Origin of the sequence: Treponema sp. OMZ 790 (assembly GCF_024181285.1) — a bacterium.
Classification (GTDB): Bacteria; Spirochaetota; Spirochaetia; order Treponematales; family Treponemataceae; genus Treponema_B.
The window spans coordinates 2,765,230-2,995,915 of sequence record NZ_CP051201.1; the positions used below are offsets into that span (position 1 = coordinate 2,765,230).

218 protein-coding genes, 2 pseudogenes and 1 riboswitch (2 of these 221 running past the window's edge) are annotated in these 230,686 nt (G+C 37.4%); of the genes and pseudogenes, 99 read left to right on the plus strand and 121 right to left on the minus strand.

What is annotated here, in order from left to right; translation table 11 throughout:
- From E4O01_RS13120 to E4O01_RS13130, 3 genes are all read right to left on the minus strand, one after another.
- Positions 1-408: the 5' end (the start) of a head GIN domain-containing protein gene (locus E4O01_RS13120; RefSeq protein WP_253692623.1), read on the minus strand. The gene continues 447 nt to the left of window position 1, outside the view; the window shows 408 of its 855 coding nt (coding positions 1-408); the start codon lies at positions 406-408; its stop codon lies off the left edge, out of view.
- Positions 409-503: 95 nt separating this feature from the next.
- Positions 504-647: a hypothetical protein gene (locus tag E4O01_RS13125; protein WP_253692625.1), complete on the minus strand. Its 144-nt coding sequence runs from the start codon at positions 645-647 to the stop codon at positions 504-506.
- Between the two features lie 7 nt (positions 648-654).
- On the minus strand, positions 655-1,428 hold the full coding sequence (locus E4O01_RS13130) for an Rpn family recombination-promoting nuclease/putative transposase (RefSeq protein ID WP_256484049.1): 774 nt from the start codon (positions 1,426-1,428) through the stop codon (positions 655-657).
- 83 nt (positions 1,429-1,511) lie between these two features.
- Here E4O01_RS13130 and E4O01_RS13135 point away from each other — a divergent pair, with 83 nt between their 5' ends.
- Positions 1,512-1,637: a DUF4469 domain-containing protein gene (locus E4O01_RS13135; RefSeq protein ID WP_253692627.1), complete on the plus strand. Its 126-nt coding sequence runs from the start codon at positions 1,512-1,514 to the stop codon at positions 1,635-1,637.
- A 228-nt stretch (positions 1,638-1,865) separates the two neighbouring features.
- Here E4O01_RS13135 and E4O01_RS13140 read toward each other — a convergent pair.
- From E4O01_RS13140 to E4O01_RS13160, 6 genes and pseudogenes are all read right to left on the minus strand, one after another.
- Positions 1,866-2,621, minus strand: a pseudogene (locus tag E4O01_RS13140) (Rpn family recombination-promoting nuclease/putative transposase); the annotation flags it as partial.
- A gap of 235 nt (positions 2,622-2,856) precedes the next feature.
- The gene (locus tag E4O01_RS13145; protein ID WP_253692631.1) at positions 2,857-3,234 is read right to left on the minus strand and encodes a MerR family transcriptional regulator; all 378 of its coding nucleotides are present in this window, start codon (positions 3,232-3,234) and stop codon (positions 2,857-2,859) included.
- The gene (locus E4O01_RS13150; RefSeq protein ID WP_253692633.1) at positions 3,224-4,054 is read right to left on the minus strand and encodes a Vgb family protein; all 831 of its coding nucleotides are present in this window, start codon (positions 4,052-4,054) and stop codon (positions 3,224-3,226) included. Before E4O01_RS13150 ends, E4O01_RS13145 begins: the two co-directional genes overlap by 11 nt.
- A gap of 328 nt (positions 4,055-4,382) precedes the next feature.
- Entirely contained in the window at positions 4,383-4,898 is a 516-nt protein-coding gene (locus E4O01_RS14935; RefSeq protein WP_253719284.1) for an HXXEE domain-containing protein, read from the minus strand.
- A 50-nt stretch (positions 4,899-4,948) separates the two neighbouring features.
- Positions 4,949-5,863 carry a DUF5655 domain-containing protein gene (locus E4O01_RS13155; protein ID WP_253692635.1) on the minus strand — a complete coding sequence of 305 codons (915 nt, stop codon included), beginning with the start codon at positions 5,861-5,863 and terminating at the stop codon, positions 4,949-4,951.
- Positions 5,864-6,034: 171 nt separating this feature from the next.
- Positions 6,035-6,517, minus strand: coding sequence for a hypothetical protein (locus E4O01_RS13160; RefSeq protein WP_253692636.1), 483 nt, complete (start codon positions 6,515-6,517; stop codon positions 6,035-6,037).
- Positions 6,518-6,698: 181 nt separating this feature from the next.
- Between E4O01_RS13160 and E4O01_RS13165 the strand changes: the two genes are divergently transcribed.
- The 6 genes from E4O01_RS13165 (at position 6,699) to E4O01_RS13190 (ending at position 13,669) form a co-directional block, all read left to right on the plus strand.
- Complete coding sequence (locus tag E4O01_RS13165; RefSeq protein ID WP_253692638.1) at positions 6,699-7,271, plus strand: TetR/AcrR family transcriptional regulator; 573 nt, start codon at positions 6,699-6,701, stop codon at positions 7,269-7,271.
- A 154-nt stretch (positions 7,272-7,425) separates the two neighbouring features.
- The gene (locus tag E4O01_RS13170; RefSeq protein WP_253692640.1) at positions 7,426-9,189 is read left to right on the plus strand and encodes an ABC transporter ATP-binding protein; all 1,764 of its coding nucleotides are present in this window, start codon (positions 7,426-7,428) and stop codon (positions 9,187-9,189) included.
- A complete protein-coding gene (locus E4O01_RS13175) occupies positions 9,162-10,877 on the plus strand; it encodes an ABC transporter ATP-binding protein (RefSeq protein WP_253692642.1) in 1,716 nt (571 codons plus the stop codon). The genes E4O01_RS13170 and E4O01_RS13175 overlap by 28 nt, the downstream gene beginning before the upstream one ends.
- Positions 10,874-12,355: an ABC transporter ATP-binding protein gene (locus E4O01_RS13180; RefSeq protein WP_253692643.1), complete on the plus strand. Its 1,482-nt coding sequence runs from the start codon at positions 10,874-10,876 to the stop codon at positions 12,353-12,355. The genes E4O01_RS13175 and E4O01_RS13180 overlap by 4 nt, the downstream gene beginning before the upstream one ends.
- 1 nt (position 12,356) lies before the next feature.
- Complete coding sequence (locus E4O01_RS13185) at positions 12,357-13,073, plus strand: energy-coupling factor transporter transmembrane component T family protein (protein ID WP_253692645.1); 717 nt, start codon at positions 12,357-12,359, stop codon at positions 13,071-13,073.
- A gap of 14 nt (positions 13,074-13,087) precedes the next feature.
- Positions 13,088-13,669 (plus strand): MptD family putative ECF transporter S component, encoded by a 582-nt coding sequence (locus E4O01_RS13190; RefSeq protein WP_253692646.1) that lies wholly within the window; start codon positions 13,088-13,090, stop codon positions 13,667-13,669.
- Here E4O01_RS13190 and E4O01_RS13195 read toward each other — a convergent pair.
- Both E4O01_RS13195 and E4O01_RS13200 read right to left on the minus strand, forming a co-directional pair.
- Complete coding sequence (locus E4O01_RS13195; protein WP_253692652.1) at positions 13,666-16,758, minus strand: AAA family ATPase; 3,093 nt, start codon at positions 16,756-16,758, stop codon at positions 13,666-13,668. The genes E4O01_RS13190 and E4O01_RS13195 overlap by 4 nt on opposite strands.
- A 29-nt stretch (positions 16,759-16,787) precedes the next feature.
- Positions 16,788-17,942: a metallophosphoesterase family protein gene (locus tag E4O01_RS13200; RefSeq protein WP_253692653.1), complete on the minus strand. Its 1,155-nt coding sequence runs from the start codon at positions 17,940-17,942 to the stop codon at positions 16,788-16,790.
- A 45-nt stretch (positions 17,943-17,987) separates the two neighbouring features.
- Between E4O01_RS13200 and E4O01_RS13205 the strand changes: the two genes are divergently transcribed.
- The 4 genes from E4O01_RS13205 (at position 17,988) to E4O01_RS13220 (ending at position 21,489) form a co-directional block, all read left to right on the plus strand.
- The gene (locus E4O01_RS13205; RefSeq protein WP_253692654.1) at positions 17,988-19,511 is read left to right on the plus strand and encodes a methyl-accepting chemotaxis protein; all 1,524 of its coding nucleotides are present in this window, start codon (positions 17,988-17,990) and stop codon (positions 19,509-19,511) included.
- Between the two features lie 75 nt (positions 19,512-19,586).
- Positions 19,587-19,943: a GntR family transcriptional regulator gene (locus tag E4O01_RS13210; protein ID WP_253692657.1), complete on the plus strand. Its 357-nt coding sequence runs from the start codon at positions 19,587-19,589 to the stop codon at positions 19,941-19,943.
- Positions 19,944-19,963: 20 nt separating this feature from the next.
- Entirely contained in the window at positions 19,964-20,665 is a 702-nt protein-coding gene (locus E4O01_RS13215) for an ABC transporter ATP-binding protein (protein ID WP_253692664.1), read from the plus strand.
- Between the two features lie 2 nt (positions 20,666-20,667).
- A complete protein-coding gene (locus E4O01_RS13220) occupies positions 20,668-21,489 on the plus strand; it encodes a hypothetical protein (protein ID WP_253692666.1) in 822 nt (273 codons plus the stop codon).
- Between the two features lie 280 nt (positions 21,490-21,769).
- Here E4O01_RS13220 and E4O01_RS13225 read toward each other — a convergent pair whose 3' ends face one another.
- The 14 genes from E4O01_RS13225 to E4O01_RS13280 form a co-directional block, all read right to left on the minus strand.
- Positions 21,770-23,509: an ABC transporter ATP-binding protein gene (locus tag E4O01_RS13225; RefSeq protein ID WP_253692668.1), complete on the minus strand. Its 1,740-nt coding sequence runs from the start codon at positions 23,507-23,509 to the stop codon at positions 21,770-21,772.
- Positions 23,510-23,704: 195 nt separating this feature from the next.
- Positions 23,705-24,727: a class I SAM-dependent methyltransferase gene (locus E4O01_RS13230; protein WP_253692675.1), complete on the minus strand. Its 1,023-nt coding sequence runs from the start codon at positions 24,725-24,727 to the stop codon at positions 23,705-23,707.
- A gap of 25 nt (positions 24,728-24,752) precedes the next feature.
- The gene (locus tag E4O01_RS14940; RefSeq protein WP_371922610.1) at positions 24,753-25,889 is read right to left on the minus strand and encodes an ABC transporter ATP-binding protein; all 1,137 of its coding nucleotides are present in this window, start codon (positions 25,887-25,889) and stop codon (positions 24,753-24,755) included.
- On the minus strand, positions 25,837-26,715 hold the full coding sequence (locus E4O01_RS14945; RefSeq protein WP_371922611.1) for an ABC transporter transmembrane domain-containing protein: 879 nt from the start codon (positions 26,713-26,715) through the stop codon (positions 25,837-25,839). Before E4O01_RS14945 ends, E4O01_RS14940 begins: the two co-directional genes overlap by 53 nt.
- A gap of 501 nt (positions 26,716-27,216) precedes the next feature.
- A complete protein-coding gene (locus E4O01_RS13240; RefSeq protein ID WP_253692678.1) occupies positions 27,217-28,221 on the minus strand; it encodes a leucine-rich repeat domain-containing protein in 1,005 nt (334 codons plus the stop codon).
- A gap of 154 nt (positions 28,222-28,375) precedes the next feature.
- Complete coding sequence (locus E4O01_RS13245) at positions 28,376-28,957, minus strand: MptD family putative ECF transporter S component (RefSeq protein WP_253692680.1); 582 nt, start codon at positions 28,955-28,957, stop codon at positions 28,376-28,378.
- 247 nt (positions 28,958-29,204) lie between these two features.
- Entirely contained in the window at positions 29,205-30,059 is an 855-nt protein-coding gene (locus E4O01_RS13250; protein WP_253692681.1) for an Rpn family recombination-promoting nuclease/putative transposase, read from the minus strand.
- Between the two features lie 262 nt (positions 30,060-30,321).
- Positions 30,322-31,350, minus strand: a complete 1,029-nt coding sequence (locus E4O01_RS13255) for a methyltransferase (RefSeq protein ID WP_253692683.1) — start codon at positions 31,348-31,350, stop codon at positions 30,322-30,324.
- A gap of 39 nt (positions 31,351-31,389) precedes the next feature.
- A complete protein-coding gene (locus tag E4O01_RS13260) occupies positions 31,390-32,649 on the minus strand; it encodes a leucine-rich repeat domain-containing protein (protein ID WP_253692685.1) in 1,260 nt (419 codons plus the stop codon).
- A gap of 45 nt (positions 32,650-32,694) precedes the next feature.
- Positions 32,695-34,200, minus strand: a complete 1,506-nt coding sequence (locus E4O01_RS13265; RefSeq protein WP_253692687.1) for a leucine-rich repeat domain-containing protein — start codon at positions 34,198-34,200, stop codon at positions 32,695-32,697.
- Between the two features lie 449 nt (positions 34,201-34,649).
- Positions 34,650-36,389 (minus strand): ABC transporter ATP-binding protein, encoded by a 1,740-nt coding sequence (locus E4O01_RS13270; RefSeq protein WP_253692689.1) that lies wholly within the window; start codon positions 36,387-36,389, stop codon positions 34,650-34,652.
- Between the two features lie 383 nt (positions 36,390-36,772).
- Complete coding sequence (locus E4O01_RS14950; protein WP_371922624.1) at positions 36,773-37,582, minus strand: ABC transporter ATP-binding protein; 810 nt, start codon at positions 37,580-37,582, stop codon at positions 36,773-36,775.
- Positions 37,464-38,735 carry an ABC transporter transmembrane domain-containing protein gene (locus E4O01_RS14955; RefSeq protein ID WP_371922612.1) on the minus strand — a complete coding sequence of 424 codons (1,272 nt, stop codon included), beginning with the start codon at positions 38,733-38,735 and terminating at the stop codon, positions 37,464-37,466. The genes E4O01_RS14950 and E4O01_RS14955 overlap by 119 nt, the downstream gene beginning before the upstream one ends.
- Positions 38,736-38,860: 125 nt before the next feature.
- On the minus strand, positions 38,861-39,511 hold the full coding sequence (locus E4O01_RS13280; RefSeq protein WP_253692690.1) for a helix-turn-helix domain-containing protein: 651 nt from the start codon (positions 39,509-39,511) through the stop codon (positions 38,861-38,863).
- 154 nt (positions 39,512-39,665) lie between these two features.
- On the opposite strand from E4O01_RS13280, the gene E4O01_RS13285 reads away from it, so the two are divergent.
- The 4 genes from E4O01_RS13285 to E4O01_RS13300 all read left to right on the plus strand — a co-directional run bounded on the left by E4O01_RS13285 (position 39,666) and on the right by E4O01_RS13300 (position 43,956).
- Entirely contained in the window at positions 39,666-41,039 is a 1,374-nt protein-coding gene (locus tag E4O01_RS13285; protein WP_253692692.1) for an L-cystine transporter, read from the plus strand.
- Between the two features lie 10 nt (positions 41,040-41,049).
- Positions 41,050-41,337, plus strand: a complete 288-nt coding sequence (locus E4O01_RS13290; RefSeq protein ID WP_371819583.1) for a CC/Se motif family (seleno)protein — start codon at positions 41,050-41,052, stop codon at positions 41,335-41,337.
- Between the two features lie 148 nt (positions 41,338-41,485).
- Positions 41,486-42,208: a FadR/GntR family transcriptional regulator gene (locus E4O01_RS13295; protein ID WP_253692696.1), complete on the plus strand. Its 723-nt coding sequence runs from the start codon at positions 41,486-41,488 to the stop codon at positions 42,206-42,208.
- A 17-nt stretch (positions 42,209-42,225) separates the two neighbouring features.
- On the plus strand, positions 42,226-43,956 hold the full coding sequence (locus tag E4O01_RS13300; RefSeq protein WP_253692700.1) for an NAD(P)/FAD-dependent oxidoreductase: 1,731 nt from the start codon (positions 42,226-42,228) through the stop codon (positions 43,954-43,956).
- Positions 43,957-44,117: 161 nt separating this feature from the next.
- On the opposite strand, the gene E4O01_RS13305 is transcribed toward E4O01_RS13300, so the two are convergent.
- On the minus strand, positions 44,118-45,857 hold the full coding sequence (locus E4O01_RS13305) for an ATP-binding cassette domain-containing protein (RefSeq protein WP_253692701.1): 1,740 nt from the start codon (positions 45,855-45,857) through the stop codon (positions 44,118-44,120).
- Positions 45,854-47,596 (minus strand): ATP-binding cassette domain-containing protein, encoded by a 1,743-nt coding sequence (locus E4O01_RS13310; RefSeq protein ID WP_253692702.1) that lies wholly within the window; start codon positions 47,594-47,596, stop codon positions 45,854-45,856. Before E4O01_RS13310 ends, E4O01_RS13305 begins: the two co-directional genes overlap by 4 nt.
- A 246-nt stretch (positions 47,597-47,842) precedes the next feature.
- On the opposite strand from E4O01_RS13310, the gene E4O01_RS13315 reads away from it, so the two are divergent.
- From E4O01_RS13315 to E4O01_RS13330, 4 genes are read left to right on the plus strand one after another with little or no spacing between them, the layout of a single operon-like run.
- Positions 47,843-49,228 carry an NAD(P)/FAD-dependent oxidoreductase gene (locus E4O01_RS13315; RefSeq protein ID WP_253692703.1) on the plus strand — a complete coding sequence of 462 codons (1,386 nt, stop codon included), beginning with the start codon at positions 47,843-47,845 and terminating at the stop codon, positions 49,226-49,228.
- Positions 49,218-49,574 (plus strand): DUF1667 domain-containing protein, encoded by a 357-nt coding sequence (locus E4O01_RS13320; RefSeq protein WP_253692705.1) that lies wholly within the window; start codon positions 49,218-49,220, stop codon positions 49,572-49,574. The genes E4O01_RS13315 and E4O01_RS13320 overlap by 11 nt, the downstream gene beginning before the upstream one ends.
- Entirely contained in the window at positions 49,571-51,130 is a 1,560-nt protein-coding gene (locus E4O01_RS13325; protein WP_253692707.1) for an FGGY-family carbohydrate kinase, read from the plus strand. Before E4O01_RS13320 ends, E4O01_RS13325 begins: the two co-directional genes overlap by 4 nt.
- Before the next feature lie 13 nt (positions 51,131-51,143).
- The gene (locus E4O01_RS13330; protein WP_253692709.1) at positions 51,144-52,901 is read left to right on the plus strand and encodes an FAD-binding oxidoreductase; all 1,758 of its coding nucleotides are present in this window, start codon (positions 51,144-51,146) and stop codon (positions 52,899-52,901) included.
- Positions 52,902-52,993: 92 nt separating this feature from the next.
- Here E4O01_RS13330 and E4O01_RS13335 read toward each other — a convergent pair whose 3' ends face one another.
- Complete coding sequence (locus E4O01_RS13335) at positions 52,994-54,967, minus strand: hypothetical protein (protein ID WP_253692710.1); 1,974 nt, start codon at positions 54,965-54,967, stop codon at positions 52,994-52,996.
- A gap of 254 nt (positions 54,968-55,221) precedes the next feature.
- Between E4O01_RS13335 and E4O01_RS13340 the strand changes: the two genes are divergently transcribed.
- From E4O01_RS13340 to E4O01_RS13365, 6 genes are all read left to right on the plus strand, one after another.
- Positions 55,222-55,461 (plus strand): type II toxin-antitoxin system Phd/YefM family antitoxin, encoded by a 240-nt coding sequence (locus E4O01_RS13340; protein ID WP_253677608.1) that lies wholly within the window; start codon positions 55,222-55,224, stop codon positions 55,459-55,461.
- Positions 55,458-55,853 (plus strand): type II toxin-antitoxin system VapC family toxin, encoded by a 396-nt coding sequence (locus E4O01_RS13345; protein WP_253686340.1) that lies wholly within the window; start codon positions 55,458-55,460, stop codon positions 55,851-55,853. The genes E4O01_RS13340 and E4O01_RS13345 overlap by 4 nt, the downstream gene beginning before the upstream one ends.
- Before the next feature lie 1,045 nt (positions 55,854-56,898).
- Positions 56,899-57,393, plus strand: coding sequence for a hypothetical protein (locus tag E4O01_RS13350; protein ID WP_253692712.1), 495 nt, complete (start codon positions 56,899-56,901; stop codon positions 57,391-57,393).
- Positions 57,394-57,418: 25 nt separating this feature from the next.
- Positions 57,419-57,577 carry a hypothetical protein gene (locus tag E4O01_RS13355; RefSeq protein ID WP_253692713.1) on the plus strand — a complete coding sequence of 53 codons (159 nt, stop codon included), beginning with the start codon at positions 57,419-57,421 and terminating at the stop codon, positions 57,575-57,577.
- Positions 57,578-57,631: 54 nt separating this feature from the next.
- The gene (locus E4O01_RS13360) at positions 57,632-59,149 is read left to right on the plus strand and encodes a sensor histidine kinase (protein WP_253692715.1); all 1,518 of its coding nucleotides are present in this window, start codon (positions 57,632-57,634) and stop codon (positions 59,147-59,149) included.
- Between the two features lie 15 nt (positions 59,150-59,164).
- Entirely contained in the window at positions 59,165-59,830 is a 666-nt protein-coding gene (locus E4O01_RS13365; RefSeq protein WP_253692717.1) for a response regulator transcription factor, read from the plus strand.
- A 33-nt stretch (positions 59,831-59,863) separates the two neighbouring features.
- Here the strand turns inward: E4O01_RS13365 and E4O01_RS13370 are convergent, their stop codons facing one another.
- The 3 genes from E4O01_RS13370 to E4O01_RS13380 are packed head-to-tail and all read right to left on the minus strand — an operon-like array spanning position 59,864 to position 62,083.
- Positions 59,864-60,886, minus strand: coding sequence for a leucine-rich repeat domain-containing protein (locus tag E4O01_RS13370; protein WP_253692719.1), 1,023 nt, complete (start codon positions 60,884-60,886; stop codon positions 59,864-59,866).
- A 16-nt stretch (positions 60,887-60,902) separates the two neighbouring features.
- Entirely contained in the window at positions 60,903-61,445 is a 543-nt protein-coding gene (locus E4O01_RS13375) for a hypothetical protein (protein ID WP_253692721.1), read from the minus strand.
- 44 nt (positions 61,446-61,489) lie between these two features.
- On the minus strand, positions 61,490-62,083 hold the full coding sequence (locus tag E4O01_RS13380; RefSeq protein ID WP_253692723.1) for a hypothetical protein: 594 nt from the start codon (positions 62,081-62,083) through the stop codon (positions 61,490-61,492).
- A 333-nt stretch (positions 62,084-62,416) separates the two neighbouring features.
- Between E4O01_RS13380 and E4O01_RS13385 the strand changes: the two genes are divergently transcribed.
- The 4 genes from E4O01_RS13385 (at position 62,417) to E4O01_RS13400 (ending at position 66,911) form a co-directional block, all read left to right on the plus strand.
- On the plus strand, positions 62,417-63,103 hold the full coding sequence (locus E4O01_RS13385; protein ID WP_253692724.1) for a hypothetical protein: 687 nt from the start codon (positions 62,417-62,419) through the stop codon (positions 63,101-63,103).
- Positions 63,104-63,441: 338 nt separating this feature from the next.
- A riboswitch (TPP riboswitch) is annotated at positions 63,442-63,559 on the plus strand.
- Positions 63,547-64,557, plus strand: a complete 1,011-nt coding sequence (locus E4O01_RS13390) for a thiamine ABC transporter substrate-binding protein (protein ID WP_253692726.1) — start codon at positions 63,547-63,549, stop codon at positions 64,555-64,557. Its footprint overlaps the riboswitch before it by 13 nt.
- Positions 64,541-66,253 carry an ABC transporter permease gene (locus E4O01_RS13395; protein WP_253692727.1) on the plus strand — a complete coding sequence of 571 codons (1,713 nt, stop codon included), beginning with the start codon at positions 64,541-64,543 and terminating at the stop codon, positions 66,251-66,253. The genes E4O01_RS13390 and E4O01_RS13395 overlap by 17 nt, the downstream gene beginning before the upstream one ends.
- Positions 66,254-66,278: 25 nt before the next feature.
- Positions 66,279-66,911 (plus strand): ABC transporter ATP-binding protein, encoded by a 633-nt coding sequence (locus E4O01_RS13400; RefSeq protein WP_253692729.1) that lies wholly within the window; start codon positions 66,279-66,281, stop codon positions 66,909-66,911.
- Between the two features lies 1 nt (position 66,912).
- Here the strand turns inward: E4O01_RS13400 and E4O01_RS13405 are convergent, their stop codons facing one another.
- Positions 66,913-68,121, minus strand: coding sequence for an ATP-binding protein (locus E4O01_RS13405; protein WP_253692730.1), 1,209 nt, complete (start codon positions 68,119-68,121; stop codon positions 66,913-66,915).
- 104 nt (positions 68,122-68,225) lie between these two features.
- A complete protein-coding gene (locus E4O01_RS13410; RefSeq protein ID WP_253692732.1) occupies positions 68,226-69,428 on the minus strand; it encodes a M20 metallopeptidase family protein in 1,203 nt (400 codons plus the stop codon).
- Between the two features lie 155 nt (positions 69,429-69,583).
- Here E4O01_RS13410 and E4O01_RS13415 point away from each other — a divergent pair, with 155 nt between their 5' ends.
- Genes E4O01_RS13415 through E4O01_RS13425 form a run of 3 tightly spaced genes read left to right on the plus strand, consistent with a single transcriptional unit; the run spans position 69,584 to position 72,590 of the window.
- Positions 69,584-70,684: a sensor histidine kinase gene (locus E4O01_RS13415; protein ID WP_253692733.1), complete on the plus strand. Its 1,101-nt coding sequence runs from the start codon at positions 69,584-69,586 to the stop codon at positions 70,682-70,684.
- Positions 70,665-71,270 carry a response regulator gene (locus E4O01_RS13420; RefSeq protein ID WP_253692734.1) on the plus strand — a complete coding sequence of 202 codons (606 nt, stop codon included), beginning with the start codon at positions 70,665-70,667 and terminating at the stop codon, positions 71,268-71,270. The genes E4O01_RS13415 and E4O01_RS13420 overlap by 20 nt, the downstream gene beginning before the upstream one ends.
- Before the next feature lie 12 nt (positions 71,271-71,282).
- Positions 71,283-72,590 carry a YhjD/YihY/BrkB family envelope integrity protein gene (locus E4O01_RS13425; protein WP_253692743.1) on the plus strand — a complete coding sequence of 436 codons (1,308 nt, stop codon included), beginning with the start codon at positions 71,283-71,285 and terminating at the stop codon, positions 72,588-72,590.
- 46 nt (positions 72,591-72,636) lie between these two features.
- Here E4O01_RS13425 and E4O01_RS13430 read toward each other — a convergent pair whose 3' ends face one another.
- The 6 genes from E4O01_RS13430 to E4O01_RS13455 all read right to left on the minus strand — a co-directional run bounded on the left by E4O01_RS13430 (position 72,637) and on the right by E4O01_RS13455 (position 81,719).
- Entirely contained in the window at positions 72,637-73,893 is a 1,257-nt protein-coding gene (locus tag E4O01_RS13430) for a YeeE/YedE family protein (protein WP_253692748.1), read from the minus strand.
- Between the two features lie 16 nt (positions 73,894-73,909).
- Entirely contained in the window at positions 73,910-75,262 is a 1,353-nt protein-coding gene (locus E4O01_RS13435; protein ID WP_253692750.1) for an APC family permease, read from the minus strand.
- Positions 75,263-75,271: 9 nt separating this feature from the next.
- A complete protein-coding gene (locus E4O01_RS13440; protein ID WP_253692752.1) occupies positions 75,272-76,969 on the minus strand; it encodes an FAD-dependent oxidoreductase in 1,698 nt (565 codons plus the stop codon).
- 22 nt (positions 76,970-76,991) lie between these two features.
- The gene (locus E4O01_RS13445) at positions 76,992-79,070 is read right to left on the minus strand and encodes an adenylate/guanylate cyclase domain-containing protein (RefSeq protein ID WP_253692753.1); all 2,079 of its coding nucleotides are present in this window, start codon (positions 79,068-79,070) and stop codon (positions 76,992-76,994) included.
- Entirely contained in the window at positions 79,067-80,938 is a 1,872-nt protein-coding gene (locus E4O01_RS13450) for an adenylate/guanylate cyclase domain-containing protein (protein WP_253692755.1), read from the minus strand. Before E4O01_RS13450 ends, E4O01_RS13445 begins: the two co-directional genes overlap by 4 nt.
- A 172-nt stretch (positions 80,939-81,110) precedes the next feature.
- The gene (locus E4O01_RS13455) at positions 81,111-81,719 is read right to left on the minus strand and encodes a hypothetical protein (protein WP_253692757.1); all 609 of its coding nucleotides are present in this window, start codon (positions 81,717-81,719) and stop codon (positions 81,111-81,113) included.
- Positions 81,720-81,919: 200 nt separating this feature from the next.
- On the opposite strand from E4O01_RS13455, the gene E4O01_RS14730 reads away from it, so the two are divergent.
- Positions 81,920-83,656 (plus strand): KHG/KDPG aldolase/sugar kinase fusion protein, encoded by a 1,737-nt coding sequence (locus E4O01_RS14730; RefSeq protein ID WP_305879941.1) that lies wholly within the window; start codon positions 81,920-81,922, stop codon positions 83,654-83,656.
- A 90-nt stretch (positions 83,657-83,746) separates the two neighbouring features.
- Here E4O01_RS14730 and E4O01_RS13470 read toward each other — a convergent pair whose 3' ends face one another.
- The gene (locus E4O01_RS13470) at positions 83,747-84,157 is read right to left on the minus strand and encodes a PIN domain-containing protein (protein WP_253692758.1); all 411 of its coding nucleotides are present in this window, start codon (positions 84,155-84,157) and stop codon (positions 83,747-83,749) included.
- Entirely contained in the window at positions 84,154-84,423 is a 270-nt protein-coding gene (locus E4O01_RS13475; RefSeq protein ID WP_253692760.1) for a type II toxin-antitoxin system RelB/DinJ family antitoxin, read from the minus strand. The genes E4O01_RS13470 and E4O01_RS13475 overlap by 4 nt, the downstream gene beginning before the upstream one ends.
- Positions 84,424-84,606: 183 nt before the next feature.
- Here E4O01_RS13475 and E4O01_RS13480 point away from each other — a divergent pair, with 183 nt between their 5' ends.
- On the plus strand, positions 84,607-85,485 hold the full coding sequence (locus tag E4O01_RS13480) for an Rpn family recombination-promoting nuclease/putative transposase (protein WP_253692762.1): 879 nt from the start codon (positions 84,607-84,609) through the stop codon (positions 85,483-85,485).
- A 94-nt stretch (positions 85,486-85,579) separates the two neighbouring features.
- Positions 85,580-90,544, plus strand: coding sequence for a FlgD immunoglobulin-like domain containing protein (locus tag E4O01_RS13485; protein ID WP_253692763.1), 4,965 nt, complete (start codon positions 85,580-85,582; stop codon positions 90,542-90,544).
- Between the two features lie 94 nt (positions 90,545-90,638).
- On the opposite strand, the gene E4O01_RS13490 is transcribed toward E4O01_RS13485, so the two are convergent.
- Positions 90,639-91,076, minus strand: coding sequence for a flavodoxin (locus tag E4O01_RS13490; protein ID WP_253692765.1), 438 nt, complete (start codon positions 91,074-91,076; stop codon positions 90,639-90,641).
- A gap of 36 nt (positions 91,077-91,112) precedes the next feature.
- Positions 91,113-91,697 carry a DUF3793 family protein gene (locus E4O01_RS13495; protein ID WP_253692767.1) on the minus strand — a complete coding sequence of 195 codons (585 nt, stop codon included), beginning with the start codon at positions 91,695-91,697 and terminating at the stop codon, positions 91,113-91,115.
- Between the two features lie 293 nt (positions 91,698-91,990).
- Here E4O01_RS13495 and E4O01_RS13500 point away from each other — a divergent pair, with 293 nt between their 5' ends.
- Positions 91,991-93,601 carry a bifunctional aspartate carbamoyltransferase catalytic subunit/aspartate carbamoyltransferase regulatory subunit gene (locus tag E4O01_RS13500; protein WP_253692769.1) on the plus strand — a complete coding sequence of 537 codons (1,611 nt, stop codon included), beginning with the start codon at positions 91,991-91,993 and terminating at the stop codon, positions 93,599-93,601.
- On the opposite strand, the gene E4O01_RS13505 is transcribed toward E4O01_RS13500, so the two are convergent.
- Together E4O01_RS13505 and E4O01_RS13510 are read right to left on the minus strand one after the other, a co-directional pair.
- On the minus strand, positions 93,598-96,003 hold the full coding sequence (locus tag E4O01_RS13505; protein WP_253692771.1) for an EAL domain-containing protein: 2,406 nt from the start codon (positions 96,001-96,003) through the stop codon (positions 93,598-93,600). The two genes, E4O01_RS13500 and E4O01_RS13505, sit on opposite strands and share 4 nt — an antisense overlap.
- 186 nt (positions 96,004-96,189) lie before the next feature.
- A complete protein-coding gene (locus E4O01_RS13510; RefSeq protein WP_253692773.1) occupies positions 96,190-96,516 on the minus strand; it encodes a helix-turn-helix domain-containing protein in 327 nt (108 codons plus the stop codon).
- Between the two features lie 243 nt (positions 96,517-96,759).
- Here E4O01_RS13510 and E4O01_RS13515 point away from each other — a divergent pair, with 243 nt between their 5' ends.
- From E4O01_RS13515 to E4O01_RS13535, 5 genes are read left to right on the plus strand one after another with little or no spacing between them, the layout of a single operon-like run.
- Positions 96,760-98,301, plus strand: a complete 1,542-nt coding sequence (locus tag E4O01_RS13515) for a hypothetical protein (RefSeq protein WP_253692774.1) — start codon at positions 96,760-96,762, stop codon at positions 98,299-98,301.
- Positions 98,261-99,397 (plus strand): diguanylate cyclase DgcA, encoded by a 1,137-nt coding sequence (dgcA, locus tag E4O01_RS13520; protein WP_371819585.1) that lies wholly within the window; start codon positions 98,261-98,263, stop codon positions 99,395-99,397. Before E4O01_RS13515 ends, dgcA begins: the two co-directional genes overlap by 41 nt.
- 20 nt (positions 99,398-99,417) lie before the next feature.
- Positions 99,418-100,047 carry a rhomboid family intramembrane serine protease gene (locus E4O01_RS13525; RefSeq protein ID WP_253692778.1) on the plus strand — a complete coding sequence of 210 codons (630 nt, stop codon included), beginning with the start codon at positions 99,418-99,420 and terminating at the stop codon, positions 100,045-100,047.
- A 20-nt stretch (positions 100,048-100,067) separates the two neighbouring features.
- A complete protein-coding gene (locus tag E4O01_RS13530; RefSeq protein WP_253692779.1) occupies positions 100,068-100,748 on the plus strand; it encodes a hypothetical protein in 681 nt (226 codons plus the stop codon).
- Between the two features lie 3 nt (positions 100,749-100,751).
- Positions 100,752-101,735: a tRNA-dihydrouridine synthase family protein gene (locus tag E4O01_RS13535; protein ID WP_253692780.1), complete on the plus strand. Its 984-nt coding sequence runs from the start codon at positions 100,752-100,754 to the stop codon at positions 101,733-101,735.
- Here the strand turns inward: E4O01_RS13535 and E4O01_RS13540 are convergent.
- Positions 101,732-103,294, minus strand: a complete 1,563-nt coding sequence (locus E4O01_RS13540) for an LTA synthase family protein (protein WP_253692781.1) — start codon at positions 103,292-103,294, stop codon at positions 101,732-101,734. The two genes, E4O01_RS13535 and E4O01_RS13540, sit on opposite strands and share 4 nt — an antisense overlap.
- A 22-nt stretch (positions 103,295-103,316) precedes the next feature.
- Positions 103,317-104,513, minus strand: coding sequence for a coenzyme F420-0:L-glutamate ligase (locus E4O01_RS13545; RefSeq protein ID WP_253692782.1), 1,197 nt, complete (start codon positions 104,511-104,513; stop codon positions 103,317-103,319).
- 148 nt (positions 104,514-104,661) lie between these two features.
- On the opposite strand from E4O01_RS13545, the gene fliS reads away from it, so the two are divergent.
- Positions 104,662-105,102, plus strand: a complete 441-nt coding sequence (fliS, locus tag E4O01_RS13550) for a flagellar export chaperone FliS (protein WP_253692783.1) — start codon at positions 104,662-104,664, stop codon at positions 105,100-105,102.
- An 11-nt stretch (positions 105,103-105,113) separates the two neighbouring features.
- A complete protein-coding gene (locus tag E4O01_RS13555) occupies positions 105,114-105,587 on the plus strand; it encodes a flagellar biosynthesis protein FlgN (protein WP_253692784.1) in 474 nt (157 codons plus the stop codon).
- On the opposite strand, the gene E4O01_RS13560 is transcribed toward E4O01_RS13555, so the two are convergent.
- The 3 genes from E4O01_RS13560 to E4O01_RS13570 are packed head-to-tail and all read right to left on the minus strand — an operon-like array spanning position 105,584 to position 108,044.
- Entirely contained in the window at positions 105,584-106,498 is a 915-nt protein-coding gene (locus E4O01_RS13560) for a hypothetical protein (protein WP_253692785.1), read from the minus strand. The genes E4O01_RS13555 and E4O01_RS13560 overlap by 4 nt on opposite strands.
- 21 nt (positions 106,499-106,519) lie before the next feature.
- Positions 106,520-107,386, minus strand: coding sequence for a HoxN/HupN/NixA family nickel/cobalt transporter (locus E4O01_RS13565; RefSeq protein ID WP_253692786.1), 867 nt, complete (start codon positions 107,384-107,386; stop codon positions 106,520-106,522).
- Positions 107,387-107,393: 7 nt separating this feature from the next.
- Positions 107,394-108,044, minus strand: coding sequence for a DUF1007 family protein (locus tag E4O01_RS13570; protein WP_253692787.1), 651 nt, complete (start codon positions 108,042-108,044; stop codon positions 107,394-107,396).
- 102 nt (positions 108,045-108,146) lie between these two features.
- Here E4O01_RS13570 and E4O01_RS13575 point away from each other — a divergent pair, with 102 nt between their 5' ends.
- A complete protein-coding gene (locus tag E4O01_RS13575) occupies positions 108,147-108,566 on the plus strand; it encodes a metal-dependent transcriptional regulator (RefSeq protein ID WP_253692789.1) in 420 nt (139 codons plus the stop codon).
- Between the two features lies 1 nt (position 108,567).
- Here the strand turns inward: E4O01_RS13575 and E4O01_RS13580 are convergent, their stop codons facing one another.
- Genes E4O01_RS13580 through E4O01_RS13595 form a run of 4 tightly spaced genes read right to left on the minus strand, consistent with a single transcriptional unit; the run spans position 108,568 to position 111,520 of the window.
- On the minus strand, positions 108,568-109,485 hold the full coding sequence (locus E4O01_RS13580; protein WP_253692790.1) for a PSP1 domain-containing protein: 918 nt from the start codon (positions 109,483-109,485) through the stop codon (positions 108,568-108,570).
- 11 nt (positions 109,486-109,496) lie between these two features.
- Positions 109,497-110,057: a YaaR family protein gene (locus E4O01_RS13585; RefSeq protein WP_253692792.1), complete on the minus strand. Its 561-nt coding sequence runs from the start codon at positions 110,055-110,057 to the stop codon at positions 109,497-109,499.
- 9 nt (positions 110,058-110,066) lie between these two features.
- A complete protein-coding gene (locus E4O01_RS13590; RefSeq protein ID WP_253692793.1) occupies positions 110,067-110,486 on the minus strand; it encodes a bactofilin family protein in 420 nt (139 codons plus the stop codon).
- 2 nt (positions 110,487-110,488) lie between these two features.
- Positions 110,489-111,520 carry a M23 family metallopeptidase gene (locus E4O01_RS13595; protein WP_253692795.1) on the minus strand — a complete coding sequence of 344 codons (1,032 nt, stop codon included), beginning with the start codon at positions 111,518-111,520 and terminating at the stop codon, positions 110,489-110,491.
- A gap of 256 nt (positions 111,521-111,776) precedes the next feature.
- Between E4O01_RS13595 and E4O01_RS13600 the strand changes: the two genes are divergently transcribed.
- The 8 genes from E4O01_RS13600 (at position 111,777) to E4O01_RS13635 (ending at position 121,613) form a co-directional block, all read left to right on the plus strand.
- A complete protein-coding gene (locus E4O01_RS13600) occupies positions 111,777-113,324 on the plus strand; it encodes a phenylalanine--tRNA ligase subunit alpha (RefSeq protein ID WP_253692797.1) in 1,548 nt (515 codons plus the stop codon).
- Between the two features lie 33 nt (positions 113,325-113,357).
- Complete coding sequence (locus E4O01_RS13605; RefSeq protein WP_253692804.1) at positions 113,358-114,983, plus strand: alpha-glucosidase; 1,626 nt, start codon at positions 113,358-113,360, stop codon at positions 114,981-114,983.
- Between the two features lie 77 nt (positions 114,984-115,060).
- Complete coding sequence (locus E4O01_RS13610) at positions 115,061-116,041, plus strand: lipoprotein TP_1001-related protein (RefSeq protein WP_253692806.1); 981 nt, start codon at positions 115,061-115,063, stop codon at positions 116,039-116,041.
- A 72-nt stretch (positions 116,042-116,113) separates the two neighbouring features.
- Positions 116,114-117,355: a DUF3798 domain-containing protein gene (locus tag E4O01_RS13615; RefSeq protein ID WP_253692808.1), complete on the plus strand. Its 1,242-nt coding sequence runs from the start codon at positions 116,114-116,116 to the stop codon at positions 117,353-117,355.
- Positions 117,356-117,446: 91 nt separating this feature from the next.
- Entirely contained in the window at positions 117,447-119,027 is a 1,581-nt protein-coding gene (locus tag E4O01_RS13620) for a sugar ABC transporter ATP-binding protein (protein WP_253692809.1), read from the plus strand.
- 1 nt (position 119,028) lies between these two features.
- Positions 119,029-120,069 carry an ABC transporter permease subunit gene (locus E4O01_RS13625; RefSeq protein WP_253692811.1) on the plus strand — a complete coding sequence of 347 codons (1,041 nt, stop codon included), beginning with the start codon at positions 119,029-119,031 and terminating at the stop codon, positions 120,067-120,069.
- 6 nt (positions 120,070-120,075) lie between these two features.
- Positions 120,076-121,212, plus strand: coding sequence for an ABC transporter permease subunit (locus E4O01_RS13630; RefSeq protein WP_253692813.1), 1,137 nt, complete (start codon positions 120,076-120,078; stop codon positions 121,210-121,212).
- The gene (locus E4O01_RS13635; RefSeq protein WP_253692815.1) at positions 121,209-121,613 is read left to right on the plus strand and encodes a DUF6672 family protein; all 405 of its coding nucleotides are present in this window, start codon (positions 121,209-121,211) and stop codon (positions 121,611-121,613) included. The genes E4O01_RS13630 and E4O01_RS13635 overlap by 4 nt, the downstream gene beginning before the upstream one ends.
- 82 nt (positions 121,614-121,695) lie before the next feature.
- Here the strand turns inward: E4O01_RS13635 and gltA are convergent, their stop codons facing one another.
- Together gltA and E4O01_RS13645 are read right to left on the minus strand one after the other, a co-directional pair.
- Entirely contained in the window at positions 121,696-123,207 is a 1,512-nt protein-coding gene (gltA, locus tag E4O01_RS13640; RefSeq protein ID WP_253692816.1) for an NADPH-dependent glutamate synthase, read from the minus strand.
- A gap of 15 nt (positions 123,208-123,222) precedes the next feature.
- Entirely contained in the window at positions 123,223-124,059 is an 837-nt protein-coding gene (locus E4O01_RS13645) for a sulfide/dihydroorotate dehydrogenase-like FAD/NAD-binding protein (protein WP_253692818.1), read from the minus strand.
- A gap of 186 nt (positions 124,060-124,245) precedes the next feature.
- Between E4O01_RS13645 and E4O01_RS13650 the strand changes: the two genes are divergently transcribed.
- From E4O01_RS13650 to rbr, 20 genes and pseudogenes are all read left to right on the plus strand, one after another.
- On the plus strand, positions 124,246-124,722 hold the full coding sequence (locus E4O01_RS13650; RefSeq protein WP_253692819.1) for a hypothetical protein: 477 nt from the start codon (positions 124,246-124,248) through the stop codon (positions 124,720-124,722).
- Positions 124,722-125,588 carry a M48 family metalloprotease gene (locus tag E4O01_RS13655; RefSeq protein ID WP_253692821.1) on the plus strand — a complete coding sequence of 289 codons (867 nt, stop codon included), beginning with the start codon at positions 124,722-124,724 and terminating at the stop codon, positions 125,586-125,588. Before E4O01_RS13650 ends, E4O01_RS13655 begins: the two co-directional genes overlap by 1 nt.
- Before the next feature lie 18 nt (positions 125,589-125,606).
- Positions 125,607-127,607 carry a CHASE2 domain-containing protein gene (locus tag E4O01_RS13660; RefSeq protein ID WP_253692822.1) on the plus strand — a complete coding sequence of 667 codons (2,001 nt, stop codon included), beginning with the start codon at positions 125,607-125,609 and terminating at the stop codon, positions 127,605-127,607.
- 38 nt (positions 127,608-127,645) lie between these two features.
- The gene (locus E4O01_RS13665; RefSeq protein WP_253692824.1) at positions 127,646-128,956 is read left to right on the plus strand and encodes a clustered-type lipoprotein; all 1,311 of its coding nucleotides are present in this window, start codon (positions 127,646-127,648) and stop codon (positions 128,954-128,956) included.
- Between the two features lie 55 nt (positions 128,957-129,011).
- A complete protein-coding gene (locus tag E4O01_RS13670) occupies positions 129,012-130,172 on the plus strand; it encodes a hypothetical protein (protein WP_253692826.1) in 1,161 nt (386 codons plus the stop codon).
- Complete coding sequence (locus tag E4O01_RS13675; protein ID WP_253692827.1) at positions 130,169-131,455, plus strand: clustered-type lipoprotein; 1,287 nt, start codon at positions 130,169-130,171, stop codon at positions 131,453-131,455. Before E4O01_RS13670 ends, E4O01_RS13675 begins: the two co-directional genes overlap by 4 nt.
- Positions 131,456-131,464: 9 nt before the next feature.
- Entirely contained in the window at positions 131,465-132,784 is a 1,320-nt protein-coding gene (locus tag E4O01_RS13680) for a clustered-type lipoprotein (RefSeq protein ID WP_253692829.1), read from the plus strand.
- Positions 132,750-133,262, plus strand: a complete 513-nt coding sequence (locus E4O01_RS13685; RefSeq protein ID WP_253692831.1) for a bacteriocin-type signal sequence — start codon at positions 132,750-132,752, stop codon at positions 133,260-133,262. The genes E4O01_RS13680 and E4O01_RS13685 overlap by 35 nt, the downstream gene beginning before the upstream one ends.
- A complete protein-coding gene (locus tag E4O01_RS13690) occupies positions 133,213-133,947 on the plus strand; it encodes an MAP7 domain-containing protein (protein WP_253692832.1) in 735 nt (244 codons plus the stop codon). Before E4O01_RS13685 ends, E4O01_RS13690 begins: the two co-directional genes overlap by 50 nt.
- Before the next feature lie 22 nt (positions 133,948-133,969).
- Positions 133,970-135,289, plus strand: a complete 1,320-nt coding sequence (locus E4O01_RS13695) for a clustered-type lipoprotein (RefSeq protein WP_256484050.1) — start codon at positions 133,970-133,972, stop codon at positions 135,287-135,289.
- 11 nt (positions 135,290-135,300) lie between these two features.
- Entirely contained in the window at positions 135,301-136,641 is a 1,341-nt protein-coding gene (locus E4O01_RS13700) for a peptidoglycan DD-metalloendopeptidase family protein (protein ID WP_253692836.1), read from the plus strand.
- Between the two features lie 70 nt (positions 136,642-136,711).
- Positions 136,712-137,893 (plus strand): annotated as a pseudogene (locus tag E4O01_RS13705) (hypothetical protein).
- 34 nt (positions 137,894-137,927) lie between these two features.
- Entirely contained in the window at positions 137,928-139,127 is a 1,200-nt protein-coding gene (locus E4O01_RS13710) for a hypothetical protein (RefSeq protein WP_253692839.1), read from the plus strand.
- Between the two features lie 31 nt (positions 139,128-139,158).
- Positions 139,159-140,682: a peptidoglycan DD-metalloendopeptidase family protein gene (locus E4O01_RS13715; protein ID WP_253692841.1), complete on the plus strand. Its 1,524-nt coding sequence runs from the start codon at positions 139,159-139,161 to the stop codon at positions 140,680-140,682.
- A 23-nt stretch (positions 140,683-140,705) separates the two neighbouring features.
- A complete protein-coding gene (locus E4O01_RS13720; protein WP_253692843.1) occupies positions 140,706-141,977 on the plus strand; it encodes a clustered-type lipoprotein in 1,272 nt (423 codons plus the stop codon).
- A gap of 10 nt (positions 141,978-141,987) precedes the next feature.
- Positions 141,988-143,553: a hypothetical protein gene (locus E4O01_RS13725; protein WP_253692844.1), complete on the plus strand. Its 1,566-nt coding sequence runs from the start codon at positions 141,988-141,990 to the stop codon at positions 143,551-143,553.
- Positions 143,546-145,711, plus strand: a complete 2,166-nt coding sequence (locus E4O01_RS13730; RefSeq protein WP_253692846.1) for a peptidase domain-containing ABC transporter — start codon at positions 143,546-143,548, stop codon at positions 145,709-145,711. Before E4O01_RS13725 ends, E4O01_RS13730 begins: the two co-directional genes overlap by 8 nt.
- Before the next feature lie 162 nt (positions 145,712-145,873).
- Positions 145,874-146,878 carry a beta-barrel domain-containing protein gene (locus tag E4O01_RS13735; RefSeq protein WP_253692848.1) on the plus strand — a complete coding sequence of 335 codons (1,005 nt, stop codon included), beginning with the start codon at positions 145,874-145,876 and terminating at the stop codon, positions 146,876-146,878.
- A gap of 29 nt (positions 146,879-146,907) precedes the next feature.
- Positions 146,908-148,245, plus strand: a complete 1,338-nt coding sequence (locus E4O01_RS13740) for a TolC family protein (RefSeq protein WP_253692850.1) — start codon at positions 146,908-146,910, stop codon at positions 148,243-148,245.
- Positions 148,246-148,545: 300 nt separating this feature from the next.
- A complete protein-coding gene (gene rbr / locus E4O01_RS13745; RefSeq protein ID WP_253677824.1) occupies positions 148,546-149,121 on the plus strand; it encodes a rubrerythrin in 576 nt (191 codons plus the stop codon).
- Between the two features lie 12 nt (positions 149,122-149,133).
- Here rbr and E4O01_RS13750 read toward each other — a convergent pair whose 3' ends face one another.
- From E4O01_RS13750 to E4O01_RS13780, 7 genes are all read right to left on the minus strand, one after another.
- Entirely contained in the window at positions 149,134-150,843 is a 1,710-nt protein-coding gene (locus E4O01_RS13750) for a RecQ family ATP-dependent DNA helicase (RefSeq protein WP_253692852.1), read from the minus strand.
- Positions 150,844-150,905: 62 nt separating this feature from the next.
- A complete protein-coding gene (locus E4O01_RS13755; RefSeq protein WP_371819660.1) occupies positions 150,906-151,376 on the minus strand; it encodes an ATP-binding protein in 471 nt (156 codons plus the stop codon).
- Between the two features lie 3 nt (positions 151,377-151,379).
- A complete protein-coding gene (locus E4O01_RS13760; protein WP_253692855.1) occupies positions 151,380-151,592 on the minus strand; it encodes a hypothetical protein in 213 nt (70 codons plus the stop codon).
- Positions 151,593-151,826: 234 nt separating this feature from the next.
- Positions 151,827-152,636: a DNA repair protein RecO gene (locus E4O01_RS13765; protein ID WP_253692857.1), complete on the minus strand. Its 810-nt coding sequence runs from the start codon at positions 152,634-152,636 to the stop codon at positions 151,827-151,829.
- 2 nt (positions 152,637-152,638) lie between these two features.
- The gene (locus E4O01_RS13770; protein WP_253692858.1) at positions 152,639-154,129 is read right to left on the minus strand and encodes a HEAT repeat domain-containing protein; all 1,491 of its coding nucleotides are present in this window, start codon (positions 154,127-154,129) and stop codon (positions 152,639-152,641) included.
- A gap of 46 nt (positions 154,130-154,175) precedes the next feature.
- Positions 154,176-155,309: a tRNA guanosine(34) transglycosylase Tgt gene (tgt, locus tag E4O01_RS13775; protein WP_253692860.1), complete on the minus strand. Its 1,134-nt coding sequence runs from the start codon at positions 155,307-155,309 to the stop codon at positions 154,176-154,178.
- 675 nt (positions 155,310-155,984) lie between these two features.
- Positions 155,985-156,464 carry a hypothetical protein gene (locus E4O01_RS13780; RefSeq protein WP_253692862.1) on the minus strand — a complete coding sequence of 160 codons (480 nt, stop codon included), beginning with the start codon at positions 156,462-156,464 and terminating at the stop codon, positions 155,985-155,987.
- A 177-nt stretch (positions 156,465-156,641) separates the two neighbouring features.
- On the opposite strand from E4O01_RS13780, the gene E4O01_RS13785 reads away from it, so the two are divergent.
- On the plus strand, positions 156,642-156,923 hold the full coding sequence (locus E4O01_RS13785) for a helix-turn-helix domain-containing protein (RefSeq protein ID WP_253692863.1): 282 nt from the start codon (positions 156,642-156,644) through the stop codon (positions 156,921-156,923).
- A gap of 32 nt (positions 156,924-156,955) precedes the next feature.
- On the opposite strand, the gene E4O01_RS13790 is transcribed toward E4O01_RS13785, so the two are convergent.
- The 11 genes from E4O01_RS13790 to E4O01_RS13840 all read right to left on the minus strand — a co-directional run bounded on the left by E4O01_RS13790 (position 156,956) and on the right by E4O01_RS13840 (position 163,889).
- On the minus strand, positions 156,956-157,228 hold the full coding sequence (locus E4O01_RS13790) for a type II toxin-antitoxin system RelE family toxin (RefSeq protein WP_253685833.1): 273 nt from the start codon (positions 157,226-157,228) through the stop codon (positions 156,956-156,958).
- A complete protein-coding gene (locus E4O01_RS13795; RefSeq protein WP_253685831.1) occupies positions 157,221-157,454 on the minus strand; it encodes a CopG family transcriptional regulator in 234 nt (77 codons plus the stop codon). The genes E4O01_RS13790 and E4O01_RS13795 overlap by 8 nt, the downstream gene beginning before the upstream one ends.
- 95 nt (positions 157,455-157,549) lie before the next feature.
- Positions 157,550-157,873 carry an SHOCT-like domain-containing protein gene (locus E4O01_RS13800; RefSeq protein WP_253692865.1) on the minus strand — a complete coding sequence of 108 codons (324 nt, stop codon included), beginning with the start codon at positions 157,871-157,873 and terminating at the stop codon, positions 157,550-157,552.
- Between the two features lie 44 nt (positions 157,874-157,917).
- Entirely contained in the window at positions 157,918-158,298 is a 381-nt protein-coding gene (locus E4O01_RS13805) for a DUF2089 domain-containing protein (RefSeq protein WP_253692867.1), read from the minus strand.
- A gap of 304 nt (positions 158,299-158,602) precedes the next feature.
- Complete coding sequence (locus E4O01_RS13810) at positions 158,603-160,387, minus strand: ABC transporter ATP-binding protein (RefSeq protein WP_253692869.1); 1,785 nt, start codon at positions 160,385-160,387, stop codon at positions 158,603-158,605.
- 14 nt (positions 160,388-160,401) lie between these two features.
- A complete protein-coding gene (locus E4O01_RS13815; RefSeq protein ID WP_371819661.1) occupies positions 160,402-161,580 on the minus strand; it encodes a radical SAM protein in 1,179 nt (392 codons plus the stop codon).
- The gene (locus tag E4O01_RS13820; RefSeq protein ID WP_253692877.1) at positions 161,549-161,746 is read right to left on the minus strand and encodes a hypothetical protein; all 198 of its coding nucleotides are present in this window, start codon (positions 161,744-161,746) and stop codon (positions 161,549-161,551) included. Before E4O01_RS13820 ends, E4O01_RS13815 begins: the two co-directional genes overlap by 32 nt.
- A 60-nt stretch (positions 161,747-161,806) precedes the next feature.
- The gene (locus E4O01_RS13825; RefSeq protein WP_253692878.1) at positions 161,807-161,956 is read right to left on the minus strand and encodes a hypothetical protein; all 150 of its coding nucleotides are present in this window, start codon (positions 161,954-161,956) and stop codon (positions 161,807-161,809) included.
- 159 nt (positions 161,957-162,115) lie between these two features.
- Positions 162,116-162,847 carry a permease prefix domain 1-containing protein gene (locus tag E4O01_RS13830; protein ID WP_253692879.1) on the minus strand — a complete coding sequence of 244 codons (732 nt, stop codon included), beginning with the start codon at positions 162,845-162,847 and terminating at the stop codon, positions 162,116-162,118.
- Positions 162,844-163,551, minus strand: coding sequence for a hypothetical protein (locus tag E4O01_RS13835; RefSeq protein ID WP_253692880.1), 708 nt, complete (start codon positions 163,549-163,551; stop codon positions 162,844-162,846). Before E4O01_RS13835 ends, E4O01_RS13830 begins: the two co-directional genes overlap by 4 nt.
- Positions 163,552-163,565: 14 nt before the next feature.
- Positions 163,566-163,889 carry a PadR family transcriptional regulator gene (locus tag E4O01_RS13840; RefSeq protein ID WP_253692881.1) on the minus strand — a complete coding sequence of 108 codons (324 nt, stop codon included), beginning with the start codon at positions 163,887-163,889 and terminating at the stop codon, positions 163,566-163,568.
- Between the two features lie 213 nt (positions 163,890-164,102).
- Between E4O01_RS13840 and E4O01_RS13845 the strand changes: the two genes are divergently transcribed.
- The 6 genes from E4O01_RS13845 (at position 164,103) to deoC (ending at position 172,374) form a co-directional block, all read left to right on the plus strand.
- Positions 164,103-165,056 carry a hypothetical protein gene (locus E4O01_RS13845; RefSeq protein WP_253692882.1) on the plus strand — a complete coding sequence of 318 codons (954 nt, stop codon included), beginning with the start codon at positions 164,103-164,105 and terminating at the stop codon, positions 165,054-165,056.
- Positions 165,057-165,155: 99 nt separating this feature from the next.
- Positions 165,156-165,881: a gamma-glutamyl-gamma-aminobutyrate hydrolase family protein gene (locus E4O01_RS13850; RefSeq protein ID WP_253692883.1), complete on the plus strand. Its 726-nt coding sequence runs from the start codon at positions 165,156-165,158 to the stop codon at positions 165,879-165,881.
- Between the two features lie 54 nt (positions 165,882-165,935).
- Positions 165,936-167,216 (plus strand): APC family permease, encoded by a 1,281-nt coding sequence (locus E4O01_RS13855; RefSeq protein ID WP_253692884.1) that lies wholly within the window; start codon positions 165,936-165,938, stop codon positions 167,214-167,216.
- Between the two features lie 162 nt (positions 167,217-167,378).
- Positions 167,379-168,926 (plus strand): fibronectin type III domain-containing protein, encoded by a 1,548-nt coding sequence (locus E4O01_RS13860; RefSeq protein WP_253695224.1) that lies wholly within the window; start codon positions 167,379-167,381, stop codon positions 168,924-168,926.
- The gene (locus tag E4O01_RS13865; protein WP_253692885.1) at positions 168,916-171,654 is read left to right on the plus strand and encodes a tetratricopeptide repeat protein; all 2,739 of its coding nucleotides are present in this window, start codon (positions 168,916-168,918) and stop codon (positions 171,652-171,654) included. The genes E4O01_RS13860 and E4O01_RS13865 overlap by 11 nt, the downstream gene beginning before the upstream one ends.
- A gap of 69 nt (positions 171,655-171,723) precedes the next feature.
- Complete coding sequence (deoC, locus tag E4O01_RS13870; RefSeq protein WP_253692886.1) at positions 171,724-172,374, plus strand: deoxyribose-phosphate aldolase; 651 nt, start codon at positions 171,724-171,726, stop codon at positions 172,372-172,374.
- Between the two features lie 88 nt (positions 172,375-172,462).
- Here deoC and E4O01_RS13875 read toward each other — a convergent pair whose 3' ends face one another.
- Positions 172,463-172,945 carry a ferritin gene (locus E4O01_RS13875; RefSeq protein WP_253692887.1) on the minus strand — a complete coding sequence of 161 codons (483 nt, stop codon included), beginning with the start codon at positions 172,943-172,945 and terminating at the stop codon, positions 172,463-172,465.
- A gap of 65 nt (positions 172,946-173,010) precedes the next feature.
- Positions 173,011-174,444, minus strand: a complete 1,434-nt coding sequence (locus E4O01_RS13880; RefSeq protein ID WP_253692888.1) for a M20 family peptidase — start codon at positions 174,442-174,444, stop codon at positions 173,011-173,013.
- A gap of 190 nt (positions 174,445-174,634) precedes the next feature.
- Here E4O01_RS13880 and E4O01_RS13885 point away from each other — a divergent pair, with 190 nt between their 5' ends.
- The 13 genes from E4O01_RS13885 to miaA all read left to right on the plus strand — a co-directional run bounded on the left by E4O01_RS13885 (position 174,635) and on the right by miaA (position 189,809).
- A complete protein-coding gene (locus E4O01_RS13885; protein ID WP_253692890.1) occupies positions 174,635-175,786 on the plus strand; it encodes an iron-containing alcohol dehydrogenase in 1,152 nt (383 codons plus the stop codon).
- Between the two features lies 1 nt (position 175,787).
- On the plus strand, positions 175,788-176,585 hold the full coding sequence (locus E4O01_RS13890; protein WP_253692892.1) for a TrmH family RNA methyltransferase: 798 nt from the start codon (positions 175,788-175,790) through the stop codon (positions 176,583-176,585).
- A gap of 246 nt (positions 176,586-176,831) precedes the next feature.
- Entirely contained in the window at positions 176,832-177,467 is a 636-nt protein-coding gene (locus E4O01_RS13895; protein ID WP_253692893.1) for a hypothetical protein, read from the plus strand.
- 30 nt (positions 177,468-177,497) lie between these two features.
- Complete coding sequence (gene hutI, locus E4O01_RS13900) at positions 177,498-178,745, plus strand: imidazolonepropionase (protein ID WP_253692894.1); 1,248 nt, start codon at positions 177,498-177,500, stop codon at positions 178,743-178,745.
- A 50-nt stretch (positions 178,746-178,795) separates the two neighbouring features.
- Complete coding sequence (locus E4O01_RS13905) at positions 178,796-179,437, plus strand: cyclodeaminase/cyclohydrolase family protein (RefSeq protein WP_253692895.1); 642 nt, start codon at positions 178,796-178,798, stop codon at positions 179,435-179,437.
- Positions 179,438-179,562: 125 nt separating this feature from the next.
- Entirely contained in the window at positions 179,563-179,832 is a 270-nt protein-coding gene (fliQ, locus tag E4O01_RS13910; protein ID WP_253692896.1) for a flagellar biosynthesis protein FliQ, read from the plus strand.
- 24 nt (positions 179,833-179,856) lie between these two features.
- Positions 179,857-180,651 carry a flagellar biosynthetic protein FliR gene (gene fliR / locus E4O01_RS13915; protein ID WP_253692897.1) on the plus strand — a complete coding sequence of 265 codons (795 nt, stop codon included), beginning with the start codon at positions 179,857-179,859 and terminating at the stop codon, positions 180,649-180,651.
- On the plus strand, positions 180,648-181,820 hold the full coding sequence (flhB, locus tag E4O01_RS13920; RefSeq protein ID WP_253692898.1) for a flagellar biosynthesis protein FlhB: 1,173 nt from the start codon (positions 180,648-180,650) through the stop codon (positions 181,818-181,820). Before fliR ends, flhB begins: the two co-directional genes overlap by 4 nt.
- Before the next feature lie 8 nt (positions 181,821-181,828).
- Positions 181,829-183,925, plus strand: a complete 2,097-nt coding sequence (gene flhA, locus E4O01_RS13925) for a flagellar biosynthesis protein FlhA (protein ID WP_253692899.1) — start codon at positions 181,829-181,831, stop codon at positions 183,923-183,925.
- Between the two features lie 847 nt (positions 183,926-184,772).
- Complete coding sequence (locus E4O01_RS13930; protein ID WP_253692900.1) at positions 184,773-186,545, plus strand: ABC transporter ATP-binding protein; 1,773 nt, start codon at positions 184,773-184,775, stop codon at positions 186,543-186,545.
- A 10-nt stretch (positions 186,546-186,555) separates the two neighbouring features.
- Positions 186,556-188,430: an ABC transporter ATP-binding protein gene (locus tag E4O01_RS13935; protein WP_253692901.1), complete on the plus strand. Its 1,875-nt coding sequence runs from the start codon at positions 186,556-186,558 to the stop codon at positions 188,428-188,430.
- Positions 188,431-188,579: 149 nt separating this feature from the next.
- Positions 188,580-188,786, plus strand: a complete 207-nt coding sequence (locus tag E4O01_RS13940) for a DNA-directed RNA polymerase subunit omega (RefSeq protein WP_253692902.1) — start codon at positions 188,580-188,582, stop codon at positions 188,784-188,786.
- A 24-nt stretch (positions 188,787-188,810) separates the two neighbouring features.
- Positions 188,811-189,809, plus strand: coding sequence for a tRNA (adenosine(37)-N6)-dimethylallyltransferase MiaA (gene miaA / locus E4O01_RS13945; RefSeq protein ID WP_371819662.1), 999 nt, complete (start codon positions 188,811-188,813; stop codon positions 189,807-189,809).
- Between the two features lie 27 nt (positions 189,810-189,836).
- On the opposite strand, the gene E4O01_RS13950 is transcribed toward miaA, so the two are convergent.
- The 8 genes from E4O01_RS13950 to E4O01_RS13985 form a co-directional block, all read right to left on the minus strand.
- Positions 189,837-190,061, minus strand: coding sequence for a hypothetical protein (locus E4O01_RS13950; protein WP_253692904.1), 225 nt, complete (start codon positions 190,059-190,061; stop codon positions 189,837-189,839).
- Between the two features lie 599 nt (positions 190,062-190,660).
- Positions 190,661-191,833 (minus strand): IS256 family transposase, encoded by a 1,173-nt coding sequence (locus E4O01_RS13955; protein WP_253692905.1) that lies wholly within the window; start codon positions 191,831-191,833, stop codon positions 190,661-190,663.
- Between the two features lie 3 nt (positions 191,834-191,836).
- The gene (locus E4O01_RS13960) at positions 191,837-192,436 is read right to left on the minus strand and encodes a DUF6088 family protein (protein WP_253692906.1); all 600 of its coding nucleotides are present in this window, start codon (positions 192,434-192,436) and stop codon (positions 191,837-191,839) included.
- A 224-nt stretch (positions 192,437-192,660) separates the two neighbouring features.
- On the minus strand, positions 192,661-192,990 hold the full coding sequence (locus E4O01_RS13965; RefSeq protein WP_253692907.1) for a nuclear transport factor 2-like protein: 330 nt from the start codon (positions 192,988-192,990) through the stop codon (positions 192,661-192,663).
- A 64-nt stretch (positions 192,991-193,054) separates the two neighbouring features.
- Complete coding sequence (locus E4O01_RS13970) at positions 193,055-193,507, minus strand: GNAT family N-acetyltransferase (protein ID WP_253692908.1); 453 nt, start codon at positions 193,505-193,507, stop codon at positions 193,055-193,057.
- A gap of 117 nt (positions 193,508-193,624) precedes the next feature.
- Positions 193,625-194,299, minus strand: coding sequence for a hypothetical protein (locus E4O01_RS13975; protein ID WP_253692909.1), 675 nt, complete (start codon positions 194,297-194,299; stop codon positions 193,625-193,627).
- 75 nt (positions 194,300-194,374) lie between these two features.
- The gene (locus E4O01_RS13980) at positions 194,375-194,881 is read right to left on the minus strand and encodes a YfbM family protein (RefSeq protein WP_253692910.1); all 507 of its coding nucleotides are present in this window, start codon (positions 194,879-194,881) and stop codon (positions 194,375-194,377) included.
- 20 nt (positions 194,882-194,901) lie between these two features.
- The gene (locus tag E4O01_RS13985; RefSeq protein ID WP_253692911.1) at positions 194,902-195,669 is read right to left on the minus strand and encodes a hypothetical protein; all 768 of its coding nucleotides are present in this window, start codon (positions 195,667-195,669) and stop codon (positions 194,902-194,904) included.
- 150 nt (positions 195,670-195,819) lie between these two features.
- Between E4O01_RS13985 and E4O01_RS13990 the strand changes: the two genes are divergently transcribed.
- Both E4O01_RS13990 and E4O01_RS13995 read left to right on the plus strand, forming a co-directional pair.
- On the plus strand, positions 195,820-196,311 hold the full coding sequence (locus E4O01_RS13990; protein ID WP_253692912.1) for a PTS sugar transporter subunit IIA: 492 nt from the start codon (positions 195,820-195,822) through the stop codon (positions 196,309-196,311).
- A gap of 175 nt (positions 196,312-196,486) precedes the next feature.
- Entirely contained in the window at positions 196,487-197,974 is a 1,488-nt protein-coding gene (locus E4O01_RS13995) for a DUF5312 family protein (protein ID WP_371819588.1), read from the plus strand.
- 34 nt (positions 197,975-198,008) lie between these two features.
- On the opposite strand, the gene E4O01_RS14000 is transcribed toward E4O01_RS13995, so the two are convergent.
- The 6 genes from E4O01_RS14000 to E4O01_RS14025 form a co-directional block, all read right to left on the minus strand.
- Complete coding sequence (locus E4O01_RS14000) at positions 198,009-199,325, minus strand: ATP-dependent 6-phosphofructokinase (protein WP_253692914.1); 1,317 nt, start codon at positions 199,323-199,325, stop codon at positions 198,009-198,011.
- Between the two features lie 20 nt (positions 199,326-199,345).
- Positions 199,346-199,861 carry a DUF192 domain-containing protein gene (locus E4O01_RS14005; protein ID WP_253692915.1) on the minus strand — a complete coding sequence of 172 codons (516 nt, stop codon included), beginning with the start codon at positions 199,859-199,861 and terminating at the stop codon, positions 199,346-199,348.
- Positions 199,851-200,441 (minus strand): hypothetical protein, encoded by a 591-nt coding sequence (locus E4O01_RS14010; RefSeq protein ID WP_253692916.1) that lies wholly within the window; start codon positions 200,439-200,441, stop codon positions 199,851-199,853. Before E4O01_RS14010 ends, E4O01_RS14005 begins: the two co-directional genes overlap by 11 nt.
- A gap of 14 nt (positions 200,442-200,455) precedes the next feature.
- The gene (locus E4O01_RS14015; RefSeq protein ID WP_253692917.1) at positions 200,456-201,703 is read right to left on the minus strand and encodes a Crp/Fnr family transcriptional regulator; all 1,248 of its coding nucleotides are present in this window, start codon (positions 201,701-201,703) and stop codon (positions 200,456-200,458) included.
- A gap of 114 nt (positions 201,704-201,817) precedes the next feature.
- A complete protein-coding gene (locus E4O01_RS14020; protein ID WP_253692918.1) occupies positions 201,818-203,218 on the minus strand; it encodes an IdeS/Mac family cysteine endopeptidase in 1,401 nt (466 codons plus the stop codon).
- An 85-nt stretch (positions 203,219-203,303) separates the two neighbouring features.
- Positions 203,304-203,651, minus strand: a complete 348-nt coding sequence (locus E4O01_RS14025; protein ID WP_253692919.1) for an Ig-like domain-containing protein — start codon at positions 203,649-203,651, stop codon at positions 203,304-203,306.
- Between the two features lie 74 nt (positions 203,652-203,725).
- Between E4O01_RS14025 and E4O01_RS14030 the strand changes: the two genes are divergently transcribed.
- From E4O01_RS14030 to E4O01_RS14050, 5 genes are all read left to right on the plus strand, one after another.
- Positions 203,726-204,961: a M20 family metallo-hydrolase gene (locus tag E4O01_RS14030; RefSeq protein ID WP_253692920.1), complete on the plus strand. Its 1,236-nt coding sequence runs from the start codon at positions 203,726-203,728 to the stop codon at positions 204,959-204,961.
- Positions 204,962-204,980: 19 nt separating this feature from the next.
- Positions 204,981-205,997 (plus strand): KamA family radical SAM protein, encoded by a 1,017-nt coding sequence (locus tag E4O01_RS14035; protein WP_253692921.1) that lies wholly within the window; start codon positions 204,981-204,983, stop codon positions 205,995-205,997.
- 145 nt (positions 205,998-206,142) lie between these two features.
- Positions 206,143-206,970 (plus strand): sigma-70 family RNA polymerase sigma factor, encoded by an 828-nt coding sequence (locus E4O01_RS14040; protein WP_253692922.1) that lies wholly within the window; start codon positions 206,143-206,145, stop codon positions 206,968-206,970.
- 63 nt (positions 206,971-207,033) lie between these two features.
- A complete protein-coding gene (locus E4O01_RS14045) occupies positions 207,034-209,256 on the plus strand; it encodes a peptidase U32 family protein (protein ID WP_253692923.1) in 2,223 nt (740 codons plus the stop codon).
- A 64-nt stretch (positions 209,257-209,320) separates the two neighbouring features.
- Positions 209,321-211,459, plus strand: a complete 2,139-nt coding sequence (locus E4O01_RS14050; RefSeq protein WP_253692924.1) for a methyl-accepting chemotaxis protein — start codon at positions 209,321-209,323, stop codon at positions 211,457-211,459.
- Between the two features lie 23 nt (positions 211,460-211,482).
- Here the strand turns inward: E4O01_RS14050 and E4O01_RS14055 are convergent, their stop codons facing one another.
- From E4O01_RS14055 to E4O01_RS14200, 31 genes are all read right to left on the minus strand, one after another.
- Positions 211,483-212,865 carry a small ribosomal subunit Rsm22 family protein gene (locus E4O01_RS14055; RefSeq protein ID WP_253692925.1) on the minus strand — a complete coding sequence of 461 codons (1,383 nt, stop codon included), beginning with the start codon at positions 212,863-212,865 and terminating at the stop codon, positions 211,483-211,485.
- Entirely contained in the window at positions 212,849-213,175 is a 327-nt protein-coding gene (locus E4O01_RS14060) for a MerR family transcriptional regulator (RefSeq protein ID WP_253692926.1), read from the minus strand. The genes E4O01_RS14055 and E4O01_RS14060 overlap by 17 nt, the downstream gene beginning before the upstream one ends.
- A 36-nt stretch (positions 213,176-213,211) precedes the next feature.
- Positions 213,212-214,651 carry a ribosome biogenesis GTPase Der gene (der, locus tag E4O01_RS14065; RefSeq protein ID WP_253692927.1) on the minus strand — a complete coding sequence of 480 codons (1,440 nt, stop codon included), beginning with the start codon at positions 214,649-214,651 and terminating at the stop codon, positions 213,212-213,214.
- A complete protein-coding gene (ptsP, locus tag E4O01_RS14070; protein ID WP_253692928.1) occupies positions 214,638-216,422 on the minus strand; it encodes a phosphoenolpyruvate--protein phosphotransferase in 1,785 nt (594 codons plus the stop codon). The genes der and ptsP overlap by 14 nt, the downstream gene beginning before the upstream one ends.
- Positions 216,423-216,626: 204 nt before the next feature.
- The gene (locus tag E4O01_RS14075) at positions 216,627-217,424 is read right to left on the minus strand and encodes a hypothetical protein (RefSeq protein ID WP_253692929.1); all 798 of its coding nucleotides are present in this window, start codon (positions 217,422-217,424) and stop codon (positions 216,627-216,629) included.
- A gap of 13 nt (positions 217,425-217,437) precedes the next feature.
- Complete coding sequence (locus E4O01_RS14080) at positions 217,438-218,034, minus strand: hypothetical protein (protein WP_253692930.1); 597 nt, start codon at positions 218,032-218,034, stop codon at positions 217,438-217,440.
- Between the two features lie 60 nt (positions 218,035-218,094).
- Entirely contained in the window at positions 218,095-218,559 is a 465-nt protein-coding gene (locus E4O01_RS14085; protein ID WP_253692931.1) for a hypothetical protein, read from the minus strand.
- Positions 218,559-218,918, minus strand: a complete 360-nt coding sequence (locus tag E4O01_RS14090) for a hypothetical protein (protein ID WP_253692932.1) — start codon at positions 218,916-218,918, stop codon at positions 218,559-218,561. Before E4O01_RS14090 ends, E4O01_RS14085 begins: the two co-directional genes overlap by 1 nt.
- 84 nt (positions 218,919-219,002) lie before the next feature.
- Entirely contained in the window at positions 219,003-219,632 is a 630-nt protein-coding gene (locus E4O01_RS14095; protein ID WP_371819663.1) for an IS3 family transposase, read from the minus strand.
- A 3-nt stretch (positions 219,633-219,635) separates the two neighbouring features.
- The gene (locus E4O01_RS14685; protein ID WP_256484053.1) at positions 219,636-219,761 is read right to left on the minus strand and encodes a hypothetical protein; all 126 of its coding nucleotides are present in this window, start codon (positions 219,759-219,761) and stop codon (positions 219,636-219,638) included.
- An 89-nt stretch (positions 219,762-219,850) separates the two neighbouring features.
- Positions 219,851-220,159, minus strand: a complete 309-nt coding sequence (locus E4O01_RS14100) for a transposase (protein WP_253692934.1) — start codon at positions 220,157-220,159, stop codon at positions 219,851-219,853.
- A gap of 252 nt (positions 220,160-220,411) precedes the next feature.
- The gene (locus tag E4O01_RS14105; RefSeq protein WP_253692935.1) at positions 220,412-220,561 is read right to left on the minus strand and encodes a hypothetical protein; all 150 of its coding nucleotides are present in this window, start codon (positions 220,559-220,561) and stop codon (positions 220,412-220,414) included.
- Positions 220,562-220,733: 172 nt separating this feature from the next.
- A complete protein-coding gene (locus E4O01_RS14110; RefSeq protein WP_253692936.1) occupies positions 220,734-220,988 on the minus strand; it encodes a hypothetical protein in 255 nt (84 codons plus the stop codon).
- A 158-nt stretch (positions 220,989-221,146) separates the two neighbouring features.
- Positions 221,147-221,629 carry a hypothetical protein gene (locus E4O01_RS14115; RefSeq protein ID WP_253692937.1) on the minus strand — a complete coding sequence of 161 codons (483 nt, stop codon included), beginning with the start codon at positions 221,627-221,629 and terminating at the stop codon, positions 221,147-221,149.
- A 129-nt stretch (positions 221,630-221,758) separates the two neighbouring features.
- The gene (locus E4O01_RS14120) at positions 221,759-222,358 is read right to left on the minus strand and encodes a hypothetical protein (RefSeq protein WP_253719297.1); all 600 of its coding nucleotides are present in this window, start codon (positions 222,356-222,358) and stop codon (positions 221,759-221,761) included.
- Between the two features lies 1 nt (position 222,359).
- A complete protein-coding gene (locus tag E4O01_RS14125) occupies positions 222,360-222,662 on the minus strand; it encodes a tetratricopeptide repeat protein (protein ID WP_253685711.1) in 303 nt (100 codons plus the stop codon).
- Between the two features lie 40 nt (positions 222,663-222,702).
- Positions 222,703-223,437: a hypothetical protein gene (locus tag E4O01_RS14130; RefSeq protein ID WP_253692939.1), complete on the minus strand. Its 735-nt coding sequence runs from the start codon at positions 223,435-223,437 to the stop codon at positions 222,703-222,705.
- 8 nt (positions 223,438-223,445) lie between these two features.
- The gene (locus tag E4O01_RS14135) at positions 223,446-223,883 is read right to left on the minus strand and encodes an Imm12 family immunity protein (protein WP_253692940.1); all 438 of its coding nucleotides are present in this window, start codon (positions 223,881-223,883) and stop codon (positions 223,446-223,448) included.
- Between the two features lie 13 nt (positions 223,884-223,896).
- Positions 223,897-224,226 carry a hypothetical protein gene (locus tag E4O01_RS14140; protein WP_253692941.1) on the minus strand — a complete coding sequence of 110 codons (330 nt, stop codon included), beginning with the start codon at positions 224,224-224,226 and terminating at the stop codon, positions 223,897-223,899.
- Between the two features lie 32 nt (positions 224,227-224,258).
- Positions 224,259-224,696, minus strand: a complete 438-nt coding sequence (locus E4O01_RS14145; RefSeq protein WP_253692942.1) for an SMI1/KNR4 family protein — start codon at positions 224,694-224,696, stop codon at positions 224,259-224,261.
- Between the two features lie 3 nt (positions 224,697-224,699).
- Positions 224,700-225,212, minus strand: a complete 513-nt coding sequence (locus E4O01_RS14150) for a hypothetical protein (RefSeq protein WP_253692943.1) — start codon at positions 225,210-225,212, stop codon at positions 224,700-224,702.
- A 1-nt stretch (position 225,213) separates the two neighbouring features.
- Positions 225,214-225,807 carry a hypothetical protein gene (locus E4O01_RS14155; RefSeq protein WP_253692944.1) on the minus strand — a complete coding sequence of 198 codons (594 nt, stop codon included), beginning with the start codon at positions 225,805-225,807 and terminating at the stop codon, positions 225,214-225,216.
- On the minus strand, positions 225,804-226,211 hold the full coding sequence (locus E4O01_RS14160) for a hypothetical protein (protein ID WP_253692945.1): 408 nt from the start codon (positions 226,209-226,211) through the stop codon (positions 225,804-225,806). The genes E4O01_RS14155 and E4O01_RS14160 overlap by 4 nt, the downstream gene beginning before the upstream one ends.
- On the minus strand, positions 226,199-226,531 hold the full coding sequence (locus tag E4O01_RS14165; protein ID WP_253692946.1) for a hypothetical protein: 333 nt from the start codon (positions 226,529-226,531) through the stop codon (positions 226,199-226,201). Before E4O01_RS14165 ends, E4O01_RS14160 begins: the two co-directional genes overlap by 13 nt.
- A 106-nt stretch (positions 226,532-226,637) precedes the next feature.
- Positions 226,638-226,937 carry a hypothetical protein gene (locus tag E4O01_RS14170; protein WP_253692947.1) on the minus strand — a complete coding sequence of 100 codons (300 nt, stop codon included), beginning with the start codon at positions 226,935-226,937 and terminating at the stop codon, positions 226,638-226,640.
- Positions 226,938-227,060: 123 nt separating this feature from the next.
- Complete coding sequence (locus E4O01_RS14175; protein WP_253692948.1) at positions 227,061-227,639, minus strand: hypothetical protein; 579 nt, start codon at positions 227,637-227,639, stop codon at positions 227,061-227,063.
- A 24-nt stretch (positions 227,640-227,663) separates the two neighbouring features.
- A complete protein-coding gene (locus E4O01_RS14180; protein WP_253692949.1) occupies positions 227,664-228,458 on the minus strand; it encodes a hypothetical protein in 795 nt (264 codons plus the stop codon).
- Positions 228,459-228,783: 325 nt separating this feature from the next.
- Complete coding sequence (locus E4O01_RS14185) at positions 228,784-229,512, minus strand: hypothetical protein (RefSeq protein WP_253692950.1); 729 nt, start codon at positions 229,510-229,512, stop codon at positions 228,784-228,786.
- 127 nt (positions 229,513-229,639) lie between these two features.
- Positions 229,640-229,849, minus strand: coding sequence for a bacteriocin immunity protein (locus E4O01_RS14190; protein ID WP_253692951.1), 210 nt, complete (start codon positions 229,847-229,849; stop codon positions 229,640-229,642).
- Positions 229,850-229,894: 45 nt separating this feature from the next.
- Entirely contained in the window at positions 229,895-230,431 is a 537-nt protein-coding gene (locus E4O01_RS14195) for a DMP19 family protein (RefSeq protein WP_253692952.1), read from the minus strand.
- Between the two features lie 3 nt (positions 230,432-230,434).
- On the minus strand, positions 230,435-230,686 hold the end of the coding sequence (locus E4O01_RS14200) for a DUF2262 domain-containing protein (RefSeq protein ID WP_253692953.1). 552 nt of this gene lie beyond the right edge of the window; the window shows 252 of its 804 coding nt (coding positions 553-804); its start codon lies beyond the right edge, outside the window; it ends in the stop codon at positions 230,435-230,437.

Here is a 230,686-nt window from a genome sequence, read left to right on the forward strand (position 1 = left end):
ATGTAAGGATAGGGGCAGGCTTTTATTGTGAAATCCCGACACGGCGGTCTTTGTAATACCGCTTATCGATAAGCTTTTAAGGGCAGGCGCGGTAACGGATATTTTAAAAAAAGTCGGCTCTATATTGGTATCGGGTATTTGCTTGAGGGTAAGTTCTTTTTTATGTTTTTGAACGGATACATCGATAAATTTGAATAGATTTGAATCAAGCGATAGTTCGACCTTATATTCATCTCCCTGAATAATCTCGGCTTCCGAAGGGGGAAGGTTAAAAGTTATAGAATCAAAATCTTTTAGATTAAAAGTGCGGGTTTCAATTATTGCATTTCCCGAAACGGTTTTAACCGAAGCGCAGCTTACTAAAGCGAGTATGCAAAGAATGTTTATAATTGCAATTGATTTTTTCATTTTTATCCTCCGCCAATTGTGCCGGCGTTATCCGCATACCTAATCTATCATTATATAAACAGGCTGTCTATCCCCAATGGACAGCCGGCCTGTCTTTATGCCGAAAGGCGGAATTTAATCTCTAACCGGCATTCAGTTTCCAGCTTTGTTTGGTAAGAGCCGTCCGCAAAGGCTATTTCACGCTCTTCTGCCCGTTGTACGGCTATGTCGGTTTCATAATCATATCCGGCCGGTAACATATTGACCTTATAAAGCCTCAATTTCTTCTTTAGGAAGTTTTGTTATTTGCATAATAAAATCAGTTTCACAATGAGCCTCTTTCATCAACTTTGCCGTTTCAAGAGCTTTTTGGTAAGAGCCTTCGGAAAAGCCCTTATCCCGTGCATCCATTTCAAATGTAGACATCAATCTGTATTCTTGGCGTACTTGTTCATTGGTTTTTATTGTTTCTATCATAGTATGTATCCTCCTGGTAAATTCGCTGTGTGCCGTACCGTTTTTAAGATATTCTAAAAAGTCTTTTAAGTCTTTATTTTCCGTTTGATTAAAAGCTTCCGCATTTATTATAATCTTTTTTGTGCCGTCTTGTAAGGCGATGTTTTTATCTTCACGGCAAAAATGCTCGAATGTATACACGGGTCTTTTTTTGCCTATAACATCAAACAGGCAGATAAAAATGATAAAGCTGTCGTTCAGTTTGTTGTAGGAATTGCCCTTATCCAAAAAAGAAGTATCAATGGCGGCTTGATAAAAACGCATCCGTTTGGGGATATTGCGTTCATTGCTGACCTGCATTTCAATATCATAAAACTTACCGTCTTCGGTTTGAACAAGGATATCGAATCGTACCGACTTTGCCTGTTCGTAGGTTTGTATGTGTTGTTGGGTCGAAATATATGCAATGGTACCGATGGTGTCCGATAATATCATTTCGATAAGTTCTTTGCATATATCTTCATTTTGCATAACTTTGCAGAAGATAAAATCATCGGCAAGTGTTAAATCTTCAAATCGCTTCAAGACTGTTCCACCCCCCCTTCATTCACAGTATAACACGAAATCGGGGAATTGTATAGTTTGCTGGACATCCGCTTATCGCCAGAGTGCCCGCTGCGGTTCCGGCGGGAAAGGTTACGGTTGCGGTAAAAACAAAGTATTCGGCAGGAGCTTCACCTCTTAAAGAAGTGCGCGAAATTGTGTACAAACTGCCCTGTACGGCAAAAGCTTAAAAACAACTTATCAAAGCCCCTTTGTACGCTGTATCAAAACATCTTTGTACGTTCTATCAAAGGGGCTTTGTACGCCGTATCAAAACATCTTTGTCCGCTCTATCAAAGGGGCTTTGCCCGCCGTATCAAAGACCCTTTGTATGGTCTATCAAAAAGGCTTTGTCTGCAAAGTACGCTGTATCGCGATATCGGTGTCGTAATCGTATTCTGCTATTAACATGTTTATTCTTATAAGGCTTTCACTTCTTCAATACTTAAACCGGTAGCTTGCGCAATATTTTCGATAGGTAAATTCATTGCAAGCAAGTTTTTTGCCGTTTCAAATGCCTTTTGGTAAGAGCCTTGTTCAATACCTTGTTGTATGCCGATCATCAGGCTTTCTTGCCGTTGTACCGCGATGTCGGTATCATAATCGTATTCAGCTATTAACATGTTTATTACCTCCCGTGATTTTCTCTGTAAGTAGTCTTTTAAGATGTCTTTGTCTATGCATATTTTTACCGCATTGGTAAAGCCGTTTTCGCTGTCGAGCTGCATTTGCTTTCGTACCTCTTCTACAAAGAGGCTGTATTCTTCAAGCGCTTTGCACGACGTTAAAACTTTATGTGCTTTAGCTGTATTGATGTTTAAAACCTGCACCGTCAGCTCCAAGGGTGCGGGTTCGGGTTTTGTAATAAAAGCATCGGAGAGTTTTAGAATTGCGGTTTCAGGATAGTCATCTGTGCCGTTATAGAAAACATAGAATTCTGGTGCGGGTATTTTTGACAGCTTTCTCAGATACCGGTCTGTCGGTGCTTGCAGTTTTTCGTAGAGCCGAGCGATATACTGCAAAAAGCGTAAAGGCATATTTTCGTTTATGGTGGATTGGTGTTCAGCCAACACGATGATTTTACCGTCCACAAGGCAGGAAACATCGTTTATAATGTTCATATACATTACGTTATCAAGTCTTATGTTTTCTACGGGACAGGACAGCGGCAGGTTTATATTATTCATAGATAAACTCAACTATCCGCCACGGATGGCGGTGTTTTAAACATGTCGATGTTTTAGGCAAAGCCTAAAACTCGAAAATGAAAAATGTACACGGAAGTACATTTTTCATTACCTTTTCGTCTTCTGCGAACAAATCAACAAAAACCGAATCCTTGTAGCTGCGTTTGTGTTTAGACATTTTCTGCACCTCCCCTTACATAAAGTATAACACAAAAAAATCCATTTAGCAAACCGGCACGCCCTCATTCCTCATTGCTAATTTTTTATAGTATTCGATTTTTTCGCGGATTTTTGCTAAGCTGTGTGTTTTGGTTTCAAGTTCCGCTAAAAGGCGCTTTTCGTGTTCTTGGAGCATTTTAAGCCGCTCGGGTGCGGTGCTCTCTCCCTTTTCACGAAGTTCGGCAAACTCGGCTATCTGCGCTATGGGCATACCGGTTGCTTTTAAGCGGAATACAAATTCCATCCAAGCGATGTCCGTCTCCGTAAATTCCCGATACCCGTTTTTTCTTCTGCGAATGGGTTTTAACACGCCTATTCTTTCATAATAGCGGAGCGCCGAATCGCTTACGCCGAGTTTAGAGGCAAATTCTTTAATCGTCATGGCTGTTCCCTTCAAAGGTAATTTTATAGAGCGAATTATCTCCCCACGCTGCGATGTACAGTTCTTTTGAATCGGCTGCGGCGATGAGCCCGACGGGAGAAATAGGTTTATCGGTAAGCGGTTCGGTTTTTCCGTCTGTAAGCGAAATACGGTAGAGCCCCTTGCCGCCGTAATCGACGGTCAAAACGGAATCAGGCTGAAACGGATCGGGAATGAGTCCCGCTGCGGGCGCATTCAGCGTTTTACTCAAAACGGTGAGCTCGGCATTTTTTGCTTGGTAAAGGTAGATTGTTCCGGTGATGTCGTTAATGACATAGCAGTCTTTGCCCGCCTGAATAGCCGCAACCGGAGTGGTTAAGCCCTTATCGGCAAGTACCGAGATTTTTCCTTCCGGCGATACGGAAAGAACTCTGCTTTTTCCCCGCTCCGCAACAAGCAGGTTGCCGTTATCATCAAAGGTTATACCGGCAACAACACTGAGCCCTGAAATAAAAGTGCTTTTTTTACCGTTTTGCACTTTGTAGATTACGCCCCCGCTGTAGGTTGCTATGTATAAAGCGTCCTTGGTGTCGATTGCAAGACCGGAAGGAGAAGGAATATCTTTTATAACCGTTTCAATTTTTCCCGAGCGGTAGCGGTCAATTCGTCCTGCACTCCAGTTTGCAATGTACAAATAGCCCTTGCTGTCAAAAGCCATTCCGACAGGGGCGGAAAGAGATGAAGCTAATTTTTTTATCCCGATGTGCTCTTTTGCAAAAAGATTACAGTGTGCCAAAACAGCCGTACCGATTAAAAAAATACCCATGTGAATTTTATTCATATAAGTTCTCCTATAAAAACTTTTTGCAAGGATTATTAAATCCTGAAAAAAGTTTTTTCAAGCGGTTTATTTATAAACCGCATACAATAACGATAAACAGTAAGGCGGAATTTCTGCCGAGCTGTTTATCATGCCTCCCATAAAAACTTTTTAATAATATAAACCTTGCAGTTAGGTTCAAGGCAAGAGGTTTTTGGAAAATATTTTGTAGAAGAGGGGGAAATTTTTGAAAGGCTTCTATACTTTATAAAAGAGCGGTTCTAATTCTGAATACATATATTTCGGATTAGATTAAATAAATTCTTACGGATTTTCACCGATTATGTTATCAACTAAAATTATCCTCTAATTTTCCCATTAACCAATGTATGAAAACGAGATTTCCTATCATTATAATGCAGCTCAATATTGAATAAAAAATTATTCTTGAAAAGATAAATTGATTCCATATACTTACCAATATAGCTATGGATATTGGGGTACATATTAAGCTTGTAGCCAATGAAGGAATATATCTTTTTATAAATAATGCCTGAAAAATATGAACAATCATATGTAAAACAAAGGCGATAAAACATCCGAGCCATAGATAATACCAATTAGTCAAAAAAGAAACAATGCAGATAATCAGAATAAGTATATATTCTTCCGCGGCACCGAATGCAAATGCCGCCGTTGAGATTTTTTTCATGTGATTAATAACAGGTATAAATCTTGACGGTACTATTGCTTGCAGATAGTTTTCGTTTTTTTGAATCCAATATTTAATGAAAATAATTTCTTCAAAATCGTGAAGTATAAAGAGTAAGGGAAAAGACCATATAATGATGTGCATGTCATTCATAGCGGTTTTATGTCAAAGTAAAAAGTTATTTTGAAAACGAAAAAGATAACTTATTCGCATAAATTGTATGATTGACGAATTAAACTCACTATGTATTCAATATCGGAATCCGAATCAATATTTAATTCATAATCTCCATTTCCATGATGACCAATATTTGAAACATCTCTTAATATCCCTTTTGAATCCGATATATTTCCTTTTGAAACATTTAGCCAGATTTTAATTTGATTTTTTTGAATGTTTATATCGCAAAAATTTGTCTTTCTTAAAAATGCAATATAAAGTTTTTTCGGTTTTATTGAAATATCATCACCGATATTCAGTATCATTGTTTTTAGCTTTTCATATAATTCTTGGATAGACTGTGAGCCGAATTCAATTTTTTCCCATTCAGTATAAACTTTTATTTCTTTATTTACGGCTTCAAGTTCTTCATTTGATTTTGAAATTGTTTTTATTGATTCGGCAGCATTTTTTGTAATAATTTGTGTAAACGAAATAGTCTTATTCGCATATTTTTTTATTTCGTATAATTCGATGGGTAAATCCTTAAAAGCAATAGCTTCTCTTTGATAGGTAGTAAAGGAAGGCGCAATAAAAACAACCTTGGATTGTGTCCAGTCTATATCATTTCTTTTTAAATTTTTTCCGGTTGTTTCATTATATTCCAAAATAAAATCCGATTTATGATTAAGCATTAAAGATAAATACGCATAACCCTGATCGATCACACTAAAGTTTTTATCTCTTTTATATTCTATTATTACAAATGAAGATGTAGTTTTATCAAAGCCCAGAGAATCAATGCAAAAATTTTCAATTACGAATTCCGTCTTTATAAATTCGCAATGTAATAACTCTTGCATATTTTTTTCACAGAGATTTTGAATCTCTTTTTCCAACTTAAAAGGTTCTTCTTTTATATAATTTAATTTTTCATTTTCCAAATTAAACAACGCCATTTATTTCTCCTTTCTTGGTTATCTATCTAACGAATATTAGGCTACCGCTATTATATATCAGTTAATAACCTTTTCCAACCGATTAATCTCTCTTTTTAGGTGTTTTTTATTAGTTTAGAATAGTTCACCGGCAAAACCGTTATAATCTTCAAATACGGGAGGCCTCACATATTAAAACCGGCGGTTTAAAATTCCGGAATAACCCCCTTCGTAGTTATGAGCCTTCTCAATTAACGGCCCCTTTGCACCCATCGTAAATGCAATGTTGCTGCTGCGGATAGCAAGCAGGTACATGCCGAGTTTGATGTCAAGAAAGTCCATCATCTTTTTTGTCAAGCGAATGATTCCGGTTTCCGATATATCAATCCAACAATAGAAACGCCCTTTGTATTTGATAAACTCACCGCAGCCGGAAGCATAGTTTTGCAGATTTGGGTTATCGGTTAAAATGTGTCCGAGTGTTGAAGGCTCAAGCAAGCCTTTTCGGGTGATACAAAAGCCTCCGGTTTTTTTGCTTCCCGTAAAAAGGTATATTTTTGTATCGGCGGTGATGTCGTATTCTTCCACCGCCTGAGTAGGAATCTGAACCGTTCCGTCTTGTTTTATCAGCGATTTTCCGAAAATAAACTTTCCGCCCTTGGTTATTTGCGGCATACCGCCTCCTTTTGTGTTGTTTGTGGAATAAATTATTACATATCAAATCAATAAAATCAAGATGCAAATACTATTGAATTTTTAACCGGATAACTATAATAAATTTTGTTTACCTCTATTGACAAATATTGAATAAAGATTTATTATTAAATCATAACTCAGTTTTAAGATAGGGTAAAAAATGGCTCAAGTATTAAAAGAAGAAATTAAAAATAAAATTCTCGCTTCGGCGGTAAAGGTCTTTTATGAAAAAGATTATAGGTCTGCAAAACTCACAGACATTGCGGAAAAAGCCGATGTTCCCGTCGCCCTTATTTACACATATTTTAAAGATAAAGCTTCTTTGTTTGACGAAACGGTCGGCGGTATTCTTAATCGAATTATTAAAATGATGGAAGATGAAGAAAAAATGGAAGCCGGCAGCCCTTACGAAAGATTTACCCAAGGCGGAGGCATTCAGCTTCCGGAGCTTTTACGGGAAAGAATCAAGCTCATTATTTTAATTGATAAAAGTTCGGGAACCAAGCATGAAAATGCAAAAGATATGTGGGTTAAGCGGTTGGAGCAGCATATAAAAGACGGCTTAAAACGGTATTCAAAAACAAAACACGATCCCATGCTTGCCCATATCTTAGCAAATAATTATGTGGAAAATCTGATGGAAATTGCACGGCATTACAAAAATGAAAAATGGGCCGAAGATATGCTCTTTGTTCTTAATAAATGCTATTTTAACGGCGTTGAATCACTGTAATTTAAATGTCCGCATTTTGTGAGGATGAAAAACGATAAAAACTGACTTTGAAGTTAGTTAGAGAAAACTTTTAGCTTAATATTGAATTAAAATTCAATATTATTCAATTTTACAAATGGATTTAGGACTGCAAAAATTTTTTATAGAGGTAGATATGAATGAAAAAGAATTGAAAAAACAGGTAACAGGTAAAAACTTTTTACCCAATCTGCTGCTTGCGCTTAAAATAGTATTTGACCTGATACCGCAGGTTTTATTGGTGCTGATGATAAGCAAATTATTTTCAAAAGAAATTACACAACCGCATTTTAAAATGTTCATTACGGGTATGCTGATTTCTTTTGTTTTAAAAGCTGTGTTTAACTATCTTGCAACAAAGACAGCTCATGATAGAGCTTTCGGCAAATTGACGGAGTTACGGCTTGCAATAATCGATCACTTAAAAAAACTCACTTTAGGCTTTTTTAAAAAGCATAACACGGGCGAGCTTACCAGTATTATCGAACACGATGTAGAGCAAGTCGAAATATATCTTGCTCACGGGCTTCCTGAAATTATGTCGGCAACCCTTCTTCCCGCCTTGGTTTTTATTGCAATGCTGTTTATAGATTACAGACTTGCTTTGATAATGATTGCAGGGGTTCCGCTCATGTTTCTTGTAAAACAATTATCCGCAAAGACAATGCAAAAAAGATTTCAAATGTATTTTTCGAGAGAAATGAAGATGAGGGAAGACATGATGGAATATGTAAAAAACATTTCCGTCATAAAGGCTTTTGCAAAAGAAGAAAACTTTAGCGGACAAACTTTGGCTTCTGCACGATCTTATGTTCAGGATGTAAAAAAGAGTATGGGAGCCGTTACGGGTCCGATGGTTCTCATAGATATTTTTATGGAAGCCGGAACTGTTGCGGTTATGATTTTAGGAAGCATTTTGCTCTTACATCAAAATATTTCTACGGCGCAATTTATACTGTCCGTTATTTTATCTTCGGTCTTTGTGTCGGCGATAAGTAAAACGGCAACCCTTCATCATTTTTCCATCGTGTTTACCGAAAAAATCAAAAGCATAGCCAAGATTTTATGTGCTCCTCTTTCAAAAGAAAAAATCAGCGAACAATTAAAACCCGGCGACATAGAATTTACAAATGTAAATTTTAGGTACGAAAAAGACGGCTTTGCCTTACAAGATATCAATTTAAAATTTACAGAAACCGGTTTAAATGCTCTTGTCGGTCCGAGCGGCTGCGGTAAAAGTACCCTTGCAAATCTCATTATGGGTTTTTGGGATGTCGATTCAGGTTTGCTCACCATTTCGGGCAAAGATATTTCGCGCTATGACACGGACAGTATTTCCACCCTTATAGGAAGTGTCCAGCAGGAAGTTATCCTTTTTAATATGAGTATCTTTGAAAATATCGCAATCGGTAAGGCGGGAGCTTCTGAAGCGGAAGTTATAGAAGCCGCTAAAAAAGCACGTTGCCACGATTTTATTTCCGCCCTGCCTAAGGGCTACAACACAAAAACCGGCGAGATGGGCGTAAAACTTTCAGGCGGAGAAAAACAGCGCATTTCCATCGCACGAATGATTCTTAAAAATGCTCCGATTTTAATTTTGGATGAAGCGATGGCCGCCGTCGACAGCGAAAACGAAAAACTCATAAACGAAGCCGTCGAAGAATTAAGAAAAAATAAAACGGTCATCACGATAGCCCATCATCTGAACACAATCCGCAACGCCGATCAAATTGTAGTTATGGACAAGGGCCGCATTTTGGATTCGGGAACACATACCGAATTGATAAACCGCTGTCCCTTTTATAAAGAAATGGTAGACGCTCAAAATAAAGTAGACGGGTGGAAAGTTGCAGGGGAATTATGGGAGTATTTATGTATAAAGAATTATTTGCATGTTTGAGTAAGAAGGGAAAAATCGATGTATGTATTTCATCATTGTTTTTTACATTGTACGGATTAAGCTCCGTGGGAATGCTTCTTACGGTGTTTTCGATTTTGTTTAAGATTAATGAGGGAACTCAAGTTGAGGGGCTCTATGTTGATTTTGCGGTTTTGATAGGCTTGGTCATTTTTAAGGGTCTTTGCAATATGATTGCAGACTTAAAAAAACACGGGGCGGGTTTTGATGTGGTGCAGCAAATAAGGGAGCGTATGATTGTAAAATTAAAACTCTTTAGTTTGGGCTTTTATACGAATGAGCGGTTGGGAGAATTAAACACGATTCTTCATAAGGATGTGGACAATATGTCGATGGTGGTAGGGCACATGTGGCCCAGGATGTTCGGCGATTTTCTTATCGCCCTTGCGGTTTTTACAGGTCTTGCCCTCATCAATCTGAAGTTTGCTCTTATTATGGCAGCTTCGCTTCCACTTGCACTTTTCTATCTTTTTTACACAATTAAAAAGGCGCAAAAAATTGAAAGCCGAAACAACTCGGCTCTCGCCGATATGGTAAGTTTATTTGTCGAGTATGTGCGCGGTATTCCCGTATTAAAAAGTTTTTCGCATAATAAGAGCCTTGACAATGAACTTTTTGAAAAGACAAAAACCTTCGGCGAAACAAGCAAAACTTCTTCCCGATTTAAGGCAAGACAGCTTTCAGTTTTTTCGTTTTTAATCGATGCAGGATATTTTGTGCTTTTGGTTTATTCAGGCCGTGCCGCACTTAAAGGGAGTATTAATGTACTTGACTTTATGATTATCGCTGTAGTTTCAAAAGAATTTTATAAACCCTTTGCGGCTATGGAAACTCACTACATGTATTATGTGTCGGCGGTAGACAGCTATCACCGATTAGGTAAAATTCTTCATGCCGAGGTAATAGCCGATAAAACGGACGGCATCATTCCTTTACAAAACGATATTGTTTTTGAAGATGTGGAATTTTCTTATGAAGAAGATGAGTTTAAAATGGAAAAGGTAAGTTTTACCGTTCCGGAGAAAACAATGACGGCTCTCGCAGGAGAATCGGGAAGCGGTAAGACGACAATAACGAATTTGCTTTTGCGGTTTTACGATGTACAAGCAGGGAGCATTAAGATCGGCGGTGCCGATATCCGCGATATTCCCTATGACGAGCTTTTGGACAGAATCGGTATTGTTATGCAAAACGTACAGCTTTTCGATAACACTATCGAAGAAAATATCCGCGTGGGGAAAAAAGGTGCTTCCAAAGAAGAAATTATTGAAGCCTGCAAAAAAGCGAGGATACACGATTTTATTATGAGCCTTCCCGATAATTACGCAACCGATATAGGCGAAAACGGCGGTCTCTTATCCGGCGGACAGCGTCAGCGTATTTCGATTGCACGAGCTTTTTTAAAAGACGCTCCGATTTTAATTCTCGATGAGATGACAAGCAATGTCGACCCCGTAAACGAATCCCTTATTCAAGAAGCAATCACAGAGCTTTCAAAAAACAGAACGGTACTGGTCATCGCTCATCATTTAAAGACTATCCAAAAAGCGGATCAAATCCTCGTATTCCGAAAGGGAAGCCTTGTCGAAAAAGGAAAACACGATGAGCTTTTAAAAAACGGAACTTACTACAAGCGGCTTTGGAAAGCGCAGTGCGGGAGCGGCAGGTGATTTTACTAAAAAATATTTCATATAAAACAGCTTCGGGCATTCTCATTCTCGACAACATAAACCTCGAAATAAAGAGGGGTGAATTTGTTGTTATCACCGGAAAAAGCGGGAGCGGTAAAAGCACTCTCGGCTCCGTTATCAACGGACTCATCGCTCATTATTATGACGGAACTTTAACGGGCGAGGCTTATCTAAACGGAAAAGATATAAACAGCTTGGAGCTTCCGCAAATAGGCCGCATGGCAGGCTCTGTATTCCAAGACCCGCGAAGTCAGTTTTTTATGACCGATCCATTTAGCGAAGCGGCATTCGGATGCAGCAATATGTTTTTGAGCAGGGAAGAAATATTAAAAAGGGTAGACAAAACTTTGGAGCTGTTTGGAATATCTCACCTGAAAGAAAGAAATATCTTTAAACTTTCAAGCGGTGAAAAACAAAAACTGGCTATAGCTTCATGCTATGCGATGTCGCCCGAGATTTATTTATTCGATGAGCCTACAGCTAATTTGGATATTCATTCCATTTTTGATTTGGAAAAAATTTTACGCAGTTTAAAAGAAGAAGGAAAAACGATCATTATTTTGGAACATAGATTATTTTATCTTTCAAGTCTATGCGAGCGTATGCTTGTTATGGATAAGGGAAAAATTACGGGCGAATATTCAAAAGCGGAATTTTTTCAGCTGCAAAAAAATAAAAATATACGAAACATATATTTGGAAAATATCGAACCGGCTAATTGTAAAAATCTTATCAAAAAAAATTCTCCGCTGTTTGAAATAAAAAATATTTCATATTCACATTCAAAACAAGAAAAATTTGATGTGCTCAAAGACATAAATATAAAGGCTTATAAAAAAGAAATTATAGGTATTATAGGTGAGAACGGAGCCGGTAAAACAAGCCTTGCTAAATTGTGTACAGGTTTGCTAAAAGAAAAAGATGGAAGTATTTTGATTGAAGAAAAGAAGCAGAGCTATAAAAAAAGATTAGGGAGTATTTATTTTGTAATGCAGGATTCCGATTTTCAACTTTTCGGTAATACCGTAAAAGATGAATTGGATATAGGAAAAAAGGAAGGTCTTAGCGATGCGAAAAAAGAATCCGTTTTATCCGATTTTGAAATTTTAGATTTAAAAGAACGGCATCCTCTTGCCCTATCAAGAGGACAAAAGCAAAGGCTCACCATTGCTGCAGCTTTTTGTACTGACTGTAAGATAATTTTTTTGGATGAACCGACAAGCGGATTGGATAAGCATTCTATGGACTTGGTTTCTAAAACCGTTTTAACTGCTGCAAAATCAGGCAAACTTATATTTGTAATATCGCACGATTATGAATTTTTAATGTCCGTTTGCAGCAGAATTATTTATTTAAAAAGCGGAAGACTGCAATCCGATTTTAATTTAGATGATGCCGGTAAGACAAAACTTTGGGAACTTTTAAACAAAGGGCGTCTTATAAAAAAGGAAATGTAAAATGAACACAAAAAGAAATTTAGATCCGAGGACGGTACTCGGCATTGTATGTATTTTTATTTTTCTCGGCCTTGCCGTAAATAAGCCCTTTCCTTCGCATGTTTTACTTATTGTCTGTAATTTTTATTTATGGGATGTGAGAGCTTATCGTGAATCTATTTTGTACAGCGGAATGTATATCGTCATTGCCGTTTCGATGTTTTATATTCATTATATTCCGAATTCGACAGCTGTCTTAATGATTGTATCTTTAAGTTATTTTATTCAAAAATTCGTTATTGCAATTATGATGATTGTATTTTTAAAAAAGAAAACTTCAATGCCCTATATTATATCGGCTATGCAAACGATGAAGTTCCCAAACATAATAGCGATTCCTTTAATCGTTGTGTTTAGATATCTTACGTCTTTAAAAGAAGATTACGGATGCTTAAAGGATAGTTTAAAAATAAGGGGAATTTCTACTTCAGGTTTTCGTTTTTTGATTCATCCTATTCGGTCGATGGAACTTATAATTGTTCCGATTTTGTTTAGAAGTCTCCGCATAGCCGAGGAACTTTCAACATCGGTTTTGCTTAGAGGAATTGAAAACTATAAAAACAGAACAAATATCTATCCGCTTAAATTTACAAAAACGGATTTTGTATACGGATTATGTACGGCTATTGCTGCAAGTGCAGTATTGTACTTGCAGTTTAGTAATATAAAAATTTTTTAAGGAGATACGATAATATGGAAACAAAGACAAACAAATTGAATGCGCGGGATTTTATTTTTATCGGAATCTTTGCGGCGGTTGCACTATTGATTTTCTTTATTACGGGAGCGATAGCTGCATTAACTCTTTTCGGAACGATAGCCAATATTCCGATTACTCTCTTTTTTGTATCGGTAGCATTTATGTTGGCAGTATCGAAGGTAAGAAAAACGGGCGTCTTTTTTATTATGGGAATTATTATCGTTTTACCGGGATTTATGGCGGCAAACGGAATCGGTGTCGGCCTTTCAATTATCGGCTGGTTCATTGCGGAAGTCCTTGCGTCAACGATGAAGTACAAAGATAAAAAAGCAATCATACTGCCCTATGTACTGGGTGCCACATTGCAGACAGCTTTGTTTACTCTGCCTATGTATATTTCGCACGGGGAATATTTGATTCAGCGGCAGGAAATCCTTCACTTAACCGATGAAGCCTTGTCACAGTATTTACAATTTTTTTCATGGCCGGTTTATGGTTCGATGGTTGCACTAACGGTTGTAACAAGTTTTGCCGGTGCTAAAGTCTCTATGCGGATGTTGAAACCCTTATCTTAACCCCGTATTTTTATTGCAGAACCGTTGGCGGTTTTTTCTATTTCGATTTTTTGAGGGATGCGGGTTTTTAGTTCGCTGACGTGGGAAATTATTCCGACCATTCGGTTACCCCTTACTTCGTCGAGGATGCTGATGGCATTTTCAAGGCTGGCTTCATCGAGGCTGCCGAAGCCTTCATCTATAAACATTGAATCCAGCCTTATGCCGCCGCTTCTTGTTTGAATGGAATCGGCAAGGCCGAGGGCAAGGCTGATTGAAACCATAAAGGTTTCTCCTCCCGAAAGGCTTGCTGTGGGACGGATGCCGCCTGTGTAGGCATCATAAATTTCCATGTCCAATCCTGAAAGGTTGTTGCCCGAAAGCTCCTTACTCAGTTTTAAGACATAGCGGCCGCCGCTCATGCGTTCAAGGCGGGTGTTGGCATAGACGATTATTTCGCGTAAAAAGGCCGAGAGCATCCAGATATCGAATTTCAGTTTATACTTATTGCTGCCGTTTAAACTTAAGGAAAGCTCGGTTATAAGCCGGGCTTCTTCGGCTCTTTGTTTTAATTCCGTTAAAAGATTTTGCCGTCTTTCAAAAAGGTCTTTGAGTTTGTCGAGAGAGCTTTTTACTTCCGTAAGGCGGTCTTGTTCTTCGTCAAGATTTTTTTGCAAGACTATAATTTCGTCTTCAATATTTTCGGGCGGAACAAAGGTTTTGCCTTCAAGATCTTTTTCGAGGCCGGAGGCGGAGTGTTCCAAGGTTATCTTTTCTTCTTTGAATTTCGTTACCGTTTCTTCAAAGCCGCCGATTTTTTCTTCAGGTAAAATAGAATCTAAAAGCTCATTTATTGAAGAAAACCCCTTTTGCTCAAGAGAGGTTTTTAAATTTTCTTCTTCTTCCAATAAGGTTTTTTCCCATTTGGCCAACTGCTCCTGCCTTTGGATGAGCCCGGCCTTTATGCTTGTATGGCGGTCATTGCTTTCTTTGAGTCTTTCCTCATAGCCGCTTATTTTGCGGTCTGAGGCAAAAATCATTTCATTACAGCCTTCGATTGTGTCATCGATGTTTTCTTTTTGGATATCGGGGGGGATGGACTTAAAGGCATCATCGTATTGTTTTTTCTTTTCGTGGAGGATTGTGTTTAACTCGCTTTCTTTTATCTTGATATTTGTAAGGGCCTCGCTTAAGGCTTCCTTTTCATTTTGGATAGAAGAAAGTTTTTGCTCTAAATTTATTTTTGCGGTGTTTGCGGTTTGGGCTTCTTTTAAAAGGAGGTTATCTTTTTCGGCTTCCTTTGAGGCTTGCGGAAGGAGTTCTCCTATTGTTTTTTCTAAAGGCATTTCTTTAAAAATAAAAGCACCGGTTTTAAATTCTTCATTTAGGTTAAGAAAAGAACGGTCAAGCTCGTCCATTTGCTCTTTTTGCCAATCTGCATCTGTATTGCGGGCCGTGAGGCTGTTGTTGAGGTTTTCCCTGTCGTGATTAAACTTTTCGATGCTGCGTTCGCATTTTTGTATTTTTTCGTCGAGGGAAAAAATACTTTCCGTATTTTCAACGGCCGGGGAAGGGTGATGGATTGAGCCGCAGACAGGGCAGGGTTCCCCGTCTTTTAAGTGAACGGCAAAGGCGGATGCCTCTTGGTTTATTTCAAAATCTTTTTTTTCTTTTTTAAGTTTTTCAAAAAGCTCTTTTTCGATTTCGATGTCTTTTAACATTAACTGTAAATCGTTGTAGTTTTTTTCGGCTGCGGCCTTATGAGTTGTGTAGAGCTTTGCCGCCTTTTCTTTTTTTGAAGCAATCTCAAAAAGCCTTTTTAGGTAAGAAAGTTTTTGGGACGAGGTTTCGGCCCTTTCTTTTCTGTTATCGAGCTCGCTGATTATTTCAAGATAGCCGGAAACCTTGTCCTTGATCTCCTGAATATTCTTTTCGGTTTGAGCCAACTTTTCGGTCTTTTCTTTTTTTTGCAGAGAAAGTCCTTTTTTTTCGTATGATTTTTCTTCTATTTCTTTGTAAACCTCGGCGGCCCTTTTGAGACGGTCAAGATTTTGTTTTAGGGCGGCATTGTTTTCTTTTTCGGATTCGATATCTTTTTCTTGTGCTTTGAGAGCTTCCAAAATTTCGGTTACGGAATTTAAGTCTTTTATCTTTTTTTCGATGTCGGTTTTATATTCGACTATGTTAGAGTTAAGTTTTTTTACGGAATCGGCAAGGCCTGTAAGCGAGGAGGCTCTGCGTGCCTTTTCGACAGCCTCTTCCATCATTTTTATATCGTTTTTATGAGCATTAAGATTTTCGAGCCTTGTTTTTATCGCTGTAAGCTCTTCCTTTTTTTCTTTGAGAACCTTTGCCTGCTCTTTTTCTGAGATTTTTGCCTCGATTTTTTTGGAAATTTGGTTGTAATTTTTTTTGATAAGCTCAATCTCTTTTTCAAATTCGCTCTTTTTTGAAGGATAGGAATCGGCATCGAATTCTTTGCCGAGGGCTTCAAGGGCATCTTCAATATTTTTTATCTTATAGGTCTCTGCTTTTTCCAGCTCCTTTAGGTTTTCCATTATTTGGGTATAGCGGGAAATCGGAAAAAGCTCCTCAAGAGTTTCCTTTTTTTGACTTGAATTTTCGCGCAAAAAGGCGGCGAATTCTCCTTGAGGCAGAAGGACAATGCGGGCAAATTCTTTTTCGTTTAAGTTTATTATGTTCAATATTTTTTTGTCCGTGTCCCGCTTATTTGTTGCGCTTAAGTCTTTCCAAGTTCGGCCGTCCCATTCGGCTAGGGCCGATTCTTCAGGGTTTTCGCTTTTTTTTCCGGGGCGTAAGAATGGCAGCCGCCTAAAAATTTTGTATTTGGAGGGACCCATGGTAAAGATAAGCTCGACTTCGGCCGTTTCCTCTTCCGGCGCAAATTGGCTTCGGAGGCTGCGGGCAATTTGAGAGCGGCTTCCCAAGGGCTTTGAATAAAAGGCATAGGAGATTGCATCGAAGATGGTCGTTTTTCCGGCTCCTGTTTTGCCACATACCAAAAAGATAGAATCCATGAGGCTGAAATCTATTGTGTGAGTTCCGCGAAAGGGGCCTATATTGGTTAGTTTTAAAAGTTCGGGTTTCAAATTTATTCCTCCGTCAAAATCTTAAAAGTTTACTCCGTAAACCGGTCCCTGCAAAGGCTTTTAAAAAGTTCTTGTTTTTTTGCTGAGGGTTCCTCATCTATTGCCTTTTCAAAAAGCATGAAGTTTTCAAAGATGACATCCTCGTCTTCGATGTTCTTTTTTAAGATATGAATTTGCTCATCTTCTTTTAATTCGGCTGCGACTGCCTCTTGGTGCAGATTTAAAAGATAGGGAAATTTTTGCTGCAAGAGGCTCATCGGGCTTTGAATAACGTCGGAGCCTGTAAGCTTTATTTCTAAAAAATCGTCCTTGTAGGCATCGAATTTATCGGTATTAAAAAAATCGAAAAAACTGCCCTCTAAGTGGGTCATTTTGCGTAAGGGTGTAATCGGAATTTTTTCTACCCGGACAGGGAAGCCTTGAGTTTTGCAGTCTATGTCGACGGATAAAACAACTTTTTCGATTGAACATTCATCGAAGGCATAGGTTAGAGGGGCTCCGGAATAGTAAATTCTGTCGGTAACCTTTTGCATTTTGTGTAAATGTCCCAAGGCTGTGTAGGTAAAAAAATCGAAGAGGGCCGGCGAAACATATTCCGCAGTACCTAAAAAAGCCCTTTCAGATGAGGAGCTTTCTCCGTTTAAGGTAAAAAGATGGGCAATCAAAACCGAAGGAATTGCCGGATCTACAGCCTCTTTTAAACGCCGGGAGGCTTCTTGAGCCATTTCTGCCTGAGAAGTCAATTTTAACTCCTCATTTTGCGCGGAAAATGAGCCTAAATGCAAAAAAGGCATCAAAAAAAATTGAACTTTTTCTCCATTTTGTGCTATAATGATAGGTGAGCATAAGTTGCCGGTTCCTGCAGCGATGTGAATATTACTCGAATTTAAAATTTGAGCACCGAAGGCGAGCCTTTCGGCGGAGTCATGGTTTCCGGGTATTATAAACACGGCTGTATCAGGGCAATCCCGATGGACGGCAGATAAAAATGAATCGAAGAGAGCTACATATTCTGAAGGAGGAATTGAGCGGTCGTATACGTCGCCTGCAATGATTAAGGCTGCATAATCGTCTTCTAAAAGAATTTTATGGATATCATCGAGCATCTTTTTCTGTCTTTCGGCTTGAGGAGCCTCGTATAGGCTTTTCCCCAAATGCAGATCGGCGGTATGCAAAATTTTCATACTTCTAATGTATGTGTATTTAAGGATTATGTAAAGGACCTTAGAATGAAAAACTACATAAAAATTGTTTTTGCTTTGTGCGGTATTGCTTTGGCGATAGGGATAGGAGGGGCAGCTTTTTTTATTGCTGCAAAACCTTCGTCGGATTTTCAACTCAGGACAGATTATTTGCTTGAGTACAGATTTTATCTTTCAAGTTTAAAGTCGGATATGTACAGGACTGCATGTAAGGACGGGGAATTTTCCGTTCAGAATTTTAAGGCGAAGATAAAAGAAACCGTTAATTCGTTTGAAAATTTAAAAAAACTTTCCGCAGCGGATAAAACCGATTCCAACTTAAAGTTTGCATACAATGACTATGAAAATTCAAATAATAAGCTGTTTAAAAGCATAGAGGCTTGGAGGCAGGAGTTTGAACTTACAGGAGATTCATCGGCAAGAACTTTTTTTCCTGTTTTAAAAGAATTTGATGCTGTGCAGACTAGCTTTGAAAGGCTTAAGAAAGAGTATAAGACCGGCTTTACACGACAGGAAAAAAAAGCAAAAACTCTTGCTGCTTTTTTAATAGTTTTAGCTTGGGGAATAGGCGTATTTTTAACATGGCTTGTTTCTTCCATTATATATAAAATTTACATTGAAAGAGAAAGAGCTAAGAAGGCAAAACTTAGGCTCCATCTAGGTCCCAAAACAGATAATAAGCAGACTTCATTTAATGAAGAACGGAATTCGATTTCTGATGAAATTTTCAATAAAACCGTTCAGCAAAGTGCCGAAGAAGAAGGCGATAAAAACATATCGCAAAATTCCATTCAATCGGCTCCTTTCCAAAAATATTCTTATACACAAACCTCTTCTGCTGTTTCTGTAGAAGAATCGCCGGCTTATATCAAACTCCAAAACGACTATGCAGAGCTAAAAGCCATGTCCGACGAACTAAATGAGGCTTATAATGAACTGCAAGAAAAACATAGTGAGCTTGGTTCCTCCTATAGAGAACTGCAAGAATCCTTTAAGCAAGGCGATGAAAAAAAGGCCGAAAAATGCGAAACGGTAAAATCCTTTTTGTCGGATATACAGATGGATGCTGCAGAAGCTCAAGAAGATGCTCAGGCAGCGCAAGAACTTGTTGAGACCTTCCAGGGCGGGCATAAACTTTTTAAATCTACTTATGAAAAAATTGTTCATATAAATCAAAGTATTTCGGATATACAGGAAATGGCGGAGGTTATTGCAGGTATTGCCGAGCAAACAAAGATGCTCAGTATGAACGCCGCCATCGAAGCAGCCCATGCCGGAGATGCAGGAAAGGGTTTTGCGGTTGTAGCCGAAGAATTGGGCCGCTTGGCAACTGCTTCGGTAGAAAGCTCTGCCGGTATCGGAAAAACAGTAATTGAGGTGGTAAAAAATATTTCGTTTATGGCAAAAAGCAGTGAAGATTTGGATAAAGCCTTCAACGATATAAACATAAAAACAAATCAGGTTTATACAACAGTTATGAATTTTTCGGATAGAATGATTCAAACATTCCAAAAAACAGACAATGTTTTAAAAGGACTTGACACAATTTAACAATAATAGTATTATAGACAGATAGTAGAGTAATTTTTAGTTACTCAAATTCATTGTGTTTTGGAGGCTTTTTTTGTGAAAGTTGTATATGACCAAAATCGTCCGATATACTTACAAATAGTAGAAAAGATCAAATGTAAGATTGTGTATGGGGAGCTGAAACTGGGAGATAAAATTCCTTCAATGAGCGATATGGCCGTGGAAATGGATGTAAACCCTAATACTATGTTCAGGGTTTACAAACAACTTGAAAATGAAGGTATAACCGAATCTAAACGAGGTTTGGGCAGCTTTGTTGTAAATGAGGATGATCTAGTGATGCGGTTAACGGGAGAAATGGCTGATCAGATTATATTGCCTGCAATTGAAGGTTTACGGAATTTGAAATTTTCCGATGAACGAATAATCGAATCGATAAAAGCAAAGTTATAATAAACCTTTAGGAGGAACAAATGAGTACAGTACTTGAAACGGAGCATTTAAAAAAAACATATTTGGGAAAAAAGACGGCTCTTTATGATGTAAGTTTAAAGGTTGAAAACGGAAGAATATACGGTCTTTTAGGACCGAACGGCTCAGGCAAAACAACCTTTTTGAAGATAATTGCAGGTCTCATAAAACCTACAGCAGGCAATTTTAAGGTATGCGGGAAAGAATTCGGCATAGATACAAAAAAGATTGTAGCCTTTTTGCCGGATAAAAATGTCGTATATCCTTGGATGACCTCTGAAGATGCCGTCAATTTTTATGCCGACTTTTTTGAAGACTTTGATAAAAACAAGGCCTTGGATATGCTGAAATTTATGAAGTTGGAGCCCAAGCAGACAGTAAAAACAATGTCCAAAGGTATGATCGAAAAACTTAATCTAAGCCTTACCTTTTCGAGAGCTTCAAAACTGTATATTTTGGATGAACCGCTGGGAGGCACTGATCCTGTAGCCAGAGAGCAGATTATTAAAACCATAATCAAAACATGGACTGAAGAAAGCGCTATCTTAATTACAACCCATCTGGTTTCGGATATAGAGCATGTATTTAACGATGTTTCCTTTTTAAAAGAAGGTGAAATCGTTTTGGAAGGTGATGCAGAAGATTTACGCAGCACCCGCGGAAAGTCTATCTATCAAATTTATCTTGATGTTTTTGGAGCATAAAAATGGGAAGAATTTTTAAATATGAAATAAGGCGAAGGCTGAATACTATTTTGATTTTAAGTGTAACCATGATTATTTTGTCAATCGGTTCAATAGTTCTTTTAGGAATTTTTAAAACTCCTTTCGGATCTATGAGCACAACAGGAGGCCTTTGGCTTGGGCTAACCTTTTTTGCCCTTATCTTTATACCCCTCGTAATGTTTTTTACATGCAGTAACGGGCACATAGATGAACTTTTGTACAAAGATACAAACTATCTTATGCTGACCATTCCTATAAGAAGTGAATCTATACTGGGAGGCCGAATTCTTGCAGGTTTTGTAGAATATTTAATATATACCCTCATTGCTGCCGTATTTTTTATAGTAATAGGAGCCCAGCAAACAGTGGTTTACGGATCGGCCGGCAGAAGTATCCTATCGGTTTTGGGAGATATATTCTATCAGATATTTGCACAGAATTTTCTTCCATTTCTTTACGGTGTTTTATTATTGGTTTCATCATTTTTACTTGTAGGAACGGTTTTTATGTTTGTTAAGGCTTTGACCCGTTCATTTATAAGAAAAAAGATGATGGCCCAAATTATTGCAGTTATTCTTTTTGTGTTAATTTTTGAAAGAGTTATGGCTTTCGGCACTTATTTAAGCAAAGAGTGGGATCTTGTGCAGTACATAGATCTAAGACTTGTATCATCTCAATATCAGCCTTTTGGACATATTCAGCCCATACCCGTCCATTTGGTTACAATAATTATGACCATACTTATTTCCGCCGGCTTTTTTGCGGCTACAAGTTGGTTGTTCAATAAAAAAGTAGAACTGTAAAATTAACAGCTAAGTAGGCGGGATGAGTACTATGAATTACCCGCCTACTGTTGTATCGGTATAAATAGCGGGAGCAGATACAAGGCGCGTGCAAAAAACACCCGCAGGCGTATTATAATACGTCGAGGACTGTTTTTTGCTAAGCAACGCAGTAGATGCCTGATGAAAAATGTACTTCCTTGTACATTTTTCATCTTAGAGTTTTGCTCCCGCAAAACTCTCGGGGGCTTAAAACCACCGCCGTCCATGGCGGTACATTACTGCCCGCATATTTAAAAGCCTATGCCGACCAGGCTTCACTTTCTTTCTGTAGTCTATACATCCTCGGATACGATGAGTTTCCTTTCATCAATTCCTCGTGTGTACCAATTTCTTCTATTTTGCCTTCTTTTAAAACGACTATCTTATCGGCATTTTCTATGGTGCGCAAACGGTGAGCGATTACGATAACGGTTTTGTTTTCGACAAGCTTTGTCAAAGCCTCTTGAATGAGGGTTTCGTTTTCGGGGTCGAGGGCTGCGGTTGCTTCATCAAGGAGAATGATGGGCGCATCCTTTAAAAGCGCGCGCGCAATCGAAAGCCTCTGCCTCTCTCCGCCTGAAAGAGTGTAACCGTTTTCGCCGATAACCGTGTCATAGCCTTGCGGCAGCTTTTCGATAAAATCATGACAGCGCGCAGCCTTTGCAGCGGCAAGTACCTGCTCTCTTGTTGCATCCTTATTTCCGACAAGGATATTGTTGTACACAGTATCGTTAAAGAGGACGACATCTTGAAACACAATCGAAAAAGCGGATAAAAGCGTTTCAGGGTCTATGGTAGAAACATCTACACCGCCGACACGAACTGTTCCTGAAGCAAGATCCCAAAAGCGCGCCGCAAGGCGGGCAATCGTGGACTTGCCGCAGCCTGAATGTCCGACGAGGGCGGTGATTTCTCCCTGCTTGGCGGTAAAGCTGATATTGCTTACCGTGTCGCGCTCGGCATCATCATTATACGAAAACGAAACATTATCATATTGAATATCGTAGCCGTTAGGATTGAATGTTTCGCTTCCCGCCTGCTTAGGATAGTTGACAATTTCCAACTGACGCTCTACCGCCGTACGCGAAAAAAAGAATTCGCCGAGCATCATAAAGACTGCCGTAAGCGGCTCAAAGATTCTTCCTGCAATCAGCAAGAAAACAAGGTAGGTAAAAAGCGGAAGACTTCCTTGTGCATATAAAACTGCACCGACCGCAATGACAAGCGGGAAACCGAAGCGCACCACGATGATAGAACCTATCATCACCACTCCGGTAAACAATTCTGCTTTTACCGCTTCTTTGGTGCTGAATGCGATACGGTCTTTTACCGCCTGCACATAATCATCTTTTTTGTCGGAAGACTTGAGTACCTTAATATTGTCGAGCATTTGCTGAATGGAATTGTAAATACCGAAAAGGATACTGTTCATCTGAACGCCGAAGCGGCGCGATTGTTTACGCGACATATAGACAAGAAAAAACCCGATTGCAGAACAGGTAAAGAGCGTAAGGGTCATGCGCCAATCGAAAAAGGCGAGCATCACGGCCGATATAATAATTGAAGCAATAGCTCCGAATAAGTCGGCACCCGTATGCCCGATAGCGTGTTCTATCGTCGTGACGTCGTTTAAAAGCGTTGCCGTTAAATCGGATAAGTCCTTTTTACCGAAATATGAAAGCGGCAGTTTTCGAATGTTTTCAGCAAGAGAGATACGCACATTTGCCGACTCTTCATAACAGGTATTAAATGTTTTGCGGTACTTGAGTTTTTCAATTAAGAACAGCACAAGAATAATGAGTAAAGACAAGCCTGCAAACAGCCACGGATTAAGGGGCGCAGTAGTTTCTCCTTGAAGCGGTTTTAAAAGTTCCTGCAAAGCATAAAATGAAAGACCGAGCGGTACAATCAAAAACAAATTTCCAAAGGTCGCAAGAGCGGATGCCTTATTTAAATCCCGTGCTCCCTTGTCCGACAAAGCAAAATAATCCTTTAACATAACTTCTCCTTTGTTTGACAACCGAAAAAATATCAATTTTTGAGGGCGTCAAACACCGCCGTTTCGCAATGCTAATGAGAAACGGCATACTATAATTTGAGTTTTGCGCCTGCCGTAAAACTCGAAGTTGAAGCGGAAGACGCTATTTGTGTCTGTAGCTTCAACACATCTCCTTAAAATTTAATTCTTAATTCCTCATTCTTTCCTCAAAACGTCCATATCAAGATCAAGATGTCCGCCTGAGCTTATGAGTGATTTTTTGCAGACGGCGGTAAAGCCCGCTTTGATGCCTGCTTCCCGTACAGCATCTTTTATCATTTCCATATCGGCACCCCTTAACCGCTGCGGCATCCACGAAACTACCATAGTCCACGGTGCACTGTAGTCTTTTTCGATACCGTCCGATATGCAAATAAACATGCCGCCGGGATTTAATGCCGTGTATATTTTTTTCATAAACTCGTCAATGCAGGTTTTAGCCGCATACACGGAGTTTGAAGAAAAAATCAAATCGTAGTCCGTGCCGATTTCTTCTTTTGTAAAATCGCCGCACATAATCGAAGTCTGCTTTTGCATGCCGGTAAGCTCTATTGATTTTTCTATAACCGGACGCATAGTAGGCATATCGTACAGAACGAGACTCATATCGGGATTTTCCTTTGCAAGATTCAGCATATAGAGCCCCGCACCGCAGCCTAAGTCGATTACCTTTTTTGCTTTTTGTACACCTTCAATTTCGCTTAAGGCGGCTTTGACATGCGTTGCATTGTAGCCGGATTGCACGGCGCGCATAAGGTTCCCCATTGCAGCAAAATCAAATCCGCCGTCCTGCTTGGCGGAAGTATCTTGTGCCTGCGGTTCCTTTTGTAAAAGCGGTGTTATATCTTCCGGAAAGGAGCCGCCCATATCCGTACCAAAATACTCAAGTACGGGGCCTGCATAATAATCGCTTTCTTTTAAAAGGTATTTATCCGTATATGCACAATTGCGGTACCGATTCCCGTCTTTTGTTAGGTAGCCTAAAGAAAGAAGTGTTTGCAAAAAAATTTCTGTATTTTCCCGACTCCAGCCTTTTTTCTCCGCTAGCTGCCCGCTGTCCTGCAGCGTCTTTAACTCATCAAAAACGCCGAGCCGCAACGCATTCATAATAATCTTCGGCACCGGCGAATAGTACGGCATTTCCAGTACTTCTCTTAAAAAATCGTCTTCGGTTTTCATAGCTATCTCATTCCCGATTCACAAGTTAAGCATTCGCCGCCAGTTTCCAGCTGATACCCGATTGGAAGTTATTCCACATTTTGGTGTACGTGCCGCCCTTTGCCGAAAGCTCCGCGTGGGTTCCGCTTTCTTCGATTTTACCGTTATTGATAACGCAGATTTTGTCCGCATTCACAATAGAAGAAAGGCGGTGGGCAATCATAATGACGGTTTTGTTTTTAAGCAGCTGACTGAACGTCTTTTTGATTTTATGCTCGTTTTCCGCATCGGCAAAACTGGTAGCTTCGTCCAGCACGACAATGGGAGCGTCCTGTAAAAGGGCGCGGGCAACGGCAAGCCGCTGGGCTTCTCCGCCTGAAACATACGTCCCCTTGGTGCCGTATACAGTGTCTATGCCGTCCGGAAGTTTTTCGATAATGTCCATACACTCGGCTTTTTCAAGCACGGCAAGCACTTCTTCGCGTGTTGCGTCTTTTTTGCCGTAGCGGATATTTTCAAAAATGCTTTCGTTAAAAAGCTTGTTTTCCTGAAACACAAAGCTGATAAGGTGCATAAGGTCATCAGTTTTGATATTCTTAATGCTCACGCCGCCGATGGTAATTTCCCCCGAATCGAGCTCCCAAAAGCGTCCGAGCAAATTGACTAACGTTGTCTTTCCTCCGCCCGAAGGCCCTACAAGGGCGGTAAGCGTATGTTCGGGAAGGTTAAGCGATATACCGTCAATCGCTTTTTTGAATGAGATGCAGGCTTTTTCCGATTGACCGTCTGCCCGCTCCTGTTCCGCCTTTCCGCCGCTTCCCTTTGAGTCCGCCGCCGTATTTGCGGTTTTTTCTTCCGTATTCTCACCCTTTGTGCCTTGCGCCGTGCTTTCGGCACTTTCTTTATAAGAGAACACAACATCTTTAAAAGCAATATCGAACCTTTGCGGCATAACGGACTTTTCAGGCTCCGGAGCGGCTTTTTCGTTTAAAATAGCCTCGATACGGTTTAAGGCATCGCCGCCTTGCATATTCAAACTGGAGCCGTACATGATTTTTATCATCATATTAAACATCACCGGCGAAAGTGAAAGATAGAAAATAAAGCCGTATAAAAACTTTGCATAGCCTTCACCTTGGATTGCCGTTCCTGCAAAATAACGGCAGCCGGTACCAAAAGACAAAGCCCGCTTTTAAGAGTGCAAGAAAAATCGAATAGCCGTTTTCCCAGCTCATCGAATATTTTAAAACATAATCGCGGTAATTCACAATTGAAGTATAAAAGTCCTTAAAACGGTGTACCGATTGATTAAAGGTTTTTACCACCGAAATGCCGCGGATATACTCGGTTCCCGCACTGTTCATTTTTTCGAGGGCATTTTCGTAGTTTTCCATAAAGCCCATTTTTCGTCCCTTTGCCATCATTGCCCCTTGCAATATGAAGGCAATAACGAGCGGCAAAAACGAAATGAGCCCGAAGCGCCAATCAAAAAAGAACATCAAAAATAAAACGGCAATGGGCGTTACCGCATTTTGTACGACATCGGGAAGCATGTGCGCGATAAGCCCTTCAAGCGAATGGACGTTTTTTTCAAAGACCTTGCGTACCGAACCGCTTGCATGTGTTGTGTGCCAGCCGACCGGAAGGCGCGCAAAGGTATCCGTCAAGCGCATATTTAAATTCCCCATCAGATTGAAGGCGGTAATATGCGAACACATCAGTGCGCCGAAATACAAAAGAAAGCCCGCCGCAGCCGCACCAAGAGCGATAAGCCCGTAGATAACCATTTGCTCCGCATCAACCTCAGTCCCCGCCGTATATGCCGAAATAATGCCGCGCAGTACGTAAAACACCACCGCATACGGAATAAGCAGTGCAAGAGTGCTTAAAGCCGACAAAAAAAGCGACAAATAAATAAAGGGCTTGTGCTTTCCCGCATAGGCTAAAATGCGGCTTACAACCCCAGCCTGCTTCACCTTCTTAGGCGAACTTTTTTCATTTTTGCTCATATATACTCCTTTCAAACTCAAAGTTGAAGCGGAAGACACCATTTGTGTCCGCAGATTCAACACATCATCTTAAAAAATACTTTATCCAACTTAGGATTAGTCATTTAATCCCTAATTCATTATTAACCCTGCATTGTTTTGCATGAGTGATTTCATTTGACTGATAGCAACTTTGTTCAGCTGTATCAGCCGCTCTCTTCGGTAAGCGAAATATAATCGGCGTTATTATGTTCATAAAGCACAATTTCAAAGCCCTGTACATTCATCGTTTTATTCGTGCGGAGGGTTTAATACCCGCCGTTCATCGGCTACGCTCTGCGTCGTAGCAAAGGGTATTAAAGCCGACTGCAACCACCTTATGAGAACATACAATGCGAAACATTGAGCATTGTACCCCGACGCTTTGCGTCGTATGCTCTGCGTCGGGGTTGTTGATTCTTCGCCATAACCGCCCCTTAACTAATCAATTCCAAATTCCCAATCCCCAATTAAAAACACCCGTTAAATCTTTTTATCGTTTCCGTTTGTATCCCGCTTATAAAATATCCAGTTTTTTGCTTTTGCGGCTTCAAAGGCGGTTATCAGTTTTGCGGAAGAAGTAAGGTCCGTGATGTTTTTTTCCTGCGGATTATTCTTTTCACGATATATAAAAGCTCTGCCCGCTTCATTGCCGCCGCGATCGGGTAGATTGTTGAATATCCTGATAAAAGCTTCTTCGTTTAGTTGATTTTCGGCACAATTCAAAAACACTAAATCGCTCAAACCCTGTACATTGAGTGAGGTCAGTTGATTTTCGGTACAGTACAGTTTCTCTAAAGCCGTCAAGCCTTGTACATTAAGCGCGGTAAGCCCGTTATCGGAACAATACAGCACCTTCAAAGCGGTCAAGCCTTGCATATTGAGTGAGTTCAACTTATTACCGGAACAGTTTAATTCCTCTAAAGCCGTCAAGTCTTGTACATTAAGAGAGGTCAGCAGAGTATTGAAACAGTCCAGCTTCCGTAAAGCCGTCAAGCCTCGTAGATTGAGAGCGGTAAGCAAAGTTCTGGAACAGTTCAGCTTCCGTAAAACGGTCAAACCTTGCACATTGAGTGAGGCAAGCTGATTTTCGGAACAGTCAAGCACAGCCAAAGCCGTTAAGCCCCGTACATCGAGTGAGGTAAGATCATTGCCGGCACACTCCAGCACCGTCAAATCCTGCAATCCCCGCACATCAAGTGAGGTAAGCCGATTGCCGGAGCAATAAAGCTCGGTAATTGCCCCTTTTAAGACAATCCAATTTCCCGTTGCCGTAAGCCGTACCGATTCACCGCTCGGTAATTCCTCAACCGTGCAGCCTTCAACCTGTATCTCGGAACCGTCGGCAGTTAGCGCCTTCACGACTATCTCGTTTGTATCGGGGCTTATACCGAGTATTGCCGCGCCTGTCTTGTAAGCCTCCTCCGCATTCACCGTGCCTATCAGCAATCCTGCGGTAAGCAGCACCGTCATCAATAATTTTTTCATTTTATTCACTCCTTAAAAATAGTTCTTAATCAGGAATTGACTAATCCCCGATTACCTAAACAAATCCCGTCAAGTACAGCGGCTTTTTAAGCAGTAACGATGTTTTACGGAACGCAAAACTCGTTGTAAAAGAATTATACGGACGTCAATTCTTTTACAACAATCCCGTTCTTTCAAAATGTTTTTTTAATATTTTTTTGCCTAAAAGTCCGCCGAGTAATCCGCCTAAAAATGCGGTAGCATACAGTATGGGCATAATCCATATCGGAAGGCTTGTAATTTCTCTTACATAATCGGCACCCAGCATTTTTTCGGTAACCGTAAAATATTGCTCTTTAAAAAGGAAGATTTGCCAAAATCCGCCACAGAGCCACAGCGACATAACCGAATAGCTTGCAATGCTCCCCTTTACCGTGTTATAGCCGAATACTTTGCGCACAATTTCCGCAGACGCTGCAATGATAAGGTTATGGATTGCAACTATGGATGCATGTCCCATAAGAGTCATAAGGCAACCGGGAATTACTGCAAAGATAAAAACTCCGAACGGTTTTTGCACCTTTGCGAGTAAAAACATCACCGCAATTCCTAAAAACAGGCTGACCAAAAAGGGATATGCCAAATAGGTAATGACTAAAAAAACCAGAGGCGTTCCTATTATAAAAAGCCCTGAAAAATAAATAACGGCAAAAATACCGATATTTATCAAATCTTTTAAAACCAATCTGTTGTTCATACAAGCTCCTTAAATTAATTCATAATTCCCAATTAAAAACAGTCTCTACACCCTTTGCAAAGTCTGCGGTTTTTGGACATAGGGAAAACGGTAATCGGATAGGCTGAACTCAAAGGTTTCTCTGTTTACTATGCCGAGCGGTTTATCTCTTTCGTACAGCTGCATAAAAAAGTCTAGCGCCTAAGCGCACGAGTGGTAGGTTCCGAATGCTTTGTCATAATCATAGCCGCCATTACCATATTGATTCTTATAAAGCCTCGATTTCTTCTTTAGGAAGTCCCGTAACCTTTGAAATTAGTTCAATGCCGAGATTTTCATACCTCATCAGCTTTGCCGTTTCAATTTTGGTTTGGTAAGAGCCGTCCGCAAAGGCTATTTCACGTTCTTCAGCACGCTGTACCGCTATGTCGGTTTCATAATCATATTCGGCCAGTAACATATTGATTACCTCCTTAGTTTTGCGTTTTAGATAATCTTTCAAAATATTATTTGCTATACATTCTTCAACGGCTTTTTGAAAGCCGTTTTGAGAATCCTGTTTTTTCCATCTTCGTACCGTTTCTACGAATAACGTGTACTCATACATCGTTTTGCAGTTTTCCAGTACCGGATGGCGGTTTTGTTTATTTATGTTTATTACTGTAACGGTCAATTCAAGATTGGGTTTTGATATTTTTTCTATAAAGGCATCAGAGAGTTTTAGAGTTTTATCGGAAGGATAGCGTTCCTCTCCATTATAAAAGACATAAAACTCCGGTGTCGGAATTTTTAGGAGTTTACGGCTGTATTTTTCTTTTGATTCAAAGATAGCTTCGTACAGGCGGCTTACATATTCAAGGCAGCGCAAAGGCATATTGGGGTTTATTGTTGATTGATGTTCGGCAAGTACTATAATTTTATTGTCTACGAGATACGACACATCATTATAGAATGTCATATAGAGAACTTGATCCAAACGGATATTTTTCAGCTCTTCCGTATCCGTAAGTGAAGTTCCGTGCAAGGCGTTATAAAGCGATAAAAAGTTTTCTTTTGCTTTTTCATCTTCTGCGAACAAATCAACAAAAACAGAGTCTTTGTAGCTGCGTTTGTGTTTACTCATCTTTCCATCACCTCCCCGTAAAGCAATTATACCATGAAAAGACGGAATTTTCAATTAAGCGTTTAGTTCAATCCCCGGTTAAACATGCTCTGCGTGAAGGATTGCAGCGGCACGGCAAACAATGTCCGTCCGTGTACATTGTTTGCCTGCGGGTTTATAAGATAAACTCGCATATATCACAACCGCCGCCGTCCGCGGCGGGCATTGCTGCCTTAAATTTTTGAGCAGCGGCAAAAAGCTGCATGCCCTCATTCCTCATTACTTACCCCTTTTCTTTTCTCAATACGTCCATATCAAGATCAAGGTGTCCGCCCGAGGTTATAAGCGGTTTTTTACAAACGGCGGTAAAGCCCGCTTTGATACCCGCTTCGCGTACTGCGTCTTTTATCATCTCCATATCAATACCCTTCATGCGCTGCGGCATCCACGAAAGTACCATAGTCCACGGTGCGCTGTAGTCTTTTTCGATACCGTCCGATATGCAAATAAAAATTCCTCCGGGATTTAATGCCGCGTATATTTTTTTCATAAACTCATCGATACACGCCTTAGCCGCATATATGGAGTTTGACGAGAAAATGACATCGTAACCCGTCCCGATTTCTTCTTTTATAAAATCCCCGCACATAATCGAAGATTGCTTTTGCATACCGGTAAGCTCTATTGACTTTTCTATAATCGGACGCATATCAGGCATATCGTAAAGCACAAGGTTCATATCGGGATTTTCCTTTGCAAGATTCAGCATATAGAGCCCCGCACCGCAGCCTAAATCAAGCACTTTTTTTGCGTTCCGCACATCTTCAATTTCGCCTAAGACAGCTTTTACATATTTTGCACTATAGCCGGACTGAACGGCGCGCATAAGGTTTCCCATTGCGGCAAAATCGAATCCGCTGTCCTGCGCACCTGCTTCATCTTGTGCCTGCGGCCCCTTTTGCAAAAGCGGTGTTATATCTTCCGGAAAGGAGCCGCCCATATCCGTACCGAAATACTCAAGTACGGCTCCCGCATAATCACCGCTTTCTTTTACAAGATACTTATCCGTATATTCAAAATTGCGGTACCGGTTCCCGTCTTTTGTCAGGTACCCCAAAGAAAAGAGCGTCTGTAAAAAAACTTCGGTATTTTCCCGGCTCCAGCCTTTTTTCTCCGCCAGCCGCCCGCTATCCTGCGGCGTTTTCAACTCATCAAAAATGCCGAGCCGCAGCGCATTCATAATAATCTTAGGCACCGGCGAATAATACGGCATTTCCAGTACTTCTTTTAAAAAATCATTTTCGGTTTTCATACTCACCTCTCATTCCCAATCCCCTGTTAAAAACACCCTCTAAATCTTTTCATCATTTCCGTTTGTATCCCGCTTATAAAATTCCCAATTTTTTGCCTTTGCGGCTTCAAAAGCGGTTTTCAATTCGGCGGAAGAAGTAAAGTCCGTTACATTTTTTTCCGGAACATCGTTTCTTTCACGATATATACGGGCTTTGCCCGCTTCTTTTTGTTTTCTGTCGGGTAAGGCGTTCAATATCCGTATAAAGGCTTTTTCGCTTAGTTGATTTTCGGCACAATTCAAAAACAGTAAAGCGGTAAAGCTATGGACATCAAGCGAAGTAAGCCGATTGCCGGAACAGTCCAGCGCTTGTAAAGTGCTTATGCCGCTCATATCGAGGGCGGCAAGTTGATTGCCGGAACACCATAGTTCGCGTAAAGCGGTCAAGCCTTTTAGGTTAAGTGTTTTAAGTTGATTATAATCGCAAGACAAATACTGCAAAGCGGTCAAACCTTGCACATTGAGTGAGGTAAGCTGATTTTCGGAACAATCCAGCCTCTCCAAAGCCGTTAAGCCATGTACATTAAGAGAGGTCAGCTGATTGAAAGGGCAGGACAAATACTGCAAAGCAGTCAAACCGTGCATGTCAAGCGAAGTAAGCTGATTGTCATGACAGTCCAATTCATCTAAAGCACTCAAACTCTGCACGTTAAGCGAAGTAAGCCGATTTTGGGAACAATCCAGCTTCTGTAAAGCGGTCAAACCTTGCACATTGAGTGAGGTAAGCCGATTCCTATCGCAAAAAAGTGCCCACAACATGGTTAAATTCCGCACATCGAGTGAAGTCAGCCGATTTTCGGAACACTCAAGTTTTTCCAAAGCGGTCAAACCCTGTATATCAAGTGAGGTAAGCCCATTATCGGAACAGTCAAGTTTCTTTAAAGCGGTTAACCCCCGCACATCCAGTGAGGTAAGTTGATTGGCGGCACACTCCAGCCGGTTTAAGTCAGGCAAGTTCCGTACATCAAGCGAGGTAAGCTGATTTTCGGAACAATACAGTTCGGTAATTGCTCCTTTTAAGACAACTCTTGTTTCCGTTGGCGTGAGTGTTGTCTTTTCACCGCTCGGTAATTCCGTAACCGTGCAGCCTTCAACCTGTATTGCGGAACCGTCGGCCGTTACCGCTTTCACGGCTATCTCGTTTGTATCGTAATCGTAGCTTATACCGAGTATTGCCGAGCCTGTCTTGTCAGTCTCCGCCGCATTCACCGTGCCTACCAGCAATCCTGCGGTAAGCAGTACCGTAAAAAGTTTTTTCATATTCACCCCCTTGGTTTAATTCTTAATTTGTAATTCATAATTAAATTAAATCTTTTTATCATTTCCGTTTGTATCCCGCTTATAAAATATCCAATTTTTTGCTTGTGCGGCTTCAAAAGCGGTTTTCAATTCGGCGGAAGAAGTAAAGTCCGTGATGTTTTTTTCCTGCGGATTATTCTTTTCACGATATATAAAAGCTCTGCCCGCTTCATTGCCGTCGCGCTCGGGTAGATTGTTGAATATCCCGATAAAAGCTTCTTCTTTTAAACTGTTGTTATAACAGTACAGCTCCTGTAAAACGTTTACTGCCGGTAATTCGATGGCTGTAAGTTTATTGTTTGAGCAGCCCAGTATTTGTAAAGTGCTTATGCCGCGCATATCGAGGGCGGCAAGTTGATTGTCGGAACACCATAGTTCGCGTAAAGCGGTCAAGCCTTTTAGGTTAAGTGCTTTAAGTTGATTATGACGGCAAGACAAATACCGCAAAGCGGTCAACCCCTGTACATTTAATGAAGTCAGCTTATTACCGGAACAAGCCAGTTTTTCCAAAGCCGGCAAGCCTTGTACATTAAGCGCGGTAAGCCCGTTATCGGAACAATACAGCACCTTCAAAGCGGTCAAGCCTTGCACATTGAGTGAGTTCAACTTATTACCGGAACAGTTTAATTCCTCTAAAGCCGTCAAGTCTTGTACATTAAGAGAGGTCAGCAGATTATCGGAACAAGCCAGTTTTTTCAAAGCCGACAAGCCTTGCACATTAAGCGAGGTAAGCCCGTTATCGGAACAATACAGCACCTTCAAAGCGGTCAAGCCTTGCATATTGAGTGAGTTCAACTTATTACCGGAACAGTTTAATTCCTCTAAAGCCGTCAAGTCTTGTACATTAAGAGAGGTCAGCAGATTATCGGAACAGTCAAAGCCCTTCAAAGCGTTAAAATCTTGTGTATTAAGCGAAGTTAGCAGATTTTTAGAACAGTTCAGCTTCTGTAAAGCGGTCAAACCTTGCACATTGAGTGAGGCAAGCTGATTTTCGGAACAGTCAAGCACAGCCAAAGCCGTTAAGCCTTGTACATCCAGTGAGGTAAGAGCATTGCCGGCACACGCCAGCACCGTCAAATCCTGCAATCCCCGCACATCAAGTGAGGTAAGCCGATTGCCGGAACAATAAAGTTCTTGTAAAACAGTTAAGCCTTTCAGATCGAGTGAGATAAGCCGATTGCCGGAACAATAAAGTTCTTGTAAAACAGTTAAGCCTTTCAGATCGAGTGAGATAAGCCGATTGCCGGAACAATACAGTTCGGTAATTGCCCCTTTTAAGACAATCCTATTTCCCGTTGCCGTAAGCCGAACCGATTCACCGCTCGGTAATTCCTCAACTGTGCAGCCTTCAATCTGTATCTCGGAACCGTCGGCCGTTACCGCTTTCACGGCTATCTCTTTTGTATCGGGGCTTATACCGAGTATTGCCCGGCCTGTCTTGTCAGTCTCCGCCGCATTCACCGTGCCTATCAGCAATCCTGCGGTAAGCAGCACCGTAAAAAATTTTTTCATATTCACTCCTTAAAAATAATTCTTAATCAGGAATTGACTAATCCCCGATTAACCAAGCCCTGCGTGAGGGATTGCAGCGGCAACGTAATCGCCCGCCTCACTGCTTTCTCGGCATAAATAGCGGGAGCAGACACAAGGCGCTAGGAAAAATGAAGCGGAGGCGTATATAGTATACGTCGAGCATTCATTTTTCCGCGGCAACGAAGTAGATACCCGATGAAAGATGTACCTCCTTGTACATTTTTCATCTTAGAGTTTTGCTCCCGCAAAACTCTCGAAACTTAAAACTACCGGCATCCATGCCGGAACACATTACTAACCGCCGGCTTTGAAATAGGCGAGGTAAGTACAAGGAGGTAGCCAATAAAAATTAACCGCAGGCGTACTTTATGTACGGTGAGGATTAATTTTTATGCAGCGACAACGTAATCGCCCGCCTATTTAAAAGCCTATGCCGACCAGCTTTCACTCTCCTTTTGCAGCCTATACATCACAGGATACGAGGAGTTTCCTTTCATCAATTGTTCGTGCGTGCCGATTTCTTCTATTTTGCCTTCTTTGAGGACAACGATTTTATCGGCGTGTTCTACGGTGCGCAAACGGTGGGCAATGACGATGACGGTTTTATTTTTGACGAGTTTCGTCAAGGCTTCTTGAATGAGCGTTTCGTTTTCGGGGTCGAGGGCTGCCGTTGCCTCATCGAGGAGAATGACGGGTGCGTCTTTTAAAAGAGCGCGGGCAATGGAAAGCCGCTGCCGCTCACCGCCTGAAAGGGTGTAGCCGTTTTCGCCGATAACCGTGTCGTAGCCTTCAGGCAGTTTTTCGATAAAATCATGGCAGCGTGCAGCTTTTGCGGCGGCAAGCACCTGTTCCTCGGTTGCGTCCTTATTGCCGATAAGGATATTGTTGTACACCGTGTCGTTAAAAAGCACGACATCTTGAAACACAATTGAAAAAGCCGTTAAAAGCGTTTCAGGCTCTACAGTCGAAACGTCAACCCCGCCGATACGCACCGTACCGGAAGAGGTATCCCAAAAGCGCGCGGCAAGGCGGGCAATCGTGGATTTTCCGCAGCCTGAATGTCCGACAAGGGCGGTGATTTCTCCCTGCTTTGCGGTAAAGCCGATATTGCTTACCGTATCGCGCTCCGCATCATCATTGTATGAAAAGGAAACATTGTCGTATTGAATGTCGTAGCCGTTGGGATTAAACGTTTCGCTTCCTGTCTGCTTGGGATAATTGACGATTTCCAGCTGGCGTTCTACCGCCGTACGTGCATGAAAAAATTCGCCGAGCAGCATAAACACGGCGGTAAGGGGCTCAAAAATTCTTCCGGCAATCAGCAAAAAAACAAGATAGGTAAAAAGCGGCAATGTCTTTTGTGCATACAAAACCGCACCGGCGGCAATAACCAGCGGAAAACCGAAACGGATAACAATGATGGAACCTATCATAACGGAGCCGACAAATAATTCAGCCTTTACCGCTTCCTTTGTACTGTATGCAATATCGTCTTTTACTTTTTGAACATAGCTTTCTTTTTTGTCGGAGGATTTAAGCACCTTGACATTGTCGAGCATTTGCTGAATTGAATTATAAATACCAAAAAGAATTCCGTTCATACGGACTGCATAGCGGCGTGCCTGTTTACGCGACAAGTACACGAATAAAAAACCGAAGGCTGCACAGGTAAAAAGGGCAAGGGTCATACGCCAATCGAAAAAGGCGAGCATTGCCGCCGATATAATGATTGAAGCTATAGCCCCGAATAATTCTGCCCCCGTGTGTCCAAGTGCGTGTTCTATTGTCGTAACATCGTTTAAAAGCGTCGCCGTCAAATCGGATAAATCTTTTTTTCCGAAATACGAAAGGGGGAGCTTGCGGATACTTTCGGCAAGGGAAATGCGCACGTTCGCCGACTCTTCGTAGCAGGTATTGAACGTTTTGCGGTATTTCAGTTTTTCAATCAAAAAAAGAACAAAAACGATTAGGACACACAAGCCGGTAATCACCCACGGATTGAGCGGCGCAAGAGAGCCCCCTTCAAGCGGCTTTAAAAGCTCCTGCAAGGCATAAAATGAAAGTCCCATAGGCACAATCAAAAACAAATTCCCCAAGGTTGCAATCACGACCGCCTTATTTAAGTCCCGAGCCCCCTTGTCCGACAAAGCAAAATATTTTTTTAACATACCTTCTCCTTTGTTTGACAGCCGAAAAAATATCAATTTTTGAGACTGTCAAACACCGCACTTTCGCAATGAAATGAGAAAGTGCATACTATAATTATGATGTTTTGCGCTTGCCGCAAAACTCAAAGTTGAAGCGGAAGACACCATTTGTGTCCGGAGCTTCAACACATCTCCTTAAAAATTAGATGTTTTTGAATAAACCTTTTTTCACCGTCCGCGATGTTTTACGCGTAAGCGTAAAACTCGGTGTTCAATTCCGCTATAGGCGGAATTGATACAAACTCAAAGTTGAAGCGAGCGGCACTATTTCAGCCGCGAACTTCAACGAAACTCCTTAAAAATTAATTCATAATCAAGCATTCCCGATTCCCAATTCATAATCTCTAACCGGCATTCAGTTTCCAGCTGATACCCGATTGGAAGTTATTCCACATCTTGGTGTATGTGCCGCCCTTTGCCGAAAGCTCCGCGTGGGTTCCGCTTTCTTCGATTTTACCGTTATTGATAACGCAGATTTTATCCGCATTCACAATAGAAGAAAGGCGGTGAGCAATCATAATGACGGTTTTGTTTTTAAGCAGCTGACTGAACGTCTTTTTGATTTTATGCTCGTTTTCCGCGTCGGCAAAACTGGTAGCTTCGTCCAGCACGACAATGGGAGCGTCCTGTAAAAGGGCGCGGGCAACGGCAAGCCGCTGGGCTTCTCCGCCTGAAACATACGTCCCCTTGGTGCCGTATACAGTGTCTATGCCGTCCGGAAGTTTTTCGATAATGTCCATACACTCGGCTTTTTCAAGCACGGCAAGCACTTCTTCGCGTGTTGCGTCTTTTTTGCCGTAGCGGATATTTTCAAAAATGCTTTCGTTAAAAAGCTTGTTTTCCTGAAACACAAAGCTGATAAGGTGCATAAGGTCATCAGTTTTGATATTCTTAATGCTCACGCCGCCGATGGTAATTTCCCCCGAATCGAGCTCCCAAAAGCGTCCGAGCAAATTGACTAACGTTGTCTTTCCTCCGCCCGAAGGCCCTACAAGGGCGGTAAGCGTATGTTCGGGAAGGTTAAGCGATATACCGTCAATCGCTTTTTGAATGAGATGCAGGCTTTTCCGATTGACCGTCTGCCCGCTCCTGTTCCGCCTTTCCGCCGCTTCCCTTTGAGTCCGCCGCCGTATTTGCGGTTTTTTCTTCCGTATTCTCACCCTTTGTGCCTTGCGCCGTGCTTTCGGCACTTTCTTTATAAGAGAACACAACATCTTTAAAAGCAATATCGAACCTTTGCGGCATAACGGACTTTTCAGGCTCCGGAGCGGCTTTTTCGTTTAAAATAGCCTCGATACGGTTTAAGGCATCGCCGCCTTGCATATTCAAACTGGAGCCGTACATGATTTTTATCATCATATTAAACATCACCGGCGAAAGTGAAAGATAGAAAATAAAGCCGTATAAAAACTTTGCATAGCCTTCACCTTGGATTGCCGTTCCTGCAAAAATAACGGCAGCCGGTACCAAAAAGACAAAGCCCGCTTTTAAGAGTGCAAGAAAAATCGAATAGCCGTTTTCCCAGCTCATCGAATATTTTAAAACATAATCGCGGTAATTCACAATTGAAGTATAAAAGTCCTTAAAACGGTGTACCGATTGATTAAAGGTTTTTACCACCGAAATGCCGCGGATATACTCGGTTCCCGCACTGTTCATTTTTTCGAGGGCATTTTCGTAGTTTTCCATAAAGCCCATTTTTCGTCCCTTTGCCATCATTGCCCCTTGCAATATGAAGGCAATAACGAGCGGCAAAAACGAAATGAGCCCGAAGCGCCAATCAAAAAAGAACATCAAAAATAAAACGGCAATGGGCGTTACCGCATTTTGTACGACATCGGGAAGCATGTGCGCGATAAGCCCTTCAAGCGAATGGACGTTTTTTTCAAAGACCTTGCGTACCGAACCGCTTGCATGTGTTGTGTGCCAGCCGACCGGAAGGCGCGCAAAGGTATCCGTCAAGCGCATATTTAAATTCCCCATCAGATTGAAGGCGGTAATATGCGAACACATCAGTGCTGCAAAATAAAGGAGGAAGCCCACGGCAGCGGCGGCTAAACCCCATCCGCCGTAAATCATCATCTGTCTTACATCGACCGCAACGCCTGCCGTATATGCTGAAATAATGTCACGCATAACATAAAAAACCAGCGCATACGGAATAAGCATAGCAATTGTGCTTAGTGCCGAACAAAAAAGCGACAAATAAATCAAAAGTTTGTGTTTACCTGCATAGGCCAAAATGCGGGTAACAACTCCTGCTTGTTTCACTTTTTTAGGCGTTTTTTTTTCTTCTTTTTCATTCATAAATTTATTCTCCTTGTGAAATTAAGATATTAATACAAGCTAACATAACTTTGTTATGTTAGTAGTTTATTACAATTTTGTCAATAGTAAATTAAATAAAAAGAAGATGAATTCGTGGTGTGCGGTTATTCAAGAGCGTAACTTTCAGCCGGGTCATAGCAAATTTTTTGCCATCCGGCCTCATAAAAATCGTCCAGAATCAAAACATACCGCTGAGCCTTTTCGTATGGAGTATCCATCTTTATTGTGCGGAAAAGGCATTCCCAAAAGGATCTATCGATAGTGTTGAAAAGTTCAATATCAACATGGGTCCGGCCTTGCAGCATACCGTATTCTTCATATGCTTTGCGATCAGCCTCATACACGGCATTCATCATTTTATCGAACAAGTCTTCATATTTTGTTCCTTTCCCTGAACATAAAAGCAGTTTCATTGCTTCAAAGTTCCGGTACGCATATTCAAGCATTTCTTTCCGGCCTTCCAAGCGTACGGCTCTCCGTTTTTCTTTTTCTGTAATGGGAATAGCAAAATGTTTTTCGTACATAAGTTTTTGTCTTTCCAGAAGATCAAAGTATGTATTCTTTACTAAGGCATCAAACAAAGCTTCTTTATTTTTAAAATGAAAATAAACTGCCCCTGTAGTAAGACCTGCTTTTTTTGCAATTTCGCGGATATTACTTTTTTCCCAGCCTTTTTTTAAAAATTCTTTAGCGGCGTATTTTAAAATATTTTCTTTGGATGATATCGGAGTTTTTATGCTTTTATCTTTTTCCATAACAGGGTTATGTTATTCATTTTTAACTTTTTTGTCAAGAATATTGTTCCGATATATAAAAAATTATTTAATAAAGGTAGTCTAGTAAAAAGTTTTTAATTATGGTATAAAATGTGCCATAGATTTGAAAATACAAAATCACTAGGAGTTTTTTATGAACACAATCTGGATAGTGGGAATTGTCGCCGCTGCATTTTTACTCATGTATGGAATTAGATACATGAAAAAACTTAATATGAGTTTTAATGTACGCGTGGTTACAGCCCTTGCCGTTGGTATCATCTTTGGCGCAATATTGCAGCTGACTATTAAGGATACGGCTTTGATCAAAAAAGCCATGAGCTGGATTACCTTAGTAGGAAGCGGTTATGTAAGATTGCTCAGAATGATTGTTTATCCCTTAATCATTGTAAGCATCACAAAATCGATTGCGACACAAAAACAAAACATCGGAAAGGCGGCTGGAAGAATTTTAGCCGTTCTCGTAATTACAGTTGCAATAGCAGCTCTTGTCGGCGCTCTTACAACTTCTGCATTCGGCTTATCGGCAGAAAACCTCACAGCAGGTGAAAGCGAAATTGCCAGAGGAAAAGCCATGGAAGGCAGACTTCACGATTTTGAAGCAAAACCCATCCAACAGCAAATTCTTGAAATTATTCCGATAAATCCTTTCTACGCATTTTCAGGACAGGGTTCAAATGCAACCCTTGCTACGGTTTTCTTTTCTGCAATGCTTGGTTTTGCAGCCCTATTCTTAAAAAGAAGCAATCCCGAGAGTGCAGAAGTATTTATTAAATGGCTTAATTCTTGTTCCGATGTTGTAATGCGGCTTGTACGTATGGTTCTCCGAATTACCCCTTACGGAGTTTTAGCCCTTATGATCAATATTACTTCTACTTCAAATTTTTCGGAAATATTGAGGCTTATCGGGTTTATAGGAGCAAGTTATATTGCAATTATTTTAATGTTCATAGTTCACGGATTATACTTGCTGACTGCCGGATTAAATCCCATTACCTTCTTTAAGAAAAGTTTTTCAAACCTTATGTTTGCATTTACATCAAGGTCTTCGGCTGGCGCTCTTCCTCTGACTATTTCAAATCAGGTAAACAACTTGGGTGTTCCCGAAGGAATAGCTAACCTTGCCGGAAGTTTAGGTACAAGTATCGGACAAAACGGTTGTGCCGGAATTTATCCTGCAATGTTGGCAGTTATGATTGCTCCTACTTTGGGTATAAATCCTTTGGCTCCGGTATTCCTTGCAAAACTCATTGTAATTACGGCATTGGGAAGTTTTGGAATTGTCGGCGTAGGAGGCGGAGCAACATTTGCCGCAATTATAGTTCTATCTTCAATGGGGCTTCCGATAACGCTTGCAGGTCTTCTTGTTGCTATTGAACCCCTCATTGATATGGGCCGAACAGCCTTAAACGTAAGCGACTCCCTTCTTTCAGGTGTAATTGCCGCAAAAAGAACGGGTGAACTGGATGAATCCATCTATAACAGAAAAGAAATAATTATCGAATAAGGAGATAAATATGAATATAAACATTGATTCCAAAGTATTGGATTATTTGAAGAAAATTGATTCTAAAGCAATAACTATCGATCTGATAGGCTGTGCTTCCTGAGGCGTGGGAGAACCCCAGCCGGTCGTGTCACCGGCAGCGCCCAAAAAAGATAAGGAAGAGTTCAATTTAATAAAATCGGGAGATGTAGATGTTTATGTAAAAAATAAAATAAAAGCATCAAACGATACTCTTTCCGTAAAATACAAAAAAGTATTATTTTCGGAAAAATTAATTGTAGAAGGTATCGTCTTTTAAATAATCTTGTTAAATTAGAACTAAAAGCGGCAGACTGCTCCTATTGAGCTTCTGCCGCTTTTTTATAATATTCTATAAAATAAAACTTGACAAATTTCAGTCTCTATGTTAGCATATTGGTGGTAAGACCACGGCTAAGGGGTATGTCATGGAATCGGAGGAGCAGGGCTTAAAAAAAGAAAAAATAGCCTCAATTATTCAAGATGAAATTTTGACTGGTATCTTTTTACCGGGGCAACAGCTGCCGCCCGAACGGGATTTTGCAGAAAGATTTGACGTATCTAGGCCTGTAGTGCATGAAGCTCTTCTCGGGCTTCAAGCCAAGGGGCTTATAACAATCCGTCCTCGCCACGGGTGCATTGTAAACGATTTTACCTCATTTATATCGATGGGGCTTTTAACCGAGCTTTATCGAAACAAACAAATATCCGAACCCGAAAAAATTGAAACAGGTCTTGTCGAATTCAGGCAGCTTATTTTGATATACATTATAAAAAAACTTATAAAACGAGTTTTAAAATTATCGTTAAAAGAACGGCATCATTTTTTTCTCCCTTTAAACAATAAGATTCTTTTTTCTCTGCCTGAAGATATTGAAACCTCAGCAATTGAAGACTTTGAATTTTACCGAACCCTGATAGAATTATCGGACAGCCCTATTTTTCTACTAACCTTTGAAACAGCAAAAGAAATTTATAAACACCAATTTAAACAGTTTTTATGTGAAGACCTTTCCTATGCAGATAAAATTCCGGAATACAAACAGCTTTTTTTTAATGCTCTGGTCGAAGCAGATGAAGAAAGGGCTTTACGGATAATGGCACAATTAACCCGGCCCGAAACCTATAGGGATGGAGCTTATCATAAATAATTATTGAAGGCAATGTTATGAAAAATGAGGATTTTAATAAAAAACTTTTACGCTTACAAAAAAAATTAAAGCGGCTTAAGCTCGATGAAAGAGTTAAAATTTCACTTGACGTAAAATCCGTTGTTTTAGAAGGCGATGTTTCTTCGATGGAAGAAAGAATGACGGCCGGCTATGCTGCTGCCCGCTGCGGGTTTAAGGGAGTCGTAAACGATCTAACTATAAACGGCAAAGGTGAAGAACCCATGCGCCTTCCCAAAATAAAGGATTCTATTTTAGCGGGCAGGGACTTTGATGCCGTAATCATAGGCGGGGGTGTTATAGGCTGTGCCATAGCCCGCGAACTTTCACGCTGCGATTTAAAAATCGCCCTCTTTGAAAAAGAAAGCGATGTTGCAATGCAGGCATCGGGGCACAATGACGGAATGATTCATCCGGGCTTTGCAGATAATCCTAAAAAGATAAAGGGCAAGCTGAACACACGCGGCAACAGAATGTACACAAAGATTTCAGAAGAACTGGGGTTTGAAATAAACCGCTGCGGCAGTTTTTTTCTTTTTTATCATCCGGTTTTTAAATTGCTCATTCCGCTTATGAAAAGAAGATGCCGCCTAAACGGAGTGGATGGAGATTACGGCTACCGCTCCCAAAAAGAAGTAAAAAAAATGGATCCCTTTATGACCGATAAAAACTACGGAGGCCTATGGCTTCCCTCGGCGGGGGTTGCTTCGCCCATGAAGGTTACCGTTTGTTATGCCGAAAACGCTTGTCAAAACGGAGCGGAATTCTTTTTTAACACAGCCCTAATCGGTGTCAAAAAAGAAGGCACAGCCGTAACAGAACTTATAACCAGCCGCGGAACCTGCCGGACAAAACTTTTAATAAACGCTGCCGGAGTTTGGGCAGACAAGGTTGCAGGTCTTGCAGGCGACAGATTTTTTTCGATCCATGCACGCAAGGGAACGGATGCCATCCTCGATAAGAGGCTAAAGGGCTTACAAAAAACGTGCTCCGCCATGCCGAGCCTTTTAAGACTGCGGAAAGGGCACTCAAAGGGCGGAGGTATAATGCCCTGTGTTGAAGGCAACCTCCTCATAGGCCCCAACGCCCTAGAGGTTATGGACAGGGAGGACTTTTCTACAAGACCCGAAGCCTTTGAAGAAATAAAAAAACACTTAAAGCTAAACTCAAAGGTTTCACCTTCCGACATAATAACCTACTACAGCGGAACAAGGGCCTGCACATGGGAAGAAGATTTTATCGTTGAAGCTTCCGAACGAGTCGATAACTTGGTACACGCTGCAGGAATTCAGTCCCCCGGCTTTGCTTCCGCTCCGGCCATTGCAGAGGACATCGTAAAGATTTCCGTTTCAATCTTAAAGAAAAAAATGGACGTAAACTTAAAAGAGAATTTTTTGCCGATCAGGAAAGCTATGAAGCCGGTTTCCGAAATGGAAACTGAGGAAAGAAAACTTTTAATCGAAAAAAATCCCCAATACGGAAAAATCATCTGCCGCTGCGAACAGGTAAGCGAGGGCGAAATAAGGGATGCGGTGAACAATCCTTTAAACGTATTCACCCTTGATGCAATTAAAAGAAGGGTAAGGGCCGGAGCCGGCAGATGTCACGGAGGCTTTTGTACTCCCCATATCTTAAAAATTATTGCGGAAGAAAAAGGCATCCCCGTTGAAAAGATCACAAAGAAGGGAGAGGGTTCCGAGCTTGTTCAGCCGATAGAAAACTTTGAATAAATAATAATTGGGAACCTCTAAAAACTTCAGTTTTTTAGAGGTTTTCTTTAGATTTAATTTGCGATGTTTTTAATAAGTCATTATTACATAAAGACTTATTAAAAACTCGTCGGGCATCTCTAAAAATCCAACAAGGTTTTTAGAGATGCCCAATTATATATTTAAACATACCATTTTGATTGACCTTGAAAAAGATTATAAAACTCGCCCTTTTTTTTCATAAGAGAGTCAAAATCGCCGAACTCCGTCATTTCACCTTTTTTTAAAAATAGGATAAGGTCTGCCTTTTTTGCCAAAGCCAACCGATGCGTAATTACAATAGCCGTTTTATTTTCTACTATTTTTTGCATAGTTGAAATTATAAAAGCTTCGGCTTCGGGATCTAAAGCTGAGGTCGGTTCATCAAGACAAATAAAATAAGAATCGGGATATAAAGAGCGGGCAAGAGCCAAGCATTGTTCTTGTCCTTTCGAGAGAGCCGTTCCGTTAAACTCAGGCCCAAGCATAGTATTTTTATCTATAGCTTTCTTTTTTCCGTTCATTGTCAGACAGTCTAAAAGATTATCTATTTTTTTATCGTCTTTTTTTCGAAGATCCGATATTTCAATATTTTCTTTTAAACTTGCGTTATACGTAATAAAATTTTGACTTAATGAAGAAATGCCTTGTAAAAAACAATTATCGGCGGTATTTTTACCGTTAATCATAATACGGCCCTTTGAAGGTTCATACAAGCCTAAGAGTAATTTTGAAAGAGTTGTTTTACCTGATCCGTTTTCTCCTACAATAGCAAGAGTTGTCCCTTTAGGAATTACAAAATTTAAATTATGCAAAACTTCCATTTCGGAATCGGGATAAGAGAAGCAAATATTTTTTACTTCAATTTCAGGCGGTTCAGTAATTTTTACTTCATGTTTTTGCTTTTCGGTTTCATTTATCAAAACTTCAAGAGCTTTAAGTTCTGCACCTGCATCGCGTATTACGGAAAAATCATTATCGAATATATTCTCAATAATAAAAATAAGAGTTCCTGATGTTGCAAAAACGGTTCCAAAACTTGCGATTGAAATTTTTTGGCTAAATACCAAATATATTGAATATCCAAAAAGCAAAAAATAAAAGATAAAATTCAAACTCTTTACTTTTAAATCTATTTTTAAGTTTTGTTTTTTAATATCAATGTGAAGATCTTCTACATCTTCAGAAATTTTTTTATATTTTTTTAATAAAAATGAAACTATATTCAAGGTTCTGGTTTCTTTAAAAAATTCTTTTGAAATAATCATTTTTTCGGTATAAGACTTTCTATGACGGGCTTGAGCCAAGGCATCCGTTTCATTTTCATAATTTAAAAGCTGATACTTAAATATAATAAAATTGGGAATAATTATTGCAAGAAAACTAAAGCCTAATATAATATCAAACGTAAATAAATAATATGACATTGACACTATTGCAGGTATTGTAGAAGTAAAGGTCATAACAATTATCATTGCAACATAACCTGAAATAAAAGCTCCTTCTCTAGCTAAATTTGATCTTTCAATATTATGAGCCGAATCAAAGAAAATAAGAGGCTTACGGACTAATTTTTTATGCAGTAAAAAATTAACATAGCCTGAAACTTTTTTTGCATTTATTTCAATAAGGTAATTTATAAATCCGTTAATGAAAAAATTAAAAGCAATTGAAAAAACAAAAATACTTAAATGTAAAAGAAACATTTTATCAAACATTTGAGAATTTGAACTTTCAAGATACGAAAAAAAGTTGAATGTTGCCTTTGTTACAAAACCAAAACTCAATCCGTCAATGATTGATACAAATATGGTAAAAACAAAATATGCTTTCCCTGCACGCAGAGAATTTAAAACAGACATTTTTATTAAACTTAACTTCATGAATATAACTCCTTTTGTGTATTGTACATTTGAGCATAAATTCCGTTTTTTTGAATTAAATCATTATGTGAACCAGATTCAGCAATAGTTCCATCCTTTAATACTATTATTTTATCTACAAGCGGAGTAATGCCCAGTCGATGACTTATAAAAACAGCCGTTTTGTTTTTTATTATATCTTTTAAAAAACTATAAATTTTAGATTCTTGCGATGGACTTAAAGCGGCAGTCGGCTCATCAAAGATAACTATCTTTGCATTGCTTATAAAATTTCTAGCCATCGCAATATTTTGCCATTGTCCTCCCGAAAGATTTACCGATTTATCATCCCCTTTTCTCAAAACAAATTCCGTATCAATTCCGTTTAATGAAAATAAATTGACAGCATTTTGAATTTCCGATATGGACGCTTTTGGATTACCTATTTGTATATTTTCAATTAAGTTTAAATAGTATTTACCGTAATCTTGGAATACGGCAGCAAAATGTTCGGATATGGATTTAGAACTTAATGTTTTTAATTCATTACCATTTAATAAAATCTCACCCGAATAATTTTTATAAAGGCCTAAAAGAAGTTTTATAAATGTTGTTTTACCGCAGCCGTTTTCCCCTACAATTGCATAAGATTTATTTAATTGAAAATCATAGTTAATATCATGCAAAATTATTTTCTGTGAATAAGGATAAGCAAAGCTTAATTTTTTTATATTTAAACTTTTAATCTTATCAATAAAAACAGCTTCATTATTTTCTACTTCGTTAAATGATTCAAATTCGTTAAAATCTTTTAAGTAATTCGATAATTCCGATTTTATTTCGAGAACAGAATATAGATCCCAACGGATTATATTTAAAAAAGATGATAATTGTTTTATACTTGCGATTAAAAAACCGATAGAAATAAGATTTGATTTTACTTTTAATGAAAGCTCAATTAAAAAATAAATAAAAATAAGCATTGTTAAAAAACTTGATGACTCCAAGCGCAAAATATTTTTTAACTTTGTCTTTTTTTCATGTTGAATTAAAGTTTTATTCAGTTTACGGTATTTATTATTTAGAGCATCGCCGTAATTATAAATTAATTTTTCTTGTCCGAATTCACCTTGACAAAGAATATCGGAATAATAATCGCACATGCGGTCTAAAAAAGCATCTTCTTTTTTTTGAGTGTAATTCTTTTTCCCGTTATAATCTGAAATTAAGATAACGGCAGCAATGCCCGCCAAAATAATAAGTCCCTTTATCCCCATAACCGAGAATACAATTATTATAATTGATATTAGTTGAAATAAAATTTTAAATATAGAAAGCAGTTGATTATGTTTTTGAATAAAGCCTTTTAAAATTTCTTTTTTTATTAAATTAATTTTATCGTACAGTTCACCGTTTTCAATATAATAATATTCCAATCTGCTTATTTTGCTTATAAATCCGGTTTCTAACGCTAGATTTATCTTTTTTACCTGCTTATAGCTAATACGTCTTATAAAAAGATCAAAAAAATAATTAAAAAAGATAAGCGAGAAAAATAATATGACTGCTAAACCTATTTGCCATTCGATTTCTCCGCCTTTTTTAAGTTCTATCACACTATCCGTCAAAAAAGTAAAAGCTAAAACTTCTAAAAGCGGATAAAAGCCGTTAAAAATTAATTGAAAAAACTTAATAAAAAAATAAGACGGGCTTATTTTAAAAGGAATTGTTAAAAATGTTATGATTCTATTTTTTTTCATACAATATTACCCTCCATGAATAAAAACTACAAAGCAACACAAGTTCAAATTAATTCTTTTTAAGAAAGAGAATGTGTTTTTGCGGTTTATGATATTTGTTTAATATCACTAAGGCTTTTAAATGCCCTATCGGGTAATATTGTTCATAATAAAATTATTATAACACAATAAAAAAAATCTGTCAATGTCTTGATTCAAATACTATGTCCTTGACAGATATTACTTCCCGTATTATCATAGCTTCAAATGAAACAACTCGCACTTACCGATTATGACATCATCGTTATAGGCGGTGGCCCTGCCGGAATGGCGGCAGCCTTGGCCGCCTCAGAAAAAAATCCTAAGCTAAAAATTGCCCTCATCGAAAGAGAAGGGCAGATAGGCGGCATCTTAAAGCAGTGCATTCATGACGGCTTCGGTCTAATCCGTTTTAAGGAAAGGCTTACCGGACCTGAATATGCATGGCGTTATAAGGAGATGGTCGAGGCAAAAGAGAATATAGATATTTTTCTTTTTACCTTTTTAACCAAGCTAAAAAAAGAAGACGATTTTTTTTGTATGGAATTTACAAGTCCCGAATATGGAATTTTTGGGCTTAAAGCAAGGAGTCTTGTTACAGCTATGGGCTGCCGTGAAAGGACGGACAGGCAGGTAAACATTCATGGGGATAGACCCGCAGGTATTTTTACGGCAGGACAGGCACAGGCCCTTATAAACCTTCATGGGTTTATGCCCGGGAAAAAATGCGTAATCCTAGGCTCCGGAGACATAGGTCTTATAATGGCCCGCCGACTCACCCTTGAAGGTGCAAAGGTAGAGGGGGTCTACGAAATCAAACCCGGCCCCTCAGGTCTCAGCCGAAACATCGTGCAGTGTCTTGACGACTACGGCATACCCCTTCATCTATCAACAACAGTTATTGAGATCGAAGGCAGGGAGCGGGTCGAGGGCGTAAAGATTGCCCAAGTGGATAAAAATATGCATCCGATTGCAGGCACCGAAAAAAGAATTCCCTGCGACACCCTGATTTTAAGCGTAGGTCTCATCCCCGAAAACGATATACTGTCAAGCCTCAATGTTCCTATAGACGGAAGAACAAAGGGTCCAATCGTAGATCAATTTATGCACACGGAAATTGCGGGTCTCTTTTCTTGCGGAAACGCCCTGCATGTAAATGACCTTGTCGATTATGTTTCCGAATCGGGAAAAATTGCGGGAGAAGCCGCTGCCAATTTTGCTTTAAACATGGGGGCCGGGGAAGAAAAAACTTGCCCTTTAAATATTAGCACCGGGGCGGAAAAACTTTTACCCTTAAATATCAGAGGAAAAATCCTCTATGTTGTTCCGCAAAAGATCGACACAGAGGCAGAGGGCTCTATCATCTTTTATTTTAGAGCCGCAGAAGAAATGCAAAATGTTACAGTGAGCCTTCAATCCTGCCTTGAAGACAGTCCTAAGGCGGAATCTAAGACCGGCAGCAAAACCGTCTTTGAGCGCAAATATGAAGAGCTTAAACCTCCCGAAATGGAGCGCTTTATTTTGCCTTGCGAAAAATTAAGAGGGGCAAAAAAGCTTGAAATAGTTTTAAGCGAATCTTCATCGGAAAATAAGGGGGTCAATAATGGAAACTAAAAACCTTATCTGCACAGCCTGCCCGCGAGGCTGCCGACTGAGCGTAAAAATCGAAGGCGAAAAGATCAGCGTTACAGGCAATAAATGCCCCAAGGGTCTTTCCTACGGAAAAGCCGAGGCTGTATGTCCTATGAGAATTCTTACAAGCACGATAGCTTCTTCGGTAGAAGGCTTCCCGAGACTTCCCGTAAAAACAAGCAAAGAAGTTCCCTTAAAAAATTTTGCAGAATACATGCACCTTATCAGGAAACTTAAAACGGACTCTTCAAAAAAGCCCGGAGACATAATCGTAAAAAACTTTGCCGAAAGCGGAGCCGATTTAATCGCAGCAGGAAGTTCCTTATGAAAACCCTCTTAACAATTGATTGCGGCACTCAAAGTTTACGCACAATGCTCTTTGACTTAAAGGGGAATATCTTGGCGGCAAGCCGTATTTCCTATAAACCCCACACAAGCCCACAACCTGCATGGGCCGAGCAGGATACAGAAGTTTATTGGAATGCTCTAAAAGAAAGTCTTGCCGGTCTTAAAAACAAGGCACCGGATGCTTTTGCAAACATTGCAGGAATGGGAGTTTCTTCAATGAGGGCTACTACAGTTCTGGTCGATAAGGACGGAAAGGTTTTGCGTCCCGCAATTGTATGGCTCGACAACAGGACAGCCCGAGGCCCCTATCATCCCAACTTTCTTGTACGAACAGCGTTTCATGCAGCCGGAGTTTACGATCCTATAGTTACAGTTCAGTCAAATTGTAAGATGAATTGGCTTCGAGAAAACGAACCTAAAATCTGGGACAAAACATGGAAGATGTTTTTTCTTTCAGGCTGGTTTATTTATAAGCTGACCGGAAAGGCCTGCGATGCCGTCTCCTCGATGGTCGGTTATGTTCCATTCGTGAATCGAAAAAGAGCGTGGGCAAAAAAACATTCGATCGAAGAAAAACTTATGCCCCTGGAAAACGAAAAACGGCATGACCTTACCGAAAGCGGAAAAATAATCGGCACCCTAACGGATGGAGTTTCAAAAGAATTGGGACTCCCTCAAGATATTCCCCTTGTTGCTTGCGGAAGCGACAAGGCTTGTGAAACTATTGGAGCGGGCGTAGTAGATTCATCTCTGGCCTCTTTAAGTTTCGGCACAACCGCCACAATCGAAGTCTGCTCAAAAAAATACTTTGAATATAAAAAACTCTTTCCTGCCTACTGCGGCATTCTTCCCGATACATGGCTTTCGGAATTGGAAATCTTCCGCGGCTATTGGATGATAAGCTGGTTTAAGGAAGAGCTCGGCAAAGAAGAATGTAAGCTCGCCGAATCTAAGGGTATAATACCTGAAGTTATTTTGGATAAGCTTTTACATGCTTCTCCGCCGGGCGGAAGAGGGCTTATGCTCCAGCCCTACTGGGGAGCAAGCGTCTTTGACCGTTATGCAAAGGGGAGCATCATAGGATTCGGAGATGTTCACGGGAGAGATGACCTATACAGGGCTATAATCGAAGGTCTTGCCTACTCTTTGCGTGAAGGCTTGGAATTAATCGAAGCCAAGGGAAGGTTGAGATGTGAAAAAGTTGCCGCTTCGGGGGGAGCATCCCAAAGTGATGCTATCTGTCAGATTACCGCAGACATCCTAAACCGCCCCCTTGTACGGGGAAAAACGGCGGAAGCTTCCTCCCTCGGAGCTGCAATCATAACGGCAGCCGGAATAGGCGAGTATGCTTCAATCGAAGATGCCGTAAAAGAAATGGTCTTATACGAAAAAGAATTTATACCGAACCCCGAGCACCGCTCCCTTTATGACGGTCTCTTCGGCGTATACAAAAAAATATATCCTGCATTAAAAGATATTTACAAGGATATTCAAAGAGTAACAAATTATCCCGAAACAAAAAAAATGAACGGGTAAAGGAGAATGACCTATGGGAAAAAGATACGAGTACAAGGATTTTAAGCCTGTTTGGGAACAGGTACCGCCGCCTAAGGGCTCTTTTAGAGAAGCGGCAAAGTGGGGCGACCCCGAAGAATTTAAGGAGCCTAACGAAAGGCTTTATAAATATATGAAAACCGTCTTCGGCATCGGAGATGAGACCTTTAAGCAAAAGCGTTTTGAGGGGCTTGAAGCCCTGCCCGAAAGCCTTCCGGTAAACCTGGAACAAAAACACATTGAGGCCCTAAAAGAAATTTTCGGAGAGGCAGATGTAAGCACAGCCGTTAAGGACAGGGTATCTGTCGCCTACGGAAAAACAATGTACGATGCCTATCGCCTCCGTGAGGGCATCCTCGAAAACATAGCCGATGTTGTTGTATACCCTTCCAATCATGAGCAAATCGTTAAACTCGTAAAATATGCAAATGAACATAAGATTCCCCTCTATGTGTACGGAGGCGGTTCTTCCGTTACAAGGGGTGTTGAGGCTGTAAAGGGAGGCGTCTCCCTCGATATGCGTAAAAACTTTAACAAGGTTTTAGCCTTCAATGAGGTAGACCAGACAATCACGGTTCAAGCCGGAATGTCGGGTCCTCAACTGGAAGCCCACCTAAACAATGCACAAAAAGAATTCAACGCAAGGATGGCCTACACCTGCGGACACTTCCCACAATCCTTTGAGTACTCCTCCGTGGGGGGCTGGGTAGTTACTCGCGGAGCAGGCCAAAATTCCACCTATTACGGAAACATAAAGGACATTGTATTTCAACAAACTTATGTAACTCCTGCCGGTATAGTTAAAAGCTACGGACTTCCCGCCCATGCCGTCGGCCCCGATATCGATGAGCTTATGATGGGAAGCGAAGGCTCTTTTGGAATTCTTACAAATGTTACCTTGCGTTTTTTTAGATACAGACCTGAAACCCGCAAAAAGTTCAGCTTTATATTTAAAACTTGGGAAGACGGAATGAGGGCCTGCCGCGAGATTATGCAAAACGAATCGGGCTTTCCTTCGGTGTTTAGGCTTTCGGATGCGGAAGAAACCGACATGGTTTTAAAGCTCTACGGAGTAGAGGGCACCATAGCAGAAACCGCAATGAACCTCATGGGATATAAGCCAATGAAACGCTGTCTCTTTTTAGGCTGGAGCGAAGGCGATAAGGAATTTTCAAAACAGCTTTACAAAAAGGTAAAGCGTATATGCAAACAAAACGGCGGACTTTTCTTAACCGGCAAACCGGTGGACGGCTGGGAGCACGGCCGTTTTACCGATCCCTATTTAAGGGAATCCTTGCAGGATTACGGCGTAATAATCGACACAATGGAATGCAGCGTAACCTGGGATATGATGCCTCGGGTTCACGAAGAAGTAAGAAAATTTGCCAAATCCCGCCCTCACACGGTCTGCATGACCCATCTTTCCCATGCCTATCCTCAAGGAGCCAACCTCTACTTTATCTTTATAGGCCTTTTTAAAAATAAGGAAGAATATGTAGAATACCAGTACGGCATCTTCGACAATATAATGAAGGCAGGGGCTGCCATGAGCCACCATCACGGTGTCGGCAAGATGACGGCAGCCTGGGTTGAAGAGTCCATAGGCAAGACCAATTTTGAAATCTTTAAGGCCTTAAAAAAACACTTCGACCCGAACAACATAATGAATCCGGGCGGAACCCTCGGCCTCGATATGACGGAAGATCAAAAGCGGAAACCGAAATACGCCGGAAAAACTTGGACGGAAGCTTAATTTTTTAGAACCGGATATGTTTATCAATCCGGTTCTCCTGCAATTCGGCATACGAGTTCAATATCATTCGCAAAATAATCATCGTCCATCATCTATGCGGCATCGCAAAATAGATAGTATTTATCTCTGTCTACACTTAACCTTAAACTTGAAATACATATCTTATCGTCGAATACTTTTGCGAAATCTATTTTTTCAACCAACTGTTTGTGTATTTGAAAAAGCAAATCCAGATTTGTAAAATACTTCCCGTTTTCCGCTTTTATTGTAAACTCCGGTTCTTCCTCATAATTTGAAACACATATTTTAACCTCAGGCTTTTTAATCGCAATTCTTGATAGATATTTATCAGCTTCTTCTTGGCTTATATTTTCTGCATTCTCTTTATAAAATTTTTCTTTTAGATCTTCTTGTGTATAAACATGTTTACCGTCTATTGTTATGTCCATTCCGGAAAGAAGATTTACAGACAATTCTTTATCTTCACTATCATAGATAACATAATTTTCAATTTCTTTCATTTCTAAAAGATTGTTCACGCATTTTATAAAACTTTTTTTTGTTTCGATAGTATCTTCAATAATTCCAAGATAGAAATAATCGCCTGCTTCAAATGAATACAACAGTTTTTTATTTTGTCTGATTAAACCTGCATAAAGTATAGCCCTGTCCACGGGATTCACAGCTTCAAATTCTGAAAAATAAAGATTATCCAATGTACTATCACAATCGGATGCGTGTTTTATCAAATCGGGCATATCGTATCTTGATAAAAGTTCACTCAAAATATCATAAATATCCCTGTCTTCATCGGAACAAACTACCGATAAATAATAATTTTGAAAAAGTGCATAATCCAATACTCGGTTTCCTATAATGTTCATCATCATAGTATCTATATTTTCTACTTCGATAATATGATAAAAGATTTTCGCGCTTTCTCTTACTTTTCTTTCGATTGAAATATCTTCAGCATAGCGGTCTAGTAAATCCTCACTAAGGGCTGTAATTTCATAACTGAAATTCGGATTGCTTTCAAAAATATGCTTTTGTTTTCCAATTAAAAGATGAGTCCTATGCAAAACATCTTCCTTTATCAGAAAATAAAGATAGAAACCTTTGGCTGCAAGAACATCGGAAAGATATCGTATAAATTCCATATGGTCATCATACTCTTTTTGAGGACGGATTTTTATACCGGTTTTTTCTTCCGCCCACTTAATAATACCTGCATAGGAAGAGCTCAAGGGCGAACTCTCATTGTTTCTAATCAAAAGCTCTAATAAAAATTCCTTAAAGGAGCGATCTTCATACACAAAGTTATTTTCATCTTCTTTCGATATACTTAAAGAAAAATATTTATTGACACAGGATATAAATGCATCTTTTGTTGCCGATGTGCAAAAATACTCCGCTATCTTTTCTGCAAACGCCGAGTAGCCGAGCTTTTTCATCTTCAATAAAATATTCATTTTGGTATACATAAATAATATAGAGAACGAAGCTTTTAGTTCTTTCATTTCTATTTCGGTTAAGCTTACACTTTTTGTATTTTTTATGATATGCTCTTTGTTTTCCGAATTTGTAACGGACACTTTGTTTTGTCTTAATTCAAGTCTGTCTTTTGTTTTACAAATAAAATAGTTATCTTCTTTTTTGCTATGATAAAAAATTAACTGATACGGCACTCTATAAAAAAGTTCATCCCTTTTTTTTGTTTCGCCCTTATATATCCAGCCTGCATAATTTTCTCCGAAAACAATACCTGCCGTATCAAAACTCGATATGGAAACACCCGACAAAATTCCGCCTGTTTCAAGAGCTTCAAGCATTTTAGGAATGATAAATCTGACAATCTCTTTTTCTTCATATACACCCATTTCGTGCAGTCTTTTTGTCATAATTATTATTTTTTCAAAAAGATCTTCCGGAAAGTCATCAGGATTCGCAAGTGTTACATCATTATAATTTTCTTCAATGAACTCTCCATCTTGCTCATAATCCAAATAATAAGCTAACGGAATTACCTTTCTATTTGTTTTATTAAAAATATTTAAGAAACTCAAAATAATCACCTCTTCTTTGCCGGAACCTTGCGGACATTTTATGATTGCATTATAACATAGATTAAGAGATTTTCAAAGGGCAGTTGCAGTTTACATAGGACGACACCTGTGGTGTAACAAATAGATAAAATTATTTACGGTTAATTATAGAGTAGCGGTGAGTAAAATTAAGAAAACGCTATGTAACATTGAAATAGCATTTCTTAAAACATGTACAACTTGACTATGTTATACATATATGGTACTATACTTATATGAAAACATTGTCCGTAGCGAAAATAAGAACAAATTTCTCTGCACTTTTGAAAGAAGTGGAATTAGGTAACGAAATCGGAATAGCATTTGGCCGAAAAAAAGAAACAATAGCGGTAATTGTTCCAATTGAAGAGTATAAAAGGATAAAAATGAGGAAACTCGGTACATTGGAAGGGAAAGCAACAGTTGAATTTAGTGAAAATTGGGCTATTACGGATGAAGAGTTTATTAATTTATGAAAATCCTATTAGATACACATTATTTATTATGGTCATTTATTGATACAAGTAAAATATCTCGGTCGGTTTATAATAAATTATTAGCCGATGAAAATGAAGTTTTTTATAGTCAGGCTAGTTTATGGGAAATATCAATAAAATTTAATATGGGAAAATTATCGCTAAATGGAATTAAACCGGAAGAATTCTACGCAGAAGTAGAAAATAGTTTTTTAAAATGCAGGTCTTTTCAAAACGATGAACTAATTACTTTTTATAAATTACCAATAGAACATAAAGATCCATTTGATAGAATTATGATTTGGCAATCAATAAAGTCTGATTACTATTTTTTATCTGTTGATAATCAGATTACAAATTATAAAAAATACGGTTTAAAAATTTTGTCCTAACACTCTTCTTCAACCTGACATTGCGACAAGCCTTGTTGCACTTTAAGAGAATGTGCGAAAAACATTACCAAGGTCTAATTAAAGGCATGATATACAAATTAAATCCAACATTCTTTGCGGCCTTAACGATCTTAGCGGTTAATCCAATCAAAAATTAACCGCAAGGAACGCAAAGACACACAAGCTCTCTCTTGAGATTCGCAAAGGCTAAATAAAATTAACTATCTCCAATTAAGTAAAAATATCCCGCTTTCCATACTTGAAAAAACTTCTTTTTTGGTTTATTATCAAGATACGCATAATATATGTTAGACAGATGCCTAACGGCACAATTAACTGCAACTTTGAAAAAAATAGGGTGTATTTTTTAATACATAAAAGTGTAAAATCCAAATTAAAAGCTTAGATTCTTTGAGTAAAGTTATGTTTTATTATAATATTTACTTGATTAAGGAAAAGAAAACTTTCGTCTGAGGGTTTTAAACTCGCTAAGGAAAACAACAAATAAAAGTCCTTCGGACGGTCTGGTAATTATAATAATTAACTTGTTAAGGAAAAATAAAGTTTTATCTTGGGATTTTATAACTCGTTTAGTAAATCAACAAAATAAAAGTCCTTCGGACGGTCATGGTAATTATTATAATTATTTGCTAAGTAAAATAAAATTTTAGCCTTATAGTAAAATTGTTGATTTTTTAAATTTAATGATGAAAAGCTGTATAGGTTAAAAAAAGTCTAATTGTTAAGAATAAGCTTATAATTTTAAGATAATATTATTTATAAAAGTTTAGTTTTGTAAATAATAAAGCTTTATAATAAAATTTTAAGTTTATTTATTAAATATAGTAATAAAAAGCAAAATAGTGTAAAATTAAAAGCACAATTGTTAATATAAGCGATTAAATAAACTAAAAGTGTCTAACACCCGCTTCAACCTGACATTGCGGAGTAGCCGCAAATGCAGGTTAAGCGAATGTTAGATTGACCTCTTCGAGGCGAAAAAAATTGATAATGCAAATAGATATTAATCAATAGTTAAGGAGGAATGATGAAACACATCATCAGACTAGCCGCGGTGATTTTCACAGTAACTGTTTTGTATGCGCAGAACACGCTCATCACTGAAAAATCATTCATCGTTGTACGGAATGGAAAAGAGGTTACTGCAACTTACGGAGGAAAGACTTTGAGTGGTAATTCTTGGAAAGATAGAAAAGACCCATCGGCTGTACTCGCCGCGTTCTTTGTCAGCTATTTTAAGCAAACTGACGACTGGCATGATTTGATCGTGAATAATACATTTTATGAGATATTAGTCGACGAAATGAATGATGCTTATGCGCAGTTCTACGGAATAGTCGATACAATTTCCATTACAATTAGTCCTGAAAAATTTATGCTTAAGGGGGACGCAACCGCTTTTTACACGATAAAAATCGCATATTCCTATGAGGGCAAAACTGACGAAGGTGAAGACGAAGTTACTATGAAAAAAGACAAAAAAAGCGGTGAATGGCTTGTGGCGGAATTGCCTTTGTAGAAATGATGTCGATTCAGGGGCGAATATGCAAAAAATAGTAAGCACTTTAAAGAAATCTAACACCCGCTTCAACCTGACATTTGTTTTGTCACGAAAGTTGCGTAAAGTGCCTATACAGCACCGCAACTTTCGCGCCAACTTTGCCGCTGCTATGCGCACCGGCAAAGGCACAAATGCAGGTTAAGCGGAAGTTAGATGGACAACTCATTGAGCCGATTTTGGGAGATATAACACACTTATGTTTTCACAGAGAATAGCTTATAAAAAATTTATATTTCTTGCAGTATTCATTTTACTTGCCGCACAGTTAAATATTGCAGGTTCAGTTATTTCAAGCAAAATGGATTTTCCGCTTTATATGGACAGTTTTGCAACTATTGCGGTTGCGGCAGTAGGCGGACTTGTGCCGTCGTTGGCGGTTGCTATTCTTACAAACGGAACTTTATTTTTGTTTGGGCATCTTAAACTGATTTTTATATTGTGTCAGTTGATGACGGCTGCCGGTTCGTTTTTTATATTCAAGTTTGCAAAAAAGCGTGGAGAAGTAAAGTTCAGTTTGGATTCATTTATGCTTTGCGGAATTTTAAGCGCAGTTACAAATGGCATATTCGGCTCTCTTTTTGCAGCGGCTTATCATTATAACCTTACTGCAATAGAACAGGGGCTTTATCTGGTTACTAAAAATGTGATTATTTCAAACCTTGCAGGCGGCTTTATTTTAAATATTGTTGATAAGGCTATTGCTTCGTTTATTGCTTATGGAATGTATCTTCAGGTGAATAAAAAATGTGCAAGTGATTGGAGTATTTCCTTAAGCGTTCCGCGAGGAGAGAGGAATAGAGTACCCATAGCACGGAAATACGGAAAGTCCGCCTTGAAAGAAGTGACAAATGCTCATAAATTAAAAATAAAAGCTGAATATATTTTTTTACTTGCCGCTTTTTTTTCATTTTGTCTGTCTTTCGGATTTAAAAAAGTATCGGATAAAATTTTTGATGTAAGGTATGAGGAGGCGATTAAGAGCGGGCAATATAAAAATATTGAAGAACATAGGGGTAAAGCAAGATTTATAAACAAGGGCTTTGATTCTTTTGCCTATGCCTCTTTTTTTCTTGCCTCTATTTCAATTTTTATAATGCAGCTTAAACTAAAAGATTGGAAAAATCAGATAAAAATTTTAAATGTACAACAAGAAACTCAAAAAGCATTCAGCCGTGATTTGCACGATGGTATAATCCAATCTCTTGCTGCATTAAAAATCTGCCTTTCGCAGGGAGAGCATAAAAAAGCTGTTATTCTTACCGATGAAGCGATTAGGGATACCCGTGAAATTTTAGGGCTTTCAAGAATGGATTTGTCCGATGACTTTAAAATGCTTATTTCACAATATGCAAAGGTTTTTGAGGAAAATTATAAAATCAAAATTGATGTTTACGAAGCCAGCGAAGAGGCAAAAAGTTTTTCATCCAATATTAAGTACGAAATGTTGAAAATTTTGCAAGAGGCTTTGGCAAATGCCTGCAAACACGGAACGGCAGACAGGATAGAAATAAAAATGATTGATCAAACTTCCGCGTTTAATTTATCGGTATGCGATAACGGATGCGGTTTTAATTTTGATGCCGTTAAAGAAAACGTCTGTCATGCGGGATTAAAAATTATGGAAGAGCGGGCTGCATCTCTTGGCGGAAAAATCAAAATAAAATCCGATAAGAATGGAACAAGTGTAACTTTAATTTTTCCGATAAATGGGTAAGGGGAAAATAGCGATATGAAAATACTTATTATTGATGACCACCGCTGTTTTAGAGAAAGTCTTGTGCTTGCACTGAAAAATGAATGTCCTGACTTTGAATTTCTTGAGACCGGCAGCGCAGATGCGGCAAAGAAAATGCTTTTGCAGAATAATGAATGTGATTGCCTGTTTTTGGATTTGCAGGTGGGAAAAGAAAACGGTCTTTGTATTTTAAGCGAATTGCGAAAAATTAGGAGAGAAATTAAAACTCTTATCTGTACTGCTTTTTATGAACCGCTGACTATTGAAAATGCCATAAAAATGAATGTGCAGGGCTTTATTACAAAAACTTCCTGCTTGAAAGAAATTGCTGAAGCATTAAAAACCGTTGCGGACGGGGAAAAATATTTTTGCCCGGAAGCACTTGCCGTTATGGAAGTAAATGTTTTAAGAGTTGCAAATGCTATTGACTCTGCAACTGACGGAAAAATGCAGCTTTTTGCAAGATATAAAACGCTTTCCCTCAAAGAAAAAGAAGTGTTCGACTTACTTTCCCAAAAGCTGGATGTTGCGCAAATTGCTAAACGCTTGAAAAAATCCGTTAAGACGGTTGAAAACCAGCGGTCTGCCGTGTACAGTAAAATGCACATTCACGACAGACTTGAGGCGGTTGAAGCCGGAAAAATGCTGGGGATTATTTAGCACAGCACAGCAAGTATTTTTTCACTCTTCTTCCTAATTTTGCTTTACCTTTGTTTCGTCCTGCAGCACCGCACTTTTAAGTTTTTTCTGCAAGGCAAGATTTCTCTTTACGGCATCGCATTTGAAAATGTCTAAGAGTGTGCAGTCTTTGTCTGAAAGACAGGAGAAGTTTTCGGGAATTGTTATGTCATGAATATTTGTACTTGAAAATGCACTGCTATGTATGTATAAAAGACTTTTGGGAAGAGAAAGTGAATGTAAGGGGGCATACCGTGCAACACCGTAATATCCATCGCCTATCTCAACTCCGCTAAAAGCTTCTCTTTCTATACGTTCAAGACCTTCGTTCAGTGTAATGGTTTCAAGTAAAGGGCAGTCTGCAAATGCGTATGCCCGGATAACTTTTATTGATTTTGGAAGCGTAAGATTCTTTATCCCGCAAACGCTGAATATGCTTTCAGGGATTTCCTCTATGCCTTCCTCAAAAACGATAGTTTCAAGTCTTACGCAATAAGAAAAAACGCCATCTTTAAAAGCCGTACAAGAGATAGGCAGCGTTACTGCCCTTAGGGCATAATTATATGCAAATGCCTTGTCACCAATTTCTTTTAATGACGGCGGAAGGCGAATAGATTCTACATCGAACGCACGGAAGGCTTCTTTGTCGATGTATGTAACACTATCGGGAATAAAGAGCTCTTTAATGTCAGTATCAGGGATACTTAAAGTTCCATTTACTATATTCTTTTTTAAATAAGAGTGATATTCGCCTATGTTGTCTCTTTTCCATTTTCCATATCCGGGCATAAATGCACCCTGTTCAATTTTCGTTACAGTAATTCCTTGTATTGCAGCAGGAATTTCCATGACTGCACCATCATAGTTTTTCACTTCTCCTATGAATTTTGTTATGGTAACCTCAGTAAAATCATCATTTGCTTTAAATTCCAGCTCGCTTTCCGGAATGACAATATGCTTTACATTTTCTTGAGCCATTGCCTGCGTCCACGTTATAACTAATACTGCGGCAACAGCCATCCGTTGTAGTATTTTCATTTTATGCTCCTCATAATTATTTTTCGGCTCGTCCTTTTAACCAAAGATTACAGTCATTTAAAAAATAATCTTCAATAGAAAAAGCCGTGAATTTATTATCTTCAAAATAGTCATTAACCAAATTTTGCCATTCAGACGGCTTACAATTCGGTTTTCCTAACGCTCTTTTATTTTGAGAGTCATAAATAATTTTGAATGCAGGTGGATTTATCAAAAAACAAATTTTACTTTCATAGGAATGGGGGTGATTATCATTTGTCCATTCACTATAGCCGCCTGAAAGAATGCTCTCCCTATTGTTCCAAAGGCGTTCTGCAAAACTTGAAAAATGTTCTTTTTTTAACTTTGATGCTTCTTCCTCAAGTTCCTTATTTTCATCACCTGAATCTTTTACAACAGTCCGCAAAACACCCCATTGCAAACCGATTGTTTTTACGGTTGATTTAAAACTTTCCTTATCGTTATTTGTTATCGCATCAATAAGAAATTGTCTAAAAATTTTCTTCTGATAAAGATTTATAGTCTTGTATAATGTTTTCTCATTTTCTGTAAGTATCATATAATGTCCTTTTATTAAGACTACTCGACAACAAAGTTGGTCAATTATTTAAGTTTATCAAATTTTTTTTGAAAAAATTCTGCTTCTGCATTAGCACCGCCGGAATTCAATTTCATAATACCGAATTCCAGCTTTTCTTTTATAGCATTATAAAGAGCTTTTTGATCCGGCGATTTCAATCGCGGTAATGCAGAAATCTGCGTGAACATATTTTGAAGTTGATTTTGAATTTCTTCTGATGTTGAACCAAACTGAAAATTTACGATTTCTTCCGTTTTTACTCTGTTATTTTTTATTTGGTCCATATTATCCTTTAGCTGCTCTCTGGTAGAAGAAAACATATCTCCAAACATACCGCCAATTCCGCTCATAACTCCGCCCCCTGATTTTTGTGCTGCCGATCCGTTTTCTACAGGTTCATTGTTTGTGCCTGCTCCGCCATTTTTAGATTGTTCGTAAGCAAGTTTACATTCCTTGCTGCAAAAGTTTCTTTTCCCCGCAAGCCTTGCAATACCGCCTATTGCTTTAACTCCAATAGTCAAGCCCATAGCATCCGCAAAAGCATTTCCTGCATCCCTGTCGGCAGAAAACATCGGTTTATAAGTTTTTCCGCACCAATCACAAGTTTTATATCCCATTTTGAAAACTCCTTATTTTATTTTTATATATTTTAACATCATTAATTCCTTGTGTCTTGAAGTTACTAATTCAAATTTCTTGGGATTTTTTCCCAAAATTTACGCAATAAAAGCTCTTTTGTGCTGATTGTCTTGAAAACTTCAGTTGCGTTATAATATGCAACGGTGTATTGTATGTGAAGTTAAGTTTGGAATTGATAAGGTCATAAAAATATAATAAAATTAAAAATGAAATCTAACACCCGCTTCAACCTGACATTGCGGAGTAGCCGCAAATGCAGGTTAAGCGAATGTTATACGCACAACGCAGTGCGTTGGATTTTAGGAATAAAAATGTATTTTTTAGTGATTCTAATTGTACTTTCAATTTTTTTTGTTATTTATTATAAAAAATATAAAGTAAAGCAAGAAATTTTGATAACCAGTGAAATTAAAGAAGAAGATTATCAAGAAATTCAAGAGTATATTTCTAAAACATATAACATAGATATACATGAAATTTTATTTACATTAATAAAAAATTCTAATAACAAAAATCTGATTCGTTTTGAAGTAAAATTAGAAAATAACTCTCAAGAAAAAAATATTAAATTTGATAATAAGAAAAAAAATGAAATTACTTTTTATATAGCCGAAAAAGAATTTGAATTGCAAAATAAATATAAGGCAAGATTTTTCACCTATTTTTCATCATTTGAACGAGAAGAATTAGAGCGAATATATAAAAATCTACCAGAAGATTTGAATTTCCTAAAAAAAGAAATAAATAATAAAAATATCTGGATAATAAAGAAAGTATTTTATACACGTGTTGTTGTATTTTTTTATTCAAATGTACAAATTCCGAATAAACTAGAAAAATATAGAATTGAAATGATGATAAAAAATTATATTTATTCTTCATTGAAAGAATTTGATTTTAATAACAAATTAAATGTAGACAAAATAAATATTGAATTTGACACTAAAGAAAATTTTGATACCAACTATGGAAGTAATTGGTATTATTATATTTTATAAACGTATAACACCCGCTTTAACCTGCAAAATTAACTTATAAAACTTGTTTGATCCCATAAAATTTGTACAAAAAATATCGGGACGGTAAGGTATTTTGTTTATATAATTTCCATAATAATACAGGAGAAAAGATGAACAGTATTCAATTATTTAACAGGACGATAGACTACATCGAAAATACACTCGACAATGAGCTTAGGGTATCGGCACGCCGGCACTCCCGATAGAGATACGGTGACAGCAGCAGGAAAACAATCCCGCTGTTTATGACAATTAAAGAAATAACTGTGTCTACCAAATTCCCCTCCCCTTGATTTTTTGTTCTTCTTATGCTACACTCCCCTTTGCCGGGGTGCTTTTAACAAGCTGAGAACATACCCGCAAAGGGCTGTCCGCACGGATGCCCTATTACCTGATCCGGATAATACCGGCGGAGGGAGCATATGAAAAATCATTTACGCTCTATTTTAATTTTCTCATTTTTAATTATCGGTTGTGCCGCTCTTTTTGCAGGCGGAGCAAAAGAATCTGACGGAACAAAGGTTGTGGTCTACACGACAAAATCCTTTGCTGCCGACTACGGTCCCGGCCCGAAAATTGCCGAGCTCTTTAAGGCAAAAACGGGCAAGGATGTAGAATATGTCGTCTGCAAAGAAGGCGTTTTAAACAGGGCCATATTGGAGGGTAAGGCTTCTACAGCCGATGTGCTCATTGGTATCGATAACCATCTTATCGAAAAAGCACGCAAAGCAGATGTTTTAAAAGCCTATAAACCTGCGGCCGCAAATAAGATAGATTCGGATGTTCTTATCGCAGAAGATTGGCTTTTAACCCCCTTTGATTACGGCTATTTTGCATTTATGTTCGATACAAAGGCCAAAATCAAAAAGCCCGCATCTTTAAAGGAACTGACCGATCCTTCCTATACAAAAAAGATTGTAGTTTTGGATCCTAGCTCAAGTACAACAGGCTTAGGCATGGTTGCGTGGACAAAGGCTGTTTTTGGTGATGAGTACCTCAACTTTTGGAAGGCCCTCAAGCCGAATATCTTTGCAATGGCCCCCAAGTGGAGCACAGGTTACGGCTATTTTACAGCCGGAGAAGCACCTATGGCTATCTCGTATACAAGCAGCTTGGCTTCCCATGTTTTGTATGACAAAACAGACCGCTTCCGGCCATTGGTTTTCGCAGAAGGCCATGTCATTCAAATTGAAGGTATGGGAATATCCGCTAATGCTGCTAATGTTAAGGGAGCAAAGGCCTTTATCGACTTTATGCTGACGGAAGAAGCTCAAAGCCTCCTTCCCGAAACTCAGTTTATGTATCCGGTTATCAAGGGGCTTCCCCTTCCTGCTTCTTACAAGGATGTTCCCAAACCTGCAAAAATCTTGCGCATTCCTTCAGAAGATCAAACCGAATCGGTCAACGCCGTAATTAATGTTTTACAAAAATAAACAAGAAGGCCTTCGGCCGGGCGGCGCCATATCAAAGATATGGCGCCTATTTAAAATAGGTCGCCCATCTAAGATAGGCTGCCTATCTCTGATAGGCAGCCTTGTTTTGCCACTCGGCAGCCTTATCTTTTTTCTTGTCCTTCTTTCTTTTTTTCTTCCGTTAATATTGAGCTTTCTTCCCTTATTTTCTTCACGATTTGATTTTTCGCATATTACGGGAGTAAAAAGCTCCTTTGATTTTTCGCATATTTTTAGGATAACGGTTTTTACGGTTTCTCAGGCTTTTTTTTCTGCCCTGCTTGCCTGCACCGTAGGCTTTGCAGCGGCCTACCTTTGTGCAAGAAAAAACTTTCGGGGCAGAAAATTTTTAATGGCCCTGTCGAGTGTTCCCCTCTGCGTGCCTGCAATAATCGTCGCCCTTTCCTTTATAATCTTTTTTGGAAATAACGGAATCCTCAACTCGTTTTTAAAGAGTCTACTAAACCAAGATGAGCCTCCCATTAATTTTTTATTTTCGATGCCGGGGGTAATCATAATCCACGGATTTTATAACTTTCCCCTTGCAATGAAAACAATCGCTCAAGTTTGGGAACGCTTAAGTGAAGATGAGCCTAATGCAGCCCTCCTTTTAGGAGCAAGTAAATTTAGAATCTTTAAGACCATAACCTTTCCTGCCCTTTTAAATTCGATAGCCGTTTCCTTTTTGCTAATTTTCCTTTTTTGCTTTTTCAGCTTTATAATAATCCTTCTTTTCGGAGGACTTGCGACTACAACCCTCGAGGTCGAACTTTACAAGGCCGCCCGCACAAAATTGGATATGAACCTTGCAGCAAAGATAGCCCTTACCGAAATATCTGCGGCCTTAATTTTAATCCTCATCTATTCCAATTTGCAAAAAAAAATGAGGGTACAAAACGAAAACTTAAAGGGAATAAGGGAACGCAGCGCAATAAAAGGCCTTAGGCAAAAAATCTTTTTCGGCCTTACAATTTTTATAATTATTCTTTTTTTAATAGCGCCCCTGTTTTCTATTTTTTTACATTCCACATATAATGTAAATTACACTTCTATCTTTAACAAATTTTTTTATTTTAAGGCGTGGAAAAACGTTTTTTTATCCCGAACCTTTTGGACAGCTCTTTGGACAAGTATCAAAATCGGCACTCTTACAGCCCTTGTAAGCCTCGCAGCTTCCTTGTGCTTTGCATACATTACAGTCTTTTATAAATGGAGAAAAATATACGCCCTTCTTCCGTATCTGCCCTTGGCCGTGTCATCGATAATGCTCGGCTTCGGCTGGCTCTTGTTAAGACCTAACGGAACGGAAGTGATTTTAATCTTTGCGCAAAGCTCCCTTGCGTGGCCCTTTGCATGGACTCAGATACAAACCTCGCTTTTACGCATTCCTCAAAATATTATCAATGCGGCAGTCTTGCTTTCACCTGACAAAAAAACGGCCTTTTTTAAGGTGATAGTCCCCTTGTGCAAAAGGGGCATTTTTTCAAGCCTAGCCTTTGTCTTTGCCATAAGTGCAGGAGATGCATCCTTGCCAATAGTCTTAAACATCCCGCGTTTTAACAATCTGGCCTTACTGATTTTTGATTACGCTTCTTCATACCGCTTTGTAGAATCTTCTGCAGTTGCAGTCGTCTTAAGCCTTATAACAGGCTTTGTTTTCTTTTTACAGGAGAAATAAATTTAAAATAATAACGGAGAAACCAATGGAACACGAAAAAGCATTTTTACAGCTTAAAAATATAAAAAAGCATTTTACCGAAAAAGATATTTCCATTTCCTTTGAATTAAAAAAGGGAAGGGCTCTTGCCCTTCTAGGCCCATCGGGCTGCGGCAAAACAACGGTTTTAAAAATAATCGCAGGTCTTATTGCCCCGGATTCGGGGGAGATTGTTTTAGACGGAAAGGATATAAGCCGAACCCCTCCGGGCAAACGCGGAATCGGAATGGTCTTTCAAGACTATGCCCTCTTCCCTCATCTCAATGTTGAAGAAAACATCTTCTATGGGTTGGTTTCTAAAGGCATGTCCAAAAAGGAAGCCCGCAAAACAATAGCCCCCCTTGTCGAGCTTTTTCATTTAGAAGCCCTACAAAGGCGCAAAACCGATCTTCTTTCGGGCGGAGAAAAGCAGAGGGTTTCCCTTGCTCGCAGTCTTGCAGTGAGCCCCTCCCTCATCCTCTTTGATGAACCCCTCTCGGCCCTCGATGCAGATCTCCGTCTGCACTTACGCAAGGAGCTGCGGGCAAAGCAGGAGAGTTTGGGATACACCGCCGTCTATGTTACCCACGACAAGGATGAGGCAGCCGCCCTTGCCGATGAGGTTCTTTACATGGGGTAGACTATTCTCCGTATTCGAGCAAAAAGTCGATTAGGTTTTTGTGGATAATTCCGTCCTGACTAAAATCCATAGAATCCAAAGAGAGTACATATTTAGGGAAATTATCTTTGATTGACTTATAAACCCCGAATTCCCTTTCTCTTGTGGATTCATTTCCAATGTTATAAGCTACCTGATAATAAGAAACATCGTTTTCACTTTTTGCTATAAAATCGATTTCTTTGTCTTTTACCTTGCCTATCGTAACCTCATAACCTCGTGAGCGAAGTTCAATATAAACAATATTTTCAAGAACCCTTTCAATATCCTTTGTGTTGGAAAATCCCCGAGCCTGCCTAAAACCGTGATCCGTCAAATAGTATTTTTCGTCGATTTTAAGTACTTTTTTTCCCGCAGTATCATAGCGGGGCACTGTTTTTATGATAAAGGCCTTACTGCAATATTCCAAATAATTGAGTACCGTATCTGCCGAAACATTTCTGTTTTCATTTTTAAAATAATTTTTTATACTGTTTGCCGAAAAAGTGTGCCCTATGTTTTCCATTGCATAATCTAAAATACGGTTAAAAATATCGACATCCCTTATACTGTTGTACTGTAAAACATCCTTAACCAAAACAGTGTTGTAAACGTCATTTAAGTATTTGAAGGACGGTCCTTCCTCCAAATTAAAATACTTTAAAAAAGGCATTCCTCCCGTTTTAACAAAGGCAGAAAATAAATCTTCACGCGAAACAGCCTTACCGTCAAAGCACCTTATAAATTCTCCAAAGCTGAAAGGCTGAATTTCAAATTCTACATATCTTCCTGCCAAAAGGCTTGCAAGGTCTCCTGAAAGTAAGCCGGAATTTGAGCCCGTCAGATAAATATCGCAATCCAAATCAACCCGCAGCCCGTTTATAACCTGTTCCCAATTTTCCACAAATTGTATTTCATCAAAGAAAAAATATATCTTTCCGGTTAAGTCTTTAATCAAAGGTTTGAGGTATTCAATCAAAGCTTCGGCCTTATTTACCGTAAAAAATTCTATGGATTCAAAATTAAGGTAAATTTTATTTTTATCGGGTACATGGTTTAAAACTTCATCCTTTATGAGCAGTAAAATAGTCGATTTTCCTGCCCGTCTCATACCGGATAGAACCTTAATAATAGGCTTATCAATAAACTTCCGAATTTTTTCCATATATCGGGATCTTGTAATATAGCTCATTCCGGTTACCTTCTAAAATTCGATTATACACGAAATTTAAGGTAAAATCAAGGAGGATTTCGATTATAATCGAAATTTTAAGCAAAAAAATAAGCATTAATCCCTTATTTTAAGCCGCCTAAATCCAAATATTTTAGAACAGCGGCCAGCATAGCAGAGGTTCCCTTGTAAAATAAAGACTCATCCATATCAAACTTATCCGAATGGTTAGGATAAATAGTTCCTTCTTTATGCACAACAGGATTGGATAAAAGGAAAAATGTACCGGGAGCTTTTTGTAAAAAGTAGGCCATATCTTCTCCTCCCATAGTGGGAATCGTGATCTCTTCTATGCAGTCATCTCCTAGAATTTCCTTGGTATTTTTTATAAAGAATTCCGTAAATTCTTTATTGTTTACCAAAACAGGATATTTAAAATCATAGTCGGTTTTTGCTTCGGCCCGATAGGATTCGGCTATACCGGAAGCTATCTCAGCCATCCGCTTTGCTGTAAATTTGCGGACAGTTTCATCGGTAACACGCACGGTGCCTTCAATAAAAACTTCATCGGGAATAATATTATAACTTGTGCCGCTGTGTATCTGGCAAACGGAAATAAGAGCATTCGATGTAGGCGGTAGTTCACGGCTTATGATTTTTTGCAAGGCAGAAACTATTTCACAAGCTATCGGGATAGGATCAACAGAAAGGTGGGGGTATGCACCATGAGCTCCTTTACCCTTAACAGTGATGTTAAACTTATCTGCCGATGCAAAAAAAGCTCCGCAACAGGCTCCAAGTTTTCCTTTTTCAAGTCCCGGATAAATATAACCTGCGTGGAGGCCTATTACAGCATCGACTTTTGGATTTTCCATACAGCCTTCTTCAATCATGGGAAGAGCTCCTCCCGGAAATTCCTCTCCCGGTTGGAAGAGAATTTTGACACAGCCTTTAAATTCTGAAGATAATTCTTTTAACACCATGCAGGCGCCAAGAGCCATAGCAGTATGACCGTCATGCCCGCAAGCATGCATACAGCCTTCATGTTTTGATGCAAAACTCAATCCCGTATTTTCTTTTATGGGCAGGGCATCCATATCTGCTCTTATTGCTATACATTTGCCTTTTTCTTTTCCTTCAATAATTGCAACTATAGCATTGCCGTTAACAAGTTTATGATAGGGGATTTTTAATTCATCAAGCTGTTTACAAACATAGTCTACAGTTTTGGGAAGGGATAATTCCAATTCGGGAATTTGATGTAAATCTCTCCTAATTTGAATTATTTTAGCTTCTTTTTGTTTAACCAAGTCAATTATATTATACATATTTAACTCAAGCCTCCTTATATAAATTCCATATTAAATTATCGCATGACCTTTTACAGCTGTCAATACCAAATTTTTCTTTATTGATTTTTTTGATTTTTTAATTTATACTTAATATCTGGACGATATTTTAACCGAGGCTTTGCTGAGATCATATGCTTTTGTTTTTAGAAAATATTTTGATAGTTCTTTTTTCTTCTCTTTTTTTATTTATTACAACCGGCTCATTTATAGCAATTCCTTACTTTATCATATTTTTTTCCATAGGATTATGGGGCGAAATGATGCACAACAACGTAAAACCGTTTATTTTTATTGTCTTTGTCATATTTACTGCAGTATTCGACAAAAATCTTGCATTTTTTACTCCGGTTTTTATGGCTGTAACTTGGGAAAATAAAGAAAGTGACGAAAAACATATCTTTATTATTTTTAAATTCTTCATCCTATTTTGTCTTTTTTTTAATTTTAATTTAATCTTTTTTTTATTTTCCATAATTATATTTTTTTATTCCGTTGTTAAAAATGACTATATTCTTAAAAGTATGGAAGTAACAAGATTAAAGGATAAACTGACTGAAAACAGAATCAATTCTGAAAAGAGAGAGAGAATTTTACAAAATGACGTTTTAAAAAATGCTGAAGTTTTAATCTTAGCTGAAAGAAATAGAATTTCGGGAAGTCTGCATAATTCAATAGGTCACACATTGAGCGCAAGTATTTTGCAGGTAAACGCATTAAAATATATTTCTAATCAAGAAGAAGTAAAGGAAAGTTTAAATGTTTTACAAACTTCTTTAGAAAACGGTATGACCGAGATAAGAGAATGCCTTCATAATATGCATAATGATTCTTTTAATTTACAGACGGGATTGGAAGAAATTGCCGAAAAAACAAAAACACCTAAAATAAAATTGACATATAAAGCAGATGTAATTCCTTATGAACTAAAATACGACATTCTATCGATTGTAAAGGAGAGCCTTTCAAATACAATTAAGCACAGCGGTGCAACCGAATTGAATATCAACATATTGGAACATATCGGTTTTTACTCTCTTATAATAAAAGATAATGGATGCGGATCTCAGGGAAAACAAATCAAAGATCTAAACCATGGAATAGGTTTAAAAGTGATAGCGGACCTTGTAGAAAAACATAAGGGCAAAATTAATTTTTATTCCGACAACGGATTTAAAACCCATATCATATTTCCAAAAATAAAGGATGCACAAAATGAAAATAATAATAGTTGATGATGATTACCTTGTAGTTACTTCCCTCAAAACAATATTAAAAGCCAACGGATTCGATATAATTGCAAGCGGTTCAAGCGGAACTGAAGCCGTTACTCTTTTTAATGAATATAAGCCGGATATTATTTTGATGGATATTAGAATGGAAAATATGAACGGCATAGAAGCAAGCCGGCAAATTTTATCCGAACACGAAGATGCAAAAATATTGCTTTTGACAACATTTAATGATGAGGAATATATTACAAAAGCTATTAATTTCGGATGCAAAGGTTATATATTAAAACAGAATATTGATTCGCTTATACCGGCTTTACATGCAGTCGCTGCAGGAAGCATCGTTTTCGATTCGGAAATAATATCGAAAATTCCTCAAACAAAACCGACACGCTCTCAATTTTCTGAAGATTTAAATGATAGGGAAACGGATGTTTTGGAATTGGTTGCAGACGGCCTTAATAACAAGGAAATATCAAATCGGCTTAGTTTAAGTGAAGGGACAGTCCGCAACTATGTTTCTTCTATACTTGAAAAACTTAATTTGCGGGATCGAACGCAATTAGTAGTTTATTATTATACAAGATAGGAGAACTTTTATTTGAAAAAACGAAAAACTAAAAGTCAAAAATTTTTAGCTTGGTACACGAGGGTCGTTCAAGAGCAAAAAAAAGGGCTCTATGATTTTAATCAAAAAATATATGTTACCATTTTATCTTTTGCAAATAATGATCTTTTAACTACAGCTGCAGCAGGAGCATATAATTTTTTGATGTCTGCTCTTCCTATCTTTATTTTAACTTTAACCGTTTTACTTCGAGTGCTAAAACAAAGCCCGCAGCAGGTAAAAGAAGCTATCAAGGCTCTTTCAATTTTTCAAAATACCATTGACCTTGACCGATTTTTTTCTTTTCTTTTAAGTATAAACAGTTTTTCTTTTTTTGATTTTATAGTATTTATCTTTGTTTTGTGGATGGCCAGACGGTTTTTTGCAACTATCCAACATTCCATCAGAAAAGTGTACCGCAAAAAAGTAAAAATAACACCTTTGAAAACTAGTTTAATTGTCATTTTGGGTGAAATCATTGTAGTAATCTTTCTTGTTTTTTTGTTTATATTTTTGATAACGGGTTCCGCCGTATTTAGAAGCGATTTTGTTCAGCCTGTCTTTTCTGCAAATCTCTTAAGCCTTTTAAGGAATTTGTTTAGATTTGTTCCAGTCATTTTTATGCAGCTATTTGTTTGTTTGATATATTATTTTATGCCGCCCATAAAACCGCCTTTTAAAACCGCTTTCGGTTCATCCGCAGCTTGTACCATATCTTATTATCTTATAAAAATATTTTTTACTTTTTTTAGGTCAACTGCTAAATTTACTTTTGTATACGGCCTTTTTACAAATGTAATATTGGTTTTGATGCAAGTATGGTTTTTCTTTTTCTTCTTTGTATTTTTTGCACAATTTATGTATGTAAATCAATTCTTTAACAGTTTCATAATTTCGCAGCTTTACAGGCTTCCAAAAGAAGATGCTCCGGGATTTTTTAATCAGTTTTTAAGACATCTTTTTATAGAACCGCCTAAAGAATACAGAAAAAAAGCTATTTTCATAAAAGAAGGCACCTTCATTTTTAACTATGATGATAAATCAACTGAAATTTACTACATAATCGAAGGCTCTGTAAGAGTCATAACGTCAAACAAAATTTTAGATTTGGGAAAGGGCGATTTATTCGGAGAATTTGCCTGTCTTCTAAACGGAAGAAGAACAGGCACTGCGGTTGCAAAAACCGATTGTCTTTTGGCTGTAGTTCCTAAAAAACAATTTTTGGAAACTATTTCTATTGACGGAAATGTTTCTCGGCAGGCGTTAAAAATTTTAGCTGAATCTTTGATAGATACCAATTAAAATTTTATAAAAAACGCTTTAGAAATAATCTAAAGCGTTTTTTCCCTTATCTCTTTTTATTAAGCATTGTTAAAGTATAGTTTCCTAAAAAGCCGCCCACGACAAGACAAATTAAGAATATCCATCCTGAAAGTGAGAAGTTCGCAATTGGCGTATACAAAGCACCGACATTACATCCATTCGCTAACCTTGTTCCAAAACCCATTGCAAAACCTCCAATTGCAAAAATAAACACATCTTTTAACTTGATTTTTAATTCAGACTTAAAATTTTCTGTAAAACTTCCTGCAAGAAGAAGACATATCATAGTTCCTATAATAATTCCTATATTTTGTACATAAGACGGATTCTCAAAGAAAGGCATTGTGTAAGGCCCGGGCTTACCTCCGGTAAAGGCAACAATGGAATCAACACTCATTCCAAAAAATTTTAACACTCTTCCGAACCAAAACCCGAAAGGAGCTGAAGCACCCCAGCCTGTCTTTGTAACCCCCATTAAAAGTGTAAACAAAACAGAAAGTAAAACGGCGCCTATAGTTAAAGACCAAGGTTCGACAAAGACTTTTGTGTAAGTTACTTCACTAAAGAATTTATAATTATGAGTATCAAGTTCTTTTACGGCCTCCTGATCTTTTTCGGATCCGACTCCTGAATATTGATTATTCTTTTTTCTTTTGCTTTCATACATATATGAAATTACGACAACAATACCTGCAAACAAAGCTGTTAAAATAATTGCACCTAAATAACCGCCCTTGCCTTCCGAAGCAAACAAGTCAGGCAGAAAAACGCCTCGGCCTGTTCCGCTTTTAAACCAAGAATCTTTAACCCAAGACTGTCTAGCTTGAAAAGGAAAGCCCACAAAAACACCTATTCCGAAAAATAAAAGGGTAATAAAGGCTCTTGGCAAACCTGTAACCAAGTCTGTAAGAGTTCCTGTTGCACAGCAAGATGAATAACTCATACCGAAGCCGAAGAGGATACCGCCTAAGATTAAGCCTAAATTAATAGGGTTAATCCAAAGGTTATAAGTCTTAACATCTCCAAACATAAGAAAGGCTGAAGTGAGAATTGCAGAAATTACAAACATAAACATCAAAGATCTCATAAGTTTGGTAGAGCCTGTTCGATATGCTCTATTGATACTTCCTGCGAACCCGAAGTATGAACGGGTCAAAACATAGCCCAAAGCCATTCCCATTACCCACTTAAAAAACAACATATCCGTCTTTAATAAAACGGATCCCAAAACAATGCTTAAAACAAGCACTGCAAAACCGATAATGTTTTCGATTCTTTTCATATCAACTCCTGATAAATTATTCTTTATATTTTCGGCGAGTACCGAATTTATAAAATAGAAAACCTAATAGCGTCCAAGCTATCAAAAAAAACATCGACCCTTTTGTCAGTTGCGCCGGAGAGCCCGGAATTAAAAGAAGGCCTATAAATATCAAACCTATAAGGCTTGAAAAACTACTCATCATTTTTTCAAATAAGTTTTCACCTTTTCGAATTCCTATTATACCCACATAGGTATAAGCCAGAGCTGCCAATACAGAGGCCATATCCACAATCAAAATAATTACCTCTCTTCCTATCCAGGGTCCTATTAAACTTATACCCGCGACAAACAAAATTGCATTCGGATATAAATTCTTATCGTTTTTTTTGCCTAAAAAGGCCGGAGAAAGTTTTTCATTGGATAAGGCGCCAAGTAATTTACTGCTGCTTATCATAAAGCCGTTTATACCTCCGGTAACAGCCGCAAATATTGCAATGAGTAAAAAGAGAAACCCCGCAGAGCCGGTCTTACCGGTTACGGATGAGGCAACAGCCCACTCAACCTTTGCAGCTTCTTCAGGGCCATAACTCAAAGCTCCTATCATATTTAAAAGGCTATATAACAGAATTCCGAAAATTATGGAAATAATCGTAGGCAAATGTGTCTTAGATGGGGCAAAGTCCAAATCACACGACACTTGCGGTACTACATCAAAACCCACAAACAAAAACGGAATTATAGCTATTACCGAAGCGGTCTTTGCCAACGATATTTTATCATAGCCCAAGTAATTATCGGAAAAAACTTTTAAATCGCTTTTCCCCATAATTATAAAAAATAATACTATAACAATCAACACAAGAGCAGAGCTCATAATATTCTGTATCTTTGCACTTAAAGAAAGCCCTCTTAGATTGATTATAGTAAAAACAATAATCGGAGCCGAGGCTATAAGAATATCGGCAAGATAAACACTTGTCGGCCCGAAATCATAAATATAGCCCCATAACATCAATTCCCCGAAGATTTTACGCAATATAAGCACATAGGCTGTTGCATTTAAAGGAATCATACTCAAATAGCAAAGGCTCAATGACCACCCCACAACAAACCCATGCACCTTTCCCATATTTGCCAAGGTATAAGAAAATTCGCCGCCTTCGCCCACATGATTATGCAGCATAATCTGATAGGCTTTTTGTATAACAATGATAAAAAGCCCGCCTATCATTAGCCCGAGAACGGTATTTACGACCCCTGAATTAGGTAAAAAAAGAGTTCCCGGCAAAATAAAAGAACCCCACCCGATAATAGAACCTATTACAAGATTTAAAACATCGAATTTCGATAAGCCCTTTACCTTTGCCGGTATTGTTTTATTTTCCAAATACCTTTCCTATTTAAAATTATATTTAGTCACTATAGGCTTTCTATTTTGACTAACATCATTAAAATATTCATAAACACTTATACCTAAAAACGAGCCCATAATATTTATTATATTTTTATACCCCTTACCCTTTAAAGCACAAAGAGCATTATAGCTTCTTTGACTGGATCGGCAGTGTACATATACAGGTTTGTCTTTAGGAATCTCATTCATTCTCTCACGCAATTGGCTCAATGGAATATTTACGGCATTTACAATATGCCCTGCTTCAAATTCCTTAGGTTCGCGCACATCAACAATAAAAGCATTTGACTCGACAAGCTCTCTTACCATTGTAACGGGCACCTGTTTATATACACCGTTTAAAATATTTAAGCCTACAAGAGCCGCATGGTTTACAATATCTTTTGCAGTACCGAACATAGGTGAATAACAAAGCTCCAATTCTTTTAAATCTTCCAAGGTACCGCCCAGCATAATAAACGAAGCTATAACATCTATACGTTTATCTACATTTCCTTTACCGATAGCTTGTGCACCTAAAATTTTACCTGAAGGTTTAGCGAAAATCAGCTTAAAAAAGAGCGGATTTGCATCGGGCATAAGACCGACCTTGTCTCCCGGAATAACATAAGAACAATCATAGCTAATTCCCTGTACCTGACACTCTCTTTCATTAAGGCCTGTACATGCTGCATTATAATCAAAACATTGAATAACGGCAGAACCGATAACTCCGGTATTTCTATGCGGAATACCGTACATATCATCTGCAGCAGCCCTAGCCTGCCTTTGAGCAGGCCCGGCAAGCGTAAGCCTTGTCTTTTTATTTGTTATAAAATGGTTTACTTCAATAGCATCTCCTACAGCATAAATATCCTCTATGTTGGTACGGTAATTATGGTCAACCAAAATAGCCCCTGAATCTCCGAGCTTTACACCTGCACTCTGGGCCAAGGCAACTTCGGGACGCACTCCTAACGACATAACAACAACGCCGGCATCAAGCTTTTTACCGCTTTCCAGAACAATGAAGCTATCACCTATTTCTTTTATACCGTCACCCAAAACCAGGTTTACACCCTTATCATGTATTTCCTTATGAAGAATTTGGGCCATATCATAATCAAACGGAGCCATTACTTGAGGAAGCTTTTCTACAAGAGAAACGTTTTTACCTGCAAGCTTAAAATTTTCGGCCACCTCAATACCGATAAATCCTGCACCTATGACTGCTACATCTTTTACATTGTGAGAAGCAACATAATCATCAAGTTTTTTGATATCCGCAACATTCCTTACAGTAAAGACATGAGGTTTATCATATCCCGTTATAGAGCGGGGAACAACAGGTGCTGCTCCCGGTGAAAGAACCAATACATCATAAGATTCCTCAAATTCTTTTCCGGCATTTAAATCCTTTACCTTAACTGTTTTTTTTGACGGATCAATCGACAAAACTTCATGAAAAGTTTTTGCACTAATATTGTATTGCTTTTTAAACTTTTCAGGTGTCATCAAAACCAAATTTTCACTTTCAGGAACAATCCTGCTTAAGAAAAAAGGTAAGGCACAGTTTGAAAAAGATACATTGGGGCCTTTTTCAAACATGATGACCTCAGCATTTTCATCCAAGCGCCTAACTCTTGCTGCAACGGAAGCGCCTCCTGCAACGCCTCCTACAATTACAAATTTTTTTGCCATAAACTACTCCTTAAAATAAATTTTATCGTGTACTTATCTTTTCAAATATTTTTTTATAATACAGAGCAACATAATCATTTGGAAATATACCTAAAACCTTATCAAAATATTTAGCGGCAGATTCAATGCCCTCATTCGATAAAGCCTTTAAAGCATTTTCCATATAGGACTGTGTACTATGTTTTAAATCTCGAATAAAATCATCATCACAGTCATAAACTTCATATAAAAAAGTTTCCTTGTTCGATGAGTTTTTAACCCTTTGTATAGGCCGAATATAATGCCCTGAAGTATCATTAAGAGCCTCATAAATTTTATCCGAAATAATAATGCAAGAGCTATATTTTTTTGTAGATTCCTGCAGCACTTCTGCAACATGGTAGGAGTTCGAAATAATAATACTATCCATACGGCTTGAATTACCTATGGTACCTAAAAGAATATCTCCCATATCAATTCCTATACCTATTCTTAAAGGAGAGGAATTAAGAACTGCAATACTATTATTTCGAAGAGTTTTTTGTATAGCCACTCCGCAAGAAAGAGCCGAATCCGCTCCATCAGGAAATAAGGCAAAAAAGCCATCGCCCAAATATTTAGTTATTACGCCTTTATATTCCCTTACAATCGGAGCAACCAATGCAAAATACTCATTCAATAATTCAAATACTTGATTAGGAGTCAATTTTTCTGAAGTATGAGTAAATGAACGTATATCTATGGAAAGGATGGGCATTGTAAGTTCAACATTGTCTCCAAGTTTAACATCCGTTATGGATTTTTTATGTAAAAGTTCTACAATTTGATCCGGGACAAAACGTATAAGCGATTTGTTTATAAGCTGCATCTCTACACTTAGCTCTTCTATCTTTTTCATAGAATCGGCATAATCATTAAGTACCATTATGGACAGTATGGTTACAGAAACAACCGTTCCTATCTGTACAATGAATTCTCCGGGTATAAGGTCTAAAGCTACGAATAGATCATAAATTCCGCATAAAAATAAAACAGAAGTCGAAATAAATATCCAGATGGCAAATTCTTTATTTTTCCTAAGCCCTATTATTGCAACAATGATAATATAGCCTACACAAAATACTGCAAATATTTGATAATAAATTAATAAAAATGTTGAAATTTCCGGAGGAATTATTATAGTGGAAATTGTATATAAAATCGATACCGACAATATAATTATATAAGGAAGCTTAAACTTCAGTTTTAAAGCCTTGCTGATAAATACCGTAAATAAAATAATCGGCAGAGGGAATGTAATATATCTGATAATAAAATTAATCTGCCATGGAATGCCGGGAAATAAAATCATAAAAATATGAGGATAAAAGAAAACTCCTCTCACTGCCAAAACCATAGATGTTAAAGCAAACCAAATTACAAATGATGAATGTTCGTAAAAAAAAGACAGCATAAAGAAAAATAGAGCAACAGAAAAAGTTATGGCAAAAATTGTACCGTAAAAAATTAAATCACCTCTAAACATTGCTCCTATTTGAGATGCTTCGCCTAAAATAATCGGAGAAGAAATATAGCCTCTTTTATTGAAAAAATTGGAAACATTAATGATTATATTTGTTGTCCCGTCTTTTAACGGTTTAAAAGCTATTTGAGAAGATGTTGTTCCGGGAATTTCCGTTTCTTTATTTGTACCGGGCTGTCCCTGCCTTTCCCTATCTATTCCATTTATTACAATACTACAGCTTCCAAAAATATGAGGAACATGGATTGCATAAACAACGCTCGGGTCCAAACCTGACAACTCCAATCCGTAAGAGCCGTAACCGAAAGCGGAGCCTTTTTTTCTGTTTGTAAAATCGCCGGGAACTTTAGCATAAACTTCTTCGGTAGTATTTTTTAAACAATAAAACTGATTGGGCGTATAATAAAAATCGCCTTTTAAAGAAAAGAGAACCGGAGATGCCTGATTCTGATTTGGAACTTGTGCTCGGCCTTTTATTACTTCCAAGTCCACAATTTTTTGTTTATAGATAGGCGTAACCAAATTAGTTAAGTATAGAATAATAATTAAAAAACAAAAAGGAATTGAGCCTAAAAATAATCTTTTCTTTTCCGTTGTCATGTTTTTTTTACCTCATATATTCTGATAGGCTCGTCCTTTCCCCTAAATTTTACCAAACCATTATATGCAAATTCAATCGTATCGGAAAAGGGTTTGCCGGTATTATTTTTTACCGCTTCACTGATAAATATATTAATTCCTTTTTTTAATGCATAAAAGTGCAGACGAGAAGCGACATTAACAACATCGGATATAACGGTATTATCCATTCTTTGTTCTTCTCCGATAGTGCCTAACATTAACCGTCCATAGTGAATTCCTACGGAAAAAACTATTTTGGGCAAATTATTTACTTCTCTATCCATATTTTCAAATTGAACAATGGATTGAATTTCAAACATACATTTTATAACATCATCTGCAGAACCATAAAAAAGAACCATTAACCCTTCAGTCAGATATTTATCAATAAATCCGTTATGTTCTTGAATGACAGGATTTATCTTTGCCAAGGTTTGATTATATATTTTAAGTAAAGTCAAGCGTTCTTCTTCAGTTGTCAAACCGGTGTAAATACCTAAATGTATAAATGCTATATACATATCTTTTAGAATATTATCGCCTAATTTAATATCGACATGTTTTTTACTCAAAAAATTCATAAACTCATTGGGAACAAATTTTGCAAGAGCTTCATTTGTTGTTTCTATCTGTTTTGTCATTCCTGCAATCTTATTGGAACTATCTTTAAAATTATTTAAAATTACGATGGCCATAGGTATCAATAAAATTAAAATTCCTAAGTGAGCTACAAAAGAACCGTCTATAATCCTATTAGCGATTAAAATATCTCTCACACCTAAAGATAGAAAAATAGTTAAACCTATCAAGAAAAATAAAGCCGATTTATCTTTTTTAAATGCAGACTTAATAACAAGTGTTAAATTATAAAATGCCATAATCAAAAGATAAATTTGTGCTGCCGTCAATAAGCTTGAAGTATATTGCATTGGTGCAAAAATATTTATACCGATATACAAGATTGCCGGAATGTGTATTATAAATAAATATTTTTCTTTTATTTTTCCGAATAAATTATTGACATATAGACCAAAAAAAATAATTCCAAGAGAAAGTGTGATATAGCCTGTTCTAAAAAGAATATTTCCGCTTATCTGAGGTATTATCGTTGTAAGTAAAAATTCATCATAACAACATATCCTTAAACAAAAATTGGCTGCCAACAAACCGAAATAAAGAGATTGTCTTTCTTTAGGATAAAAAATAAATAATGCAAGAAAAAATGCGGCAATCAATAAAAGAATAGCGGATATTATTGTAAACGATGAAAAACTTTTATTTTTTGCATTCAAGATTGTAGAATAAAATCCGAATTCTATAGGTTTTAAAAATCCCGATTTATTATCTTTGAAATTTGAAATATGAAAGACGAGAGTAACCTCTTCTTTGCCGAGAGTCGGAAGAGGGATAAAAGAAGCATCCCAATTAAAAACTTCGTTTTCGCAGGAATGTCCGACAGTTCCGATTCTATAAATTTCTCTACCATCAAGGTATGCAACAAAGGCAGAAGAAACCGTAGACGTTTTTATTGCATATACGCCGGTTGAATCGATATTTTTTATTTTTACGGCATAGGTTCCATAGCCATAAAGCGGAAGTCCGTCCCCATATTTATCCCATGAAGTATTTATATTTTCAAATCGGCCGTACGACAAAAAATCATCGGAAGGATCTACAAATTTGTTCGGAACAAAAATCCAATCCCCTTCAAGTATCTTTATATCACCTGAACCTATATTTTCAGCATCAAAAACACCCTTTACTACAGGATTTAAAACAGGTTCACCGGGCTTTGTACATGATATTAAAAGAAAAGTACATATGAAAATTAAAACATTTTTTTTCACACACTTACTCCACAAGTAAGGAATACAATAAATATATCCAACATAATAGATATTTTATAGATAATACACTTATGTCGGATATTGTCAATAGGGTGTAAATTTACATTTTTAACAGATAATATTACATTACTGTAATATTATCTGTCATATTTAGTGGGTAAACAAAGCGGTTTTATTTTTTATTGGGAATACGATATCTTAAACCTACACCTGCACGGAAAGCATAACTTGCTACGGGTTTCACTTTTGTTTTTGTTGTGTTTGTTGATAAATCATATACAAAGTCCTTATAAAAGTTTACAGCCACACCCACAGGAGCAAAATCAAAAAAGAGGTTAAAGTCGGGAATATTGCCAAAATTCATTTCCCAGCGGAGAGGTAATAAAATTGAAAATCCTCCGGTTACATACTTATCGTTTGTGCCAGAAATCAAACCAAAAGTTGTTGGTAAAGATAAAATAGAAATATTAGCTCCTATTACCGGCCCTAATGAAAGAGGGCATTTTTGGTTTCCAAGTGACGGCAGTACAGGATCAAAAACGGTAAAAAGTGCACCAAGTTGAAAATCAAACCTATGCCATACAAGTGAACCTGTATATCCGACAAGTAAATCGAGTTCTACAAGGTCGTTGAACTCATGAGAATAAGATAGACCAATGGGCCAGCCTACATATCCGCCAATTTTATCGGCTCCGCCATTTCCATTACCGCTTCCCTGTGCTGCAAAACACAGTGTGCTTATAAGTACTGCAAATACACTCACGAAAATTAATTTTTTCATATGAATATTCTCCTTTATGATGTTAAATCATCATGAACCGATTTTACCATATACATTTCATTAAAGTCAAGTATTAGTCCATAGAAATAATCATTCTAATCTCGATTTTAAAAAAATTATATATTTCTTAATACTGACAAATTCAAAGATTTATGCTACAATAAAACATTGTAAAACTTATAGGTTTTAAGAGGGGTTTTATGAATAAAATCTTGAAGCAAATCGAAAAAATAGGGATTGTACCGGTCATCGTTTTAGAGAATGAAAAAGATGCTCTTCCGTTAGGAACGGCCCTCTCTAATGCCGGGCTTCTATGTGCAGAAATCACATTTAGAACGGAAGCAGCCGAAAAAGCCATAGAGATTTTTTCTAAGAAATTCCCGGATTTTCTTGTAGGAGCAGGCACGGTCTTATCTCCTGAACAAGCCGACAAAGCAATTGCTGCCGGTGCCAAGTTCATAGTAAGCCCCGGGCTAAACCCTAAGGTCGTAGAGCATTGCGTTAATTTAGGCTTTCCCGTTATTCCCGGAGTTTCCACAGCGGGAGAAATCGAACAAGCCATGAGCTTCGGCCTTAATACCGTAAAATTCTTCCCGGCTGAAGCCGCGGGCGGGTTAAAATTTATAAAAGCTCTTTCCGCACCCTATTCAAACATAAAATTCATGCCGACCGGCGGAATAAACGCCCAAAATATTGCGGAATATGCGGCCTTTTCAAAGGTAATAGCCTGCGGCGGAAGCTGGATGGTTTCAAAAGAGCTTATAAAATCAGGCAATTTTAAAAAGATAGAAGAAGAGGCTGGTCTTGCCTTAGAGATAATAAAAAATGCCCGAAATCCTAAAAAAAATTCCACAGAAAAAAAACCTGTAGTATCCGGCAAAAAGATTTTAACCGCCGGCACTGAAGAAAATAAAGTACCCAAGGTTATAACTATGGGCGAAATCATGCTACGCCTTTCTCCCACAGGCTTTAACCGTTTTGTTCAAGCCGATGCCCTCGATTTGGTCTTTGGAGGAGCAGAAGCGAATGTGGCTGTTTCTTTAGCCAACTTCGGAATGCAGTCTTCATACATAACAAAGGTTCCGGCCCATGAGATAGGCCAAGCTGCAATAAATTCCTTGCGCCGTTACGGAGTAGATGTTTCAGGCATAATCCGCGGGGGGTACCGAATCGGCATCTATTTTTTAGAAAAAGGAGCCTCTCAGCGTGCCTCTAAGGTAATATACGATAGGGCTCATTCCGCCATTGCCGAAGCCTCACCTAGCGACTTTAACTGGAAAGAAATTTTTAAGGGAGCATCATGGTTCCATTTTACGGGAATCACTCCTGCCTTGAGCAAAAATGCAGCCGAAATTTGCTTGGATGCCTGCAAAACGGCAAGATCAATGGGCATTACCGTTTCATGCGACCTTAACTACCGCAAAAAACTGTGGACTCCCGATGAAGCAAAAGAAACTATGAGCCGTATTTGCGAGTTTGTCGATATCTGTATTTCAAATGAAGAAGATGCAGAACAAGTTTTTGGAATAACTTCAAAAAACACGGTCGTAAGTTCAGGCAAACTGAATGAAAAAGGCTACAAAGAAGTTGCCGCAAAACTATGCAAAAAATTCGGCTTTCAAAAAGTGGGAATCACTCTGAGGGAATCAACCTCAGCCAGCGAAAACAACTGGTCGGCCATGCTTTATGTAAAAGGCAAGGCCTACTTCAGCAAAAAATACACAATGCAGGTTGTTGACCGATTGGGAGGAGGCGACAGTTTTGCCGCAGCCCTAATCTGTGCCGAATTAAAAGGCTTTAAACCGCAAAAACAAATTGATTTTGCTTCGGCGGCTTCCTGTCTAAAGCACTCCATAAACGGCGACTTTAATCAGGTTTCATTCGATGAAGTTTTAACCCTCGCTCAAGGTGATGCATCCGGAAGAGTGCAGAGGTAGGGGCCGCTATTTATGAAGGTATATCATAATTCTCTTATCAAAAAGCTCTTGAAACAGCAAAAACCTTTAATTTAATTGTTAAAGCAGGTATTATACCAACTCTTCCATAGCCCAATCCTCAATTAATAAACCTTCAATTCTTGAAAACTCTCCGACATTGTGTGTTACCAATGTTCCTCCATTTGCTAGAACTGTTGCGGCAATCATCATGTCATTCGGACCGATTATCACACCATTTGAAGATAAAATTTTTCTTAATTTTCCGTATTCTACCGATGATTTTTTATCAAAAACTGCTGTCGGATATAAATCCAAAAACGGTTTATAAACTGAAATTGTTTTTTCATAATCATTGGAATTTCTTGCTCCATATTCAAGCTCGGCAAGCACAACAGACGGAATGACTATATCTTTTTCATGTTCTTCCAGTTTTTCTCCAATCTTACGAAATTTTCCCGTTATGAAATAGATTACAATGTTTGAATCTAAAAAATACTTCACATTGCCTCCAGTCTTGTGTCAGCAGAGAAATCCGGTTCAGTGGGGATATTCATTTCAATATCTTTACCGCTTCCAAAATAGTGCCAGATATTCTTTTTATTTGAGTCATCTCTAAGATCGAAAGGAAGTCCATTAACTGCAACTGTTTTTTTCATAAAAATCCTGATAGCTGTCGGTAAATCCAGTCCGTAATGCTTATAGATATTAGTAACTTCATCTTTTAGAGCTTCATCAACTCTAACTTGAACAAGTGTCGTATTTGCCATTATTGCCTCTTTATTAAGTATTTGGTATTCATACATTTGTATTTATATTATATATCTAAGTAAGAAGTTTTTCAAGGTTACGGGTGTTAGATTAAATTTAGCCCTCCCTTTAATCTTTCGCCACCACTCAGTCTGGATTTTTCGCACAAAAAGTTGTATAATTAAAGTGTGAGGTAAACGGCTATGAGTACTTCAAACAGAAAATACAAAGATTCAGTATTCGTTGATTTGTTTAGTGAAGACGAAAAGGCAAAAGAAAATTTTTTATCGCTTTATAATGCCTTGCATGGTACAAATTTGCCGCTTTCTTGTCCTGTAGAAAATATAAGGCTGGATAATGTTATGTATATGAATATAATCAACGATGTTTCCTGCCTTGTAGACGGTAAGATCATAGTGCTTGCAGAGCATCAATCCACAATAAACGAGAATATGCCTCTACGCTTTTTAGAGTATATAGCAAGGCTCTATGAAAAACTTCAAGCACCCACAGACAGGTATTTAAAAAAATTATCAAAAATACCTACGCCTGAATTCTATGTATTTTATAACGGTGTTGAAGATTATCCTGAAACTACAGTTCTAAAGTTATCCGATGCGTTCATCACAAAGCCCGAACAAGTGCCGATGGAATTGACTGTGCAAGTCTTAAACATCAATACCGATAAGGCAAACAAAGTTCTAACGGTGTGTAAACCGCTTGAAGAATACAGCCTTTTTGTTGAAGAGGTAAGAAAGCAAACGCAGCTTGACCATGAAAACGGCTTTACCAATGCAGTAAATATATGTATAGAAAAAGGAATCTTAAAAGAATATTTAATGAGAAAATCAAGGGAGGTAATCAATATGTTAGTGGCAGAATACGATTATGATACGGATATAGCTGTACAAAGACAAGAAAGCCTAATGATTGGAATAAAACAAGGCATTGAACAAGGATTTGCAGACGGCTCTTATCAAACTAAACTCGAAACAGCAAAAAACTTAACAGAAATGGGCTTTGCAGTAGAAGCTATCGCAAAAGCTACAGGTTTAAGCAAAGAAGAAATAGAAAAACTGTAATTTAATTCATAATTATGAATTGGCTCCTTCCTCTCTCAAATTTCTCCACTTTGGGCTGGATTTTTCGCACGAAAAGATGTATAATTACAGTGTTATGAAAAAAATACGAAAAACTTTTTTTACAATTTTGCTTACTCTTTTTGCGATGACGGCGGGATTTGCCGAAACCTACACATGGACGGGAGCCCAAAACGAACATTGGGGAAGAGCCGGAAATTGGAAAACAACTCTTAACAATCCTGCACTGGATTATCCGAGGACTACAAGTGATACTGCTATTATACCTAGAGGATTATCAAGGTATCCTTACATATATAAGAGCACCGGAGAGGTTAATCCTGTAACTATAGGGGATTTGAAAGTTGAAACGGGTGCCAAACTCACAATTACCTGCCGCAATTCAGATGTCACATTAAATTGCTCTTCGGGAATTACGTGTGATGGAGAGATTTCTATTGAACTAACAAGAGGTTCTAGTCGGAAAGTAATACTTTCGAAGACCGAATTTAAAGGATCTTCCGAAATATTTATTGATAGTCCTTTAACTCCCGGTATTAATTCCGCATATTATACAAACCTTACAGCTTCAGAAAGAATTGATTTTAAAACAGGTTCCGCTGTAAGTGCAGGAGTTTATGCCAATAATGATACTATTAGTATAAATACTCCGTTTGCCAAGATAGCAGGTACATGCAGCTCCGATCAGGCTTTAAAATTTGAAAACTCTTCCGGTATAAAACTTAACATTTCAGGCACACTGACGGCAAAACGGGATGTTGCCATAACCGATAGTACAAATACAGTAATAACCTCTTCAGGCAATATCACTCTCGAAAAAGATTTAACTCTTAACAATGCAAGCTGGAATGCATCAAGCGGTACTATTACAACAAAAGGAAACTTTAATGTTCCGAATTTTAAACAAACCGGCGGAACTTTATCCTTAATAGGAGCCAACCAAAATCTTAACATAAATCAAGCCCACAACTTAACATTCAGCAGCACCGTAATGTTGGGAGGAGCATTAAAAATTTCAGGGACTTTTAACAATGGCGGAGCTTTTAACGCCGGCCACCATGAAGTCGCCTTTAAAGGGACAGCTGACACTCCGGCCGTTATAAAAGGAAATGAAACACAATTTTACAATTTAGCCATAGAAGCCGGCGGTCATTTAAAACCGGAACAAGATATTACAATTTCGCAAAATTTTACCAACAGCGGAACCTTTAATGCAAACGTCAGAACGGTTAAATTTAGCGGAAACTCCGCTAATATAATAGGTGAAACCAATTTTCACAATATAAAAGTATCGTTAGGAAATCTTACTGTGCAAAATAATATAATTTTGCACAGCCTTACCAACAACGGTACTTTCAAGGCAGACAATACCGGTGTAACTACGGAATTCCGCAACGCAAATTCCCGAATAATAGGCTCAGGCACTGCAAAATTCTTTAATCTGACTATTCCCGACCAAGGCGGACTGACAGTCGGACAGAATATAGAAATAAAGGGCATTCTTAATAACGGAGAAAACTTTACTTCTACCGGAAACACCGTAACTTTTACCGGAACACCTTCCAGAATAACCAACAGCGAATCTACAAATTTTGGTCATCTGGTTATAAAAAACGGCTGTACTCTGGATATTGGTTCTAAAACTATAAATATAAACGGAAACTTTACCAACAACGGTAATTTTAATGCAGGACAAGACAGTAAAGTAACCTTTACCGGCAGCAACTCTCAAATAAGCGGAAACGGAGCGATAAATTTTCACAACCTGACCATTGCGAGCGGTACATTGACGATTGGGAAAGCTATAACCGTAAACGGAGCTTTCACAAATAACGGCACCTTTAACGCCGGAACTCATACGGTCACCCTTGATCCTCCGGCAAACGGGACCGTAACAATTACGGGTACAGGCACCGCAGTCGACACAAAATTCCATAAACTGGAACTTACAAGCGGCGGTGGGAAGACTCTGAAGGTAAACGGAAAAATTTCCGTAAGCGGGGACTTAATCTTGCAAGGGTCCAGCACCGCTGACAATCAATTGCTCACAATTGAAGGTGAGGGCAGCGCGGCAACCCCTAATTCTGCTATTTGTATTAATAACGATAAATCCGGAGGTCAATGGCTTAAGGTCAAAACAAATATTCCAATTGGATCCGTAGATTCGTCAACATATAAATATACAACAACACTCAGTAGACCTGAGGGAACAGGACAAGAACTCGCTCAGGGCAAACCCGAAAACTGGGTCTTTAGTTCACCTGCCGCACTAACTTGGACAGGAAATAGCAGCAATGATTGGAATACATTCGCAAATTGGGCACCGACACCGGCAGCCGCTCCGACACCAACAACAAATGTTATAATACCGCAAGGGTGTACTAATTATCCTCAATTAACAACTGATGTTCAAGCTAAACAAGTTAAGGTTGAAGCAAATGCAAAATTATATTTAAATGAGTATATGATTACAGCCGGTATGGCGGGCTTACCGCCTATGCCGATAACAACGGGCTTAAATAATCATGGTACAGTTTATCTGCATGGAACAGATGCACAAAAAACCTGGCTTAATCAGCCCGGTGGAGGCGTTCGCCCTGACTTTAACCATATAGCCGGTTCCACTATAGTTTATCAAAATGTAACCGCTGCAAATGCAGAAATTGATAAAGGCCCTTATCAAAATTTAACCTTTGAATCAGGTGTACCCGATACAATAAAAGCAGCCTTTCTTAAAGTCAACGAAACATTAACTATTGAAAAATCAATAACCATCGATACATCAACATCAAACGGAGATCAAACTTACAGAGGAGAAATAAAAGCCGGTACAAATAATATTACTTTTCTTACTAGCACAAGTGCGACAATAACCACCAGCAGCCATATTAAAGCAGGAAACATTACTGTTACTGCCGCCACATGGAACTCTTCAGGTAATAATACTTCAATGGGAAGCATTACCGTAACCGGAAATTGGTCGTCTACAAGCGGCTTTGCTAAAGCCGCAAACGAAATTACCGTAAGTGGAGGCAATTGGAGCTTTAGAGGCGATATTACCGCAACAAGCGGTAAAATTGAGGTAAGAGGAGACTGGACATGGAATCCCGATATAAACACCAGAACTGTTACCGCCGGACAAAGCATAGAAGCAAATAAGTGGACATCTATAGGCGGAACTATAACTGCCGGAACAGATATTAAAGTTACAGGGGTTTGGAATTCAGGAAACTCTGACATTACAGGTAGAAATATAACTTCAGGCGGGTCTAAATGGACTTCTTGGGGCGGGATTACCGCAACCGGCAATATCGATATCGCAAACGAATTAGCCTTTACGGGGGGAATTATAACCGTGGAAGGTAATCTTACGGCAAAAAAACTGAATGCATCCTCTACCGCAGCAGATCGGGGCTTAATTATCTTTAACGGAAGCGGAACTCAAAAACTTTCAGGCAAAAACAACAACAATATAGAAGGCGGCAGTATACAAAATTTACAAATAAATTCGAGCTCGAGTTTACAGCTTGAATCGGATATAACGATTACCGTCGGTCTGAATAATCAAGGAGTATTAGATGCCGCAGCAAAAAGCAAAACGGTCACTTTAAACCATAAGGCGAATGAGGTCAAAATCTCAGGAACTTCTGATGCCCCTAATACAAAATTCCACAAGTTGGAATGTACCGGTGCAGGCGGAAAAACTCTTACTATTGAAAATAAAATCAGCGTTGCAAACTATTTAACCCTCTCCGGTGCAATCGGTAATCTATTAACGATAGATGGTTCTAATAATGCACAAATTCATCTTACCAATGACCATGGTTTAACTTCAGGTAATGCTAAAGGAAACTACTTAAAAATTTATACTGGTAATGTGAAAATTCAACCGCAAGGTAAATACTATGTCGTAAAAGACAGTAAAGATGATGCGGGCACAACGATTAGTAAAAACGGTTGGATTTTTTTAAAGCCGGCCCTTAACATGGTAAATTCCTTTGCAAAACCGAATGATGACAGTATCTACCTTTTGTTTAACAATAATAGTTTGTCTTCAGAAGAATTTCATGGCATGGGAGATTTAAACACTGATGCTTTAAAAATTACAGGGGGCGGAACTGCTTATACTTCAAATTTGCAAAATGTCCTAGATGTAACAGGGGTTTCAAGTGTACCTTCAGGACATTCCTTATGGAAAATTAAGCTTGACGGAACTCAAAAATTAAATCCGGATGATATTCTTAAACCTTCCTGCCAGGTAACTTTAAATTACTTCGGTACAAATAAAACAAAAAATCATATTTCCGATATAGGTATCGATATAGTAAAATCTTTGACGGCTTCCAACTCGATAGTTTTGCGTGATTTTAATGCCGATACTGAAGACCCGTCCTTACCGACTCTCGATGTTCGAGTTCTTACCGAAAAAATACCTGCTTCTTCAAATGTTAAGCTGCATTTTATCTCAAAAGATTCGGCACAACATCAATTTTGGCATCCTGATTCTATTACACCTAATCCGGCGATAACTTCTTTTGGCATACCTCAATCGGGCACAAATTCCTATTCTCCTTCATTGGACGGTAACCGTATGACCTTTATTATTCCGGCAACAGACCCTTACTTAAAAGAAAATAAGATAGGTCAGTTTATGTATGTCTATAATGGCTGGCTTCCTTGCGCACGCTTAAAAGACTCAAACGATATTCTTTCTTTTGATGTTTGGAACTTTAAGATTGTAGGAGTTAGGCAGCAAAGGGGAGGTGTCTCAATTTTTGACAATGTTATAAACCCGTACAAAAATCAGACGACAACGGTCGGTGCCCACTTAAAAAAGCCGGGAATGCTCACAATACAGGTTATGACCTTGGACGGAAATATAGTACGTACTTTGACCCGCTCTCATCACAATTCGGGAGACCACTTTTATGTGTGGGACGGCAGAAACAGCGGCGGTAATCCTGTTGCAAGCGGTATGTATTTTGTTAGAATCGCAGGCCCCGAAATTGATGAAGTACGCAAAGTTCTTGTAATCAAATAAAAAAGGCTCAAAAACGGCAGTTTAGGCTGCCGTTTTTGAGCCCTAAAAAACAAAAATAGTTTTTAAACTTTTTTAATTAAAAAACAATCAGGATTTATTTCGAAAATCTCTCACCGAATTCTTTGCACTTGTCCTTTCCTGCGGCAGTGGGTGCATCATAGATAATCAACCCTTCTTCAAACAAGTCGGCTCCTTTCTCCTTAGATCTGGCTTCCCAGTTTCTCATCCATTCACCGCCCGATCCGTCACCGGCCCACTCATATGAACCGAACAAGGCAATCTTTTTACCGGACAATTTTCCTTCAATTGAAGCAAAGAAAGGTTCAAATTCATCCGGTTCAAGCTCTTCAGCTCCCATTGCGGGGCATCCGAAAGCAATCTTGTCGTAATCGTCAATACTTTTTGATCCGAATTCCGAAACGGTAAAAAGAGAAGCATCTGCTCCGCCGGCTTTTAAGCCTTCAAGAACGGACTCTGCCATCGACTGAGTATTTCCCGTTCCGCTCCAATAAATAACAGCAATTTTTGCCATAAAAAACCTCCAATGGTTAAAAAAATTAATCAAAGGTTAAGCGCTTAACAAATCGTAAAGTCTTAATCCTTTTTCTATCTGCAAAGCAAAATGCTTTTTGCATTCATTATATTGGTCAAATATTTCGGCCGCTTTTTCGGCTTCCGAATAAACCTTCCAATAGCCCGAAAAAATACACCCCTCGCCATTTCGTCTGTAATATTCCAAAACATCATATACGGGATATCCCAAAAAAAGCCCTATTTCATGCGGAAAAGTGCAACATCTTTTACAATGCCTGTCAGCCTGCGAGCTGTGCATTCTGGATGCCAAAAGGTCAAGCATATCCTCCAAACTCATCCCGGGCTCATAGCCGAACATCAAAAGAGCCGATTTTACTTTTTCATTCCGAATCAAAGTTTCCAGACTATCTTTTTTGTACAAAAGAATCTGTACGCCTCTTTCACAAGCACACAAAACTTTAAGATAGAAGCCCTTTGATTCAAGCAAATCATTATCAAGCAAAAAAAATTGCTTAAAATCTTCTACCGATACGGACATCAAATTTGAGGGTTTAATCCCTGCCAAACAAGGGGCACAAGAATAAGCTAAATTGTATTCGATGTTAGCAATATTCAACATGCCCCTATTTAAGCATAGATTACAAATAAAGTCAACTATTACTTACTAAATTTAATCAAAAAAAATTTTAAAAAAATACTTCCCGGCGCATGTCAATTCTCCTATTGACAGCTTTTTTATTTTTTGGTAAGATTACTTTTAATGAATGCAGTTAAGCTGTATTTTCATGGGGGTGCGAGATGATTTATTCTGGAATTAATATAAGCTGCGATTTTTGCATTCCTCTTTTATTTTGAGAACATCGGTTTTTCCGATGTTTTTTTTTGCATTTTTGTTTTTGACAGGAGTTTTAAATGGAAAACAAATTTATGGGCAGGTCGCTGACGGTAATCGATGATTTATCAATCGATGAAAGGAAGTATCTTTTTGAAAAGACAAGAGATCTAAAAAAAGCCATTCAAGAAGATGACCGGAAAGTGATGGATGAATTTAGGATTAATGATAAAGACTTCGGTATATATGAAGTCTTTTTGGAATCCAGCACCCGTACAAAGGAATCGTTTAGGAATGCAGCAAAATTTCATCAGGTAAAATTGAGCGATCTTGCCGTAGAATCCTCTTCTTTTAATAAGGGGGAAAGCTATGCGGATACCTTTAATACCCTTGCCGGTTATCAAAACAGCATCTTCATTGTACGCAGCAAGGTAGAGGGAGTCTGCCGTTGGCTTGAAGATGAGGCACAGACCTTTTATCAAAGAAACAACTTAAAGCGTAAACCTGCCTTTATAAATGCAGGCGACGGAAAACATGAACATCCGACTCAAGAGCTGCTTGACGAATTTACCTTTATCGAAGATAACAACTGGTCATTTAAAAATATTCACATAGCCCTTGTTGGAGACTTATACCATGGCCGTACGGTTCACTCAAAAGCCGATGGTCTTAAAATTTTTAACTCGGTAAAGGTTGATCTGATAGCTCCTTCTGAACTTGCAATGCCTGAATATTACAAGGTAAGAATGAAAGAAAACGGGTTTACCGTAAGAGAATTTTCCTCAATAGAAGAATATCTTAAGCAATCCGATATTGCCCTCATCTGGTACTTTACCCGGCCGCAGCTTGAAAGGATGGGTGAACAGGTTCTAAAAAAACAAGATGAATTACGTCGTTCTATTACTTTCCGAAAGGAATTTATCGAAAAACTTCCCGAGAATACCTGCTTTTATCATCCTTTGCCCAGACATCGGGTTCATCCGACGATTCCTACCTTCTTGGATACGACTTCTCTTAACGGCTGGGAAAGGCAGTCCATAAACGGAATGTATGTCAGAATGGTTCTTCTTTCGATGATAGCAGGCAAGATAGGTTCCGATTATAAGGGGCCTGAGTCTAAACCATGTTCATCTTTTGAGGATGAAGATTATATAGTAGAAGTTCCGGTAGGAGGCTCTGCAGGCGGCAGCAAGGTAGAAACCTTTTCTGAAGGAGTCCGTCCGATACAAAACGGAATAGTCATTGATCATATTTGCCGAGGAGACAGTCCTTCGGTAATAAGGCACCATATGTCCAAGATAATAAACGTTATGGGCCTTGAAGAAGGAAGGGGAGGCGAGTGGGTATCGACTTCCACAAAGGATAAGGGGATTTTTAAGGGCATTATTTTCCGTCCGGGTGAATATAAATTTTCGAGAGCCGATTTAAAGCGGCTTTCGGCTGTTGCTTCAAGCTGTACCCTTAATCTTATAAAAGACGGAAAAATTCAAGCAAAATACCGGACTCATCTGCCGCCGCGTATTTACAACTTTGAAGACTTGATTTGCAAAAACGAAGCCTGCGTCTCTCATCCGGCCCAGTCCGAAGGTGTTCCGGCTATTTTTCACCGCACCATCGACAATAGATATGCCTGCCAGTATTGCGGCACAATTCATACCTTCAAAGAAATTTGGGGTGAAAAAAAGAACTAGAACCTATATCCGTTCCTATCAGTATGAGGATTTATAGCCTCTCTGATAGGAATAGGTTTTTGGAATGCAAATCCTTGTCCGTAATCAATACCTATGTCCTTTAAAATTGCGACAATCTCATCTGTTTCTGCATATTCTCCTATCGTATAAAGACCAAGATGATAGCACATATCCCTCATGGTTTTGACCATCGAAAAATCCACATAATCTTTATCTATCGACTTTATAAATGAGCCGTCAATTTTTATGTAATCTATCGGAAGGGTCTTTAAATACGGGAAAGAAGAAAATCCTTTTCCAAAATCATCTAATGCAAAAGAAAATCCCTGTTTTCTTAACTCGGTAACAAATTGAGAGGTCGCTTCCAAATTTCGGACTGCGCAGCTTTCCGTAATTTCAAAACAAAAATTGTGAGCCGGCACATTGAAGGTTTTGCGGGTTTCTGCTATGAATTCTACAAGGTCGTTGGAAAAAAACGACTCGGCCGAGATATTGATCGAAAACATAACTTTTTGATCCAGATATCCCATCGCCGATGCTTCGGCAAAAAAGGCAAATGTTTTCCGTATAACCCATTTGTCTATTTCGTATATAAGGTTATACCTTTCGGCTATCGGAATAAAAATATCGGGCATTATAACGTGATCATCATCGGTTTTAAGTCTTATCAAAATTTCATACTTAGGACTGTGAAAAATGCCGTTTAAAGGAACAATTGCCTGTGTGTACAATTCAAACTTTTCTTCTTTAAGAGCTTTTTGGATTGTATTTAACCAGAACGAAATATTGCCGCCCGAAAAGCCTGCTATTCCTGAAACAGTTGACAATTCATATCTGTTCCCTCCGTTTCTAAACGCAAGCGAACATGCATCATACACGTTTGAGATTACGTCCTGTGCGTTTTGAGGTATTTTGGGAATGTTTACAATACCGATACTGATACAAATAGTAAGTTTTTTTTCGTTCCAAATAAAGGATTCATTATTGATTTTATTTATGAGTGTTTCTGTAAAGCTGCACACCTGCTCTTCGTTTCCGCGATAAAAAATTGCAAATTCGTCTCCGATAACATGCATAAAGTTGTCTTCGGGTATGCCGGTTTCGTTTATGTGGTTTAAAATTACGGAATATACGTGCTTTATAAGGTCATTGCCTGCATAATATCCCCAAAGCTGGTTTATAGTTTTAAATTTATCTATGTCCAAATACAAAAGATATGCCTTGTTGTTATCGTCTATTTCAAGAATGGTATTATCTATTTTTTGGGTTAAGGTAAGGGAATTTAAGCTGAAATTTACATCCCCTATGGGCAGAGTTTTTGCATGTTCAACTACTGCATTGAAGCTCATTGCAATTCTTGCTAATTCATGATTTTGCCGTTCTAAAAAATCGAATTTAACAAGCTCATTGTTTTTTGCTGCCTTTTCCAGACGGTTTGTTATAGTTTCAATAGGCGAGGCTAATTTTTTTCCGATTATGAGAGATAAAATACCTACAAACACAACAAGAGTACAGGCAAATAGAATAGTTCTGAATTTTAGGCCGTTTATGGGGTCATAAAAATCCGATGCAGGTATTGTAAACCCGACTGTCCAATTGGATACTTCAGATTGAGCAAAGTAAAAGAGCCTTTCCTTGCCGTCATAATCCTTGATTACAGGCAAGAGCCCGTTGTAACTGCCGTCGGATTTTAACTTGTCTATATGCTCTATAAAAATATCACCGCCTTCAATATCAGAAAGGTTTGTAGATTTATTAAGATTTAATCGGTATTCTTTATTGGGATGAGACAATATACGGTAATCTTTACATATTAAAAAAGAATAAGAATCTTCATTCTTTTTTAATTTTTCGATAAGAGATAGCAATTCTTCAATTCTTATTTCGCCTAAAAATATACCCGGAACGCCGTCTTTTGATGTAAACCGCTTTAAAACCGAAAATGCTACCGAATCGGGAAGAGAGCTTATACTGCGGTATGGATTGGTTATTACCGCTTTTTTTGTATCTTTTGCTGCCCTATACCAAGGTCTTTTTCTCGGATCAAAAGAATCGGACGGTTCCCAGTTTTGTCCGTTTGCAAAGACTCCTGTTTCATAAAATACGGCATAATCGGTGTCGGGATGCATCTTATTAAGATTTGCCAAAAATCCTGTACATCCCTTATAATCCGTAATATTCATATAGGTTAAGGTTTCTATGCTTTGTTCAACGATAGTAATTTTTTCGATAAGCCACTCATCTATTTCTTGAGCAATAAGCTTAGCTTTTAGTTTGTTTTTATTGTTCAGATTGATCGAAAAAATATTTGCTGCATAAAAAAAGTTAAGGAATACAGAAATAATTATTAAGACACTAAATACTATTGCATTTGAGAGAATAATCTTCTGTTTTAATCTCATGCCTCCCTCCTTCAAATGGATGCGAAAATTTATGTTCAGAATTATTTTACAAATATTGACAGTAAAGTAAAGATATTAAATGATACCGTTTTGATTTAAAATAAAAATACTGCTTTATCCTTATTTAAGGTATAACTAAGGTATCGTATAAAAGTTACTTATTGCCTTAAATTGCTTTAATTTGTCTTATGATTCGTTTTTACAATGACCTAAAGTATGTTTTTTTAATAATCTATTTAAATCGGCAATAAGTTCGCTGTGGCGGCCGGCTATTATCATCAAATCTTTTTCATTAATATCATCCGTAAGAAACAGTTCATACGGCGAGGTGTTTAATGCATCGGTTATTTTTGATAGTGTTGAGGCGGAAACCCATTTTTGTTTATTTTCGATTGCATTAATAAATGCAATGGATACATCTGCTCTTAGCGCCAATTCCATTTGAGACATTTCTAATTTATGTCGAATTCGTTTTATATTCTTAGCCAAAATAGACGAATAATCGTAACCCATATTTAATAATACCCCCAAAATTTAATACCCGCAAAGAGCTAATGGTATAATAAATTATTCTATCGGTTGAATTTCAGATAATGAGTAAAAGAGCGGTGCCTATCTTGCAAATAAGAATAATTTTTGTTAAAATAGTAGGTGTTAATTTTATCTAATTTAGTTCAATATATAAAAGATTTTTTCCGCTCTTTGTTTTTTGCCGGTGAAGAGGATGTTAACTCACAGAAAGCTTTACGCTATATCATGCAGGAAGTAAAAAAATGTAAGTACCCCGTATACCGTAATGATAATACTGTCTTGGCCGGCTTGCCCATGATTATCCATGAACTTTACAGGATAACTTTACCGTTTAAAAATATTTTAAAAGAATCTGTCTGCTCAAACGATATTCGTGTTTCAAGTTTCTTTTTGGATAAACTTGTGGAGATTTCATTTTCAGAACAGCAAAAAAAATTGAGAGAGAATATTGCTTTCAGTAAACGGATGGAGCAATTTTCGGATTTGGTAAGCGATGATTTTGATCAAAAAATTAAGGATCAAACCAAGGCTTTTGACGATCTTTTATTTTCGCTAAACGAACCGGCTTTTAAAGCTATGGATATAAAAATAAGCAAACTTTTTACGTTCTTCGATTTTTGCAGTTTTCAATTTAATACCTTCTTCGCTTATTTTGATCCGGGGTTTAACGCGATTATCAATACCGATACCGTAAAAGAGCATTATAGTTTTGAGAATGTGGACGGAATGAGCATCCTTCAAGAGATTCTTGATCTGGATTATCTTATTCGGAATATAACCATCGATGACCATTTGCTGGAAGGTCTTATTTTTATCAATTCGATTCTTCCTGAAGATAAGCAGGCCGACGAACTTTATATAAAAAAGAATTTGAAATTTTTTTCTTCTGCGCTGGAAAACAATCTCGGTACCAATACCTTAATAAATCTTGCAAGGCTGATTAAAAAAGACCCTAAGTTTGAAGATACAACAAAATCTCCCCGTGCTTTTTCAGAAACGGAAGAATATAAGACAAGGCTTATAGCAGCTTTTAGTGCCGACACAAAAAAAATACTCAAATTGAGGCAAGATGCTCAAATGGTATCCCTCATAGGCGATTTGTTCGGCGATATCGAGATTATTAGTTTGGAAGTTTATAATGAAGTGCTGAATAATAAGATTCAAAGTTTAACGGGGCATTCTTTGGATTGGATAAAGCCTTTAGAAATAGTTAAAACATATTCAAAAGTTTTTTTTGAACCCGCTATTGAACCTTTTTTACGGGAGCTTTTGGTCGAAGGTCTTTTTGAAGACAGAAAAATGAAGTCGGATTTTGCTGCAGATTATTATTTTTGTTCTTCGATTATAGAAAAAATAGACGGAATGGAAAAAGTTATGTACGGCAAAAATGAGTCCTCGGTAGAGCTTATCAGGGGATATTTAACAAGAATAGAAGCCGGCGGCGATTTTGAAAAGGCCCTTTCAAAAATTCTTGATGATATCAATTTGCGTGCAAAGAAATTATTGGAAGAAGCCGGCAAGCACTATTTAGACCTGCTTAAATTTTGCAAATTGATAATAAAAGACAGTTATAAACCCGTACCCGAAAATGTACATAACATAACGGCAATGATAAATTCTACAAAAAATAAAGACAGATTTGCTGCTTTTGCAAATGGGATAGAAAATTTTGAAAAAATGATAGAACTTTTAAAAAGATATGTTGTTATCGATATGTCCGAATTAAATGAAAAGGCAGGTAAAAATTATGAAAACGGCGCCAAATGAAAAATTGCTTAAAAAGGCATTGCATGCAGGAAATTACAAAAAATATGCTGATAAAATTTTTCATCAAGAAAAAGAAATCTTCGATTTAAAACAGCTGCTTCAGATATCAAAGAGTTTGAACTCGGTTTTGGAATTTGACCGCCTTATTGAAGCGATATTATATGTAGTAATGGCCCAGCTTAAAACTTTCGGAGCTGCAATTTTTACAAAAAAATCTTTTGACGATAATGTTTTTGTTTTAAACCGTGATCATTACGGATTCGATATATCCCATGACATTCAATATTCCATCAGTATCGACCATCCTCTTATAAGTTTTTTGGATAAATCGGATTCGGGGTTTACTCCGGATGAAATAGGTAAAAATATAAAAACCGACAAAGTTGTGGAAGCCTTATTCGGTCTTAAACCTTCTTTTTTTGTACCCTTAAAAGCAAAGAATCGAATGATAGGTTTTTTACTATTAGCCGAAAAGATGGAAAGTTCGCATCAATTTACCGATTACGAAAAAAATATCATAGAAAACATTGCCTCTCTGGCGGCCATAGCCATAAACAATTCCCAGCTTTTGGAAATGACCACCACCGATATAATGACACATTTAAAATTAAAGCATTACTTTTTTACTCTGCTTATGGAAAGACTTGATATTATAAATTCTTCCGGAGGAAAAAAAGAACCTGTTTCTATTTTGATGATAGATATAGATTTTTTTAAGAAGATAAACGATACATATGGTCATGCTGCAGGAGATTCTGTTTTGGAGGAAACTGCACGGATTATAAAATCTTGTACCCGATGTGCTGATACGGCAGCAAGATACGGCGGAGAAGAATTTGTTGTTATGCTTAATAATACCCCGGCCAATGATGCTTTAACCATAGCCGAAAGAATAAGAAAGTCGGTGGAAGATAAGGTTGTACTTTACGACGGTAAGCAAGTTAAAGTTACTATTTCGATAGGTGTATCTAGTTATAATTTTGATCTTGAGCCGGCAAAGTCTTTGGTAGATCGGGCTGATAAGGCTCTTTACGAGTCTAAACAAAACGGCCGAAATCGTGTAACATTATCTCAAAATAACTTGCCGAAAGTTTAGAAATTTTCGATATTCTATATATGAAATATTTACGAAAGCCTTTTAAATATACATATAAAAATGCCGTGCTTGTAATAGCGCTGATAAATGCGGTAGTTTTTGTGCTTACAAGTCTCTTTAGAAATTTGAGCGCATATTTAGGCTTAGTGCCTATTCTTGTAGTATATGCACAAACTTATTGGCAAATATTTACCTATCAATTTGTTCATGGAGATTTTTTTCACTTAGCATTTAATATGCTTACCTTATTCTTTTTCGGAGTTCCTGTAGAAAAGAAAATAGGAACAAAGGAATTTGTACTTTATTATCTTTTGATAGGTACAATCGACGGGGCCTTGAGTTTTTTAGTATACGCTGCAACAGGTTTTTACAATATTACCCTCGTAGGTGCATCAGGCGCAATTTTCGGTGTTCTGCTTTTATATGCGGTAATTTATCCCAATTCAATAATCTATCTTTGGGCTGTTGTTCCTGTACCTGCTCCTCTTTTGATTTTAGGCTATGCAGTAATTGAACTTATCAGTATATTCTCGGTAGGTGACGGAGTAGCTCACTTAACACACTTCATAGGTCTCCTTACAGGCTGGGCATACATCAGAATCCGCTTCGGTATCAAACCTCTTAAAGTCTGGAATTCAACGGGAAGGTAAAATTATCCGATAATTAGGCTATGAGAAAGTTCATTGCAGGCGTTCTTTTTTTTGTAAGTTTTTATATATATGCGGATATTTATTCCGGCTCTTCTGAAAGTGATGCTTTGATTGTGAGGGCTCCTGTCTGGGTCTTTGTCGAAGAAGCTCCTAAAGTGAGCGATGATGAAGATAAGGCAAAATTTATTCCGCCCAAAGAAGCCTTGCTTGAGCTTTCTTCCTATATCATTTCAGGCATGACCTACGGTTTAAAATTTTCTTATACGCCTTCCGATAAAAAACGCAATGTAAAAGAGTATTTTGAGCTTGAATCTGTATTTAAGCCGGACCCTCAAAATATCAGATTTACCGATGTAAGAGTAAAATATCCTTATTGTTATTCTTGGGCCGAATACGGAATCCCCGAATCCTATGCAGGGCATTTTAAACTTTGGACAAAAAATTCTCATAAGACGATAAAGGGGCGGGGGCATGGAGACCGCTTTGAAGAGCTGGCCGGCGTATATGCTGCTTATACCGATGCGGTAAAAAATGCCGTAAGGGATTATGCAAGAGGTTTTTTAAAAAATAAACCCAAAGAAATTAAGGGTGCCGTTTTGATAAAATCTCCTCCCCGGCTTTTTGTAGAATCGGGTTTTTTTAAGGCTGAACTTGAGCTTTATATCCAAATTGATGAAATTATAAAATATACGGTTTTTTAACTTATGAATTTGATATCTGCGCCCATGGCTGCAATAACTCACTCTGCTTTTAGAAGACTCATAGCCTGTTTTAAAGAGCCGGGTGAGTATTTTTCCGAAATGATACATGCGCCCTCTGCTATATCGGGCGGAGGTTTTGAAAAATGGTATTTTAGGACAAATCCGTCGCCTGAAAAGCTTGTTTGGCAGATTACGAGCCCCGATGCTGAAGCTGCTGCCGATTGTATTCCGCTTTTGCTTCAATACGGCGGTTTTGGTATCGATTTGAATATGGGCTGCTGCGCTCCGCAGATTGTAAATACGGGAGCCGGTTTTGCATGGATGAAAAAGCCTATATTAGAAACCGCCTCCTTGGTAAACAAAGTTAAAAAAGCTGTTTTGCTGTATGATGAGCAAAACTCAGGACCACAAACAAAACCTGTGCGCTTGAGCGTAAAACTGCGTTTAGGTGAGAAAGAAGACTACGATAAGCTTTTATCCTTTTGTAAAATGCTTATTTCGGAAGGAGCCGATTTAATTACCCTCCATCCCCGCACCCAAAAACAAAAATATTCCCGGCCCTGTAAACATGAGTATACCGCCCGGCTTGCTTCCGATTTAAGCATCCCTGTTTACGGCAACGGAGATATAAATTCCCTTGAAACTTTAGAAAAAAATGCATCAAAATATCCATGTTCGGGATGGATGATAGGCCGGGCTGCAGTGCAAAAACCGTGGATTTTTTATGAACTATCAAAGCCGAATAAAAAACGAGAAATAGATTTATTAAAAACAGCAGAGCTGTTTTTGACATTTTTACAAGAAGAACAGCCCAAAGAATTCCATCTTACAAGGGCTCAACGTTTTTTTGCCTTTTTTTGCGATAATTTCAGCTTTGCCCACCATATAAAAAGCAAGGTTTTAAATTGCAAAAATCTTGATGATATGCTTTTCAATTTAAGAGTTTATTTTGAGGAAGTTCCTGAAGACAGGTTGATAATGGTCTAGTGTTTTTTCATCAGTTTTTCTTCATAAAAAATTGAAGGCTTTTCGATTTCGGAATTAAGCTTTTTTAAGCCTTTTTCTTCGAGGAGAGTTTTTTGGTCCGAAAAAAGCGAGCGGCCCAGGCCTAAACCCTTTGCATTGAATTCTATACCCAAGCTTTCTACAATTGTGGGGAAAAGATCAAAAGTAGTAAATTGACGATTTTTATTTTTATCGGTTGTCTTTGCCGAATTTATAAAGGCATTATAAGGATGCCTATCCTGCAATTTGACTGTCGGAAGATATAAATCTCCTCCCATGTATAAGTGATCGCCCAAAATGACTATTGTGGTATTTTGATAAAAAGGTTGAGTTTTGGCCCATTCCACAAAGTCATAAGCTTTTTTTGAAGCACCTGCATAGACATTATGTATTTTTTCAAAATAAATGTTGGGGCATTTTTCATCGGCATAGCCATGAGGAGAATGCGTGTCGGCAGTAAAAAAGATGTAAGCAAAAGGTTTCTCCTCTTTTGAAAGGGCTGTAATATCTTCCCGTGCAAATTGATATAGCTTTTCGTCTTCAAAACCCCACCACACATTATAATCTTTCGGTATTCTGCCATTCTCGACAAAATAAGAATAATCTTGAACCTTAAAATTTTTATGATCGGTTAAAAAATTACCCAAACAGCCGAAATCTTTGTCGGCGGCCATACTGAAAATAAGATTATAGCCGTTATCATATAAAAGGTCTCCAAGGCCGTAGCCTCCTTCCATAAACCTGTTTATTTTTATGGCCGAAGAATTCAAGGTTGAAGCGCTAAAATAAGAATTAAAAGACGGCAGATTTAAAATAAGCGGAACTCCCAAATTTAAGCAGGTAAGTGAAGCGATTGAATGAGAAGTTCCTACAACCTGTGTAACGCCGCCTAGTTGTTCACTATGGCTGAATGAAAGATTTTGTTCGGCTATCTTGCGTAACTCCGGAATAAGATCATATCTGGATAGCCCGCCGAATTCTTTTGAAACCGCGCTTATTTCCATAGATTCAAGATAGAGTATTATAAGGTTTCGTTTTTTTTGAGGAAAGGAAAACTCTACCTTTGCAGGGTCTATATAGTTTTTTTCATAAAGGTCTGTGGGCGGGCTCAGTTTATAATAAGCATATTGAATATACTCGAACTTATATTGACTGTAGCCTAAAAAAATACATATATAAATCAGGATATAAAGGCGCGGTCTTTTTATCAAAACAGGGAAAAGGCGGTATATTTTTCCTTTTTTTGTTTTTAAGACAAGTTTTACCTCTTTTAAAATCAGAATGAGGTTTACTAAGGATAAGATTACGGGAACGGCGAGGGCTTTTAGGTAAAAACTTACAAGCACCGCGCTGCTTGTGCCGTCAATAGGTGTTACAGCGGTAAAAATAAGCTGATCTATTTGGGCATGAGGAAATATGCCTAAAAGCCATATTATAATCATCACTATAAAGGCATATAAAAGCACAAAAAGGCTTCCTAAAAAGGCTTGTTTTTTCTTTTCTTTTTTACTTGCGAATTCAATTTTTTCCGATACAAACATAGTTCATTTTCAAACCAAAAGATTAACCTGTATATTTATCGAAATATCCTTGTATAAATATTATGGGGGTTCCCTTGTCTCCGCTTCCCGATGTCAAATCTGAAAGAGAGCCGATTAGATCAATAAGCCGTCTCGGTGTAGTTCCTTGAGATTCCATAGAATCTATATGGGATGTCTCTTTTTGATGCTTTTCGATATATTCGGCAATTTTTTGTTTTTGCTCTTCTTCATTTAGGTCTTTAAAGTTATTGTCAGCCAAATATTTTAGCTTTACCTCATTGGGTTTGCCCTCAAGACCTTTTGTATAAGCCGGCGAAACAACAGGATCCGCCAGTTCCCAGATTTTGCCTATCGGATCTTTAAAAGCTCCGTCGCCGTAAACCATTACTTCAATCGTTTTTCCTGTTTTTTCCTTTATTATTGTCTGAATCTTATCGACAATGACTTGGGCGTTATGAGGGAAGAGTTTTATCCTGTCATCCCCCGACTTATTGGAGCCTAATAGGCCGTAAGCCGAGTTAAAACCGCTTCCGTTTACTGAGCTGCTTAAAATATCGTCAAGGCCCAAAACTGTTTTTGCTCCTGCCTTTTTTAATAGTTTTTTTGTTCTGTTTCGGGTATGAATGTCACAGGCTAAAACCGAATCGGTATATTCGATTATTTTTTTAGGGTCATTGGATAAGATTACAAAGGATTCGGGGTTGTGTTTTTTGATTATCGAGTCATAATATTCTATATAGTCCATCCCGGTAAATTTATGTTTGTGGTCTCCAAATTTGCTTCTAAATTCTTCTCTGGTAAAGGAATTTGTCCATGGATTTACATCGGAGTCTTCAAAAACATCCGGATCTATCAGGTGGTTTCCTACCTCATCGCTTGGATAGCTTAGCATTATGATGAGTTTATTTTTTGAGCGGGCTATGCCTTCTAAACAAACCGAAAAACGGTTCCGGCTCAAAATCGGGAAGATTAAGCCTATGCATGAGTCTCCGAATTTTGCTTTTATATCGGCCGCTATATCGTCAGCTGCTGCATAGTTACCTTGAGCACGGGCAACAACAGATTCGGTAATTGAAAGTATATCTCTGTCATTTATTGTAAACCCTTCTGCTTTTGCCGCATTTAAAAGGGTGTCGGCTGCAATGGATGCGATATCGTCGCCTTCCCGTATAATGGGAGCGATTAGACCCCGCGATGTAGTTCCTACAAATTTCTTCATTATTGAACCTCAGATAAATATTATAGGAGCTTTTTTTTTGTTTGTCAATAAGTTTTTAGCGGCTTATGTTTATGTAACTTTTTTCTAAAGGCTTTATTTTAAATACCGATAATTTTAACGATACCTATGTTTATTTTTGGAGGGGGATATGAGTTATAATAGTCAGGCTGCAGCGGCCTATAAGGAAACGAGTGTTAAAACGGCAAGTCCGGGCTCTCTTATTCTTATGCTTTATACTGAGGGGATAAAGGAAATAAACCTCGCAATTTCTAAAATGAATGTGCCTAAAATTCCTGCAAAAGATATAGAACCGATTAACAATCATATAATTAAGGCTCAAGAGATTATAACCGAGCTTATGGCTGCCTTGGATATGGATATCGGAGGAGAAATAGCTGCAAATCTGCTTTCTATTTATTCATATTTTAATCAACAGCTTTTAACGGCAAATTTAAAAAAGGATTATAAACCTTTGATGGATGTAAAATCTATGATGCAGGAATTACATGATGTATGGAAGCAGATTATTGTGTCACAGCCTGTACCCCAAAGATCTGCAGTTTCTGTAGGTGTAAACATAGCGGGTTAAGAGGGGAATTTATGAAAAAAACATTGAGCCGTCAGGAAATAGATCAAAGAGTCGCCGTTCTTAAAAGATTTAAAGAGCTGTTACAAGAACAAAGAAAAAAATTCAGTGATTATCTTGTAGTTCTTGAAACCCAAGAAAGAAGTATACACAATGACAACATAGATGCCCTTGTTCATCACACCGAATTGGAACAGTCCATAATCGGGGATATTTTTACGATTCAAAAGGTAATAGACCCTATAGAAGAAATGTACCGCTTCGGTATGCCCGATAAGGACGATACCGAAGTTGTAAAACTGAAATCGGATCTTGATAAACTTCAAGTTCAGGTTATAGATCAAAACAAAAAAAACCGGGAACTTTTGCAATCCAGAATAGCTGATTTAAGGCAAGAAATGATATCCATAAAACCGGATTACAGATATACCGTACAAGCTCTTTTAAAGCAAGAATCTCCTGCCGGTTTAGTGGATATCAGTATTTAGTTTTTAGATTTTAAGTATTCAATGTCTTCTTTTATTGTACCAGCTCTAAAAGACTGGGGTGCTTTTTTTAAAGCCGTTTCAAGATACTCTATTATTTTTTTTGCAGGAGTATTAGGCAATCTGGAGTAAAAATATGCAATATTGCATAATATTCCTTGTTCTTCTTCGGGGTTTAAAAATCCCGTCTCTAGGGTTTTGTTCAATTCTTTTATTATTTCGCTGTATTTTTGCTGTTTAAATAGGGGTTCAATATTTAACTGCATTCTTCCGAGTATAAAAGCTCCCAATAAACCGCTTTCGTTTGAAGGGTCGCTTTTTATGCCTTCATCAAAAAGGTTTCTGTATTTTTCGGAATCGACAAGATAAATTTTATCAAAGAACATATTTATTGCCCTGATTTTTTCCGTGCCGCTTACCTCATCTATATTTTTACGCAAGGCTTCTACAGTTTTTCCTTTTTCTTTTAGTTCATCAAGATATTCCAAAAAAGCAGGCCCGGTTTTGATTTTTTCAGGGAATAGATCCGAATGGTAAATGTCTCCGTGTTTATTTATTAAGCAAAGGTGAGGAACCTGAGTAACATTATAAGAAGAAAAGAGTACATAATTTTTTTCCAATTGCACGGAGTTCATTGTGCTTTCATCTTTGACTATATCTACATTATAAAAAATAAAATCTTGGTTTATTTTTGAAAACAGACTGTTGGTAAATACATTTTTTAATATTTCCTTGCTTTGCGGATCGGTGTCAGAGGCCGTAAAAAGCATCAGTCCTTGTTTTTTTGATGCGGCTATGTCTTTTTCAATGTTAGAGCCGTCCATTTTCCAATTCTTTTGTATACTTGAGCAGCTTGCAATTATAAGTGCAAAGAAAACAAATAGGTAAATTTTTATAAGATTTATAAATTTCATATTAACTCCCAAACGTAAATTTTATTTTAGTATTCTAAACAAACTTAAGATAAAAGGCAAGGCCGTCTTTACCGAAATATACAGTAAAAAGACATAGGCTCCGATCTGAAGAACTGAGCCGATTGAAGCGACTAGTTTTTCTTTATTTTTTAGTTTGTAAAAAAGGCTTGTCCGTCCGGCCCAGGCTAAATATCCCGAGGCTATTATCGGGAGGCTCATGCCGAACGACATGGCTGTTACGGCGAAAATTCCGAGGGGTAAAATATTTAAACTTACCGCTAAAACCAAAACAAGCATTGCTGCAGGGCAGGGGTAAATGCCGCTGAGTAAAATTGCTCCCAGTTTGAGTTTTTTATGATTTGTGTCTTTTTTTGTTTTGATATCTTTTACGGCGTCAATTATTCCGTAAATAGATAAGGCTATCAAGATTAAAAAGGAAATGCCTTCCATATATATCATTGCATCATTTGAGCGTGAAAGGACAGCGCCTGAAAGGCCCTTAAAAATGAGCATCAGTACTATAGCCGCTCCTCCGTGAGTTCCTGCAAGTGCAAGGCCTGTAAAAAGAGGCTCGAATCTGTTTGATTCTTTTGCAAGATAAAACGAAAAAATAATCGTTTTTCGGTGGCCGGGGCCTGCAGCGTGAACCAATCCGTACAAAAAAGCAATTCCCAGTATAGACACTAGAACATTAAAGTTTTTGCTTTCTTTCCAATCATTTATATAATCGCCTAGTTTTTGATTTAAGACCCTCTGTCCTTTTAGTATATTTTCTGAAGGTTGTCCTTGATATACCGGTGTAGGGGAAGTTTTTTTACCTGTAAACGGATTGGCGGTTAAAAATGATAAATTTAAGATAAAAAGAATAAGAATGCATTTTTTTTTCATAAGCGTTTTAAAACCTAATTCTCACTTCCTTAGGATAGTAGGTGTTAAGACCGGGAGCCCATTTATAATATATCCTATTATCATCCATTGCCCCCAGAGGGTCATAATAGACCGGATAGTTTTTGTTTTCGATAATAGTATATGCAGGCTGTATCAGACTTTTATCGTGTATGAATTTGACCGCCGTATTTTTAGGATAGGTGATATCGCAAAAAAAAGTGTAATCATAACAGGCTAAAAATATTTCTTTTCCTTTAAATTTGCTCAGATCTATGAAAAATCGGTAGCTTAAAATTCCTTTATTTTGCCAAACCGAAAAAGAAGATTTTTCAATGTGTTCAGGAGTTGTCCTTTTTTCTCCTTGCCTTATAAATGTAAAATAATAAAAATTTTCGGAATAACTAAAAGCATTTTCATATACATCGGCGGTTTCTTTTGCATTGAATACGCCGTCTCCGTTTAAATCGAAGCCGCTTATTATGTCTGCGCTAAAAAATCTGTCAAAGGTCCATGTAACATACGCTCCTTTTAAAGTTTTCCCCGAAAAAATTACTTCGAGAGAGCTTGTAAACCACATATGGGGATGAGAAAAGGACTGAAAACTTATTAAGATTAAAAATATAAATACCAATATAGATTTTTTTGATTTTATGACCATATTTTTATTTTTCCGCTCAAACATAAAAATAGAACAAATATTCTTTTGATATGATACAAGAAAGTTCTTGTTTTGTCAAAGGAAATAGTGTATAATATCAGTATGAATAAACGAACACATGTAGCAGGAACTATTACTTCTTCAAAAGAAGATTATCTTGAGCGGATTTATGACTTGTCTTTGATTGATGAAAAGGTAAGATCTATCGATGTTGCCCGCGCATTGAATGTTTCTCGAGCAAGCGTTAATAAATCTCTTGGGGGACTAAAAGATGACGGATATATTGAGCAAGAGCCTTATGGAACCATTACCTTAACAAAAAAAGGAAGGGCTATTGCAAAGGACGTCCGTATGAGGCACAATGCTCTCAGAGCGTTTTTAACGCAAGTTCTTAAAGTAGATTATGAGATTGCAGATATGGATGCCTGCGAAATGGAACATGCAATAAGCAAACATACGGCAGATAAGCTTTATGCTTATTTAAAAAAATTGGGTATAACCGAAGAAGAGTCCGGTAAATAATTTATTTTACCTGCCATTTCCCGCCGATATTAACTATGCGTTTTGAGGGCAGGGAAAGGATTCTGCCGTCTTCGCCTAATAGGGAGACCATTTGGGTTAGAAGGTTTACCTCGGTAATCTTGAAGGTTGTGCCGTCGTATGGGAATCTTGCTCCTTCAGGCGGCATGGCTTTTCGGGTCTCTGCGTACCAGTCATATTCGTAAGAAAGGCAGCATAGAAGTCTGCCGCATTGCCCGGATATTTTGGATGAATTAAGAGACAGATTTTGTTCTTTTGCCATTTTTATTGAGACGGGTTTGAGTTTATCGGTTACGTTATGGCAGCAATAGGGGCGGCCGCAGCAGCCGAGTCCTCCTATGATGCGGGATTCATCCCTAACTCCTATTTGCCTTAGTTCAACCCTTATTTTAAAGACTGCAACCAAGTCTTTTACCAATTTTCTAAAATCGATACGGGTGTCTGCACTAAAAAAGAATAAGACCTTGGGTTCATCAAATAGAAAATGACAGCCTATAAATTTCATTTCCAAATTGTTTAAAGCTACTTTTTCTTTGAAAATTTTGGCAGCTTCTTTTTCTTTTTTATTGTTTTCGTCTAAAATAATTTCTTCTTCGGCGTTTATTTTCCGGATGATATTTACAACCTCGTCGGGATTGGCGTTTATGGGAGTTTTTACTATGCCGCCGAATCTTGCGACATCATTTCCGTATCTTGTGGGTACAAGGACAAAGTCACCGGCCTTGAATTCCTGATTTTCAGAGGCTGTTGCATAGAAACTTTCTTTTGAATAGTCCAAGTTTAGCTCATACAGGGGCTGAGGAAAATCGTTAGGATTTGAGCTTGTTTTTAAAGGTTTTTGAACCCCATCTTCAAGAGATTCAATATCGTCTATATTATTTTCATTAATATCATAATCCATGGTTATCCTGCCTATGTTGTTAAGTTAATTAAAAGACCTTTTATTTCATCCAGCTTTGCCAAAATTTGCAGTTTTTCGAGTTGATTAAATAAAAGCTCCTGTGTTAATTTGTCTATTTTTTCGTCAATAACTTTTACTATTACGTAATTACGCTGTTTTAGGGGATTTATCCCTCCCGAAGTTACAGCCTTTGCATCAAGCGAATTTTTGACTGCAAATCGGACAAAGTCTTTTACTGCCTTTTTATATTTGCTGATTGTTTCGGCATTTACATTATCAGCCAAATTAGCTCCGCTTGAGTAAACGTCATCCTGCAAAAGAGCTATGATATCATCCACAGCTTTTTTTCTTTCTTCGGGATTAAGGCCTTCAAGTCTTTTTTCGTAATACGATTCTTCCGATTCCAAGGTTTCCGTGCTTAAAATCGTATCCAAAAAAGTCTTTTGTTTTTTTGATTTAGCTTCATCCGTTTTTCGTGTCTGATTTTTTTGAAGAGGTGAGTCTTTTGCTATCAGGGGTGCTGCTGTATTAAGAGCGGAAACATAGTTGCTTGTATCCACAGAGTTTCCCATAGGTTTACCTCACCTGGAATGAACAAGAGCAGAGGCAGCAAGGCCTTGCCTGTTTTTATATTCTTTTTCCGCTTTTTCAAATTCGCTTTGATTATCTACGGCAAAGCAGTAGCCGTGCAAAAATACATCATCGTCCAAGCGTATTTTTTTTGTCAAGACCGAGCCTAAAACAAGGCCTGTTGATAAGATTACCACACTTTCCGGGGCTATAACATCGCCTTGAACCATTCCGCCTATGGTTATCGATTTGGCATGTATGTTGCCGCGGACTCTGGCGTTTTCTGCAACTATAACTCTTCCGGGAGTTTTTATGTCTCCGTTTATATCTCCGTCCACACGCAAAAAGCCGGGCACACTTAAACTTCCGTTTACAAATGTTCCGGGCCCTACAATGGTGTTGATGGAAATATCGTCAGTGAATTCGGCCATGTTTATTTTTTTCTTCCGGTGTTTTTAATGTTTAGATATTTCATTGGATCTACAACATCCGAACCTATGTGAACTTCATAGTGCAAGTGAGGTCCTGTGGATATACCGGTGTTTCCGACATAGCCGATAACCTGACCTTTTTGTACATGCTGTCCGCGTGTTACTCTAAACGAGCTTAGGTGAGCATATCTTGTATAAAAACCGTGTTTATGTTTGATGATAATGTAGTTTCCCCAACCGGAATCCGTTTCGACGGTAATAACTTGTCCGTCAGCTGTAGCCATAATCGGGTCTCCTGAGCGGCCTGTCGCGAGGTCGATTCCTGTATGGATGTACCATTGGCCGGTAAAAGGATGGCGGTTTTGGCCGAAGGCCATAGTAATATGCCCGATACCTCCTTTGATAGGCCAAAGACTGGGAATATCCGAAAAGAGGGCTGTTTGAGTGTCCATGAGTTTTGCCATTTCCTGTACAGGTTGAATGGAGTCTTGTAAATAGGCTGAAAGTTTTTTTAGTTCGCTTACTTCCCGTGCTGTTCCTTGAGCTTGTTCTTGGACATTGAAAAGAAGAGAAAGGTCGCTTGAATCATCGCTTTCTGCTCCGGTCTCCATAATGGATTGTAAACCTAATGATGTTAATGTAGAAGAAAGAGTGGATTGAAAATTCTTGGCATTTTTTAAAAGGTCATTTGTTTCGTTTTTTAAAACGTTAAGGCTTGCCTGGGTTTTTCTTGTTTCTTCTTTTAAATTGGCAAGTTTACGTGCCGATGCAATAGATTCGGTTGTAAACCAAAAAAATGAAGCTAAAATACCCACAAGCAAGACGGAAACAAATATAATCGAAAAGATGCTTGCCTGAAAATTTACAACCTTCTTTTGCGAGTGCGGAACAACCATGATGGTAAGTTTTTTGCGCCCGCCGTTAATGAATTTCATTATACCTTTAGATACGGCGCCGCAGAAGGCTTTAAAAAGTTCGTTAACATACCGTACTAAATTGTTTTCTGCTCGTTTATATGTTCGTGTTCTTGACACTTTAAACCCCTTAAACTATTTTTGACTATACCATAATTAAACAACAAAAGCGTACATCAGATTTCAAAAATTATCAGTACCGTCTATTTTTTATCGGCTTTTTAGGTCAAATTATTTAGCGCAAAACCGACACTCTATTATATAATAACTAAGATTTTTTGTAAAGTCCTAAAAAATTATATAAGCGAAATTGTGTACAAAGAGTTGAAAATATGCTATAATCTGCTATCTTTTTAGATAAAATTTCGGAGTAATCATGGATATCAAAAGTATTATAAAGAATCTTCATCCTCTTGAGATTAAGGTTTTAAAAAATTTTAAAATAGGCGAGTATCTTGACAACAAAAAACTTGAGCTTAAACTTTCATATAAAGAAGGACACGCAAATCAGGTTTTCTCATGGCTTAAAATGAAGGGGCTTATAAAAGAAACCGACCGTAAAAAACACATATTTTTTGAACTTACAAATATTGGAACAGATTTTGCCGAACACGGCACTCCGGAACAGAGAATTTTACGGCTTTTAAAAGAAAAAGGCGAGCTGAAGCTACCTGAAATCGCTGAAGCTCTCAATTTGGAAAATAAGGACGTAGGTTCGGCCTTCGGTATTCTTTCAAAAGAAGGCGCCGTTAAGATGAATGAAGAAAAAAAGGCCGCCTTTGTGCAAGAACCTCAGTCAAAACGCTTTAAAATAACTGTTGAGCTGTTGAAAAAAGGACTTAAAACCGAAGGCCATATCATAGCCGAGGAAGAACTGGACGAAGAAGAACGTGAAATTATTAACTCAATCGCAAAAAAACGCGGAGCCGCAGACAGCCCTTATAAAATTGTAGAGCGCGACTCTGTTGTTTACGGCTTTACTGAAGATGTTCCTTCTCTCCAAAAAGAGCTTGAAGCCGAGGGGATAACGGGCGATGAAACAGGTCAGCTTACAGCCGATAGTTTAAAAACCGGAAGCTGGAAAAACCAAACCTTCAGAAGCTACAATATAAATCTTCCGCCTGCCAGAATAGTTGCGGGAAGAACTAATCCCTATTGCGACTTTTTGGAGGGCGTAAAGGATAAGCTTGTAGGTTTGGGCTTCGAAGAATTTGACGGACCCCTCGTAGAAACCGACTTTTGGAATTCTGACGCTCTTTTTATGCCCCAATTTCATGCAGCCCGCGATATTCACGATGTTTATTACATAAAAAATCCGACCCATGCAAAGAGCATTGAAGAACCCTTTTTATCCCGTGTTGCCGAAGCCCATGAAACAGGCGGAAAAACGGGAAGCCGCGGCTGGAATTATTCCTTTGACAGAAACTTTACAAAACGCCTCTTATTAAGGAGCCAAGGCACTGTTCTTTCAGCCCATCAGCTTGCAAAGGCAAAAATTCCCGGAAAATATTTCGGTATAGCCCGATGTTTCCGTTATGATAAGGTCGATGCAACCCACTTATCGGACTTTTACCAAACCGAGGGCATAGTTTTAGGCAATGAGGTAAACTTAAAGACCCTGCTTGGAATCTTAAAAATGTTTGCCGTCGAAATAGCCGGAGCTACCGAGGTAAAATACGTCGGCGGTTACTTCCCCTTTACGGAACCTTCTATTGAAGTACACATAAAGCATCCCGTTTTGGGCTGGTTCGAGCTTGGCGGTTCAGGTATTTTACGCCCCGAAGTATCGAGAACGATGGGAGTCGATGTTCCGGTCTTGGCATGGGGAATAGGTATCGACCGAATGGCCCTGATGGCCCTAGGCTTAAACGACCTACGAGAACTGTTCAGCTCGGATATTGAGGGTGTCAGGCTGAGAAAGTAAGACTTTATACGCTTTATAAAAGGAGGAAAATTTATGGAATGGTGGAATAAGCGGGTTTTTTATCAAATATATCCTAGAAGTTTTTGTGATGCAAATAATGACGGCATGGGGGATATTCAGGGTATTATTTCCAAACTGCCTTATTTAAAAGATCTGGGAATAGGAGCGATTTGGCTTTCTCCTGTTACTGCTTCCTCCGATTATGACAACGGCTACGATGTTTCCGATTATTGCGATATCAATCCCAAATTCGGCACCATGGACGATTTTAAAGAACTTTTAAAAGAAGCGGATAAACTGGATATAAAGATTGTTATGGACTTGGTTATAAACCACACAAGCGATCAACACAGGTGGTTTATCGAATCTAAAAATCCGGCATCTCCTTATCACGATTACTATATATGGAAAGAGCCCAGACTTGTAAAAGGAAAGAAGATGCCGCCCAATAACTGGGACAGCCTTTTTTTGGGGCCGGCATGGAAGTATTGCGAAGAAAACGGACTTTATTATCTTCATCTTTTTACCGAAAAGCAGCCCGATTTAAACTACCGCAATCCCGCCGTAATTGAAGAGGTAAAAAAGATATTGAAATTTTGGCTGGATATGGGAGTCGCCGGTTTCCGCTGCGATGTTATAAACTGCATTTACAAAACTTCTTATGAAGATGCAAAAAAAAGAAAGATTAAAACGGGCAAAGAGTTTTATCTTTCGCAAAAAGGCTGTCACGATGTTTTAAAAGAGTTACATAGGGATGTTTTAAAACCCTATAAGGCTTTTACGGTCGGTGAAACTATGGATGTTTCTTTGGAAGAAGCTAAGGAATTCCTTGATGATGAATTGACTCTTGTGTTTCCTTTTGAGCATCACACGGGCGTAGACTGCTGGTTCCACATTCCCGTTTTTAAACGGAAATATAAGCCTTTCCGAATGATTAGAATTTTAAAAAAATGGCAGACTAAAATGCCGTGGACTCCTCTCTTTTTTGAAAACCATGATCAAACCCGCTCCGTTTCGCGTTTTGGAGATGAAGGAAAATACTATAAAGAAAGCGCAAAAATGCTTGCGACCGTTCTTTTAACCCAAAAGGGAACTCCCTTTATCTATCAGGGGCAGGAAATAGGACTTACCAATACCGATTTTAAGAGTATGGACGAGATAGACGACATAGCTACAAAAAATATTTATAACACTCTCCGCCGTTTTAAATTCGGTAAAAAAAGATCCTTTAAAATGGCTATGAATTATGCCCGTGATAACGCAAGGACTCCCATGCCTTGGGATGATTCGGAAAACGGAGGTTTTTGCACGGTAAAGCCTTGGCTCCGCCTTAACGAAAAATATAAAACGATAAATGTAAAGTCAAATATTTCCGATCCCGATTCTTGCTTTAATTATTATAAAAGATTGATAGCTTTAAGGAATTCGGAAGAAGCCTTGCAGTATGGAGAGATCGAATTCTTCAATTTGGGAAAAGATATTTTTTCTTATTACCGCAAAAAGGATGATAAAACATTTTTAATAATTTCAAACATGTCAGGGAAGGTTCAAAAAATAAAAGAAGAAGTTAAGGGGCTTCCGATATTATTTAATTATAAAAATTTTAATCCTCAGCAAAGAATTTTAAGACCCTTTGAGGTTATAATTACAAGAATTTAATCTGATTTTTTTAAAAAAAATTTAGAATTTTACTCTTTAACTCAAAAAAAACATATAAGATAAGTAGGAGGTCTTTTATGATAAAAAGATTTTTTTTACTTTTTATGTTGGTTTTGGGCTTATTTGCTTCTTGCAGCGGAATGATTGAACAGCCGGGGTTTGTTTCAATTTTTTCCGGAGCAGATGGGAATATCACTCTCAAAAATATCGAGCAATCTCAGGATAACGGGATAACCCTAGTCTTTGAAGGCGAAGTGAAAAATATAAGAGCTCACGCCCTCAGAGGGAATTCTACTGAAGAGCTTGTATGTAACATTCAAGAAGCTGCATCTGGAGAAAATATACAGGCTAAGACTGTTTTTAAGATTACGCCTATTGCGAATTTTGAAATAGGTGAAGATTTTAAAATCTGTGGGCAGGTTGATTCGGCTTTAAATCAATGTCTTGATTTTGAGCTTCCTTTTAAGGCTGCAAATAATAATCCCGCCGAATTGGTTTTTTCTTCGTTAAAAATAGGTTCCGCATCAAAACCGGGTTTTATAAAATTGTTAGTAAAAAAGAGCGGAAACTTATTCGGATTGACACTTGTAAATGCCGGCAATTCGAAAGATAGGGATTATGTATTTCCTCCTTTTGAAGCAAAGAAAGGAAGTATCATCGTTTGTTATTGGTTTTTGCCCTTGGACGGTTCAGAGCCGGCCGATGGAACTTTGGTTTCATCCAATGATTGCGAGGCTCTTGAAACCGGAGAAAAGGCTTTTTGCTTTTGGGGAAGGGTCAAAAAATTTTCCCCCAAAAAAACAAACGCCGTTACCATTAAACAGCCGTATACCGGAGAACTTCAAGATGCCGTATTGTTTAGAAATCCGAAAGATGAGGATTGGGGCGTTCCCGAAATAGAGCAAGCCGCTTCAGAGGCCATCGATGCCGGAGTATGGAATCCTGACGGAGAAGTTTTAAACGCCGTCCAAGCCAATATAACGCCCACAAAAATACTTAAGCGGATTTCTCTCGAAACAATAAAACATAATGCAGCGGACTGGATTTTGACAAAATAATGAGAAAATGTGAATAAAAACTTGACGGCTAAATATATGTGTGTTACAATTTTTAAAAATGGAGGTTCATTTATGAAAAAGAGAACTTTGGTATTCGGTGTTTTTCTGATATCGTTATTTGTTTTTGTTGCAGGCTGCAATAAAGATACCGAAAAACAGGGAGCTGCATCGGCAGATATGAAAGGTCCGGCATATCACATAGGAATTATGACCGGAACAGTATCGCAGTCTGAAGACGATTTGCGCGGAGCTGAAGAGCTTATCCGCCTTTACGGATCCGTAAAAGACGGAGGAATGATTCAGCACATCACCTACCCTGATGACTTTATGTCTCAGCAGGAAACAACAATCTCTCAGATTGTAGCTCTTTCCGATGACCCTAAAATGAAGGCTATCATCGTAAACCAGGGAATCCCGGGAACAGCAGAAGCCTTTAAGCGCGTTAGAGAAAGAAGACCCGACATCCTCTTATTGGCAGGCGAAGCTCACGAAGATCCGCTCGTAATTCAAGCTGCTGCCGATATGATCGGAAGCCAGGATTTTATTTCCCGCGGTTATACAATTCCTTGGGCTGCAAAACAGCTCGGTGCAAAGAATTTCGTTCATATTTCCTTCCCCAGACACATGTCCTATGAAACATTGGGTCTTCGAAGGCAAATTATGGAAGAAGCTTGCAAGGACTTAGGTATTAACTTCTACTTTGAAACAGCTCCCGACCCCACAAGTGATGTCGGAACAGCCGGTGCTCAGCAGTTCATTCTTGAAAAAGTACCCCAGTGGATTGAAAAATACGGAAAGGAAACAGCCTTTTTCTGTACAAATGATGCTCACACAGAACCCTTGTTAAAGCAGCTTTTTGCTTACGGCGGTATGTTTGTTGAAGCCGACCTTCCTTCTCCTTTAATGGGTTATCCCGGAGCTTTAGGTATTGATCTTGCTGCAGAAGCAGGAGATTTCCAGAAGATTCTTAAAAAGGTTGAAAATTCCGTTGTCGAAAAAGGCGGAGCAGGACGTTTCGGAACATGGGCATACTCCTATGGATTTACCGTTTCGGCAGGTTTGGGCGAATATGCTCGACGTGTTATAGACGGAGAGGCTAAGAAGGGAAATATGGCCGACTTGGCAAAGGCTTACGGAAGATTTACACCCGGAGCAAAATGGAAGAGCGGTGCTTACATTGATGCCAGCACAGGCGTTAGATCAAAGAATCAGGTACTCCTGTTTATGGATACCTATGTTATGGGTCAGGGCTACTTACCCGCAACAGAACAAGATATCCCCGAGAAATACTTCAATATTAAGTTTCAAAAATAAAACCTTGTAGTTGAATTTTTAGGGAATCCTAACGGAGGGTCGGGACAAAGATCCCCGCCCTCCGTTTTTATTTTAAGGAACAATGCGGATTATGAACAATAATGAATTTTTTTTGGTTCTTGAAAATGTAACAAAAGAATTTTCGGGAACGCAGGTACTTCAAGGTGTAAATTTTTCTTTAAAAAAAGGAGAGATACTTGGCTTAGTCGGTGAAAACGGTGCAGGAAAAACCACCTTGATGAAGATTTTATTCGGTATGCCTGTTATAAATGAAACGGGCGGATATGGGGGAAGAATTCTTGTAGATGGAAAAGAAGTAAAATTTTCAAGTCCATTTGATGCTCTTGATGCCGGTATAGGAATGGTTCACCAAGAATTTTCACTGATCCCGGGCTTTTCTGCAACAGAAAACATCATGCTGAACAGGGAGCTGCAAATTCCTTCTATTCTTTCAGATTTATTTACCCCGAGATTAAGTTTACTCAAAAGAAAAGAAATGAATGAGAGAGCTCAAGCCGTTTTAAACGAGTTGGGCGTTTCTATAGATGCACATACGTTGATTTCGGAAATGCCTGTAGGACATAAACAATTTACCGAGATTGCACGTGAAATAGATAGAGATAACGTAAAGCTTTTGGTTTTAGACGAGCCTACAGCCGTTTTAACCGAATCCGAAGCTGATATTCTTTTAGAGGCAGTAAAAAAACTTGCAGCTAAGGGGATATCGGTAATTTTTATTTCTCACAGATTGCAGGAAGTTATAGATATATGCGATAGAGTCGTAATCTTAAGAGACGGAAAAACGATTCAAGATAAGAAAACAAGCGAGATTACAATTCCTGAAATTGCGGCAGGCATGGTAGGCCGCGAAATTTCCAATACGGAAAAAAAGGATAATGATAAAAAAATTGGGCCTGTAGTGCTTGATGTAAAAAATCTCTGGGTTGATATGCCCGGTGAGCTTGTCCGAAATGTCAATTTTTCGGTTAAAGAAGGTGAAATCTTCGGTATAGGAGGGCTTGCAGGACAAGGAAAGGTCGGTATTCCCAACGGAATTATGGGCATTTTTCCGGCAGGAGGAACCGTAACCTTTAAAGGAAAGGAGCTTACCTTAAACAACACCAAGCAGGCCTTACAGGACGGCTTAGCCTTTGTTTCTGAAGACAGAAGGGGCGTAGGTCTCCTTCTCGATGAAAGTCTTGATTGGAATATCGCCTTTACGGCCATTCAATCTAAAAGGGCTTACTTAAAAAGCTATTTAGGCGGGTTGCTTAAACTTAGAGATGAAAAGGCTATGAAAACTTTGGCAGATAAGTACATAGATATGCTTCAAATCCGCTGTACGGGAAGTCATCAAAAAGCAAAGGAACTTTCAGGCGGCAATCAGCAAAAGATTTGTTTAGCTAAGGCCTTCTGCCTTGAACCTGAAATTCTTTTTGTTGCAGAGCCCACCCGCGGTATTGACGTAGGTGCAAAGGCCCTTGTTTTGGATGCCTTGAGAAAAATCAACAAGGAGCTTGGAACTACAATCGTTATGATTTCCAGTGAGCTTGAAGAACTGCGCTCTATCTGTGACAGGGTCGCAATTGTTTTCCACGGAGAGATTTCGGGTGTTTTATCGCCGGAAGAAAAGCCGGCCGAATTTGCTTTATATATGGCGGGGGTAAAATAATATGGAAAAATTTAAAAAGATAGTTGCAGATTTCGGTATACCGAGAATAATTATTCTCTTATTCCTTCTTTCCCTTTTTATAATCGCTCCCTTTGTTAAGGTAAGCATCGGAGCCTCTCTTTCGGACGTTGCAAACCGTTTCGGTATGAATGCCTTGATGGTTCTGGCCATGGTTCCCATGATTCAAACAGGCTGCGGCTTAAACTTCGGTCTTTCATTGGGAGTTTTGGGCGGTCTTTTGGGCTCAACCCTTGCGATGCAATTCGGTCTTGTAGGTCTTGCAGGTTTTGCTGTGGCTGTGCTTTTAACGATAATATTCTCAGGAATAATAGGCTTAGGTTATAGTCAGGTATTAAATAAGGTTAAGGGAGAGGAGATGACAATAGCCATGTATATCGGCTTTGCATCCGTTACCTTTATGGCTATTTTGTGGATAGTTCTTCCGTATTCAAATCCGAGTATGGTTTGGGCTTATTCGGGACAGGGCCTGCGTACTACAATAACTCTTGAAGGCTATTGGGTAAATATTTTAAATAACTTTTTGGCTATTGAGATAGGCTCATTTAAATTCCCGACGGGTGTTATCTTATTCTGCGCAGTCTGTATGTTCTTGATGAAGATTTTTATGAAGACAAGGACAGGCACGGCTTTGACGGCCGTAGGTTCCAATCCCGATTTTGCAAGAGCTAGCGGTGTGAGCATAAACAAGGCAAGAACTATAAGTATAATTCTTTCCACAATATGCGGAGGAGTCGGAATCTTGTTGTATCAGCAGAGCTTCGGTTTTATCCAGCTTTATAAGGCCCCGCTCTTTATGGCCTTTCCCGCAGTAGCCGCTATTCTTATAGGCGGTGCTTCGGTAAATAAAGCTTCGATTTTAAACGTTGTAATAGGTACTGTTCTTTTTCAAGGAATATTGTCGATGACGCCTTCGGTTATAAACAGTATTTTACAGACCGATATGTCTGAGGTTATCCGAATTGTGCTTTCAAACGGTATGATCTTGTATGCTTTGACAAGAAAAACACAAAAGACGAGGTAATTGATTATGAATAAAATAACGGAAAAATTAAATAGAAAATTAAAGAAATTTTCGATGCTCGATTTTTTGGCTGATAATCTTGTTTCGCTTCTCTTCCTATTAATTTCTTTTGTGGCTATTCCCGTGTCGGGGCTTTCGGCCCATCACATTATCGGCGAGATTTTAACCCGAATAGGAAGAAACTCCTTTTTGGTATTCTCGCTTATCTTACCGATTATGGCCGGTATGGGTATAAACTTCGGTATGGTCTTGGGTGCAATGGCAGGACAGATAGGCTTAATCTTTGCCATGGACTGGGGTATCGGAGGTATTTACGGATTGGTTTTTGCGGCCTTGATAGGAATGCCTCTTTCGGTTTTGCTTGGTTGGGTTGCCGGTTCAATATTAAATAAGGCAAGAGGCCGGGAAATGGTAACAAGTTACATCTTGGGCTTTTTCTTCAACGGTGTATATCAGTTCTTTGTTCTGTATCTGATGGGTTCTGTTATTCCTATGCACAATAAAGCCATAAAGCTTTCGCGAGGTTTCGGAGTTAGAAACACCCTTGAACTTGCTCCCGTAAGGCAGGTGCTCGATACGACATTCTCATTTAATATTGCAGGCTTACGCATACCTGTTTTATCCTATCTTATCATCATTGCTCTTTGTTTCTTTATCGTATGGTTTAGAAAAACAAAGCTTGGGCAGGATATGCGGGCAATCGGACAAAATCAATCTGTTTCAAATTCGGCAGGTATTGCAGTTGAACACACAAGAATTATTTCGATAATAATTTCGACGGTTTTGGCCTGTATAGGACAGATTATATTTTTACAGAATATGGGAAATATGAGTACATATAATGCTCACGACCAGACCGGCTTCTTTGCTGCAGCCGCCATCTTGGTCGGAGGCGCTTCTGTGAGCAGGGTAAGTATAAAGAACGTTTTTATAGGCGTTGTCCTTCTCCACTTCTTGTACATTGTTACCCCGATGGCAGGCCAGCAGCTTCTTGGCTCTGCAATGATTGGTGAGTACTTTAGAGACTTTGCAGGTTATGCAGCAATAGCTCTTTCCTTAGTGCTCTATGCTGCAAGAAATCAGAGAAATGCGGAAAAGAAACGTTCCGAATTGCGTTTGCAAGCTGAAGGAGAAGAAAAATGAGAATACAGTCGAAAAAAACGGTTTTGGCAATAAGAATAATTTTGCCTATTCTTTATGTTTTGTTACTTGCATTGATGTTCACTTTTGGTAGAACTCATGCAGTTTTGTTTGAAAATAAAAAGGCTGTCGACAGCAGCTTTAAGGCCTTTGACGCAATCGAGGTTAGTTTTAACGGGCAAGAACCCTTGGAGCTTTTTAAGGGCGATAGGGATAAGCTCCTTTTGAGAGGCCAAAAACACAGGGTTGTTATAAGATTTACCGACGGAAGAGAAGATTTTGTCGGAGAATTTAGAATCCCTCTTTTTCAGGACACCATTCTGTTGTCCCTTCCGGCCTTGGTAGAGGGTCTGCCTTCGGCGGTAACTCCTTTCGAGTTATATACCGAGCCTGCAAAAGAGTAGCTTTTTGTAGGTAAGTATATAAAAAACCGTCCTAAGAATCTTGAACTTAGGACGGCTTTTTTATCGGTTTAAAGTAAAAGACTTATTTTGTCTTTAGATAGTCGTTTATGGCGGCGGCGGCTTTTCGGCCTTCGCCCATTGCGAGGATTACGGTAGCGGCACCGAGAACGATATCGCCTCCTGCCCAAACACCTTCAATCGAGGTTTTTTGGTTTTCATCTACAACTATATTGCCTTTTTTGGTAACTTCCAAGCCGTGGCTTGTTTGAGCCATTAGGGGGTTGGAATCGTTTCCGAGAGCAACGATTACGGCATCAACCTTTATTTGGTGTTCGGTGCCGGGCTTTGCCACTGGTTTTCTTCTTCCCGATTCATCGGGTTCGCCCAACTCATAGTCCAATACTTCGATTGCACAAACCTTTCCTTCTTCATCACCGATTATTCTTGTGGGGTTTTGAAGGAAGCAGAACTCTACGCCTTCTTCTTCGGCATGGGCTACTTCTTCGATTCGGGCAGGCATTTCGGCACGGGTTCGGCGGTAAATACAGTATACTTTTTTGCAGCCTAATCGGTAGCCCATTCTGGCAGCATCCATAGCTACGTTTCCGCCTCCGATTACGGCGAGAGTTTCAGCTTCATAAAGCGGGGTATCTGAATGTGCAGCATCATAGGCCTTCATAAGATTTGCACGCGTTAAATACTCGTTTGCACTGAAAACGCCGATGAGGTTTTCGCCTTCAATTCCCATAAATTTGGGAAGGCCGGCTCCTGTTCCTATAAAGGCAGCATCATATCCTTCTTCTTTTAAAAGCTGCTCAAGGGTTTCCGTTCTTCCTACCAAGAAGTTGGTTTTGAATTCGACACCCATCTTTTCGAGGTTTTCAACTTCCTTTGCAACGATTTCTTTCGGCAAGCGGAATTCGGGGATTCCGTAAACCATAACACCGCCTGTTTTGTGGAAGGCTTCAAAGACGGTTACCGAGTGGCCTTCACGGCGGACATCGGCTGCAACGGTTAAACCTGCGGGGCCTGAACCGATAATGGCAACTTTTTTTCCGGTTTCAGGGGCGACGGGAGGAACGGTAATTTTGTTATTGTTTCTTTCCCAGTCTGCAACAAAGCGCTCAAGCCGGCCGATGGCTACAGCCTGTTCGGGGGATTTAAGCATCTTGCCTATTGTACAAAAGGCCTGGCACTGCTTTTCCTGAGGACAAACGCGTCCGCAGATTGCAGGAAGAAGATTTGTTGTCTTTATAATATCAACAGCCTTTTTATAATCGCCTTTTTGAATTTCAGAAATAAATTCAGGAATTGGTACACCTACGGGACAGCCTTTAACGCAGGGCTTGTTCTTACAATTTAAACATCTTTCTGCTTCGATTCTGGCTTGCTCATCGGTATATCCCATAGCAACTTCATTCATTAATGAGGCTCTTTTATGAGGATCGAGAGTAGGCATCTCCTGAATCTTTATCTGTGTTCTTTCTTTTGGGCTTAAAGTTTTACCGTTTAAGTCGGCCCAGAGTTTTTTTGCTTGTTCTGAAAGTTCTTCATGGGTTATGTGTTTATGACATTCTTTATTTGTATTTTCCATATTTTTCGCTCCTCCTTAATTAAAAATACCGGATTTGCACTTATGCCTATCCTGATCTTCGCGTCCGCGGAAGGCCTTCATTCTCATCATCATATTATCGAAGTCAACCTTGTGGGCGTCGAATTCGGGGCCGTCGACACATACGAATTTTATTTGATTGTCTACGGTTACACGGCAGCCGCCGCACATTCCTGTTCCGTCAATCATAATCGTGTTAAGCGAAACTGTTGTTTTTATTCCGAAGGGACGGGTGGTCTCGGCACAAAATTTCATCATTATGGGCGGGCCTATTGCAAAAACTTCATCAGGCGGTGTTTGGCTTTCACATAGTTCTTTTAGCGGAACAGTTACCAAGGCTTTTCTTCCATAAGAACCGTCATCGGTTGTAATGATGAGCTCATCGGCTATAGCCTTCATTTCATCTTCAAAAACAATTAAATCTTTGTTTCGCGCTCCGATGATAACTATGAGTTTATTCCCGGCTTCTTTAAAAGCCTTTGCTATGGGATACATAGGGGCAACGCCGATACCTCCGCAGGCGCAGACTACGGTTCCGCATTTTGTAATATGTGAAGGTCTTCCGAGAGGGCCTAAAATTGCAGCAATAGAATCTCCTACATTTTTATTACAAAGTTTGATGGTTGTGGCTCCTACAGCCTGAATAACGAGGGCTATCCAGCCTTCTTCAGCATTCGCATCGGCAATTGTGAGGGGCACTCTTTCTCCAAAGCTGGTATCTATTTGAACGATTACAAACTGTCCCGGATGCCTGTTTTTTGCAATTTCCGGTGCTTCAACGCGCAAATAAAAAACCTCAGGCGAATATTGCCGTTTTTCAAGTATTTTGTGCATAATCATACTCCTTAAGGTTTATATTCTATAAAAAAATAATGATTTAAGATGTTAAGACAAGTCTTCAAATCCATGATAACCTTAACAGGTTATTATATCAAAATTTAAAAAATCTTGCAACCGCCAAAAAATTAAAAACTGGACAAGTGAGTTTTTTTGTGATATTATCTTTAAAAGGGAGTTTCTATGAAAAAATCTACGATATTGTGTTTGTTTATGTTTTTTATTGTTTTGGGTGCACTGACGGCCGAAAAATCCTCTAAGAAAATGTATGTAAATATAAAAGAAGCTTGGCTAAAATCAGATACCGGTTTTTTTGCTAAAAATATTGCCATGTTGAAGTACGGCGAGCAGGTATATCTTTTAAAAGAAAAAGGAAAATGGGCAATGGTTTCTCCTGTTTCAAATCCGAAAGTTGAAGGCTGGCTTCCCAAAGCCAATTTAACAAAGAAAAAAATTGTCGGCTCCTTCGACAAAAGAAGTTCGGCAGAGACTAAAGAATTGTCTCTTGCAGGAAAAGGTTTAACTGAAGGTTCAGGTTCCGAATTTTCTGCTTCCGGTAAAAAAAATTATGCGGCAGTTGACGGAGTTGAAAGCATAAAGATTAATTCAAGAGATTTATATTCTTTTATTAAAGAAGGTCTGCTGAAGGATGGTGAATAATGAAAAAGAAATTTGCATTAGTTTTAATTATAATTTTTATACCGGTTATTGCTTTATCATGTGCTTTACTTGAAAGTTTAAAAGACCCTCATACTTTTACAAAAACCGTTGTCGATGCAGCATCTCCGATTGTCGAAGCATCAAAACCTATTCAAAATGAAGAAGAGTATTATATAGGCCGTGAGGTTGCTGCCGTTATTTTAAGCAATTACAAACTTTATAGAAACAAGCAGCTTGAAAAATATCTTAATCTGATTTGTATGACCTTGGTCCTAAATTCGGATGTTCCCGAATCTTATAACGGTTATCACGTTGCAATATTGGATACAGATGAAATAAATGCTTTTGCAACTCCGGGAGGACATGTGCTGGTTACAAAGGGGTTGTTGGCTTGTACGGATTCCGAGGATGCTCTTGCAGGTGTTATAGCTCACGAACTTGGGCATATTCAGTTAAAGCATGGAATAGGAGCGATAAAGGCTAACCGCATTACGGGTGCTGTTGTTGAAAGCTCTGCTTCGATAACCATGGGATCCGGGAAAAACGAAAACCTTAAATTTTTAGAAGACGCTTCAAAAGAAATTGTAACGACCTTGGTTAATTCAGGTTATTCTAAAACTCAAGAATACGATGCGGACCGCTTTGCAGTAAACTTAATGGCAAAGTCGGGATATGATCCCAATGCCATGACCGAAATGCTTAAAATTATGGGCGAGAAACAAAAGAACGATCATCGCGGTTTTGGAAAAACTCATCCTTCAGCTGCTTCACGGATAAGATATGTAGAAAGGGAAGCGAGAAAATTCTCCGGCAATTATAACCGCTCTGCACGGCTGGAGCGATATGCAGAGAACAAGCTGAAATAAACGGAAAGGTAAAACATTATGAAAAAAATACGAAGATTATTTTTTATTTCCGTTTCTGTTTTTTTCATTGTATCGTTTTTTATTTATTTAGGAGTTTTTAGGCAGGCAGAGTACTTTTTTTATGATGACAGAATGAAAAATACGGCTTCTTATTTTTCTTCTTCCGATGAAATTGTTTTGGTTTTGGTAGATCAAAAAAGTTTAACCTATGCCGCATCCGAACGAGGCTGGAAGTGGCCTTGGCCTCGTGAAGCCTATGCCGAGATAACGGATTTTTTTTCAAGAGGAGGAGCTAAGTCTGTCGCTTTCGATATGCTCTTTACAGAGCCTTCTTCCTACGGGGAAGCCGATGATAAAAAATTTGCAGACTCTTCAAAAGAAAGCGGCATAGTTATTCAAACCGTTTTTTTTGATAGGAGGCAGCGTATTTTTCCTATAGACGAAATTGCTTCATCCGCCAAACTTATAGGAAATGTGAACAGCCTTCCCGATTCCGACGGAACTATCAGACGGGCCCGCCTCTTCTATTCATGGAAAGATTATAAGATTCCTACCTTGGGAATTGCTTCTTATTTTGTAGGCGGGAATGAAGATGAGGGCCTTCCTGCAGAACTCAATCTCCGCTTTACAAAAAGTATTGATGATTATTTGCCTTATAGTGCAGGCGATATTTTAAAGGCTCAAGCCGATATAAGGGCAGGCAGGGAAAGCGAGCTTCATCCTGAGGATTTTGAAGACATGTATGTTTTTTTCGGGCTTTATGCTCCGGGTCTTTTCGATATTTGTCAGACTCCCGTTTCTGCTTCTTATCCCGGGGTTGGCATTCACATAACTCTTTTAGATAATATTCTTTCGGGTAATAGAATTGTAAAAACCGGCTTTTTGATTAATGCCTTGATTATTTTGATTTGTATTATTCTTTCAGGCTTGCCTGAAATTTTTTCTGAAAAGATAAAATTAAGGGCTGTGTCTTTAACGGTGAATGCTGCAAGTTTTTTGTGCTTTGCTGTTTTTTATATTTTTATTTCTTATCTTTTATTCCGTTTCGGAATTTCCGTTCCTACAGCCTCTGTGCTTGCCGGAATGGTTTTGTCCTTTGTAAGCTCTCTTGCTGTCAGTTACATGGTTGAAGGCAAACAGAGGCGTTACTTAAAAAATGCTTTTAAGCAATATCTAAGCCCTGCCGTTATCGAAGAGCTTATTGCCGATCCGTCTCAATTAAAATTAGGCGGTGAACGTAAAGAAATATCCATCTTTTTTTCGGACTTGCAAGGGTTTACTTCAATCTCGGAAAGTTTAAGTCCTGAAGCCCTTACCGAACTTTTGAACGATTATCTTTCGGACATGAGTAAAATTATTTTGGATTCGGGCGGAACAATCGACAAGTATGAAGGCGATGCTATTATCGCTTTTTGGAATGCACCTGCAAGGGTGGAGCATCATGCCCGTTCTGCCTTAGAAGCGGCTTGGGCTTGTCAAAAAAAACTTGAAGAAAGGCGTGCCGAGTTTGAAAAGAGGGCTGAAGGAAGGCCCTTTAAAATGCGCATAGGGCTTAATACGGGCTTTGCCATTGTGGGCAACATGGGTTCGGTAAGCCGCTTCGATTATACGATGTTGGGGGACTCAGTAAACTTGGCCGCCCGCTTGGAAGGCTTAAACAAGCAATTCAGTACTTACACAATGTGTGCGGAGGCAGCAAAAAAACAGGCCGAAGAAAGCGGCACAGGTTTAAAATTTAGAGAGCTTGCCCGTGCGGCAGTTGTGGGAAAATCGGAACCCGTAGTCGTTTATGAAATCATGGACGAAAAAACTTATAACGGAAAAAAAGCCTTGCTTGATTCTTTTGACAAAGGATTAAAAGAATTCTATGCCGGAAACTTTAAAGAAGCCTTAAATATTTTTGCTCAAAATGAAGAAGCCGATCCTCCTTCAAAACACTATGCAGAAAAATGTAAACTCCTTATTTCACAAAAACCTGAAGGCGAGTGGAGGGGTATTTGGAAGGCCGATACTAAATAAATTTTTAAATAACAAAATTTTAAACATGGAGGCATTTTATGCAAAACAACAAATTAAAACTAATCTTTATCTTAATATTAACGGCTTTTTTATTTTCGTGTTCTAAAGAAGTTAAAGAACCTGCGGAAGAAAAAAAGTCTGTAGAGACAAAAGTTGAATCATCTGCAAAAATAGAGCTGAAACAAAACAAATTCTTATTAAAGCCTGAGTATAATACACATGTAAAGAGTCCTGAACAACTCAAAGAAGAAGAAAAATACAAAAAAAGTAAAGCATACGAAGAAAAACTTGATCAGATTGAGAGAGAGCTTTATAGAAAAGAGGATGCTATTATAGCACAAATTCCTGTAGCTGCAACTGATGCTGATCTTGAACAGAAAAGGGCTATAACAGGGTTGTATGATCATAAAAAAAAGGTTTATAATTATACAAATTTTGAAGAAGTAATAAAAGAAGGAGATAGTTATCACTGCAAACAGAAGGTAAAAACTCAAAATGGCAGAATACTGGATTATAATTTACAAATTAAAAAACCGAAGTTCAGGAAGTACTATGCTGTTTCAGGAATTGAGCTTATGAGTTCTATCAATATAGGTAATATAGATGAAAAAATAATAGAGGAACAAGTACATGAAGAAATATACGATTTAAAAACTGATGAAAAAAAAGACGTAATGATAAAACTGTTTGAAGATTACGAAAACACACAATATCCTTTATTTAAAGAGGTTGTCCATACGGATTGGGACACGGGAGTCAAAACTAAGGGATATAAACAGTATGATATGAAAATCCTTGATTATGTAAAGGGGAACTTTACAAACTCAGGATATGATGAATACTTTGTTATGTTTTATGAAGATGATCCGGATCCGGAAATGGGTGATCAATATATAGAAAGAGCGAGATGTTTTTTAGTTTCTGAAGGCAAGATAATTAAAGACTATTACATAACTTTTCCTGGCGGTGCTTTTTTTTGGGGTGATTACACACATCTTGATCTTAAAAAATTTGATAATTTCGGTTTTCAATTTTCACAAGGAAGGATTGCCGATTTTAATCAAAACGGAATAAATGAAATATATTTTTCTGTTTTATTTAATATAGAACCGGGCAATGTATTAGTTGTAGAATTTAATGAAAATGAATTTATAACTAATTATATATCTATTGATACCTACGATATAGGGTCTATTGATTGGAATAAAAAAATGATAACAGTGAATGCTAAATCGAGAGCTGTTAAGGGTTTTAACGGATGGCAAGAAGAAATAGACACCTTTGTTTGGAATGAAGAATTAAAAGAATATGTTCTTTTTAAAAGGATATATGAATATAAAAGATACTAATGAAAAATTTATTTGTATATTATTATAATTTGAATTTACTAACCGGAGGACAAAATTGAAAACAAACAAATTAATCTTTATACTAATTTTCGAACTTTTTTTATTCTCATGCAATCGAGAAAACATAGTTGAAACAAAAACTGAGTTGCCCAAGTCTGAAAAAATGCCTGAGCAAATTATCAAAGAAGAAAAGGAAAACAAAATTAAAATTCATCAAGAAAAAATTGATGAACTTATAGAAGAAATATATAATAAAAGCGAATTAATTTGGCCTCACAATACTGATAATATATTTTCTACTAGGAAATCTGATGATAATTTTTTTGATAAAAATGGAATTATTAATATAACATTCGATGAGAAAAAAAAAGAGGGAGAGATATATTATAAGAAAAACGGTAAAAAAACACTTGAATATAAAATAACTTATAAAGAAAATCAAACAGATAATGCTTATTATGTTTCAGAAATTGAACTTATAAGTCAAGTTAATATCGGTAAGATAGATAAAGAAATAATAGAAAAGCAAGTCAATGGAACACTAACAAACCTTTACGGTTATAGAGGTATAGCTGATTATTTTGTAGAATATGAGGCTGAAAATCATCCCTTAGAAAATGATGATTTGTGGTCTACCATCTTATTTTGTGCGGAAGGTAACTTTACGGATTCCGGCAGCGATGAGTATTTGGTTCTATTCCATATCGAAGACGGCGATGCTTCGACTTTTAGCACTTATATAAACAAAGTAAAAATATTTATAGTGCCTAAGCATAAGATAGTTAAAGAATATATTTTACCTGTTAAAGATATTTATTTTTCTCCTGACTTTGAAGTAGAGAATTTCGGATTTGATATTGACTCACATCATCCCCGCTCTTGCTGCCGAGTTGCCGACTTTAATCAAAACGGAATAAACGAAATATATTTTTTCTGTGAGTATGGCTATTATGATGAGAATAATAAATATAGAGATCATAATTTTTTATTATTTGTGGAATTTCATAAAGATGGGTTTAAAACTAATTATGTTTGCCCGGATAGTTATAATCTGAGTTCTGTAGATTGGGAACAAAAAAGAATATATATGAAATCAAATAATTATGAAAATGAAAATACAGATTCAGATAAATTTGATTCGGTATTTTCTTGGGATGAAGATTTACAAAAATACGTACTTTTGAAAAAAACATATAAATTGTGGAGGAGACCATGACGCAAAACAACAAATTAAAACTAATCTTTATCTTAATATTGGCAGCTTTTATATTTTCGTGTAAAGCTTCTGATACAAAAAGCGGCAGAGAAATGCGAATAGAAAAATTTTCTAAAATGATAGAAAGTAATAAAATACCGGGAGTATCAGGGAAGGGAAAAGAAGATGAGTTTGTAGGAACTCCTTTTGTATTAGATGACTATGATTTGGTATACATTCAAGCATTGTATACAAGGACGAATATAGGAAAAGATAACAGGATTTATTATACCGATGTTGAGGTTATAAAATTCGAAAGAGAAAAAGAAATAGAATGCAGACAAAAAAGAACGGCAAAAAACGGCAAGGATTTTTTTTATAGTATAAAATATGAATGGGATAAAATAGCAAAAAAATTCGTAAATACAAAATATGAACTTGAGCAAGAATTAAACATAGGTGTAATTGATGAAAAAATAATAAAAGAGCAAGTACACGGGATTGTAATAGAATCAAAAGAAGATCCCGATAAAGAAAGCTTAATACCTATGTTTGAATCATATATGACAAAACTTGATAAAAATGATAAATATCATTATACATATTATGTGTTGGACTATATAAGAGGAAACTTTACAAATTCGGGATATGATGAATATATAGTTTTTTTTACCGATGATTCTAGAAAAGAGATGGAAGAAGCCGGAGAACATCACCCTAATTTTTATAGTAAGGATGGAAAACTATCTGATATAACGTGGAAAAATAATATATGCGATATAGCCTGTTTTATTGTTGAAGGTAGTACATTAAAAAAAGTATATGATATTTATTTTAGAGGCAGTATTTTTTTACCTGCTTATGAAAAAAGTTCAAGCCTATATGGTTCGTTGAATCCGAGACAAATGCCTTATATAACTAATTTCGGTAAACAATTTTTTCAAGGATGGGTAGCCGACCTTAATCAAAACGGAATAAATGAAATATATATATATTTTCCATGGAAGGGTACTGTACGTATTACTATGGCCGAATTTATCGATAAAGACTTTGAATTTAAGTGTATAGAAATTTCAGGAGATGAATTTAACAATGTAGATTGGCATAAAAAAACTTTTAACGGTAACTATTACAGTATAGAATTGCGAGATAACACCTACGGTATACTATGGTATAACGAAATCTTTCAGTGGAATGAAGATGACAATAGCTATTGGCTTCAGTCATGTAATATATCTCCGAATAGGTCATATAAGATGTCACGGGATTGGACTAAAGATGATTGGGTACATATAAAATATTAGGAGAGCATTATGTTGAAGTTAAAAATATTTTTAATAATTTTAGTAAGTGTCTTTATATTTTCGTGTTCTAAGGAAAATAAAGAAAAAACCGTAGCTGAAAGTAAACCCACGGAAAATAAAATTGAAGAAGTAAAGCCTGAACCTCCCGTACCTGAAAAGACGGCTGAACAACTTGAACTGGAAGAAAAATACAAAAAAAGTAAAGAATACGAAGAAAAACTTAAACAACTTGGAGCCGAACTGGATAAGAAAGAGAGTGCTATTATAGCACAAATACCCATAGACGCAACTGATGCAGACCTTGAACAGAAAGAAGCTAGAACATGGTTGTATGATCATAACAAAAAGGTTTATAATTATACAAATTTTAAAGAAGTAATAAAAGAAGGTGATGTTTATTATTGTAAACAAAAAATAAAAAGCCAAAATGGAGGAGTATTGGAGTATCATGTGAAGTTCGAAAAAGATAGATATACCCATAAAGAAGATAGCTATACTGTTTCTGCGATTGAGCTTTCAAGTCAAATTGATATAGGTCAAATAAGTGAAGAAATAATAGAAACTCCCGTTCATGGCAAAATATATGATTTAGCTCATGATGAAAAAAAAGATGATATAATAAAACTGTTTGAAGAATATGAAAATACACATTATCCTTTATATCATGAAAATATCGATTTATCTGCAAAATTGCTGAAAGATTATCAGATAAAGTTAGAAGCTGTTGATTATGTAAAAGGAAATTTTACCGATTCTGGGTATGATGAATATTTTGTAGTATTTTGTAAAGAAGTTCCGGGACCTGAATATGGTCAAACTGTGAAAAGAGTGCGATGTTTTGTAGTTGATGAAGATAAGATAATCAAAGATTACTATATTACTGTTCCTAGTGCATCATTTTTTCCACCGCATATTGAACGAGGCGGTCTTTTTGGGTTAAAAAATTTTGGATTTGAGTTTTCTCAAGGGTGGGTATCGGATTTTAATCAAAACGGTAAAAATGAAATATATTTTGTAACTCATTTTAGCACAGGTAGGAATTTCTTATTTATAATTGAATTCAATGGCGAGTTTTTTGCTACCGGGTATGTATCTGCCGAGTATGGACTTGATATAGAATCTGTTGACTGGAATAAAAAAATGATAGTGTTAAGAGAAGGTGGGAGTTTTATTAGATCTGAAAAATTTAAAGGATGGGAATATTGGTATGATAAGGTTATATGGAATGAGCAATTAAAAGAATACATTCTTTTAAAACGCGAATATAAATATGAAAAATATGAGGGGGCTGGAGATGAAGAAGGTTTTGGGCCTGGAGTTGGGGCGTGAAGAGTTATTACTGGTAAGAGGCGGAACGGATAAAGAAAAATATAATTCTGTGGGTGAAATTATAAGAAGAACTAATTTGAAATATGCACAGGATGTTGTGCGTGAAGCGGCAATTTATCGTCCTCATGCAAAAGGAAACTTTGACTATGAAGGTGCAGCAGAAGATGTAACTTGGTGTAACCAATCAAGTTATGACGTAATGGAAGCTACCGGTGTCCATATGGAAGCTTTTTATGGAGAACCGGATGGGTATCAAGGAACAAAAGGACAAAGAGGAGCAGGATATTGGGTTAATGCAAATACAGCCTGTAAAAATGTTGAAAATTATATTGCTAACCATGCAAAAGAACAAGCCGATGCCAGAATGAAAGAAATAGGCTTTAAACCTATCACAATAGATGAAGAATTTAAAAAAACGCATACAGCAGATGAACTATATCTTGCAGAACAAAATAATCACACATATAAATGTAGATAATGTTCTTTTAGGAAGAATAACAGCCGGTGATTATATTGAACAGAAAAAAGCGGAAATAGCAGCACAAGAAAAAGCAAGAGCCGAAGCCGAGGCAAAACGGATAGCAGAAGAAAAAGCTGAAAGGGAAAGACTTGAAAAAGAAAGACTTAAGCAAGAGGAAGAAAATCGTAAGAGAGAAGATAAAATAACTAATCCTTCTCCCAGCCCTGCCCCTGATACTGATCCTAACAATCCTGATGAACCTATAGATAATGATAGAGATGATAATGAGGATAATAATGAAGAAACAATAACTACTCCGCCTGACAACACCGGCGGAGGAAATGGAACACCGCCTAAAGATGGTGACGGCGAAAGTCCTGCTCCTCCTTCCGAAGAAAATCCTTCTCCCGAAAACGGCGGAGGAGATAGCGGCGGCAATGAACCTGAACCTCCAAGCCCGCCCGGAGGCGGAGGCAGCGGAACAATTTATATGCCTTGGAGTACCGATACAGGCAATGAGTATTATTTGGATACTTTGTACGGCACAAAACCTTTTAGTGCACAAGAATCTGGTGCATTTAATTCTACAATCATAAGTAACGAATTATCCGCCTTACAGCCTGTAACAAGTTTAAATGTTGCGGGGTTCCCTGGAAACGATACTGCAATAAAACACTTGACTGCTATTACACACAAATGTTAAAATCTTAAATATGGAGGTTATAATGCAAAACAACAAATTAAAACTAATCTTTATCTTAATATTGGCAGCATTTATATTTTCGTGTTCTAAAGAAGTTAAAGAACCTGGGGAAGAAAAAAACTCTGTAGTAAAAAATGAAGTGACAGAAAACAAACCTTTAGTAATACTTGAATATAGTGTCTCTCCAAAAAGAACTATACAAATTGCACAAAGTTCTGAAACAGAAGAAGATGATGATGATGATGATGATGATGATATTGATTTTACTGAAGAAGCCCCGCCGATCGTACTAACTGATGAAAACACACCTGAAACAGAGCTTATAAAATTACTGGAAAGTAGAAAACTATATGCATGGAAGCTAAATGAGATCCAACTAGAAATCAATATGTACGATATTTATGGAAATTCGTATGAGGAATTTGAAAAAAGCGGTATTGATCACCTAAACAGACAAAAAAATATAGAAATACTAAAAATTGATTCGGATAACAAAAATATTTATTGTAAACAGACATTAAATCTTCCAAGCGGAAAAAAATTAATATATGATGTTGCCTACAGTTTTTATCCATATTCAGAAAAATTTGCTTACACAAATTATGAGTTAAGGGGGCCCCCCGTAATAACCGATAGGCAAGTACAGGAATCAAAAAGAGTTCATGGAAAAATAACGGAAGCCGAAAACGATGTAAACAAAAATAAAAATATTAAAATATTTGAAAAATATATAAATAAATACACTAAGGAGCATCGGCGTAAAACGGGTGATAAGCCGTATAAGGTATTTGATTATGTAAAAGGGAACTTCACTGGTTCAGGAAAAGATGAATATATAGTTTTATTTACAGCTCCTTTTACCAAAACTGAAAAGGAAGACGGGGTATTTTTTCTGGAGTATAGCTATATAAAATACATTGAATGTTTTATTATGGAAAACGGCAAAGTAATTAAAATGTATCAACTCCCGGGGTGGTGGGGGCATATTGTACCGAGAGAAAAAACAAAAATAAATTTAGGAGAGCAATTTTCTTTTGGATGGATTGCCGATTTTAATCAAAACGGAATAAACGAGATATTTGTTCACCGCAAAGAGGTATTCGGTTCAAGTTTTTTCTCAATAGAATTTATTGATAATAGATTTGTCGAAATACCTATCACCGGCAAAGGAGACATTCTTAAATCAGTTGACTGGGAACAATCTAAACTAGTAATTGAAAATTATCCGTTTAAATCACTAGTGTTGGATTCTAAAGGCACACAGCCTAAATATTTTGCGGAATACCAATGGAATGAAAAAGAACGTTGCTATGTTCTTTTATCAAATAAACAATATAAATAAGGAGAAGATTTATGGAAGATGATTTTTTTATTCCTTATAAACCCGATGCAGTAATTGACTACTCCAATGCTGCAACTACAGGATCTAGGGAAAATGTTGATTCTGTTCATTTTATGACAAATGGAAAAGTTGTAAAAATTTTTAAGGATTATGACAAGTTAAGTGATGAGGATAAAGTATCCCCGGTATATGCCTATGGAAATTATGTAATTATAGAAGATAAAGATGGGTTTAAAATAAGATATGCACATCTTTCTACTGTTGAGGAAGGATTAAAAGTAGGTGGTGAAGTAAAAATGGATCAACAAGTTGGAATTCAAGGAGACACAGGTAATGGTCCTAAACATACACATATTTCTATCCATGCTCCAGGATTTTCATATTATAAACATACAATTCCGATGTATGAATATATGCTCAAGAATGGCCGTCTAAGAGATGATGTGGTATATCCTACAAATAAGGCCGTATCTGGAAAGTATGGAACGGAATATATACCTAATCCTCAATTTTTTCATGAGGGGGATGATATGTCGGGACATATACTGGTTTCAGGTTATAATCCTGCAGGTTTTAAAATAACACATGAGATTATGGAAAGCCTTAAGCCTAGCAGTGATATACAAAAAAATAAAAAAGCTGCTATGGCTTTGCAAGATAGAATTAATATAACCCGTGCAATTTTGGATATTCCAGAGCCTAAGAACTATAGTATATCTGACTTCCTTTTAGGAAAGATCACATTAGGTGAATATTTGACTGATCAAAAGATCAAGGAAAAACTAAAAGCCGAAGCTGAGGCAAAACGAATAGCAGAAGAAAAAGCGGCACAAGAAAAGGCTGAAAAAGAAAGACAGGATAAAGAAAAGCTTGCACGTGAGGATGAAGAAAGAAGAAGAAAAGAGGGAGGAAATAATCCTAGCCCCAATCCTAAAAAACCTGATGAGGATAGAAGCGAACCCATATTAGATGAAGATGACCGCCCCGGACGTAGAAATAAAAAAGGCGAAAAGCCGATAAAATCACCGCCTAAAAAAGACGGCGGAGGAAATAATCCCCCTCCTCCTAAGAAAGGTCAACCTCCTCAAAACGGAGGTGGTGGAGGAAGTAAACCTAAGCCTCCAAAAATTCCAAAACCTGGCGATATGATACCTCTAAGCATCGATACAAACAACGAATATTATTTAGGCTCGTTATACGGTACAAAACCTTTTAGTGCACAAGAATCGAGTGCATTTAATTCTACAATCATAAGTAATGAATTATCCGCATTACAACCGATAACAAATTTAAATGTTGCAGGGTTTCCTGTAAACGATACTGCAATAAAAGAAGATCCGTTTGGGGTGTAGGGAATTTAAATATAAAACACTTGACAACTTTTATATATAGATGTTAAAATCTTAAGGTATGGAGGTTATAGTGAAAAAAGACAAATTAAAACTTATTTTTATCTTAATATTAGCGGTTTTTTTATTTTCGTGTTCTAAAGAAGTTAAAAAACAGAAGCCTGTCGAAGCAAAAGTTGAAACATCTATAAAAACAGAGTCTCAGTCTAAAGAAACTCAGGTAAAAGAAGAAAAAACGGAAAAAGAAAAAGAGGTTGTAGCCGAAGATTCTGATAAAGAAACTGAAAAAGAGGGGCTTAAATATCTTTCCGATGAAAAGCACTATATGGCAAAGGGAAGTTTATTATTTTATAACTTAAATATAAATGACACCTATGAACAGGCATTAGCCAAATTAAAAGAGTTCGGAGTTAACGGTTTATATCCTACAGCAATGATGCCTAAAAGTTTACAAGAGATGGGCTGTAAGGCTTACATTCCTGATTATAAAACTTTAGGGAAAGACGCAAGTAATGATTTTTATATAATCTTTAAAGATGACAAAATAATAAGATTTATCAAGTTTTTTGCTTATGATATAGGATTTTATAAATTTTATCTTCCCGATTCAAAAAGAGTTGCCTTTGATGCACTCGATTTAAAAAAGTCAAGCGGGAAAGGCTATACATATTATGAAACGCCGGATTATGATTCATATACAAAGGAAAATAATGTTATTTATCGAAGCGAGGTATACTATCCGACAGAGGCGACAACCATTATAATGACCAGAGACGGGTATAAAACCTATTTTGAAGAAGCTGATCGAAGATCCGACGATATCTTAGAACTTGGAGATTTATATTTTTATGGTCTACACATAAAAGATGATATGGAAACAGTAAAAACAAAACTTGACAGCCATGGTATCATTTATAAAAAGGTATTTTTTGAACCAAAGTCATATCTGTTTGATGACGTTTTGGATGCCGAGTTCAAGTATAGACTAGACGGTGTTGAAAGTACGGATGAAAAGGTTACTGTCTGAAATTATAATGGCAAAGTTATATATTTAAGGGTCTATCCTACTGATGAAGATACATATATATTAATGCATTGTTTTCAAAGAAAATACAAAGTTTTTGAAGGTATTGGATCACCTACATGGTATGGTGCTAAAATGGGTAGATATAAATATAATTTTCGGTTAATGAGTGGAAGCGATTTTATGTTTGAAATGTCAGATGAAAGTGTATATTATTATTATTATTATTAATTATGGAGGGAAAGTATGAAATGGAGAGGTTATAATGCAAAGTAACAAATCAAAACTTATTTTTATCGTAATCTTAGCGGTTCTTTTATTTTCATGTTCTAAAGAGGTTAAAGAACCTGCGGAACAAAAAACTTTAACTGAAAGTAAAACCGCCGAAGATATGGCGAAAGAAACATTAATTATGCACCAGGATAAAAAAGTTATATTATCCGGTGGTTATATTGAAACTGAAAATCCGGAGTTTGACAGGTATAAAGGATGGGATATAAGATATCAAGAAAGTGATTTTGTAATAGCATGTGAAAGAAATGCCGGTCAAGATGGTTATAAAAATGCAGAAGAAATAGCTATATCTACAATTAATGAATATCCCGGTATGGAAATATTAAAGATAGACAGTGAAAATAAAGAAATTATCGCTAAGCAAATAAAAAAATCATGTACAGGAAAAAGAGAGGTTACATATAATGCCGTATATAAATACTTTGATGAGCCTAAAACATTTGCATATATAAAATGTGAATTAGAAAAGCCAAATATAAAAGCTCCTAAAAAAGCTGTAAAAAGACAAGTGCATGGAGAAATAACAGAATCACAAGATGATCCTGACAAAGATGCACATATAAAACTTTTTGAAAACTATATAAACATGCATAGACCTTTCCATAAATATGAAGATGATAAAAAACCTTATGAAGTACTTGATTACATAAAAGGTAATTTTACAAATTCGGGTAAAGATGAATATATAGTTTGTCTAACACAAGGTACAAAGATTGATGATTTTTCAGGAGACACATATAAAGAATCAGATGCTGCCTGTTGTTTTATTTTAGAAAACAAAAAAATATTAAAGGTCTATAAACTACCTGCTATTTTTGGAAGCCAGTTTTTTCCAACTGACACAAACAACTTAGGCTATAATTTTTTTCATGGCTGGATAGCGGATTTTAACCAAAATGGAATAAACGAAATATTTTTTTTATGCAATTATTTATATTCTTCTCAATTAATAGCAATAGAATTTAATGGTGAATTATTTAAAAATTACCATATAAGTAGCTTCGTAATTAAAGATTTGAAAATTGATTGGGATAACCGGATAATTAAGATTAAACATAATACTGATTATGTTATATTAAATACTGAAAGCGAATACTATATACAGACAGTTCAATGGAATGAAGAGGATAATTGTTATTGGGCTATATCTGATATACTTCAACCAAAATAAATTTTTAAATTTAAGGAGATTGATGATCATAATGAATGAAAGCCGTTTTATTTTATCAAATCACAGTTTTAGTAAAAAACAAGAGAAAGGTAATTATATTATTTTAAACGAGAGCAATCTTAAATTAATAAGAGGAGGTCGTGATATTGGTCCATTAGAGGAATTTGATACTGAAACTGGACTAAAAAATCCTTCACAAAAACAAATTAGATATAATGAATGGGATATATATTCTATAAAAGGCGGCGAAGTTGTACATGTATATACTAAAGACTCCGGTAGTGCATATGGTAACAATATAATAATAAAAGATAATGAGGGCAATTATGTAAGATATGCTCATTTAGAGGCTGTTAATGTTGTAAAAGGTCAAAAAATAAAACAGGGAGATATAATAGGTATCATGGGCAATACAGGTACCGGCGATACTAAAAATCCTAGTGATAAAGAATATAATAGACATTTACATGTTTCTGTATACCCTCCTACAAAAAATAGAAAAGAAAGACAAAATTTTCGCTCATCTGAAGCAACAATTAATCCGGCACAATACATACTTGACGGCGGAACCTATCCTTGCAATACAAAAGTTTCAGGCAAATACAAGAGAAAATATCCCGGAATAATAAATAAAACAGATATAATACCATGGTATCTTCACGAAGGACTTGATTTTTCAGGCAGGCCAACAAATCTAATTCCCGGCTGGAAATATGGAATATATGCAACAGGATATTTAGATAACGCTAAAGAATATGAATATTTGGACTCCTTAAAGAGAGAAAAAGAAATTACAGCTAAGAGTATGTATAATAATGCTGTTATTTCCACTGAAACTACTGCGTTATTGCTCGGACTTGATCTACCTAAAAACTATAAGGATAAAATAAAAAAATCTGTTGGCATATCACTTGCTGAAATTTCTGAGACTGAAAGAAAAAGATTTATCAAACTTTATGAAGCACAAGAAAAAGCAATAGCCGAAGCTGAGGCAAAACGAATAGCAGAAGAAAAAGCGGCACAAGAAAAGGCTGAAAAAGAAAGACAGGATAAAGAAAAGCTTGCACGTGAGGATGAAGAAAGAAGAAGAAAAGAGGGAGGAAATAATCCTAGCCCCAATCCTAAAAAACCTGATGAGGATAGAAGCGAACCCATATTAGATGAAGATGACCGCCCCGGACGTAGAAATAAAAAAGGCGAAAAGCCGATAAAATCACCGCCTAAAAAAGACGGCGGAGGAAATAATCCCCCTCCTCCTAAAAATAATCCGCCTCCCAAAAAAGGAGGAGGTGGTGGAGGAAGTAAACCTAAGCCTCCAAGAATTCCAAGACCCGGCGATATGATACCGCTAAGTGCTGATACAAACAATGAATATTATTTAGGCTCGTTATACGGTACAAAACCTTTTAGCGCACAGGAATCGAGTGCATTTAATTCTACAATCATAAGTAATGAATTATCCGCCTTACAGCCTGTAACAAGTTTAAATGTTGCGGGGTTCCCTGTAAACGATTCTGCAATAAAAGACTTGACGGCTATTACACATATATGTTAAAATCTTAAGATATGGAGGTTATAATGAAAAAAGACAAATTAAAATTTATCTTCACTTTAATATTGACGGCCTTTTTATTTTCGTGTAAAGCTTCTGATACAAAAAGCGGCAGAGAAATGAGAATAGAAAAATTTTCTAAAATGATAGAAAATAATAAAATATCAGGAAAAGGAAAAGAAAATGAGTTTGAAAGAACTCCTTTTGTATTAGATGACTATGATTTGGTATACATTCAAGCATTGTATACAGGGACGAATATAGGAAAAGATAACAGGATTTATTATACCGATGTTGAGGTTATAAAATTCGAAAGAGAAAAAGAAATAGAATGCAGACAAAAAAGAACGGCAAAAAACGGCAAGGATTTTTTTTATAATATAAAATATGAGTGGGACAAAAGAGCAAAAAAATTCGTAAATACAAAATACGAACTTGCGAAAGAATTAAACATAGGGGTAATTAATGAAAAAATAATAAAAAAACAAGTACACGGGTTTGTAATAGAATCAAAAGAAGATCCCGATAGAGAAAGGTTAATACCTATGTTTGAATCATATATGACAAAACTTGATAAAAATGATAAATATCATTATACATATTATGTGTTGGACTATATAAGAGGAAACTTTACAAATTCGGGATATGATGAATATATAGTTTTTTTTACCAATGATTCTAGAAAAGAGATGGAAGAAGCCGGAGAGCATCACCCTAATTTTTATAGTAAGGATGGAAAACTATCTGATATAACATGGAAAAATAATATATCAGATGCAGCTTGCTTCATTGTTAAAAATAACCGCTTTATAAAAGTATACAGTATTTTCGCAATTAATGAATTTTTACCTGCTTATGAAAAAAGTTTAAGCTTATATGGTTCGTTGAATCCGAGACAATTGCCTTATATAACTAATTTCGGTAAACAATTTTTTCAAGGGTGGGTAGCCGACTTTAATCAAAACGGAATAAATGAAATATATATATTTTACTTTGGAGGCTCTGGAGCGCATATCGCTGTAGAAGAATTTGACGGACAAAGATTTAAAATACACGACTTAAAATTTTTTGGTTATAATATAGCGGAAGTTGATTTTTATAAAAAAACACTTAACGGTAAGTATTACGGTATAAAATTATCAGGCGACACCAAATTTATAGTATGGTATAAAGAAATCTTTCAGTGGAATGAAGATGACAATAGCTATTGGCTTCAGTCATATAATATATCTCCGAATAGGTCATATAAGATGTCATGGGATCCGATGAAAAATGATTGGGTAGATATAAAATATTAGGAGGTTTGAGATGATAATCAAATTAAGTAAGGAACAGTTAAAGAAAATTAATGGAGGCAGTGATGAGCCTGATGCAGAGAAAATAAAAGAATGGAAAATACAAAATGAAAAGGCTGCAAAGATTCCCCGTGAAGCAGCTATATATAGACAGGGAGCTCGAGGGAATTTTGATGGAGTTCATACCGATATGTCATATTGGTGTAATATGAACACTTTGGACACATTAGAAGCTGTTGGATTTCATACTGAATGGTTAGAAAACTCAGAAGGAAAGTATGATACTACAAGTAATCAAATTATCGATAATGCAAATAAATTTATACAGGAATTTTCAGCTCCAAAGGCTGCTGAGGCAGTTAATTCTGCTGTCAAAGAAAATTCCGATTTAAGTTATGCCAATGCAGTTAATTTATATAATAATGTTGTAAATGATTGCGATTGCCCGCTTGTAAAGCTGAAAACCGGGAAGGAAGCTCATGACCTTGCTAATAAAGGATATATGCCTTTTATAGGGAAAAAGGGGGAATATCATGGTCATGCAGTTCCCGTTTTACCTTCAGATACACCATATGATGAAACAAAAGGCCCACTGGTTTCACATGTGGGCGGCGGAGATAATGGTATTAAATTTGCCACAACATCTTTTGGATTTGGATTGGACTCCGGATGGGATGATAGCAGAGTAGAAATATTTTATGATAAAACTCAAACTCATATACCAAAAGCCGGTTCTCGTCCTGCATGGGATTTTAAAAATAATAAGCAATCAATTTCAATTTATGATCCTTCATACCAAGAAGAAGATTTCGAAATTAAGTTGGAGATAAAAAGTAATTCGACAGGAGAAAATAATAATTCTAATCAATTGTCTTTCTTTAGAATTGACCCCGAATTTTTTATAGCTGCCGGAGATGGAATAGATGTAAATAGACTCATGGATCAAATACGCCAAGAAAAAGCCAAAGCCGAAGCCGAGGCAAAACGTATAGCAGAAGAAAAAGCTGAAAGGGAAAGGCTTGAAAAAGAAAGACTTAAGCAAGAGGAAGAAAATCGTAAGAGAGAAGATAAAATAACTAATCCTTCTCCCAGCCCTGCCCCTGATACTGATCCTAACAATCCTGATGAACCTATAGATAATGATAGAGATGATAATGAGGATAATAATGAAGAAACAATAACTACTCCGCCTGACAACACCGGCGGAGGAAATGGAACACCGCCTAAAGATGGTGACGGCGAAAGTCCTGCTCCTCCTTCCGAAGAAAATCCTTCTCCCGAAAACGGCGGAGGAGATAGCGGCGGCAATGAACCTGAACCTCCAAGCCCGCCCGGAGGCGGAGGCAGCGGAACAATTTATATGCCTTGGAGTACCGATACAGGCAATGAGTATTATTTGGATACTTTATACGGTACAAAACCTTTTAGTGCACAAGAATCGAGTGCATTTAATTCTACAATCATAAGTAATGAATTATCCGCATTACAACCGATAACAAATTTAAATGTTGCGGGGCTTCCTGTAAATGATACTGCAATAAAAGAAGATCCGTTTGGGGTGTTAAGGAGCCGTGTTTAATAAAAAATCCAATTTAACCGTGGTCTTGCAGCAAGACAGTCAAGACTGCGGTCCTGCCTGTCTTGCAACTCTTTGCAAATATTACGGGAAAAGAATACCTATTTCTTATATACGCAAAATAGCGGGTACGGATAAAACAGGTACATCAGGATACGGAATTGTCCGCGGTGCAGAAGAATTAGGATTTTCATGTCAGGGAGCTTTAAGTCCCGAAAAAGAATTTTCCGGGGACATTGTGTTCCCTGTAATTGCTCATTTAAAAAGAAATGATTCAGAACATTATGTTGTAATTTTTAAAATTAAAAAAGATAACGTAATTATAGGAGACCCTGCTTCAGGGCTTTTGAAAATACCTATAAGTGAATTTAAAAAAGAGTGGAGCGGTGTCTTTTTTGTTTTAACTCCTCAAGAAAAATTTAAGTTAAATAAAGATTCAGGCAGTATTTTAACCCGCTTTTTTTATCTTTTAAAGCCCCATAAAAAAATAGTAGGCGAAGTTCTTACGGCAAGTATACTCTTAAGTTTTTTAGGTATAATCGTTGCTTTTTATTTTCGGTTTTTGGTTGATGAAGTTTTATATTCAGGTACAAAAATAACGCTTAACTTGGTTTCTTTAGGATACCTTGTTGTAATTATTTTTCAAACGCTGTTAAATATTTCGCGTAATCAACTTATGCTTCATATGAGCAGTAAGATGGAAGCTGCTTTAAGTTTTGAATACTTTGACCATGTTCTTCATCTTCCAATGGATTTTTTTACTACACGTAAAACAGGAGAGGTCCTTTCCCGTATTCATGATGTAAATACTATAAGACAGGTTCTGTCTTCTACAGGAATGAATATTATCTTGGACTCCCTAATGCTGGTTGTAGGCGGAGCTTTTTTATGTGCATCGGGCGGAATACTCATGCTGATTGCCGTTATTCCGGTTATTATTTCTGCCGTTGTAATATGTTTTTTTGTGCAGCCATATAGAAGAATGATAAAAGAAAAGGCCGTAATAGATGCCGAAAAATATTCAGGCATGGTAGAGTCCATAAACGGAATAGGAACGGTAAAGGCTCTTTCAAGTGAAGATCTTGCATTTGAGCGAACCGAGGTAAAAATGGTAGATTCCGTAAATAAGGGGATTGAAATAGGTACGCTTGCAAATATAGAAAATGCCGTGCAAATGACTCTCTCACAGCTTGGAACCTTAGGCGTTTATTGGGTAGGCAGTTTTAAAATATTAACCGGAACTATGAGCCTCGGGCAGTTGATAGCATTTTCTATTTTATCGGGATATTTTTTAGGCCCCTTAGGGCGTTTATTAACCTTACAACCCACTTTACAGGAAGCCTTTGTTGCAGCAAACCGTCTTTCCGAAATACTTGATATGCCTATCGAAAAAACAACCTATTCGGGAAAAACTAAAATAGAAAATATAGAAGGTTCTATCGACATTAAAGACCTTTGTTTTGCCTACGGTTTACATGGTAATACATTAGAAAATATTAATTTAAATATAAAACCCGGAATGAAAATTGCTTTTGTAGGAGCCTCCGGTTCAGGCAAAACAACACTTGTAAAACTGCTTATGAAATTTTATAATTTTCAAAGCGGGGAAATCTTTATTGACGGTTTAAATATAAAAGATTTGGAAACCGAATCGTATCGTAAACTTATAGGTTATGTACCTCAAGAAGTTCTATTATTTTCAGGTTCAATTCGAGAAAATATTTTATGGGGAAACGGGTTTTTACCTGAAAATGCCTTGTATTATGCTGCAAAAGTTTCCCGCTCCGATGCTTTTATCAATAAGCTGCCCGATCGTTACGAAACAATTATAGGAGAACGGGGAGCAACTCTTTCGGGTGGTGAAAGGCAGCGTATAGCCTTGGCCCGTATTTTACTTAGAGAACCTAAAATACTGATACTTGATGAGGCGACTGCAAGTTTAGATGCTATTACCGAAAAAGCTATAATGAACACAATTGAAGAAATAATTGAAAATAAAACTACAATTATTGTTGCTCACAGGCTTTCGACAATTATAAATTGCGATAAAATTTTTGTATTTGATGGAGGTAAAATAAAAGAAGAAGGAACACACAAAGAGCTTATTTTAAAACACGGAATATATACCGATCTTTGGAATGCTCAAAATACGGATATCTAACTTTTATTTTTGACTATGAAACCCATACGCCTTATACATCTTAAAGATTTACGTTATAAGCATGAAATATTTTTACAAAAACCGCCGGCAGTTTTAACTATTTTTATTTATATAATCGGCAGTCTAATGCTTTTTACACTTTTATATTGCACATTCGGAAAAATGGAAGAAGTAGTATATGCTAAAGGTCAGGTACGGCCCGTACAAAATATATCATTGGTAAAAAATATAGTTGCAGGTGAGATTGTACAAATAAATTATCTGCCGGGGCAAAAGATAGAAAAAGGCTCGCAGCTTTTACAAATTGATGCCGGTATTTATTCGGCAAGAAAAGAAGCTCTCCAAACCTACTATGATGAAGTGAATAAAAAAATTGAAGGAGTTAAAAATTTAATTAAAAGTTATAATGCCGATAAAAATGTAATTTCTAAAAAAGATAGCTCAACTTATGCCCGCTTTATGGTTTACACAAACGAAAAAGAGATTTTAACAAAGCGTTATAACATGGTAAAAAAATTATGGCTTGAAGCACTTGAATTACCTGCAACAGCAATTCAACAGGCTCAGTTAAGAGAGTTAAAATACAAGGCAGATATGGCAGAGCTGGATTTGACTACTTACAAAAATAAATTTATTAATTCTCTTCTTTCTGAACTGGATAACTTTTTAATAGAAAAAGAAAAAATATACAGTCAATTAAAAGATGCGAATCTTTCTTTAAAAAACACTTGCATTAGATCACCCATATCAGGTTATGTACAAGAAATTTCTTCCTTAAATAAAGGCGATTATATTAATGCAGGGCAATCGATTCTTAATATTGTTCCGGATGGAACAGATAACTATAAAATCGAAATCCGTGTTCCTGCAAAAGATGCAGGTAAAATAATGGAAAAAATGAAAATAAAATACCGATTTACCGCATTCCCATATCATGAATTCGGCGGGCTTACAGGCGAGGTTATCAATATAGAGCCCGATTCATTTATAGATCGTGACGGTTCGGTTTATTTTGCCGTTACAGGTAATCTCGATAAAAATATATTAGTTGATAAAGAAAAAAAAGAATATCGTGTAAAACCCGGTTTAGAAATTGATGCACGTATTATTTTAAAAGAGCAAAGTATCTTATGGCATTTTTTAAAAACGATGGATCTTGTATGGTGAAAAAATTTTTTTATATATTTATATGTTGTATGGTATCTTCATTATATGCAATTGAATATGAAGACTTTATTGACATAGTTTTAACAAACAGCAATGAGTATCAAAAGGCTCTTAGTAAGTATAATATAAAAAAAATGGCAGCACAAAAAACACAATATAGATGGATTCCTAAACTATCATTAGATTTAAATTATATTGGAAATATGGAAGTTAAAAGCCGTGATCAAATACATGCTTTTACAACAGGTCTTAATTTAAAACAAACCTTGCCGATGGGGATGGGATTAAATTTTAATATCAGTAATACTTTTGCCTTAGCTAAAATACAAGGAGCAAAAAACGAATACAGTTCTTCTGCTAAGAGTCAATTTTTAATGCCGCTTTACTTTTTTGCTCCCGGTATTTTAAAACCTTATTCCGAATATGAGATTTATTTGGGCAAATATAGTATTAATTTTGCCGATTTAGAATTAAAACGGATAAAACAAAAAATAATAGCAGAGGCCGTATATATTGCTGTTTCTTATTGGCTCCAAAAAAAGACTCTTGAAATTGAAGAAGAAAAACTGCAAATCGATTTACAACTAGGTTTAAATGATGAAGCTTTATGGAAGCAAGGAAAGCTTTCTACACTTGAACTTTCAGAAAAGAATACAAGAAGATATAATAATCAATTAAATTTTTTAAATTCAAAAAAAAGATATCTTCAAATGCTTCATAGTTTAAATTTAACGGGAGTGAGCGATGATACGATACCGGAGAAAATTGAACCTTGGATAAAAAAACTTGAAAACTATATTTCTTATGAGTATATAAATGAAGAAATAGAATTAGAGCTTAAACAAAAACAGTTAAAAATAAATCAATATTATACATTGAAAGAACAGCTTAATAGGCTGCCGTCATTTATATTTTCATTTACGGTTGACCCTGCTTCCAAATCAAAGGGAGGCATTAAATTTAATGATACTATTCAAAATTACTGGAAGGCGGATAAAAACTGGCTTTTTAATTTTACCATTGGAATAAATATTCCGCTGTCTCCACTTGATGATGCCTATGATATAGATAAGACAGCCAAAGAATTACTTAATTTAAATAAGTTGGAAATAGAAGCTCTTAATATCAATCATCAAAATAAAAAAGAAGTTCATGAAATAAATTTAAACATTTTAAATGAAATATGCATTTTAGCAGAAAAAAATAAAGAAAATATGCAAAACCGTTTAATTTCTTCAGAAGTTTTACTAAAACAAGGATATATAACCGAGATTGATTTTAAAATTCAAAATCTTGATTATCGGCGTTCGCAATTAAACAGCCTAAAGGCCAGACTTGATTATATTATTGAAGTCTTAAATTATTAAAAGTTTTATTTTCCCTCGCCCCCTTTTATTATTTAAAAAATAGGTTTATACTTAAACAACAGGCTTTTTGTTTTTAAAAAATGAGTTTTTACTCTGTGCCTCTTTTAAAAAACGTGGAGCCTCAAGGAGATACGATAAACAGTTCGGCAGAAATTCAGCCTCACTGTTTATCTGTCGAGTTTTGTACCTTAGGTACAAAACGTCGCATTGTTGTATGTAGTTTTGCAAAAACAAAGCTACTTGAAAAAACTTTTTTCAGGATTTGATAATCCTTACAAAAAGTTTTTATAGGAGAAGAGTATGCAATCATTAAAAGGAACAAAGACCGAACAAAATATTCTTTCGGCCTTTATCGGGGAGTCTCAGGCTCGTAACAAGTACACATTTTGGGCAAGTGCAGCTGAAAAAGAAGGTTTTGTGCAAATTGCAAGAATCTTTATCGAAACTGCGGAGCAGGAAAGGGAACACGCAAAGCGCCTCTTTAATTTTTTAGAAGGCGGAGATGTTACCGTTTCTGCAACGGCTCCTGCAGGTGTGGTCGGCACAACCTTGGAAAACCTAAAGCAGGCAGCTGCCGGTGAAAACCATGAATGGCAGCACATGTATCCTGAGTTTGCTAAGACGGCAAGGGAAGAAGGTTTCCCCCTAATCGCTGCCGTTATGGACAGCATCGCTGTTGCCGAAAAGTACCATGCAGAAAGGTATGAGGCCTTTATCAAAAGGATCGAGGAGAATTCCATGTGGGTACAAGAAAGTCCGACAACATGGAAGTGCTTAAACTGCGGCTTTATCGTAGTCAGCAAAAGCGCTCCCGAAAAATGCCCTGCCTGTGCTTATCCCAAAGCTTACTTTGCCCGTTTGGAAGAAAGTTTTTAAACTCGGCTTAAATCAAACGGTAAGCTTATCGTGCCAAAGGGGGCTTTTCAATTTTTTGATAAGCCCCTCTTTAATAAGCTCTTCGCTTAAACGCTTTACATCCCCTGCTTCCCAAAATTCCTTCTTTGAAGAAAAAAAATCGATCGCTTCATTTTGAGTAAAAATTCTTTTGTTTGCTTTTATGAACCTTACAAAAAGCCTTTCGTCTTCGGGATATTGAACTGCTGTCTTATTGCAAATATCGCAGCCCGAACAGGCGATTACCTCTTCATCGGGGTTTGTCGCCTCTGCTCTTGTTTCGCCGAGGGCCTCTAATAGAACGGCTCTTCGGCACTTCCCGCTTTCGGCAAAGTCTTTAAGAACCCCGGCCCTAAGGCGCTGTTTTTCGGGCAAGAGCTCTATCCGCTTTTTATCGGCAGGAGACCATAAAAGAACAGCCTCGGCTATGCTCCCGTCACGCCCGCCTCTTCCGGCTTCTTGAATATAGGCTTCCGCAGTAGGAGAAGGATCCATGTGGATTACGGTTTTAACATCCTTCTTGTCGACTCCCATCCCCCAAGCACAAGTACATATCAGTATGCCGCTTTTATGTGCATGGAACCATTTTTCGGTTTCGGCTTTTTCTTCTCTTTCGAGGCCTGCATGATAAAACCTTATATTTTCGTCGTTTAAGTGCAGACGCAAAAAAGAAGCCGTCTGTTCCGTTCCTTTCCGGCTGGAGCAAAAGATGACCATAGGCCTTTTTCTTTTTTGAACTTCTTCCAGAAGAGCTGGATTTTTTACCCTGCAATACTTTACAAAATAAATTATATTTGTTCTGTCCGATTCGCCTCGAACCAAATGAGCCCTGCCCTCAAAAAGAATTTCGGCTATACGCTGTAAAACCGGAGGACTCGCCGTTGCGGTAAAGGCTGAAACGGCGTAGGGGTGAAGCTTTTTGATTATGTTTGTAAGCTCAAGATAGGCCGGTCTAAAACTGTCTCCCCATTCGGTAACGCAGTGAGCCTCGTCTATCGCCAGGTGAACCACATTGCAGGCTGCAATCCTGTCGATTAGATTCCCGGCTGAAAGAACCTCGGGGTTTGCAATTATGAGCTTTGCAGGAGGCTTTCCGTCGCTTCCTTCCATGCGGGCAAGCTGTGCTTCTCTTTCTTCTTTAGTTTGACCACCCTTAAAAATTACAGGCTCAAGCCCGCCCTCCGCCATGCGCCTAAACTGGTCGCTCATAAGGGCTAAAAGAGGATAGATGATTACGGTAGGCCCGTCCAACAAGAGGGCCGGAACTTGAAAGCACAAAGACTTTCCTGCTCCTGTCGGTAGGAGAATAATTTGCCTTCCTCTCATAATTCCGTCCTCATCATAGAGCTCAGTAAGTTTTTCTTCTTCGGTATTTGCATTAATTTTTTGAAGCAATTTTGTTTTTGCGTCCTTGTCCGAATCCGAAACTTCCCCGTTTTTCTTTTCAATCTCAATTTGTTCCGCTTCAATGCGGGCTTCGGCTGCATGAACCGCATCCAAGATATTGGCTATTGCAAGCCTCTGCCAAGGATATAGCGACGGAATCCCGAAAACGTTTTTTGCACAAACCGCAACGGCATCCTCGGTTTTTTCTAAACTGTATTCGGGATTGTCGGTTTCGCATACAAAGGGGCAATAAAGATCGTCCGGAGTATCATCCCATCGGTAAAGCTCTTCTGTTTCTTTTAAATTTTGATTTTCCATTTTCACCTCTCAATATTATTGTACGAGATAGATGAAAGAAATAGTAATTTTTTAAAAAGAAATTATAAATAATATTTTGTGCCTCTACCGCTGCCTTCTTTTTGAATATACTTTTTTTCAAGCAGGGAATTGATAAGCCTGACAACCTTATTTTTTCCAAAGCCGCTTTTTAAAACTATTTCACTGCTGGATAAGCGTATTCCTTTCGATAGAATTTCCAGAATAAGCATTTCATCCGAATTTACTTCTTTTTTTCGATCTATAGCGGGGAGAGTTACACAAATATTATTTTCCGAAATATCGAAAATCGGCTTTATTTCATACTCTTCATAGTAGTTCATAATACGCTTAATACCTGTTCCAAACATTTCTATTAGGTGTAACCTAAAAAAAACATTGGCGATAACGGGATTTCTTAATATGGAGATATAGCCTTTTAAATACTCTTCTTTATTAATACCTGCGGGTAATCCTCCGGGAGAGTAAATTTCTATTTTATCGGGATGCATTGCAACCCGAATATGTGCGGGAATATCCTAGACTCTATGCACGATTGCATTAGCAAGAGCTTCACGGAAAGCTTCTGTCGGTATGCGTTCAATCAGTTTCCGTTCCATCCCTTCAATTTTTTCATATTGATAATATTTTTCAAAAAAACAAATTGCCTGATTGTATTCTTCTAAGATTGATTTATTTGCCAAAATATCCCGATCTAAAATTTCGCTGATTGAACCTCCGAACCGAACCATATCAATACCCGGGAACTTGTTTTTATCTGCAAATAATGACCTCTGATTTTGTGTATTGTACCGCTAATTATTATACCATATAACAAACGCAAATGCAACGTATTTTTTTGCGTTTCATTTACGTTTGAAACGTATTTTTTTTCGTTTTATTCGTGCGGAGGGTTTAATACCCCGACGCTCTGCGCCGGGGTTGTTGATTTGCGTTTGCAAAATGAGTTTTAAAATCAGCCCGGATTACAACAAAAAATTACAGGATTCGAGAGTTTTAAAATTTGAACCTGCTGCGAGCCTTATAAGATAGAATAAAAAATCTTTTAGTTCGGCGTAGGCTTGTTCCGAGAGGTTTAATCCTCTCGATATTTTTGGGATAAGATTTTGAACTGCGAAGAGGTATAAAAGGCTTTCGCCTGAAAGGGGAAATGCCGGCTCGTGTTTATCGAGGCAGACCTCGCAAACGCAAGAATCTTCATGCGGAACGAAAAAGGAGTTTTTTACGCTGTAAGAAAAATCTTCCGCATTTGTGGTGAGAGCATCGGTTTTCGATTCTGCACCCGAAGTCCTTACTCCGCAGCGGCAGCAATGTTCCATATCCGGGGCAAGACCCGATAAAGAAATGACCCTCCACAAAAAACGGAGCAAGGCTTTTCGGCATTCGTTTTCGGAAGAAACTGCAAGCCCCGTCAAAAAGGAATTTATGATTTGCCAGTCGATGTTTCCTTTAAGCTTGACGGCTAATTCGGCTGCAAAGGCTGCACACCAAATGCGGGTCAGGTTATCGCTGAGGCCTATGCGGTAGTCGCTTACCTTAAAGTCGCTTATCTTGTTTGAATTTTTTATTGGGTTTGAATAAATCCAAACTTCTCCGGTGTGGTAGGGAATTACCATGCTTCGCAGTTTGCTCTTAGGCCCGCCGAAGACAGCCGCATCTATCAGCTTGCAGGAGTGTTCAGTATCGGGTAAGAGGAGTAGGGCGTTTCTGTGCCCTTCTCCGAATGTCTTTAACGAAAGGACGAGAGCTTCGGAAGACCAAGAGCGGTTAGCCATCTTTACTTGCCTGTTTGCTTGTCTTGAGGGGCGTTTGTATTTCCGGATTGCAAGAGGTCCTTAGCCCTTCGGCTTAAAGTTCCGTTTTTTTCATCTTCGGCAATCGCGGAAACAAGTGGTACAAGTTCGGGATATTTATTGCGTTTAAACATGTCCAATCCTATGCTTTTGAGAATTGCATCCTTATGGTTTAGATAGGCTTCAGCTATTGGAGCCGTTCCTTTATTTTCAACTTTTGAAATAACCTTGCCGAGTTCTGCGGAAAATTTATTTTGTTTCTTGTCCGAGATAGCTTTTAATGCGGCCGTCTTTACATCTTCAAAAATTACATCAAAGTTATTCTTTAAAAGACTTTCGGCAATTTTTAAGCGTAAGGGCAGCCCTGTTCTTTCTTCATTAAAAGAATCGATAAGCCACTCATTTGCTTCCGCATTGTTAAAATGAGAAAGGGCTTCTATCGCGGCTAAGCGTACGGAATTTTCAGGGTCTTTTTTTGCACGGTATAAGATAAACGGAACGGCATCCTCCGCTTTTTCTTCCTTTGCAGATTGAATGGCTTGAAGTCTTACCTTATAGTAAGAATCTTTAAAGGCTTGAATCATTATGTTTTTAGCCTTAGCGTCCTTAAAGCCGGCAATACCTTTTATCGCAGCAGTTCTTAAAATCGGATCCTTATCTTCAAAAATTTCGGATAAAACAGGAATAGCTCCTTCATCTCCTATCTTTCCTAGGGCAGAAACGGCTGCACCCCTTATAATGGCATTTTCATCGGAATCTTCAGCAACGCGGATTAAAAAATCCCGGATTTCAGGCGTGTGGAGTTCTTCCAATGCAAACATTATATTTTGTTTTATTATTAAAGATTTTTTTTCATCTTCTGAGGCTTCGGAATCAAAAAGCTCTGAAAGGAAAACTGCGTCTTCGGCTTTTCCTATTTTTCCTATTGCAGCAATACAAAGGTCTCTGTACTCATCTTCTTCGTCTTTTAGTATTTGCCGTAAAAAATCTATTCCTTCGTATATCTCAAGCTCTCTGATATAGGAAATAGCAGTGCGGACTGTTTCTTGGGGAAACTCTTCTTTGTTTTCTAAGACCATGAGGGCATCGGCTTTTAAGCAATCATTCTTTTTTTCGGCAAAGTAAGCAAACAAAGCTTCTCTGATTGCAGGAATTTTGGTCTCGGCAAATATTTTTTGTAGGTCGGTATCAAAGCGGTCATCTTCATCGCTTTTTAGCCTTTTTATAAGTTCTAAGATATCGTCGCCTGTACCGTAAAGGATTGTGTCTCTTTTTTCTTCAAATTCAGATACTTCTTTTTTCTTTGTTTTGTCATTAGTTTTATCTTCTGTCTTTTCTTGAGTAGTTTCCGTATTTTCTGAAGGAGGCTGAGCTGCTTCTTGGGCGGCAAGCTGGAGCGTTAAGCTTAAAATAAATAAGAGGTTGAGCACACTGAGTTTTAAAAAAAAGTGTAATTCTTTTTTTAGGTTTTTCATAAATTATCCTCCGTGATACGGGCCCTGTTTTTAGGCTTGCAAAACACTAACGATTTTCGTATTTCTTTAAAAAGTTTTTATAGTAATCGTTAAAAGAATCGTTTTGAACGGCCTCTCTTATGTCCTGTACCATACTATATAAAAAAGCCAAGTTGTGATAGGTTGCAAGCATTGAGTATAAAATTTCTTTTGTTCTAAATAAATGCCGCAAATAGGCCCTTGTATATTGTCGGCAAACCTTGCACTTGCATTGAGAATCGATCGGGTTAAAGTCAAACTCGTATTCTTTGCGTTTAATTGAAATGGCTCCCTCATGGGTAAAGAGGTTTCCGTTTCGGGCATTGCGTGAAGGCAACACGCAATCGAAAATATCGACTCCGTTTTTTACCGCCTCGAGAATGTAGTCGGGGGTTCCGATTCCCATTACATAGAGGGGCTTATTTTTAGGAATATGCTTTGCCGTAAAGCTCAAATATTCTTGGTAGAGGTCTTTGGGTTCTCCTATCGAAAGGCCTCCTATGGCAATGCCTCGAGGCTCATGCTTTAAGATGGCTTCAAGGCTTTGAAGTCTTAGGTCTTCAAAAAAACCGCCTTGCACGATAGGAAAGAGGGCTCCGTCATATTCATCGGGAGTATTGTGCCAGGCTGCAAAGGCCCTGTCCAGCCAGTTCATGGTTATTTTTAGGTCGGCAAGGGTTTGGGTTTTGCTTATCCCGAAAGCTGAGCAGATGTCCAGCTGCATCTGAATGTCGCTGTTAAAGCCCGTCTGTAAATCTACCGCAATTTCCGGGCTTAAAAATTGGCGGCTCCCGTCTATGTGGCTTTGGAATTTTACGCCTTCTTCCGTAATTTTTCGCAGCTGCGAGAGCGAAAAAACTTGAAAGCCCCCGGAGTCGGTTAAAAAGTTTTTTTTCCAGCCTGAAAAGCCGTGTAAGCCTCCGGCCGCCTTTATTACCTCGATTCCCGGGCGCAAAAAAAGATGGTATGTATTGGCCAAGATAATTTCAAAACCTATTTCGTCTAAGTCGTCCTTTGTCATTGCCTTTACCGTAGCCGCCGTTCCCACAGGCATAAAAGCCGGAGTAAGCACCTTCCCGTGAGGCAGATCCAAAACCCCCGTCCTTGCAGGAGATGCCGCATCTTGATGTAAAAGCGTAAAGATTTCTTTTTTTTCTTTCATTAATTGTTCAATCCTTTAATCGGTTGAGAGTTTATCATAAAGACGGGAAAAAATCAATTAAAGAAATTGGGGCTGACAGGGTAACCGCACCAGAGTTTCATCTTCGCAAAAAACATAGGCTGTTCAACCCGCCTTTCGCCGCTATGCGGCTGCAAGAGGGGTATTCACAGCCTATTTTTTTGCTATTTTGTTCCCCCTATGATGCGGTTACCCTGTTTTTTTGAACAAAAGAGCGAAATTTTGTTTAAAATTTCGCTCAATAAGGAAGCCAACCGCTTCAGCAATCTGGTGCGGTTGCCCTGTTGGGGCTGATATGGATTGCACGAAAATCAATTCTAATAAAAAACCTCTCAGTAATACTCCGTATCTTGTCAAGGTTATTTTATGTACAATTACGTCCGTAATAGGGCATCTATTACAGCTGAAACAGGTGATCTATTACGGCTACAATAGGGCACATGTTTCAGTACTATACTAGATGGTCTCGTGAAATACTATAAATTTGATTTCCGTGCGGGGGGTATGGTGTTTAACCGCAAGGGGAGAGAAGGGGGCAAAATTGCCCCAAACTTAATAACTTTAACCGAAAAGCCGGCTTACTCCATTTTGTTTAAGGTAAGCCGAACTAAGCAATTGTAAGGTTGAAGTGGTTGGTAGGAATTATAATTAACACTTTCAGTGTAGATTACAGGCTGCTGCTATCATTGAATATAAACTTTGTGCAGTTTCTCGTGTCATAAAACCAATATCTTTAGCTCCAAATGTTCCACTGATATTTACACTATAAAATTTTGTAATTTTATTGTCTGAACTTATATTAACATCAAAATTCAATGATGCTCCAATAATTTCATCTAAACTAACAGTTTTTTGATTTAATTTAGCAAAAGGTTTAAAAAGTGCTATAAAATAATTAGGTTTAAACTTTATAACTCTTTCATTTAAATCCAAAATGGTTCCTTGTTTCTCTATTCTCCACCAAATAAAGTTAAGAAAAACAACTATAGGTATTCCTATAGACCAAAGCGGAGTGTGTATTACTTCATTGAAATACTTTATGTAAATAAACAAAGAAGCAATAATAACCCCGGCTGAAAGCAACAAACCTTGTGAAGTAAATTTAATTACATTTTCTTGACATCTCTTTACGCCCATAATTAACCTCCAGATTAAACTGTCTTTATAATATTTATTACTTAATCGTAGTAAATGTTGATGTAAGATCCGCATGAGAGTTTCCTCAAACGATTAGCTTGTCAACATAACTATATTTATAATTATATCATACTATATTTTATTGTGTCAATACTATATTTAGTTAAAATATTATGAATGAGTGTGTTTTTAAGAGAACAACAGAGTCTTGTCATCAGTAGGCTTCGCAAGGAAAGGGAAAAGGCAGGTTTATCCCAGTTGGAATTGGCTTTGAGGGCAGATATTTCTCAAAATATGATCAACTATATTGAAACCGGTAAAAGAACGCCGAGTCTTGATACTCTTTTAAAAATTTGTCATGCTCTGAATATCAATCCTGCTGTTCTTTTTTCGGATACGGAAGAAGAAAAGGAAGAAGCAAAAAAACAGGTTCTTGATATGATACAAAGATGGATGTAGATGTAGGCAGCTCTCATTGAGTAATTCGGTTTCTATTTATAAGCATCTTTTCTGGCTTCTATATCAATAATAAATACAATAACTTTTTCTTCCTCTATTTTATAAAAAAGACGGAAATTTCCTAATCTAAAGCGGTATATGTCTTTATAAATGCCTTTTAATTTTTTTATGTTAGGCCCAAAATGCGGATTTTTTCTTAATAGCGGGTAAACATAATTTTTGATTTTTTGATATAAAAATTCATACTTTTTTGATTTTATTTTTTTCTCAAAAGTCGAGGTTTCTGCAATTTTATAGTTAGCCAATTACTTTATACCTTCCGGCCGATATGTCCGATAAGCCTTTTTTTAAGTCTTTTTCAAATTCAAGTATTTCCTGCATTTCTTCGTCATCAACTACGGATTCATTGATGGTATAGTTTAATGCTGCATATTCCATATAATTTGAAATAGTGCGTTTTTGTCCTTCGGCTGCCTTTTTAAATATATCGTATATGGCATTATCTATTCGCATGGTAATTGTCTTTTGCATTTATTTTACTCCTCTTCAAATATATTCAATTTTATTCAATCTGTCAAGAGTCATTAGAAATAGAGGCCTAAAAATAATGTGTACCCAATTCCTTCCTACAAATTAAACGATTTTGTTTTGCCGTCCGGTGTTTGAATTGTTATGTCGATATTATTTTTCTTTTTGTTTTCATTTATTGTATTTTCCGAATCGGCTGCCTTTTCTAAAAATTCTGCCAAATCACTTTGTGAAGGAATTTTAATTTTAGAAGGGATCTTTGTGCTTATTACTATAGTCTCGCTATCTTTTTTTTGTTTCGGTTCTTCAAAAACAAATTTAACGTTTTCCTTTTGAATAGCATCCAAAAGTTTAAGCCCCTCTTCGGGGGTGATTGCCTTGTCCCTAATCATGTTTAAAATTTCAAGTTTTTCGTTTTCCATAAAATCTCCTTGTAGTTAAAACTGAACCGGTTGTTACTGTTCTTCTAAATTTTATCTTCTTCGGATTGGCCCGTTAAAAATGAAACTGCGGAATCAACCGATAACTCTCCGGCCTTTATTCTTTTTAAAACTTCAGAAACATTAACGGACGGAAGGCTGCCATCGGATAAGCCCAGTGCTGCATTGATTTCTTCTATCTTATTCCGAACCGTCGGGTAAGAAATGCCTAATTCTTTTTCCATATCGCGTATGCTGCCTCTGTTTTTTAAAAACATCTTTACAAAATATTTTTGCTCCTTTGTGAGGCGGCAAAATTCGCATAGCTCAAACTCTCCCTTTAAGGAACTGTTGCATTTTGTGCAATGCAGCTCTGAAACGGTAAAAGCCTCCCCGCATACGGGGCAGTTTCCCATAACCTCTGTCATATTTACTCCCAATAATTCTATGATAATAAAAACTTCACACTTTGTCAAGAGAATTTATTAAAATATCTATATTAAAATTGAAAAATACAATAATTTTAACTAAAAATATAAGAATTTTAAAATATTTTATTAAATATTTTAAAATTTGACTTAATATAATTCTTTTAATAGATGAGGGCACTTCCTCTCTCGATAAAGAAAATGCCCTAGAGATTGAAAAGAGGCTGATAGAAAATCCCGATCTAACAGTAATAATGATCAGCCATCATTTTGAACCCGAAATAAAAGAAAAACCGGATGGGGTTTATAAGTTGTAAGCTTCATCCGTATAATACTTAGCCTGTAAGTTATAAAGCTCCTTGTACTTGCCGTCTTGGTTTATAAGAGTTTCGTGATTTCCGTCTTGGACGATTTTTGCATTGTCGAATACAAGAGTCCTATCCGAAAATTTTGTAACCGCCATTCTATGCGAAATATAAAGAGAACACTTATCCGCAAAAAAAGAATCGAACTGCTCATAGATTTTGTTTTCGGCTTTCGGGTCGAGGGCCGCGGTCGGTTCGTCTAAAATGACTATCGGAGCGTTTTTATATGCGGCTCTGGCTATTGCAATCTTTTGCCCTTCTCCGCCTGATGGCGTAAAGCCTGCATCGTCAAAATCTCGGTAGACCAAGGTTTCCAAGCCCTTATCCAATTTATCGGTAACTTCTTTTAAGCCCGATGCCGAAACGATGTTTTCCAAACGCTTTTTATCTGCTTCGGTTTTATCGTTCCCGAAGGTAATATTTTCTTTTATGCTGAAAGAAAAAAGTTTAAAGTCTTGAAAGACTGCTGCAAACCATGTTTGATAGTGATTATAATCTATTTCTTTTATGTCGATACCGTTAATTAAAATTTTGCCTTCGGTCGGTTCATAAAGGCGCATTAAAAGTTTTACAAAGGTTGATTTACCTGCACCGTTTTCTCCGATGATTGCAATCCGTTCTTTGGAATTAAATTTAACGTTTACGTTTTGTAGGGCAAACTTTTCGCTTGTGCCGTATTTAAAAGAAACATTTTGAAATTCGATATCGAAGTTTTCGGATAAAATAGGTTTTTCTCCTTTTGCATTTTCCATGGACGGCATATTCATATATTCTTTAAAAGCAGAAAAGTATTCGTTAAACTGAGAAAGCTGAACGACGGTTTTTATAATTTCGGATAGTATCGAGGCGAAAGAATTTACGGCTGCAAGATACATTGTGAAATTTCCTACCGAAAGCGTTGAGTCTAATGTTTGCTTAATTACAAAAAAATAACTTATGATTAGTTGAGCAACAAAGGTAAAAGAATTAAAGGCTCCGCTTATAAAGCGGGTGTTGGCTACATTGTTATAAAATTTTCCGAGTACTTCAATTTGTTTATTGTATTTTTCTAAAAACCACGGAGCTAAATTATAGGTGCGGATTTCTTTTCCGTATTGAAAATCTTCCATCTTTTCGGAATAGTAGCCGATACGTCTTTCCTGCACGGATTGTTCCATGCGATATTTTATCCCATGTTTATTTGTTTTTGCAAAGACCAAAGAATTAAGAGCTACAATTATGATGACTGCAAGCACAAGCCAAGGACTTAGCATTGCAATAACTGAAATAAGTCCTGCGAAGGTGAGCAGTCTACCGAATAGACCTATAGCCTCATCCAAAATTGCGGCAAACCCATAACCTCCTGAATATGCATATTGTTCCGCCTTCTTTTTTAAGTTTAAAAATTCGGGAGTTTCGAGCCGTTCATAATCTACTTGCATTAATTTTTTTCCTATATCGGCTTGAAAACGCTGAAAGGATATGTTTTTTAAAATACTTGCAGAGCGGTTTAAAACGGCAGTTATAAGGCTTATCGCAAATAAGGTTCCGGCGTATATGATTAAAAACTTAACCGCTTCTTCTTTATTTTGTGTTGTAAACAATGCATCAATAATGAACTTAGGCAGCACAACTGCCATCACCGTTTTTACGGCATTTAAAATCTCTTTTAATAAAATGACAACCGGAAAACGCTTGTCATATCTCCAGCACATAGCAAAATAATACAATGCTCCCTTAAACATAAATAACCTCTCTTTTATATATTTTTATGTGTTAAATGATATAATCCTATTATAGTTTCTTTTAGCATATCTCTTGTTAGGTTACAATCTTTTTGGTCAAGTTCTAGTTCGTGTTTAGAGTTTAAAGCATGTCCTAGGCAACCATTGCATACAGAGGATGCAAAGCATTTTTTACACTCAGCATTTACTTGTTTATCTGAAAATGCAAGAATTGTATTTTGTTTTTCTTTAAAATAATCACTACAGAAAATATTTTCATTTTCAACATTACCCATGTAAAATTTAGGGGTATCTATAAACATAAAACATGGATATATATCACCGTTTGAAGCAACTGACAATGTACCAAAACCTGCATCACATATATGCCGTATGGGAGGTTTACCTTTAAATATTAAAGGAAATAACAAACGCCCTAATAAACTATATACTGGAGGATTTTGTTTGCAATCTGTCAACGATTTTACATTTTTAAAAAAATCGGAAACGGAATTAACAAACGGAGAATAATCGGGTAAAGCATAGGAACATGAAAAATCAGCCATAACCGGGACCAAATGGACTTGGAGTTTATCCGATATTTCTTTTATATTTTTTACAACTTGCATAGGCGAAACTCCTTGTTCAACATGAAAACGAGTATAAGTCGCCTCAATACTTGGGATAATTCCTGTTTCATCGATTAGTTTTTTTATATTTTTTATAATTACAGGTGACATACCTTGTCCGGTTTGTGAAATACGTAGTTTATTATTTACATCTATGTCGCCGTCATAGCTAACTGTAACAGCAAAATTATATTTTTTTAGTATTTCAGAAATTTTTTCATTGTAAATTGTTCCGTTTGTTATTAGTGAAAATTTGGGCAAAGGTTTTATTTTACCGTTTTGTGTAAGCTCTAATGTTTTTTCGCAAATATATTCAATCAGCGAATAATTTAACAAAGGTTCACCGCCGAAAAACATAATTGAGTCAACTTGTTCAAAGTGGTTTAAAAAAGTTAAAAGAGTTTTATCCGCAATTGAAGAAGTCATGTTTATCCCCTTACTTTTATAATTACCTGCATTTGCATAACAGTATTGGCATCGCAAATTACAACCTCCGCTGACATTTAAAGTTAAGCGATTAAGTTCTTTCCCTATAAATTGAATTTGATTATCATCAGGTAAAACTGTATTTTTTTTGTAAAATATCTAAACATTGTCTTATATCTGTTTTTTGAAATTTTTCTTCAAAATTTATATCTTGATTTATAATTGAAGAAAATATATTATAAGCAAATTGATTGATTTTAAAAAAGTTATAAGTATCAGGAAAATAGATCAAATAATCTTTTTTACCTAATTTGATAAATTCCACAATAACCTCCACTAGCGGCGAACTGTATAAAATCCAGTTCGCCAAAACTATGCGAGTAATTTAATGACACATACTACCGCAGGCTACTCCTACAGCATCTTTGCAGCCATGCCCGCATCCACACCCCCATACCTGTATTTCTACATTATCAAAAATACCGGTAAGCTCTTGCGTATCACACGCTTCAATAAGTAATTTTTTGTTACTCATAAAACAACTCCTTTGATACATAGTCTGTATCACATATAATTCTATCATGTCTTATACATATGTCAAGTCTAAAATGTAAAAAAAATCATTTTTTACGCTTTTTAGCAAGACTCCTCTTTAGTATAAGAAGTGCCCATAAGTATTTTTTAAAAACATAAGTTACTTTTCATGCAAGGCAAAGGCGATAAGATCGGCAATGCTGCACAAAATAATCGCAACTAAACAGCTCAAAGCTGCAAGAATCCATAATCTTGTAATAAAGCCTATTAGTACAAAGGCGGTAAGTGCAAAAACCATTATTAGTTTTTTTACCGCTGAAAGGATTTTTGCGTTGTTGATTTTCTCCTTGTTAAGAAAAATGTGAAAGGCAGGTTGTGCATATACTTCCTCATTTGTCATCCCGCAAAATTTAAATAAAAGTTTATTTATAAAATCTTCTAAAGAAGAAATAAGACCTGCTTGAATACTAAAAAGAATATCTGTGCAGATTAATACTGCAAAAGCCGCTTTTACAAGCGTCATTTGTTCTTTTACAAAAAACGACAATATAAATAAGCCCAGACTCGTGCAAATTTTTATTAAATTAACATAGAATAAATTTCGCAAAGGTTTTCTTATTCTTTTAGCAAAATCCTTTATCAAATCTTTTATTTCAATTTTGGAAGTTTGATTTTTATCTTCTCTGTCTTGTAAAAAATCGGTTTCCGTTTCATTGAGATCGCCGAACTTTGAAACTATAATGTCAAAGGCTTCATCCCTGCTTTTCCCTTGAGCAAGGAGCTCTTCATATCTTTCAGTTAATCCGGTTTTGATTTTTTCTTTTAACTCTTGAAGGTTCGGCTTTGAGTTAAAAGCAAATTTTTCTTCTACAAAATTATGTATTCTGTTCATTCCTTTTCTCCTGTTTCTATAGAATAAATAAGAGCCCGCACCATTGATTGAAGCATAAACCCTATCCCGATAATTAAAAATCCCCATTTAGTCATATTAAAAAATATTAAAACAATACCTGTAAAAAAAGAAGCTGCATCTATGAGTATTCGAAGACTCCGTATTATTTTTATAGTACGGGATTTATATATTTTTTTGTTTTTTATATTCGAATCTATATGAAGTTCATCAATGAGGTTTTTAAATTGAAATTGTAATTTTGTAATAAATCTTAAAAGAAACAAAAAACTTATCGTGAGTATTGCATAAAATCCGATTTCAAAAAATTTTGTTTCGAAAGATATTTTATTTAATAAAACAAACATTAAAGGAGCAAAAAAACTAAATCCGATTGTATGAGATAAAATCGTCAATAGCTTCTTTATTTTTTTTATAATCGGTATAAGCGGTTTTATCTTTTCATAATTTTTTTCGGCTTCGGCTTCTGCCAATTCGTCAGGACTTGTGCTTGCTTTAATTTCTTCCAAAACATCTACGGAACCGATTGCGGATATAAAGGCTTCATTTTCCGCTTTACCGTTTTTTTGTGCGGCAGCAAATTCCGTATGCATTCGGTCAAGAATCTTCATTTTTAAGATTGCAGTTTTTTCATTTTTAGGCAGATTTGCAAAAAATACGTTTACATATTCCGTTAATTTTTCCATAGATTAGGTTCCTCCTATACAAAGCGGTTAATTAATTCGACAGACGACTTCCATTCTTCAATTTTTTCGGCCAAATGTTTTTTGCCTGTTTCGGTAAGCTTAAAATAAACTCTCGGTCTGCCGTTTACTTCGCCCTTATCGTAGGAAACCGTAAACCCGAGTCTTTCATACCTGTCAAGGGCGGAATAAAGGGTTGTTTCCTTTAACGAATAAAGCCCTTCCGATAATTCTTCTATCTCTTTTGAAATTTGATAGCCGTAGCTGTCTCCTTTTTTTAAGACCGACATAATGAGAATATCGTTAAAGCCCCGCATCACATCACTTGAAACTATTTTCATAACTTCTCCCTAAGTGCTAGGTTATACTTCATTTATAATACTATTACAGCAATACTATGATAGATATAGTATAGACAAAAAAAGAATTTTTGTCAAGAAAAAAGTACGCTTTTTAGAACAATAACTTAATTGAACAAGATATAATTTTGTGCTATACTCAATTTTCTTAAAAAAGAGTAATTTAATCCGCTGATACGGGAAAGAGGGTTTATTATGGGAAATTTCTTTACCAAGATAAAAGAAAAATTTTCGGGTATGAACAAAAACTATTCTGAAAATGTTTTAAATTCATATACCGCTAAATTGGTTCAAGTGCTGCAATCTATTGATAATCATATCGAGTATGAATTGGAACTTGCGAATAATGTAGGCTTAAAGCAGGATATATTGGATAAATATGATCCTATAAAATACATCATTGAACTTGATACTCAGATATTGAAGAAAATTAAAAATTCGGAAAAGACCTTTTACGGCTTTTATCAAAAAGCAATTTTTTTGGATTTAACCGGATTTAAACATGTAAATGAAAAGATATACAGCGAACTCTTATATAGAATGTTCGAGATGTCGGCAAGGAACAAAAATATAGATGTAAATAAATTTATAAGAGAATTTTATGCCTATTGCAATAAGAATTCTTTTGCCTATGCCGGTGAAGAGATTGTCAGTCGGTTAAAAAAATATCTGCAGCTGGCCGAACCCTATATAATAAAAACAAAATATGAGGAGGGCTCGCAAGAAGATTTTAGAAAAGATTCCGATAAACAAGAAAATAAGGACTTCTTTGCCGAAACAAAAGAAGATGCTTACGGCGTTAAATTGATTATAGATTTGTTATTTCAATATAGTATAGAAGATATGAAATCATTAAATAAAGTGCTAAAAAAAACAGGCTTTTTTCATTTTTTTGTATGGATTATTATTCCTATACTTGCAGCGATTGGTTTAGTTTTCTGGATTGATGGAGTCGCATGTATTATAATTATTGCAGGCGTAATAATTGCCATAACCAACTTGATCTTATTTATCTACAGATCGGTAAAAATAAAATATCTTAAAAAATCCATCATAAAGATTGCAACTGCCGCAAAGATAGGCGAAAATTATATCTATTCTTCTTTAAAAGACCGTTACGGTAAAAAAATAAAAAAACTTTTAAAGTAGCGGTTTTTATTCTATAAATTTTTCTCGTTCCATTGACAAAATATAAAAAGAAAGTGTATTATGGCTCGGTTTAAATTTAACTAAAAAGGAGAGAACCGTATGAAAAAACCTATTATCGGGATAACGGGCAGCTGCCTTTACGAACCTTCTGCCGGACTGTTTTCAGGTTACGAAAGAATGTATACCAATACCGACTACGTTAATGCAGTGCTTGCTGCGGGCGGAGTTCCGCTAATGCTTCCTATCATCAATGACGAAGAAGCTGTCCGGCAGCAGATCGAAAATCTTTCAGGCATCATAATTATGGGCGGCTACGATGTTGAACCCCACTTTTTTAATGAAGAGCCTCTTTCTTGTCTTGGAGAAGTTCTTCCCAAACGGGATATCTACGAACTGAAACTCATTAAAGCCGCTAAGGCTTTAAAAAAGCCTATTTTTGGAATATGCAGGGGAATGCAGATTTTAAACGTTTCTTTCGGCGGCTCTCTTTATCAGGATCTCTCGCTTATAAAAAGAGACATTCAAATACAGCATGTACAAAAAGCCCGCCCTCAGGAGCGTACTCACTCTATTAAAACCGAAGCAAATTCGATTATGCAAAAAGTTTTCGGAAAAGAAGATATGGTCAATTCTTTCCATCACATGGCGGTAAAAGAGCTTGCAAAAGATTTTAAGGTTACGGCTCATGCTCCTGACGGTATAGTTGAAGCCATAGAATATACGGGAGACGATTTTATAATGGGTGTTCAGTTTCATCCCGAAATGACGGCTGCCGTACATAAACCCTCATTGGACTTGTTTAAAGAATTTATAAATCACTGTTAGTTAATCTCAACTATAGTTAAGCTGTCTATAATATTTCAATCTAAGGAGTTGAAAATGGAAAATAAAGGTAAATTAGGCCTTTTGAGTATTTGCCTTCTTGGGGTAAATGCTATTGTCGGTACCGGGGTGTTTTTGCTTCCGGGAAAAGCTGCCAAATTGGTAGGCGTGTCTAGTATCGGTATTATTTTATTTGATGCCGTTTTAGTTATTTTGATTGCGCTTTGTTTTGCTGAGGCAGGCGGTTTATTTAAAAAGAACGGAGGCCCCTATGTTTATGCCAAAGAGGCCTTCGGTGAATTTGTCGGTTTTGAAGTCGGATTTATGAAATGGGCAATCATGATTATTGCTTGGGCTGCAATGGCTGTAGGTTTTCCGACTGCTTTGGGAAGTGTATTCCCTGCGGCGGCAGAGCCTCTTTGGAGAAGTATTATAGCTGTAGCCATTCTTTTATTTTTGGGGCTGATGAATATTGCCGGAGTAAGAATTTCAAAGATTGTAAACAATGTTATTACAATCGGAAAATTAGTGCCTCTTATCTTCTTTATTCTTTTAGGTATCTTTTTTATTCAAGGTGATAATTTTCAGCCTATGCAGTCGGTAGGAGCCTTAACCACAACTTCTTTCGGAGCTGCGGCTCTTTTAATATTTTATCCTTTTACAGGGTTTGAATCCATAGCCGTTGCAGCGGAAGATATGGATAAGCCTGAAAAAAATGTTCCTCTTGCTATTGTTTTGGTAATAAGCGGAGTTTCGGTTTTTTACATACTTATTCAAGTTGTTGCTATTGGTATTTTGGGCGACGGGCTTACAGCAAGTGAGGCACCCATTGCCGATGCTGCTGCCAAGTTTTTAGGTCCCGTTGCAAAAGCGGTTGTTACAACCGGAACCTTGGTTTCAATAGGAGGAATAAATGTTGCTTCTTCTTTCTTGGCTCCTCGAAGTGCAGTAGCTCTTGCCGATGACGGTTTTTTACCCAAATTCGTAACTAAAAGAAACAAAAAAGATGTTCCCTACATCGCCGTTATTTTAACGACTGCCTTAACAGCCTTGGTTTGCTTAACCGGCAGCTTTTCAAAATTGGCTGCAATTTCGGTTGTTTCCCGCTTTGCTCAATACATCCCGACCTGTCTTGCAATTTTGGTATTTAGAAAGCGCGGTATGAAAGGCTCTTTTAGAATTCCGGGAGTTTATGTTGTTTCACTTTTGGCGGTAGGTATAAGTCTTTGGCTTTTGTACAATTCCAGCTTAGACAAAATAATATTCGGTTTGGGCGGTCTTGTAGTCGGAGCTGTTTTCTACGTTATAATGAAACTAACACAGAAAAAAACTAACTAAACTTTTTGTCTTAAAAAATATTTTGATATTTTAGTTTAAAACCGGCTTGATAATCGGGGTTTAAAGCTCTGATTTTAGCCGGTTTTTTATTAACGTTATTTAAAGAATTCTTTTAAAATCATCTTATTTTATTGACATATGGGGCTTTTCTGCCGATAATAGATAAGGACTATGTGTAAATTTAAACTAAATTTGCGAAAACGCTCCCTATTGGGCCTCGTATTTTTTAATATTCTCTTAATATCTGTTTTTTCTGAAGAAGCAGTGTTAAATTTCGGCGGAAAATTGGGCTGGAACAATCTTTTTTATTCCAACAATGTAGAACAAAGAAACGGAAAATTCGGATTCCAATCTATCGGCCTTTCTTCGGCGCCTCAAGGCATTACCGAAACTACGGATATGTATCTTAGTTTTGACTTTAAAGATACTGTTGAAGAAACCGGTGCTTATTCCGTAGTAAGTTCTTCAATACTTCATATCGAAGCCGATAAGGCAAAATTTGGAGAAGGTGCTGCTTTATGTGATTATAACTCCGGCAAAGAAAGTCTTATATTAAAACCTGCAAAGGGTGCTTTTTTTTCGGGAGATAAAATATTAAAATCTTTTACAATAGAATTTTGGTTATGCCCTCAAACTACCGAAAGCGGAAGTACTATTTTACGCTGGTGGACATCATTAGTTGACGGCCGAAAGACAATGTACCAAAATATTGCGGCGAGTATTTTTAACAATAAACTGGAATGGTCTTTTTTAAATATATGGCAGGATAAAAATAACAAGGGAATCGATGTAAGGCTCTCGGGAAAATCAAACATAATTCCCGAAATTTGGAGTCACCATCTTATCACCTATGACGAAAATACAGGGCTTTTGGAATACAGAATGAACGGAAAATCCGAAGCCATTGTTTATATGACCGATACCGGAAGAGAAAATAAACATGTCCTATATTCCGTGCTTGGTTACCCATCCGATGTTTTAATAGCACTGAATTATTCCGGGCTTATAGATGAACTTAAAGTAACAAACTTTTTTACCAAATTCGGAATGCCTTGGGAAATATCTTCTCTGTTTGAAAAATATCCGCAGGAAGGCGGCCGCATCGAGACAAATATAATCGATACGGGTGGGGATAAGTCTAAACCTCTTTTCTTAAAAGCTTCATATGAAAGACCTGAGCAAACAGATGCGGAATTTTTTATCAGAGCTGCTGACAGTCCTTTTAATTGGAACGGAACCTATCCTGAATGGAAAAGCATAAGACCGAATGAAGCCATTAAAAATATTTCTGGCCGGTTTTTTCAGATTGCATGTAATATTTATCCCGATGCAGACGGTTTAAAATCTCCGCTCATTCATTCATTTTCTTTAGAATATGAAAAAGACAGCGAGCCCCTTCCGCCGGTAAAAATTATTGCCAGGGCAGGGGATTCATCTGTTGAGCTTTCATGGGCTCCTTCAATCGATACGGATGTAAAAGGATATTTGATTTATTTTGGAAATAGGAGGGGCGAGTACTTTGATGAGAATTCTCCTATTGATGTAGGAAATGTGACAAAGTATAAGATAGAAAATTTACAAAACGGTAAATTATACTTTTTTGCGATAGCCGCTTATGATGAAGATAAGGGCAAACATGCCGGCGATACATCAAAAGAGGTATGGGCAAGACCTTTGCAAAGTAAAAAGGAAGGAATGAATGTCGAGTAATTTGAACATTATAATCGAACAAGCTAACTCTGCTATTTTATCCCGCGATTATGATTTTGCGGAGAAGGTTTTGCTAAATCAACTTAAAAAAGAGAAGAAAACTCCTGATGAATATTATCTTCTAAAAACTACTTTAGGAAAACTCTACATCCGATCCGGAGATTTAAAAAAAGGCCTGCAGGTTTATAGAGAGTTAAATTCTTTTCATCCCAACAACATTGATATCTTAAATAATATGGGAATAATATACCGCCGTCTTAACATGTTTAATGAGTCGGTTGTTATATTGGAAAAAGCAAAGGCTATAGACAATAAAAACGAAACAACTCTTTATAATTTGGGTAATACATATAAACAGAAAGGCGATTATAAAAACGCAATTCAATGTTTTACCGATGTACTGGAAATGAAACCGGATGATGCCCTTGCATATAACCACTTAGCCAGTGTGTATTTTTTATGTAAAGATTATCAAAAAGCCCTTGAAACTTATAAAATAGGTTTAAAAGTAGATCCGAATCATCCTTTTTTAAACTTTAACCTTGCAGAACTTTATAAGGCAAAAAAGCTTTATAAGGAAGCTGTAAATTCATATCATACTGCGATAAAAACAAAACCCAACTGGATTGAGGCTTTGATAGCGATAGCTGATTGTTATGTTGAAATGGACGAGCTGAAAAAAGCGATTGACACATATAAAATTATTATAGAAGCAAATGGTAAGTCCGAAGAGAATTTGACAAAGCTGGCAAATCTTTATGAAAAAAATCATGAAGACCAAAATGCCGAAGATTTTTATAAAAAAGCTGTCTCTTTAAATGAAAATTTTTTGCCTGCTGTTTTGGGATATTCCAATATGCTTAAAACCCAAAAAAGATATTTCGATGCCTATAATATTTTGATAAGTAATAAAGATAAACATCCTGATAGTAAGGAGTTGTTATTAAGCACGGCAGACATCTGTTTGATGGTTGAAGATTATGCAAAGGCGAAGGAGATACTTAATCATTTAAGCAACGAAATCAAAGGGGATAAAGATATTCTTAAAATGCAGGGTAAACTGTATTCCGTATTGGGGGATACTAAAAGAGCCGAAAATATATTTGAGCACTTACTCCAACTGTCTCCGGGTGAAATAAATATGAGATCTGAATTGGCCGATCTTTATTTTCATAACGATAAATACAAAGAAGCTGCAAATGAGCTTATAAAATATTTAAATGAAAGGCCGCAAGAAATTGCAGCACGGTTAAAATTAGGAAAAGCCTATGAGCAAATGCAAAAGTATGATTTGGCCAAACATGAATACAACAAGATAATAAAAAACGATTCAAAAAATACCGAAGCCCTTGCAGCAATTGTGCAGTTAAATAAAAAAGAAGGCAATGCGGTAGAAGCGGTAAGACTTGCCAACAAAATTGTGGATATTCAAACGGATAATATCGACAGTGATGATATAAACAGTTTATCGGACTCTGTTCAATTATATGAAGATGCTGTCCGCTCTTATGGAGATGACGGCTTATTGAATAAAAATCTTGATAAGCTGCGCCCTCCCCAAGAAGAATTGGATATCAGTCCTGAAGCGGATTTAAAAGATTTGGGAGATCTAAATTTTGAGGATGATGACGAAATAACGCTCAGCGAAAGTTTTGAATCTATGCCTGATTTGGAAATGCCTTTTGACGATTTGATAGAGCTGGCTGATGATGAAATTTTTGAACCGGGAGAAGATGAAGATTCTTTAGAGAGTTTGGTATATGTGGATGCACCGATTGACGACAGTCCCGAAATGAGAGGAGAATATGAGCCTCTCGAATTCGGGCAGCCGGGCTCGAGCAAGGGGCGTAAAAACGATATGGCCGAGGAAGAATTTCAACTTCAAGATACTTCGGTAAAAGAAGATAACCGATCAAGCGGGCCTCAAATTCCTGCATCTTCTTCAAATATGCAAAATCAAACGCCTTTAAATGAAAACCTTGGTACATCCCAAAATCAGCCGATGCCTGTGGCTCCAAGCTCATCAGCTCCGGATTACCCGATCGAAAGCGTACCTGATGCCCCCGTTGAAGCTCCTGTAAGTTTTGATTCTGCCGACAGCGGAATTGACTTAGTAAATGAACCGGAGTTTGAGCCTGAGCATAGAGCTATGCCTGTGCCCGAAAAATCTTTAGATAAAACACCGCCCATAAGCTCTGAAGCTGCTCCTTACGAAGAAATGAATTTAAGTTCTGAAGATGATTTTAAGGATGAAATATCTATGAGTCCTTCAGCTTCAACTGCCGATTCACTCAATGAAACGGAAAACGGTATTTCTGAAAATCCTTATGTTGCTGCTTTACCTCATAATTTAAAACAATCTCCTTATTTTGAAGAAGAGTTGGATATTATTGAAAGTTGTGAAATCGTCAAGCTCTTTGTCTATTTAAGGGATTTAATGGACAATCTTCCTTCCGTAGAATTAAAAGATTTTCTTATCAGTAATGAGCGTATTCAAATGGAATATGTTATAAACAAATTATCGGGAGATGTGGGATTAAAGCGCAGAATGATTCTTTTAAATGTAAGAGGGGCTTTGAAAAAAACAATAGAGCCTCAATCTTCGACAGATAAAACCTTAAAGGATGTTTTGGGATATCTGCGCATAGTTGCATCTCAGTTGCCGGATAAAGGATTCGCTTCTGCCTGCATCGGAAAAATCAATAAGCTGATAGAACAAATCGGATAAGATTTTACGGGTCTGATAACTGGACAAAAGGCAAAATATATATTATTCTTAGCAAATAGGAGTTTAAATATGGAATTAAATAAATATATAGATCACACCCTTCTTAAACCGACAGCTTCCGAAAAGGATATAATCAAAATTTGTAACGAAGCAAAGGAATACCATTTTGCTTCCGTGTGTGTAAATCCTTGCAATGTTTCGTTAGTGAGTAAGGAGCTGAAAGATTCGGATGTAAAGGTGTGCAGCGTTATTTCTTTTCCTTTTGGAACTTCTTCAACAGAGGTAAAAGTAGAAGAAGCTAAAAAAGCAATTGAAGCCGGGGCGGAAGAAATAGACATGGTTATAAATGTCGGAAAACTTTTGGAAGGAAACTTGGAATATACTCAAAATGAGGTGAACGCCATTACAAAGGCCTGCCATGACAAAAATGCCCTTCTTAAAGTGATTGTCGAAACCTGCTATCTTGAAGAAAAAAATATCGCAGATATTTGTGCAATTATCGAAAAGGCCGGAGCCGATTTTATAAAAACCTCGACAGGCTACGGTTCCCGCGGTGCCTCAGTTGAAGATATAAAACTGTTTAAAAAGTACTTAAAAAAAGATACGAAGATAAAGGCCTCAGGCGGAGTACGCACCCGCGAAGATGCGGAAACCTACATCGGCTTGGGCTGTTCAAGAATAGGTGCAAGCAGCGGTATCGCAATAGTTACCGGCAAGTAAATTTTAAAAAGCCGCTTGAAAAAATCTTTAATCTATCAAATAAAAAAAACCGGTCTCAAGCGAGCCGGTTTTTTTGTGTTTTTAAAATTTAGGCTCTTTCGCCTAATTCTTTATCAAGAATCATAAGGCCTGCATTGTTGTCAATATATTTAAACTTATCCAAGATAGCCGTAACGTTGGCTTCTTCTTCAACCTGTTCATTTATAAACCAAGTTAAAAAGCTTTGAGTTTTATAGTCTTTTTCGGCTAGGGCTAACTCGTAAAGGCTTGTGATTGAAGCGGTTACGAATTTTTCATGTTCCAAAACCTTTTTGATTACATCGACGGGTTTTCCGTATTCGGTACTTTGGGCACCGATGGCTCCTAAAACCGGTTTTGCTCCTATTTCAAACAAGTATTTGTATATTTTAAGAGCATGTTCCATTTCTTCTTTAGCTTGGCTCTGCATCCAATGGGCAAAACCTAAAAGAGCCTCAGCTTCAAAATGTACAGCCATTCCCAAATACAAATAAGCCGATTCCATTTCTTTGTTAATTTGTTCGTTTAAAGCCTTTGTAATTTTTTCGTTCATAATATTTACCGCCTTTTGTTTATATGCATAAATAAAAGATAACACTATTTTTGTCTACAGTCAAGTTAAAATTTATTCATTATGCGTACAAAAAAGGCAAGGGTGCGTTTAAACTCGTCCAGGCGTATTCTTTCATCATTGCCGTGAATCAAGCCTCTTTCTTCCTTTGTTAAGTGCATCGCAGAAAAACGGTATACCTTGTCCGAGATTCTTGAGTAATGGCGGGAATCCGAGCAGGCCATCATAAGATATGGAGTTACAAGAGCGTCTTCCCAAGTTTGCCTGATTGCATCGCTTAAAAGTTCAAATTCGGGGCAATCTATTTTTGAATAGCGGCTTGGTTCCTCATCATATTTTACCTCTATCTTTACGTCTTCATTTTTTATTACTCTTTTAAAATGAGAAACAATATTCTCTCTTCCGTCTTCGGCCAAATAGCGGATATTGATTCCTATGCTCGCCTTAGGCGGAATAACATTAAAGGCATCGGAGCCGGACATCTTTGTTACCGCCGTTGTCGTGCGGAGCATTGCGTTTAATTCCCCGCCTGTTTTTTTGGTAAGCAGATTAAATAAGGGATAGAAAACTTTTAGGTTTGCAAAGACTAATCTCATCCCAAGGCCTGCATGACGGCCGAGGACGTCGAACATTGCCGAAACGGGAGGCGTTACATGCATGGGGAGGGGATTGTTTTCGATATTGCAAACAGCCTGAGAGAGCTCTCCTACTATTGTGTGCCGAGGAGGTGTTGAGGCGTGCCCGCCCTTGCTTTCCATCGAAAGCTCCACATCCATCTGTCCCTTTTCTCCTATACCGATTACGGCAAACCTTTCTTTAATGCCGGGGAAGACCCCTTCAACTACAGCTCCTCCTTCATCGAGAACGAAGTCTATTTTTATGTTTTCTTTTTTAAGCTCTTCGACTATTGCAGGACAGCTTGGGCCGTGCGGCTCCTCATCCCCCGAAAAGGAAAGATAAATATCATGCTCGGGTACAAAACCTTTTGAAAGGAGATATTCGGCAGCTTCCATTACGCCGCAGAGGGTGCACTTAGTGTCCAAGGTACCGCGGCCCCAAAGCACATTATCTATAATTTCCGCCCCGAAGGGATCCCGGCTCCAGCCCTCTCGGTTTACGGGAACTACATCATAATGGGCCATGAAAACCGAGGCCTTTTCGGAGCTCTTTCCCTTCCAATGATAGAGGAGCCCCTTAGGTCCCAAGATTCGCCGCGGACAGGTTTTGGTTACCAGAGGGTAGGCCGCGTTAAGATAGTCTTGAAATTTTTTAAAAACGGCAGAGTCTTCAAGGCTTACATCGGCATGAGATACTGTCGGAATCTTTATCATTCCGGCAAAACGGCTTATAGCCTTGTCAAAGTCCATATCGATATCTTCGATAATAATCTTATTTAGTTTTTTAGGTTTAAATGTAAGAGCCCTTAATACTAACCATAAAGGAAACACAAGAAGCAAAAATAACAGGTAAAAATAATTCATAAGTTTCTCCCCTTTTATAGTCCGTATTATAACATAAACTCAACGAATTGGCAAATGTCAAAGTGTGAATGACGAAGTGCAAAGTGCGAATGACGAGGTGCGAGATGCGGAAACTTTTATGAGGGCTTACTTAAAATTCAAGTTTAAAAAAAATATGCCGAAAATTTATTCTGTAGAGGAATTTTAAAAAATGGCAGATTTTGTTTTTAAGCTTTCATCAAAGGTTATTTTAGGTAACTATTCTCTTGCCCGCATCGGTGAAGAAGTCATAAAATTCGGGAATAATTTTATGTTTATCGTGGATCCGTTTTTTGAGGACATGGGTTTGGTCGATAAGATCAAAAAATCTCTTGAAGAAAAACACATATCCCTTTTTATGTTTAACGGTTTTGAACAGACCGCCGATTCCGAAGTTGTCGAAAGAGCCCTTTCGCTGGCAAGAGGAGCCCATATAAGAGGAGTCATAGCTTGCGGCGATATGACAGCTTGTGCCATAGGCCGGGCTATTGCTGCTCTTTATAATGAAGACAAACCCGTTTATCGGTATATTGAAGGCGAACCTATCACAGCCGAATCCTTGCCTCTTATTCAAATTCCCACAACATGCAGTGATCCTTTTTTATTCGGAACTTCCAGTTTTATTGTCGATTCAAGGAACCGAACGGTAAACCTATTAAAAATAAAAGAAGATTTATGCGACCTTGTAATTTTTGATTCGAATACCTATGCAGGCCTTGCTCCCAATGCGATGACCTCAATGATCTTTGCAGGTTTAAGTTCTACTTTTGAAGCCTATGTTTCAACAAAGGGCAGTTTCTTTTCTGAAACCATTCTGGGCAAGGCTGTCGAAATATTTTTAATTTCTCTTGACCCTCAACATGAAAAATTGGTTGGAATGCCCAGAGAAGAACTTGTAGCTCAGGCGGCTTGTCTTTCATCCATAGGAATTGCCGTGTCCGCTCCGGGGCTCGGAACCGCTATTGCGCTTGCGGCAGGCGGGCGGTATAGAATCTCAAGCCCCCTTATTTCGACCATTTTGCTTCCCCACGTTGTCAACGATGCAATTTCTTCCAGCCTTTCAAAAACGGCGGCTGTAGCAAGAATGTTGGGTGAAACCATGCTTGAAGGCGGAGATGCCGCCGAAGTGTCAAAAAGAGGTGTTGAAGAAATTAGAAGGCGGCTTGCCGAAGCTAATTTGCCCATCCGCTTAAAAGACATAGATTTGACTATAGAATCTCTTGTGCCTGTCGCAGAAGATGCTGCGCGTTTGAGCTTTATGAACTACAGTCCAAGACCTCTTGCAAACCATGATATTTTTGAAATTATAAAACAAGCTTTTTAAGATGCCCGAAATTTTTAAACTTTATAATTTACCGCAAAAACAGCGATGCCGTAAAATATTGCGTATATTGGAATCGGCTGAAGCTGCTCTTGTGCAAAACAAGGCTGACGAATTCTTGGATGTTTTTTATCTGCGTTCTCTTTTAAAAATCATTTTAGAAGATTTAGAACCTTCCTCTGCAATAAAAATTAAAAACTGGATTGAAAATCCGCAAGAAAACGATAAAAGAAAAATTATCAATTTTGTACGGTATGAACTTTACAAAAAACTTGATACGGCTCCTGCGGAGTGGGATTTGATTTTGCCTAATTCCGGTGCCGATGAAATTGCAAATTTCAGGCGGAGTTTTTTTGAAGGAGTCTATGTCTATGCCGAAGATATCCGCACCCCCTTTAACATAGGCTCGATTTTTAGAACAGCCGAATCCTTCGGGGTCGAAAAAGTTTTTTTGTCTCACGACTGCGTTTCTCCTGACAACCCCAAGGCTAAAAGAACCGCAATGGGCTGCACCGAATATCTTCCATGGGAGAGGGCCGGACTTGAAAGCCTGCCTGACCTTCCGCTGATTGTGCTTGAAACGGGCGGAACGGATATTTCAAAGTTTGAATTTCCAAAAAAAGGAATTGTTGTGATAGGCTCGGAAGAATTGGGGGTCAGCCCCGAAGCTATAAAAAAAGCCCAAGGACGGGTTATCACAATTCCTATGTACGGAATAAAGGCCTCGATAAATGTGAGCGTTGCCTTCGGTATCTGTATGCAAAAATGGTGTGAAGCTCTTACGGCAGATTACCGGTCATAAGGTTTTTACTAACCATTTTATCTTCTTTAAGCCTATTGAAAAACATTCTTTTTAGTGTTATCTTAGTTAATCGTGGAGGTGTGATAAACAGTTTGGCAGGAGTACTGCCTCTCTGTTTATCTTCGAGTTTTGTGCAAGAGCACAAAACATCGTATTATTGTATGTAGTTTTGCAAAACAAAACTACATGAAAAAACTTTTTTCAGAAGCTGAAGCTTCCTTCAAAAAGTTTTTATGAGAGGTTAAAATGAAAAAAATTAAAATTGTGTTTTTTATGGCCGTTCTTACATTTATTTTTACGGGATGTGAACTTTTAGATTCTTTGGCCCGCGAAACTGAAATAATCAAACAGATAAAAGACGAAGATTTACAAGGGTACACCGTAACATGGCTTATTTTTGCGGATGACAGCGATGCCTTAAAATCGGCCGCCTATAAAAAAGCCGCTTCTTATTATAAAAAATTATCCGGCAATTCCGATTTAAAAGATAAATTTCAAATTATAGTTGTTTCCGATGCTATAGAACAAGCAATTCGCGAGAAAGTAAAGGAAGCCGGGTTTGATGCGGATTGTTTCCCTCTAAAATGGAACGTCAATGTAAAAAATAAATATAATCCTAACGATAAAAAAAATTATTCCGTGTTTTTTGACAAAAAAGGCAGGGCTCTTTTCAGCATGACCCAAGATTGGAAATTTGAAAACTACGGCGGACTTGCAGACTATTCTCTTGAAGCCGCAGGCTTGAAGAACATAAACGAATTAAAAAATCCGCTCACCTTTTTTAATACCTTAAATAAAATGAAGGAAGACGATATTTTTAAATTTATAAACAATGCCGTAAATTTAAATTTAAAAGATATTTTAAGATATTTTATAAATTAAGATTAATTTTATTTTTATGGAGGACTCAAAATGATTTTATTTATAAGCGACAGTATTTTCACTTCTACCGAAAAAAAAGGCGAGGATTTTGATAAGGCCTTCGCAGGTTACATCGTGGTAGAAAACGGTATTATTCAAAAGGTAGGCAAGGGCGAGGCTCCCGAAAGTTTAAAAAGCCAAGCCGAAAAAATAATTGATGCAAGAGGAAAGACCATTACTGCAGGGCTTGTCGATGCCCACACCCACTTGGTGCACGGCGGCTCGCGCGAACATGAGCTTGCAATGAAGCTCGAAGGAAAAAGCTATCTTGAAATACACGCAAGCGGCGGAGGCATTTTCAGCACCGTAAGAGCGACAAGAGCTGCCTCAAAAGAAGAGTTGACACAGAAGGCTATGGCAAGCCTTGACCGAATGCTCATTCACGGTACAACAACTGCCGAATCAAAGAGCGGTTACGGTCTTGATATGGATACCGAAATTAAGTGTCTCGAGATAAACTCTTATCTAAACGAAAATCATCCTATCGACATTGTTTCGACCTATATGGGAGCTCATGCAACCCCGCCCGAATTCAAGGACAATAAAGAAGGCTATATCAAGTTTATGATAGAAGAGGTTATGCCCGAGGTTAAAAGACGGGGCTTGGCCGAGTTTTCCGATGCCTTTTGTGAGGACAAGATTTTTTCTGTAGAAGAAACCGAAAGAATAATGAAGGCTGCTAAAGAGCTGGGCTTTAAGTTAAAGCTTCATGCAGACGAGATAGTTCCCTTAAAGGGAGCCGAGCTTGCCGCAAAGATGAATGCACACTCTGCAGAGCACCTGATGGCGATCTCCGATGAGGGAGTTACGGCTCTTGCAAAATCGGGAACCGTTGCCGTTCTTCTTCCGGCCACCTCTTTCTTTTTGATGTCGCCTATTTATGCGCCTGCAAAAAAGATGATTGAAGAAGGCGTAAGGGTCGCCCTTGCAACCGATTATAACCCCGGAAGCAGCCCGACCGAAAACCTGCAAATGTCTATGTGGGCGGCTTGTTTTAAGATGAAGCTTTTACCTGCACAGATTTTACGCGGAGTAACCATCAATGCAGCCTATGCAATCGACCGCGAAAAAACTATAGGCAGCATCGAAGAAGGAAAACAGGCAGACCTTGTTATCTTTGATGCTCCCAATATCGATTACCTTGTTTATCACTTCGGTGTAAATTCCGTTGTTCAGGTTTGGAAAAAGGGAAAACAAGTCGTAGAGAATAAGCAGATAATTTACAAGGCCCGTACATAAACCTTGTTTAAATAATTAAAAAAATAACTTAAACATAGAGGAGATTTTTTATGGAATTAGTAAAGATGACGGTAAGTGCCTTTGTTGACGAAACAGCCAGTGATTCTCCGGCTCCCGGAGGAGGCTCGGTTTCAGCCTTGGCAGGTTCGCTCGCCTCTGCCCTCGGTCAGATGGTTATCCGCCTGACAACAGGAAAAAAAGCCTTTGCTTCCCTTGACGAAAAAACTCAAGAAGAATTTAAGGCCCAGCTTCCTAAATTGGAAAAGGCACAAAAACGATTGGTCGAAATTATTGATGAAGACACTCAGGCCTTTAATGCCTTTATGGAAGCCTTAAAGCTGCCTAAGGATACCGATGAGCAAAAGGCAAAACGTAATAAGGCTATGTCCGATGCTACTGTTGTAGCCATGCAGGTTCCGCTTGAAACAGCTAAAACCTGTTTGGATGTTTTACGCTTTTTACCCATTGTTGCCGTTCACGGAAACAAAAATGCCGCATCCGATGCCGGCGTTGCAGCCCTTAATGCCCGCTCCGGTTTGGAAGGTGCTATCTTAAATGTCAAGATAAACCTCGGCGGTATTGACGATGCTCCCCTCTGCGAAAAGACAAGGGCAGAATGCAATAAGATGCTTGAAGAAGGCGAAAAGCTAAAGATCGAAATTTTAAAGACAATCTATTCAAAGATCGAATAGGTTTAACTGCAAAGTCCAAGGGGCGAATGACCGGAATATCAGAGGTCATTCGCTTCATCTTGAAAAATATATGGTTTTCATTTATAATGATAAAAGGATAATCCTAGGTCATTATGGAGGGGACTATGACTACAGGTACTATAGTTACTTTAATGCGTGAAGGTATAGGTATAATACTTATGCTTTCTGCACCCATCTTAGTTGCAGCTCTTTTGGTCGGCTTGATTGTGGCGATCTTTCAGGCGACTACTTCTATACAGGAACAGACGCTTACCTTTGTTCCCAAAATTTTAACTATTTTGGGAATGCTGGCTCTTTTGGCAACTTGGATGATTACAGTATTACGGGAATATTTTGTTTCTTTAATGAATTTAATTCCTCAACTGGTAAGATAAATTAAGGAATGACTCTTTAACTAAATGCAGCCCTTTGATTTTATTCTAAATAAAGAACCTATTTTTTTACTCGCAGCAGTTCGAATTTTTGCCATATTGATGACTTCTCCCCTAATGTCGATGCGCAATGTTTCGCGAATAGCAAAGGTTGCTCTTGCCGGCTTGACTGCATTTATGGTTACCCCCTATGCCTATCCTGATTTCAGAAATTTAAATGCATTTAGCCTTGAATATCTTCTTTTACTTTTGGGGGAAGGCCTTATCGGGGTTTTAACCGGGTTTTTTATAAGCATTTTATTTTCTACATTCAGTACAGCAGGACAGTTTTTTTCATTTCAGATGGGTTTCGGGGCTTCCGGAGTTTTTGATGCTCTGGCTCAAGTTGAAAACCCTCTTATAGGTCAATATTTTAACTTTATCGCAGTCCTCATTTTTTTACGCATAAACGGCTTTCAGCGCCTTTTTTTAGGCGGTATAATGAAGGGCATTGAACATGTCAACTGTTTTATGTTCTTACAAAAACAAGATGAACTTTCAACCTATCTTTTAGGTGCGATTGGAAATCTTTTTTTTAATGCAATGATAATTGCCTTGCCGGTTATGGGTACGCTCATTTTAATTCACATAACAATGGGTCTTTTAACAAAGGCGGCTCCTCAGATGAACCTTTTATCCGAAGGCTTCCCAATTACCATTTTAACCGCCTTTTTTATTTTGGCCCTTGCTCTGCCTTTTTTTATAAACACCTTTGAAATTATGTTGGAAAAAGGCTTATTGAATTTTTGGAGGCTTTTAGACAGCCTCGGAGGTGCTAAATGATAAACATAGAATCAGACCTCCTTTATCAAAAGTATTTTTCGCAAGAAGAGCTCCTCCTCAATAAAAAGATAGGCTTGCAGTGGTTCGCTGCAGAAGACGAAGGCAGAACAGAAGACCCGACCGAGTACAAAATACGCAAAGCCCGGGAAGAAGGAAGAGTTGCAAAAAGTCAAGACCTAAACGCTGCCATGGTTGTGCTGCTTCCCGTAATCACTCTTATAATAATGGGGCCTTATATCTTTAAATCCTTAATGCAGGTTATTTCTTTCTTTTTTGAGCGCTGCACGACGGAAGACGTTTTAAACGGAGCATGGTTCGGTATCTTTGTTTCGTATTTTTTTAGAACGGTTTTCCCGATAACCGCTGTTGCTTTAATTTCGGGAGTATTGGGAAACATTATTCAAAACAGAGGCTTTTTATTTTCGACAAAGCCTATCAAGCCCGATTTTAAAAGGGTTACCCCCAATTTTGTACGCTTTTTTAAAAGAGCTTTATTTTCTGCCGAGGGGCTTTTTAATTTGGCAAAATCGCTTTTTAAGGTTGCTATTATAGGTTTTATAGGATATCTTGTTATAAAGAACAATATTACAAAGATGATAGCCCTGCTTCAATCCGATTTTACTAATTCAATAATTTTTATCGCTAAAACGGCAGCTCAAATATTGGTCTATGCCTCCATCGCTCTGGTTCTTTTAAGTATTCCGGATTACTTTTTTCAAAAACGCCAGTTTTCCGAATCCTTAAAAATGTCAAAAACGGAAGTAACCGATGAGTACAAAGAATTGGAAGGAGACCCGATGGTAAAGGCCCAGATAAACAGACAGATGCAGTCAATCCTGCAAAAAACCGGCATAAAAAATGTGCCTGATGCCGATGTCGTTATTACAAACCCGACCCACTATGCGGTCGCTCTTCAATGGAAACAAGGGGTTATGCCTGCTCCCATGGTTATATCGAAGGGAGTTGATGCGGCAGCCCAAAACATAAAAAGGATTGCCAAAGAAAACAACATTCCTACAATTGAAAATGTTCCTCTGGCGCGGGCTCTTTATGCCAATGTAGATTTAGGACAGATAATTCCAAGCGAATACTATAAATCGCTTTCGATTATATTCTTAAAAATTTACTCGCTAAAAGAAAAAGAAATGTTAAGGAAAAGATGGAGGTAAATCGATAAATGGCCGAAAACAGAATTTTTAAAGAAGCACCGAATGCCTTGGTAGCCGTGGGAGCTATCATGGTGATATTTGTGATTATTATTCCTCTACCTACAGCTCTTTTAGACTTTTTTATGGCTTTGAATCTTATATTCAGCCTTATAATACTGCTCATAGTTTTATTTGTAGACAAACCTACGGAATTTACGGTTTTCCCGTCATTGCTTTTAGTATCCACCATATTCGGACTTGCTTTAAACGTTTCCTCTACAAGGCTCATTCTAACATATGGAGAAGCCTTTGACGGCAAAATGATAGCAGCCTTCAGTCAATTTGTTATAGGCTCTTCAGGAAATCAAGGCTTGGTCATAGGTTTTGTAGTTTTTATTATCTTAATTGCAGTACAAGCCTTTGTAATCACAAAGGGTGCGACAAGAATCGCTGAGGTTGCCGCCCGTTTTGCCTTAGACTTTAACAATACTAGGAGCATGTCTATAGAGGCGGAATACAACGCCGGCGTTATAACGGAGGCCGAGGCCAGAAAGAAAAAAGAAGACCTGCAAAGGTCTACCGACTTTTACGGAGCAATGGACGGTGCGAGTAAATTCGTTTCGGGGAACGTAAAAATAGGCATCTTTATCACCATTTTGAATATTGTAGCGGGCTTAATTGTAGGTATAGTGTTTAGACAAGAAGCCTTCGGCAAAGCATTGCAGATGTACACAAGGTTTACAATAGGAGACGGTCTTTTAGCCCAGCTTCCTTCTCTTTTTATTTCGGTTGCAACAGGTCTTGTAGTAACGCGTTCGGCTTCAACAGGTTCTTTCGGAAAAGATATCACCGATCAATTTGCACGCAATTCGACTATTTATTACATCGCAGCTGTTACCTTGACGGTAATGGCAATTTTACCCGGCTTCCCGTCGATAATCTTAATTATAATTGCACTAAGTCTTGCCTTTCTCGGATGGCGTTTGCAGACTACAAAGGTAACAAGGGCCCAAAAAGAGCAGGCAGCTAAAGAGGCTCAAGCAGCATCGGAGCAAGCGGCAAAAAGTGAAACGGATGATACTAAGGCCGTAAGTCCCTTAGACGATATATTGCTCCAATTCGGTTATGGTCTTCTTCCTCTTGTAGATCAAGAAAAAGGCGCCGAGCTTTTATCCCGTATTAAACGAATACGAAAAGAAATCGCTTTGGAAACCGGCCTTGTTATGCCCGTTATCCGAATTGTAGATGCAATGAACCTTCCGCCGGATGAATATTGCATCACAATACAGGGCGCCGATATTGCAAGATCAAAGATAAGAATGGGGGCGTATCTTGCGGTAAACCCTGGAAACGTTCAAGATGAAATTCCCGGAGAGCCTACCTTAGATCCGGCCTTTGGTCTCCCTGCTATTTGGATATCGGAAGCAAATCAGCCTGCGGCCGAAAGAGCGGGGTATACGGTTATCGATCCGCCTTCGATAATAGCAACGCATTTAACTCATGTAATAAAAACTCATGCGGATGATATACTTTCAAGGCAGATGGTAAGCAACATGCTCGATTCCGTAAAAAAATTAAACCCCATTGTTGTCGAAGAAATTCAAACAAACGACAAACTTACTCTGGGCGACTTGCAAACCGTATTCAAGTGTCTTCTTAGAGAGAATGTATCCATACGGAATACTCCGGCTATTCTCGAAACTATATCCGACTATAGGCGCATAACGGGAGATATGTATATAATTGCCGAAAAAGTGCGTCAAAGATTGGGAAGGCAAATTGTTCAGCAATATTTGGGAGATGATAATTCGTTAAGAGCCTTTATGGTAGACTCAGCCTTTTTCCAAACCGTTTTGGCAAGCCGCATAGATACTCTGACCGGGCCTCAGCCGGCAATCGATATTGAATCTAAAAAAGCATGGCTCAGGGCTGTTCAAACTGCATACAACAACTTTAATGCTCAATTTGTGGGAGTTGCCGTTATTCTTGTTCCCGAAGAAGGCCGGCTTTTAATAAAACGGCTTCTCGAATACGAAATGCCCATGGTTCCGGTCTTATCCGTTCCCGAAATTCCAAAAGACGTTTCAGTCATCGGTATGGGAAACATAACGCCTGAAATTCAATAAGACTATATAATTTATTCTAATATTCGGCAGTTTATTTCTTTAAACTGAAATAACTGCCGATCATTTGTCAAAAATAAATCGCAATCATAGATTACAGCAGCTGCAAGCTGTAAACTATCCATGTTTTTATGAGATTTTTAGGATCGAAATTAAAAGACAAAGACCTCGATACAAAAACGATATGGCTATTTAAAGAAATAGTATTGGTGAGGATGCCGGTATAAAATAAAAAGCCTGATGAGTTAAGATAAAAAATATTTTTAAACCGGACAAAATATAAAAAAATTGATATAATGCTAGGTATGGGGATTATAGAACGATATTTTAGAAATACCATGTTTTGAGTGTAAATGTAGAAATGAATTTTTAGGACTTAGATTCATTAATCGATACAACAAGAGTATCATCAAGCTGAAGCTGATTATATGCTTGATAAAGCTCGTATAGCGAACAAAGAATATCGCTTTTTGCTTCGCTTTATAGAGCGGACGATACGGTTCTTTTGGATTAAAATGAGGAGTTAAAAGACGGTATGCAACTACCGAAAAATCACTTAAAAATAAGTATTTAATAGCTATTCAATTAGTTGAATAACACCGTTTCTATTGGTTTTACTTTATTTTTCTGCTTAGGTAACGATATAGGCTAAAAACAGGCTTTTTTACTGATTTTTATTATCACGAGGATTTAAGGCTGAAATTCTATAAGTGTTTGTAAATTATAGACTTATCAAATTATAGTATTTCAGAATTCTCATTCTATGTGATAATTAACAACTATGATACAGTCTATACAAAATATTTTTTTTAGTATAATGCAGATATGAATATCATCATAGGAGATGTGGATGAAAAAACACGGAGTTATAAATAACTCATTATATTTGTTTGGGAACATTTGGAAAGAAAGCAAGCTGCAATTTTTACTGATTTTTTTGCTGGTGCCGGCTACGATTTTGATGCCGTTTTTGCAAGCTTTTTTGCCTAAGGTGGTAATCGATGGTTTGACGCAAAAACTGCCGATAGCTACCTACTTGCAAAAAGTTCTATTGGTGGGAGCGGGACTTGCCATTGCAAAAATGCTTCTTGATCTTATGAACTATTTTATGGAACACGAGGGTCAAGAAATGCGACATTTCTATCGGTTAAAGCGAATAATCACTTCAGCAAAAATGGACTATGAAAAGTTTGCAAAAAAATCAACGCTAGAAAAAATGGATACGGCTGCAGATGCCGTCATGGGCTCTATGGCTATCACTGCTCAGGCGGGGCGAATCTTTTCCAATTTGCTGGTTTCGCTTTTTGGTATGATAAGCTTTGTTCCATTTATTTTGCAAATACAACCATTCTTACTTGTAATAATTTTTGTATCCTTTGCGATAAATTGTTTATATGGAATTTTTCTTGTTGACTATACGGAAAAAATTGTCGATACTTCTCAGGATTTGAACCGCAAACTGGAATATCTTTCAGGCAAAAGCAAAAATTGTAAATACGCCAAAGATATTCGTTTGTACAAGTTAGGCGGTTTATTTTTTGAAAGTTATAAAACTTATAATGAAGCTCGTCATCAGTTACATACGAAGCTGGCAAATGCACGGTTTTTAGGAAACTTAATTGCAGCACTCTTTGTTTTTTTACGAGATGGACTTGCATATTTTTATTTGATACGACTTGCTTTAACGGGAAAAATTCCAATTGCGGAATTCGTTTTTCTTTTTCCGATAATCACAAGTTTTTCCGAATGGTTGATGTCTATCTCTGAACAAATTACTGATTTACGTGAAGGTTCGCTGGATATAGATTATTACCGGGAGTATTTATCAATTGCCGAAGAATATTCTTTTGGGGAACGAAATGCTTTACCGGAAAAATTTGACATCGAGTTAAAAAATGTTTGTTATCGGTATGAGGGAGCTGAGGAAAACACTTTACAAAATATAAACTTACATATTAAAGCAAACGAAAAGCTCGGCATCGTCGGAGTAAACGGTGCGGGGAAAACTACGCTCATAAATTTAATTATGAATTTTTTTCATCCGACATCGGGGGAAATTTTTATCGGTGGTGTAGACATTCGAGACTTTGGCGAAGAAGCGTTGAAAAAAATGTACGGTGCTGTGTTTCAAGATATTTTTATCCCGCCGGAAACAGTAAAAAATATTATTTGCTGTTCTCAAGTCAAATGCAACAAAAAACTTTTTGAAAAAGCAGTGAACGACTCCGGTTTTCAAAAAACGCTTTTAGAATTACCGAATAAAGAAGATACTTACTTGGTAAAAAGCACACGAACCGAAGCCGTGGATTTATCGGGCGGTCAGCAGCAACGGTTAATGCTTGCCCGGGTTTTATACAAGGACGCTCCGATTTTAATTTTAGATGAACCGACAGCCGCCCTTGACCCAATCGCCGAAAGTGAAATTTATGAGCATTATAATGAAATGACAAAAAACAAAACTTCGATTTTTATTTCTCATAGATTAGCTTCCACCAGATTTTGTGATCGTATTATTTTACTCGACGACGGCAAAATAATCGAAGAAGGTTCTCACGAAGAACTGATGAAACTCGGCGGACAATATAAACAAATGTTTGATGTTCAATCACAATATTATAATTAAGGAAACTATTATGGAACTTGAAAAAAAATCTCGTAGCTTAAAAAAAGTTATAAAAACTTTTATCGAATCGATTAAGTTTTTACACAAACTGGACAAGGGGCTTGTGACATATTATGCTCTTATCGGTTTGATGGTGGGAGCAAAACCCTTTGTAAATATCTATGCTTTGAAACTTATCATAAATTCTATCTCAGCTCAAAAAACTTTTAAAGAAATTTTTATTCTTGCCTTGGCTACTGTTGTCTTAAATCTTTTGCTTGACTTAACGGAAAAGTTTTTAGGACACCACGCTTATTTTAGAATGGAGCTGATGACTGAAAAGCGGGATATGGAATTCGGTCGAAAAAATACGACTATCGATTATGAACTTTTGGAAGATCCGAACTTACACATCGAGCTGGATAAAATGTACAACATGGATTATAACGGTGGCTTCGGACTATGGAAGCAATTGGTGAACTGTATGGAACTTGTGCAAAATACTTTTTTGTTTATCTCCGGAATTATCCTTGCGATTCCGATGTACAAAGCTGATGCTTCGATTTTCGGATTGCCTCTTTTTGCTCAAAATATAATCTTTACACTTTTAATTTTATTTATTTGCTTTTTACAAATTCATATCAATACTGTTTCCTTACGCCGTATAGATAAGTTTGAAAAAAGCGATGTGTTTGAAAAAGAGCGCCCCTATTCTTACGCTGTTGATAGTCTTTTGGATTATAAAATGGGAAAGGATATTCGCCTTTATAATTCGGAACTTTACAAAGGATATTTTGAAACACAAAATGAATTTGACAAAATGGTTAACCGTACGTTTCGTATTTTGCGTTTACCGGTAAAGCTTTCTTTATCTTTTTTTAATATTATTGGTTTGCTTGTGGTGTATTTATTTGTCGGATTAAAGGCTTACTATGAAGTAATATCTGTGGGAGATATTGTTCAGTATGCCGGAGCTGTTACTCAATTTGTTTTTGCGATTTCAGGTTTGACAACGGTTTTTAATGACATCACGAATAACTGCGATTTTTTTGATTTGTGTTTGGGCTTTATAAACTTAAGTGAGACAAAGTATAGCGGTACACAGCCGATAGAAAAACGCGACGGCAATCAATACGAGTTTGAATTCCGCAATGTTAGTTTTCGCTATCCCGGTACGGAAAAGTGTGTTCTTAAAAATATAAACTTAAAATTAAAAGCCGGAGAGCGGCTTGCTGTTGTCGGAATGAACGGAAGCGGAAAAACTACTTTTATAAAACTTTTGGTTCGCTTGTACGATCCGAGCAAGGGCGAAATTCTCCTCAACGGAGTTCCTATTAAACAATTTGATTATGACGAATACCTTAATTTACTTGCCGTCGTTTTTCAAGACTTTTCACTTTTCTCGTTTAAGTTGGGACAAAATGTTGCATCGGAATTAACGTACGATAAAGAAAAAGCGCTTCGTGCGTTAAATGCAGCAAACTTTGTGCAATCGTTAGAAAAAATGCCGGAAGATTTAGACTCGTATCTTTATAATGACTACGAAGACGGCGGTATGGAAATCTCCGGAGGTGAAGCGCAAAAAATTGCAATGGCAAGAGCAATTTACAAAGACGCTCCCTTTATAATTTTAGACGAACCCACCGCTGCCTTAGACCCGATTTCAGAAAGCGAAATCTATTCAGGCTTCGATAAAATTGTCGGTTCAAAAACCGCAATTTATATTTCGCATCGATTATCCTCCTGCCGTTTTTGTGATACAATACTCGTCTTCGATCATGGCGAGATTGTCCAAACCGGTTCCCACGATGAACTCGTCCAAAACAAAGCCGGAAAGTATTACGAACTGTGGAGTGCCCAAGCACAGTACTACCGTGAGGAAGAGATTAGGGTGCTTTTTTCGTAACTATTATCAAGAAAATACGAAATGCCCATGGTCCCGGTCTTATCCGTTCCCGAAATTCCAAAAGACGTTTCAGTCATCGGTATGGGAAACATAACGCCTGAAATTCAATAATGATTGACTTTTTTCTTAAATGATGGTAGAATGATGCCATGATATTTCCATTAGAAGAACTCATCGAGTTTGATGACAATATTTACGAGATTACATGCGCATCGACAAGAAGGGCCTATCAGCTGGCTAAAATTCAAGATCCCAATGTCGAAAAAAGCGGAGACAAGGTTGTTTCAGCCGGAGCAAAGCAGATTTTTACCGGCGAGGTAAATTATCAGATAGAAAGGCATCCCGAATTCAACTAAAATTTCAGCTTTAAAAGTTTGCGCATTCCTGTATTGATTTTTTTCGGAGCAACGGCTTCGGGGAAAACAAGCTTAGCTTCCGAAATATTTTCTTATAAAAATTCAAAAGATTTCTCAAAAGAAGGCGGTGTTTCGGCTATTTCAGCTTGTGCCGAAGTTATAAGCGCCGACTCGGTACAGGTGTATAAGCACCTGCATATCGGCTCGGCTTCCCCTTCAAAAGAAGAATTGGAAGACCTTCCCCATCATTTAATCGCCGTAAAAGAGCCCTCGGAAGAATTTTCGGCGGCCGATTTTGTGAGGGAGGCCGATAAGCTTTGCCCCGAAATATATGCGAGGGGCAAACTTCCGGTCTTGATGGGAGGCACGGCCTTTTTCTTAAAGAATTTTATCTATGGACTTCCTGTGACTCCTACAGCCGACCCTAAAATCCGGGAGCACTTTCAAAAACGCGCAAAGGAAGAGGGTGCCGCCGTTCTTCTGGATGAGCTAAAAACAATAGATCCTGTCTCGGCTCAGCGTCTCCATGTCCATGACGAATACAGAATAATAAGAGCTCACGAGGTTTTTGCCGCCTCAGGAAGGCCTTTAAGTTCTTTTGCCCTCCCCGAAACACCAAGAGAAGAATACGAGTTTTTTATCTTAAGTATTGAAAGAACCCGCTCTCTTCTATACGAAAGAATCGAAAAACGGGTCGATGCCATGTTTGCCGAGGGGCTTTATGATGAGGTAAAAAAGCTTTACGAAATGGGTTATACGGGGGAAAGCCCCGCTCTCAAAGCCATAGGCTACAGGGAATTCTTCGATGAGAACAACCGCTTAAAACCCGAATCGGCCTTAGAAGAAGTCTCGGCTCTTATAAAACGGAATACCAAGCACTACGCCAAGCGGCAGGAAACCTTTTTTAAGACCATCCCCGATGTTCATCGCTACTTTATAGAAGGCGAAACCGAGATATTAAGGCTTTATAAGGATATTTGCGGGTTTTATGGGAAGAGGGTAAAAACAATGGAACTTGATTGATTAGTACTCAAGCTAAAAGAATAGGTGTTACTCTTCCTCTTCTTCGGCTTCCGTTTCTTCTTGAGGCGGGGGAGCTTTTTCCTTTACAGGTGCAGAAAACTTCTTTTTAAGTGCAAAACTTCCGGCTTTTTTCTTATAGCTCATCACATAAAAAATAAAACTTAAAAGAAGACCGCAAACAATGGTTACTCCGATCACTATAGGCGAAAGAACGACATTTTTTACCACATAAAAAAAATCTGGTGAGTTCATATCTTTCTTATCGGAAAACCTATAAAAACTTTTAGCGGCTTCTAAGCCTGTTTTCCCTTATGCTCATGGATTTGTGTTAAAAGATCTATAATTTCGGCATCCCACTTCCTTATTAGTGATTTTATTTGATTTTGGTAGTTGGCAAACCGGGATTTATTGATTGGTTTTCAATTTGAAATAATTTCTATCATTCAAAAAAATCAGAAAAAGTACTGCTGTCTGAACCCCGAGTAAGGCTATGTAAAAAGCTTTTCCTTCTCTGTTATAAATCAAAAATATATTTGTTAAGTTAAAAAATGAATGGAATACAACCATATTTACAAGCGATTTATTTGACTTGTGAAATATATAACTCATTAAAACACTCAACATAATAATCGTTGGGATAAATAATAAAAATCCCGCGATGCCTACATTCGATATTTTAATGAAATGCCATATTGCCCAAAGCGTACCTACAAAAAGAGAACTGACAAAAGGCGTATACTCTGCTTCGACGATGCATCATTTTCAAAATTGTACATAGCTCTACACCTCATTATATCACTTTTTTTTCCGGCCTTGTCCAAAAAACTGTGTAAATGCTTTTTTTTAATTTATCAAAAAGGAACCCTTTTGTCAAACAATATGGCAAATTGATTAACGGCAATGCCCCAATTTTTTATAGGCATAGTCCACCTTTTACTCGCATTGCGTATAGCTAAATACATAGCCTTATATATCGAATCATCATCAGGAAAGCTTGGTTTATTACGAGTAACTTTTCTTAAACTGGAATTTAAAGACTCGATTGCATTCGTTGTGTAAATAGCTTTTCGGATTTCTTCAGGATAATTAAAAAATTCAACAAGCTCATTCCAATTCCTCTGCCAGGCTGCTTTAATCATTGGATACTTGTCATCCCATTTCTTTCCAAAATCTTCAAGAGCTTCAGCTCCACTTTTTTCATTTATCGCTGAATATATTTCTTTCAAGTCTTTGCATACATCCTTAAGGTCTTTGTAAGAAACAAATTTGGTAGAGCTTCTAACCATATGAACTATACAATGCTGTATATGAGTATCGGCAAATACTGCCTTTACCGCTTCAGGAAAACCTGTAAGCCCATCCATGCAGGCTATCAGAATATCTTCAGTCCCTCGGTTCTTTATTTCCGGAAGAACTGTCCTAACCCCTATCCTCTCTCCTTCAAATAACATCGGATAATTTTTCTGTAAATCCGGTATAATTCCAACTATACTTGAAGGAGTCCATGCTGCCAATGTTCCAATCTCAAGTCTTACAGCCTGAGTTAAATATGATGAGTTAAAAACTTTTGAATATTTAAAAAGTATTGTCTGAGAATCTTCATTATCAATGCTTATTCGAAATTCTTCATCAAGCATGTTTCTAAAATCATCCTCCATCTGAGGTACAAATTCATTTTTTAAAAATTCCGCTGTTTTCTGATTAGAGATCTTATTAAATTTATCTTGTTTTGTATTGGAGCGTTCTTTCCAAGGCTCCCCAAACTTATAACCTATAACTCTCCAGTCAAGAATTAAGTCAATGTCCTCTGAAAATCTTTGAATTAAAGAAAAACATTTCGAGAGACTCGTACCACCTTTAAAAGTAAGATTATCCTTCCATTTGCATTTTGAAAACAAATAGTTAAGTACAAAGCATACCCAATAATCTTTTTCAATAATTACTTCATTCACTCCCATTTTTTGTGAAGCATTTCTTATGACCTGTTCTAATTCATTTTTGGAAATCTTCTTATACTCAAACATGATTTATACCTCACATATTTCTCTAAGAATATTGTATACCCAAGCACTTGTGGTCTTTCCATCTTTAAGCAATTCTGATTTTTCTTTATCAGATAACTTTTCTCTCAAATAATTTATCTGCTTCTTTGTTACCTTATCCTTTCCAATAGCTTTAATAGCTTGTATTACCATCGCTGTAATTGTTGACATCTTTGAAACGTCGCCGTTACTTCTACGTTTAAATTCAATCATTGTATTTTCAAAAGAAAAATTCACATATCTTCCATCTGATATATATGTCCATTTCGCAGGCACTTGAGTAGATAATCCTAATAAATTAAGAGCTGTGTTTCCGGAAGGTGCAATCGTCCAATTATATTTTCTTGCAAGTGCATTTGCAACTTCATTTACAGATGGCGCTTCATATTCTCCAATTAATTCAATATATTTCGGCTTATAGTAAACACCGTTCATTATACGCTTAATCTCTTTTGACTCCACAAGGCGATTCAATGTGCTACGAACCGTTTCATATTTGGCAAGGTCAAAAAAGTCATTTGCAATAAAAACCTGTTTGGAATCCAAGCTGTTTATTCTATCAAGTATTATTTTTTTATAATTCATATGCCGCCTCCTTTGCACCAAATATTATATAATATTTGGTGCAAAAAGTCTATATCAATATTTATGTGGCATTATTTTTTTGTTCATTTACTCATCCTTTCGTATTTCCGGTAAAAAAATAGACGATATTTCTTGGCATCAAAAAAGGAAGTATCGGCTATTTTGCTTTTACTTCCTTTTAGCAGTTTTATTTAATTGTTTTACTTTGACAAACCTAAGAGTTCTCAGTCGAGAATAAACTCATATTCCCGATATATCATGCCGTCTTTAAAATCAAAAATATCCAGTGAACGAGCTCCGAAATTATTTACCAAATACGTAACGATTCTATTGCCGTCTGATGAAATCTGCATATTTACGCAAGAAAATTGAGCGTCAGTATTACTGTAAGCTTTTTTTATCACCTGCATATAGTTCTCTACACCGATAATCTTTTTTTCTTCTTTGCCGAATAATTGCCAAGATATTTCCGAATGGAGAAACCGCTGATAGATATTCCAATTACGTTCATTTTCAGCCTTAAAAAAAGCTGCTAACACTTCTTTATTGTTCATAAATTCTTATTCCTCCGGCAACTTTTAATTTGCTTAGCCTAATAAACCGGGCGTTGTATCTCCGTTATAGTTCTTTTACCATCTGCATTTCTTTAAAATGCTTACCGCAAAATGTGTACTCTACTTCTTTAATCTCTTTGAGACCGATAGAAGCATACATTTTACGCGCAACAATGTTTTTCAAAGATACGCTTACATACAGTTTATCTGCATTGTGTTTTTTCTTGAAATAATCAAAAAACTCGGCTGCGGCCTGTTTGACGTAACCTTTCCCTTGAAATTGCTTCCCTATCATAAAACGGCTCATAGACCACCCGGGAAAAGTTTCATCGTAGTCATACAAAATAAAACCTACCATTGTATCTTCGTGGTAGACTCCTAAAGTGTAAAGTCCATCCTCATAAGCCGCTTCAACTAATGACTGTTTATTGTCCGCAACAAAGTTTTTTTGGCTCTCATAAATGCTCAATGCTATACAGTCCCAATAGTTTGATTTATCAATTTCTCTAAAAGTCATTATCATTTTCTCCAACAACTTCTACTTTGTCAATTTCTCGTCCATTCCATTATATCACTTTTGCTATATTCTGTCAGTTTTACGATTGTAGTTATGCAAGCGCAAAATCAATTTTATTTAAACGATAACACAAGGTAAAATAATGTGCTCCGTATCAATTCCTTTTGAGATGAGGAATTGTTCAAAGCCGTCCGGAAAGTTTTCTTTTTTCTGTAAAAATTCAAACCAGAGCGGATAATAGGTTTTACAGTTGGAAACCAGTATTTTAAAATTTTCATTTTTGAATGATAACTCATAAGCAATGTTTTCCATTATTTCTATGGATTTCAACTCTTCCTCCAAGCGGTTTTCTGTAAGCACTGCCCAAGGCAATTCGTGCAAATTAAAATCATGATAACGGATAAGAAGTTTCAGTTTTAAAGTCAAAGCTTTGGTATGGTGAGAGTTGTGTTTTAATACTTGGTCTGCTGCGTACATAGACGAAATATTCAAACCACGCATGACTTCCTGCAAATCCGTTTCAAGCAAAAATTCTGCAAACCGATAACCGTCATTCAAATCATCTTGCCAGACAGTTTTGAATTTTTTAAAAAACTGAGGAGGTGTAAGTATTTCATTTTTATACTGTTTTACGAAATATATCAATTCATCAAGTGTAGGAAATTCATGTGCAGTTGTCTTTTCCCAATTCATTATCATTGCGTGACGCACTTTCCGTTGCTCCTTGGAATAAGAGCCGCCAAGCGGAAATTTTTTATGTATCGCCAAATAATCTTGTAAGTAAGAATTCATATGTCTATCCTATAATAGTAATCCTTACATATTTTTGATTTTCTATACATCATTAAATTAAAAATTCAAACCCGGTTAATAAATAGTAACCAATACATTGCCGTTAGCCTCTAATATTTTCTTGTAAAACTCTTTCATATTTTGAAAGCAGTCGATTAATTCCTCTTTTATTTCATCGGCTTCTTCTTCATAGTCCCAGATGTTCGGATATAAATCCGCTTTTTTGCATTCTTGCATACTGAATTTTCCTAAAGCTTTTTTTATATCAAAATTATCGAGAGCTGAAATAATGTCTTTAATTCTTGACTTCTCGGTATAAGCTATAAACTCTTCTACATCATCAAGAGAAGATACACCAACAACCGCTTCACTAAGAGGGTCATTTTCTATCGGCTTGCCGCTATCTACTCCGGTAAGCAGAAAATGAAGTGCATCCCACATCTTATCTATATCGAGTAACATCTCCGCATCTTCATTCCAATCTTCTGCAGTCTCAAAGATTTCATCTTCCTCCGCATTAAACGATTTTAGTTGTTTTAAGTTTTCATCACTTAAAAATTGATAATTTGCTATTATTCCCATTTTTATTTCCTCCTAAACTTCTAAGTTATAGTCAAATCAATGTTAAAAATACGATTACAGTTTTTATAGTTAACTTTGTTTGCTCCACGCCACCAATTAAGCGGGTATGATAAACTTTGTCTTAAATCTCCCGTATCTCTCATCAAAGGAGGAGTAAATGAGCTTAAATAACCTTTATGTTCCGGTGTTTCTAAAATTCCGCAAATAGCGAGCGTTTCAAGAATCCCAATAACCTCGTTTTTATTGCAAGGGAATAGCTTATCCTCCATAATTTTTTTACACAGAGTAACACCGGTGTCCGTATCGTTCATGGCAGAGGCTAATATCAGTATTTTTCTAAGAATATTTTCATCAAAATTAGCGGCTTTTTTTCTGTTCATACGAGTAAATTCATCAAGATAAAAAATAGGCTTTCCAATTTCTCCCCAAATTCCTCCACCGCGGTATTTAACCCAATTATAAAATGTTCTATTGAGCCGAGGCGGAACCTTGTCCGCCTTTCCTCTATCAAAATTTAGCCAACTTGAAGCATATACATATGATGCCAAGACATACCGGTATTCCATATCACGAGCGGATAGGCTGTATAAAAAAGAGTTGGCTGCATCGGTTAGAGAAATCGAATTGAGAATTTGTGTCAGCAATTGTACGGTTTCTTCGGCAGAAATATATAAATCATCTAAAATAGCTCCATGTTTTTTTGCATAAGCTATTTCTTCGGATGACAATCGGTTTCGTTTCACGTCATCCATATAATACATTAGAATATTTTTTGCTTTTTTATCCATATATACATTCCACCTGTTTTATTTTATCATTTTTCCCATATTTTGTCAGTAATTGAGCAAAAAAGGCTTTTATTTTGCAATAATAAAAGAAATTTGAAAAAAACTTAAAAAAAACTTGACTTTTAATCAAAAGAGGCTTAGAATGTATGCATGGAATTTAAAGATGCATTGAAACCCGATTCTGTAGATTTAAAGGATGTCATTACTCCTGAAACTATTAATCTGCACTTAAAAGGGACTACAAAAGAAGCTATTATTGATGAGTTACTTGATACGCTTGTAAAAGCCGGAAAAGTAAAAGACAAGGTTGCGGCCAAAGCATGTGTTTTAGACAGAGAACGCAAGATGTCTACCGGTATGAAGCATGGTATAGCTATACCTCACGGAAAAACAGACTCTGTAAGTGATCTCGTTGCCTGTATAGGTATTGCAGATAATCCTGTCGATTTCGATTCTTTGGATCAAGAACCGGCACGAATATTTATTATGACTTTGTCACCCCTTGATAAGACAGGGCCTCACTTGCAGTTCCTTGCACAGATAAGCCTATTATTCAAGAGTGCAGAGAAAAGAGAACAACTTTTACGGGCTTCAAACGAAAAGGCCGTTATTAAACTTTTGATGGAAAGCGACGAAGAATAGTATGTTTGAAGAGCTCTAAGTAATGGCCTATGCTGAGCGCTGCACAGGCCGTTATTTTTTGTCCTGTTTATTTTTCATGAGGCGTCACCCTGTTGACAAATTAGCGAATTTAACACATATTATTAACATGGCCAATAAAAAAGAAAGTTTTTTCCAAAAAATATTAGGTTTGTTTATGTCCTCAGACAGTCCGGAGGCTATGAAGAGGCGCAAATTAAAAGATATTGCAAAACAAATTGGAAAAACCAGATACAGTAAATGGTATAAATCAAATTCTCAAGAAGTTTTGCCTCAAGCTGCTCAATTTTTTTATAATGTATATAAGGTAGTAGGGCCGGCTCGCCCTCTTTTGGCCGGAGCAGCCTCCTCAAAAGTGCTTAAAAATGTCACAGTCGAAAATTCTCTTTCAGAAAAACAAAAAAAACTGCTTGAGCATTTATCGGAAGAATCAATCATAGAACAATCAAAAAACTCGAATGCTGAAACCCTTGCCGAGAAAGTGAAAAAGGAATTGAAAATTTTTATAGGAGAATTCGATTCCAAGCAAACACAAAAGATAGATTTGGCATATCAGCACTTGGATGCTTTTATTCATTTTGTATTGTTTGATTATTATTTTTTACTAAGAAAATTCGATTCAAATTTTATTGAGAACAATTTTAATTATACTCCTAATTTTCAAGCAATAAGAGGGGAGTATATTACCGAAGATTTAAAGGATTTTGCATCGGTTTTTTATCAGCTGAGTATCGATACCGATTGGAACCTCATTTTTGATATAATAAAGACATATAAAAACATTCAGCCGGTTCATGCAGGTCAATGGAAAAAACTTTTAGGAGCTTTAAATGATCTTCGCCGCTCAAAAGCTCTCGAGTATATTATACAGCACATTACTGAAGATATCTTTTACACGGTTGAAACATCGCCCTTTACCGAAAAAGTAACGGATACCTATGTTTCGCAGATAAAAACATCTACTCAAAATGTCATCAGTAAACTCATAGATGAACAAAGGTCGTCAAAAGTTGCCGTTTTGATAAATAAAATTTTCGGCAATCAAATCATTTCAGGGATGAAAAACTATACCGTCGATGCAAATGCCGCTTTTGAAAAACGCGGCTTGTCGGGATATATTTATGCCGAAGAAATGAGCTATCTAAAATCATTTTTAATAGAATACATCAAAACGGATATAAGAACTCTATGCGACTTATTTTTAGTCCGCGGAAATTGGGGGAGTTTTGCAGGTACAACGGCCGATTTTTCAAACAGTTTTCATGCAATTATGCAGGTGGCTTCCAAAACCGTAGAATTCGATGAAAAACTTTCCGAAGTGTCGGATACAGGCGTAAAATTCCGAACTCTCCTTTCCAGAATGGAAAGAGAAAAGGAAGCAGGCAGACAGGCGACAAAACTTTTAAATGATGTAAACGAAACGGCTCTCAAGCTTATAAATATCTCCTTAAAACACATAATCGTCATAGGCAATAACTTTAAGACAATCATAGCCGACTATGATAAACCGCGCCGAGAGTTAATTCAAAACTGGAAAGAGATTGAACAACATTCGGAAAGGCCTGTGAGAGAATGGCTCGTTGAAGCCTACAAAAAAATCTACGACTTTATCATGCTGATGCAGCTTTTTATCAAAAAAGAGTAAAAAGCCGCTTTTAAAAGCTATCATTATTTTCCGGCTAAACCATAGTTGTCGGCTGACCTGTGGCATCCAAAGCATCTCGCCACAATGAACTTTCAGGATTTACGTGTTTGCGCTCGGATACTACTTCTTCTATGGGAAGATGTACGAATTTATTGTTTACAAGTCCGATTAGGGTGCGAGTTTTTCCTGCCATAGCCGCATGAACAGCATTATTTCCCAAGCGTTCGCAATAAATTGAATCTATAGGAGCCGCTATTGAAGACCTGATTTGATAGCTGGGGTCTATATATTTTAAATTTATGTGCATTCCGATTTTCTCAAAGTATGAGGTTATTTCTTTCTTTAAAAAGGCTCCGATATCTGCAAGCTTTTTATTTCCTGAAGCATCTGTTCCTTCTTCAATATTCATTAAGTGCTGGCCTGCTCCTTCGGCTGCAACAATGAGGGCATAGCCGTTTTCAACGAGCTTTTTTTCCAAAAGTTTTAAAAAACCGTTTTCACCGCCCAATTCAAAGCGGACTTCGGGGATAAGAACAAAGTGAGCCTCATGGCAGGCGATGGCCGTATGTGTTGCTATAAACCCTGACTCGCGTCCCATTAGCTTTACCAAGCCTATACCGTTAATCTGAGAGCTTGCTTCCATATTGGCGGCAGCAACCGATTCCGTAGCTTTTGCAATGGCTGTATCAAAGCCGAAAGATTTTTGTATAAAAGAAAGGTCGTTGTCTATCGTCTTAGGGATACCTATTACCGAAATTTTTAATTTGCGTCTGTCGATTTCTTTTGAAACCTCAAGAGCTCCTTTTTGAGTACCGTCTCCCCCGATAAAAAAGACCATGTTAATGTTCATCTGTTCGATACCGTCTACAATTTCGTTTACTCTGGTTCCTCCGCCTCTGGAAGTGCCTAAGAAAGAGCCTCCTGTTTTATGGATTCCGTTTACAACTTCAGGGGTCAGCGGAACAGGAGAGAAGCCGTATTCGGATATAAATCCTTTATAGCCGAATTTGATTCCGCTTATTCGGCGGACTCCGTAACGTGTCCAAAGACAGCGGACTATAGCCCTTATAACATCATTTATTCCGGGGCATAATCCTCCGCAGGTAGCAATTGCGGCATGCACATAGTTGGGACTAAAATATATCTTTTGGCGGGGGCCTGCTTTTTCGATAAGATCGGAGTGAGTAAGAGCTTCGCCTACTTCTCCAAGCGAGGCCCCTAAATTATAGCGTATAAATTCGGAATCTCTTACATAGTTTGCAATGAGATCCCCATGTTTTTCTGAGAGCATAATCGGAGACTGTATTTTACATTCTCCTAATGAAGGAATGGAAAAATCCGGTTTTTTCATAATAAACTCCTTTCAGTGAATTATTGTAACTTCCTTTTTAAAAGAAAAATTGTTTCTTGTGTTAATTTATCGCCTTCTTTTATGTTCATTCTGTTGAACATGCCCTTAGGGACTTCAAGAGCATAACGCACGGAGTATGTGCTTTCAATTGTTTCCAAACTGTAGGGAGTCATGTCGTAAATTTCTTTTATTACACCGGAGCTGTCGATGAATGCAATCGATAAGGCGTGAGGGGTGTCTTTCATCCAGAATCTTAATTTTGTATCTTCTTTGTATAAAAAAATCATTCCCGTACCCTCAGGAATTACCTTGCGTTCCATAAAGCCTTTTTGCTGCTGAGAAGGTGTAATTGCAAGTTCTACGCTTATTTTTTCAATATTTTTTTTAACGGAATCTTCGGTTTTTGTCTCGTCTTGTGTTTCGTCATTTAAAGTTTTTTCTATAAAGATTTCTTCTGTGTCCATTTTATCTTGAGCTCCGCATGAAGGAAAAAGGCAAAGTATCAAAAACAAAACCGAGATTTTTTTAAAAATCATTTATAAATTCCTCGCGTAAGATGTCGCTGTAAGCCTTATCTGTTTGGCTTTTTTCTAAAAGCTCATTAAAGACTTTTAAATCGATGTATTTGATTGCCAGCGGGCGCTCTAAAATCATTGAGACGGTTTCATTTTTCCAAATGGCTCTTTTGGGGTCTATAGTTAAAGGTTCCCCATATTTGGCGGTTAAAGCGGAATACATCGAATAATAATCTATTCTGTCCGTATCCATCTGGATAATGATTATATATAAGTTTTCTTCATAAAATTGAAACCAAGCCCGCTTGATATTGCTTGAGCCCTTTGTTTCAATCAAACTGCGGTTTTTACCGGGTAAAAGCGAAATATCTCTTTCTCCGCGGTATCCGAATATTGAATCTTTTAAAAGAGCTTCTTTAACTGCATCCATATTCATACCAAGATTTATATCCCGATAACCGGCAGGAAGTTCAGCAAACTCAAGACTCTCCTCCGTTTTTTCGACAGCATTCTTGCCGTTAAGTTCTTTATCGGATACAGAATCCTCGGAAAAAGCAAAACCTATAAAGATAAAAAATACACAAAAAAATAACTTTTTCATAATTTGTTTCCGTTCTACCAATATCCGCCGTTTTTTGCCCGGGCATTTATACGGGATTTTTCAATTTCCTGCATCTTTTTAAAATAAGCAGCCTGCTTTGAAAGTTCCAGCTCATCAGTTATAGAAATTTTTGATCCGTCACATCGTACTATGGGCTGTTTTAAAAAGCGTGTAACGGCTTCCGATACTTCTTCTTTTGGTATACCGCACATATTTGCCAACTCAACAGGTCCGAAGTTAAAGGTGTGGTACTTGCCTTTAACGGGCTTTATTCTCAGTTTTTCTAATTGAATGGCAAGCATGTCGTACATTTTTTCGACGGGGTCTTTGATGAGAGTATTGGCAAGTTGTTTATACATTGCCCATATTCTATCGGCAAAGGTTGTAGTAAGGCGGGCGATAAGTTGCGGTTGAGTAGAAACCATTTGATTAAAGTTTTGGCGGTTAACTGCTAAAAGTTGGCATCCTTCTTCAGTAACTATTGCACTGGCCGAACGGGGTTTGTTTTCCAAAAGAGCCATCTCGCCGAACATATCCCCTTCTTTTAATACAGCCAAAAGAACTTCATTGTTATCAAGAATTTTTGTTATTTTGACATGGCCTTTTTGAATTATATAAAGCTCGGTTCCTGACTGGCATTCACAAAAAACCATGTGCTCTTTATCATAGAGCCTTATCATTTGATTTGTAGGAGGCTCAAGTACTTGCATAGGAATTTTTACGCCCATGGCCTTAATAGCCATCACTCTTTTTTGGGCTGCATCTGCAAACTCTCCCTTAGGCTGAGCTTTTAAATAGTGATAGTACGCATAAAGCGCCAAATCAAACTTTGACATCCTTAAATAGTATTCGCCTATCGTAAACAGGTGAGAGATACCTGTTACGGCATTACGTTTTAGTGTTATTCTGGTTAAAGCTTCATCTAAATATCTCATCTTTTTTGAAAAAGAATAGATGATTTTCATTGCGACGGAAGTATTTTTTTCAATTAGATGGGGAAATTGACCATAGGGAACAGAAATCAAAAGTGCATCAGTTAAAGCTATAGCCGTTTCTATTTGATTGTGCCCTGACATGCAGGAAACTACGCCTAAAAAGTCGCCGGGACCGAGAACATTGCCGCCTTCTTCAACAACAACCTCATCTTCCTTGGCAACTTGAACTTTTCCGCTTTGTATTATATAAAAATGATCTGTGTCCGACTTTCCCTCTATGAGAATATATGAGCCTTTTCTAAAATTCAAAAATGACAGCTGTAACAACTTTTAACCTCTCATACCTTTTATGCATTTAAATAAATTCCGTCAACTGCACACATATAGTATATTTTGAAAAAGTCTAATTGTCAACCTAGTTGCCTAAAATAGTTACAGGTTTTACTTATGAGTATCAAAGAATTTTTTAAACTGTTCTTCGCCCTTATCCAAGGTAATAACCGTATCTATGTATAAATTTTTATCATATGCATTAAGATCGAATCTCATAATGTAGGGATTCTTTCTAGGCGAATCCTGATAATGGATGCCCCATGCGTTTATTATATTGCGTGAATCATTTGAATCGGCAATATAAATTGCAATAACATTGTCCTCGGCATCAAAAGCTGCACCCCATAAGGTTATTCCGTGCCAAAACTGGTCTCGGTCTCTTCTTACTGCAAAACCTATAGCTTTTTTAGAATCCAAAGCATTTTTAATCATGTTTTCAAATTCGGTTTTTGAGTGTACCGATTTTTGTTCTATTAAACCGCTATCCTTGTTAAAAATTTCTTTAAACAGGGCAGGAGCTTTCGGCCGGTAATTTAGCGGCTGTTCATAAAGATACCATTTAATACCCGAAAACATATCGCCGCCGGCATTTTTAAAGTTTTTGCTGAATACGGAGGCTATTGAGCTTTTTGTGCTTTCTTTAGAATCAGGCAGCGACCTGTCATACGAAACATCATAAAGAGAGGTGTCGCCTTGTAATGTTTTTTTATATTTTTCTATATTCTCTTTGTTTTGCTCAAACCACCAGTGGAGCATATTTGTTGATGTCTTTGCCCAGCATGCATTTGTATCAGGTATAGCCGGTCCTGCTGTAACAGGCTGCACATATGAGGCTTTGCGGGCATTAAAAAAGTTTGTACTTGCAGTTTCTGTCCAAGTAAAAGCATAGGGTACGGCAAGCTGGGTATCGTTATTGTATTTTATCCGGGTTTTTTCTGATTCGGTTGGAGGAGTTACTCCATGAACCCAGCGTATTTTTACGTTTGGAGGATTTGTGTTTTTGGCTTGAATTATTTTTACCGTAAAATCTTTTTGGTTTTTTCGTCCTTCAGGTTTACCGATATATTTACCGGTTTTTTTATTTTTAAATTTGACATATGCGATTTTATCCCATGGAGTTTTGTTTTCGGCAAATTTGAAATTTATTATGTCCTTATCATCGGCAGAATTATCCACCGTAAATGTAAGCCAATTTACATTACCTTGAATTTCAGGTGTATAATCTAGTTTTCCGTGTAATGTTTTTACGGCAAAAGAAGTTTGTCCGGGATTACTGCTGCCGTAATTTAAAGGCTTGTCATCAACTATAATTTCAGGTCTTTTTTTAACCTTAATGGGAATAATCAATTTTACTTCGGGATTACTCTCCGATTCCACGATTATGTTGGCGGTTCCCGCCTTTTGGGCTCTTATACCTTGAACTCTATCAGGCCATGCAATCTCGGTATTGTCCGATTTTATCGTATAATTTTTATTGGTGGCGCTAAAAGGTTCCAGTTCTAAATTCAAAGTTAAAATATCCCCGACCGTTAAAAACATCGGAATTTCGGCAGTGTTTATAATCCTTATTACCGCGACAGGTTCAGGCTGAACTTCAACCGTAAGATCTTTTTTTTATGTTGTTCCCTGTGCTTACGGTGATGTTGGCTCTGCCCGGCTTATGGGCGGTTATTAAACCATCCTTATCGATTGAAGCGGCCGGCTCATTGTCGGAGGCAAAATATAGCTTTTTATCTGATGCATTTGCAGGCAAAATATAGGCATTGATTTTGTGTGTTTTACCTTTTACGATGCTTATTAATCCTGTATCCGAATCGATGTTTATGGATGCAGGAGGAATTTCTTTATTTCTTTTTGCAAGAATCGAATTTAAATTATCGCTGCAAGAAAATGAAATGGAGATTATAGCGATTATAGAAGTTATAAATATTTTCTTTTTCATACATATTAAGATACAATTTTTTTAATATTTGTCAAATGATTGTATATTTATTTTTTTTTTGATAAAATACGTAAATGAGTACCTTAAAAAAAATTACCGATTTTATTGAATCCAAAACAGACGATATTATAGGATTGGAAAAACTTTTAACTTCAATTCCTGCAATGGCTCCGGAATCCGATGGAGACGGAGAATTAAAAAAATGCGAAGCCTTAGAAAAATACTTAAAAGAGGCAGGTTTTACCAATTTTGAAAGATTTGACGCTCCCGATGAGAGAGTTTCTTCAAAGATACGCCCCAATTTGATTGTTACCGTTCCCGGAAAAAACGACAAGGAAAGGCTCTGGATTATGAGCCATCTGGACGTTGTTCCTCCCGGAGACTTATCCAAGTGGGAAAATGATCCTTGGACCGTAATCGAAAAAGACGGAAAACTTATCGGGCGAGGAGTTGAAGACAATCAGCAGGGCATTGTTTCTTCGGTTTTTGCAGCCTTGAGTTTTATTAAATTGGGAATCACCCCGGAGCACACGATTAAGCTTTTATTTGTTGCCGATGAAGAAGTCGGCTCGCAATACGGTATTATCTACCTTCTTAACAACCACAATCTTTTTACAAAAGACGATTTGATTCTTGTACCGGACGGAGGAGATCCTAAGGGAGAAACAATAGAAATTGCAGAAAAAACAAGTCTTTGGCTCAAAGTTATCACAAAGGGAGTCCAAACCCATGCTTCAATGCCGAACACGGGAAAAAATGCCTTTGTTGCGGCCTGCGACCTCGCCCTCCGCTTAAACGATCTGGAAAATCTCTTTAACAAAAAAGACGATTTATTTTCGCCTAATTATTCTACCTTTCAGCCGACTAAAAAAGAAGCCAATGTACCGAATGTAAACACAATTCCGGGAGATGACGTTTTTTATGTGGACTGCCGCATTCTTCCATCGTATGATGTAAATGAGGTCTTAAAAGAAATGCAAAAAAGAGCTTCAGAGGTTGAAAAAAAATACGGTGTTACTATCAGGCTTGAATATGATGAACCGGAAGCCTCTCCTGCAACGCCTAAGGACTCAAAGATTGTAAAAGTTCTTTCATCTGCCGTAAAAAAGGTAAAAGGAATTGAAACTTCTATAATAGGAATAGGAGGCGGAACTGTAGCAGCCTGCCTTAGGGCCAAGGGCTTTAATGCCGTTGTTTGGAGCTCCCTTGATGACAGCTGCCATCAGCCCAACGAGTATGCATTTATCGATAATATCGTAAGCGATGCAAAGGTTATGGCAGCCTTGATGTTCGGCGTCGAAAATATTTAAAACCTAAAGCACTTAAAATATGAGAGAAAAAAACTGGAGGGAATTTTCGGCTGCCGAAACGGCAGACTTTGAGCAACCCGTATTAATTTCCTCCGCTTTTCAAAAATTGATAGAAGAAGCCGAACCTGAAGATGCACAAGCTCTGCGCCGGCAAGTTGAGCCTTCCGTCCATGAAAAAACAGCCTGTCCTTACGAAACCTCAGATCCGCTCGGCGAACAAAAATACTGCATAAGGCCCTATCTTGTTCACCAGTATGAAAACAGGGTGCTCCTTATAACGACGGGGAAATGCCTTTCATATTGCCGCTATTGTTTTAGACGGGGACTTACAGCCCGCTCACAAAACTATATTGGGGTTGAAGAATTAAAGGAAGTTACGGCCTACATCGAAAATAATCCTCAGGTGACGGAAATCCTCGTTTCGGGAGGCGACCCTTTAAGCGGAGGATTTGAAAAGCTTAAAACTGTTTTAAAAAGTCTTAGAGCAATAAAAAATGACCTTTTGATAAGACTGTGTACGAGAGCTCCGATATTTGCTCCTGAGCTTTTTACGGAAGGGCTTTTACAACTGTTAAAAGAAGTAAGGCCTCTTTGGTTAATACCTCATATAAACCATCCTGCAGAGCTAGGAAAGGAGCAAAAAAAGGCTTTAAAGACTTGCATTGACTCGGGTATACCTGTTCAGAGCCAAACTGTTCTATTGAAAGGTATAAATGATGATGAAAAAACTATGGTAAAACTTTTTCATAGCCTTGCCTGCATGGGCATAAAACCGGGTTATCTTTTTCAGTTAGATCCTGCAGCAGGAACCTCTCATTTTCGAGTTCCCTTAAAAGAGGCTTTAACGCTTTGGGAAAAGACGGCGCCGAGGCTTTCAGGTCTTTCAAGACCTCAGTTTGCCGCAGACCTTCCTGAAGGGGGCGGTAAATTTCCTCTTTCGGCGCTTATCTATTCCAAAAGAATAATGGAACAAAAAGAAGGCGGAGCTTTTAGCGCTCTTGGCGTAGATAATGTTATACATAAGTATACATATTGATGTATACAAAAATATACAGTGTCTTTTTTAGTGTTAGGTTTTCCTGTCTAAAATCTTTATAAAATTTAATAACTCCATTATTGCTATAAGAAAAAAGGCAAATCTTAGCATGACTTTTGCTTTGATTTTTATGAGGTAATAATTTATGACGGAAGATCTGCTTTTACAATACATAAAGGATAGTAAAAAATATCCTCTTTTATCAGCCGAACAAGAAGCAGAATTAGCCGATGAAGTAAAAAAAGGCAATGCAAAGGCGGTGGAGACTCTTGTTACATCAAACTTGAGGCTCGTAATAAAAATGGCAAAACGGTTCAGCTCTAATGAAGCTCAAATTCTGGAATTAATTCAAGAAGGAAATATGGGCTTGATGAAGGCTGCCCGTAAATTTTCAAAATCATTTAAAGTGCGTTTTTCTAGTTATGCTGCTTGGTGGATAAAGCAGTCATTTTTGCGGTATTTAAATTCAGCCGACAAAATTATAAAACTTCCTGTACGCAAAGAGCTTCTTATGCGCCAGTTAAGTCAAGAAGAAGAAAGCTATAAAATAAGATACGGAACTTTACCTTCTTATCAACAGCTTGCAGAAATAATGAATGAAAAGATAGATATTATAGCTCAAGTAAAATCTTTTAACTATGGGGAGGTATATAGTTTAGATGACCCCGTCGATAAAGAAAATACTTCGACCCTATATGACTTTATTCCATGCAATACCTATAATCCTGAAGAAGAAGTTATAGACAATGAATTCAAAGAAAAATTAAATAAGTGTTTGGAAATACTTAATGACCGCGAAAAAGATGTTTTAAAAAACAGATATGGCCTTGACGGCATTATGACCTCAACTCCGTTTGCAGTCTTAGGAAAAAAATATTCCATTTCGGCAGAATCCATCCGCCAAACTCAGCTTCGAGCTTTAAGAAAGCTAAGAGCCGATAGAAATAAGATTAAGGCCCTGGTTTCGGTGTAGGTATTTTTTTTGCCACCTGATTTTTTTTGTAAAATGTGGTACAATGGGGCTAGAGGTATAAACATGAACATAGAACTTTTAGCTCCGGCAGGGAATACTGAAGCCCTTGATGCCGCCATAAACGAAGGAGCCGATGCCGCATATTTAGGCTTAAAAACTTTTAATGCGCGTATGCGCTCCTCCAATTTTGCATGGAGCCAATTTGAGGCAACCGTAGACAGTCTCCATAAAAGGAATAAAAAGGTCTATGTTACGGTAAATACGGTTTTAACCGAAGAAGAAACCGAAAAGATGTACCGCTTTTTAAAATACCTTGACTCGATTGGGCCTGACGGCATCATTGTTCAAGACTTGGGTGTCGTTCAAATGGCTAAAACACATTTTCCAAAATTAAAGCTTCACGCCTCAACCCAGATGAATATAGCTTCTGCCAAAGCTGCGAATGCTTTGAGCCGCTTCGGAATATCACGGGTTGTTTTAGCCCGGGAGCTTTCATTAAAGGAAATCGAAGAAGTAAACTTAAACACCTCCTGTGAGCTTGAAGTCTTTGTGCACGGAGCCCTCTGCGTATGCCAATCGGGGCTTTGCATGTTTTCTTCATACCTCGGAGGAAAATCGGCGAACCGCGGAATGTGCGCCCAAGCCTGCCGAAGACTTTATACGGCACACACTCCTCAGGGCGACAAAGACGGCTATTATTTTTCTCCCCATGATTTGCAGCTAATCGACTATGTTCCCGATCTTATAAAGGCCGGGGTTTCTTCATTTAAAATAGAAGGAAGAATGAAGAGCGCCGAATATGTGGGAACCGTAGTTTCGGCCTACCGCCATGTAATCGACAATTGGGAAAACAGCAAGAAAGAAGCCGTCGAAACAGGCCGCCGAATTTTAGCCGGAGACTTTGCCCGCAAAAAGACTAGCTTTTTATTTGTTTCTTCAAAGGCCGAAGAAATATTAAACCCGAATCAGGCGGGCGGAACGGGCATTTTTTTAGGAACGATAGACAAAACCGCTCAATTTAAGATTAAAGAAGTTGAAGGGAAGACTAAAGAAGACCCGATGCGCAAGGTGCACTATGCACTTTTAAAAGGAGGCTCTTATACTCCGGATTTCGGAGATTCGATTAGGCTTCATACAAAGGACGACCGCGGAAGGGAAAGCTGGAAAATTCAAGATATAAGAATTGAAAAATCGGTTTCAAAAAAAGGCGGGCCGACAGAAGAAGTATGGATTCAGGTTCCTGCCGATTTTGGAATCGGGGACAGTGTTTACCTCTTACAGACCAAGAGCATGAGTAAGCGTTATGCCCCGGTGCTGCCCAAAAGTTTAAGTCCTTTTAGAAAAAGACCGGGAGACGATAAACTGCCCGAACTTAAACTCTATCCTGAATTAAGCGCTGCCGAAGCTAAAAACAAGCAAGAAGACAAACGAGGTAAAAAGATTTTAAGTAAATCCAATATAGACATTTTCCCTGACGGCCTCTATGTGCAAGTATCTTCAATCAGCAGCCTCCACACAATTCTTTCCGATAGGCCTGTACGGGTTATTATAAACCTTAACGAAGATACAAAGGAGGCCTTAGCCGGCACAGGAAAAATCGATAGACCTCTTCCTTTCTCAAAACGTGAAATTTTTATTTCGCTCGATCCCTTTGTGGGACAGGCTGAAAGCGATGAACTTGAAATCTATCTTTTGAGTCTTATCGAAAAAGGCTTTACTCAATTTGTAATCAACAATCCCGCTCATATTACAATGTTAAAGAACAAAAACTTGAACCTTGTTGCCGGCCCCTATCTTTACGGCTTTAACCGATGGGCCGTAAAATGGCTTCAAGAAAACAATATTTTGCAGTTTGTTTCTCCAATAGAAAACTCGCAAAAAAACCTTGAAAATGTTTACGCTCCGGGTATGAGAAAGCAGGTTTTAATTCCGGTTTTTGCTTATCCGGCTTTATTTAGAATGCGATTTACTCTTCCGAAAACTTATGATTTTTTGTATTTTTCCGATAAACAAGGAGAGGCATTCAAAACTTTTTCGACGCCGTCGTCTTCTTTTGTATTGCCTGAAAAACCGTTCTCAATAACCGATCGTATCGGAGCTCTTGAAAAAAAAGGGTTTGATAAATTCCTTTTGGATTTCTCCCATACCGAAATTGAGCGCACGGAATATAGGTATATTGTAGGGTCTTGCCGAAAGGGAACATTACTTGAAGATACTTCCAGATTTAACTGGAAGGAAGGTTTTTATGATCCGGCAAAGATTGAAGCCCGTAAATCAAAATTATAGAGATATTTAATATTCTTGACATTTAGGGGCTTTTTTTACTATAATTATGCTTAAAGGAGTCCACATGTCAAATACAAAAAGTACCTCAATCACATTTACGGGAACAGTGAAAAAGCGTTTTTATTCTGTCGGAACAAAGCTTTTGTTTTTTACTATTGTGTTGCTTTTAATCCAATATGCGGTAATTGCATACAAAGATTGGAGAAGTTTAAAAAAATTTTCTCAAAATCAAATACAAATGATGGCCGACTTAAAACATTCTGCATTTAACCATGAACTGAGTACCTATGAAATAATGGGGAAAATCCTATTAGATACTATTTCTAAAAACGATCAAATTATCGAAGCCTTTGCCGAAAGAGATCGGGTAACTCTTACTGAACTGACCTCTCCATTATTTGTAGAAATGAAACATAAGTACAGGGCTAAACAGCTCCATTTTCATACGGCTCCCGCCATTTCATTTTTACGGGTCCAGAATCCAAAAAAATTCGGAGATGATCTTTCAAGTTTTAGACAAACCGTTTTAAAAACAAATTCCGAAAAAAAAGAAATATACGGATTAGAAATGGGAGTGAGCGATTTAGGTTTTCGAGTTGTTAAACCTCTTTTTAATAAAGCGAATAAGCACATAGGTTCAGTAGAATACGGCGGAGCAATCGATAATGAATTTATAAAAGAATTTACTGAAAGTTCTACTTCGGATGTATTGTATGGAGGTTTACAGGTAAGCGTATATGCCCATACTTTAGAAAATGAATATAAGATAATGGGATCTAACTTTGAAAGCGATATAGCGGAAAACTGTGAATCGATAATGGAAAAATTTAACTACAATGAAAATTTTATCAATATTGAAGGAATTAATGCAGCCGCTTATTATCCTCTTTATGATTTTTCGGGAGATAAGATAGGCTTTGTTAAATTTTTATATTCTGTTGAATCCATTCAAAAAAGCCAAGCAAACTTTTTTCTAAAGACGACTGTGATTTTGCTGTTTATATTCATTCTCTTTGTTATAACCATTATAATATTTACAAAAATCTTTATCATACGGCCGGTTAACAAGGTTATCGATAAACTTAAAGGTATATCCGAAGGCGATTTAAGGATTCAGTTGAACGAAACGGGGAATGACGAAATAGGAAAACTGACAGGATATTTTTCAAATACGATAGAAAAAATAAGTTATATGATAAAATCCGTTTTGATGCATTCAAATCAAATAAAAGAAGTAGGCGAGGTTCTTGCAAGTAATGTAACTGAAACGGCAAGCGCAATACATCAAATCAGCCAAAATATTGAATCCGTAAAAACTCAAGCTATGAATCAAAGTTCCAGTGTAAACGAGACGGCCGCCACTATTGAGCAGGTAATAAACAGGCTTGGAGAGTTGGACAGCGACATTGAAGTGCAAGCATCAAGCATTGAGCAGTCCTCTGCGGCAGTTGAGCAAATGGTGGCCAATATAGCTTCCGTCACAAATAATCTTGAAAAAAACAACACTCTTATTAAAACCGTATACGAACAAACGAAGCACGGTAAAGATGGGGCAAGGTCTGCAAATGATGTTGTAGAGCAAATAGCTTCTTTATCGGCCTCCTTGCTTGAAACAAGTGAGATTATTCAAAATATTGCAAGTCAGACAAACCTTTTAGCTATGAATGCTGCAATTGAAGCGGCTCATGCAGGCGAAAGCGGAAAAGGGTTTGCCGTTGTTGCCGATGAGATAAGAAAACTTTCCGAAGAATCAAATATGCAGGGTAAACAGATTGGTGAAGTTATGAAAAAATCTACCCAGATTATCGAAAAACTTACAGTCGTAGGAAAGGAAGCAGAAAATTCTTTTATCAAAGTATATGAATTGGTAAATCAAATTTCCGAGCAAGAAGAGCTCATGGTTTTTGCAATGAAGGAACAAGAAAACGGAAGCAATGAAGTTCTGCAGGCAATAAAAAATATAACTGCGATTACCGGTGAAGTTAAAAACAGATCGGTCGAAATGCTGTCGGGAGGAATTAAGGTTTCGGATGAAATGCAAAAACTTCATACGCTTACAAAAAATATTACCAACAGCATGAACGAAATGTCTGCCGCTGCTTCCGAGATAAACAATTCAAGTCAGGAAGTGAGTGCTATATCACAAAAAAACAAAGACAGTATTGATCAATTATCTGTTGAGGTAAACAAGTTTAAAGTATAAGATTTGCCGAAGAAAACTTGTAATTAAACCTGAATAATCAAAGCACCGGTTTTTCTGTCATGGAAGAACCGGTTTATTTTTTCGCTTTCAATTTTTATGAGGGAGCCGTCTACGTATTCTTTAAGTTTTGACCTTGCTCCTTTTTTTTCGGTTAAGAGTAAAAAGCCTTTTTCGGAACAGGCGTAACGGCCGATCTTTCCCTCGCCGAGTTTTATTATTTCGGAGCTGATGCGTGCAAGGAATTCTTTTTTATTCTCAACTTGTTTTGTTTTTTCGGTCCGGCAATATATAAACGAAAGACTTGCTCGAGTCTTTTCGAGCTTTGCGGCTTCAGAAAGCTCAACAAGTTTAGAAGGAGCGTCATCTGCATAAAAAGAAAAATGACACCACTTGTCCGAGGCTATAGGATATTTTATATCATTTTTTTCAGATACTTTTTTCCCGGGAATAGGACAGATTCCCGCGTGCGGACAGGGAGAAAGGATCTCGCATTTTTTTTCGAGGAAGTTTTTGCGTAAGGCTGAAACGAATTCGCCGGCAAGGGGAATGCCGGGCTCAATTACTAAAGCGGCACCGTCTTTTTGAAGATAGTGCAGGATTGTTTTTGCAGCTCTTTCAGCTTCGCCTTCAACCTTAATTGAAGAATCCCAAAATATTTCGTTAAACATATTTGCACTTACAAAAAGCTTTACCTTCTCTTTTAGCGGAAGGCCGAAACTGCCGTTCAGCTTTGTTAGCTTCCAGTTTGAAGCCTGCTCTGTTCCGCACTTACTTTGATTTGTAAAGTCAACAAGAGAATTAAACAAGGCCTCTCCTGCCGCCAAGGCCTTCCCCGAAATATCGGCACAATACCAATGAAGTTTTTTTGTACGCAGTTCAGGCTTGGCAATCCAAAAAGCACACATGAGGGTCATAGGCCCGCAGCCGAAGTCGGCAATTACATCTCCGTCCTTTAAATCAAAATCAAGATTGCCTATCAATTTTGACATGCGCACCAAGTTCCACCACATGTAGTGGTAAATATAAGCCGTTAATTTTACGGAATTGTTTAGGTAATTTACTTTTCGGGAACTTCTTTCATTTGTAAGTTCGTGGAAGAGGATACGGATATCCCTAGGAATCAAAGCGGTTTGCTTTGAAGAAAGTTTAAGAGCATCTTTTATGATAAGGTCAAAGGAATTTAAAAGACGATTTGTGTTCTCATCATTTTCTTTAAAAATATTTTTCCCCGTATTTTTTGTTTTTACAATCTTTATAGGAAAATCATCCCGAGTATTTTTCTTTTCGGTTCTTTTTTCTTTATTCGAAGTTTCATCAAATTCTTTTTCTTTCTTTTTTTGATGCTGAAATTTTGCTTCATTCTTCTTTACAAATTTTTCATAAAATGGTTTATTTTGTTCCGTCATTTTTTTCTTCCCGTATAATTTCGTAGATACTTAAAAGTTGATCCCTAAGTTCGGATATTTTAGCTGTAACCGAGCCTTGAGCTGCACTTTGATTTATTATCTCGGCAGCAGCACCTTCAACCGTGTACTTCTTTTTATTTATTAAATAATCCAACCGATAGATGATTCCCAAATCATGTGAGCTGTACAATCTTCTTCCGCCTAAATCCTTTTTAGGCTGCAAGATAGGAACGTTATCTTCCCAATATCTTAGAGTATGAGACTTTACTCCCGTAATTTTTTCAACCTCACCTATCGAAAAACTTTTCATTACCAAAACCTTAAATTTAATTTGCGATGCTTTGCTCTAAAGCCTTTCTTCCCAGCGCTTTCGGCTTCCCTTAACTTTTAACAAAATGGGAATCATTTCAAAACCCAAATCGCTTCTGATTTTATTTTGAATATAGCGCATATAGGATTCCGTCACATAATCGGGCCTGTTTGAAAACAATAAAAACTCAGGCGGGCGGGAACCGGTCTGCACAATGTACTTAAAGGTAAAAGCTGTTTGACGGCCTTGCGGAGGAGGAGCTGCCTGAAGCCAATCTTTTAAGGCAATGTTAAGGGCTGAGGTTTCTATTTTTTTATTCAGCTGCTCGAACATTTTGACGGCAGTATTTAAAAGCTCCTTAATTCCCGTTCCCTCATTTGCCGAAATTGCAAGCACGGGAGCATAGTCCATTTTGCCGAACATAACCTTTATTCTTTCTTCCTCATCCTTAAAGGCTTGTTTTGTTTGCTCCATCAAATCCCATTTGTTTAAAACAAAGATAACGCCCAGCCCGCGGTTTGTAGCCTGTACTATAATTTTTTTATCCTGTTCTGTTAAGCCTTCTTGAACATCTATCATGTGAAAAACTATGTCGGCATTGTCCATGCTTTTAATTGCACGCACTACGGAATAATATTCTATATTCTCGTTCACCTTTGCCTTACGCCTTATCCCTGCCGTGTCCTGAATCACAAACTTTTTATTTTTATAAGAAAATTCGCCTTCAACAATATCGCGGGTGGTCCCTGCAACATTCGAAATTATCGAGGCGGAAGAATTTGTAAGATAATTTGCCAAGGTCGATTTTCCCGTATTGGGTTTACCCACAATAGTAATTCTTATTCCGGCATCTTCTTCAAACTCTTCTGCCTTGCTAAAGTCCAGTCCTTCTGTCAGTACTTCGGCCAAGTCTGAAATATTGTCGCCGTGTTCTGCACTTATGCAGGTCAAGGACTTAAAGCCGTAAGAGTAATAGTTACAAGCCTCTGCCATGAGCCTTCCGCCCTCGGTCTTGTTTACGGCAACAACCAACTTATTAAAATAGGGGCGCAAAAATTGAATAAACTCTTCGTCCTCAGCAGTTGCAAGCCCTGCATCAAGAAGAAGTAAAATCCTATCGGCCTTTTTTAATGTGGAAATAGTTTTTTCCATAACAAGCTCGTCGATAGTATCTTCTGTCTTTTCCCCGCTCCTGGTCAGTTTAAAACCGCCCGTATCTACAAGAAGAACAGGAAGACCGTTTACGATTGCCTGAGCTTCAACAGGGTCGCGGGTTACACCGGGAGTCGGATCAGTGATCGAGCGGCGCTTTCGTAAAAAGCGGTTAAACAATGTAGACTTTCCGACGTTAGGGCGGCCTACAATGGCTATCAGGGGAATGTTCTTATATTTTTTTTGATGAGAAAATTCAGGAACTTCCGGACTCTCATTGTTTATATTTTCTTCTTCAAAAAAATCGTCTTTATTTTTCGGCATAATATTTCTCCAATGTTTTTTGTACCTTTTCTTTTATTTGAGCTGCGGAGTTTAAAGTTTTAATTTCTTCATATAAGGCTTCCGCATCCTTGACATTTACAGACTGCATAAACTTTTGCATTTTTAAAATTTTTCCGGCAGGCATACTAAAATGCCGCAAGCCCATTCCTAAAAGCAAAAAGGCTGCATCTTCATGCGAGGCCATTTCGCCGCACATCGAAACCAAATGCCCTTCCTGCTCTTTTATAAATCTTTGTGCATTGATGACGTTTTTGATAAGGCGCAGGACAGCCGGTTCAAAATAGTTTGCAAGATAGGCAACCTTTGTGTTTTCCCTGTCTGCTGCCATCGTGTATTGAATAAGATCGTTTGTTCCGATAGAAAAGAAATCCAGATGCGGAGCATAGAGGTCGGCAGCTACAGCCGTCGAAGGAACTTCAACCATGATTCCGACATTGACCTTTTCAATTATTTTTTTTCCGGCAGCATTACATTCGAGCTTACATTCCTCAATTATTTTTTTAACTTCGATAATTTCTTCAATATTTGAAATCATAGGAATTAAAAGAAAAACGTTTCCGAATACTCCGGCTCTTAGGATAGCCTTGATTTGAGTTTTAAATACTTCTTTTCTGTCTATACAATAGCGGACTGCCCGCCAGCCGAGAAGAGGATTTTTTTCGCGTAAATGTTCTTGTTCGTCAATCATCTTGTCGGCGCCCACATCAAAGGTGCGGATAATTACCGGCTTTCTGCCCATTGCCTCAACAACTTTTTTATAGGCTTCAAATTGGGTATCTTCATCGGGAATTTTTCCGTCCTCTAAGAATAAAAACTCGGAGCGGAAAAGGCCTATGCCGTTCGAGACGGTAACGAATTTATTTTCAATTTCTTCGGGGAAGGCAATGTTTGCATTTACCGAAACCTTAACCCCGTCCTTTGTTGTAATCGAAAGGCGCTCGGTGTAGTTTTTTTGAGCTTCCAAGAGCTCCTTAATTTCAGCCTTTCTTTTTTCTATACGGACCTCATATTCTTTTATGAGGGCTTTGGAAGGGTTAAACAAAACAAAGCCGCCGTCCGCATCGAGGGCTGCAGGCATATTTGTTCTGGCAAAATCCATACAGTCTTTTACGCCCACAAGCATGGGGATATCCCAAGCGCGGGCCATAATCGAAATATGGCTGGTAACTCCGCCTTCTTCCATGATTATACCGCTCACTCCCGCATTTTTGACCAAGAGGGCTTCAGAGGGTTTTATCAGCTTGGCTGCAATAATCGCACCCTTGGGAACCTTTGTAAATCGGGAATCCCTCGGCCCCTGTTTGAGAAGATGGACAAAGACGGATTCAAAGGCATCCTGAATATCCACAGCCCTTGCACTCAGGTACTCATCTCCGGCTGATTTTAACATCGCAACGGTTTCGTCCAATTTTCTTTTTAAAACGGACTCGGCATTCATTCTTGTTTTTTCGATATTGGAAAAAACGGAATCCAAAAAGGCCGTATCCGACAGCATAAGAATGTGGGTAGAGATAATATCTTCGCCGGTCTTGTCGTTTTCGCTTTTTTCCCCATCCGAAGATGAGGATATTAATTCGGAAAGCTCGTTCTTTGCCTTTTCGACGGCTCCGGCCAATCTTGATTTTTGCGAAGCGATTTCATTTTCGGATATGGAATAAGACGGAATCACCGTTTCAGGCTGCTCCATCACACAATATAAGGGCCCGGCGGCTAAACCGTCGGAAGCTATGAGTCCGTTAAGTTTTTTCATACTATCTTTATTATAGTAGAAAATGAGGTGATTGGCAACTATTAGGAGGGAAAAGGTAAATAGCGAATTTACAACAAAGGAAACTTGTATAATAAAAGTAAACAAGTTTCAAGATAGTTGAAGCCGTCAGCATATTCTTTTGGAGGGAAAATCATTCGCCCAGACAGGAAATACTTTTTTAAGGTGTTTTGACTAACATTACAACTATCTTTCGAAGATGGTTTCCCAGCCTGTAATTTTTCCGTTAGCTGAATATTCAAGTGTACGTTTGTCGGCTCGGGAGCCCCATATCAGATTCTCCAAATGATTATCGCCAAATTCGTCTATCCACTCTCTGCACCATACGCTTTTGGCTTTGCCGACCTTTATGGCATTTGCCAATTTTGCCATCTCCATAACAAATTCTTCTATTTCCTGCTCGCCTTTTATATCTGCATAACGCTCGCTTATGTAAATATAAACTTCGATATGAGCTTTAAAATTGCTTATATGATCATTCGACGGGTCGCCGCAACCGGGCATATCAAAGATAAAATCGGGGTAATATCCGACTAAGGGATTTCTTATATTGACATCTTTTGATAGAGAACCGTTTACAGTGTTTCTATGAAAATAAATATATGAGTCGCGTTGGGGGAATTGCTTTATCTGCCAGTCGCCGTAGCTAAGTCCGCACGCTTTTGCCTGATTAATATCGTTAATCTGTTCGTTAAGATAGAGTGTACATATCTTTTCATTGTTTTTGCGATTCCATGTCAAAACTCCACCCAAAGGCGCATTTTTGCCGGTAATTCTGGGAACTCCGTTTTTTTCAATTTTAAGAATTCTATTTTTCATTTGCTCGGAGTGAATACTTTTACGAGGCAAACCTTTTATAAATTTATCAATGACTTCGTAGCATTTCATCCAATTCTCGGGATACTCCAAGCCTTGTAACAAATCTTCGACTTTACCGAGAATACAGTAACAATACCACATAGAATGTTTAGTTAATTCTTTCATATTCTTATTTTCCTTATAGTTTAATAGAACATACGTCTGCAAGAAACTTCATATTTCTTTCTTTTTTGATTAATCCGCTGTAATTGCCGAACTCGGGATAATCTTCATATAAGCCGTTAATATCAAGCGGCTCTTTGGTTTCATAATCCATTGTTTTTTTATTTATTTCGTCGTACTTGCGGTAGGCGGCATTGCCCTCCCTATCGAAAATAAAATTAATCCGATATTCTTCATTATCAAAAGATTTATCCCCGGGTGTATAGTAATTATACCAGACTTCATTTAAAAACAATTTCTTTTTCGCTTCGATTTCGGAAAAATGATAAGTTAAATAAGCACGTCCCACCTCATCCATAAAATTGACCCCTATGAATTCGTTTTTATGATTAATCTGTAAAAAAACAGCCGGGGTATCTTCTTCCAAGACAGTAACTTCATAAAGAAGACCGTCTTCGTGATTTTTTCGGGCTATATCTTCAATAGTCATCTGCCCTTTTTGAAACTTCTTAAAAAGTCTTGTTTTGTTCACCGTGTCCCAATATTCTATTGTATCGGATTCGGTTTTAAGTATGCCTTTCCACACATTATATCGTTGGTATATTATTTTCATATTTTTATCTCCTTTTGTTTAATTATAATTCCCGATTAATTATACCATTATTATAAACCTTTATAAAAACAATTTTATTTTTTCTTCGGTGTCTGCGGACACTCGTTCTTCCCGATAAAACCATTCGGATTTTTTATAGCTGTCAATCCATTGTTTGTCTCCATTCAGCAAACAGCTAAACTTATTCAGCAATCCTTTTTTTAAAATTAACAAATCATTAATAATTGATTCTCTAACCGTTTCCCCTAAAACAATCCCTTCTCTGTCCTTTTTATCAAACTTTTCCACAATAAAGCTATCACAATTTAATTGCACTAATTTTTTATCGTCATTCCTCATTATATAACTTAAATACGCATTAAATCTATCAATCGATACTTTTAAACCATAACTGTTTCTTTTTATAAGAATGGTTTCTATATCATTTAATTTTACAGTAACAAGTGAGAACTGCTCTATTATATCTTTATAATAGAAAGGTATCATTTCATTCAGTTCGCTCCATAAATTTTCCATTTGGAACATTAGTATATCTCCTCCCAGCCGTCATCTTGCGGGTCATATTTGGCAAATTCGCCGGTATCGGTCAATTCGTAAGCTATCAGTCCTACCTCGAAAATATCATCTTCGTCAGATGAAGCGGTAAAGAACAGAGCTTCTTCGGTAAGCAATGCAGTTCCATACTCTTCATGCCCGAATAACAAACCGTATTTATTTTTTTCTTGAAGCACATAATCGTATTCTTCCAATCTTGCTCTTAAACTGCAATACTGTTCCTCCGTGAAAGGTACTAAGTTTTCGTAATTATCAAAAAAGTTTTCATCATTCGAATGAAGTTCTTTTTCTTTAGTTTCAGTTCTATATAGGCTTATATCGTAACTCATTTTATATCTTTCTTTTGTTTAATTTGTAATTCATAATTCGTAATGAGGAATTGGTCTGAAACTTGTCAAGTATTAGTATACAAGTTAAATTGCTAATTTATAGTAAAAATCATTCGGGCATTGATAGCCGATGCTCGAATGAAGCCTCGCACCATTATAATAAAGCTCAATATATTTGACAATAGTCATCTTTGCTTCATCAAATCTCATATGCCGTATTGAAGGCATTTCTCGCTTTATCGTCTTCCAAACGCTCTCTATTGGCTGATTATCCTGCGGTATCCCTGGTCGGGAAACACTTTTGATAAAGCCCGCCCTTTCAATCAACTCTGTTGTTGCTTTTGATGTGAATTGAGCTCCTCCATCCGAATGATAATAAGGCTGTTCAGCAAGATGAGGATTCCTTCCATACGCCATTTTAAAAGCATCATGTACAATGCTTTCCCTCATGTGTAAAGCAATAGCCCTTCCTACAATACGTCTTGTTGCAACATCAATTATTGCGCAAACATAAAGCTTTCTGTTTGCTATCCTAAACTCGCTTATATCAGAGCACCACAGCTTGTTCGGCACAGTTATGGAGAACTTATCAATAATCAAATTCTGTCTCATAATTTTTTCTTTTGCCTGAACTTTCTTTTGTTGAATCTCTTTTTTAGTTTTCTTTCTACCTCCTTTTGCTATTAAACCATATTTTTTCATTATACGGCTGATTTTCTATTCACTCACCTTTATTCCATTATTGGCGAGCTCCTTTTTTATCCGTATCCTTCCTGAATTGCCGTCATTTCTTTTAAATGTTGAAACGATTGCTTTTTCAAGTGCAATTTCTTCTTCTTTCACCGCTCTTTTTTTTCGGTAATAACTGCTGCGCGAAGCTCCGAGTATTCGGCATACTATGCTCACTTTTTCTTTTGGAAAAAGTTTTTTGGTTATTTTAACCTGTTCTCTTCTTGTTCCGCATAGTATGCCCGAAGTTTTTTTAGGATTTCATTCTCCAGTTTCAAATACTCGTTTTCTTTTTGCAGTTTCTTTAGCTTTGCATCTTCACTGCGTAGCTTGCCGGAACCGACAAAAGCTTCATCTCCATAGGTTTCATACAGACTTATCCACCGATACAGAAGCTGCAAACCTACATTAAATCTTTCGGCTACAATTTTCACCGGCATCTTTGATTCAAGCACCATTCGGCACGCTTGCTCTTTCATTTCCTTTGTATAATTTTTGTAAACTCTTCCCATAATATTCTCCATTATACTTGTTTACTTTTATTATACAAGTTTCTATTAATTCTTAATTCCTAATTAAACATTAATATATGCTGGATAGTCATAAGGATGAAAACTGCCCTTTAATAAAATATACAAATCATTATTTCTATACACATACTTATTTATTATCCGCCATTATAATATATTATATATTATACCACATTTTTTTAATTTACATATACTTATTTTTTACATTTTCCCAAGTCGTTATTTTCACCAAAATTAATATTTTTCTTCTTCACCGCAATCCGAATGTTCCCAGCCGTAAATCCAGTTATCCGCTATTAAATGAAACAGTTCGTTGTCGGTTTTATCTTTCAGCAAGTTTAAAGCTTCCGCAACATCTTTCAACAACCAGTCTTTACTGTTCATAGTAAACCATGCTTCTTTCAGCTTGTTTTGAAACAGATATTGATGAAATAATTCTTTGAGATTTTTCTTCTCTTTAAACCAAATGGGCAGGTTCTGTGGATTTTCGATACAATCTATTTCGCCGATTTCGAAACTGCAAGCGTCGTTACAGTCCTCGGTTTATTTTCTCCGGTTAAAATTTGCAAGCAAGGGTTTGATGATTTACTTCATCGGTATATTCCGCTTTCCAGTAATGTACGTCATTGACTTCGGTATATGTTATTCCGGGTATGTTTTTTTGTACGGGAGTCAAAAAAGGTTTTTCAAGGAAAACAAACAAATGAGCCAGTTCGGTTTTAGAAAATCCGCCTGTTGCCGTTTCTGTAATGGTATTACCTGCATGTAATTCCAATTGCAATATTTCTTTTAAATCATCACTTAATAACATTATATGCTCCTTATTTACCATAAGTTCTCCTTTTCAGTTTGTAATTCTTCACTAAGCATTCACAACCCATTCTTTTTATTCTTCCGGTAAAGCATCGGAAAAAACTTTTCTAATAGTTCATCATACTAATTTCCCTATATTTTTATGTCATTCCAAAATTATGTCCGGTTAAATTTTTGAAATACATTGTTTTGTTTGCGGTCTATATACAAGGCGATTTCATCTTCGCCATTGGTTTTATAATTGTACCCGCAAACCTTTCCTACCAGTTCATTGCTACGTGTAGTTGTCTTTGTCTTACTTAAAGAAATAATCGGTTTTCTTTCCTCGTCGTTCAAACCATGTGTATAGGCCGAACCTTGAATAAATTTTCCTGTTTCAAAATATTTATCGCGAGTAACCCAATAGTTTATTAATTGATCTGCGTATAATTTATAATCGGCTGATATCTTTTCCCATCTTTGAAGTATGTCAATATATTCAGGATTAAAACGCGTATCATCAAAAAAATATTTTTCTCCATTCCAATCGAATTTTATAAATTCCATTCCAAAAGAAATATTGTCGAAAATCATAAAATCATCAACCCCTCCATTTCCCCAGACAGATATAAAATGTACCTTACCCGCACCTTTATCCATATCCTGCAAATCAACACTCATTAGCGGAAAAAAAGCGTTTTATAAATAGGGTGTGCTTTTTCAAAAACTTCATCAATACTTGGGAATAATTTCATCATATCCTCCTTATTTATGTATTATCTTTGATTATTAATTTTTTTCTTCGACCCGTGAAGAAAGTATTTTTGCACTTTCTGCAAATTTTGTATCTTTTAATTTGGCAAATTCTTCACGATAAGTTGTTAATACTTCAAAAGAATAATAATAAAAACTATAAAATAGATTACCGGGGAAAACATTTTCTTCCTCGTACCGGAGTAAATCATCTTCTTCATTATAAATTTCAGACCATAGATATTCTTCTTTTAACATATCTTCAAAAAGAGGCAAGGGTTCAGGATGTTCCAGTACTTCTCCATCGCAACAGCATTCAGCTATTACATCAAAAATTTCGAGAAGCCTCTCCACTATATAATCTGCATTTATGTTTGTTTCAGTTTGATTTAATGCTTTAATAAAAATTCTTCCAAGAAATACAAGAGCAAACGGAGTTGCATACCATAGAGTACTTTGATGTTCAATGTTTATTGAAATTTCATCTAATGCTTTTTCTATTTTATCCGATTCCTGCATATTATCCAATACTTCAAAATATTGAGGAAACAGAGTTGCTCTTGCATAAGTTGTAGGAAGACGATTCCAAGGAACATCATCTATTTTTAAGTTGTGAATATAAGAATTATTTTTCATATTACAGATTATATTTTTCAATTAACTCCATCAACACATAGGCAGTGTCAATTTCTTCTGAAAGTAAATCGTCAAACTCTTCTTCAAGTTCATCCTGCATATCGCAAATCCATGATAAAAATTCTTTTGCTTTTTCATAGTTTTGATGAATAAAATAATATTCACCCAAAATACATTTTGCAGATACCACACTGGCAAGATCATCATCCATTTCGATAACCTTATTCAAAGTTTCCAAGGCTTCATCATACAATTTCTTGTTTAGTTGAAGCAATCCTTTTTTTAGGTATAATTCTCCGTTCATATTTATCTCCTGCTAAAATAAGCATCTTATGTCTATTCTATCATTTTTTATTGATTTTTGTAAGCTCTGTAATTATATTGTCAAGTGTTTCAGAAACGGAATTAAAGCCGGCTTTTTTTGCGGCTGCCGGAGCTTTTTCCAATGCAAGTGCTGAGGCATCCTTTAAAGCTGCCGCATCTTTTAGCGAAATAAGACTTTCCTTTGCCGCGGTATTCTCCAAATAATCCGTAATAGTTCTATCGTCATTCAAAAGTGAAAAGCAATTGCAAATCATTATGCCGATATGAGAAAGTGTTATATAATCGTGTTTTTTCTGCATAAGCTCTATGATTATCGGCCAAACTTCGGAAGTTTTCTTTAAGTACCAAAGCAGACTTGCTGCGGCCTGTCTTACTGAAGCATCTTGGTGTACCAAAAATAATTCTCCGAGTTTGCAAGCTTTTATTTTGAATTCCATGTTTTCTTTTTTTTGGATAAAGGTTTCAGAATTTTTTACTAAATGAGCTGAATCAATATAACGCTCACAATACATTTTTATCAAAAATAAATATTCCCATAACAGCTTCGGATCTTTTTCGGATTGTATTACTTCAAACAGCTTTGTATAATTAGCAGCTTCTGAAAACCAATCCCTTATCGGATATGTATTTTTCGTGCCGACTTCCAAACAAGAGGCTTGTCTTAAAAACCTTATTCCTTTTGTTCTCATACTAATATCGTTGCTTTGAGCTTGCAGTAATGCTTCATCTAATGCTTCTTTTGAATATTTTATCATATTCTTTTTTATACCTCCGCTAAACTTTTAAGAACGATTTCTTTAAATAGTTTGCAATCGAAATTGCAGCCGGCAGCTTTAAGTTTTTTTTCGATCAGTTCACCTGAGTTTATCAATAAATTTTCCATAATCAAAATAAATTTCTTTTTTATCGGAAGAAGGGGTTCTAAAGTCCAATAATTTTTATCGATACAAAACTCCGCCGTATATTCTTTTTTTGTACTGGAATACCGGCTTACGCTAATACCGGTTTTTTCACAATAAGCGGAAACATCTGCGCCGATATACACATTGATTTTTATCTTATTAAGACCTTCAAAAGAAGATTTTTCAAAATGTTCTTTTAAAGATTTTCTCATTTTTATCATCAATGAATGAATGATTTTTGCTCCGTCAACCTCAGCCGTAATTTCTCCGCCGATTGCGGCACTCAAAAAAAAATCCATATATTGCTCGATATCATTTTCTTTTATTTTTAAGTTTAAACACCATAGCAATAATCAAGACGCATACCCAAAGGCTAACTTCGGTTATACCTATCGTGATTAAGGCATCTTTAACCTCAGCACCGCCGCTGCCCTTGCCGTAAACTAAATACCACCACAGTGCGGAAACGGCAATCGAAACGGACAAAACTATTGCAGAGGCAATCCTGCCTTTTTTTGTCATCAGTCCGTTAGGGTTTTCTTTCGTTGCAAATTTCTTTGCACCTATTGTTACCAGTAAAAACAATCCCAATAAAAAAGGAGTTGCTAAGACCGCCATTTCAGGCGTTATTCCTATTCCCATATTTTCCCACCTCGTTTTTATTTTATCATTTTTTACCACTCTTCAAAATTTTGTTCAATGAGACGCTCAAATGAACAGGCAATAACCCGCTTTTTTTCTATGTCGAGATCAAATAAAACAACGCTTCCGTCAGCTTCAATCGCTATCGGATTCCCCGAACCGTCATCTGCAATCACAAGACTTGTATTTATTTCAGGGAACAGTTTTATATCATTAAATAATTTCCGGGCATAACGGGTTAATTCAATAATTGTTTCTTTGCCTATGGATTCTCCATTTTCAAAAGCGTGTATCGTCAAACCCGCATAAGCTCCTCCGAAAAGTTTTATAAATTCCTTATAGTCCTCATCGAGCTTTATATTAAGTTCTTGTTCGGCAGCGGTAATTTGCTCAATATCGGCAGGCTTTCCCCTTAGTGAAGGGTGTCTATCGAAAAATATTTGCAGCCGTTTTATCAATTTTTGTTTCATACCTTACTCCATAGACAATTCAAGATAATACTTTGCGAGCACTTTGAAAACACTGTCAAAAAAATAAAGAGAAAGAACAACAATTATAGGAATGATGATAAGCTCAATGTAATATAGTTTAACCGACATTGTATTTTGTTGAAAAATTTTTATTTTTCTTGTGAGCCGGCCAATAGCTAAAAAAAGGTTTGTTATTATAAATGCTATTAAAAATCTATACCCTTCGATAACAACATCAAAAGAAAATCTAAGAGCTTTGGCACCAGGCCATTTGCTTGGAAAATAGTACCCGATGATATACACCGCAATATTCAGCGTGATGTAGTTCAAAAAAGTTTTAAAATATCTATTTTCAATTTTGGGAAATAAATCCGGAAGTCCGCCCCAAAGGGGGGCCGAATCATTATATCTTCTTTGTTTTATCAACATGAAAAACCGCGTAATCAGCAGTATATCGGCTGTAAAAACTAAGAGAGTAAAAATTACCATTACTGTTGTAGTTAAAATTTTATTCATATTAATTTCTAAAGATATGCGGAAAATTCACTGTGAAAACTTCCTGTTCTTTGGGAGAAAGATTCTCGAAGTCTTTATTTATCCTTGCAAATATCTTTTTTGCAAGTTCATTTTCCGGGGCATATCTTGCAAGATACTCAACTATTAAAGAACCCGCTTCAGGTTTATTTTTTGAGCTTTTGATTGTTTTAAAACCGTACTCAGCTGCATAAGGAACAGCCTTGCCGTCCGGTTTGTGATTGAAGGCAACAACTGCGTACCACTTTGCTTTGAAATCTTGATTTAACAAGAGGCTCGCCAAATATTTATTTTCAGTCCCCTCGGCTAAGTAAGCAATCGTTAAAACACTTGCACCCTGCACATCTAAGTTCTTATAAGTGGTAACTTCTTTTAAATATTGAATTGCTTTCTGCGTTCCGAGCATACGCAGAGCTAAAACAGACCAATAGATTTCGTATTTATTACGGTTCATTTTAAGGCAATTAATCATAGTCTCTTCGGTGAAAGGCATTTTTTCATTATGAAAATATTCCGAAATTGCACCCGTTTCATCTATTTCGTCTAATGTCCAATTCGGAAAAAGCGTTGTCTTCATTTATTTTTTCCTCCTCTCAATTTTATATGATGTAATATAGCGTTGATATTTTCTACCATCGATGTTTTAATTTTCAGTTTATTCATATCTACTTCTTTTAAGTTTCCATCCTTGCCGTAGCCGCCGTATAGGACATCTTTTTTAAGGTTTGGTTTTAACGATAAAAACTCTTTATATGCCCGCTCATCTGCTCGTCCTTCAAACGAAGAACAAAACCATTCGCCTGTCATATAGCCGCTTTTGCCTATTTGCACGGCTAATGAAATATTGTGCAGCTCACATCTGCTTTGCTTTTCTGTATCAGGCCATTGGATCGGTCCTTGAAAATATTTACATCCTGCACAGCTAAGCCCGATGCTATCCCAGCGCGAAGAATATGAAAATATATCTTTTATTTTTGACATAATTTTTCTATTTCATCTTGCAATTTTTGATCCCATTCAAATTCCATATTGAATGAACCGTCAGCGTTTAAATAAAAAACGGCTTTGTTCCATTTATTTTTTCCGTCTTCTGTCATTATTTTGTGCAAATCTTTTATGTCTCTCATATTTTTAAAACTGTCAACTAAGGCTATGTTGCCGGCTGTGCCGTCCGGTTTTTTATATTGCAAAAAGCATTTTACCGCCCCTATATATTCAATCTGCAAAACAGCATTAACCCATTTTTCTTTAATTGAATCCGAAATCCGTTGTCCAATCCTCTTATAGATTTCATTTATCATACCAAGGCCTCCTTTTTTAATTATATCATAGTATTTGCTCTTTGATGAGTCTATCTAAATTTATTTTTTTTATTGTTCTATCTTTATCCATAATTTTTTCCATTTATCACAGAAGAGCTCTTAATAATACTTCTCGCAATCTATTAGTTAATTCTTCAGATGAGAGACATCCTATCGGCATTAGATTATCTAAAACTGAAACTCTTCTTTCAATCCAATTAAGACTATCATTGTAGAATAGATAGTAAGCAACATAAGCTATATCATCATTGTCTTTCAGTTTTCTTTTTAGTTTATCTAAAATAGATTTGTCTGTATTAAACCCGGCAGAGGCAACTTCTTTTTTGGCTATTTCCACGAAATTATCCCAAACATCATCACCGGAGTAGTACTGTTCTAAATTCATGACTTTATACCCAAATCTTCTTTTGAAAACCAAACATTACCGCATTCTCCGCAGCCTCAAAACTTTTCATCTTCGGTATCAATATAAGTTACAATTCCTTCCTGACAAATCGGAGCCACTGAACTATCCAAAAAAGAACGATAGAAAATCTTCAACTTGCTTTGTGCTTAAGCATTGCGAGAGAATACCTTCCGTATCATCAATAAAATTTTCTAAAGGCTCTTCCTCATCATCGCTTGTGTTAAATTTATATTTTTCTTCTTCCAGTTTCATACATTCAGATAAAAGAAAAAAGAAATCGGCAAGTGAAGAGCTTAAATGAAAGATCTGTCTTTTATCGATAGAACCATACACTCCTCCATTTTTCTTGTCAAAGTAAACAGCATCATCATTTCTATTTGCAAATACAACCCAATCTTTATTCCACTTTGTATCATCGTTTTGCCGCTGTCCTTCTTTATTAAGAATTATGTACCAGCCTTCCTGAGCTCTATCAAGTTTTATCTTAGGTTGAATGGTAAGAAAGAATTCTCCTCCGATTATTAACACATTATCGAAAGACATCAAAGAGTAAAACTGATCCAACTCATCTGTGCATTCGGTATTTTTCACGGCATCATCAATGACGGAAAAATTTCCCAGATCGGTTTTATTTCTGCCGAACACATTACTAAATTTTGTTAGAGCTTCTATTAGTTTCATAATATTTGTCCTTTTTTAATTATATCACAGTTTTTGTTCTTTGATAAGTTTATCCAAATATAATTTATCTACACCGATCCATTCAATGCTTGTTTTGCCATTTTTATAATTGCGATATTGGAAGATCATTTCATCCCTTGTTTGAAATAGTGCATTCACACCACAGCTATTTTCTAATTCACCTATCGTACAATCGATGATAAGCTCATCAATTAATTCAAGTGTAGATAAATCGAAAAGATAGCATTTCCCTTCAGTAGTACAAAAGATTCCGAAACTATCATTGATTTTTTGGATATTGGATAATGAATCTTTTTTAAATAGTGAATATGTTTTCTCGAGAATTTGTGTAAAATCGGAGGATGAAATTTTAATAAAGTTTGAGCTGTAAAAATCTGCAAGCAAAGCATATTTGTCGAAGCTAAACATATAGGATAAATTCTTTGGGAACTTATATATTACCTTCAGCTCATTATTGTCTAATTCTATGCAATAATCTTGAGAACCGTCCTGTCCTGCTGTAAAAGATACTATTATACGATTCTCTTCATTTAAGCCTGCAAAAGCTATTTCAGAACCGCTAAATTCATCTTCCAATTTTATGGAAACAATTTTATTTACGGCTTTATCGGATACCATTAAGCGTATGTAATTTTCGTCTATTCTCTTTGCCGCCCAAGTGATCTTACTTGTATGAGGCGACTGATAGATGACATCAGCTTGGATATTTAATTTTTTTTCAATCTCGGGATCAGGTTTTCTATTGAGGTCTTCTAAAAAGCAACCTTTGCTCTTATTATAGTATTTAATATAAATCATAGTTTAATATTGTATCTCCGCCCGATTTAAAAAAATTGAATCCGGATTATTAACCATTGGAATATAAATTATAAAAAGTCCGGATGATAATCCATAACCATATCTTTCAACAAAAGAAATATAAGAAGAAAATTTCCTTCCATTTTTAAAAGTAAAACTTTTAAGAACAGATAGATCTCCATTTGTAATTATGTTGCTATTTTTTATTAAACCGAAGTCCATATTATTCTTTATATCTGTATCTATTATACGCTAATTCGGTTTCGGTATCAAGGTGTTGTCCTTGGCAAAGGAAAGGATAATCACTTCAAAACAGAGTAAAAGACTAAATATTTTCAGAGATAAAATGACTCAAATCATTTTCAATAAATGAATTAAATGATTTATTTATAATATGTATTTGATTTTTCCCTATATCATGCAAATATACAGAAGTTTCATGAGGTATGATATATAACTCATCCCCATCACTATTCAACCATAATTCCCCAAATTTAATATATTCCTTCCGTAATTCTAACATATCAAAATCAATAAGAATTCCTTCCATTTTTAATTGCGAAATACAATAAAAAAATGCAATCACATCACTATGTAATAATTTATAAAAGAATGATGAGGTTAATTTTTCTTCGGTTAAATTATTTTCCACAACATCATTTTTCAGTAAGTGTTTTTTTATTACGGTAAACAAGTTAGGGTAACTTTGCTTCAATTTGGTAAATTTCAAGTCAAAATCAATAATATCAACTTTGTCATAGTTCAAGGAGATATCATCTATTTGCTTTCGCCATCCTTCCATATAATTGACTTGTGAATTTTCGTTATAAGATTGATTTATAGATTTTAAGTATTCACGAGCCGCATTTTGAGATATTAGAGCGGCACCCATTAAACCTTGTGGCATCTTAGGTTTTATCTTTAAATACCACCGCGGCGACAAAAATTGTTTTGCAAATTTTTCATTTTGTTTCCACCAATCAATCCATTCTTCGGGTAGGAATAGTCCTTCAGATAAATGTTTTAGCCCGTTTATTATATTATTTGTTTCCATGTTCGCATGTCTCCAAGTAGGATTATCACCCGCTAACCCATATCTATTATACGCTAATTCGGTTTTGCTATCAAGGTATTGACTTTGATAGCAGAAAGACAATCACCTCAAAAAACTTTATGCAAAATTATAATTGAAGAGGTTTATAAGATAATGCTTTTTCAACAATTTCTTCCGCTGTTAAACCGGCATATTCCAAGGAGAAAAATAAATCGGAAGCATTTGGATCTGGAATATTATCCAAAAATTTCAAAAGCATTTCATTATTCTCTTCTTCTGTTTTTCCGGCAGCATTCATTATATTTTTAGCAAGTTGTATTAATTCTTCTTTAGTCATAATGTTATTTCCCTCCGGATTCTACACAGTATTTGTATCTTTCCATTACTCTTCATCTGTTTCGTAACTGCCGACGAAGACAAATTTTTCGGGGTTGTTTTTAATGTAGGTTATCAGTTTATCGTCAAATTCATCGTGATTATAATAGAACCTATCATGCTTATCCAAAAAATCATTAAGAGCTTCTTCATCTTTTTTTTCCGCTTCTGAAAGCATATCCCAGCGCTGCTTCCTATCAAAAGAAATTGAGCCGCCAAAAAATTCTATCACTTCCAAGAAGTTCTTATATAAATCATCAATGCCAAAAAGCTTAAGACCTTCCAAGGCGTCTTGCCACACAATACCTGTGGAGTTGAAAAAAAACTGATGATGACCGCCGTTATCGGTTTCCACCGTATACCACTGCAGGGCTAATAAGTAACGCTGTTCCAAAGTAAAATCTTTAGCCGATTTTAGATATTCTTCATGCGTTCCGTAAATATTTACGGTGTACCACATAGGGTCAATGAGCCGATAAAGATCTATTTCTTCGCCCATTCCTTTAATGACTTCTGCCGTTAAATTTTCATTCATTGTTTTCATTTTTTATCCTTCTATATTCGCACTATCGAGTTTTCCGTCAAGATTTCCGTACACACAGATAATGTGCCCGAAAAACATATCATCATCATGCAGGTAAACAATAAAATTATTTTCAGGTTCGAGAACAATACTCGAAAGTTCAACCCTGTCGAAGAAGTCTTTTTTAGTAATTTCGGGAGTCTCCTTCTCCTGCCAATCATTTGCCAAGCCGGTAAGCTGTTCTGCTGCAAATTTTTTTATTCTGTTTAGCCACTC

What these genes read in the sequence shown, in the direction of transcription:
- E4O01_RS13350 (WP_253692712.1), top strand. Translation starts at nt 56,899, where the DNA reads ATGATGAAACACATCATCAGACTAGCCGCGGTGATTTTCACAGTAACT.
- E4O01_RS13780 (WP_253692862.1), bottom strand. Translation starts at nt 156,464, where the DNA reads ATGGGCGTAAAGAGATGTCAAGAAAATGTAATTAAATTTACTTCACAA.
- E4O01_RS13305 (WP_253692701.1), bottom strand. Translation starts at nt 45,857, where the DNA reads ATGAAGTTAAGTTTAATAAAAATGTCTGTTTTAAATTCTCTGCGTGCA.
- E4O01_RS13975 (WP_253692909.1), bottom strand. Translation starts at nt 194,299, where the DNA reads ATGAATTCTTACTTACAAGATTATTTGGCGATACATAAAAAATTTCCG.
- E4O01_RS13665 (WP_253692824.1), top strand. Translation starts at nt 127,646, where the DNA reads ATGCAAAACAACAAATTAAAACTAATCTTTATCTTAATATTAACGGCT.
- E4O01_RS13405 (WP_253692730.1), bottom strand. Translation starts at nt 68,121, where the DNA reads ATGAGCTATATTACAAGATCCCGATATATGGAAAAAATTCGGAAGTTT.
- E4O01_RS13245 (WP_253692680.1), bottom strand. Translation starts at nt 28,957, where the DNA reads ATGAACAACAGATTGGTTTTAAAAGATTTGATAAATATCGGTATTTTT.
- E4O01_RS13605 (WP_253692804.1), top strand. Translation starts at nt 113,358, where the DNA reads ATGGAATGGTGGAATAAGCGGGTTTTTTATCAAATATATCCTAGAAGT.
- E4O01_RS13390 (WP_253692726.1), top strand. Translation starts at nt 63,547, where the DNA reads ATGAAAAATCATTTACGCTCTATTTTAATTTTCTCATTTTTAATTATC.
- E4O01_RS13835 (WP_253692880.1), bottom strand. Translation starts at nt 163,551, where the DNA reads ATGGAAAAATTAACGGAATATGTAAACGTATTTTTTGCAAATCTGCCT.
- E4O01_RS14165 (WP_253692946.1), bottom strand. Translation starts at nt 226,531, where the DNA reads ATGATAAATGAAATCTATAAGAGGATTGGACAACGGATTTCGGATTCA.
- E4O01_RS13655 (WP_253692821.1), top strand. Translation starts at nt 124,722, where the DNA reads ATGAAAAAGAAATTTGCATTAGTTTTAATTATAATTTTTATACCGGTT.
- E4O01_RS13360 (WP_253692715.1), top strand. Translation starts at nt 57,632, where the DNA reads ATGTTTTCACAGAGAATAGCTTATAAAAAATTTATATTTCTTGCAGTA.
- E4O01_RS13505 (WP_253692771.1), bottom strand. Translation starts at nt 96,003, where the DNA reads ATGAGATTAAAACAGAAGATTATTCTCTCAAATGCAATAGTATTTAGT.
- E4O01_RS13225 (WP_253692668.1), bottom strand. Translation starts at nt 23,509, where the DNA reads ATGTTAAAGGATTATTTTGCTTTGTCGGACAAGGGAGCACGGGATTTA.
- E4O01_RS13515 (WP_253692774.1), top strand. Translation starts at nt 96,760, where the DNA reads ATGCAGGAAGTAAAAAAATGTAAGTACCCCGTATACCGTAATGATAAT.
- E4O01_RS13720 (WP_253692843.1), top strand. Translation starts at nt 140,706, where the DNA reads ATGAAAAAAGACAAATTAAAATTTATCTTCACTTTAATATTGACGGCC.
- E4O01_RS13375 (WP_253692721.1), bottom strand. Translation starts at nt 61,445, where the DNA reads ATGATACTTACAGAAAATGAGAAAACATTATACAAGACTATAAATCTT.
- E4O01_RS14115 (WP_253692937.1), bottom strand. Translation starts at nt 221,629, where the DNA reads ATGGATAAAGGTGCGGGTAAGGTACATTTTATATCTGTCTGGGGAAAT.
- E4O01_RS13265 (WP_253692687.1), bottom strand. Translation starts at nt 34,200, where the DNA reads ATGAAAAAATTTTTTACGGTGCTGCTTACCGCAGGATTGCTGATAGGC.
- E4O01_RS13750 (WP_253692852.1), bottom strand. Translation starts at nt 150,843, where the DNA reads ATGGAAAATCAAAATTTAAAAGAAACAGAAGAGCTTTACCGATGGGAT.
- E4O01_RS13280 (WP_253692690.1), bottom strand. Translation starts at nt 39,511, where the DNA reads ATGGAAAAAGATAAAAGCATAAAAACTCCGATATCATCCAAAGAAAAT.
- E4O01_RS13970 (WP_253692908.1), bottom strand. Translation starts at nt 193,507, where the DNA reads ATGACTTTTAGAGAAATTGATAAATCAAACTATTGGGACTGTATAGCA.
- E4O01_RS13825 (WP_253692878.1), bottom strand. Translation starts at nt 161,956, where the DNA reads ATGAGTAACAAAAAATTACTTATTGAAGCGTGTGATACGCAAGAGCTT.
- E4O01_RS14045 (WP_253692923.1), top strand. Translation starts at nt 207,034, where the DNA reads ATGAACATAGAACTTTTAGCTCCGGCAGGGAATACTGAAGCCCTTGAT.
- E4O01_RS13895 (WP_253692893.1), top strand. Translation starts at nt 176,832, where the DNA reads ATGAAAAAAATTAAAATTGTGTTTTTTATGGCCGTTCTTACATTTATT.
- E4O01_RS13795 (WP_253685831.1), bottom strand. Translation starts at nt 157,454, where the DNA reads ATGCAAAAGACAATTACCATGCGAATAGATAATGCCATATACGATATA.
- rbr (WP_253677824.1), top strand. Translation starts at nt 148,546, where the DNA reads ATGCAATCATTAAAAGGAACAAAGACCGAACAAAATATTCTTTCGGCC.
- E4O01_RS13570 (WP_253692787.1), bottom strand. Translation starts at nt 108,044, where the DNA reads ATGGTCATAAAATCAAAAAAATCTATATTGGTATTTATATTTTTAATC.
- E4O01_RS13625 (WP_253692811.1), top strand. Translation starts at nt 119,029, where the DNA reads ATGGAAAAATTTAAAAAGATAGTTGCAGATTTCGGTATACCGAGAATA.
- E4O01_RS13370 (WP_253692719.1), bottom strand. Translation starts at nt 60,886, where the DNA reads ATGAAAATACTACAACGGATGGCTGTTGCCGCAGTATTAGTTATAACG.
- E4O01_RS13610 (WP_253692806.1), top strand. Translation starts at nt 115,061, where the DNA reads ATGATAAAAAGATTTTTTTTACTTTTTATGTTGGTTTTGGGCTTATTT.
- E4O01_RS13395 (WP_253692727.1), top strand. Translation starts at nt 64,541, where the DNA reads ATGTTTTACAAAAATAAACAAGAAGGCCTTCGGCCGGGCGGCGCCATA.
- E4O01_RS13980 (WP_253692910.1), bottom strand. Translation starts at nt 194,881, where the DNA reads ATGGGAATAATAGCAAATTATCAATTTTTAAGTGATGAAAACTTAAAA.
- E4O01_RS14055 (WP_253692925.1), bottom strand. Translation starts at nt 212,865, where the DNA reads ATGACGGAACAAAATAAACCATTTTATGAAAAATTTGTAAAGAAGAAT.
- E4O01_RS14140 (WP_253692941.1), bottom strand. Translation starts at nt 224,226, where the DNA reads ATGGGAATAGGAATAACGCCTGAAATGGCGGTCTTAGCAACTCCTTTT.
- E4O01_RS14175 (WP_253692948.1), bottom strand. Translation starts at nt 227,639, where the DNA reads ATGAAACTAATAGAAGCTCTAACAAAATTTAGTAATGTGTTCGGCAGA.
- E4O01_RS14945 (WP_371922611.1), bottom strand. Translation starts at nt 26,715, where the DNA reads ATGAGCAAAAATGAAAAAAGTTCGCCTAAGAAGGTGAAGCAGGCTGGG.
- E4O01_RS13735 (WP_253692848.1), top strand. Translation starts at nt 145,874, where the DNA reads ATGGAAGAAGTAGTATATGCTAAAGGTCAGGTACGGCCCGTACAAAAT.
- E4O01_RS13325 (WP_253692707.1), top strand. Translation starts at nt 49,571, where the DNA reads ATGAAAACCCTCTTAACAATTGATTGCGGCACTCAAAGTTTACGCACA.
- E4O01_RS14730 (WP_305879941.1), top strand. Translation starts at nt 81,920, where the DNA reads ATGAATAAAATCTTGAAGCAAATCGAAAAAATAGGGATTGTACCGGTC.
- E4O01_RS13540 (WP_253692781.1), bottom strand. Translation starts at nt 103,294, where the DNA reads ATGTTTGTATCGGAAAAAATTGAATTCGCAAGTAAAAAAGAAAAGAAA.
- E4O01_RS13615 (WP_253692808.1), top strand. Translation starts at nt 116,114, where the DNA reads ATGAAAAAGAGAACTTTGGTATTCGGTGTTTTTCTGATATCGTTATTT.
- E4O01_RS13620 (WP_253692809.1), top strand. Translation starts at nt 117,447, where the DNA reads ATGAACAATAATGAATTTTTTTTGGTTCTTGAAAATGTAACAAAAGAA.
- E4O01_RS13250 (WP_253692681.1), bottom strand. Translation starts at nt 30,059, where the DNA reads ATGAGTAAACACAAACGCAGCTACAAAGACTCTGTTTTTGTTGATTTG.
- E4O01_RS13865 (WP_253692885.1), top strand. Translation starts at nt 168,916, where the DNA reads ATGTCGAGTAATTTGAACATTATAATCGAACAAGCTAACTCTGCTATT.
- E4O01_RS14010 (WP_253692916.1), bottom strand. Translation starts at nt 200,441, where the DNA reads ATGAAAAAGTTATTTTTTTGTGTATTTTTTATCTTTATAGGTTTTGCT.
- E4O01_RS14000 (WP_253692914.1), bottom strand. Translation starts at nt 199,325, where the DNA reads ATGAAAAAACCGGATTTTTCCATTCCTTCATTAGGAGAATGTAAAATA.
- E4O01_RS13270 (WP_253692689.1), bottom strand. Translation starts at nt 36,389, where the DNA reads ATGTTAAAAAAATATTTTGCTTTGTCGGACAAGGGGGCTCGGGACTTA.
- E4O01_RS13415 (WP_253692733.1), top strand. Translation starts at nt 69,584, where the DNA reads ATGCTTTTGTTTTTAGAAAATATTTTGATAGTTCTTTTTTCTTCTCTT.
- E4O01_RS13685 (WP_253692831.1), top strand. Translation starts at nt 132,750, where the DNA reads ATGAAGAAGGTTTTGGGCCTGGAGTTGGGGCGTGAAGAGTTATTACTG.
- E4O01_RS13905 (WP_253692895.1), top strand. Translation starts at nt 178,796, where the DNA reads ATGGAATTAGTAAAGATGACGGTAAGTGCCTTTGTTGACGAAACAGCC.
- E4O01_RS13445 (WP_253692753.1), bottom strand. Translation starts at nt 79,070, where the DNA reads ATGACAACGGAAAAGAAAAGATTATTTTTAGGCTCAATTCCTTTTTGT.
- E4O01_RS14130 (WP_253692939.1), bottom strand. Translation starts at nt 223,437, where the DNA reads ATGATAAAATATTCAAAAGAAGCATTAGATGAAGCATTACTGCAAGCT.
- E4O01_RS13770 (WP_253692858.1), bottom strand. Translation starts at nt 154,129, where the DNA reads ATGAAAAACCTAAAAAAAGAATTACACTTTTTTTTAAAACTCAGTGTG.
- E4O01_RS13490 (WP_253692765.1), bottom strand. Translation starts at nt 91,076, where the DNA reads ATGGCAAAAATTGCTGTTATTTATTGGAGCGGAACGGGAAATACTCAG.
- E4O01_RS13480 (WP_253692762.1), top strand. Translation starts at nt 84,607, where the DNA reads ATGAGTACTTCAAACAGAAAATACAAAGATTCAGTATTCGTTGATTTG.
- E4O01_RS13165 (WP_253692638.1), top strand. Translation starts at nt 6,699, where the DNA reads ATGGCTCAAGTATTAAAAGAAGAAATTAAAAATAAAATTCTCGCTTCG.
- E4O01_RS14180 (WP_253692949.1), bottom strand. Translation starts at nt 228,458, where the DNA reads ATGATTTATATTAAATACTATAATAAGAGCAAAGGTTGCTTTTTAGAA.
- E4O01_RS13690 (WP_253692832.1), top strand. Translation starts at nt 133,213, where the DNA reads ATGAACTATATCTTGCAGAACAAAATAATCACACATATAAATGTAGAT.
- E4O01_RS14025 (WP_253692919.1), bottom strand. Translation starts at nt 203,651, where the DNA reads ATGAAAAAGAAAATATTTATAACTTCTATAATCGCTATAATCTCCATT.
- E4O01_RS14060 (WP_253692926.1), bottom strand. Translation starts at nt 213,175, where the DNA reads ATGAAAAGTTTTTCGATAGGTGAGGTTGAAAAAATTACGGGAGTAAAG.
- flhA (WP_253692899.1), top strand. Translation starts at nt 181,829, where the DNA reads ATGGCCGAAAACAGAATTTTTAAAGAAGCACCGAATGCCTTGGTAGCC.
- E4O01_RS13190 (WP_253692646.1), top strand. Translation starts at nt 13,088, where the DNA reads ATGGAAACAAAGACAAACAAATTGAATGCGCGGGATTTTATTTTTATC.
- E4O01_RS14125 (WP_253685711.1), bottom strand. Translation starts at nt 222,662, where the DNA reads ATGAACGGAGAATTATACCTAAAAAAAGGATTGCTTCAACTAAACAAG.
- E4O01_RS13675 (WP_253692827.1), top strand. Translation starts at nt 130,169, where the DNA reads ATGACGCAAAACAACAAATTAAAACTAATCTTTATCTTAATATTGGCA.
- E4O01_RS13765 (WP_253692857.1), bottom strand. Translation starts at nt 152,636, where the DNA reads ATGGCTAACCGCTCTTGGTCTTCCGAAGCTCTCGTCCTTTCGTTAAAG.
- E4O01_RS13600 (WP_253692797.1), top strand. Translation starts at nt 111,777, where the DNA reads ATGGATATCAAAAGTATTATAAAGAATCTTCATCCTCTTGAGATTAAG.
- E4O01_RS14150 (WP_253692943.1), bottom strand. Translation starts at nt 225,212, where the DNA reads ATGAATAAAATTTTAACTACAACAGTAATGGTAATTTTTACTCTCTTA.
- ptsP (WP_253692928.1), bottom strand. Translation starts at nt 216,422, where the DNA reads ATGAAAAAACTTAACGGACTCATAGCTTCCGACGGTTTAGCCGCCGGG.
- E4O01_RS13575 (WP_253692789.1), top strand. Translation starts at nt 108,147, where the DNA reads ATGAATAAACGAACACATGTAGCAGGAACTATTACTTCTTCAAAAGAA.
- E4O01_RS13525 (WP_253692778.1), top strand. Translation starts at nt 99,418, where the DNA reads ATGAAATATTTACGAAAGCCTTTTAAATATACATATAAAAATGCCGTG.
- gltA (WP_253692816.1), bottom strand. Translation starts at nt 123,207, where the DNA reads ATGGAAAATACAAATAAAGAATGTCATAAACACATAACCCATGAAGAA.
- E4O01_RS13850 (WP_253692883.1), top strand. Translation starts at nt 165,156, where the DNA reads ATGAAAAAACCTATTATCGGGATAACGGGCAGCTGCCTTTACGAACCT.
- E4O01_RS14145 (WP_253692942.1), bottom strand. Translation starts at nt 224,696, where the DNA reads ATGAAACAAAAATTGATAAAACGGCTGCAAATATTTTTCGATAGACAC.
- E4O01_RS14100 (WP_253692934.1), bottom strand. Translation starts at nt 220,159, where the DNA reads ATGGGAAGAGTTTACAAAAATTATACAAAGGAAATGAAAGAGCAAGCG.
- E4O01_RS14120 (WP_253719297.1), bottom strand. Translation starts at nt 222,358, where the DNA reads ATGAAAAATAATTCTTATATTCACAACTTAAAAATAGATGATGTTCCT.
- E4O01_RS13580 (WP_253692790.1), bottom strand. Translation starts at nt 109,485, where the DNA reads ATGGATTATGATATTAATGAAAATAATATAGACGATATTGAATCTCTT.
- E4O01_RS13175 (WP_253692642.1), top strand. Translation starts at nt 9,162, where the DNA reads ATGTATAAAGAATTATTTGCATGTTTGAGTAAGAAGGGAAAAATCGAT.
- E4O01_RS14030 (WP_253692920.1), top strand. Translation starts at nt 203,726, where the DNA reads ATGAGTACCTTAAAAAAAATTACCGATTTTATTGAATCCAAAACAGAC.
- E4O01_RS13885 (WP_253692890.1), top strand. Translation starts at nt 174,635, where the DNA reads ATGGCAGATTTTGTTTTTAAGCTTTCATCAAAGGTTATTTTAGGTAAC.
- tgt (WP_253692860.1), bottom strand. Translation starts at nt 155,309, where the DNA reads ATGAAAGAAAAAAAAGAAATCTTTACGCTTTTACATCAAGATGCGGCA.
- E4O01_RS14935 (WP_253719284.1), bottom strand. Translation starts at nt 4,898, where the DNA reads ATGAATGACATGCACATCATTATATGGTCTTTTCCCTTACTCTTTATA.
- E4O01_RS13475 (WP_253692760.1), bottom strand. Translation starts at nt 84,423, where the DNA reads ATGGCAAATACGACACTTGTTCAAGTTAGAGTTGATGAAGCTCTAAAA.
- E4O01_RS13630 (WP_253692813.1), top strand. Translation starts at nt 120,076, where the DNA reads ATGAATAAAATAACGGAAAAATTAAATAGAAAATTAAAGAAATTTTCG.
- E4O01_RS13385 (WP_253692724.1), top strand. Translation starts at nt 62,417, where the DNA reads ATGTATTTTTTAGTGATTCTAATTGTACTTTCAATTTTTTTTGTTATT.
- E4O01_RS13240 (WP_253692678.1), bottom strand. Translation starts at nt 28,221, where the DNA reads ATGAAAAAATTATTGATGACGGTGCTGCTTACCGCAGGATTGCTGATA.
- E4O01_RS14190 (WP_253692951.1), bottom strand. Translation starts at nt 229,849, where the DNA reads ATGACTAAAGAAGAATTAATACAACTTGCTAAAAATATAATGAATGCT.
- E4O01_RS13710 (WP_253692839.1), top strand. Translation starts at nt 137,928, where the DNA reads ATGCAAAGTAACAAATCAAAACTTATTTTTATCGTAATCTTAGCGGTT.
- E4O01_RS13940 (WP_253692902.1), top strand. Translation starts at nt 188,580, where the DNA reads ATGATATTTCCATTAGAAGAACTCATCGAGTTTGATGACAATATTTAC.
- E4O01_RS13585 (WP_253692792.1), bottom strand. Translation starts at nt 110,057, where the DNA reads ATGGGAAACTCTGTGGATACAAGCAACTATGTTTCCGCTCTTAATACA.
- fliR (WP_253692897.1), top strand. Translation starts at nt 179,857, where the DNA reads ATGCAGCCCTTTGATTTTATTCTAAATAAAGAACCTATTTTTTTACTC.
- fliQ (WP_253692896.1), top strand. Translation starts at nt 179,563, where the DNA reads ATGACTACAGGTACTATAGTTACTTTAATGCGTGAAGGTATAGGTATA.
- E4O01_RS14080 (WP_253692930.1), bottom strand. Translation starts at nt 218,034, where the DNA reads ATGAAAATAATATACCAACGATATAATGTGTGGAAAGGCATACTTAAA.
- E4O01_RS13545 (WP_253692782.1), bottom strand. Translation starts at nt 104,513, where the DNA reads ATGAAGAAATTTGTAGGAACTACATCGCGGGGTCTAATCGCTCCCATT.
- E4O01_RS13315 (WP_253692703.1), top strand. Translation starts at nt 47,843, where the DNA reads ATGAAACAACTCGCACTTACCGATTATGACATCATCGTTATAGGCGGT.
- E4O01_RS13695 (WP_256484050.1), top strand. Translation starts at nt 133,970, where the DNA reads ATGCAAAACAACAAATTAAAACTAATCTTTATCTTAATATTGGCAGCA.
- E4O01_RS14110 (WP_253692936.1), bottom strand. Translation starts at nt 220,988, where the DNA reads ATGTTATTAAGTGATGATTTAAAAGAAATATTGCAATTGGAATTACAT.
- E4O01_RS13660 (WP_253692822.1), top strand. Translation starts at nt 125,607, where the DNA reads ATGAAAAAAATACGAAGATTATTTTTTATTTCCGTTTCTGTTTTTTTC.
- E4O01_RS14135 (WP_253692940.1), bottom strand. Translation starts at nt 223,883, where the DNA reads ATGGATTTTTTTTTGAGTGCCGCAATCGGCGGAGAAATTACGGCTGAG.
- E4O01_RS13955 (WP_253692905.1), bottom strand. Translation starts at nt 191,833, where the DNA reads ATGTTTGAGTATAAGAAGATTTCCAAAAATGAATTAGAACAGGTCATA.
- E4O01_RS14185 (WP_253692950.1), bottom strand. Translation starts at nt 229,512, where the DNA reads ATGGAAACAAATAATATAATAAACGGGCTAAAACATTTATCTGAAGGA.
- E4O01_RS13205 (WP_253692654.1), top strand. Translation starts at nt 17,988, where the DNA reads ATGAAAAACTACATAAAAATTGTTTTTGCTTTGTGCGGTATTGCTTTG.
- E4O01_RS14005 (WP_253692915.1), bottom strand. Translation starts at nt 199,861, where the DNA reads ATGATTTTTAAAAAAATCTCGGTTTTGTTTTTGATACTTTGCCTTTTT.
- E4O01_RS13155 (WP_253692635.1), bottom strand. Translation starts at nt 5,863, where the DNA reads ATGGCGTTGTTTAATTTGGAAAATGAAAAATTAAATTATATAAAAGAA.
- E4O01_RS13455 (WP_253692757.1), bottom strand. Translation starts at nt 81,719, where the DNA reads ATGAAAAAATTAATTTTCGTGAGTGTATTTGCAGTACTTATAAGCACA.
- E4O01_RS13500 (WP_253692769.1), top strand. Translation starts at nt 91,991, where the DNA reads ATGGAAAACAAATTTATGGGCAGGTCGCTGACGGTAATCGATGATTTA.
- E4O01_RS13260 (WP_253692685.1), bottom strand. Translation starts at nt 32,649, where the DNA reads ATGAAAAAACTTTTTACGGTACTGCTTACCGCAGGATTGCTGGTAGGC.
- E4O01_RS13565 (WP_253692786.1), bottom strand. Translation starts at nt 107,386, where the DNA reads ATGAAAAAAAAATGCATTCTTATTCTTTTTATCTTAAATTTATCATTT.
- E4O01_RS13845 (WP_253692882.1), top strand. Translation starts at nt 164,103, where the DNA reads ATGGGAAATTTCTTTACCAAGATAAAAGAAAAATTTTCGGGTATGAAC.
- E4O01_RS13430 (WP_253692748.1), bottom strand. Translation starts at nt 73,893, where the DNA reads ATGAAAAGAATCGAAAACATTATCGGTTTTGCAGTGCTTGTTTTAAGC.
- hutI (WP_253692894.1), top strand. Translation starts at nt 177,498, where the DNA reads ATGATTTTATTTATAAGCGACAGTATTTTCACTTCTACCGAAAAAAAA.
- E4O01_RS13255 (WP_253692683.1), bottom strand. Translation starts at nt 31,350, where the DNA reads ATGAAAACCGAAAATGATTTTTTAAAAGAAGTACTGGAAATGCCGTAT.
- E4O01_RS13365 (WP_253692717.1), top strand. Translation starts at nt 59,165, where the DNA reads ATGAAAATACTTATTATTGATGACCACCGCTGTTTTAGAGAAAGTCTT.
- E4O01_RS14090 (WP_253692932.1), bottom strand. Translation starts at nt 218,918, where the DNA reads ATGAGTTACGATATAAGCCTATATAGAACTGAAACTAAAGAAAAAGAA.
- E4O01_RS13125 (WP_253692625.1), bottom strand. Translation starts at nt 647, where the DNA reads ATGTTACCGGCCGGATATGATTATGAAACCGACATAGCCGTACAACGG.
- E4O01_RS13855 (WP_253692884.1), top strand. Translation starts at nt 165,936, where the DNA reads ATGGAAAATAAAGGTAAATTAGGCCTTTTGAGTATTTGCCTTCTTGGG.
- E4O01_RS13875 (WP_253692887.1), bottom strand. Translation starts at nt 172,945, where the DNA reads ATGAACGAAAAAATTACAAAGGCTTTAAACGAACAAATTAACAAAGAA.
- E4O01_RS13440 (WP_253692752.1), bottom strand. Translation starts at nt 76,969, where the DNA reads ATGGCAAAAAAATTTGTAATTGTAGGAGGCGTTGCAGGAGGCGCTTCC.
- dgcA (WP_371819585.1), top strand. Translation starts at nt 98,261, where the DNA reads ATGAAAAGGCAGGTAAAAATTATGAAAACGGCGCCAAATGAAAAATTG.
- E4O01_RS13995 (WP_371819588.1), top strand. Translation starts at nt 196,487, where the DNA reads ATGTCCTCAGACAGTCCGGAGGCTATGAAGAGGCGCAAATTAAAAGAT.
- E4O01_RS13185 (WP_253692645.1), top strand. Translation starts at nt 12,357, where the DNA reads ATGAACACAAAAAGAAATTTAGATCCGAGGACGGTACTCGGCATTGTA.
- E4O01_RS13485 (WP_253692763.1), top strand. Translation starts at nt 85,580, where the DNA reads ATGAAAAAAATACGAAAAACTTTTTTTACAATTTTGCTTACTCTTTTT.
- E4O01_RS13715 (WP_253692841.1), top strand. Translation starts at nt 139,159, where the DNA reads ATGAATGAAAGCCGTTTTATTTTATCAAATCACAGTTTTAGTAAAAAA.
- E4O01_RS13555 (WP_253692784.1), top strand. Translation starts at nt 105,114, where the DNA reads ATGAAAAAAACATTGAGCCGTCAGGAAATAGATCAAAGAGTCGCCGTT.
- E4O01_RS13935 (WP_253692901.1), top strand. Translation starts at nt 186,556, where the DNA reads ATGGAACTTGAAAAAAAATCTCGTAGCTTAAAAAAAGTTATAAAAACT.
- E4O01_RS13650 (WP_253692819.1), top strand. Translation starts at nt 124,246, where the DNA reads ATGAAAAAATCTACGATATTGTGTTTGTTTATGTTTTTTATTGTTTTG.
- E4O01_RS13960 (WP_253692906.1), bottom strand. Translation starts at nt 192,436, where the DNA reads ATGAATTATAAAAAAATAATACTTGATAGAATAAACAGCTTGGATTCC.
- E4O01_RS14040 (WP_253692922.1), top strand. Translation starts at nt 206,143, where the DNA reads ATGACGGAAGATCTGCTTTTACAATACATAAAGGATAGTAAAAAATAT.
- E4O01_RS13420 (WP_253692734.1), top strand. Translation starts at nt 70,665, where the DNA reads ATGAAAATAATAATAGTTGATGATGATTACCTTGTAGTTACTTCCCTC.
- fliS (WP_253692783.1), top strand. Translation starts at nt 104,662, where the DNA reads ATGAGTTATAATAGTCAGGCTGCAGCGGCCTATAAGGAAACGAGTGTT.
- E4O01_RS13645 (WP_253692818.1), bottom strand. Translation starts at nt 124,059, where the DNA reads ATGCACAAAATACTTGAAAAACGGCAATATTCGCCTGAGGTTTTTTAT.
- E4O01_RS13320 (WP_253692705.1), top strand. Translation starts at nt 49,218, where the DNA reads ATGGAAACTAAAAACCTTATCTGCACAGCCTGCCCGCGAGGCTGCCGA.
- E4O01_RS13400 (WP_253692729.1), top strand. Translation starts at nt 66,279, where the DNA reads ATGGAACACGAAAAAGCATTTTTACAGCTTAAAAATATAAAAAAGCAT.
- E4O01_RS13840 (WP_253692881.1), bottom strand. Translation starts at nt 163,889, where the DNA reads ATGAAAATAGTTTCAAGTGATGTGATGCGGGGCTTTAACGATATTCTC.
- E4O01_RS13680 (WP_253692829.1), top strand. Translation starts at nt 131,465, where the DNA reads ATGTTGAAGTTAAAAATATTTTTAATAATTTTAGTAAGTGTCTTTATA.
- E4O01_RS13985 (WP_253692911.1), bottom strand. Translation starts at nt 195,669, where the DNA reads ATGGATAAAAAAGCAAAAAATATTCTAATGTATTATATGGATGACGTG.
- E4O01_RS13215 (WP_253692664.1), top strand. Translation starts at nt 19,964, where the DNA reads ATGAGTACAGTACTTGAAACGGAGCATTTAAAAAAAACATATTTGGGA.
- E4O01_RS13805 (WP_253692867.1), bottom strand. Translation starts at nt 158,298, where the DNA reads ATGACAGAGGTTATGGGAAACTGCCCCGTATGCGGGGAGGCTTTTACC.
- E4O01_RS14050 (WP_253692924.1), top strand. Translation starts at nt 209,321, where the DNA reads ATGTCAAATACAAAAAGTACCTCAATCACATTTACGGGAACAGTGAAA.
- E4O01_RS14955 (WP_371922612.1), bottom strand. Translation starts at nt 38,735, where the DNA reads ATGAATGAAAAAGAAGAAAAAAAAACGCCTAAAAAAGTGAAACAAGCA.
- E4O01_RS13285 (WP_253692692.1), top strand. Translation starts at nt 39,666, where the DNA reads ATGAACACAATCTGGATAGTGGGAATTGTCGCCGCTGCATTTTTACTC.
- E4O01_RS13700 (WP_253692836.1), top strand. Translation starts at nt 135,301, where the DNA reads ATGGAAGATGATTTTTTTATTCCTTATAAACCCGATGCAGTAATTGAC.
- E4O01_RS14075 (WP_253692929.1), bottom strand. Translation starts at nt 217,424, where the DNA reads ATGAAAGAATTAACTAAACATTCTATGTGGTATTGTTACTGTATTCTC.
- E4O01_RS13950 (WP_253692904.1), bottom strand. Translation starts at nt 190,061, where the DNA reads ATGAACTCACCAGATTTTTTTTATGTGGTAAAAAATGTCGTTCTTTCG.
- E4O01_RS13965 (WP_253692907.1), bottom strand. Translation starts at nt 192,990, where the DNA reads ATGAACAATAAAGAAGTGTTAGCAGCTTTTTTTAAGGCTGAAAATGAA.
- E4O01_RS13230 (WP_253692675.1), bottom strand. Translation starts at nt 24,727, where the DNA reads ATGAAAACCGAAGACGATTTTTTAAGAGAAGTACTGGAAATGCCGTAC.
- E4O01_RS13200 (WP_253692653.1), bottom strand. Translation starts at nt 17,942, where the DNA reads ATGAAAATTTTGCATACCGCCGATCTGCATTTGGGGAAAAGCCTATAC.
- E4O01_RS13725 (WP_253692844.1), top strand. Translation starts at nt 141,988, where the DNA reads ATGATAATCAAATTAAGTAAGGAACAGTTAAAGAAAATTAATGGAGGC.
- E4O01_RS13880 (WP_253692888.1), bottom strand. Translation starts at nt 174,444, where the DNA reads ATGAATTATTTTTACCTGTTATTTTTGCTTCTTGTGTTTCCTTTATGG.
- E4O01_RS13530 (WP_253692779.1), top strand. Translation starts at nt 100,068, where the DNA reads ATGAGAAAGTTCATTGCAGGCGTTCTTTTTTTTGTAAGTTTTTATATA.
- E4O01_RS13355 (WP_253692713.1), top strand. Translation starts at nt 57,419, where the DNA reads ATGCAAAAAATAGTAAGCACTTTAAAGAAATCTAACACCCGCTTCAAC.
- E4O01_RS13890 (WP_253692892.1), top strand. Translation starts at nt 175,788, where the DNA reads ATGCCCGAAATTTTTAAACTTTATAATTTACCGCAAAAACAGCGATGC.
- E4O01_RS13800 (WP_253692865.1), bottom strand. Translation starts at nt 157,873, where the DNA reads ATGGAAAACGAAAAACTTGAAATTTTAAACATGATTAGGGACAAGGCA.
- E4O01_RS13150 (WP_253692633.1), bottom strand. Translation starts at nt 4,054, where the DNA reads ATGAATAAAATTCACATGGGTATTTTTTTAATCGGTACGGCTGTTTTG.
- E4O01_RS13740 (WP_253692850.1), top strand. Translation starts at nt 146,908, where the DNA reads ATGGTATCTTCATTATATGCAATTGAATATGAAGACTTTATTGACATA.
- E4O01_RS13220 (WP_253692666.1), top strand. Translation starts at nt 20,668, where the DNA reads ATGGGAAGAATTTTTAAATATGAAATAAGGCGAAGGCTGAATACTATT.
- E4O01_RS13340 (WP_253677608.1), top strand. Translation starts at nt 55,222, where the DNA reads ATGAAAACATTGTCCGTAGCGAAAATAAGAACAAATTTCTCTGCACTT.
- E4O01_RS13330 (WP_253692709.1), top strand. Translation starts at nt 51,144, where the DNA reads ATGGGAAAAAGATACGAGTACAAGGATTTTAAGCCTGTTTGGGAACAG.
- E4O01_RS13785 (WP_253692863.1), top strand. Translation starts at nt 156,642, where the DNA reads ATGAGTGTGTTTTTAAGAGAACAACAGAGTCTTGTCATCAGTAGGCTT.
- E4O01_RS14155 (WP_253692944.1), bottom strand. Translation starts at nt 225,807, where the DNA reads ATGAAGACAACGCTTTTTCCGAATTGGACATTAGACGAAATAGATGAA.
- E4O01_RS13560 (WP_253692785.1), bottom strand. Translation starts at nt 106,498, where the DNA reads ATGAAATTTATAAATCTTATAAAAATTTACCTATTTGTTTTCTTTGCA.
- E4O01_RS13295 (WP_253692696.1), top strand. Translation starts at nt 41,486, where the DNA reads ATGGAATCGGAGGAGCAGGGCTTAAAAAAAGAAAAAATAGCCTCAATT.
- E4O01_RS14170 (WP_253692947.1), bottom strand. Translation starts at nt 226,937, where the DNA reads ATGAATTTAGAACAGTACTACTCCGGTGATGATGTTTGGGATAATTTC.
- E4O01_RS13310 (WP_253692702.1), bottom strand. Translation starts at nt 47,596, where the DNA reads ATGAAAAAAAATAGAATCATAACATTTTTAACAATTCCTTTTAAAATA.
- E4O01_RS13760 (WP_253692855.1), bottom strand. Translation starts at nt 151,592, where the DNA reads ATGGTTCGGTTCGGAGGTTCAATCAGCGAAATTTTAGATCGGGATATT.
- E4O01_RS13160 (WP_253692636.1), bottom strand. Translation starts at nt 6,517, where the DNA reads ATGCCGCAAATAACCAAGGGCGGAAAGTTTATTTTCGGAAAATCGCTG.
- E4O01_RS13145 (WP_253692631.1), bottom strand. Translation starts at nt 3,234, where the DNA reads ATGACGATTAAAGAATTTGCCTCTAAACTCGGCGTAAGCGATTCGGCG.
- E4O01_RS13590 (WP_253692793.1), bottom strand. Translation starts at nt 110,486, where the DNA reads ATGGCCGAATTCACTGACGATATTTCCATCAACACCATTGTAGGGCCC.
- E4O01_RS14195 (WP_253692952.1), bottom strand. Translation starts at nt 230,431, where the DNA reads ATGAAAACAATGAATGAAAATTTAACGGCAGAAGTCATTAAAGGAATG.
- E4O01_RS13410 (WP_253692732.1), bottom strand. Translation starts at nt 69,428, where the DNA reads ATGTATAATATAATTGACTTGGTTAAACAAAAAGAAGCTAAAATAATT.
- der (WP_253692927.1), bottom strand. Translation starts at nt 214,651, where the DNA reads ATGCCGAAAAATAAAGACGATTTTTTTGAAGAAGAAAATATAAACAAT.
- E4O01_RS13345 (WP_253686340.1), top strand. Translation starts at nt 55,458, where the DNA reads ATGAAAATCCTATTAGATACACATTATTTATTATGGTCATTTATTGAT.
- E4O01_RS13170 (WP_253692640.1), top strand. Translation starts at nt 7,426, where the DNA reads ATGAATGAAAAAGAATTGAAAAAACAGGTAACAGGTAAAAACTTTTTA.
- E4O01_RS13635 (WP_253692815.1), top strand. Translation starts at nt 121,209, where the DNA reads ATGAGAATACAGTCGAAAAAAACGGTTTTGGCAATAAGAATAATTTTG.
- deoC (WP_253692886.1), top strand. Translation starts at nt 171,724, where the DNA reads ATGGAATTAAATAAATATATAGATCACACCCTTCTTAAACCGACAGCT.
- E4O01_RS14085 (WP_253692931.1), bottom strand. Translation starts at nt 218,559, where the DNA reads ATGTTCCAAATGGAAAATTTATGGAGCGAACTGAATGAAATGATACCT.
- E4O01_RS13380 (WP_253692723.1), bottom strand. Translation starts at nt 62,083, where the DNA reads ATGGGATATAAAACTTGTGATTGGTGCGGAAAAACTTATAAACCGATG.
- E4O01_RS13300 (WP_253692700.1), top strand. Translation starts at nt 42,226, where the DNA reads ATGAAAAATGAGGATTTTAATAAAAAACTTTTACGCTTACAAAAAAAA.
- flhB (WP_253692898.1), top strand. Translation starts at nt 180,648, where the DNA reads ATGATAAACATAGAATCAGACCTCCTTTATCAAAAGTATTTTTCGCAA.
- E4O01_RS13830 (WP_253692879.1), bottom strand. Translation starts at nt 162,847, where the DNA reads ATGAACAGAATACATAATTTTGTAGAAGAAAAATTTGCTTTTAACTCA.
- E4O01_RS14105 (WP_253692935.1), bottom strand. Translation starts at nt 220,561, where the DNA reads ATGAACAGTAAAGACTGGTTGTTGAAAGATGTTGCGGAAGCTTTAAAC.
- E4O01_RS13495 (WP_253692767.1), bottom strand. Translation starts at nt 91,697, where the DNA reads ATGTTGAATATTGCTAACATCGAATACAATTTAGCTTATTCTTGTGCC.
- E4O01_RS13990 (WP_253692912.1), top strand. Translation starts at nt 195,820, where the DNA reads ATGGAATTTAAAGATGCATTGAAACCCGATTCTGTAGATTTAAAGGAT.
- E4O01_RS14160 (WP_253692945.1), bottom strand. Translation starts at nt 226,211, where the DNA reads ATGTCAAAAATAAAAGATATATTTTCATATTCTTCGCGCTGGGATAGC.
- E4O01_RS13510 (WP_253692773.1), bottom strand. Translation starts at nt 96,516, where the DNA reads ATGGGTTACGATTATTCGTCTATTTTGGCTAAGAATATAAAACGAATT.
- E4O01_RS13930 (WP_253692900.1), top strand. Translation starts at nt 184,773, where the DNA reads ATGAAAAAACACGGAGTTATAAATAACTCATTATATTTGTTTGGGAAC.
- E4O01_RS13535 (WP_253692780.1), top strand. Translation starts at nt 100,752, where the DNA reads ATGAATTTGATATCTGCGCCCATGGCTGCAATAACTCACTCTGCTTTT.
- E4O01_RS14035 (WP_253692921.1), top strand. Translation starts at nt 204,981, where the DNA reads ATGAGAGAAAAAAACTGGAGGGAATTTTCGGCTGCCGAAACGGCAGAC.
- E4O01_RS13810 (WP_253692869.1), bottom strand. Translation starts at nt 160,387, where the DNA reads ATGTTTAAGGGAGCATTGTATTATTTTGCTATGTGCTGGAGATATGAC.